A 228,679-nucleotide genomic window follows, 5' to 3' on the forward strand; every position below is an offset into this window, starting at 1 on the left:
CCGCGCTGCACGTCGACGGCGTACTTGCCCTCCGGGCCGACGCTGAGCGACACGGTGTCGCCGGTGATGAGTGTGACGGTCTGCGTCTTCGTGGCCGCGGTCTCGGCGCTGCTCCGCACGGGCGGGGTGTCCGGTGCGGCAACCCGCGGTCCGGACTCGGCCGTGGCGGGTGTGATCGCGCCTGTGAGCAGTCCTGCCGCTCCTGCCACTGCCCACAGGGCGTGAAGTCTTCGCATGGGTGGCGTCCTCCCCTGAACGCTGACGACGCTTCCGGCCTGGTGAGCGGAAGCCAGTGATCAGAGTGAGCGCTGCGCGGAAAGCGACTCAAGGGAATCCTGTGGCCGAGGAGTGCCAATGCCCTCTTCGGCCAAGGGAATTGATGGTTTTCGAACGCCCTGTCATCACACCTCCCTGGTCGCCCGGAGGGCGGTGCCAGGGCCTGTGTGAGGTCGTGACCGATCTCGGATTCTGACCCGTGCGGGGGCGGGGCCGGGCGGGACGCTGGGTGTGACACGTGAGCAACTCACCTACGAGCAGTGGGAGTTCACCGATTCGTACAGACTTTCCACGAACGGTTCGCCGCGACGGCCCTGTCGCCCGGGGTACTGGACCGCCAGCACCTCCACCTCGGCGCCCGACAGCATCGACAGGTCTGCGAAGAAGGTGGCCGAGCCGCCACCGTGGGGCAGACAGACCAGGCGGACCGGTGCGGTCGGCAGCGGCTGGAATCGCCGTATCCACAGGGTGCTCCGGAGCACGGTCATGAGATTCCGTAGAGGTTCATCGGGCGGCCTGCGTGTCGTAGCGGCGAAAGCCCCGGCCCGACTTGTGGTCGAGGTGGCCCTCCGCGATCAGGCGATCCAGGAGGGGCGGGACGGCGTGGTGGGGGTCGGCGAGGTCGGAGGCGGCTTCATCGGGGCGGCGAAGCTACGGGAGACGATCTTGGGTTCGTGGGTGATCCACTCCGCGTCGATGCGGGGGGATGATCCGCGCGATGTCTTCGTCCGTGACCGCGCGTTCGGGCAGATAGGAGGCAGGGCGCACCCGGACTGGAATGGGATGCGCCCGCCTGGATCGTGTCCGACCGTCCTCACTCGGACCGTGTCGGCAGGACCACTCGGGACAACGCGCCGATGTCGTGAGACCTGGTTCTTCCACGACACGGACGACGAACTCGACGCCTGGGCCGACAGCCTTGGCCAACAGGAATTCTGGCCGACCGTCCGCACCTCCCACCCCCAAGAACTCCGGGCCTACCAGGAGCAGGCGTGATCACAGCCGCGAAGCGATCTCCCTGGTGACACTGCGCAGCCACACCCCAAGAGGCCAGGGCTTCACCCCCTCGAACCGTGGTCGGGGATCTCTGGACTTCTCCACCGATTCCAGAGTGTGTGGTGCCATCCGTCGGCGTCCGGACCAGGCGGCTGTACTACAGGGACAGGGCCGGGCCCGGTCTCGATGAGGTGCAGCAGCGTCCAAGCGACGCCATAACAGTCATCCGGACCGAAGCAGCCGGCCAGGGCCTGCGCTTCGTCGGCCGTAACGGGCTTGGATATGGCTTCGAGTTGCTTCACGCGCCGATCGATTTCGTCCTCATCGGCGCCCCAGTCGGGTAGTGGGCCGCCGGTAACGAAGGCTTGGACTTCGGGTCGCATCTGCGAATGATCCGCCGCCATGACCGGGCCGAGCAAGGCCGGTCGTAGCGCCGGGACGAAGGGCCAGTGCTGTCGGAAGTCGGGTTCTGGTTCACTTTCCGGCGGATGATTGCGGAGAGTCAGATCTTCGGGGTCATGCGACAAGGCCGGGTAGTTAGCGTTTTCGCAGGTCACGCAAGCTAGTTGGGTGTTCGAGAGTAAAGCGCAACGGAGCTCGTTGGTACAGGCAGTCGACCAAGACAGCTTGTATCCGAGGAGCTCCGTTGCCCGTTCGTCTTGCCTTCTCGCCCGCGCTGACGACCGTCACCCGTACGGTGACTGTGGCCGCGGGCCCGTTCGCGCCGGGTCACTTGGGAGAGTTGACCGCCGTGGTCCGTTCGAGCTGGTCGACGCGGTGCTGACGGAGACGTGGACAGTGCAGCGGCGGCTGCGTGATCTGCCGTCCCGGGTCGGAATGTACTTCCTGCTCGCCATGCGTCTGTTTCCCGAGGTCGGCTACCGGCTGGTCTGGGACAAGCTGAGCGGCGGCCTGACGGGAATGCCGGTGGTCGCGCCGAGCGCGGAGTCCCTGCGAGACCTGCGCCGCCGACTCGGCAGTACGCCGGTACGGGCCCTGTTCGAGGTCCTCGCCGGTCTCTTGGCCCGCCCGACGACGCCGGGGGTGCGGTTCGGTGCGTACCGGACGGTGTCGTTCGACGGCTGCAGCTCGCTGCGGGTGCCCGATTCACCGCGCAACCGGGCCTGGCTGGGGCGGACGGCTCATCACGGCTATCCCACAGTGGAGTTGATGACGCTGGTCGAGACCGGGACGAGGTTCCTGATCGGTGCCGTGTTCGGGCCCACGGACGAGGGCGAGACCTCTTGTGCCAGCCGTTTGCTGCACCTTTTGACGCCGGACATGCTGGCGCTGTGGGACAAGGGCTTCGACGCCAACGCCTTCCTTGCGGCGGATTCTACTGGCGGTTCGTGCAGGCCAGCGCCACGGTCCTGTTCGGAGGAAGCTATGAGAGGCCGCCGTACGAAGTGATCTCCGCGTTCGGCGGTTCGCGACTCCCGGCAACGCGACGGATCACCGGAAGTCTGCCCCTGAACTGCTCAGGCCGGTGCGCCTGAGCAGTTCAGGTCGCACCGGCCGAGGCTGTCAGGGCACGTCGGCCAGGCGTCGCGCCCAGAAGGAGCGGTCGGTCCAGCGGGCCTCTTGGGCGTGGATGACACGGTGGCCGCGCAGATATGCGCTCCGTGCGGCCGCGACCTGGTCCGCGTAGGCGCCGAGGGACGAGTCCGCGCCGTCAGGAACGCCACTCAGGCGGGCGTCGACGGCCAGGCCCGCGCTCAGCCCGGTGTAGAGGGCGGTCAGCACGCCCTGGGAGGAGAGCGGGTCGAAGGCGACCGCCGCGTCACCGGCGGCGGCCCAGCCGTCTCCGTACACCCGGTCCAGGTGCGCCGTGTGCGCGGCGGCCCGGCGGGGCGCGGTGGGTGACGTGGGCGGGGGCCCGTCCCGGTGGACCCATCGGGACACGTGGCGGGTGGCCGACATCCGTCGGTGGAAGTGGCGTGCGGTGTGGGTGGCGGCCGGCAGGTCGGTGTCGGTGAAGTAGGCGACCAGGCGCCCGCCGGAGGGCTGCGGGGCGGTGTACCACCAGCCGTCCTCGTCGGACTCGACGAGGGAGCGGCGGTCGGTGTCCAGCGGGTCCGCTTCCAGGGGCACGTACAGGGCTGTGAGCCGGTCCCGGACCCGCCGCCGGGCCCCGCACCGGACCGCTATCGCGGCGGCGCGGCCGGTGGCGTCGATCACCCAGCGGCAGCGCACCGTACGCTCGCCACCGGACGCGGACCCGGACGCGGACCCGCCTCCGCCTGCGGACCCGCTCCCGCCCCCGGACCCAGGCCCGGACGCGGGCCCGCCCCCGCCCCTCGGCCCGCTACCGGCAGGGCCCGTGCCGCCGCGCAGGACCAAGGTCCAGCCGCTGTCCGGCGTCCGCACCGTTTCGCGTACGGCCGTGCCCTCGGCGACCTCCGCCCCCGCCGCGCGGGAGGCGTCGCGCAGTCGCTGGTCGAACAGCCGTCGGTCGAGGTGCCAGCCATGGCCGTGCGGGTCGTTGATGAAGTCGACGGTGTGCAGGTCGGCCGAACCCCACGCCGAAAGACTGCCGTAGCAGGGCAGGTGTCCGGAGTCGAGAACGCGGTCGGCTATGCCGAGGTCGCCGAGCAGGACCCGCCCGGCGGGTACGAGCGTCTCGCCGACCTTGGGCGGCCCGGTGCCGGCGTCCGCCAGCAGGACCGTACGGCCCGCCCGGGCGAGCATGAGCGCGGCGGCGCAGCCGGCCGGGCCGCCGCCTGCCACCACGACGTCGTAGGTGTCCGCGCCGAGAGCGAGGGCGGCGCTCACCGCGCGTCGCGGAAGGGGTCGAGTTTCTCGAGGTATCCGGCGGTGATCTCCTCCTCGCGGTAGCCGGTCGCCCTGGCCGCTTCGCCGACCGCCCGCGCCGCGGACTCGGCCTCGACGGCTTCGGGGGCGAGCCTTCCCTCGGGCGAGCGGCCCGCCGCCGCGGCCAACACGTGCGGCCCCGCCTCGGGCACCTGCACGTTGACGAGGTTCGCCGTGTCCGGTGCCTGAGCGAGCGGTTGTGCCGGGCGCGACTCCACCAGGATCCGGTCGGGGAACTTCCCGTCGCCCACGGTGTAGTCGCGCACCTCGACGACGCCGAGTTTGAACCAGTCCTTGATCATCTGGGTGCGCTGCTCGTTCATGGTGCCGGTGAGTCCGCGCAGCCAGGTCGCCCGCCGCTCGAACGCCTCCTCCCGGGCGCTGTCGTCGCTCCCGGCCGACGGCGTGTTGACCTTCTCGAAGTCCTCCAGCTTGAGCACATGGTTGGGTACCTGGGCAGGCCAGAAGGTCGGCAGGTACGGGCTGTATCGGGGCCCCAGGTTGGCCAGCACCTCGTAGCCGGAGCGGCAGCTCGCGGTGTCCGCCTGCCAGGGGGCGGCCATCCAGCGGGTGAGGTCCCCGGGGCCCTGCGCCTGCAGGGGGCCAGTGGCGGAGACCGCCTCGTCCGGAAGCAGGGTGGGCCCGTAGTCGGGTTCCGCGGTGGTGGGGGCGCGGTGCCGGATGCGGAAGGGTGCGCTGAACATGCTCGCGTGCCTGATCGGCCAGGTGACCTCGATCCCCGGGTGGAACGCGTCGGCGGCGCAGCCCTCCAGGGCCGCCCGGTCCAGCAGCCCCGGCTGCTCGGCGGCAGGGGCCTGGTCGACCGTGGGGCGCGGCTGCCGCAAGGGTCCGGCCACGAACGCCCCGTCCGCCCAACGCTGCAGCATCCAGTCCTGGGTCGGCGACAGCGCCAGGTGCTGAAGCACGGACTTGGGCTTGCTGGCCATGGCGTCGCCGTACAGCCACGGCCACGGCAGCGGGGACTTTCCGTCGCGGTTGTAGTCGCGCAAGGAGGCGTACGTCTGGCGGCGCAGTTCCCGGTTCCGGTTGGACGGATCGGCGAGCCTCTTGCGCATCGTCGGCGAGAGGAAGAAATTGGGGCCGTTCCAGCCGAACTGGGTGGCGAAACCATGGTTGACCCACTGCAGATCGCAGAACCTGCGGAATATCGGCTCGATGTGATCGGTGAACGAGACCTGCTGCGGGCGGGTCAGCGAACCGGCCTTGACGAAGACGTCGAAGAGCAGGTCGTAGAGGGTACGGACGGACTTCACGCCGGGGGCGTAGTGCGGAGGTCCCACCACGACCCAAGCCGGTACGGCGGTCAGGTCCCGGCCGTCGATACTGACCTTCGCCGTCACCGGGCCGTCGGACACGTCGTCGTACCAGGTGTTGTTGTTGGTGACCCCGGTGATCGGCTGGTTCTTGTAGGAGGCGGAGTTTCCCCGGCCGCCGAGCACCACCAGGCGGCCGTCGGAACGGGTGGAGATCTCGCCGAGATACACCGCCTTGTCCATGACCTTGCCGGTGTCGAACTTCTGCGTCTCGGTCTTCGAGCCGCGAACGGTGCGGCTGCCGGGATCGTTGACCAGCTTCTTCCTGCCGGCGCCCACGACGTCGGCGTTGCGTCGGCCGTACTGCTCTGCCGTGAGCGTCTTGCCCTCGGGGATGTCCAGCGCCAGATGGAATTGGTACCAGGCGGCCTTCTTGTTGGCCAGATGCACCGTCCACTGGATCTCGGTGACACCCTCGGTGCCCGGCTTCAGCTCCCGTACGACCTCCCCGGCGGCGTTGTAGCCGTACACACGGAATCGTGCGGCCTGCCTCCGTATCGCCCCGGAAGCGTCCTTGTAGGAGCCGGCGCCCGCTGGTTTCTGGTCCGGTGATTCCGGGCCGATGAAAGGTGCCTCTGCGCTGTTGCCGACCCGGGCGACACCGATGGCGGGGTGGATCTTCACCTGCACGATGTGACTGTCCATCAAAGAACCCTCCGTTGTGGATTCAACCGGTCGAAGGTATGTGGTCGCACATGAAGAGGGCGCAGGCCGAGCTCGCGTTCCGAGGGCCGGGTTCGGGTCAGGGTCCTGCCCGGCGCCAGTCCGTCACAGGGCCGGGGTCCGTGTGGTCCGCAGGCAATGCCGCGTAGTCAAGCGGTGTCCGCGCTGGTCGAGGGCATAGAGGCATGGCCTGCGAGGGTGTAGAGAGCGCGCCCCGTCTTGCGGATGATGCCCTCGCCTGACCATTGGGACCGTTGAACGCAGAAGCTGTTCAGATTGGTGATGCCCAGCATGCGTGCGAGTTCGCGGCCGTGCCAGGCCCGGCCGGGCTCGGCGGCGAGGATGGTGAGCACGCGGTGCTGGCGGCCCGCGGTCGGCGACGTCCGGGAAGGGGCGGGTGTCGGTGTGTGGGCGGCCGGGCTCCATGAACGGCGATGGCGGACCTGTGGCGGCGGTGGGGTGTCGTGGGCCGTGTAGAGCGTGATGGCGATGCCGGTGATGCTCTGGCTGGTCAGTGGCCTGTTGTCAACGGGGCGGGCGGGGTAGCGGGAGATCGGGCACTTGACCTTGCGGATGCTGGTGCGCAGACGGCGGGGCGGGAGCAGGTCGGACAGGACCGCTCGGCCGATGTCGCCGACCAGATCGGAGACCCCCGCGGCCGGGACGGCGCCGCGGCCGGCGGCCAGAAGGTCCCGGGCAGTCTCCAGGGCGGTGGTGAAACTTGCCCGGTCCGGATCGAGACCCGGCGCTGACTCGATGACGGCCACCATGGCGATCCGCAGGAGCTGGTAGGTGGTCAGCAGCGCCCACATTTCCTGTTCGACTCCGACCGGGTCACCCGAGCGCAGGACCCTGCCGGTGAGGAGCGTGTGACGCAGAGAGTAGAACGCGCACTCGATTTCCCAGCGTTCGTGATAGAGCCGTACCAACTGCTCCGCGGGGTCGACGCGATGGTCGAGCAATGTGGTGAGCAGCCGGTAGCGCCCCTGGACGTGGCGGCCGTCGGTGGTGGTGACGGTGATGTCGGCGTCGATGACGCGGAGTTTCAGGCCCGCGATCCGCGTGAGGAAGGAGCCGTCCGGCAGCGGGGTGAGGACCGGTGGGCGGCGGCTGGATTTTGTTCTGATCAGGAACTGTGCGCCGGTGCTGGAGAGGGCGGCCAGGAAGTCGTTGCCGTCGAAGGCCCGGTCGGCCAGGACCAGCATGTCGGCCGTGAGCCGGTCCAGCAGCCGGCAGGCGTAAGCGGTTTCGCCTCTGTCGTTGGGTCCGAAGACCGCGCCGAGCAGGCCGCGGGTGCCGGTCTCCACCAGGGCCATGAGCATCATGGCAGGGTAACCGGCCCACCCGGACCGGTACTTGATCCTTCCCAGCCAGCCCCGGTTGCGCTCGGCATCCGGTGTCTTGACCGACAGGCACCCGTCGAAGGCGACCGTGCGAAGGCCGCGGTAGCGCGTTCCGGGGGTGACCGGCTGGGCCAGCGGTCCGGCCAGCACCTCGAACAGCCGCTTCACGGGCGCGACGCCCACACGGCGTCGCACATCACGCAGGGCCTTCTCCGACGGCGAGGGCACATCCAGTCCGGCCAGCCCCGCGACCACCTTGTTCCAGACCTTGGCGTACCCCAGGGCGGGGAACATGCCGAGTGCCAGCAGGAAGTAGATACCGACCCGGGAGGGCAGGGCGCGCAGCCGCCGCTGAACGGTCCTGGTCTCCTCAAGCACGGCATCGACCAGCTCGAACGGGACATGCTGGGTCAACTCAGCGAGGTGCCCGGGAGCGAAGACACCACCGGCAACGGTGGTGGCGCGAGTGCGAGAGGTGATGGCGGACTGGCACGTCAACGGGACCTCTGGCAGCTGGAAGATCTTGGTCGATCCCCTGCTCTACCAGAGGTCCCGTTCTTGTACGCATGCCTCCGCCGCCTCTTGACCAGCGCGGACACCGCTTAACTACGCGGCATTGGGTCATGCGATGACGGTCTGGATGGGCACGAAGTCGAGGCGAGGTGAGTTCCAGGGCCCGGTTGTCGCGTCCGGCTCTCAAGTGGTTGAGCCAGCGTTCGTACAAAGCGGATCAAGCCCAGGAAATGCACCGACACCAGTGTGATCGGCTGTAGACGAGCACGAGGACGCCTGAGGGCAAAAGACAACTTTAGAGCCGCTGCCAGACCGATCATCGAGTCTGTCGATCGACCGGGAGTCTCGATCGGGTGATCGCGTGGGCCCTGCCCGGCACGGGCGCAGAGCCTGGCGGTATACGGGGAAAATCCAGAGGAGCAGACGGCCGCGCGCTGCTACGGTCGGGCGCCATGAGCTGGCTTCCCGATGACTTCGTCCACCCCGTCCTGGTACCGCTGCCGGGCGGTGGCCATCACCTGCGGCCGATCCGGGAGGCAGACACCCCGCTCGACTATCCGGCTGTGATGGGTTCGCGCGAGCGGCTGTGGACCATCTTCGGCCCGGCCTGGGGCTGGCCCGCGGCCACCATGACCTACGAGGCCGACCAGGCCGACCTGTTGCGGCACGAGAAGGAGATCGCCGCACACCAGTCCTTCAACTACGCGCTGTTCGACGCCGCGGAGACAGCTCTGCTCGGCTGCGTCTACATCGACCCACCGGAGAGGGCCGGCGCGGACGGCGAGATCTCCTGGTGGGTGGTGGACGAGCTGGTGGGCAGCAAGGTCGAGCAAGCCCTCGACGCGCTGGTGCCGCAGTGGATCGCCGCCGACTGGCCGTTCGTGCAGCCGCGCTTCCTCGGCCGCGAGATCTCCTGGTCGGACTGGCTTGCCCTGCCGGAGCACCCCGAGGCGTAAGCAGCTGATTGTCGTAATGCTCTGGGGACTTGGTGCTCGAACGGCCGTCTCGATTGGGTGGGCATCGGGTGCTCGGCGCATGCGAACAGGGCCCCCTGAACGCTCACCGATGTCGAGGCACCGAGCATCAGGAGGCTCTGGTGCCGCAGTCCTGCGCGCCGATGCCCGCGCAGTTCACCCGGGTGCTCAGGAGTGTGAGTGTCTCGCTCACCGGTTCGGAAGCGCTGCCGACGATCGCCAGCGAGAGCCTCGGTATCCGAGCGAAATGACGGACGCGGAGTGGGTGGTGGCGCGGCCACTGCTGCCGGTGCCGGGCTGGGTGCAGGGCCGGGGCGGGGCGGGCAGCCGGAGGCGTACTGGGCTGCGTGAAGCGGCCGGTCTGGGGGTCGTAGTAGCGCGCCCATGTTGTACAGGCCCGTGGGGTCGACGTAGGCGCCGCTGTGGCGGAACGGCTGCGGGGCTGCCTCGGTCTTGCCGGTCGAGCAGCTGCCGTATGGCACAGCGACACCGCACCGCGGCTCCTGCGCACCCCTGGTGAAGAGGCAACAGGCGGGCCTCCACTCACCCGGTCGCCAGGTCGGGTCGAGATGGTCTTGCATCCACGAGGGCCATCCCCGCGGTCGGCGGAGGTGAGTGGGGAGTGGGGAGGGTCGGCCGTACATCCATGCGGTGTGATCGCTCGTTGGTGAGTTCCGTTCTCTCTCCACCTGCTGTGACAGGACGCTGGAGGAAACGGCGCGGGAGCAGCGCCTTGGTGAGTGGGGGTTGGCATGACTCGGGGAGCGGAACGTCCTGGAAGCCCTGAACAGCAAGTGGTGCTGCTGGCGGCGGGGTTGGCCGATCTGGCGGTGAGCACCTTGGGGTCGGCGCTTGTGACCGTGCGCGGGCTGCTGCGTCGCTCGGACACAGCGGAGCTGGCGGCCGAGGCCCAGCAGGACCTCATCGCGCGCGGGCGTCTGGTGCTCGACCAGTACGCAGCTGCGCCACCTGCCCACCTGGAGGTACTCGCCCGGCATGCTGTGGCCCGACAGGCCGGCAACGGTGTCTGAGCGCTGGGAGGCGGCAGCGTTCAAGGCCCGTGTGGATGAGGTGCTGTGTCACTTCGTCGCCCAGGAGGCCGACCGGTTCGCCGCTGTCGATCCGGCTCTGGACCCGGTTGCGCGGCAGCTGGAGCAGGCGGTTGCGGACGGCAAGCGACTGCGAGCGGCGTTCTGCTACTGGGGCTGGCGCGCGGCCGGGCAGCCGGACAGCAGCGCGCTGGTGCGGGCGGCTGCTTCCATGGAGCTGGTGCACGCCGCCGCCGTGGTGCACGACGACCTCATCGACGACAGTGCGCTGCGCCACGACCGCCCCACCGCGCACGTAGCCCTGCGGAGCCCGCTGAGACGGCGCCCACGGGCGGCGAACGCGGCCCGCTCGCTGGCGATGCTGGTGGGGGATCTGCTGATGTCGCTGGCCGGTCAGCTGTTTGCCGGCAGCGGCCTGCCCGCCGCCTACCTCGGCCGGGCGCGCCCGCTGTGGGCGGCACTGGCCCGCGAGCTGATCGCCGGCGAGTGCCTGGAGATCCTGCATACCGGAGCCCCGCCGGACACCTCCGCGTCGCTGAAGGTGATCCGGTACAAGACCGCCAAGTACACCGTCGAACAGCCCCTGCTGATCGGCGGTGCACTGGCCGGCGCCGGTGAGCGGCTGCGGGAGGGGTATTCCGCCTATGGGCTGCCGCTGGGTGAGGCGTTTCAGCTCAGGGACGACCTGCTGGGCCTGTTCGGGGATCCGGGACGCACCGGCAAGTCCAACCTCGACGATGTGCGCGCCCACCGTCCCACCGCCCTGCTGGCGGAGACATGGCGTATCGCCAGTGAGGAGGAGCGGGAGCAGTTGCGTGCCCTGCTGGGCCGACGCGACCTGGACGGAAACGGTCTGGAAGCCGTGCGCGCGGTGATGCTGCGGCTGAAGGCGCCTGACCGCATCGAGGAAATGATCACCGCGCGGGTCGCGGAAGCCACCCGCTGCCTGCACGACCTGGACCTTCCCGGGCACGCCACCACGGCCCTGACCGCACTGGCCCGTTCGGCGGCGGTCCGCCACAACTGACGCCCTCGCACCGAGGCACGGCCCGCACGCACCGCCTCAGCCCGCGACGGCACCCCGCACGACCAAGGAGCCCTGTGATGACCTACACCGAGGCGTCGATGGACGCCCTGCGCCAGGCCGGTGACGAACTCGCCGACGCCACCGTCGCCACCCTGTTCGAGCGCGGCGAGGTCGGCACGTTCAACACCCTGATGCGGTATGTGTCCACCGCCGGTGCTCCCCTGCCCGACGGGCTGCCCGATGTGGCCCGGGAATACCTTGCGGCCACCAGCGCTCCGCCGGCCTGGGTGGACTGGGGGGAGATGGAAAAGGCCCGCCTGTTCTTCATCGACAACAACGTGCACATCTCCACCGCGCTGTCGTTCGCCTCCATGCCGGCCTGCTACGTCGTTCCGCACGTGGCCCGGCTGCTGTCGGCCACCCACGGGCTGAAGTACCCCTCCAAGCGGATGGCGGAGACCGGCCAGTTCACCGTCTACCTCATGCAGCCCGGCGCGTTCGAGGCCGGCAGCCGCTTCATCCCGGCCGCTCAGAAGGTCCGGCTGCTGCACGCCTCCATCCGCCATCACCTCAAGCGCGAGAACCACTGGGACATCACCACACTGGGTGTGCCGATCTGCCAGGAAGACATGATCGGCGGGCAGATGTTCTTCTCCCTGCTCGTCCTGGACTCCCTGCACCGTCTCGGCATCCACATGTCCTCCGAGGGCGCGCAGGCCTACTTCTACGCCTGGCGAGTCGTTGGGGCGATGCTCGGCGTCGACCAGGACGCCGTCCCCGAATCCCTTGAGGAGGCCCGCGAGTTCCTCGACCTGTACATGATCCGGCACATGGCGCCGTCGGAGGAAGGCGCGCACCTCACCCGGCAGTTGATCGACCTGTACGAGGAAGTCGTCCCCGGCACTTTCTTCGACCCGATCGTCTCTGCCCTGATCCGTCACCTGATCGGCGACACCTGTGCGGACTGGCTCCATGTCCCGCGCACCCGGTGGGACACCGTCGTCAAAGCAGTCCCCCACCTGCTCGGCATCCTGGAAACCATCGAGGACCGCTCACCGCTCGGCGCCTGGGCACTGGACCGCCTCGGCCACCTCACCACCGTCCTCGAACTGTCCTCCCTCACCCGCGGACGCGTCATGCACTACGCCATCCCCGAACAACTGAAGGACGACTACGGCGTCACCGGCTCCGTGCCCCCCACCCATCGCTGGACACCCCCCGCACCCAGCATCACCTGACTACGTCGCATCCGGCCCGACGGTCTCAGCTCGCACGTCGGCTTGCTCCCGACGACCGGCTCCAGGACGCTCAGTGGAATGGGGCTGGTCGGGGGGCGCTTCGGTGACCCCGGCCCGACCGGGCGGTCCGCCAGGGTCAGCACCCGGACCGTCACTTCCTCGACGACCCTGAGCATGGCGATGACCAGCGCGGGCGGCCAGGCGGTAATCCTCAGGCCGAGCTGACACCCTACGCCCGGGGGTGGGGGTCGTCTCATCCGTCATGCGCCTGGTGACGTCGTCGGTCAAGGCGACGCACGTCATGGCCTCAGCGTCGGCGGGCAGGGTCTCGCAGTCTCGGGCGAGACGCCCACGCGGCACAATCCAGCCCGTTGGGTCGGCCGCGCGGCGAGGCGCTCCCCGCGTGTGGGCGAGTACTGCTCCACGCGGCCTCACCAAACGGCGCCGAGCCGTCAGGCACCATGGGCGGACCGCGTGCTGCGGAACGCCCGCCGATAGCTGTCCGGCGGCACCTTCACGGTCCGCTTGAAGTGGCGGCGCAGCGTCGTCGCGGTGCCCATTCCGGTGGCCACGGCGATCGCTTCGATGGTTTCGTCCGTGGTCTCCAGCAGTTCCTGAGCGCGACGCACCCGCTGGGCCAGCAGCCATTGCAGCGGGGACTGCCCGATCACAGACCGGAACTGCCGTGCCAGGTTGCGCGGGCTGGTGTGAGCGCGGCGGGCCAGGTCGCTCACGGTGATCGGCTCGTCGAGGTGCTGCTCAGCCCAGGCGAGCAGCTGGGTGAGCTGGTGTTCGCCCGTGATCTGGACGGGTGTGGCGACGAACTGGGCCTGGCCGCCGGGCCGGTGGGGCGGCATGACCAGGCGCCGGGCCACCGCGTTGGCGAGCGCGGCGCCGTAGTCCCGGTGGACCAGGTGCAGACACAGATCCACGGCGGCGGCCTTACCCGCCGCCGTCAGGACTTGGCCGTTGTCGGTGTAGAGGACGTGCGGGTCGACATCGGCCAGCGGGTGACGAGCGCTCAACTCGTCGGTGTGGGCCCAGTGGGTGGTGGCCCGGCGGCCATCGAGCAGGCCCGCCGCACCGAGCACGAACGCCCCGGTACACAGGGACGCGATGCGGGCGCCCGCCGCATGGGCCGCACGCACGGTGGCGACCAGCTCCCGCGCCGGCGGTTCATCGACATCCGCGCACGCCGGCACGATCACCGTGTCGGCCTCCAGCGCCCGCTGAAGACCATGGTCGGGCTCGACCATGAACGGGCCCACACGCACCGGCCCCGTCCCGCACAACCAGACGTCGTACCAGGCGTCGGTGGCCTCTTGCGGAGGATTGCCGAAAATCTCGTAGGCCACCCCCAGCTCGAAATGCAGCACAGGTCCGACGGCAAGCAGGGCGACGGTGGGCACGTCCGAAAGTGTACGCATGTTGTCGTTACGGACCATCACCGTCCCGCCCCCTCGGCGGCAAGACTTACCCCACCAGGAACACCGAGCCGGGGGACAACATGAGCACGAGCAGAAACAACAGCGGCAGCGGGACGGGTGCCGTAGTGGTGTACGGGGCGAGCGGCCACACCGGGGCCTTCATCGTCGCCGAGCTGCAGAAGCGGGGCATCACCACCATCGTCTCCGGCCGCAACGCCGCCCGCCTTGCGGCACTGACCGACCGGTGGCCGCAGGTGGCCGTGCGGCCTGCCGCCGTGGACGATGGGGCCGCCCTGGACCGAGCGCTGGCCGGGGCGGCGGTCGTCATCAACTGTGCCGGTCCCTTCGCGACCACCGCCGGCCCCCTCGTCGAGGCGGCCCTGCGCGCGAACATCGCCTACGTCGACGTCGCCGCGGAGATCGAGGCGAACGCCGCCATGTTCACCCACTACGCCGACCACGCCGCACACACCGACGCCGTGGTGGTTCCGGCGATGGCCTTCTACGGCGGCCTCGGCGACCTCCTGGTCAGCGCCGTATTGGACGGGCGGACTGACGCCGACGAAGTCCACGTCGCCTACGGGCTCAGCAGTTGGCACCCCACCCCGGGCACCAGAACTGCCGGCCAGGTCTCCCACGAGCGGCGCGCCGGCCGGCGGGTCCGGTTCGCGCACGGGGCCCTTGAGTACCACAACGATCCGGTGGTGCGGCAGGACTGGGACTTCCCCGAGCCGCTGGGCCCGCGCGCCGTGATCGCCGAGTTCACCATGGCCGACGTCATCACCATCCCCAGCCACCTCAAAGTACCCACCGTCACCACCTACATGAGCGCCGAAGCCGCCCAGGACCTCGCCGCACCCGACACCCCCACACCCCAGCCGTCCGACGAACTCGGCCGCTCCGACCAAACCTTCGTCGTGGACGTCCTCGTCCGCACGGGCGGCACCGAACGCCGGGCCACCGCGCACGGACATGACATCTACGCCATCACCGCCCCCCTCGCCGTCGAAGCCGTCCAACGCATCCTGGACGGGAAGACCCGCACCACGGGGGTGGCCTCAGCGGGTGCCATGTTCCACCCCACCGACTTCCTCCACGCACTGGATGCCCACCTGACCGTGCACCTCCCCCATTCCTGAGGGCGGTCCGTGACACCGAGGGGTTCGCGGCACCCGGAGCCATCCCGGACGCCGCGAACCCCTCCGATTTGTGTTTCTGAGCTAGAAGGCCGCTGTCCGGTCTGCGCTGCGCGGGTCGATCACCTGATGCTCGGTGTAAATGCCCGAGCGTGCCTCACGTCGCCAGGGACGCCCATAGGTCACTGCGTCGGCGGCGGCCTCGGAACTGTCGTCGAGGTTGACGACGGCTACCGATGGCGAACCGTCCACGCGGCACCGCGCAAGCCAGTCGCCGTTGGGAGCGACGATTCCGGACGGTGCGCTGTGCTGCGATGGCATGGCCAAGCTGACCCAGTAGCTGTTGACCGAGGCGTGACCTTGGGCTTGGGCAGCGGTGTTCCCTGTGGTGCCGCTTGTCGAGAACAGGACGCAGCCGACATCCAGCTTCTCGTATTCCACGAACAACTCCGGGTAGTGGATCTCCATCCCGAGCAGGCAGCCGAAGCGCACGCCGTCGACCTCGAAGGTCACCGGTGAGATGCCCGGCGAGTACATGTACGAGACCTTCGTCTTCGACAACAGGCGTTCGTCATAACGCGTGACGACCTCGCCGCCGTCAGAGATGACGTAGAGGCTGTTGTGCGGACGGTGCGGGCCGGTCAAGCGGTGCACCGATGCGATCACCGTCCACAACCGCAACTCGCGGGCCAACGCAGCGATTCCGGCCAACTCCGATTGGAGCACCGGCCACTGGCACCGCTCCCAGTCCGCCGGGCCGACCACGTCCGGGCCGTCGACGGACATGACGAACTTGCTGGGAAAGCAAAGCGCGCCTTCCGGAAAGTGCACGATCCTCGCTCCCTGAGCGCTGGCCTCGCGCATCAGCGCACGGACCTCACGCCCGCTTGCACGCAGCGCTTCAGCGTCTCGGGGGTCATTGCGTACGGGGCTCTGCGCTACGGCGAGCCGCACACTCTTGGGATTCCTCGGCTCCGGCATGACCTCTCCTGATGGAGTCGGAAGGAAGTGCCGGAGGGCGGACGTATAGGACTCGCCGGTCTTGGCGGCGCGGGCACGCACCTGGCGCTTGAAGTTCCTACGGGCTGTCATCGCGGCCTTCCACGCCTTGAGCGACGGCTCCCCAGCAATCTCGCCCGAGGCGATCGGGCTGCATCAACGGCCTGAGACGCTGGTCCCTTTGCCTCCGGTAGGAGACCGTGCTGGGGACGGTCGCGGGAGGTTCGGCGTAGGCCACGCAGTCGGTCATCATGCCCTCGCCCGCCGAGTCCGTCAACATCCTCCAACCACCCCAACTCACCGTCGAACGGCGGCTTCCGGAGAGAGGCCCCCAGTTCAACACTTGAACCTCACGCGGCAGTTGTCGCTGACCAAGGCCCTGAACGTCGAGTTCGAGGACCTGAGTGTCGGCCCGGGCACCGGCCCGCGTGCAATTACTTGCAGAGCAGCAGGACTGTTCATGCGGTGGGGAGGCGGCGAGCGGACAGGGGCGTTGTCGGTGCCGTCTGCGATGATCCCGCACGGTCCAGGAACATCACTGTGGGAGGGTTCATGTCCTTCGCTTTCAAGACGTCGTGGCTCGCGGTGCCCGACGCCGGGCCGGAGGAGGTGGCTGATGCCCTCGACCTGCAGCACCGGCAGCACATCGACTGGGAGACCGGCACCGAACTCGCCTACCGGCAAGGTGTTTTCGTCGCAAGACCCGTCCCGGAGTGGACGCTCGCCCACGGCAGGATCCATCTGACGCAGGAGACAGACGCCACCCACCCGGACTTCCCCAGCTGGCTGCGGGCGCTGTCAGCGCGTGTCGGGGACCTCCAGTTTTTCGCCACCGACCGTATCGGCGAGTATCACGCCTGGGCCAAGGTCGAATCCGGTGAACTGACCCGCGCCTACTGTTACATCGGCATGAGCGGTGACGTACCCCTGCGCCAGGGAGAGCCCACCGCCGTCGAAAGGGCGCTCGGCGTCGGGCTCGTCGGGCGCGAAGAGGTCCGGCAGGACTGGACAGACGCCGAATGGGACGCCTGGCACGGCGCCATGCCCACGGAACATGACGTGATGCGCATCGCCGCCGACTGGAGCGTCTGCCCGCCATTGATCGAGGACGACTCCGTCACCGCGCCCGGGATCCACGGATTCCCACGAGGTGTCGAGCCCACACACGCACCCTGACGCGCCCTGAAGCCCTGAAGCCCCTGCAAGACGTGTCCAGCCTGCCGCCTCACACTGGAGCAACGGCCGTCGCTTTCGGCGCGGGCACCGTCCTCCAGCTCATCCGTGGACAGGGCGGCCCTCCACCGGAACGCATTCATCCGTCGGTGACCTCTCCTGCTCCGCCTACAACTTCTCAACTCAGCGACGCCACAGCGGGCTTCCTCTGTCGCACCTCTTGACGGCTTTGGTGTAGACCTTTAAGTTCACCAGCCAGCGGACCCTCCACGCATGCATCCCTTGAACACATACGTGAACGCCTGTGTTCACCTCTCACCGCCCTCACGCAGGCGGCGTCCACCCCCACCCAGGACGAAAGGTCCCTCGTGATGCAACACCTGGCCCTGCGCTGCGCTTTCGCCCTCTCGCTCGGCCTCACCGCCGTAGGCACACTCGCAGCCCCCTCCGCGTCGGCCGCCACCGGCACGATCACCGGCCTGGCCGGCAAGTGCCTCGACGTGACCGGCGCGAGTACGACCGACGGCACGGCCGTACAGGTCTACGACTGCAACGGCACCGCCGCCCAGCAGTGGACGGTCGGCTCCGACGGCACCATCCGGGCACTCGGCAAGTGCCTTGACATCACTGGCAGTTCGACGACCAACGGCGCCCAGCTCCAGCTCTGGACGTGCAGCGGCGGCGCCAACCAGAAGTGGACGGTCAGCGCCACGCGCGACATCGCCAACCCGGCCTCCGGCAAGTGCCTGGACGTCACCGGGAACTCCTCCACCAACGGAACCCGAACCCAGATCTGGACCTGCAACGGAGCCGCCAACCAGAAGTGGAACGCGCCCACCGCCGACGGCGGCACGACCCCGCCAAGCTCCGCACCGATGGCCGTGGCGCCGTACCTCTACAACGGCTGGGGCAATCCACCCAGCCCTACGAATGTCATGAACGCGACCGGCGTGAAGTGGTTCACGCTGGCGTTCGTCCTGAGCAACGGCTACTGCAACCCGCAGTGGGACGGCGGCCGGGCGCTGACAGGAGGAGTCGACCAGCAGACGATCAACACCGTGCGCGCGAACGGCGGCGATGTCATCCCTTCCTTCGGCGGCTACAGCGGCAACAAGCTGGAGAGTTCCTGCTCCAGTGCCGACGAGCTGGCGGCGGCGTACCAGAAGGTCATCAACGCCTACTCGCTGAAGGCGATAGACATCGACCTCGAAGCCGACGCGTACAGCAACGGCACCGTGCAGCAACGGACCGTGGACGCACTCAAGACCGTCAAGGCCAACAACCCGGGCATCAGGGTGTACGTCACCATCGGCACCGGGCAGAGCGGTCCCGACGCGAATCTGATCAACCGGGCCGCGTCGTCCGGACTGACCGTGGACGCCTGGACGATCATGCCGTTCGACTTCGGCGGCGCGGGCCAGAACATGGGCACCCTCACTCAGCGGGCGGCCGAGGGCCTGAAGACCGCGCTGAAGAACGCGTACGGCTACAGCGACGACGCGGCCTACCGCCACATGGGCATCTCGTCGATGAACGGCATCACCGACGACAACGAGACCGTCACGACCGCCGCCTTCCAGACCATCCTCAGCTACGCCCAGGCCCACCACCTGGCACGGTTGACGTTCTGGTCCGCGAACCGTGACCGCCCCTGCCCGGGTGCCTACCCGAACGACGACACCTGCTCGGGCGTGAGTCAGAGCAACTGGCAGTTCACCGGCATCTTCGCCCGGTACACCGGCTGACGTACGCAGCCCGCACCGAACCCCCACCCCCCACACCACGGAAGCGAGCGCTCCGGCGGAGAGGACCGCAAGCCGCCATCCCCTGCCAAGAGCGCCCACGGCGACGGCTTCCACCAGGTGAAGAGCAACCGGGCATCGGCGAGCCCCCGACTGCGGCAGCCGCCGCCTCCTCAGCAACTGCCCGTAGACCACACGGAAAGGATCGATCAGAAGATGAGCACCGTCCGATCCGGCTCCACCCGCGCGCTCCTGCACCTCCTGCGCCTCCTGCTCCTGCTCCTGCTGGCCGCGCTCTTGGGCAGCGCGGCCGTACCGCCCGTCGCGCAGGCGAGCACCGCCGCGACCCCGTTCAAGGTCCTGGCCCTTTACAGCGGCACTTACGACGCGGCGCACATCGACTTCGACAAGGAGGCGAACGTCTGGTTCCCGCAACAGGCGGCCGCCAACGGTTTCACCTACACGGCCAGCACCAACTGGGACTTGCTCGCCAATGGCGGCGTCAACGCCTACCAAGTCGTCCTGTTCCTGGATGATCTACCGCAGACGGCAGCCCAACGCTCCGGTTTCGAGGCGTACATGAGGGGTGGAGGAGGCTTCATAGGCTTTCACGTCTCGGCGTTCACGACCGACGCGGCCAGCTGGTCCTGGTACCACAACACGTTCCTCGGTTCGGGCAACTTCGTGTCGAACACGTGGGGGCCGACCGCGGTGACACTGAAGGTGGAGGATCACACGAGCCCGGCCACCGTGAACCTGCCGGCCACGTTCACCTCGTCGGTCAGCGAGTGGTACAGCTGGTCCAAGGATCTGCGGCAGAACCCGGACATCAAGATCCTGGCATCGATCGACCCGAGCAGTTTCCCGGTCGGCACGGACCCCAACCAGTCCTGGTACAGCGGCTATTACCCGATCCTGTGGACCAACACGAAGTACCGGATGGTGTACGCGAACTTCGGCCACAACGCGATGAACTACACGACCAACACACGGCTCTCGTCCACGTTCGCAAGCGCGGCCCAGAACCGGTTCCTGCTGGATGGGCTCAAGTGGCTGGGCGGGAGCGGCACCACGAACCCGCCGACCGAGGACCAGATCTCCGAGACTGCCTGGTACGCCGTGCAGAACGGCGGCAACGGCACGTGCGTGGATGCCCGTTCGGCAGCCACCGCGAACGGCACAGCAATCCAGCAGTACGCCTGCAACGGCACGACAGCGCAGCAGTACCGGTTCCGGAGCACCGACAGCGGGTTCATGCAGATCACCGCCCGCGGCAACCCCGCGCAGGTGATCGACGTGACCGATCACTCGACGGAGAACGATGCGCCGTTGCAGCTGTGGGCCTACTCCGGCGGCACGAATCAGCAGTGGCAGCCAGTGCGTACGGCCAGTGGGCGCTACACCTTCGTCGCCCGGCACAGCGGCAAGTGTCTGACGGCCGCCGCAGCGGCGACGAACAGCGTCCAGCTCACCCAGCGGACCTGCGACGGTTCGACCGCGCAGGCCTTCCAGCTCACTGCGCAGTCCTGAGCAGCTGCACGGCGACACAAGAACGCCCTGCGCCCAGCCGTGTTGCGGAGTCGAGGCGGCGGATGAGTTTCCTGCATCCGCCGCCGGGAGGGCCGTCGCTCCGACTCCCCCAGGCGTTCACGCCCCTCCCCGACAGCCGCCGTCCGGTTACCCCGGGATCCGGCTCTGCCCAGACGGTCAGGCTCAGCCCTGTAGCCGCTCAGCCTCTGGGTTTGGACGCCGTTCATTCCAAGCTGCGGCTCCGTATCCGAGAACTGACCCCGGTGTTGCTGCGGGCCGTCGCATCGGAGAGGGAACGGACGAGTTGACTCTGAGGTGAGTACGACAGATGTCTCCTGCTCATCACGCCGCATCGAGGCAATCTTCCCTCCCGTTGCCGAAGGCGATCGCGGAGTTGGCTCCGTCAGAGGACTCCATGACGTTCAGGTCCTCCCCGATCTCCCGCTGAAGGCCGCGCAGCCGCAGGTAGCGGGCCCCGAGGATGTCCCCTGCGCGCGGCCGACCTCCTGCATCGTCGCGTACGTGGGATGGGAGGCGGTGCGGGTGAAACGGCGCAGGATCATTTCGGTCGATGCGGTCCGCGTATCGGTAGATGCGGTCCGCCCACAGATCGCGGTCGCAGACTTGATCATCTGGTCCACTGCCGGGCGCTGAGCTCCCAGCGGATGGGGGCCGGTCAGTGCCGGGATGAGCTGCGGGTGGGCGTCCGGGCCGCCGGCCACCAGCCGGTACAGCCCATACAGCTTGGCCTTGTTGATCCGCTGGATCCTGGGCCGCAGGTCGAAGTTCCGCAGCAGGGTGATCCGAATCCATTTTCCGACTGGCCGTGCGAAAGGGGTAGTTGGCCTCCATGCCGAGGGCACTGTCATCACCGTTGTCGGCTTACGCACAACGACCTCACCGGCGGACACACACGCAGAGCCGCATGTTCGACCTGCTCATGGACGCCGTCCGGCGCCGAACCCCACGAGGGACCCGACCTCCGGCAACCCAGGCATCCCCGGCCGCCTTCCCCGCCCCAGGAACTCCTGAAGCGCCCCGAGAACGCCCCGGACCCTTTCCTGCGCCAGTCCACCACTCAGCAAAGTATTATATTCATAATGTAATTTATCCATGATCCTGGCGGACGCCTCATCGGACTCACAGCCCGGAACGCCCCCTGGATGTCCGCCACCAACAACCTGAGGAATCACGCATGCTCGACAGCCTGTGGACCCCGACCGTCGCCGGAAAGATCTCCCTGCCGCACCGCCTGGCGATGTCCCCCCTGACCCGCAGCAGGGCCACCCCGGACGGCGTGCCGACCGAGCTGAACGCCGAGTACTACGCCCAGCGCGCCTCGCACGCCCTCATCATCACCGAGGGCACCCAGCCCTCCGCCGACGGCCAGGGCTACCCGGTGACCCCCGGCATCTACACCGACGAGCACATCGCCGGCTGGCGCAAGGTCACCGACGCCGTACACAAGGCCGACGGACGTATCGTCATCCAGCTCATGCACGTCGGACGCATCTCCCACCCCGACAACACCCCCCACCACCGGCAGCCGGTGGCCCCCTCGGCGATCAAGCCGGCGGGCCAGATGTTCACCGGGTCCGGAATGCAGGAGATGCCGGAGCCGCGCGCACTGTCCACCGAGGAGGTCGCCGCGACGGTCGACGACTTCCGCCGCGCCGCCGCGGCCGCCATCGCGGCCGGCGCCGACGGCGTCGAGATCCACGGCGCCAACGGCTACCTGGTGCACCAGTTCCTGGCCACCAACACCAACCAGCGCACCGACCAGTACGGCGGCTCCCTCGACAACCGCATCCGCTTCGCGGTGGAGGTCGCCACCGCCGTGGCCGACGAGATCGGCGCCAACCGCACCGGCATCCGGCTCTCCCCCGGCAACCCCTTCCAGCTCGGCGACCTCGCTGAGGACGACCCCCACGAGATCTACCCGCACCTCGTGCGTGCCCTCACCCCCCTCGACCTCGCATACCTGCACCTCGCCCACGGCGGCGACGAGGAACTCCTGGGCACGCTGCGCGAGTTGTGGCCCCACACGCTGATCCTCAACCGCGCCGGCACCGACATCGCCACCCGCGCCAAGGACATCGAGAACGGCATCGCCGACGTCATCACCGTGGGCTCGATGGCACTCGCCAACCCCGACCTGGTCGAGCGCATACGGGCCGGCGCACCCCTGAACACCCCCGACCCCGCCACCTTCTACGGCGGCGGCGCGGCCGGCTACACCGACTACCCCACCTACGCCGCCTGACCAGAGCACCCGGCGCCCGAGGGAGTCGCCTTCCTCGGGCCCTTCGGCGTACGCACGACACAGTCAGGCAGCCGTGAACACCGCTCGCTACGTGGGCGCCCTAGCAGCGCTGATCACAGGGTCCCGCCCCGCGGCTCCGAATCTCGGACTCGCCGTACCGGATGTGGACTCGGCCCGCCTCCCACGACGAGGGCATCCACGTCGAGGGCCCCGTCATAGATCACACGTCGATCGTAATATTACATATGTCAGGCCACAGATTAGGATGGGCTACGAGGCAACGGCCCGGCAGAATTGAGGGAGGAACCCTGTGGCGCGGTACACCAAAGAGCACAAGCAGGTGACGCGGCAGCGGATCATCGAGCAGGCCGGCCACCGGTTCAAGAAGGACGGCATCGACGGCTCCGGCATCTCCACGCTGATGTCCGACGCCGGACTCACCAACGGAGCCTTCTACGCCCACTTCGAGTCCAAGGACGACCTCGTCGCCCACGTCGTCGCCGAACAGTTGCGCGCACAGGTGGAGCAGTACGACGCGCTGCGGCCCGGCCGCGAGGGACTTGAGGATCTCATCCGCGCGTATCTGTCGCCCGAGCACCGGGACAACCCCGGCGACGGCTGCCCGTCCGCAGCCCTGCTCGACGAGATCGGCCGCTGCGGTGACGCGACCAAGGACGCCTACACCGACGGCGCCAGGGCCATCCTGGACGAGCTCGCCGCCCGCCTGGCACCCGAGGATCCGCAGTCCGCCCGCGGTCAGGCCGTCGGGGTCTACACCATGGCGGTGGGAACGCTGCAGTTGTCCCGCGCGCTCTCCGACCGGAAGTTCTCCGACGAGGTCCTCGAGCAGGGAATCGAGAACGCCCTCGCATTGGCACGGTGCGGGTCAGTGCCGGCTGGGTGATCACCCGGCAAGGGCCAGGACGCCGGTGCCGTGAACCCGCGTTTCCGCCGTCAGCGTGAGCGGGTGGCCCCGGGGGCAATTGCAATCTCGCGAGCGATACCGACGCCCCGGTCCTCCGCTCGTACCGCCGACGGCGCTCCGCACATTCGTTACCCGTGGCGCCGGCGCAGGTCCCCGGTCAGGGCCTGGTGCGCGGACGGGACGTCGACCGCATCGGTCTCCGCATCGCATCCTGCACGACAGCCGCCTCGGCGCCGTACAGCCGACAAGTGGAGCAGGTCAGTTACATCGAACCGGTGACAGAGCCGTGACGCCCGACGGGCATCACGGCTCTGAGTCAGCGTCCTCGGCCCGTACGCAGACCGCACTGCGGCCCGGCCTGTCTCCTGCCGCCCCAGTTCCGCGGCCCTGGCCCGGTTCGTCCAGCATCCGCGGGCGACGCCGGACCCGCCCTGCGCGGCACCTTCCAGTCCCACTTCCACTGACTGCAGGCCCACATGGTGCGCAACGAGATCCGGCAGCGCTGGTTCGAGTTCTTCCGCGACTTCGACATCGTGCTCATGCCGGTCACCCCGACCGCTGCCCCCGCTCATCACAACAAACCGATCGACTGGTTCGGGCGGCCCTTCGAGGTCGACGGTGTACGACGCCCTTACTGGGACCAGGTCAAGTGGAGCGCCGTCGCCAACGTCTCCGGAGGGCCGGCAACGACCATTCCGGTGCGCAAGGGCAGGACCGGACTACCCATCGGTCTGCAGGCCATGGGCCCGAGCGGAGGCGATCTCACGACCATCGAATTCGCCGCGTTGCTCGGCCGGGAGGTGGACGGCTTCGTGCCGCCTCCGGCCTTCGTCCAGATCTGACCGCCCAGCCCCAGGGAGGCCGGGAGACGGCGCACACCACCGGCCCCGCAGCGTGTCACGGCTGCCGCCGGATTCCGCCTGACCCTTTCCTCAAGGCACACGGCGCATCTCGTGGACGGCGAGCGCATCACGTACGACGTCCTCGGTGCCGCAGTCAACCGGGTCGCGACCCAGCCGGGGGCGCGGCCAGGTCGTAGACCTCGTGGAGCGCGGTCAGCGTTCTTGTGGACGCCTGAACCGATCACATCTCGGCATTGGGCATGGCCGAAACGGAATCGGGAGTTGGGCTTCTCGGAGGGCGCCGAGGGTCCGTGCCTCGGATCGCCCCACACCCACCAAGGACCAGGGCCCTCGGAGACCCGGGGCGCGAAGCCGATCCGAGCACCGACGGGCCCTGTTGCCACTGCACCGAGCGCCCCGCTACATGTTGATCATGTGGCCGGCGAGGCCATGGACGGCTTCCTTGACCGCTTCGCCGAGGGTGGGGTGGGCGTGGACGTTGCGGGCGACCTCGTGGACGGTGAGGTCCCACTGCTGGGCCAGGGTCAGCTCGGGGAGCAGCTCGGTGACGTCGGGGCCGATGAGGTGTCCGCCGAGGAGTTCGCCGTACTTGGCGTCGCTGATCAGCTTCACGAAGCCGCTCGCGTCGCCCAGGCCGTGGGCCTTGGCGTTCGCGGTGAACGGGAACTTGGCGACCTGGACGTCGTACCCCTTCTCCCTCGCCTGCGCCTCGGTGTAGCCGAAGCTGGCGATCTGCGGCTGGCAGAAGGTGGACCTCGGGATCATCACATAGTCCAGCTCCATGGTCTCCGCGTCCGCGATCGTCTCGGCGGCGACCACGCCCATCGCCTCGGCAGCGTGCGCCAGCATCAGCTTCGCGGTGACGTCGCCGATGGCATAGATGTGCGGGACGGAGGTGCGGCAGCGTCCGTCTACGTCGATCGCGCCGCGCTCGGTGACCCGCACACCGGTGTTCTCCAGACCGTAGCCGGTGACGTTCGGCGCGAAGCCGATCGCCTGCATGACCTTGTCGGCCTCCAGAACCTGCTGGGCACCGTCCTTGCCGGTGACCGTGACACGCACCTGCGGGCCGGACTCGTCGATCGACTCGACCCGGGTCGAGGTGAGGACGTCGATACCCAACTTCCGGTACTGCTTGGCCAGTTCGGCGGAGACCTCGGCATCCTCCAGCGGGGCGATCCGGTCCAGGAACTCGACGACGGTGACCTTCACGCCGTAGTTGTGCAGCACGTAGGCGAACTCGACGCCGATGGCCCCGGCGCCCGCGATCACGATGGACTGCGGCAGGTCCTCGGCGAGGATCTGCTCCTCGTACGTCACCACGCGCGAGGTGCGGCGGGTTCCGGGCAGCAGCTTGGGGGTCGCTCCGGCGGCGATGACACAGTGGTCGAAGCCGACGGTGCGGGTGTTGCCGTCGTAGTCGGCCACCTGGAGTGTGTGCGGGTCGAGGAACGTGCCGCGACCGCTGATCTCCGTGATCTTGTTCTTCTTCATCAGGTAGTGGACGCCCTTGACCCGGCCGTCCGCGACCTTGCGGCTGCGCCGGAAGGCCTCTCCGTAGTCGAACGAGACCTCCCCGTCGACCTTGATGCCGAAGGTCTTCGCCTCGCGCGTGAAGATGTGCGCGAGTTCGGCGTTGCGCAGCAGGGCCTTGGTGGGGATACAGCCCACGTTCAGACAGACGCCGCCCCAGTACTTCTCCTCGATGACCGCGACACTCTTGCCCAGTTGGGCGGCCCGGATGGCGGCTACGTACCCGCCGGGACCGGCGCCGAGTACGACGACGTCGAAGCGCTCACCCTGCTCGTCCATGGACGGCTTCCTTTCCACTGGGGCGGCCGGTCCCGGCGAGGGGCCGGCTCACTCCCGATCGAACAACCTGTTTCAGCAACTCGACAACAGCGGCATGCTCCGCAGGGGAACCACTGCCGGACGAGAACGGCGACCCCATGGTCCACCACCTCGGCAGCGGGTTTCCCTGACGTCGGGTTCAGCGCTCCGGTGCCGCGTTTCATGCCCGCTCACTCATCGTCGACGGCGGGCCGACGCCGCGGCGACTTCGTGCACTCCGGCCTCGGCGGCACCGAACCTGAGGGTGTCGAGGCCGAAGGCGGCGACGGGGCCGTGCGCACCGGGCTTGAGGGCGGCATCCGGCTGTGCCGCATGGGCGGCGCCCCATGCCAGGAGGGAGCCCGTCATCTCGTACGGATCGGGTCCGGTGAGGGCCGTCGTCGCCAGCGGCCGGCCCTCGCCGTCGCGGGCGACTGCGATCACCAGGGAACGGCCATCGGTGCCCGGCTCGCGCTGCGATCCCGGGAGCCGTTCGGACCACCGCTCCAGAGCGGCCCGTACCTTCGCCGAGCACAACACGGGCGCCTGGAGCATGGCGGCGATCTGCACCGGGCGCGTCCACCGTCCGAACCACCCGAGGCCCACCTCGACACTCTCCAACTGGGGGAAAACCTCCGGCAGTCCGAGATGCTCCGTGCCCGGGACAGTCATGGCTGTTCGTTTCGTACCGCCGTGGTGGAAGGTGCGCACCCGCTCGCCCACGCGCTCATCGACCACACGGGCGGCGGCCCGGTGACGCGGGCTCCGACAGGCGAACCCGGATTCGGCCGCCGACGCGACCATCGACTGACCATGAGTCATTCACTGACCTCAGGTCATCGAATATGCAATGGTGCGCATGCGAGGGCCAAACCGACGACAGATGTATGCGGAGCAGACCCGTGCGGACCTGGTGACGGCCGCCCGGAAGCTGTTCGTGGACAACGGGTTCTCGGACACGTCCGTCGAGGCAACCACGTCCGAGGGCAATGCCGGGTACCCCGGTTTCTTCTCCCGCAGGACGGTGGCGACAACCCGGTCGTTCTCCTGTACCGCCCTCTCCTCCGTGACAGTCACCGCGGCGCAGGTGACCTCCTGTGCCGCGCGCAGGAAATGGCAGTGGTCGCCGTCGAGCAGACTGTGGTGGACGGGCAAGCCTCTGCGCTGGATCTCTCGGGAGGGGGCGCCGACGACATGCAGGACGGGCACGCTTTCGGCGTGACCCGGCAATACCGTTGATCGCGGACGGTTCGCCGACGCCGTAGGTGGTGACGAGGGCGGCGCACTGGTGGACTGTCGGTATTCGAGGGTTGCAGTATTCGCCGTAGAGAGCGAGCAGTTCCGTATCCGGCTCGGTCACGTCAGCGGTGACAAGGTGTAAAGCTCTCGCCGCAACGGGCGCTGTCTGCGCGAAAACGCCGGATCAGGAAGAAGACCGGCCTCTTGCGGTGAACCCGCGACGGACGCCCGCGCTCCGGTGCGGGCCTTCGCCCTCTGCCACCGCGCCGTACGGCCCCCTCCCGGCAGCGGCAATCCCGCGCGGCAGAAGGCTCACCGGTGCTACGAGGTTCACGGCGCCGGTACGGCACCGATCTGCTGCATCACCCCGAGGAGATCGGGCTGGCCCCGTTCGCCGACGATCCGGCCGTCGGCCAGGTAGTAGAAGTTCATGGCCTGCACCGAGATCTTGTTGCCGCTCGCCGGAATCCCGAAGAATTCACCGTCGTGGGTTCCCCGCATGGTGAACCGCGCGGCCACGGTGTCGCCTTCGGTGACCGTCTCCTCCAGCGTCCACTCCACATCCGAGAAGCCGCCGCGCATCATCCCGAGGACTTCCAGGTACCCATCGGGTCCCCGCAGCGGTTCCGGGTGGCTCGGCGCGTGGAACTCCGCGTCCGGAGAGATGACCTCGCGGGCGAGATCCTCGTTGCCCGTGTTGATGAACTCGACGAAACGGTTCATCACTGACTCGGTGGACTGTGACGGCATCTTGCTGTGCCTCTCCGGAGACGTTTGGGCGGGTCCCTGCGAGCGTAACATCGAATCGATGTTCACATCGATTCGATGTCCGCGTGCGAAGATGGACTCATGCTGGAACTCGCGATACTCGGCTTCCTCGCCGAGGGACCCCTGCCCGGACACGAGCTGCGCCGCCGCATCTCACAGCTGACCGGTTACACGCGGCCGGTCAGTGACGGCAGCCTGTATCCGGCGATCAAGCGCCTGACCAGCGCGGGCTTGATCGAGCGGCATGCCGACCCGGCCGCGGGGGCGGCCCGGTACGTGCTCAGCCTGACCGCGGCCGGACGGGCCGACATGCTTCAGCGCCTACGCAAGCCCGCCGACCACGAGATCACCGACTTCACCCGGTTCTACGTCGTCCTGGCCTTCCTCTCCCACCTGCCCGACCTGGCCGAACAGCACGCGGTGCTGCGCAGACGGCTGGGGTTCCTGGAGGAACCGGCGAGCTTCTTCTACGACGACGAGCGGCCCCTGCATGCCGAGGAGATCGCCGACCCCTACCGGCGGGGCATGCTGCTCACCGCCCGTGCCACCAGCCGCGCCGAACGGACCTGGCTGCGCGAGATCCTCGGCGAGGAACCGCCCGTATTCGACACCGCATGCACCGACAGCGGTCCGCATGCGCCCGCCGCTCCCGCGAGCTGACTGTCCACGGAGGTACCCCCATGCTTGCTTCCTGGTACGACGACCAGGGCCCCGCCGCCGATGTCCTGCACGTCGGTGAACTCCCTGATCCCGCCCCGGGACCCGGCGAGGTCCGCGTCCGCGTCACCGTCTCGGGCATCAACCCCGGCGACACCAAGAAACGGCGCGGCTGGCTCGGCTCGACCATGCCCTATCCACGGGTGATCCCGCACAGCGACGCCGCCGGAGTCATCGACGCCGTGGGCGCCCAAGTCGACGCCCGCCGCGTCGGACAGCGGGTCTGGGTATACGGCGCCCAGTCCTACCGCCCATTCGGCACCGCCGCCCAGTACACCGTCGTACCCGACCATCAGGCCGCGCCCCTGCCCGACCACGTCAGTGACGAGCTGGGCGCGAGCCTCGGCATCCCCGGCATCACCGCCCACCGCACCGTCTTCGCCGACGGCCCGGTCGACGGCCGACTGGTCCTGGTCCACGGGGTTCTCGGCGGCGTCGGCTCCCTGGCCGCCCAGCTCGCCCACTGGGCCGGCGCGACTGTGATCGCGACCGTCCGCCGCACCGCGGACCTCGACCGCGTCGACCCGGCCGTCGTCTCCCACGCCGTCGCCCTGGATACCGGCGACCCCGCCGCGGCCATCCGCTCGTACGCGCCACGGGGCGTCGACCGGATCATCGAGGTCGCGCTGTCCGACAACGGCGATCTCGACAACGCCGTCGCCGCCAACAACGCCGTCATCGCCGCCTACGCCACCCGCACGGACCGCACCGAGATCCCCTTCTGGCCCCTGCTGTTCAACAACGTCACTCTCCGCCTGCTCGGCAGCGACGACTTCCCCGCCGAGGCCAAGCGCCAGGCCGCCCGCGACCTCACCTCCGCCGCCGCCGTCGGCGCCCTCACCGTCGCCGTCGGTGACCGTCACCCGTTGGACGACATCGCCAAGGCCCACGACCGCGTCGACGCCGGCGGTGGCCACGGCCGCATCCTGCTCACCATCCCCCAATAGCGCAGACTCGGAACACCGCCCTGCTCAACTGCCTGGCCCTACGGGGCGGCCCGTCGCGCTGCCAAGTAGTCGGACCGGTTCCCGCCGGGGAGGGTGGCCCAGCGTTCGGCTGTCTTGGGGTGGATTCCGAGCAGGTCGGCGATGAGCATGGGCGGCAGATCTACCAGAGCGTCCATCATGGCGGTGTTCCGTGCGGCGCGGGCGGGCAGACCGTGGTGCCTCAAGGTGTCGGCGAGGCCAAGGGGGTTGCTCGGGCGTCCAGGGCTGTGACGGGGCAAGAGGTATCTGCACCCCGCGGTGTTGCTGTGCCGGGGGGTGTGCTGCAGCTGATCGTCGATGAGGCGGGCGAGTTTCGGCGGGAGCACGAAGGGATGGTGGTTGACCGTCAGGTAGGAATGCCCCTGGTCGTGGCGAATGTGGTCGTCGGTGAGCTCGATGATGTGGGTCAGGGGGACGGCGCAGAGACCACCAGGCCGCGTTCGACGAGGGACGCGACCTCGCCGACCAGCGCGCCCGCCCGCACTGGCACTAGGCTCCCAGCCTCGGCTGGACCGCCACCACCGTGGACATCATCTAGCAAGAGTGTGATTCGCAGTGGCGTAAGCCGCTACGCACCTGCCACCACGTGGGCCGACTACCCTCGCCGTCCCCAGCGCCACCCCGCCCGACCGTGGGACAGGACATCGCCGATAGCCTCCCCGGCATGACGATCGATGACCTGGTTCGCCTGGTGGCACCGCCCCCGGACCCCGTGGACGCGACCGGGAACTGGCAGCAGGTCGAAGCTGTCCTTGAGCTGCAGCTTCCGTCCGACTTCAAAGCGCTTGTCGAGCGTTATGGCCTGGGTCGATTCGTTGACTTCATCACGCCGTTGACACCCTTCGGCCCCCACGACCTCCTGATCAAATCTGCCCGGCAGCTCCTGGAGAATGAGCGGGCATTCCGTGACGCGAACCCGGACAAGTGCCCATACCTGTTCTATCCCGAGGTCGGCGGTCTGCTCGAATGGGCCGGAACCGACAACGGCGACCGGATCTGCTGGGTGACGGACGGCGAGCCCGACACATGGACCGTCGTCGCTTACAACCCGCGCGGGTGGTACTACGACGCACATGACACCAACGCGGTCGGGTTCCTTCACGACTGGTTGAGCGGACGGCTCACGACTACCGCCTTCGGAGCGAACCAGCACGTCACCAAGCCTTGGTTCGAGCCGCACCGGGACCTCAAGCACGTATACATCAGGCTCACCACCGGTCTGCTGTCCTACCCCGAGCGGCTTCGGATCCTGCGCGAGGCGCTCTCCCCCACGGCTGACCGCGGTGGATACGTTCGGGACGATCAACGACAGGACCACTTCGTCGCATCCGAGCGCGGCTGGAAGCTCACCTACGAGACGGCCTACGGCCACCAGATCCGCATCGCCTTCCCGCCCCAAGATGAAGATCAGGTCCGCTCGGTCCTACTGGACACCGTCCGACGGATGGGTTGCGACGTGCTCTCCACCACGTCCCACCGCGGACAGCCCGTCTGGACCTGACTGGAAGACCTCAAGCAGGCCCGGAGGGTGAAAGACAGGCACTGAGCTTGCTGTTCAGCCTTTGGCAGAGTCAGTGAGACCGGTAGGTTCTTCGCGGTGACTTTGATGGAGACGCAGGGCCTCGTGTCGATGACGGACGACGCTCAGTTGCGCTGGATGGCGCTGGGAGACACCACTGGGCAGCTGCCCGTGGTCATGCTTCATGGCGGTCCGGGTCTGCCGGACTACATGGGCGATGTCGCCGCCATGGTCGCGGACCTTGCACCCGTGTACCGCTACGACCAGCGTGGCACCGGACGGTCCATGTGGCGGGGGCGGCATTCCCTCGCCCGGCATGTCGACGATCTCGCCGAGCTGCTCGATGCATGGGACGTGTCCGAGGCCGTGCTGATTGGGCATTCCTACGGCACCGACCTGGCGAGCCGGTTCTGTCTGGCGCACCGTGACAGGGTCGCCGCGATGCTGCTGATGTGCGGGCCGTTCGTCGGTGACTGGCGCTCCGGGGACCGAGCGGAGCGCGGTCGCCGTATGTCCGCAGCACAGCAGGAGCGGCTCCGCGCTTTGGAGGGGTTGCCGAATCGCACGGAGGAACAGGAGGTCGAGCTGCTCACGCTGGCCTGGTTCACCGACCATGCCGATCCCGAACACGCGTGGGGCTGCGCAGGGCGCCCGGCGGCGTCGCCCCGTCAACTGGAGTATGAATGGTGAACTTGGCAGGGAAGGACGCGCAGATCCGCTCGAAACGCATCTGGCCGAGCTGCGCGCGTGCCTGCCCGCGCGGACGGAGCTCCTCGGTGGGGTCGACGATCCCCGCCCCCTGTCGGCTCTTGAATCACTCGCGCTCCGGCTCGATCTTCCTCTGACGCGGATCGAGGGTGCTGGGCACGAGCCTTGGCTGGAGCAGCCCGACGCCGTGCGTGCGCACCTTCGGCGATTCGTGCAAGGCACGATGGGAGCATAGGGTTTCGACTGTTTGCTGGTTGACGTCATCCCAGCGGCCGGCACCGCGGAGGGTCCGGAGTATCGAAATGGGCCTCGAACCAGGTTGCTCGCCTGGGCATTCACCGGACGTAGAGGCTGCCTTCGTCTGACCATGTGCTCCGACCAAGGTGCACCGATCGAGACGAAGGCCGGGTAGGTGGGTCTGCTGCCTGATGCCGGTCCCGCGGAAGCGCTCGCGTAAGCGTCACGCTGCGGGGAGCACTTGTTCGACTGCCTGACCGCACTCGGGGACGAACTGTTCGAGCTCGTCGATGCGTTGCTGTGCGCGGACGGTTCGGTGACCTCGGCGATGGACCTGATGCTGATGGCCGAGCTCCGGCGCGGGCACGGCGCGATGTACGAGGCGTTGAATCACGGGAACATGGACGCGCCCCGGCTGCGGCAGGTGCAGGCCGGGCTGCCGATGCCGTGGGCTGCAGACGGGCGCCTGGTCCTGGCGATCGACGTCAGCCGCTGGCTCCGCACCGACGCGCCGACCAGCGCGGACCGCCTGCTCTGCCACGTCTACGGCCGCAGCGGACGCTCCTCGGACCAGTTCATCCCCGGCTGGCCCTACTCGTTGGTCGCCGCCCTCGAATCGGGCCGGGCCTCCTGGTGCCAGCTCCTGGACGCAGTCCGTCTGGGTCCCGAGGACGATGTCGCCGAGGTCACCGCCCCCGATGTCGCCCGGCTCTCCATCGACGGCATCGCCGACACCTAGGCACCGCCGGACGCGCCTACGCGATCTTCGCGGACGACATGAGCCGCCAGGCGCAGGCCGGACTCGCCGGAGGCGCCGCCGCGCGCTCCCCCGAACTGCCCTGACGGCCGGTCACCCGGTACTCGGCACGCAACCCGCGCACGCCCGTGCGAAGTGGGCCGAAGCGTCGATCCGGTTCACCTGCACGGCCCTGCACACATGGCCCTTGCCGGTCGGCCTCACACCGAGAACTCGCGTATCACCGTGTTCCGGAACACCGCGCTGCCGCCGATCGTGAACAGTGCGAGCCGGGTGTCCAGCAGGTAGGGGAAAACCTGGCTGGTGTGCACGTAGTGGCCGTCGTCGACGAACATCTCCACCGAGGTGCGGTCCACCAGGATGCGCAGCTTCACCGTGCGGGCGGACGGGTCGAACGGGGTGTGGCTCTCCTGCCACTTCCCGGAGGTGTCGGCGTTCACCGTGTTGCGTCGGTTGAGGAAGGCGTAGTCGCCGTAGATCCCGGCGTCGATGTGCCTGCCGCCGTCCGGTGAGCGCCTCAACTGGAGTCCGGCGCCGGTGAGTTCGGACCAAGTGATCTCGGTCGTCACCTCGTAGGAGATGCCGGTGTAGTCGAGCACCTTCGTGCCGTTGACGCTCACGTCGCCCAGGTTCACGGTGCGGGAGACATGCGAGTCGAGGCCGGCGACGGGCTGAGAGGCGAGGTAGTAGGTGCCGTTGGACGCCTTCTTCAGGGTGACCTCGCGGACGATGGAGTCGGTGCCGTTGAAGCCGTCGCAGTCGATGGTGGGGGTGGTGTTGGCGTAGTCCCAGCTGTTCACCCAGCCGATCGCGTACCGGGCAGTCGCGTCCACCGCGCCGCTCGTGGCCCGTTTCTCGAAGGTGACTGCGGCGTACCAGTCCCAGCCGTGGTCGAGCCACTGCGGGTCACTCGTGTCAGCGGTGAACGCGCTGCCGTCGAAGGAACCCGTCCAGTAGGCGTACGTGTTGGGCAGCCCCGAGCCCTTTCCGTTGGCGCTCGCGCCGAGCACCCACTTGACGGTGCCGTCGGCGGCGGTGATGCGGAACAGGTCGGGGCACTCCAGGACGCCGATGCCGTCGTGGACGAAACCGCCCACGTATGTCCAGGACTTGAGGTTGTCGGAGTGGTAGAAGCCGATCTTGTCGTTCTCGGCGAGGGTCATCACCCAGCGGCCCAGGCTCTCGTCGCGGATCACCTTGGGGTCGCGGAAGTCGGCGACGCCCGGGTTGGCGAGGACGGGGTCGGTCCCGTAGTTGCTGAAGGTGAGTCCGCCGTCGGTCGAGTAGTACAGGAACTGCTCCTGCTGGTCGGTGCCGCCGCCGGGGGACATGGTGACGATGACGATGACCGCGCCCGCGCCGAATCCGGCCGTGTTGCCGGTGTCGACCACCGCCGAGCCAGACCAGAGGTCGCCGTTGGGAGTGGTGTCCTTGGGCACTGCAACGCCGCGGTCGGTGAAGGAGACCAGGTCCTTGGTGGTGGCCAGGCGCCACGCGGTGCCGACGACGCCGGTGAAGTAGTCGGCGTTGTAGAGGTAGTAGTAGTGGTACTCGCCGTCGATCCAGATGGGCCGCTGGGGGTCGTTCTTCCACTGGTCGGGGACCGTGAAGTGGTACGCGGCTCGGTAACTCGCCCCGCTCGCCGCGGACTTGGCTTTGGCTTTGCTCGCGGCAGTGCCCGTGGCCGTCGTCTTGGTCGTGGGGTGCGGGGCTGCCGTGGCCGTTCCGGTGGGCAGCAGCGCGGCGGCGGCGCCGACCGCCGATCCCGCGAACAGTGATCTCCTGGAAATCCCCGATGATTTGGGCATGACTCATCGTTCCTCTCGTGGCGGCCCCTGAGGGCCGGTGGCGGCTCGTCACACACGCGAGTGCGGCTCACAACGCGGAGGGCGTGCAAAGAAAGCGGCTCGTGTGAACGAGGACTGTAGACCTAACTCGTTAAAGGTCAAGCGTCCCCGACTCTTGACAGGCACATGGCCCGGTTCCCATCATCTGGGGCATCAACCCTGAACTAACACGAGTTAGGGACGCTCGATGACCGACTCGAACCTCCCCCGCCGCACGCTGCTGCGGTACGGCGCGTACGGGACGGGCGCAGCCGCCCTCGCCGGTACCGCCGCGAGCTGGGACCGGCTCACCGGAGCCGACATCCCCGGCCGCGACGACGGCTCCCTCGTCGTCGCGACCCTCGGCTCCGCCTTCGATCCGGCCACCGTCGACGCCCTCACCGAGGGCTTCCACCGCATTCACCCCGACATCCCGCTGCGGGTGAACGCGGTGCAGGCCGTCGACTGGTCCGACTTCTTCGCCAAGATCCTCACCCAGATCGCCGCGGGCACCGCTCCGGACCTGGTCTATGTGGCCACCGAAGGCGTGCAGTTGTTCGCCCAGAAGCTCGGAGTGCCCCTGGACGGCTGGGTACGCCGGGACGCGGCAGAGCTGCGTGAGTACTTCGCCGACGTCCACCCCTCGCTGGTCGAGTCGATGATGTACGAGGGGAGCCTCTACCAACTCCCCATGGAGTTCAACGCCGCCGACATGTACCTCAACAGGCAGGTGCTGAAGCGGACGGGCGCGGACTTCCCGCCCGGCGACTGGAGCCGCGACGACTTCACCGCGCTGCTGCGCGAGATGAAGCGGGCCGGCGGCACGCACTTCACGCCGTACTTCTGGACCAACCGGCTGTGGGGCGGCGTGGTGCCCTGGCTCTTCGCGAACGGCACGAACCTGCTCAAGGAGTCCAAGGCGCCCGGTGGTTCGTGGCTGTGGGACAGCTTCTACCCGGCCGCCGACCGGCGGGGCCGCGGCGGCGGGTTCCGCTGGACGACCCCGCAGGCCACCACCGCCCGCGTCGAGGAGTCGTACGACTATCTGGCCTCCCTCGTCCAGGAGAACCTGTGCTCACGTCCCGAGGGCGGCAACGGCACCAACCTGGTCGGCGTGTTCTCCACCGGCCGCGTCGGCGTCACCCCGGCGGGCGGATTCTGGGCGGGCGGCCTGCACTTGGCCGGTATGCGGGCGGCCGACTACGACGTGCAGTACTTCCCGCGCTGGCGTACCCAGCGCCACCAGTTCGGCGCGGCGGGCTATGCGCTGCTGCGCACCTCCAAGAAGCAGGAAGCCGCCTGGGAGTTCATCAAGTACACCGCCCGCAAGGACACGATGACCCGGCTGTTCCGGAGCAACCAGACGACCCCCGCCCGCCGTTCGATGCTGAACGCCGCCCGCTACGGCGAGAGCGGCCCGGCGCACTGGCAGGTCTTCTACGACACCCTCGACCGGTTTCCCGACACCGGCCCGATCCCCGCGCCTCCGCAGGTCGCCGAGGTGACCGACGTGCTCCTCAAGTACACCGGCACCGCGCTGGCCTCACCCCGTTCGGTAGGTCCCGCGCTGCGTCGGATGCAGGGCGATCTGGAGCAGGCCATGGAGCGTGAGGTATGACGAACACCCAGGTACAGGAAGTGAGTTCACGGCCGGTTGCGCCACCCGCCGTCACCGACCGGCCCTCCGTCCGTGACCGTGGTACCCGGTTGCTGGCCGCGCTTTTCCTGGCGCCCACGGTCGTCGGGATCGTCGTCTTCACGGTCGTGCCGATCATCGGGTCCCTCGTGCTGAGCCTGTTCCACTGGAACGTGATCGACCCGCCCCGCTTCGCCGGCGGCGCCAACTACCGCACCACCTTCACCGATTCGACCGTCCTGGTCTCCTTCCGCAACACGATCGTCTTCATGGTCCTCGCGGTCGCGCTGCAGCTCCTGATCGCGCTGACGCTGGCGCTCGTGGTGAACGGGCGGATGCCGGTGTGGCTGCGGTCGGTGTTCCGCTCGGCGTTCTTCTTCCCGCTGGTGCTGTCCGCCGCGTCCATCTCGGTGGTGATGAAGTACCTGTTCAACCAGGACTTCGGGGTGGTGAACTGGCTGATTGGCCTGGTCGGCATCGCGCCCGTGCCGTGGCTGACCTCGGAGCACGCGGCGATGGCCACGGTGGTCCTGGTCTACGTCTGGCAGCAGTTCGGCTTCTCGTTCCTGCTGTTCGTCGGCGGTCTGAACAACATCCCCAAGGAGATCCACGAGGCAGCCGCCCTCGACGGCGCGACCGGTCTGCGCAAGCACCTCGGCATCACCCTGCCGCTGCTGTCGCCGACCCTGCTCGTCGCGTCGGTGGTCGGCATCATCAACGCCCTCCAGGTCTTCGAGCAGCCGTACGTCCTCACCGACGGCGGCCCCGGCGACGCCACCCGCACCGTGGTGATGGTGATCTACGAACGGGCCTTCGAGCAGCTCGACTTCGGGGAGGCGTCCGCGGTGGGCGTGCTGCTCTTCGTCCTGATCATGGCGGTCACCGCCGTCCAGTTCCGGCTCAGCCGGCGTTTCGTCCACTACCAGTGAGCCGGTGATCCGTATGAGTGCCACAGGCGCAATGAGCGCTATGAGCAAGGCAACCCCGACCCCTCCCCCGGCCCTGAGCCGCGCACGCCACTCTCTCGCCCCCTGGGCCCGGATCGCCGGCCTGACAGTCTGCGCCCTGGTGACGCTCGGCCCGGTCATCTGGACCGTCGCCACCTCCCTGCGCACCCCGGCCGAGTCCTTCGACCTGCCCCCGCAGATCATCCCGGCGCACCCGACGACCGCCGCCTACCGCGGAGTCTTCGAGCAGATCGACGTATGGCTGCTCGCCCTGAACTCCACGCTCGTGACGGCGCTGATCGCGGTCGGCCAGATGATCACGGCAGGTCTGGCCGGATACGCCTTTGCCCGCATGGAGTTCCGCTTCAAGAAGCCGCTGTTCGGCCTGGTCCTGGCGACCATGATGGTGCCGTTGCAGGTCACCATCGTGCCGGTGTTCCTGGTGCTGAAGTCGATGAGCCTCACCGACACCCTCCTCGGCCTGATCGTCCCCGCCTTCCCGACCGCCTTCGGCACCTTCCTGATGCGCCAGTACTTCCTCGGCATGCCGAAGGACCTCGGCGAGGCGGCCATGCTGGACGGCGCGGGACCCTGGCGGATCTTCCGCTCGGTGTACGCGCCGCTGGCCACACCCGGCCTCGCGATCGTCGGCGTACTCGCCTTCAACTACCACTGGAACGAGTTCTTCCGCCCGCTGATCCTGGAGACGTCCAGCCAGAACTACACGCTTCCGCTGGGCTTGGTGTCCCTCCAGGGCAACCTCGGCACCGGCTCGATCTCGGTTGTCCTGGCCGGAGTCGTGCTGTCGATGCTCCCCGCCGTCGCCGTGTTCCTCGTCGGCCAGCGCCCGCTTCGCGAGGGCATCACCTCGGCAGGAGTCAACCGTTGAACCACACACCCCGTTTCAGGATCCGACCGCCCGCCGGCTGGATCAACGACCCCAACGGGCCCTTCCGTTGGCGCGACCGCCACCACCTCTTCTACCAGTACAACCCGGCCGCCCCGGTCCACGCCGACATCCACTGGGGCCACGCCTCCAGCCGCGACCTCGTCCACTGGGAGTACCACCCGATCGCCCTCACCCCGACACCCGGCGGCCCGGACGAGGCCGGATGCTGGTCGGGCTGCGTCGTCGACGACGCCGGGACACCGACCGCCGTGTACACGGGAATCGACCATGCCCACACCGGTCTCGGCACCATCTGCCTGGCGCGAGCGGCGGACCCGGACGACGAGCGACTGACCGAGTGGAAGCCGCTGCCGACGCCGGTGGTGTCAGGGCCTCCGCCGGGACTGGACGTGGTGATGTTCCGCGACCCGTTCGTCTTCCGCCACGCGGACCGCCGATGGGCCCTCGTCGGGGCCGGGCACGCCGACGGCACGCCGTCGGCCCTGCTCTACGACTGCGACGACCTGGCCGACTGGCGGTTCGCCGGTGTGCTGCTGGACGGCAGGGATCCGGTGGCCGCGGGCGCGTTCGGTGACAAGGCGGTGGGCTGGGAGTGCCCACACCTGTACCGGACGCCAGGCGGCGACCACGTACTTCTGGTGTCCCTGTGGGACGGGGATCCCTGCTCCACCGGATATCTGACGGGCCGTCTGCAGGCCGAAGACCAGGGCGCGTTGCGGTTGGAGACCCGCACCGGCGGCCGGCTCGACCAGGGACGGGACTTCTACGCTCCCGCCGTGCTCCAGGAGCCGGACCGCGCACTGCTGTGGGGCTGGTCGTGGGAGGCCCGCCCGCAGGAGGAGGTACACCGGGCCGGCTGGGCAGGCGTACTCACCGCGCCACGGGTCGTCGACGTCCACCCCGACGGTTCACTGCGCGTGAGTCCGGCCCCGGAACTCGAACTCCTGCGGGCGGCCCATCCGTTCGTCAGCGGGCCGGACAGGGTCGCGCTTCCAGCGTCGTACGACATGACGGTCGTCGCGCGTGAGCCGACCACGGTGAGTCTGCTCCGGGACGCTTCGGGGCGGGAGTTGACGGTCCGGGCGGACCCCGCGGAGGGAACGGTCGTCCTCGACCGTACCGCCTGGCCCCGGACCGGCCGGGAGGGTTCCGCGCCGATCACCGTGCACGTACCGAAGGGGCCGGAGCTCGCGCTCCGGCTGCTCGTCGACGGCTCGCTCCTCGAACTCTTCGTCGCGGAACGGGCGATGGTCACCGAACGCGTCTACCAGCGCCCCGACGACATCGCCGAGCTGGTCGTCCACGGCCCGGGTGCCCGGGTCACCGGGTGGGCGCCGGACCCACGGAGGCTCGGCTGACCACCGGGCAGGCCAGGCGCCGGACGGTCGCGGGCGGCGTCCGGCCGGTGTCGATGGCGTCCAGGAGGAGCCGGGCCGCCGCCTCGCCCATCGCCCGGTGCGGCAGCGCGATCGAGGTGAGCGGCGGGGTGAGGAACGCGGCCATGTGTTCCTGGTCGTCGTAGCCGACCACCGACAGATCGGCGGGCACCTCGATACCGAGCCGGGTCGCGGCATGCAGGACGCCGGCCGCGACCCGGTCGTTGTAGCACAGGACGCCGGTGGGGCGGCGGCCCGGATCGACCCCGTCGAGAAGGCGCAGCGCACCTGCGTACCCCGCGGAGATCTCCCCGCCGCCGCGCACGATCCACTCCTCGGGCACGGTGACGCCCTCGGCACGCAGCGCGTCCCTGAAACCGCGGGTACGTTCCACCGAGGCGATGTCGTCCAGACCGCCGATCACGGCGAGTCGGCGGTGGCCCGCACCGAGCAGCAGCCGGGCCGCGGTACGGCCGCCGGCCCGTTCCGCGGGGACCACGGCGGGCAGGGAGTCGTCCTCGGGCAGGCAGTTGGCCAGCACGGAGTGGGTGCGGTGCAGGCCTTCGGGGGCCCGCACCCGGCGCAGCGACATGGCCGCGTAGATGATGCCGTCCACTCGCCGGTCGAGCAGTTCCGCGATGGCCGCGTCCTCCTTGGCCAGGTCGCCGCCGGAGTCGACGGTGAGCACGAGGTGCTCGCTGTCCCAGGCGGTCTCCATCGCGCCACGCAGCAGGCGACCGGCGAAGGGTGAGGAGGCGATCTCGTCGGTGACCAGCCCGATCACGGCCGTACGGCGACGGCGCAGACCACGGGCGACGGGGTCGGGGCGGTAGCCCAGCTGGACGGCGGCCTGCCGGATGCGTTCCTGGGTCGCGGGCGAGAGGTTGCCCTCGGCACGGCCGTTGAACACGAAGGACACCGCGGTGTGCGACACACCCGCGAGCCGGGCGACGTCCCGTGACGTCGGACGCCCGGTCCCGGTGTTCCTGCTCTCCTCGGCACCACCCACGCCGCCTGCCGCCCCCGCCCAGCCCGTCCCAGTCGATCACCGTGCAGTCTATCCGCGGTGACCGTCACGCACTCGGGAGATCCCCAGGGCTCCGAGGGGAGTCAGGAACCGAGAGGCGGCCCCGCTCGGTTCGCCGTACTCCAGGTACTCCAGGGCCAGCCCCTCGCCGGTGATGCAGATCTCGTCGGCCTCGTCCACGGCACGGCGCCGCTCCCCTTGGAGGACGTGGATGCCGGTCCCGGGCATCGGCCGGCCGGAACTCCGCCGACCGGAACTCCGCCGAGCAGTTCACAGTCGGTCTGTAGGTCATGGGTGGTGACGAAGACGGTGCTCTCCACCGGGCCGTACCCGTTGCCCGTGCGTACGCCCGGGTGCCGGCGCAGGAAGGCGCGCACATGGGACGCGGACAGCCATTCAGGATCGGCACCGGGTGACCCCGCCCGATCGCGGCCTCGACAAGCCGCGCGGTCCACGCGTCGATCGCCGCGTCCGGTTGCTGGTAGGTCCTGGATGAGGGCGACCGCGGTGGGGCGCAGCCGTGCGATGTCGGCCGTCACTCATGGATGACGAGGCTGGCCGACGCGACGGGTCCGACGGGGTCTCGCCTGATTTCCAGGATGCTCCTGGCTTGGCAAATGCATTGCCTCAAAGGTGCCATCAGTGGCAACATCCTTTGACAGTGTGCATCACGTGACCCCGTGGACGATGCGGAATCCCAGCCACCAACTGCGGAGAACCCCGGCCGACGTCCGGGGGACGACGTGCAGAGGAGATGAGGCTTTGACCAGCGTGGCCATACCTGCTGCCCCCGGTCTCGGCGTCCGGCGCGGCGTCGTAGTCGTCCTGGCGGTCGCCGGGAGCATCACCGTCTCCAACATCTACTTCCCGCAGCCTCTGCTGGAAGCCATAGCGCGCGGGATGAGCGTGTCCGAGCCGACCGCCGGTCTCATCGCCACGGCGGGTCAGGTCGGCTACGCCCTGGGCATCTCCCTGCTGGTGCCCCTGGCTGACGGCCGCAACCTGCGACGACTCACCACGGCACTCCTGGCACTGACCGCCGGAGCGCTGCTGGCCGGAGCCCTGGCCCCCAACCTCGCGGTACTGACCATCGCCACCGCGATGGCCTCCACGACCACCGTGCTGCCCCAGATCATCCTGCCCGCCGCCGCTTCCATGGCCGGGCCGGCCGGGCGAGGACGAGTGGTGGCCTCCGTCGGAATCGGACTGACCCTCGGCTCGACGTTGTCCCGGACCGTGTCCGGGGCCGTGGCGAACCTCAGCGGCAGCTGGCGCGGCGCCTACGTCCTCGCCGCGGCGCTGACCGCAGTGCTGCTCTTCGTACTGCCACGGCACATGCCCACGGCGGACGACCGCGCGACGATCGGCTACCGCAAGCTCATCGCATCGATGCCCGGACTGCTGCGAATCCACCGCGAGCTACGGCTGTCGGCCTTCCTCGGCGCCGCGACCTACGCGGTCTTCGCGGCTTTCTGGGCCACCCTGCCCTTCCACCTCGCACATCCGCCGTTCGACAAGGGAGCCGGCTGGGCCGGTCTGTTCGGCCTGCTGAGCCTGCCCGCGGCGATCTTGTCCTACTCGGCCGGGAAACTCAGCGACTCCTTCGGAACGACGCGAGTCAACGCCCTGGCCGTGGCCTGCCTGGGCCTCGCCCTCACCGTGTTCGGGACCCTGGGGACGACATCCGTCGTCGCGCTCGTCCTCGGCACCAACCTCCTCGTCTACGGGACGAGCTGCGCTCAGATCGCCAACCAGGCGAGGATCTTCCAGCTCGACGAGGAGGTACGGGCCCGGCTCAACACGCTCTACATGCTCTTCGCCTTCAGCGGCGCAGCACTCGGCTCACTGACCGGCGTCCGGCTGTACCACGCCGGTGGCTGGACCTGGACCGTCCTGGGCTGTGCCGCCTTCGTCACGGCGGCCGGCGCCCGCCTCGCGGTCCACTCCATGTCCGCCAGGCGCTGAGACGAAGGACGGGAACGGCGGCGCCACCCGGCGGGGTCTGGCTGCACCCTCGTCCTTCAACTGCCTTGGGGCGGCCGAGGCTTCGCCTCGGGGGCCGGGTTTTGGCGTTGTGTCCGCGCACGACCGCGAGGGTCTGCGCCGGAACGAGCTGTGTGCCGCCCGGCTCGAAGCTCGGGTAGCGCAAGCTCCGCGGCTGCCGCGGCCAGTAGATTCCGGAACGCAACCACCTGCGGTCACGTGCCACGCCGGACGACGGCGCCGGAGAGCAATTCGGCACCTGCCCGCGGAGCACCGGATCGACCACAAGGGACCACACAGACTCGGCGGTCATCTCTCAGTGGTTTTCACTTGCCTAGTCTTGGCAATCTTTTTCATCGCATACTCCCGGCCCTCAAGAGGGTGTGGCAAGTCGATGGACAAGTTACTTGCCAAATTGCTGGCGAGTCGCTAAGTTTTCTGCCGTAAAATCCGTACGTTTGTGTGCTCGCCGAGAGCTGCGGGGAAGGTCGAGCCGCTAGCCGCTACCTGTCGCCGCATGCACTGATAGTGAGATGCACATGCCGGAACAGCCGACTTTCGGACGACGCCTCAAAGAGCTCCGGGTGGAGCGTGGCCTGTCGCAGGCCGCTCTTGGGGGCGAGGAAATTTCCACCGGATACCTGTCACGCCTGGAATCTGGCGCACGCCAGCCCACTGAGCGCGTGGTCACGTACCTTTCCCAGGTGCTGGGTGTCGACAAGTCCGCCTTCGACACGCCTCCCAGCGGCGGCTCGCTGGCTCAGGCCTTGTCCATCGCGACGTCCACGGATGGTGACGAGGGGATCGCGAACCTCATCACCGTGCTCGGACAGGTCCGCGAGGGGGCACCCTTCATGCGCTGGCAGGCGCTGTGGGTGATCTCCCGCTACTGGCGGCGCCACGGTAGGCGGGACGAGGAGCAGGCGTGCCTGGAGGAACTGTTGCGGGTCGCCGATGAACTCTCCCTGCCCGAACTGCAGTGCAGGGCCGGATTCCAGCTCGCGCGCACGCTGAGGTCGACGGGTGAGGTGACCCGGGCGCTCGACGCCGCCGTCGACGCGTATCAGCTTGCCAAGAACGCCAAGCTGTCCGTCACCGACACCGGTGGTGCGCTGCTCACCCTCGTCTCCGTTGAGGCGGAGGCCGGCCGGCTGCCCGATGCCCGGGCACATGTCGACGAACTGGTCCAACTGGTGGCAGGGAGGTCCGATCCGCTGGCCGCGGAAGCACTGTGGTCGGCCGCCACCGTAAGGCTGCGGCAGGGTGACTACGAGACCGCGCGCGGCTATCTCGAACAGGCCATGAAGGTGTTGGACAGCAGCGTCGACCTGACGTTGTGGGCACGACTGCGGCTGGCCGCGGCCTCGCTGCATCTGCAGAGCACCCCACCGGAGACCGACCTTGCGCACGAATGCCTGGAGGCGGCTGCCGGCGCCCTCGCCCTGGTGGGGACGCTCGTACTGCGCCAGGAGTTGCTGACCCTCCAGACACACCTGGCCTTCGAGCAGGGCCGTTACGCGGACGCGCGCACTCTGCACGACCGGCTCCACAGCGACGAACTGCGCCTGACATACCGGGACCAGATCCGGCTCCATATGCTCGACGCCCGCCTGATGCTCGTGGAAGGCCACCAGGACGAGGGCATTCATCGCCTCAAGGAACTCGGCGAACAGGCCCGTCAGCAGTCCAACATCGATCTGGCCGCCGAGATCTGGCGCATCCTCGCCGAGTCCCTTGAGGCCGCCGGCCGCGCCCACCGTGAACAGGAGACGCGCGGACGCGGGGCGACCGCACCCTGAGGCCCGCGACCGAGTCGTGACACGACGCTGATCGCGACGCAGGGGTCAGCCAACTCTGGTCGACCGGATGTGGTCGGCCGTGACCAGTGGCCCGGTGGTCCGGAAGTGGGGCTACTCGGTCGGCGGCTTCGCGAGATGTGCCTGCCCGGGCCGCACTCCGCCGGCCCACCACAAGAAAGCCCGCACGGTACCGGGACCGCCGTACCGGCCGGACGGCGTCACCGACTGCCGCGGTCAACTGCGGTTTCGGTACGGACGGATGAACCGCAACCAACGTACGTCCGTCGCCCCCGGCAGCCGTCTGGGCGGGTGCGTTGGCCCAGTGCGGCGGGGCGAGACGGCCGTCGCGCAGAAGCCGAGTGGTTCCAGGTGCGGGGCGGGACGAGTGAACGGCGGTAGGCGTCGCCATGACCTGACGGTCGTTCTCCGTGCGGATGCGCCCGGGAAGTTCGGCCGACAGGACGTGGTCCGTCTCACCGATCGGAGTGGCCGCAACTCCGACCGTGGGGGCGCGGGTGGTTGGGGTGACGTCAGGTGTGCGTTCTGTAACTCGCCTCTCGCGACGTTGCCGTTACTGTGCCATCCTTGGCAAGTTTTGACTCCCTGGCCTGACGGAGCATCGGCGTCCACGGCGCCCTGGCCTTCCGGCCTACGACAGGCGCTGCTCCCCGACGGCCTCTTCAGCCGAGGTGAAGGACGGTCAGGGCTGTGGTCCAGTCGGTGACGATGGCCTGCTGCGCGGCCGCGAGCGTGATCTGGCCCTTGCAGACCGCGGTGTGCAGCTTCGTCTCCACCGGGTCCTTCTTGTTGTTCACCCCGGCGCCCTTCTTGTGGCCGGGGTCGGCCGGCTCCACCCACAGGTTGCGCGGGTCGTTGGGGTCGCCGCCGAGCTGCAGGCTGATCAGGTGGTCGTACTCCGCGTCGCCCATGCGGCCGGTGAAGCCGTAAGAGGCGGCGTTCAGCTTCTTCTCCTTGCCTGTCACATAGGTGGAGGGACGCACGCCGGAGGTGTAGCCGCCCTTGCGGCAGATCGTCGACTTCAGGTTCGCCTGCGTGACCGCCGGAGAGATGGCGCCCGGCGTGCAGGTGAGGTCCTCGATGGGCTCGCCGTGCTCCAAGCGGTAGTGGCACGAGCCGGCGGCCGGCTGCTGCTGCACGGTGTAGTGCTTCTGCGGACCCGCCCCCACCGCGATCGCGCGCCCTGATCCGGCAGACGCGCCGGGCGCAGGGCTCCGGGTCGTGGACGGCGTCGGTGTGCCGAGTTGGACGGACGAACAGCCCGTTATCAGGAGGCTGGCGAGCAGGACGGGCGGTATGGCACGGCGGACAGGAGGCATGACGATCCTTCACAGGCTGGCGATGGCTGATCAGATGCTCTCCCACCACTATCTGGTCCTAGCCGCCGGGGGTGCAGCTCACGGATGCACTGCCGGATGGCGGTCCTCGGACCACACTGCGGACACCTCAACCGGGGCCCCGCCGCGGCGTGTTCGCATGTTCCGCATGTTCCGCAGCTCACAACGACTGCCGGGTCCGGGAGGGAACAACCCACGACGGTTGACCGTTCATCTACATGTGGCTGCGGAGGGGACAGTGTCCCCGGGCCTCACCCCTGGCCCATGGGGACGATCGTCCGGCTGAAGCCCCATGGAGCCCCCCGCCGAGAGGCGACCGCCCTCCGCACGCCACCGCGAACGGCCCCGGCTGGCCTCCCCCGTCCAGCCGGGGCTTTCGCGTCCACGGAGTTCTCGCCAGGTCCAGGGGCCGCTCCAGCCCACGCCTCTCGGCCTGCGTGCTGATCTCCACCGGCCCGCGGGCCCGTGGGCACTCCCACACGTGGGCCGCCGCACCTGAAGTGCGTCTGCCTGGCGCTGATGAACCGCGACCCGACCGGCCAGGGCCACAAGCGGCGCTGGACCGTGTGCTGGAAGGCGCCGCCCCGCGAACGCGCTCCGGATCGCCTTCGAGTACCGGCCGACCCCGGCTCCCGCTCCCCACACTTCCCCTGGTGAGCGAATTCGTTCGATACGCCGTTCAAGGCCGTGGCACCATGGCCCGCATGACGACGAACCGAAAGGTCCATGCCGCGTAGACGGCCAGGGCGGATCCGGGCCGACGCCCCCGGTAGCCACCGGACAACAGGGGCAGGGTCGGTCATCGACGGCCTGTCTTCGCGTGCGCTGTCCGAGATCACGCGCCTTGAGCACACCCGCAACTATCTGCACCCAGGCGACGTCAGCACGGCCGTGGGCCTGTGGAAGGACTACGTCCACCAACCCCAGCGTGACCTGTGGGCGGACTACGAGCGTGGCAACACGCACTGGTTCTGCTGCGGCGACCCCCTCGAAGCCCGACTCCTCCTCGACATCGTGATGCAAGCCGTATCGCCACGAAGTGCCCGCGAACTTCGAAGGATCGTCAGCCGGTCAGACGCCGTCTGGAACCTTCCGCCCCCGGCTTACAGCGGGGATGGACGATAGCAAACGAGCTTATGCCGCGCACCACTTGTACGCGTGATGACATGCGTGCTGACAGCCGTGCCTCCCGGCGGGACGCTCGTCGGAAAGCCGAGATGCACCACGGACCGCTTCAGAGCCCGGTTCGCTGTGCGCGGCCGTCCAGAAGCTCCGCGCCGAGTGGCGTGAGGGTGTGGCGAATGGTGTTGCGCACGCGCAGGCTCTGGATCAGGCCCGCGTCGCGCAGCACCGTCGCGTGCTCGCTCACCGACGCGGGCGAGATGCCCAGGCGCCGGGCCGTCTCGCCGCCGGTGGCGTTCTCCCCCTCCCTGATCGCCAGGGGGGTCGCCGCCCTGGTGCGGCCGAGGAGCCGGTCGAGCGCATCGGCCCTCCCCGCGACACTGTGGGGCCGCAGGACGCCGGCGCTCCGGCTCACCGGATACACCAGCACCGGCGCGAGGGAACCGTCCCGCAGCGTGATGGGATTCTCCCTGCAGAAATACGAGGGCACGAGGCGCAGCCCCCGCCCCTGGAGGTACAGGTCCCCGTCCCGGGGATAGGCGATCTCGAGAACCGGTGCCCGCCGGCACACGGCGGGGTGCAGACCGCTCAGCAGACGGTCCGTCCCGCCGGCCAGGAACGCCTCGGCGCGCGGGGCTCGTTCGGCAGCAGATCATGACCGCGCTGCGCCGGGATGTCCGTACCAGCCGCGACCGCATCCGTGCGGGAGCACGCCTGTTGGCCCACTTCCGGGAGGGCGAGCTCATGCCGGGCAGCAGGGAGGAAGCCCTGGGCAGCATGCTGGACGTGTTCGCCACAACGAGGGATCTGCCCCGGAACAAGTCCGGTGCCCTGCGGGACGAGGTGTCCCGGCTCGGCGGCGCGATGGCCATCAGCGGCATGCTGAGCCTCACTCGCGACGAGTCCACAGCCTTCGCGATGCTGCTGAGCGCGCTGACCGCGGAGAACTTCGGCACCGTCAAAACGTGGCCGGCTCTGCACACCCGGCCCGACGGCGGTGTGACGACGCAGGCAGTGGCCTTGGCCGTGGAGAAGCTCGAGCTGATCATCGACCAGGTCGAACTGGACAGCCAGGGTCTCGCCGCTGGTGAGCACGTCAGCGGTCCCTCTGCCGACGAGTACCGGGCCCGTGTGGAGCGCACCGCGTCGTTCGCAGGCCGAGTAGTGACGAGCGTCGGCGGCGCAGAGCGCCTCCTGGAGCAGATGGATCCCGCGATCCATCACGGGCAGGGCATGACCTGCGCATGGCGCGCCGCCACGGCCGCCTGCCGCAAGGCCAAGCTCGCACTTGGGCTGCCGGACGATGACACACCGGACGAGTCGGAGTGCCGTTCCTCGTGTGCCAACCTCGCCTACACCGACCGCGACATCGAAGATGTGCAGCGCCGACGCGAGCGGCATCGGGCCGACGCGGCCGACCCACTGGCCCCCAAGCCCCGGCGTGACCGCGCGGCGGCGCAGGCCGCTCAACTGTCGGGGATCATCGACCGCCACCAATTGCACGGCGCCCCTGACGCCGAGGAAGGGACCGCATGACCAGCCGTCGCGCCCGGGATCTGGAAGCCGAACGCGCCGCGCTTCGTGCCGGAGCCGACCGCCTTCTGGCCGGCACACCCCTGCGCTCAGCCTCCGGGAACTCACCGCCTCCGAGCTGCTGCACGAGTCCACACCGAGACGAGACGTCGCATACGGCGACCACAAGGACCTCGTCGAGGCGTTCCAGGCACGTGTCAGGGCACAGAACGCCACCCATCCGCCATGCAGGAACTCGTCGACAAGTGCACCGAGTTGAAGGAGAAGCCGGCAGTCGTCACAAACGATCTCACCAAGGCGCGGGCCGTCACCGCGACCCTCCGGCGGATCGTTGCGGAGCTCGACCTGGAACTCCAGCAGGCCCGGGAAGAAATCGAGCAGTCCGGGAATGTCACCCGTCTTCCTGCCCCGCGCCGGCGGACACCTCGTCGTTGACCATCCCCTAGCGGGATGGGCTCCGCCACCGGTCCGCGCTCAGCCCTCCAGGCTGGCGATGGCTTCGGCCAGCCACTTCTTCTCCTCGGTGCCGGTGGCGCGAGCGATGCGCAGCATGCCCTGTCGGAAGAGGCTGGGCGCCTCCTCGGCTCGCACGGGCTCTCCATCGCGGTAGAAGAAGCTCGCCGGGATGTCGAGGAAGGTCTGTCGACGACGCAGCACCGCAGCCTGCTCGGCACGGTCCGGGAGATGGTGCAGGAAGGCAAGCAGAGTAAAGAAGCGCTGCCCATCGGTGATTTCGACCTCCTTGGGGTGCCGCAATCGGGACAGCAGTTCGGTGCGGCCCGCCTCGGTGAGGGACAGGATCCGCCGGGGCGCGGCACCGCTTCCAGGTTCGGTGCGCTGCTCGACCAGACCCCCTTTCACGAGCCGGGAGATGGCCGGATAGAGCGCCCCGTCACTTACCGGGCGGATGTGGCCACTGAGGCCCTGGATACGGGCTTTCACCTCGTATCCGTGCAGGGACTCCTCAAAGAGGAAACCCAGAATCGACAGTTCCAGCATGCCCAAGCTCCTTCCTGCGCTTGTCGGCGCGCTTGCCCGTCCCGTCCCGCCATGCTATCTCTTTTCGCTGTACCTCGATTAGAGGTACAGCGAAAAGAGGGGTGCAGTCATGGGGGCAGCAGAACACCGGCACAGGCTGGTGTCGCTCGCGTATCCGGTCTACTTCGAGCTTCTCGCGGGGGTCACGGCCGGGATCATCAACATGGTCTGGGTGGCGCGGCTCGGTGGTGGCGCCGTCGCCGCGGTGGCTGTCGCCACGAATGTCGAGAACCTGCTGCTCGGCGTCATCCTCGTCGCCGGCTCGGGCACGACTGTGCTCGTCGCACGAGCCAGAGGTGCGGAGGATCCGGCAGCGATGCGCTCCGCCGTGCGCGGCGGATGGATCCTGTGGGCACTCGTCACGCCCCTGGTCGCGATCGGTGGATACCTGTGCCGCGAACCGCTCGCCCACCTCGTTCTCGGCGGCAGCGGCGGCGACTCGCTGCCCCTCGCCACTGGTTATTTCGCGATCGCATTGCCAGGAATCGCGGTGTTCTTCGCCACCAACGTCGTCGACGGCATCCTCAAAGGTGCGGGCGATACCCGCACCCCGATGAAGCTCGCGATCCTCGCGAACGGACTGATTCTCGGGCTGGATCCCTTGTTCATCCTGGGATTCGACCTCGGGGTGCGTGGGGCGGCGATCGCCACAGTGCTGGGCCGGACGGCCGCGCTCATTTGCGGTTTCGTGGCGCTGCACCGCAACGGCGTACTGCGACAGGCGGCCCGGACGGCCCCGGACCGGGCCGGTTCGCTCAGTTCAGATGCGCGCAGGACGGCTGCGACCGGGCTTCCCATGTCGGCCGACTTCGTCGTACGGATGGCGGGGGCACTTGCACTCGTCGCCATCGTCGCCCGGATCGGCGTCAGCGAGGTCGCCGCGTATGGGATCGCGACAAAGGCGATGTACGTCGCGACCATGGGCTTTTACGCGATACGCCAGTCTGCCGCCATCCACACCGCCCATCTGCTCGGTGCCGGACGCGACGAACGGCGGGCCATCGGACGACAGGTGTTGCTCCTCGCCGGATCGCTAGGGTTCACGGCTCTCCTGACACTGCTCGCCGCCGGGCCGTGGATCATGCGGGCCTTCGGCAGTGAGGGAGAGGTGGCCGAGGCGGGGGCACTCTATCTGCGATGCCTGGGGCCGTACTTGGTGCTTCTCGCTTGCTTCATCGCGCTGGGCGGGGTGTTCGAGGGCAGCGGCGGCAGCCCGGCCCTCGCACGGATCACCTCATGCGGCGTGGCACTCCAACTCGCGCTTGCATACAGCCTGTCGGGTTCGGGGCTGCCAGGCATCTGCCTGGCCATGGCGCTGTCCATGGCACTTCAGTGCGCAGCCATCGCCAGGATGTATCGGCGCACGGAATATCCGACAGCCACTGACTGCGACAACAGTCGGCTGAAGATCTCCGTCACAGAGCCCGACAGCCCTTCTGACAATCGACTTGCCCAATGAACGGCCAGGACGTGGAATGCGAGCGCAGGACGAACGTCATCGGGGTGTGGTCCTCCGTCGACGCGGCCTACCAGCGTCGGGCGATGAACGCGAAGACACAGGAGCTCGCCGCGATCAAGCGGGACATCCGCACCCAGGTGACCGACGCGGACGGCGTGCTGAGGAAACAGCACGCGACCGACCTTCGTACGGCTGTCCAACCTGGGCCGCGCGGCTGATCCGGCGTGTGTGCCTGGCCGGATCGGAGGCGCCCCAGAGGGAGACTTCTGCGGACCGGCGCAGTCCGCGCCAGCGCGGTGCCGTCTTCGAGCAGAGATCCGGCATCGGGGTGGGGACGATCGAGTACGAGGAGCTCGTCGCCCCCACCCCGGGCCGCCCTTTACTACCTACGGCGCTGACGCAAGGTCCCACCCTTCCCGCGAGTATGGGCTCGTCCTGCGCGACAGACGCCCCACATCTCGCTCGTCGCGTTCGAAGCGGTCGGTCAGCCGCAAACCCGCAGGGGCGGACGTCCAGCTTGTGCCGAGCCGGAACCCCTGCATGAGCGTCTCGGCACGAGCGGAGGCCGGGAGCCGGAACGAGGGCTCCCCCGGTAGCTGCACGCGACTGATGCCGTCTGTCTTCCGCTGGACCGTCGCGGCGCGCGGCGCGTCGCACGGTGTCATCGATGACCCGCTCGCCCTCGTCGATGAACGGTCCCAGGATCTTGGTCGCCCGGCCGCCATCGCCCGGCCGCCATCGCCCGCCCGTGCCGACGTGGTGATGATGTCCAGGCAGGCGGTGCACACCTGGCAGGAACGTCGGCCTCAGGTCTCCTGGCCGATCACCGCAACCTGCGCGCTCACCATGTCGGAGTCACCAGAGCGGCCTCGGATTCACCGGCCCTGAGCCTCGTGAGGAACTCGTCCGGGTCGAAGGGGACGCCGACGGGGTTCTTCCGGAAGGACTCCGCCTCCATGAAGGCGGTGAGTTCACCCGCCGTGTCGAAGTTGTCGATCTGCAGCTCGATGTTGTTGCCGTCCGGGTCGGCGTAGTACAGCGAGGTGGTGGCCCCGTGGTTGATCACGGTGACCGGTTGACCCCACCTTCCGCAAGCCGCTCGTAGTTCTCGACAAGATCGAGCAACGACCCGTAGGTGAAGGCGATGTGCATCAGGCCGTGCGACGGCAGGGTGGACAGGTCGGCGGGAAGCACGGCCGTACTCGCCCCCACGAATTCCCCGGCGAATTCCCCGAGGCTTGCGCCGCCGTGCTCCACCGTCAGGTTCGCCGTTGCGTCGGGGTCCGTCAGGGCGATCCTGTGGTGCTCGTCGTCGTACGTGAGGAACGCCACGGCAGGGTTCTCGTGGGCGACCCGCGCCTGCAGCACATCGAGGTACCAGTCCCGCATCTGCGGTAACTGCCGTGTCCACAGGACCACGTGCGCCAGCTTCATCGGTGAGGCCATGACCTTCTCCTTCTGTGTCGGTAGCCGCCACGCGCACGCCTGTGCGGTCGCGGCGGATCGAGCATGGTCGTACCGCGGGTGAGGAGCTCCAAGCCCCGGGACCTCGACGGCACGCGGCCGGGGTTACGCGGAGAGTTCGGCCCGGTGGGCCTGCAGCACGTCGTACAGGGAACGCGGCGCGCGGCCGGTCAGGTCCTGGACCGCGGTGCTCGGCTGATCGAGCCAGCCCTCGCGCGCGGCGACCCCGAAGGACGCGATCCACGGGGCGACCCCCTCGGGCAGCCCGTGCGCGACAAGCCCGGCGATCAGCGCGTCGTCGTCGACCTGGACGACCTCCACCGGTGCGCCGGTCAGGGCCGTGCCCAGTGCGGCGAGGTCGCCGGGGGAAACCGAGGCGGGCCCGGTGATGTCGTACGCCATTTCGGCGTGCCCCTCACCCGTCAGCACGGCGGCGGCCGCCGCGGCGCAGTCCTCGCGGGCGACATAGGCGACGGCGCCCTCCCCCGCGTTGGTCACGAGCCGGCCCGAGGCGACGGCCTGGGCAACGGCCTGGACCTGGTTCTCGGCGTAGAGGTTGTTGCGCAGGAACGTCCACGCCAGCGGGCTCGTACGCAGAGCCTCTTCGGTCTCCCGGTGCGCCTGGGCGGCGCCGGCCGGGTTGCCCTCCTCGGGCCGGTACAGCGAGGTGTAGATGACGTGCTTGACGCCTGCGGCGACCGCGGCGTCTATTGCCGCCCGGTGCTGCGCCACGCTCTGACCGACCGCGTCGGTGCTGATGAGCAGCAGGCGCTCGACGCCCGCGAGGGCTTCCGCCAGCCCGGCCGGATCGTTGAAGTCGGCCGGCCGGACGTCGGCGCCGCGGGCGGTGGCGTCGGCCAGCCCGTCCGGGCTGCGCGTGAGGAGGACGACGTCGGCGGGCGAGACCTGGTCGAGCACGAGGGCGGTGATCTGACGGCCGAGGTGGCCCGAGGCGCCGGAGACAGCGAGTTTCACGGGGTGCTCCTAATCATAGTCAGCATGAGTGCGAATATTCGTAGTCGTCGTGAGCACGAATAGAACTGTAGCAGGCACGGGTGCGAATCTGGGACAATGGCTGAATGAGCCGCCCCACCAACACCCAGTTCGCCGTCGGCGTGCATGTGCTCACGCTCCTCGCCGGCCAGTCCGACCGGCTCCTGAGCTCGGACGCCACGACCGCCAGCGTCAACGCCAGCCCCGTGTACGTCCGCCGGGTGCTCGGTCAACTGCGCGAGTCCGGACTCGTGACGTCCCGCTCCGGCCCGAACGGCGGTTGGTCGCTCACCCGCGCCCCTGCCGCGATCACGCTCGGCGACGTGTGGCGGGCCATCCAGGGAAACGATCCGGTGCTCGCCCTGCACACCCCGGCCCCCGACTGTCTCGTCGGCAGGTCGGTGCATTCCTCGCTCGCCGACCTAGAGCGCCGCACAGCTCACGCCGTCGAGAACGAGCTGGACCGCGTGACGCTGGAAGACCTGGTCCGCGACGCGATCGCCGCGACCACCGCGGCACAGTCCTAGATCGGCTCGTCAGCTGCTCCTGGCCCAAGAGCGCCCACTCAGGTCAACCATGGCCAAGCCTCGGCGCGGTGCCTGGTGAGTTAACGGGAATGCGTGACGACGGCCCGGCCAGCCCGTTGAGGGCACAGCAGGCGTCTTGAAGTCCGAGCTATCGACTGCTGATCCCAGGCCCAGGCGACCAGGAAGCCAAGGTGGGGACGGGGTGAGCCAAGCTCAGGGCCCTGGGCGGTGCAGAGGCCGGGCCGAGGCTCGCGAACGCGGGATGGGCCAGGCGCCCGCGCAACTCCAGGCGTTGAGGGACGCCCGCTTGTAGAGGAAACGACGCCCGACCTGACATCGCGCTACGAGGCGAAGGGGTCCGGCGGCCACGGGAGCCCTTCGCGAGACAACCAGGCTGGGCAGGCTTGCCGAAGTCATGGCGGGGTCAGCAGTTGTCCGTTCGTCCGCGGTGCCGCGAGCTGGAGTGCAACACCGCCCCAGCGGTGTCGCGCAGACGGCTGTGCCGTTCCTCGTCTCGACGTGACGGTGGTGGATGTTGCCGCTACCCCGCAGGAGTCGCCGCGGATCAACTCGCGTGCCTCGTCGGTCAGTCGGGTGTCTCGCCCGTATCGGCGGGCTGGGAGTCGTTGGTCGGCGCGGACCGCTCGATGTCGTCGTTGGTCGCAGCCCAGCTGGCCAGCAGGTTCAGGGCGTCCTGCGTGGGTGAGGCGGGCTCGGCGGTGTAGGTGAGGAGGAACTGGCTGGGGCCGTCGGGTAGCGGGAAGGTCTCGAAGGGCAGGTCGAGGTCGCCGACGACCGGGTGACGGAGGAGCTTCACGCCGGTGGTGTGCATGCGGACGTTGTGGGCTGCCCAGCGGCGACGGAATTCCTCGCTGCGGGTGGACAGTTCCCCGATCAGGTCCGTCAGCCGTCGGTCGTAGAGGTCGCGGCCGGCTTCGGCGCGGAGCATGGCGACGGTGTCGCCTGCGACTTCGTCCCAGTGGCGGAAGAACTCGGTCGCGTGCGGGCTGAGGAAGACGAACCGGGCGTTGTTCGGCGGCCGTACCGGGTCGGCGTAGACGGGGGAGAACAGGGCGCGCCCGAGGTGGTTGGCGGCCAGGATGTCCCCGCGTCCGCTGAGGATGAACGCGGGTGTGCCGGCCATGGAGTCGAGGACGCGCTGCACCGCGGGCCGTACACGCTGCTGGGCCGGGCGGCGTCGTGGCGGGCGGGTCGTGCCGGCGCCGCGCAGGAGGTCGAGCAGGTGGATCCGTTCGGCCTCGTCGAGCTGCAGTGCCTGCGCGATGCCTTCGATGACACTCTCGGAGACGCCGGTGGCGTTGCCGCGCTCCAGCCGGGTGTAGTACTCGCTGGAGATACCCGCGAGGAGGGCGACCTCCTCGCGGCGCAGCCCGGTGACCCGTCGGCGGTCTCCGCCGTACAGGGGCAGTCCTGCCTGCTCGGGGGTGACCTTGGCCCGTCGCGTGCCGAGGAATTCCCGGATCTCCGCGCGGAAATCATCACGGATGTCGCGGTTGCTGCCATGTGAGTCGTTTCTGCCTGCCATGCGCTTCACTCTACGAGCGCATGCGCCGGGTTGGGGGTCCCTGTCAGTGACCCCCTCATCAGGGACTCCCACACTCGCGCGCCAGCCACTTTTGTTGGTGGTGCACCGCCCCACGGCGGTGTGGACCACCCACGGCGATGTGGACCGCCCAGGGCGGTGTGGCCCGTCCACGGCGGTGTGGCCCGTCCAGACAGACGGTGCTCGTGCCGCCGGTCCCAGCCCTCTCCGCGGCTCTCTCCGCGCTGCAGGCATCACCCCCGCGCACAGTGGGTGCCGAATCACGGCGCCTGAAAGGAAACCCCCATGAGCAAGGTCATTCTCGTCACCGGTGCCGGACGTGGTCTGGGCACGGACATCGCCCGCGAGGCCCTCACCGCCGGCCACCAGGTCGTCGCGACCGGCCGCCGCCCCGAAGAGGTCGAGAAGGCCCTGGGTGGGCCGCAGGACAACCTGCTGGTCACCAGGCTCGACGTCACCAGCCTGGAGGACGCGGAGGCCGCCGCGCAGGCAGCCGTCGACCGCTTCGGGCGCATCGACGTCCTGATCAACAACGCCGGGAACCTGTTCACCGGCTACTTCGAGGAGATCTCGCCCGGGCAGATGCGCCGGCAGTTCGAGACCAACCTCTTCGGCCCGATGAACGTCACCCGCGCCGTCCTGCCCGTCCTGCGTCAGCAGCGCGCGGGCCACATCATCACCATCACCTCGACCGCCGGGCTCGTAGGCATGGAGTTCACCTCCGCGTATGCCGCCTCCAAGTTCGCGGAAGAGGGCTGGATGGAGTCCCTGCGTTACGACGTCGAGCCGTACAACATCCACACCACGATCGTGGAGCCCGGCTACTTCCGTACCGAACTCCTCGTGGACGGCTCCACCAACTGGCCCGAGCTGTCCATCGACGACTACGCGCCTCGCACCGCCCCGAGGATCGAGGGCATGAAGAGCATGAACGGCCGGCAGCCCGGCGACCCCGCCAAGCTCGCCCGCGCCCTGCTGACCATCGCCCAGCAGGAGAAGCCGCTGCTGCGATTCGTCGCCGGTGCGGACGCCATCGAGGCCGCCGAGGCCAAGGCGAAGGAACTCCTCGCCCAGGCCGAGGCATCCCGCGAACTGGGCGGCCGCCTTGCCTACGACGACGCCCACGCCTGACCACCACGCTCGGACCCCGGCCGGTACGCAGGTCCGCGCCGGGTGCGTTTCGACAGCACGGAGAGAGTCACCATGCCCCTCACAGGCGAGTACGAGCCGAGCAACGCGCAGTTTGTGCGTGACCAGGTGGAGCTGTACGAAAGCTCCGGCGGTACACAGGGAACGACGCTGAGTGTCCTGGTCGCGCGGGAAGAGGACGAGAGGCTCCGGGACCTGCCCGTCGTCATCCTGACCACGCTGGGCGCGAAGAGCGGCAAGATCCGCAAGACGCCTGTCATGCGGGTGGAGCACGACGGCTCCTACGCCGTCGTCGCCTCCATGGCAGGCGCCCCCAAGCACCCGGTCTGGTACCACAACGTGGTGGCCGACCCCCGGGTGGAGCTGCAGGACGGCCCGGTGCGCCAGGACATGCTGGCACGTGAGGTGACCGGGGACGAGAAGGCCCTGTGGTGGGCCCGAGCCGTTGAGGCGTTCCCGGATTACGCGGAGTACCAGAAGAACACGGACCGCGAGATCCCGGTCCTCGTTCTGGAACCGGCGGCCCACGAGCACTGACTCGCCGCAGCCGGTTCAACCTGCGGACTCCCCCACCGCCCGGCCCGGGCAACAGCCGACGTCAGACCTCACCGGACGGCAGCGGCTCGAATCCCCGATGGTCGCCAAGTGCCTGCCCGGGTTTGCCCGGACGAGGCCACATCACGGACGACCGCACCATCGGCGTCCTCGGAAGCCCTGCCTACGACGGCACCCCTGCCTGGGCACCATGCCCGGCCGAGGCCGTAGCCGCAGGGTGTACCCACGCCGCTGAGCCACCGCCGCGCAACGGCGCCCGCGCCAACGGCGCGCGGACCGTCCAAGCACGGCCCACGCGGGGACAGCCCACGCGGGGACGGCCCACCCAAGCGCGGCCCACGTAAGCACGGCGCACCAGTTGGCAGCGCCCCCACTGATCACGCCCACTGACCGGCCTGACGGCCGTCACGACAAGGAGTACCAAATGAAGCACGTATCACTGGGCGGGCTCGACGTCTCCCGCATCGGTCTGGGAGCCATGACCATGGCCGGCACGTACACCACGGGCGGGGGCCTCGACGACGCCGAGTCGATCCGCACCATCCACCGGGCGCTGGATCTCGGCGTCACCCACATCGACACCGCCGAGATCTACGGCCCGTTCCACAGCGAGGAAATCGTCGGCAAGGCCATCAAGGGCCGCCGCGACGAGGTCGTCGTGGCGACGAAGTTCGGACTCGTCTCCCACGCCGGCGACGGTCCCGGCGTCATCGACAGCAGCGCCCACAACGTGAGGACCGCGGTCGAAGGTTCGCTCCTGCGGCTCGGCACCGACCACATCGACCTCTACTACCAGCACCGCGTCGACCCGAACACCCCCATCGAGGAGACCGTCGGCGCGCTGGCCGAACTGGTCGCCGAGGGCAAGGTGCGCCACATCGGACTCTCCGAAGCCGGCCCCGACACCATCCGCCGCGCCCACGCCGTGCACCCGGTGTCCGCGCTGCAGACCGAATACTCGCTGTGGACGCGTGACGTCGAGGCCGAAATCCTTCCGCTGCTGCGGGAGTTGGGCATCGGGTTCGTGCCCTACTCACCGCTCGGCCACGGCCTGCTGACTGGGCAGATCCGCGCCGTCGACGACTTCACCGACGACGACTGGCGCAAGACCAACCCGCGCTTCACCGGCGAGAACTTCCAGCGCAACCTGCGCATCGTCGACGAAGTACAGGCCATCGGCGCCGAGATCGGCGCCACCCCGGCCCAGACCGCACTGGCGTGGCTGCTGACCCGCGGCGACGACATCGCCCCCATCCCCGGAACCCGGCGGGTCACGCGCGTCGAAGAGAACACCGCCGCTGACGGCGTCGAACTCAGCGCTGACCAGCTCGACCGCCTCAACAACCTCACACCGGCCGCGGGCGAACGTCACGACGAGACGAACATGGCCACCATCGACCGGTGACCTGACGCCCTGGCGACCCGTCGCACTCGACGCCCCACCCACATCCGTTCACCCGTTCACCGATCACTGAAAAGGTTCCGCAGAATGTCCAAGGTCCTCCTTGTCGTAGGTCACCCCGACCTGTCCCAGTCGATAGCCAACAAGGCCCTGGTGGACGCCGTCCGCGACCTGGCCCATGTCACCGTGCACGACCTCTACGCCACCTACCCCGACTTCCGGATCGACGCCGCCGCCGAGCAGGCACTGCTGGCCGAACACGACGTGATCGTCTTCCAGCACCCGGTGTTCTGGTACAACACCACCCCTCTGTTCAAGCAGTGGCAGGACAAGGTCCTCACCCTCGGCTGGGCCTTCACCATGGACGGCTCCGCCTCGCAGCTGGCCGGCAAGAAGGCCGTCGTCGCCGTCACCGCCGGCGTCCCGGCCGACCATTACACGCCCGAAGGCTCGAACCAGGCCACCATCGAGACGCTGCTCAGCAACTGGCACGCCACCCTGCGGCTCTGCCAGTTCGACATCCAGCCGATGGTCAAGCTGTACGGCACGGCTTTCGGCCTCTCCGACGAGGATCTGGCCACCGCCGCCAAGCAGTACAACGAACTGCTCGCCTCCTTCGCCGCCGCCTGACCGCACTCGCACGAGGAGAGCCGCCCTCGCCGTCCGCGACGCGGGGACGGGTCATACCAGTCTTCGGTCGCTCTTCGCCAGATCGGCGCCGAGCGACCGAAGATCTGGATCGGCGGCGACCGTGTCGTGAGACAGCGACCGCTCGTTGCCGTGCACCGTCGGCTCGGCGGATCCACCGCGTGGAACGCTCACCACCCGATGAAGCGCGCAGCGCGTTCACGGGTCAAGTGACGCCGGTGCCGTAGCCCACGCGCCTCTCTTTCCGTCGGAGAAGGCTCTGCCTCTTCGGCTACGGCCCTGCGCAAAGCGCGTGTTCATCGCGCCGCCGCCCGTGTCGCCTCCGCCTCCGCCGCCCGTGTCGCCCCCGCTGTCGCCGTGCGGGTTGCCACCGCCCGTCGCCGTCGCACGGGAATGCCCAGCGTCGGGTTGGCGACGCCCCAGGCGGCGCCCTTGCAGACCAGCTCCTTGTAGCGGGCGGCGAAGCGGCCGGTCAGGGCCCGTCCCACGGCACGGTCGTCGGCGGTGACGAACTGGATCAGCCCCTCCTTGCGGCCGAGGGAGATGCACTGGTTGAAGTAACGCAGCGGGGCGTTGGGCAACTTGCCGTCGGTCAGTCGGGCGGCGATGGAGTCGGCGGCCTGCCAGGCCATGGGGGTGCCCGAGGCGCAGGACATGCGCAATGGCTTGTCGCCGGCTCCGAGGGCGTGCCCCGCGTCGCCGATCGCGTACACGTCCGGGTGTGAAACCGAGCGCATCGTCGAGTCGACCACGATCCGGCCGGAGTCGGCGAGTTCGAGGCCGGTGCCTGCGGCGAGCGGATGGACGACGAAGCCGGTAGTCCAGACAGTCACGGCTGCCGGAAAGGTCCGGCCGTCCGCGGTCGTGACCCGGTCCGCCTCGACCGCGGTCACGGCGACGTTTTCGTGCACCGTGATGCCGAGTCCGCCGAAGACCTCGCGCAGGTGCGCACGGCCCTTCGGGGAGAGCCAGTCCCCCAGCTCGGCGCGCGTGGCGAGCGTGACGTGGAGGTCGGGGCGGGCCTCGGCCACCTCCGTTGCGAACTCCAGGCCGGTCAGTCCGCCACCGACGACGAGGACCGTCTCCCCTGCGCCCAGCCGGGCGAGGCGCTCCCGCAGCCGGAGCGCGCCGGGGCGGCTCGCGATCTGGTGGGCGTGCTCGGTGACGCCGGGCACGCCATGTGTGTTCCCTGTACTGCCGAGGGCGTAGACAAGGGTGTCGTACGGCAGTTCCGTCGTCCCCTCGCCACTCGCCACGGCGACCGTCCTGTTGTCCACGTCGATCGACGTGACCTTCCCGAGCTTCAGCTCGACGCCCGTGCGGGCGAACATCTCGCGCAGCGGGCGCGGCTTGAGTTCCTGGCCCACGGCCAGCTGATGCATGCGGACCCGCTCGACGAAGTCCGGCTCGGCGTTGACGAGGGTGATGGCGGCGTCCTCACGACGCAGTCGCTTGGCGAGCCTGCCTGCCGCGATCGCTCCGGCGTAGCCGGCGCCGAGGACGATGATCCGGTGCTGCATTCTCCCGCTCCTGTCTGCAAGGGACCGGGGCCTTCCGACCCGGTCACGCCCCTTGAACCGGGTAGCCCTCGGAATCCTGACAGGAGGCGGGAGTGACCTGCGTCACACCGCGACTCAGAGGGCCTGAGTCAAGACCGGAGGACCGAAATCGCCCGCCGCCCACCGTCGTGTCGCCCGCTGCAACTTGTCCGGGTTCACCTGACTGCGAATCGCGACAATGCCCTCCTGCGTCCGCTCCAGGCACATGATCCCGAAGACCTGCCCGTCGACGACCGCCACGACCGCGGGGTCGCCGTTGGCCGTGGTGGCGTAGAGGTCGGGTGAACCGCCGACCAGATCCCGCTTGGCCTGGGCGGGTTTGAACAGCCCGCGCAGGAACTTGGCCACCGTGCGGGCGCCCTCGAAGGCGCTGGCCCGGGCGGGTACCTTTCCGCCGCCGTCGCCGACCGCGATGGCGTCCGAGGTGAGCAGCTTGATCAGCGGTTCGGTCTCCCCACTGGTCGCCGCAGCGAGGAACTCCTCGACGATGCGAGTCGCGGCTGCCTCGTCGTTCTCACTCCGTGCGCCGCCCGACGCACCACCGACCACAGCACCACCGGAGCCGGAAGCCGACCGCGGCCTGCCCTGCGCCACATGCTTCTTCGCGCGATGGAATGTCTGCTGAGTCGCCGCCTCGCTGAGGCCCAGGATCTCGGCGATCTCCCGGTGGGAGTACGCGAACGCCTCGCGCAGTACGTACACCGCACGCTCGTTCGGCGAGAGTCGCTCCAGCAGGACCATCACGGCGTACGACACCGACTCGCGCTGCTCGGCCGTCTCCGCCGGGCCCAGCATCGGGTCCCCTGCGAGCAGCGGTTCGGGCAGCCACTGGCCGACGTAGGTCTCCCGGCGGGCGCGGGCAGACGTGAGCTGGTTGAGACAGAGGTTGGTGAGCACCTTGGTCAGCCATGCCTCGGGCACCTCAATGCGCCTGACATCGGCGGCCTGCCAGCGAAGATAGGTCTCCTGCACGATGTCCTCCGCCTCACTCGGCGAGCCGAGCATGCGGTAGGCGATGGCGCCGAGACGCGACCTGGCCGCCTCGAACCGGTCCACGTCACTCAAGGTCAGGGCCATGCCAGGATCCTAACCGGCGGGGTGCACAGCTCAGGGCACTTCTCGCCGCGAGAGCCGGCATCGGCGCGTGGGCCATCCATCCCCCCAGGACGGCAATCGTCCTGACTCCAGAGAGTCGGTGCCACGGAGCACGAAGCTGCCTACCGGCAAGCGCCGCTGACAGACCAGCGCCGTATCGCGGCATGGATCCTGGTTTGATCCCATCACGGGGGCGGTAGTACGCGAGTGCTCAACTGTGACGCATGAAGCGACGCAAGCCAGTTGAGAACGCCCCCTGAGGAGCACCTGTAGGCGGCAGACACGGCTCGAACCCGGGGAAGCCGGTGTCAGTCCCCACTGAGGGTCAGGGAACCAGCAGCCTGGTCACCTCGCGAAGTTGGTCGTGCGCCGCCACCAGGGCGACCGCGCGCTTCGGAGATGGCACGTCCGGGTAGCAGGCGGCCCGCAACAGGTATTCGGCGAGCATGACATGCCACTCCCAGGCCCGGTCCGTCTCGGCGGCGTCCGGACAGACCGAGTCCAGGTTGGTGGCCAGCCATGACAACGCCACCACCGCGGCCGCCGGATCGCCCGGGCCGAGGCCGGCCGGCATCGCAAGCGTGCGCCGGCCCAGGCACAGGGCCAGCTCACGCCAAGCCCGGAAGCGGGTGAAGAACATCGACTCAACTCCCGAGTCCACGGACCTCATCAGCAGGTCGACGCCGAACCGCGCCGCGTCGGCAGCCCAGTTCAGCCGTGCGAAAGCGCTGGTGTCGATGAGGACCGGTGTCGGATGGCGCCCCTGACAGATCAGCACGTTGCCACCGTGCAGGTCACCGTGGGCGAAGGTGGTCGATGTCGGCCGGGCCAACTCGCTCCGTGGCACGCCGAGCGGCTTGCCCTCCTCCAGGAACGACCTCAGCTCCCTCGTCAGCTCTTTCAGATCCGACAACCCGCCGCCATCGGGTCGAACCAGCGCAGGCGATAGCTGGTCCAGGGCCTCGATCACCTGTCGGCGCCGCAGGGGCCGGAACTGCAGCAGTTCGGTCAGAGGCGGGCCCACTTCACGGTTCTCGACGTGCGCCGCCCGCAGTCCCTCTCCGAACAGTTTGATCATCACGTCGGCGACGTCCGCCTCCCCGGGACCGGCCGCCAGCCAGTCTCGCAACGTCGTGGCGTGGTCGGGCAACGGGGCTCCGAGTGCGTACCACCCGTTGACCGGGCCGACCGGCCGCTCGGGGCGCTGCCTGATCAGCAGCAGCGCCGGGAACACCTTCGCGGCTCTGGCGTTCTGTTCCGCCTCGTGCACCAGTCCCTGCTGGTCCCGGGAGGCTTTGAGCACATGGCGCTGCACGGGGCTGCCCGGAGTCGTCGCGGCGACCGAGCAGACGACCGCTCCGGAGGCTCCCGGAGTGAGGTACGTGAGACGCATGGTCGCCGTCTCCGTGCCTTCCGCCTCGAGGATCCTGCTGTAGAGCTGGGACAGGGTGGGTTCACCGACCTCGTCGATGATCGACTGGACGGCGGGGTCCTCCGCGTCCGCGTCGACCCGGACGGTGCACACCGTGCCGTTGTTCAGGAGATGTTCGCGCGCGGCCTTCACGATCGCGGCCGGACTGTTGTCGAGCGACCCCTGGGTGAACTCGTAGCGCCGGAAGACGTGATGCGCCCCTGAGCGTCGCGCGCGGTCGAACAGGTCGGGCATCGACTCGTCGCCGGAACTCACGGCGATGATGTAGGTCCGGTCCGAACGTTCCCTGGCCTCGGCGATGAGTTCCAGTCCGCGTGGCTCAATGAGTTCGGGGAGGTCTTCTCGTGCGAAGAGCAGGTCGACGAGGACGACGTCGTACGGCGGGTCAGCGAGCCGGATGCATTCCTGGCCCTCGTCCGGCTCGGTCTTCGTCTCCCAGCGCACCTGCCAGCCGAACTTCTCGAAGTGGGTGTTGAGCCGTGCCGTCGAACGCCGTTGGTTTCGCTCTTCGTCGTCGACCATCAGCCCCTTGATGACCTGCATGCTCAGGCCCCCTCCCACAACCGCAGTGTCAGGAGCGTCTCGAACGTCCACTCCCCGTCGTCGGTTGCCTGCCCCGTGAGAGAGGCCCCGAACGGCCGCAGCTTGGCATCCAGTGTGCGCAGACCCTGGCCGGGTGCGGGACTCGGCCGGGTCCCGCTCGCGCGCAGCGAGACACGTGCCGTACCGGAGATCTCGTACGTCCAGGTGACCTCGAGCCGGCACTCGGCGCCGGGCACCCGATGTCGCCGGGCGTTGTCCAGCACGTGATCTATCGCGTCGTGCAGCAGCGGCGCGGGGCAGAACACCTCGGTTTCGGTCGCCGAGGCAGGCAGCACCACACGGATGTCGGACACCGGCGCGTTCTGAAGGGTGCGCAACGCGGGCTCCAGCAAGGTCGGCGCCGAGGACACCAGGTCGACGACAAGTGCCCGTTTCCCGGTCTCCGGCAGATGCGTGGCCAGGAACATCCTGTACCACCAATCGAGTCTGTCGAGCAGCTCGTTGCGCGTGAGCTGCCAGTCCAGGTCGTCCACACGCCGCGGCCCGCGCAGCAGACGGTCCAGCCGTTCGGTGACCTCGCTGAGCGCGGTGATGCCGCTGGGCAGCAGTCGCATCAGCCGTTCGTGCTCGCGCCTGCCGAACCGGTCGTCGACGTACTCACCCGCCAGGATGTGGCGAAGCACCGGCAGGCATACCAGGGCCCGCTCGGCGAGGTGCCGCTTGCACGTCTCCCAGTCGGAACGAGCGTCCTGGGTGGCGTGCTGCGAGGGCGCGGCGTCCTCCAGGTCCTCGACGTAGTCGCGCACTCGCAGCAGGCCGGAGTCCAGGCGATGCCGCATCACCGCGTGTCCCAGGTCCTCCCTCAGCTGTTCCCACGCCTTCTGCGGATCGTCGGGTTTGGGCCGTGCCTTGTGATCAGCGATGGTGATCAACTGCTGCACCACGTGCAGATGTTCGTCGGCGAGCCCCGGCGAGCCCGACGTGCGCTGCTCCTCCAGTATCTTGCGGCAGCGCAGCAGACTCTCACGCAACCGTGAGAGGTCGATCGGCGAGTCGTGGGGCGGACGCTTCAACAGCCGGTAGCACTCCAGGAACATCTGGTCCACGAGCAGCGGCTCGTCCAGCGCCAGCGCCAGCAAGCGCGGAAGCACCTCGGTCAGTTGTTGAGGTGTGGTGGCCGCGAGGACCATCAGTGCCTGAACCCGCAGCCAGGGTGAGACGTTGGCCGTTTTGCCGAGACCGGCCACGCACAGCCGCGCGAGCAGTTCTCGTCCCACCGTGAAGCGCAGCGGGGGCAGTTTGAGCCACTGCTGCTCAGCGGCGAGCAGGCGCAGCAGGTTGACTCGGCTGAACTCCTCGCCGGGGCCGGTGTCATCGAGGAGGGCGCGCAGCCGGTCCACGACACGTTGCCGGGAGCCGGTGTCCCGCAGGGCCTGACGCAGCAGTGCGCGCCAGCGGATGTAGTCGATCACGTCCTCGGAGATGATCGGCACGGCGAACAGGTCCGCGGCCGCACTGCTGAAGACCTCTTCTCTGCGGCGCGGACGCAGGAGTTCACGCAGCTGAGCAGCGTGTCGGCGGAGCCGGTCGGGAGCCGCCATGTCGTCCTGCACGCGGATCCGGGTGGCGCAGATCGCGCAGTCGTGCGGGGGTTCGCCGGGAACGCTGCTGGCGCTGACGAACCGCACGACTGTCGGCACGGGACGTCCGCCGCCGGTCGGCACCACCGCCTGGAGCATGCGCAGGGCAGCGGCCTCCTGGTGTTCGAGCCGGTCCAGGAGGACGACGGCGACAACCGCCGCGGCACCGCTCGCGGCTGCCAGCCGGATCATCTGCTGCAGGGTCGTACCGGTCGTCGCCCGCCCGTCCAGGACAACGACCGTCTGGCCTTCCGATTCGTGCCGCACGGCGGTCGGGAAGATCCATTGGTTTCGTGCCACCCCGCGCGGCACCGCGACCAACTGCCCCACTTCATGGTCGAGTTCGCGCAGCCGTCGGTGTACGGCTACCGGAAGCCGGCTGTCGTACGAGTTGTCCGGTGTTCCGGCGTACCACAGTTGCAGCGGCCGTCGGCCGGCCGGTCCGGGCACATCCTGTACCGCCGCCACGGCCTCGCGCAGCACTTCGAGGAGGATGTCCGTGATCCTCGCGCCCGTCTCCGGGTGCCGCAGCGCACGGTCGAGGTGCAGCATGGCGCTCGAGTGCGAGCGCGGTCCGGCGAGATGTCCCAGGGAGAGCGTCTCCGGGGCGCCGGTGCACAGGCGCAGGAAGTCGATCTCGGAGATGCGCGGAGGTTCCGGAGGCGAGGGAACCACTGGGTGGCGCAGGATCGGGTCGATGTCCACGACGTCAAGACCCGCGTCGCCCGAAGGCGGGGTACGGCCGTCCACGGCGTAGATGTCGATGGAGACATCGGTGAGGGAGACCACCGGAATGCTGCGGTTGAGCAGTTGGATGTCTCGGCGCTCCGGCCGGGCGTCCACGACGCAGGCGATGACGGCGGGTTCCGCTCCCGCCGCCACGATGGCGGCTGCGGCCCTGCGGGTGGTGTTCTCGGTGGAGAGGAGATCAGTGATGAGTACCACGCGCTCGCCGGCCTGGACCCGCTCGCTGGGGTTAAGGCCTTCCAGGTCGAGTTCGCCGGGCATGGCGTGATGTCGGCCGCCGAGCGCGAGGCTCTCACTGAGGCGGGCCGCCAGGGGCCGCGGCGCCGCCGAGACGTGGGCGACCATCGTGGGCGGCTCGCCTTTGCCTCGTCCGGCCAGCACCTTCTCGACCTTACGGGCCAGCACGTATGCGGCCGTGGCGGTGCCGATCGTCGCCGTCAGTAACATCGCCGAGTCGACCCAGCGCCGGGTGATACGCAGACCGGGTGTCCGGAACAGGCCCCTGGCCACGCCCTCGTCCTCACCCCCGTCCTCCACTACCTCGGCCAACTGGCGTTGGGCCTCTCGCTGGAGGGTCCGCAGGACGCCCTGCGGAGACAGGACGAGAGAGACCTGCCCGCCCGACACTTCGACGAGACCGGGGCATCGGTCCAGCGTCCGCCACAGTTCCGCCCCCGGTGCTCCGCCGGCGGCCGTCCAGCGCCGCATCGCCGCCTCCACCGCCAGCACACCGCCGTTCCGGCTGATTGCGCGCAGGACGGCACGCAGGGCGAACGAGCCGCCGTACCAGATCGGCGGGCCATAGCAGCCGTGCACCAGGATCGGACTCGACAGCACGGCCGCTCCGCTGTGATGTTCGGCGTGCAGTCCGGTCACGCTCAGGTCGAGGATCTTGGGATCCGCGTCCGGGAAGAGCACGGCGACGGCGGTGAGGTCGGCGAGCGTGCCCGCGACGCCCAGGGCGGACGTGAGCGCGCTCTGCAGGCCCGAGCGGCTGAGGTGGTCCGTGTCACGGAGCGACATCGACAGCACCACGCCGCCCACCGACGGGTCACCTGCCGCCTCCCGGGCGGCCGACAGGAGGTTCGCCCGCCCCGTCTCGCCGAGTCCGCCCACCGGATCGAACACGCAACGCACCCAACGCAGTTGACGCCCCGTCGCCGCTTCCGGGCGGTCGACCCAGGACAGCGGGTTGCGGTGCGACTTCGGGTCGGTAAGTACCTGCACCTCGTGCAGCGTGCCGGGGGCGCGGCTGAGCGCGCTCTCCGCGATGGCGACCTGGCCGTCCGACTCCGTGTAGACGAGCCCTGCCAGCGCGTCGGCGGTGCGGACGACGACGCTGCCCCCGTAGCTCTTGACCAGGTGTCTCACCCGCCACAGCCCATGGTGCGCTCCGCGGGCGCCATGGCTGTCCGGTGATCGGGAACTGTGTCCGAAGGCGTAGAACACCGTGTCCTCGGCTTCGGTGAGCCGCTGACCCGACACCGGCCGTACGCCGGAGGGAACACCGCGGCGCGCCTGTACCGGGTCCAGCCTGGTCACCAGGCCGCTGCCCGAGTCGCCCACCAGCAACCGCAGCACCTCGCTCCGGGTGGTCGTGGCCAGCTCGGCCAGGTCGCTGGAGGCGGGTGGCATGTCTGTGTACCGGCGCCCGTACGTCACCGAGTCCAGGAGCACCGCCGCCACGAGGGAGTGCGGAGGCCGGCCTACGATGCCGGCGGCCGCGTGCTCAGCCACATTCGACAGCAGTTCGACCAGCACGGTCTGGCTGAGCGCGTCCGCGTCCGGTTGCGACAGGCCGAGGTCGCGCAGCCTGGCCACGATCCCCTGAAACTCCTGGGAGACGCCTAACTCCTGCGCGTCCAAAGGCGGTAACCAGTGGAATGGAAGTATCCGGCGGCGCACATACGGAGATTCGTCCAGCGCGGCCGGTTTGGGCCCGAGAGTGTCCTCGGCGTGCGCCAGATGTTCGATGGTGGCTGCGTCGTCCAGTCCGACCGCGCCCTCCGGCCAGTGGGGCGACACCAGCGCGTCAAGGAAGCCGACTTGACGCATGAAGGCCCGTGCGTCACCGCGCCCGCGAGCCCGCCGGGTCAGCAGTCGCTGTGCGGCAGCTCGACTCTGCTCCTTGGACTCGACGTCCACCGGTTCGCGCGCGTCGGGCAATTCGGCCGTGGGCAGGGTGACGCGCACCGGCACGTTGCCCCGTACGGCCGCGTCCACCAGTAGCAGGGCTCGCGCCAGGGCCGACATGTCCGCGAATTCGACACGCGAGAAGTCCAGATGGAGCCCCTGCTCCTGGATCCGCGGGGTCCAGCGTCCGTCCGCCGCCAGCGGGGCGCGCCGGGGCAGCAACGCGTTCTCCCAGGTCGTCGGGGTCAGTCGGGGTGGGAAGCGAAGCCCTGCCATGGTCAGGAACCCTCCCTGTGCGGATGGGGCGTGCTGCGAAGGTTTCTGCCCGCATAAACCAAGGAAATATCCCTAGTCTTACGGATACTTCGACCGCCTGCCATCATCGGAGCACTGCAGCGCCACACGGGATCACGGGATGTAACCGAGCTCCGTCTGATCCGGAGGACGGCAGCTGCGTCCGCACCTCACAGATCCGTCCGGACCGAGCGGAGGCCACAACCATCAATGCCCGGCCGCAGGAACCGTATGGGTTCCCACGCGCACATCGACGGTGAGTCAATGACGGCGTGCCCCTCGACAGTCAAGTTCAAGTCCCTGCTCACGACAGCCAACTGACCCGTCTAGCACGACCTTGGTGTGATCCCCCGGCAGGAGGAACCGGTGGTGCGATCGAACCGGCACGGGAACGGCTCGGAGGACAGGATCCCGGACGCCGGGGAGAGGTTGACCCTGTTGAGATGGCACCTTGACCGGTACGACCGGCTCCGCGCCTCAACAGCGTCCAGGGCCTCTGTCGTACTCAGCGCGGGAGCCATCCTGTCCGCGGGGAACGCCGTTGTCCTGGCCCGCCTCATCGACGGCCCCGACTCGGGGCTCGGCATCACGACCACGCTGGCCTTCGGCCTGGGGCTACTGCTCAGCATCGGGCTCGTCGTGCTGTCGTTGATCCTGGCGACTGGCGTCTTGGTCACCCCGAAGCCCAGCCGGGACACCTTCACGGACGCCCGGGACCTCCCTGCGGCCCTGGTCTTCAACCCGACCGACACCGTACGCGAGTTGGAGACGTACGAAGATTTCAGATCAAGCGTCGAAAGTCAGTCGTACCAGGCGATTCTCGCTGCGGCGCAGATTGAGTTGTGGATCGGGATACGACAGCACCGTCACCGGTACCTACGGTTACGCGCCGCCACCCGAGTGCTGCGCTGGGCTGCCGTCGTGTTCGTCGTGTCCCTCACCGGATTCGTCATCACCATGCTGAGTGAATCGCTGTGGACTTGACCTCCCGAGGGCCCCCGATCCAGTTCTGCCGGCGCACGTGGGAACACAGGGACGCGACGATCACCGAGCCTCTCCTCGACGCCCCGGCCACATGCCGTTGTCGCCGGATCCTCATCCCACACGAACCTGTTCGCCACCACGGTCCATGTCCTCGCCGAGTCCATCCGGCATGCCGGGCACGCCGATGTCCTGCGCGAGGGCCTCGACGGCTGGACTGGAGTGCGTGCCGATGACGAGCAGCAGAACGACGAGGAAGATCGAGCAGAGCCCGCCAGGCCGGCCGCACCGATCACGGCATAGCGGCGCAATGCCGGTCGTGGGGGCTGATCTATCGCGACGCCTGGTCCTGATGAACTCCCGGAGCAGTCCACCCCGTTGACGCGCGGGCCGAGTTCACGTCAGTGGTGTACGCCGGGCACGGGTCTCGTTCGTGCAATGACCGTTCCGGGCAGATCAACGCCGCTCCGCTGCCGGCCGCCTCACCCGCGCTGTGCGGTACACCGGCCACCTGCTGTGCTGGAGCCCGGCCGCCGTCGACATCCTGCTCGACCCGCGCGTCGACTGGTGGCCCTGCACCTGGCCCATGCCCTGGATTCTGACCTGGACATCGGCCTTCGCCCGAGCGCTGCTGCGAGTCCGTGAGAAGACCGCCGCCGGGTCGCCACTCCCGCGGAATGACCGATTCCATACCGGCCCACCGGAATTGCCGTCCTCAAGACCGGAAGGACGACAGCCCCTCAAGGCTTCTTCGGGCACCGGGCAGCTGCCGCCCGGAGCTGGCCCGCCAAAGTCGGTTTGCCTCCCGTGGGGTCCGTCAGTGCTGCCAGTTGCTGGTCGAGGTCCGCCTGGGCGCTCAGGGACATGACCCATCCGAGTGGGGCCTGCGCTCCTGGGCCCCGGACATTTGCAAAGCGGAGATAGTTGCTGCAGCCGAAGGCCTCGTAGGCGCGCTGCCGTGCGGTCGCGTCCCTGCTGGCTGCCGAACCGCTCAGACTCTGGAGGGGGACGGTCAACTCGTTGGGGCGGCCCGGCGGCGCGGCGGTAGCCACGCTGTTGTAGCCGTTGTCGATCTGTACGAGCACCAGGTCGACCTTGCGGGTCGGCGCCGAGCTCAATCCGCATGCGGCGGGGGGCTTGTCGCCGTCCACCACCGCGTTGCTGCAGTCCACGATCTTCGTCAGCTGATGGTGGAGGTCGAAGGCGGTCAGGCTGCCGGTGCCTTCGACGTAGCCGCCGTCGACCACCGACAGCGAGGCGTTCTTGTTGCACCCGGTGGCGGTGAGCCGGCCCGAGGGGGTGATGTATGGGAAGCGCGAGGACAACAAGGCCGCGGTGGAGCGCCGGATCTCCTGCCGACCGCAGAGGAATCCGCCGCGGACGTCGATGAGGGTGGGGCCGCCTTCGTTCGTCTCTCCTGGTTGCAGGTCCTCGGGGCGTGTGTCCTCCGGGCGTCGGACGCAGGAGATCGGTCCGATCGGCCGGTCGAAGGCACCCAGTTGGACGGGAGAGGTGAGGACGCGGCAGCCGCTTTCGACGGCGGTGCCGTTGAGCAGGGCGAGTGGGGTCCAATCCGTGCCGGGTTGCTGCCAGGTGGCGTAGAAGTCTTCTGCCAGCTCCTTCTGCTTGCGTTCCCAGGATTCTTCGATCACGGCGGCTCGGTCCTTGCCGGGGAATCCCATGAATGAGCGTGGCACATCGACGAAGGTCATCCAGGCGAGGGGGCCGGAGAGGTGGTCGGTGCCGAAGATCCGTGTGTGGCTGTGGGGGTCGGCCTGCCGGGGGCGGGAGAGCCAGGAGACGGCGCCGAGGCTGCCGCCGGAGACGCCGCTGACAGCGAACACGGGTGCGCGGCCGTCGGTGCGGTCGCACTGGGAGCCGGCGGGCGGCTCGATCGGCGTCGGTGGAAACAGCTTGTCCAGGACGCCGCCGGTCCAGTAAGCGGCACGGATGCCGCCGCCGGACGCCGCGACGACCACCAGCGGCAAGGGGCCGTCGGCCGGGGCGGTGGCACAGTTCGCGGCCATCCATTTCTCGAACTGCGCCACCAGTTCCACCCGGTCCTTCAACGGTGACCGGCCGTCAGCTTCCTTCACTCGCACACCGTGGCTGCCTTGAGTGTCGAAGACGGCAGCGAGCACGAACCAGGCGGCGAGGAGAGCGAAAACCGGGGTGCGGGACAGACCCAGGGCACGGAACCCGGCCACCGGCGTCGTCAGCTCCGCCCAGCGCTGCAACTCGTTCAGCAGAACCAGTGCGAGGCTCAGGAAGACGGTCAGCACCGCCAGGGGGCCCACCCAGACCGGAAGCTCCCCGCCCCTGGCGCCGGTCAACAGAAACAGGGAGACCAGGGCGAACACCAAGCACAGCCCCGTGAGCACGAAATACAGCTTTGACCGGCTCTTGTCCGATGCAGGAGGCTTGGCCCAGTCCCATTTCCCCTCGAACCAGTCCAGGATGCGCGGCAGCACTACGCCGAACATGAGGCTGGCCGCGCCGAGGACGACCAGAGCGATTGCGGCCGGGCGGCGCGGCCCGACGACCGCCGTCGCCACTGAGGCCCGTACCGCGAACACCCCGAGAACAACGAACGGCAGAGCGGCCAGGATCCGTGCCTTGTGCCCCAGCTGGTCCCGCAGCTCGATGCCGGTGATTGTCGCTCGGCCGTTCGTAGCCGCACGAGCGTCGCTGAGGCCGGGCTCGCCGGCACCCTGGGTCCACAGCTTCGCACCGCCCAACAGTGACAGGAAGAGAACCAGTCCGCCCAGCACCGCAGGGGCCCACAACCGGTGCCAGCCCAGCCATCCCACGGCGCAGCAGACCAGGCTCAGGGCCAGGACGGTCACTTGGCGCACGGGCGGCCGTCCGTCGTCGTACGTCAATGCCGCGCGGTGCACACTGCGCCAGAGCAGGAGCGAGAACACCAACACGGCCAACGGGGTTCCTGTTGCCCTGCCCCAGTGGTCCAGCAGACCGAGCAGGGCGTCCTGGACCTGGTCGGTCCCCACGCCGGTCAGCAGCAACAGCAGTGCGGCCGCCACGGCCAGCTGAAGGCGGACCGGAGCCCAGCCCCTCCACCAAGTCCAGTCCTTATAGGCCCTGCTGTGGACGACCAACATGGCGAGCAGCAGCAAGGCGAGGAAGGCCGAGAGCCACTTCACGATCGCCGCGACGCCCGCGACGCTGCCCAGGAGGTCGATGCGATAGGGGCTCAAGCTCGTGAGCGACAGCCCGAACTGGCAAGCGTCCTCGACGAGCTCTGATCCTGCGAGGAGAGCCACCAGCACCCACAGCCAGGGAGGCGCGGTAGCTCGTTGCGCTACGACCCGTGTCGTGGCGTTCCCTCCGGCGTCGGATGCCCGGAGCCGATTCGCCAGGTACCGCATGGCTTTGACGAACAGGAACACGTACAGGGCGACGAGGCAAAGGTCCAGGACGACGTACGTCCGCATCAGAAGCCGGGCCGCGGCGCCGTCCTGGCCGGTGTTGATGTGTTTGTGCACCGAAGCTCCGGTGAAGGACTTCACGCACTTGGCCACGCGGTCGTTGGGCCCGGCATTGCTGGTCGTGCCACGGGCAGCGGCCGAGTCATCCTCGTCAGCGATGGTCCGGGTCCATACGCACCAGGCGGTCCTCCGGTCGTTGCGGGCTTCGCCGGACAATGCGTCGAACCGGAACTGGGAGGCCAGTGTCGCCGACGGATGACCGGGTGCCTCGATGCGACCGAGAGCGTTGTCCAACTGGACGACAGCGACGAAGAGTAGAAGCAGAAGGGCGACTGCACCGGGCAGACGACTGCGCTGCCAGGTGTCTCGAAGCCAAATAGCAGGAGCCATGGGCACCTCGCAGTCCCGCTCGCGCGAACCGGCTGAATGCAGTCAGCGTGATGGCCCGCATAGCGCCATTCGTCGCGAAACACTCAAAAAGCTCGAACTTGACCTATATGGCTCCGGACAGCTCCGGGCCATCAGCTTGGTCCCCTCCGGCGTGGCAAAGAAGCGACCAGAAGCTGCACGTGGGTGGCGAGGTGGTCGGCGAGGGTGGGGGCCTTCCTTCTGGAGCAGCCGGCGCGCGGACCGACGCACATCCAAGGACGGCACCCGCCCGTGCCGGGTTCGGCGCCGACGGACCGCTGATGACGGGGAGGTCCGACGAGCTGGCTCGGTGTGGCCGGGTGCCGTGTGGCGGCTCCAGGTACGCCAGGGCGGCTGACATCGGTGGCGGAGCGTGGTGGCCGGCCTGCGGCCACCATGCCCCGCTCATGCCGCCCTCCCCCGAGCCGCATGAGCCGGCTCATCACACCGAGGACGCGGCACGGTTCCTGGACCTCTTGCGGACGGTCGAAGAACGCGTCAGCCGCCCTGCAGACCGACCGCCAGCGTCAGTTCGAGGACCCGTTGCGGCGACTCGAGATCCGGAAACAGCTCCCGAAGCTGCGACATCCGGTACCGGACGGTCTGGGGATGGACGAACAACGCCGCCGCCACCTCGTTCCGCCTGCCATGGTGCAGCAGCCACGCCCGCAACGTCTCCTCCAGTCGCCGTGCGGTCGCGACGGGCAGGGCCCGCAACGGAGCGAGGGCTCGGGCCCGTAGGTCTGCGAACGCCTCCACGTCGGCGCTCAGAACCAGCTCGGGCAGGTGGTCCTCGGTGTCGCGAACATCAGAGGAGAGGGAGCGCGCGCGTACGGCTCGTTCGTACGAGGCGGACGCACGAATCCATGGCCGCGCCGGGCCGACCACGGCGGTGCGGTCGGTCAGCTGCCTCAGGAGATGTGATCGGTCGGCATCGGGGACGAGCAGCACGCCGAGGGCGTCCGGCAGATCGTCGAGGACGAGGGTGCTCGGGTCGAGCGTGCGGTAGGCAGGCCGGGCCTGGGCGGCGGGCAGCAGGACCGCGGTCAGTGTCACCGGGGGCTGCCACCCGGCCCGTTGAGCAGAGGCCAGCAGCACGTCCGGGCTCGCGCCGGTGAGGAGGTCGCGGACCAGTTGTTCCAGGTGACGCTCATGAGCCCGGCCCCTGGCCGCCAGTTCGTCGGCGTGGCCCGCGGCGCTCGCGGCGGAGAGCTCGTCGATGTAGGCGAAGGTCAGCTCGGCGAACTTGGCGACCTCGGCGGCGGGCAGACCTGCGGGTACGGCACCCGCGGCCAGGCATCGCCAGGCCACGCGGGCGCCGACGCGGTAGGCGCTGAGCAGGGCGTCCATCGACCGGCCGTCGCGCACCTCGCCGCGGCCCAGCTCGTATGCTGCGTCCCCGGCGTCGGCGCCCGTGGCGTTCCCGCTCGCGAGGTCCAGGTAGTGTCCCAGGGCGGTGCGCACGGCTCGGCGGATGGTGGCGCCCATGCGGCCCGACAGGGCGTTGGCGTAGGGAGGGACCTCGTCGATGATCGCCTGGACGATCTCGTCGGCGGTGGTTCTCAGCGCGGCCCGAAGAACGGTGACCGTCGTCTCATCGAGGGCCAGTTCGGTGGCCCTGCGGATTGCATGGCTCATGTTTTGTTCCTTGCGAACAATTCAGTAGACCAGATTTACGTCCTACGGACAGGACTTTACGCCCTGAGACACAGCAAGCTGGAGTCATGACGAGTGCAGCCCTGCGCAGTAGGGCGTGGAAACTGCTGGAGATGGTGACGACGCCGCTGCTGCCGTCGGACTACCTCGACCTGGTCAGCCCGATGCGTGCGGGCGCCGACCTGCGCGGGCGCATCGAGGCCGTGCACCCCGAGACGGGTGACGCCGCGACCATCGTGATCAGGCCGGGCCGGGGCTGGCGCGGCCACAGAGCCGGTCAGTACGTGCGGATCGGCGTCGACGTCGACGGGGTGCGCCTGTGGCGTGCCTACTCGGTCACCTCGCCGACGAACCGTCAGGACGGCCGCGTCACGATCACCGTGAAGGCGATCCCGGACGGCAAGGTCAGCAACCACCTGGTCCGCAGGGCGAAACCGGGCACGCTGATCCAGCTCGACCAGGCGACCGGTGACTTCGTGCTGCCGGAGGCCAAGCCCGCCAAGGTGCTCTTCCTGACGGCCGGCAGCGGCATCACGCCCGTGATGGGCATGCTGCGCGACATCGAGTTCGACGACGCCGTCATGGTCCACTCCGCGCCCCAGCCGCACGACGTGATCTTCCGCAACGATCTGCACGACCTGGTCGCGGACAAGAAGCTGCGTCTCACCGAGCTGCACACCGACACGGACGGTCTGCTCGACATCGCCCGTCTCGACGAACTCGTGCCCGACTGGGCCGAGCGCGAGACCTGGGCCTGCGGGCCCGCGGGCCTGCTCGACGCCGCCGAAGCACACTGGACCGCGCACGGCGTCCAGGAGCGCCTGCACACCGAACGCTTCCGCCCCAGCATCGTCATCGCCGGCGACGGTGGCGAGGTCACGTTCAGCACCACCGGCAAGACCGTCGACGCGGACGGCGGGACGCCGTTGCTGGACGTCGGCGAGGAGGCCGGGGTGCTCATGCCGTCCGGGTGCCGTATGGGCATCTGCTTCGGCTGCGTCACACCGCTCAAGGCGGGCGCCGTCCGCGACCTGCGCACCGGCGAGATCACCGAGGCCGAGCCGGGCGTCCTCATCCAGACCTGTGTGTCCGCCGCCGCGGGCCCCTGCGACATCGAACGGTAGGAGCACTTTGACCGCCATCGACCCCACCGCCCACCTGACCGCGGAGCAGATCGAGGAGCTCGGCCGCGAGCTGGACGCGATCCGCGACGAGGTGATCGCCGACCGCGGCGAGAAGGACGCCGCGTACATCCGCAAGGTCATCTCGGCGCAGCGCAAGCTCGAGCTGGTCAGCAGGGGCGTGCTGTTGTTCTCGATCTTCCCGCCCGCGTGGCTGATCGGCACCGCGGGTCTGTCCGTGGCGAAGATCATGGACAACATGGAGATCGGCCACAACATCCTGCACGGTCAGTGGGACTGGATGCGGGACCCGAAGATCCACTCCACCACCTGGGACTGGGACCACGTCTCGCCGGCCGAGCAGTGGAAGCACTCGCACAACGAGCTGCACCACACGTACACCAACGTGATCGGCAAGGACAACGACCTCGGCTACGGCATCATGCGCGTCGACGAGGACCAGAAATGGCACCCGTTCCACCTGGGTCAGCCGCTGTGGAACTTCCTCAACGCCTGCTTCTTCGAGTACGGCATCGCAGCGTACGACCTGGAACTCGGCAAGAACCTGAACAAGCGCCGCCGCAAGAACCCGGAGTTCCGCGAGCGGGCCAGGGCCGTGGGCCGCAAGATCCGCAAGCAGGTGCTCAAGGACTACGTCATCCACCCGCTGCTGTCGGGCCCGTCGTTCCTCACCACGCTCGGCGCCACATTCACCGCGAACATGGTCCGCAACATCTGGACCCACTCGGTGATCATGTGCGGGCACTTCCCCGAGGGCGTGCAGGTCTTCGAGCGCCGGTCGATCAGGGGCGAGACGCGCGGCCAGTGGTACCTGCGCCAGATGATGGGCTCGGCGAACATCAGCGGCAGCAAGGCCATGCACTTCATGACCGGCAACCTGTCGCACCAGATCGAGCACCACCTGTTCCCGGACCTGCCGAGCAACCGGTACGCCGAGGTCGCGGTGAAGGTGCGCGCGCTGTTCGAGAAGTACGAGCTGGAGTACGTCACCGGGCCGCTGCCCAAGCAGGTGTTCTCCGCGTGGCACAAGGTCTTCCGGCTGTCACTGCCGAACAAGAAGCCCAAGGTCACCATGCCGGAACGCGAGCAGGAGCTCGTCGCGGCCTGATTCCCGGTATCGGTCCAGATCCCTCGGCGGCACCGGCGCCTCCCCCGATTCGGGGAAGTGCCGTTGCCGACGGTGGGCGACCGCGACGGCAGCGCTGCCGGGGGCTGTGAGCTGAGGAGGTTCAGGATCCGGTGCTGTAGCGGCTGAGCATGAGCGCGACGGCTTCGTCCACGATCGCGGCGTCAGTGGGGTCCGGCGGGACGAAGTCGGTCCGTACGAGTTGAGGCCACAGGAACTGGCCGCAGATCATGCCGAGGAACTGCTCGGCCACTGCGGATGCCGACTGTGGCCGGCCGTCGGCCGAACGGAAGTCGAGTGTGCCGGCCTGCGCTTCGGCGTTCAGGTAGTCGCGGAGCCGGTCGAAGAAGGGTCCGCGGTCGATGGCGAAGCCGGTGCCGACGATGTCGGCGAGTTCCGGCATCTGGGGAAGTTCGGTGATGATGAGGCGGCACAGCGCCGCCGTGCCGGGCCGCGAGACCAGGCAGGCGTAGTCGCGGCCGATGTGGTCCAGTCCGTACCGGGGATCGCCGGGCGGGGGCGGTTCGGCGTACTCCACGTCCAGCTGCCACTGTTCGGAGGTGACGGCCGCGAACAGGGCCGCCTTGGAGGGATACCTCTTGAAGAGGGTGCCGGTGGAGACGCTGGCTTCCCTGGCGATCTGGGCCAGGGAAGTCTTGTCGTATCCCCGGGCGAGGAAGAGGTCGCGGGCGGCGCGGATGATGCGCGCGCGGTTCTCCGCTTTGATCTGCGCGTGATACCCGGCCTGGCACGTGTCGCCACCGGTCACCGCTCGGTCCGCCACCGACATACCCACGCCCCTCGCCCGTCTCCCGGCCGCGTCCTCGCTGTCAGAGGACGGTCTGGCCACCGTCCAGGATAAGGTCCTGGCCCACCGCGAAGGCGGAGACGTCGGAGGCCAGGTACACGACGGCTTCCGCGACCTCCTCGGGCAGACCCATGCGACCCAGCGGGATGTTGGAACTGAGCCCGTCCAGGACCGCTGCCTGCACCGCGGGGTCCTCGATCCCGAGCTTGGAGTACAGCGGGGTGTCCACCGGGCCGGGGCTGACCGCGTTGAACCGGACGCCGTGCGACTTGAGCAGGTCCGCGTTCCACGACCGCATCAGGGAGGAGATGGCCGCCTTCGTCGCGGCGTAGGCGTTCGAGCGCCCGTAGCCGCCGTGCGCGCTGGCGGACGAGTTGATGATGACCGAGGACGGGTTGGCCAGCACCGGCACCAGGGCCTGGGTGAGGAAGAAGACGCTCTTGACGTTGATGTCGAAGAGCCGGTCGAAGCTGTCCTCGGTGTGGTCCTCGAACGGCCGCCAGTCCGAGACGCCGGCGTTCAGGAACACCACGTCCAGCTTTCCGAAGTGCTCACCCACCTGCTTCGCCAGGCCGCGCTGCGCATCGAGATCGCGTGCGTCGGCCTGCACCACCGGCACCTTGTCCCCAAGGATCTGCCGAGCCCTGTCGATGCTGGCCGGGGTGACGCCCGTGACCAGCACCTCGGCCCCCTCCGCGATGAAACGCCGCGCGGTCTCCAGGCCGATCCCGCTCGTGCCGCCGGTGATGAGGGCGCGCTTGCCCGCAAGACGAGTCATGTTCATTGTTCCTTGCCAAGACATAAGGTAAGTCGATGGACTCACCTCGTGAAGGTAACCCCCGCGCCGCCCCGATGACAAGTCGATCCACTTACCATCGGGCCGGGTCGTTCGCCGGGAAGCTCGCGGCGCTCATCGGGCACGGGGGCGGTCGCGTCGCGGCAGTCGCTCGGCGACCAGGCCGTAGGAATCCTCGACCGCGTCGGTGATCAGCCGCTCGGTGATGCCGGGTCCCGGACCCAGTGAGATCCAGTGGCGTTTGTCGAGGTAGCGGCCCGTGGTGATCGAGGCGTGGCCCCGTACTTGCGCGCGGGCGTGTTCGGGTTCGCACTTGACCGTGATGATCTGTTCGTCCGGGTCGTCGGTGACGATGAGGAACACCTTGCCCGCGACCTTGTACACGTCGAGGCCCGGGGTGAAGGGGTATCCGTGGCTGACGTCGGGGAGGGCCAGGGCCGCCCGGCGGGCGGTGTCCTGGAGCCGGTCACCGGCCGCGCTCACCGGGCCGCCCGCGGGCCGGTGCCGTAGGTGCGCGGGTCGACAGGCTGCTCGGCCTTGGGCAGATGGGCGACGACGAGCCGGTAGGAGTCGGTGACGAGCTCCCTGACAAGCTCCCTGGCGACACCTTCTCCGCTCTCCAGGGTGATCCAGTGCTTCTTGTTCATGTGGTAGCCGGGGGTGATGTGGCTGTACTGCTCCCGCAGGGCGTGGGCCTCGCCCGGGTCCGCCTTCAGGATCACGACGGGCCGCCCCGGGACGTCGGTCATCAGCAGGAAAACCTTGCCGCGCACCTTGTAGACCTCCCAGTCAGGACCGAAGGGGTGCTCCAGCCGGGCTCCGGGGAGTTCCTCCGCGCAGTCGGCGGCGGACTTGTGCAGGGCTGATCCGTTCATCGCTGGTGAGCCTTCTCTGGTGGTGACGGAGGGTGGCATCGCATGAGGCCCGGAGCGCGCCGCGCGGGCGCTCCGGCACGTCCCATCCTTCCGTCGATGCCGACGAGAAGGGGGGTAGGCTGCGGACACGTGATAGTCGACAAGCGACACTCCGGGCCGAGCAGCCAGGCCGGCCCGGCCGCGGTTCCGCTGTACGGTTTCCAGCCCCCGGTCGGTACCCCCTACGGCCTTGAGGTCAGTACCATCGAGGACTTCTTCGCCCAGCACGACGACTGGCCGTGGAACCCGCCCCGCCCGGGCCGCGCCACCTTCCACTACCTCATCGCCATCACCGAGGGTGAACTGCGGCACGACGTCGACCACGTCACGCGGACCCTCTCCCCCGGCCAGTGGCTGTGGGTGCGTCCCGGGCACGCGCAATGCTGGCATCCGCCCGGCGCGGCCCGCGGTCCGTTCATCCTGTTCGAACCGGACGTACTGCGGCCCGACCTCGCCCCGCTCCTCGCCCCGCTCACCGCGCACGAGGCCCCTGCCGTGCTCAGCCCGCACCCCGACGACGCCGCCTGGCTCCAGCAGACGGCACTCCAGCTCCTGGACGAACACCGCGCACTGGGACGCCGCCCCCTCGACATCCACCACGCCCTGCGCCGCAGCCTGCTCGAATCACTGCTGCTGCGCCTGGCCAACTCCCCGGGCATCGCCCCCGTCGGCACGGCCACGGCCGGCAGCGGCCGCGCCGACAGGTACGGGCGCTTCCTGGACGCCTTGGAACTGCACTTTCGCGAGCTGCACCAGGCCGCGGACTACGCCGAGTTGCTCGGCTGCTCGGTCCGCACCCTCAGCCGTGCCGCCCTGGACGCCACCGGCAAGGGAGTACGCGAACTCATCGACGAGCGGCGCCTCCTGGAGGCCCGGCGCCTGCTGGGAGCTGCCCGGTGGGATGCCCGCGCTGTGGCCGTCCACCTCGGCTTCACCGATCCCGCGAACTTCGGCCGTTTCTTCCGCGACCGCACCGGTCTCACCCCGGCCGCCTTCGCGGCCGGCGCAGCGAGGACCGACGCGTGACGGTGACCCGGCGGAGGCCTCGAACAGGGGCCGACGCGTCCCCGTGCAGCCGCGGGCGCGTACTGGCCGCTCGAAGAGGGTTCCGGTACCGCCACCGCCGACCTGACCGGCGGAGCCAACAACGGCACCCTGCAAGCAGGGGCGTCCTGGACCACCGGCAAGGTGGGCACGGGCGCGCTCAGGCCATCACCACGCAGGACAGTGCCCTCAGGTCCTATTTCACGGCCCACCGGGGTGAATTCCGGCACCAGTCGTTCGCCGCGGCACACGACGAGGTCCGCCAGGCGTACGTGTTGGACCGTTACCGGGCGACGATCGACCGCCTCACAGGATCGGCCCATGTGCGCGTGCACCACGCGGTGTTCGACGCCGTTCCGGTCAACTGACAAAAGCCCCCGCACATCGCCTGGCAGGGAGGTCTTTCACGGCCCGCTGCGCCGCCCGGATCCCGAAGGACCCGGGCGGCGGTGTGCCGACAGGTCAGGGTGTCAGCTGCCAGCGCGCGATGTACCCGACGTCGATGGACGCCCGGTCCTGCACGCGCAGCTTCCAGGTGCCGTTGAGCGGTTGTGCGGAGGCGTCGACCGTGAAGGTCTGGTCGACGTTGTCGGCGGAGCCGCCGCTGCGGTTGAGCAGGGAGTAGACGGTGCCGTTGGGGCCGACGAGGTCGACGGTCAGGTCACCGCGGTAGGTGTGGACGATGTTGACGTAGACCTTGGTGGTCGCGGATGCGTTGCCGTCGCGGCCGGTGATGGTCACCGGGGACTCCACGGCGGCCCCGTTGTCGGGGATGTCCACGCGGGTGGCGTTGGCGTAGACGTAGGCGATCTGCCAGCTGAAGGTGTCCGAGGTGCTCGCCCCGGTGCTGTCGGTCACCTTGACGGTGACGTCGCCGGTCCCGAGGGCGGTCGGGGTGCCGCTGATCAGACCGGTCGGGCTGATGGTCAGGCCCTCGGGCAGGCCGGTGGCCTCGTAGGTCAGCGTGGCGTCGGCGTTGGTGGTGTAGGCGTCCAACTGGAGGGTGACCGCCTGGTTGAGGCCGCTGATCTGGTCGGCGACCGGGGCGAGGTTGACGCCGAGGGCGATGCGGTTGCCGACGTTGATCGCGGCCCAGGCGTCGGCGACGGCGAGGTAGGTCGGGCTGTAGGCACCGAACAGGTCGGCGGCGGCGGAAAGGGTGGCGGTGCGCGCGCCGGCGTAGTCGGTCGTCGAGGTCATGTACGTCGTCAGCGCGCGGTACCAGACCGCTGCGGCGTTCTCGATGCCGATGCCGATGCCGGTGACGGGCCGGCCGTCGTAGGTCGGGCTGTCGTAGGAGACGCCGTTGACGGTCTTGGCGCCGCTGCCTTCGGAGAGCAGGTAGAAGAAGTGGTTCGCGGGACCGGAGGAGTAGTGGACGTCGATGCCGCCCAGGGTGGAGCTCCAACTGTCGCGCGAGGCGCCGTCCTTGGAGGGCTTGTCCATGTAACGCAGCGGGGTGCCGTCGCCGTTGATGTCGATCTTCTCGCCGACGAAGTAGTCGCCGGGGTCGGCCGACAGGTTCTCGTGGAACTCGACGGCGGCGGCGAAGATGTCGGAGGTCGCCTCGTTCAGCCCGCCGGACTCACCCGAGTAGAGCAGGCCCGCGGTGGCGGCGGTGACTCCGTGGCTCATCTCGTGGGCGGCCACGTCGAGCGCTGTGAGCGGGTGGGTGTTGCCCGAGCCGTCGCCGTAGGTCATGCAGAAGCAGGAGTCCTGCCAGAAGGCGTTGACGTAGTTGTTGCCGTAGTGGGCGCGGCTGTAGGCGGCGACGCCGTCGTTGCGGATGCCGTTGCGGCCGTAGGCCTCCTTGTAGAAGTCCCAGGTGGCCGCGGCCCCGAAGGCCACGTCGACGCCGGCCGTCTGACGGTTGGACGGCAGGCCGGTGCCCCAGACATCGTTGTCGTCCGTGAAAAGGGTGCCGGTTCCCGAGGTGCCCTGGTTCAGGTCGTACGTCTTGTGCCCGGCGCGGTCGGCGTCGGTGAGCTGGTACGTCGAGCCGGACAGGGTGGTGCCGAGCGGGACCGTGCCGACGTACTGGCCGGTGCCTTCGCCGGTGTGCACCTTCTCGGCGCTCAGGAGTTCCTTGCCGGTGCCGGCATCGGTGACGACCTGGAGTTCGCTGGGGGTGCCGTCCCTCTGGACGCCCTTGACGAGGGTCTCCCATGCCAGGACGGGCTTACCTGTTGCCGCCCAGACGACCAGGCGGGAGGCGTTGCCGGCTTCGGCGCCCGCGACCCGGCCCCGCTTCGAGACTTCGAGGGCCTTGGCGGTGGCGCGGGAGGCCGTGATCCCCGGGTTGAGCGAGGGCACCGCGAGCCGTGTCGCGTTGGCCTTGGTGACGGTCGTACGGCCGCCGCTGTCGTGGACGACGAGGTCACCGCCCAGGACTGGCAGACCGGCGAAGGTGCGCTCGTAGCGGGTGTGCGTGGTGCCGTCGGCATCCGCGATGACGTCCTTGACGACGAGCTTCTCCTTGGCGCCGAGGCCGATGCGCCGCGCCGTACCGGCGGCCGCGGACTGGGCGCTCTTGACCAGGGCGGTGCGGCGGGCGGGGGTCAGGGAGGTCTGGGCCGCGCCCGCCCGGGGGGAGGCAGTGATCTTCGCGCGCCCCGGGTCCGCCGGGGCCGCGCCGGCCGGGGTGGGGGTGACCACGACGAGCAGGGAGCCGATAGCGGTGAGGGCAAGGGCACTTGCGCGTCTGCGTCGTACGAGCGCGCGATGGGTCAGGGACAACGGGTTCTCCTTCGGTACAAGGGCCGGCCCGTGGTGGGGGCCGTGGACGAGGCGGATCGGCGGGGTGCGCCGGTCCGGAGCGCTGCACGGCATGCGGGTGGAAGGAGGTGGGGGGTGACGGGAACGTGGCTTGTCTCGCGCGCTGGACCTGTGAAGGAATTGTGATGTCCCGGAGAACATTGGCACCGCGTGCGCGAGATTGTCATGCAAGCATCAAGGTAACGGCTTGAATTGACCATGCCAGCCGGGCAAATCGCCACACGTGAACGCCGGTTTTCGGCCGTGGAGCGAGCAACAGCCCCTCGCGTCAGTCTCGTCGCCGAGCCGGGGACCGAGGGAGCGGGCAGGTTCGGGCTTCGGCGACGCAGCCCTCTACGTCACCGGCCCTACGCGCAGGTGGAGCGCCTGCGTATCCGGCCACCCCGTGCCGCCCAGCACCCTTCGGCAAAGACAGGGCGCAGCCCCTGTTGACACACCTTCCGGCGGGAACCCGGGGGCCATGAGCAAGACCGCACTGATCGTCATCGACATGATCAACACGTACGACCACCAGGACGCCGAACTACTGCTCCCCTCGGCCCGCAAGGTGGTTCCGGTCCTCTCCGACCTGCTCAGGACAGCACGGTCGCAGGACGTCACGGTGATCTACGTCAACGACAACTTCGGCGAGTGGCGCTCCCATCACGGTGAGCTGCTTGAGCAGGCCCTCGCGGGGCAGCATGCCGACCTGGTGGAACCGGTGAGACCGGACCAATCATCACTTTTCGTGCTCAAGGCGCGCCACTCGGTGTTCTACGAGACCCCGCTGACCTACCTGCTGCGCCAGCACGACATCGAGCGCTTGGTGCTGTCCGGCCAAGTGACCGAGCAGTGTGTGCTCTATTCCGCCCTCGACGCCCACATCCGCCACTTCGAGGTCGTCGTCCCGCGCGACGCGGTCGCCCACATGCACTTCGATCTCGCGGACGCGGCGCTGCGCATGATGGAGAGCAACATGGGTGCACGGGTGTGTGACAGCAGCGAGCTGTGGGACTGAACCGCGTCCCGATGCCTTCCGCACCGAACGTCGGCTGCTCCTGACTGGTCAGCGACCCATCGGCCCTGCCGCGGCAGGATCCGACCAGGCGGCTGCCCGCCCGGCCCGGACGGCGCGTCAGACCACAGCCAGCCGGCGCGTCAGATTACGGCCAGCCGGTCCACCAGCAGCTCCACCCGCGACTCGGCATCCTCCGGCAGCAGCCGTCTTGACCGGGTCAGTGTCGCCACCCCGTGCAGGGATGCCCAGAACACCTCGGTGAACAGACCCGAGTGGACGCCGTCGCCGGAAACCTCGCCAAGGCACTCCAGCAGCGCGGCGAAAGCGTCCTTGAGAGGCGCCGGAGTGTCCTCCTGCGCGTACGCCAGACCGCCGTCGAGCTGGAAGATGGCGTCGTAGACCGCCGGGTTGCGTGCGGCGAAGGCGAGGTAGGCACGCGCCAGGGCTGCGACCCGCTCACGCGGACCGTCCACGGCGGCGGTCGCGGCCCGCACCGCCGCCGCCAGCTCAGTGGCCCCCTGAAGGGCGACGGCGCCGATGATCTCGCGCTTGCCGCGGAAATGGCTGTAGAGGACGGGCTGGCTGTACTCGATGCTCTCGGCGAGCCTGCGGGTGGTGACGGAGTCCCAGCCCTGCTGCTCGGCGAGTTCACGGGCCGTCGCCACGATGAGGCGCTCACGCTCCGCCCGTTCGCGTTCCTTGCGTTCCTGTACCGACATGATTCGATTCTAGCACCGCTAGACAAGAGAGCGACAGTAGGTCTAGCGTTGCCTCACCAGCTAGCGACGCTAGATATCGAGAGGGTTCATCATGCTCAACGCACTTGAGGTCGTCACCACCGTGATCGTCGGCGTGATGGTGGGGGTGGAGTTCTCCGTCGCCTTCGTCATGAACCCGATCCTCAACGCCCTGCCCGAGGACAGCAGTCAACTCGGCCACGCCCACGGGGGCCGGATGCTCGGTGCGGTGATGCCGGTCTGGTACATCGGCTCGCTCGTCCTCGTCGGCATCTGGGCCGTCGCGGGACGGCACGACGAGGGCGCAGGGCTCGCCGTCATCGCCGGCGCACTGCTGATCCTCAGCGTGGTCATGTCGATCCTGCTGCTCGTCCCGATCAACAACCGGAACAAGACGTGGACCCCCGAGAACCGGCCCGAGGACTGGAAGCAGCAGCTGAGCCGCTGGGAGCGCCTCCACTACGCCCGCGTCGCCCTCATCATCGGCGCCTTCGCCCTGCTGGTCACCGCCCTCACCTGAGCACAGGGGCTCATCCGCCCGGTCGCCGGCCGCCTCTGCTCGGCCGGGTCCGCGAAGTCCGGCACCGCCGCCGCCATCCGCATTCCGCATTCATGACCCGGGCACCGACAGCCTCGAACTCCGCCGGCATCCGCAGGACGTCGACGCCGACGCGAACCCGGCCGGGCGCGCCATGCCCGTGTGCGCCCTCTCTACGCCGGTACGCGCCACGGCACGTCGTCGGACGCCCTCGCTACGCCCGCCATGGCACCGGCTTCTGTGCCGCCCGACCAGGCCCCGTACCACTCACCGGGCTCCGCCAAGCTGCACCAGGCTCACGGAGACTCGCAAGGAGAAAACCATGTCACTGAAGAAGATCAACACCGTCTTGACCGCAGCCTTCATCCTTTTCATCCTCTGGTTCGGGACGGAGTTCATCCTGAGCCCGCAGACGACGGCGCCGGGCTTCGGACTGCCCAGCTGGCCGTCCGGCGACGGCGGTGGCTTCTTGATCATCAAGGGAATCCGTGACGTCGTCTTAGGCCTGGTCCTGGGCATCCTGCTGGTGACGGGCCACCGCCGGGCGCTGGGCTGGGTGCTGCTGGTGGAGGCCCTCGCCGCCTACGGCGACATGACCACAGTGCTGTCCCACCACGGCTCCGTGGCCACCGCGCTCGGCGTCCACGGCCTGACAGCGACGCTGATGGTGGTCAACGGCCTGCTGCTGATGCGCGAGACCCGCAAAGTCGCGGCCACTGCGGCCACTGCGGCACCTTCCGCCCCGCAGCCCGCCTGATCGCATCGGCCCGAGGTGGCCCGGATCCCCGCCGGGCCACCTTGCCGCGTGCAGGTATCCGTGTTTCAGCACCCGCCAGGAAAGCAGCTGCTCACCGCACCCGTCTGATCTCCTGTTCGAGGACCTCGCCCGACACGCTGTTGCGCCGCCTCGGCCTCAGCACCGTCGGTCGCGAGGCGCCACACTGTCGTAGTCCGCTCGCAGTCGACGCCGCGTACACCCGGGCGTCGCCACGATCACGATGACAAGGCACTTTGCTGGACCACCTCCCACAACGCGTCCGGCGCCAGCACTCCACCAGCGCCGTCACTGTCGTCAGCCAGGCGATCAAGCCAGGGGAGACGATCTTTCAGCAGTGTCAGCTACGTGACGATGAGCAGAACGATCCACATGACGGCGGCCAGAATCGGAAGCGCGTAGGCAATCAGCGGCATCGCGCTGGGACCCGGGATGCGGCTGGTCATGAAGGTTTCCGCGTAGTCCGGCAGGCGCTCGGCCGTGCGCCGTTGGATGGCGCGGTTGTAGCGGTGATATCGGTGACCGACGTATGCCCAGATGGCGGTGAGAGCCAGCCCGAAGCCGGACAGGACACGTGCTGCCGCGTGGGTGGTGCCCGATGCGGCAGTGGTGCTGTAGGCCACCGCCAGCAGAGATTGCGCGACGAGGAACAGGTTGCCGCGCTGAAAGACCATGGTGTCGGTATGGAGGTGGTGCTCCCACAGACGGGCGTCTGCGTCTCGCCGCTGCTCGTCGTCCTCTGGCGTCGCCATGCGGCAGGTCTGCCCTCGACTTCAGCGAAACAGTCGACACCGTCAAGGCTCACAGCAGCACCCCCCGGCGTGAACCTTGCCGAGGGAGCGCACTGTCACGGAGGCACGCGGTGGCGCCCTCGCGCACACTGTGCCGCCGCGCGAGATCGCGTCAGCCCTCCCCCGGGCCGGGTGATGGGGCGGCCGTGCCGCATCACGTATCAACGCAAGCGGCCGAGAGGTTCGAGGGGGGCGGCGGCAACGGCGTCGCCCAGCCGGCTCAGTGCGCGCAGGGCCGGCTGCGTCCCAGGACCTGCAGCAGTGCGAACCGCCGTCGCAGGCCCAAGAAACAGCGCGTCGGCAAGGCGGCCCCACTCATTGATGGGCGTCCCGTTCAAGCGCGGCGCGGCGGTCATCGCATCGGCCGTCACCCGCCGTTCACCGAGGAAAGACGGCTCCCACAACGACTCCTACGACGGCCTGGCCGCGGTGAGCCCGGTGGCGTACGGCCCGCATGAGGGCGTGGCAGGGGTGACAGGAGTCGAACCTGCGGCATCCGGTTTTGGAGACCGGCGCTCTGGCCATCTGAGCTACACCCCTTCGATGGGTGACAGCTTGACATGGCGGACGGGCCTGTCGCCAAGAGTTTTCCGTCTCGTCGCAGCGAGCTCAGGACGTCGACGATCTGCCAGAAGGCCTGCTGCCGATCACCGGCTCGGAGACGTCCGATCGTGGAAGTGTGCGCGCTTCCAGAAGCTGATCCGGTCCCTCCCGCGAACCATGCCCAATGATGTGGATACGGATAATATGAGCAGAACGGGTCGAATGCGGGATTGCGTGTTTCCTGAGTGCTGCGGCGACGCATGTCCACGTGCCTTGGGTCGTGGGGCCGGGGGTGGGGCCCGGGGGACGCGGGGTCGGGCAGAGCCCAGGGCGGCGAAGAACGCGACGAGAGCGAGATGAGTGAGCATGGAGCGGAGGGCCGTCGACAGCCCGGGAGGGCGCTCCACCCGAGACGTCGTAGGCGCGGCCCCGACTCCGCGCGCCATCGTCGACGAGAGCGGCACTGTGACCGGCTGGAGCGAGAGTGCCGAACAACTGCTCGGGTACCCGTCGGCGCAGATCCTGGGCCGTCCGGCGGCCTCGTTGCTCGCCGAGGCGCCCACGGCGAGCGGTCCCCCGTCCTTCCTGGAGGTGCCGAGGTGGCACGGCACGCTCGCGCTCCGGCACCGGGACGGCCACTCCTTCAAAGCGACGGTCCTCGCACATCGGCGGACGGCGAACGACGGGGCCCGCGATTGGCTCCTGGTTTCTGCCGCGTCAGGGCCCGAGCTCCGGCCCGAGGACGATCTGCTCATGCGGCAGTGCCTGCAGCAGTCCCCGTCCTGCGCGACCTCGGTGTACGACACGAACCTGCGCTATCGCCGGTCCAACCGGACCGCGCAGAGCGCACTGGGCCTGAGTGAGGACGAGCTGCGCGGTCTGCGGATGACGGACGTCCTCCCCACACCCTTGTCGGAGGATGTCGAGCGGCGGATGCGGGTGGCCCTGGAAACCGGTGAGCCGCAGTACGTGGAGAACCACGCGCGGGCCCCCGGTGAGACTCGCGAGCACGCCTGGTCGGTCCATCTGTACCGGGTGGAGGCCCCGGACGGCCGCGTCCTGGGCGTGGCCGCCACCGGGCACGACATCACGGAGCAGTACTGGGCCCGCAAGCGCCTCCAGCTGATCGCCGAGGCCAGCACCCGGATCGGCAGCACGCTGGACGTGGCCCGGACGGCGCAGGAACTGGCGGATGTGGCCGTCCCGGAACTCGCCGACTTCCTCAGCGTCGACCTGCTGGTGTCCCTGGACGACGTGTCCGAGCAGCCCTGGGGAGGGTTGACGGCGGGCGGCCCGCTCGCCCTGCGGCGCATCGCCCACCAGTCCGTGCATCCGGGAACCCCCGAGGCGGTCATCGCACTGGGCGAGGTGGACGACTATCCGGAGGGCTCCCCGCCGGCGGAGAGCATGCGGTCGGGACGTTCCGTGCTGTACCAGATGGCCGAGCCGTTGATCGCCGAGTGGGTCGCCAAGGATCCGATCCGGTCGTCCCGGGTCCGCGACTTCGGCTTCCACTCGGCGATGACAGTGCCCCTGACAGCACGCGGAGCCACCCTGGGTGTCGTCGTCTTCGCTCGTCACCGGCACCCCGAGCCGTTCAGGGAGGACGACCTGGTGCTGGCCGAGGAACTGGCGGCCAGGGCGGCGGTCTGTATCGACAACGCCCGTCGTTACACCCGCGAACGAGGCACGGCGGTCACCCTGCAGCGCAGCCTGCTGCCGCAGCGGCTGCCCGAGCAGGCCGCGGTGGAGTTCGCCTCCCGCTACCTCCCGGCCGGCGGCCGAGCCGGGGTGGGCGGGGACTGGTTCGACGTCATCCCGCTGTCCGGGGCCAGGGTGGCGCTGGTCGTGGGCGACGTCGTGGGCCACGGCATCCACGCCTCCGCGACCATGGGACGACTGCGTACGGCGGTACGGACCCTCGCCGACATCGACCTGCCTCCCGACGAACTTCTCACACACCTCGACGATCTGGTGGGCCGCCTGGCCACGGAGGCCGAGGGCACGGGGCCGGCCGCGGGAGAGGCTGAGACTGCGGGAGACGTCGGGGCGACCTGTCTGTACGCCGTCTACGATCCCGTCTCCCGCCGCTGCACTCTCGCCCGGGCCGGGCATCCGCTGCCGGCCGTGGTGAGCCCCGACGGCACGGTGGAACTGCTCGACCTGCCGACGGGGCCCCCACTGGGCCTGGGCGGACTGCCCTTCGAGGCGATGGAGACCGAACTGCCGGAGGGCAGTCTGCTCGTGCTCTACACGGACGGTCTGATCGAGTCCCGTGGTCAGGACATCGACGTCGGCGTCTCCCGTCTGTGCCGCGCCCTTGCCGGACCGGCGGTGTCTCTGGACGTGCTGTGCGACACGGTCCTCGGTGACTTGCTTCCCGAACGGCCCGCCGACGACGTGGCCCTGCTCGTCGCCCGTACCCGCGCGCTCAAGGCCGACCGGGTAGCCGCCTGGGACGTCGCCCCCGATCCGGCCGCTGTCGCCGGGGCCCGCAAGAACGCCCTCGGCCAGCTGGAGGCGTGGGGTCTGACGGATGCGGCCTTCGTGACCGAGCTGATCGTCAGTGAACTGGTCACCAACGCCATCCGGTACGGAGAGCCGCCCATCCAACTCCGTCTCATCCACGACCGGAACCTCATCTGCGAGGTCTCGGACACCAGCAACACGGCACCCCACATGCGCCGTGCCCGCACCTACGACGAAGGCGGCCGCGGTCTGCTCCTGGTCGCCCAGCTCACCCAACGCTGGGGTACCCGCCCGACCGACACCGGCAAGACGATCTGGGCGGAACAGAGCATCGAGCAGAACGCCGACTGATCAAGGACACGGTCACGGACCGGACCCGATGTCCTGCGCCAGAGATCCGTCGGCAGAAGCGGGCGGTGGCGGCGTAGGCGGTGCGGGGCCCAGCGCACAGCCGTGGTTGACAGATTGGGATGCCCGAATGGTGCGCGGACGTGAGGCATCAACGGTCCTGAGCCAGTGCGACGAGTTCCGCGAACAGTCCTCCGGCGTTTACAAGGTCCTCGTACTTCCCATGTTCGATGACTCGTCCTTTGTCCATGACGAGGATGCGGTCGGCGAGCCGTGTGTTCTCGAGTTGGTGGGTGACGACGATCGTCATGCGCTCGGCGGCGATCCGTTTGATCTCCAGGAAGATGGCGTGCTCACCGCGGGCATCCATCTGTGAGGTCGGCTCATCCAGGATCAGTAGTGGCGTTTGGCGGTAGAGCGCGCGGCCGCACACGAGTCGCTGCCACTGGCCTCCGGACAGTTCGGCGCCGCCGAACAGCTCTTTGGCCAGGAGTGTGTCGAGTTGCTGGGGCAGCTTTTCGATCGCTTCCCGCATCCCGACGGCGTCGACGACGTCCCACACCGGACCGTCGTCGTACGTCTTGGGCTGACCGAGGGTGATGTTCTCGCGGGCGCGCAGGGGCCAGCACGCGAACCCCTGAGGGACGAGCGCGGTGCGTTTCCACACGGAGTCGGGGGCGGCCCGGGCAAGGTCGATGCCGTCCCACAGGACGCGGCCCTTGTCTGCGAGGAGGATGCCGGTGATGAGCTTGGCCAGAGTGGACTTGCCCGAGCCGTTCTCGCCGACGACGGCGAGGATCTCACCGCGGCGCAGCGTGAGCGAGACTCCCGCGACGGCTGGTTCCTCCTTGCCTGGGTACCGGTAGACGACCTCGTCGAGGCGGATCTCGTCCACGCGTTCCGGGATGGTCAATTCCCCGCGTTTGGGGGCGCGTTCGGTGGCCATGTCGAGGAAGGACCTCATGTCGGCCAGGTAGAGCGAGGTGTGGAACATCGCGGCTCCGTGGATGACGAACTGGGAGAGCGAGGCCAGTGTGGTCTGGACGGCGACCAGGGCGGTGGCCGCGACGGGCAGGGCGACCCGGCCGGTGGTGGCCAGCCAGGCGAGGGTGGCCCAGGTACCCAGCTGGAAGATGCCGCCCAGGGCACTGGTGGCCAGGACGATGCGGAGCATCCGCGGGGCTGCGGTCACGGTGCGCTCGTCGATGCGGTCGGACAGGGCGCGGTACCAGTAGATGAGGTAGTCGGTCATGCCGTTGGCGCGGACCTCGTCGCCGTAGCGGGAGTAGGTGGCCCACCAGCGCATCATGGAGCGCACGTTGCGGTCGCCGACGTTGAGGTAGTGGGTCTCGTAGTCAACGCGTGCGGACAGCACTGCGCCGGCGCCGGCCGGAAGCACGGCCAGCAGGAGAAGCGGCAGCATCAGCGGGTGCAGCGCGGTGATGACCCCGCTCGCGGCGATCATGCGAATCAGGGCGGACATGAACCGCTGGGCATCCTGCACCATCATCCGGGTCCTGGTGACGCCGACTTCGGCCGCCTCCTGCCGGTCGGCGAATCCGTCCTCGCCATACGCGGCTGACTCCACGCGGCACACGGCGGCGACGAGGGCGACGTCCGCCTCGGTCATCAGCAGAGGTGTGATCCGTCCGTCGGCGTACGAGGACACGGCTCCGCTGATGCGGCCCACGCCCGCAGCTGTCGTCACCACGACCAGGGCGGGCAGTGCGGCGTGCAGACGTCCGGAAACCGGCCCGGTGGAGAGGAGGTGGGTCATTGCCTGGGCAGTGAAGGCGAGGACGACGGCAGCCGCGATGCCGGTGAGCAACTGGCAGACCAGGAGCAGCACGACGCCGGCCCTGTCGACGGCCCACGCCATCCGCGCGGTGTGCCCGAGCACGGAGGGAAGGCGTCGGCACATTGCTCCGAAACTGGCATCTGCCAGCGGGTTCTTCCCGTACTTGCCCTCGAAGGTGATGCCGGCCGGGGGTGGAGGGGGCGGCGTGTCCTCGTTTGCGGTCGAGGCGTCAGTCACAGGCACCTGTGTCCCTCCTTGGGGGCTGTGCCGCACCTGGATGGCTCGGCATGCCCGGCATAACGACATGCCGCGGGATTCGAACGCGCTCGCTTTCGGACGTGCAGGGGCCCTTGAACCGCAAGGGGTGAACCTGTGACCGCCGTGCCGGAACGGCCCAGGGCCGGTGCAGCTATGACCGAATCGCCGATGCCTGTGACACCTGTGACGCATGAGGTTTCGGGCGGTGATCGGCTCGCGATGGCACCCGAGGACTCGTCAAACCAAGATCACTCTTGCCCAATTGGGCAAGGCTGCTCTTGGAGGGCAACGCTCTCCCGGATCATGTGATCGCTGGTTCGCACCGCGCGAAGTGTTTCGGTTGGGCGGGCGGCCCCGGAGAGGCCACCCGCCTACCGGAGGCCCGGGCACCGTGCATATGGCCCCGTGATGGCCGCCTGGGCCGCTGCAGGCCGGGCATCTGCGTGCCGCGGGTACTGGCCGCCGCCGTAGACGCGCAGGGTGAAGGTCTCCGTGCGCGAGGTACCCGGCCAGGTCGCAGGCGTCCAGCGCATGCTCCATCCGTGCTCACCGTTTCACCGCTGATCTGCGGCTGCGGCTGCGGCTGCGGCTGCGGCTGCGGCTGCGGCTGCGGCTGCGGCTGCGGCACGATCCCACTTGGGTGCACCGACGGCAGAACCTCATGCCGTCCAGGCCGCGGCGGCAGCCAGGCCACGAGAAGGAGGTACCGAGAAGTGTCACCTGCTGACCACCGGGTGGCTGCTGTCCGCTCGGCGGTTGGTCGGAGTTCAGGGAATCCTTGGAGAGCGCGTCACCGCGAGCGATCGACTGCCGCCACGTCGCGCGAAACCCGAACCGCACCGGAAGGAATCTCACGCCATGCCCGAGATCGCGCCCAAGGCTCCGACTGCACCAGGAGTGCGGTCCTGGTGGGGAATCCCGTACGCCACAGCCGAGCGATACCGCCGTCCCGTGGTCGCGGACTTCGATCCGGACCGCCCCTGGGACCGCAAGGGCGTCGTCGCTGTCCAGCCCGACAGCGGCGACTGGCTCGAAGCGGACAACGGGATGGGCGAGGACTGCCTGAACCTGAACGTGTGGGCTCCCGAGCAGCCGGCCGGGAAGGCGCTTCCGGTGGCCGTGTACATCCATGGCGGCGGATTCGAGTACGGCGCGAACACGCAGATCACCTCGAACGCGTCTGGTCTTGCCGCGACGGGGCGCGTGGTGGGTGTGTCACTCAACTACCGGCTCGGCGCACTGGGTGCGCTCTCGCTCTCCCAGTACGGCGGGCGGCTCGCCGAGGCCAGCAACCTCGGCCTCCAGGACGTCATCGCCGCGCTCACCTGGATCAAGCAGAACATCACCCACTTCGGTGGCGACCCCGACCAGGTCACCGTCTTCGGCCACAGCGCCGGCGCCTACTCCACCCTCGGGCTGCTCGGGGCCTCCTCCGCGGACGGCCTGTACCGGCGGCTGGCCGGGTTCTCCGGCGCGCCCTCGCGTCTCGTCCCCGCCTGGTGGGCAGAGGAACTCGCGGAGCGGTTCGTCACCGAACTCGGTGTCGCCGGCAACCCCGACAAGCTGATCGATCTCGACGCGGCCTCCCTGGTGGCCGCCCTGCGCACGGTCTGTCCGACGGACCTCGGAGTCCGTGGCGGGATGGACAACAAGAGTCTCGGTGTCGTTCTGGACGCCGAGCAGCCCGGCGGAGTGCTGCACGCCCACCCCCTGGACGTCCTGGCCTCGGGCTCGCACAGGGACATCGACGTCCTGTTGAGCACGGCCAGTGACGAGATGGGCTGGTGGGTGGCCAACGACCTCGACCGGTTCGACCCGCACACCGTCGACCGCGTCACCGACGAATTCGCGGGGTGGCGCATTCCCCGCTCCCGCGCCAGGAAGATCGTCGATGTCTACGACCAGGGCGGCCGCACACCTGCCGAGGTCCGCGCCGCGTCCCTGACGGACTACATCTTCACGCTCCCCGCAGCCCGCGGCGCGCTGGCCCACGCCGCCGCGGGCGGCACCGCCCATCTCCTCGCGATCGGGCCCGCCGAGGGCGCGCCCGCCGTGCACGGCACCGAGATGTACGCCCTGGTCGGCCAGGAACAGCCGGGCCGCAGCCCCGAACAGGCCGCCCGGGACACGCGTATCCGCGACATCGTCCTCGACTTCGTCACCGGCGAGCAGACCCACCTGTGGCCCGCCGTCACGGACCGGCCCACCTCGGGAAGTGCCGGCGACCTCCCGTATGAGCCGAGTGCCCACTATCAGGCGGTCCTCGACCTGTTCGAGAACATCGCCCGCCCCTGACGGTCACCGGGCGACCCGGAACAGCGCACCAGGGGGCGAACCGAGTAAGGAACCAGACATGAGCCAACCGCCAGCAGCCGGCGACGCCGCACCGGCGACGATGCGTGCCGTCGTTGTCACCCGGCCCGGTGGCCTCGACGCACTGGAGATCAAGGATGTGCCGGTGCCCGTACGCAAGCCCGGCTGGGTGCGGATCAGGGTGAAGGCGTTCGGCGTCAACGAGTCCGAGGTCACCACCCGCAAGGGCGAGTCGGACGCGGAAGTCACCTACCCGCGTGTGCCCGGCATCGAAGGCGTCGGCGTCGTCGATGAAGCCGACGAGGACAGCGGCCTGCGGCCGGGACAGCAGGTGGCCACGATGATGGGCGGCATGGGCCGCTCGTACGACGGCGCGTACGCCCAGTACGTGACCGTCCCGGCGGGACAGGTCATCCCGTTCGAGACCGGCCTGCCGTGGGACGTCGTCGGTGCGCTTCCGGAGATGTTCCAGACCGCCTACGGATCGCTGAGCACCGGCCTGGACCTCAAGGCCGGGCAGACGCTGCTGATCCGCGGCGGCACCTCCACGGTCGGGCTCAGCGCGGCGGCGCTTGCCAAGGAGCTCGGGGCCACCGTCATCGCCACCACGCGCCACGCGGGCAGGACCGACGACCTGCGTGCCGTCGGGGTCGACCATCCGGTCACGGACGACGGCAGCATCGCCGCAAAGGTACGGGCCCTTGCGCCGGGCGGCGTGGACGCCGCCCTCGAACTGGTCGGCTGCTCCGTTCTGCCCGACACCCTGAAGTGCGTACGGAAACACGGCACCGTCTGCTTCACCGGCGCGCTGGCAGGGGCCTGGAGCATCCCCGACTTCACCCCGTTCATGATCCCGTTCGGGGTGCGGTTGACCAGCTACGGAGGCGGGGCGCGCGATCTGCCTGCGCCGGTCTTCCAGCGGCAGCTCCGGGCCATCGCCGACGGGCGGCTCAACGCCCCGGTCGCGAAGGTCTACCACGGCCTCGAACAGGTGCGAGCCGCCCAGGCCGACGTCGAAGCCCGGTCCACGCCCGGCAAGCACGTGGTCGTACTCGACGACGCCGACAGCTTCGGCCGCTTCGGCCGCTGAGAAACGCAACCACCGGCCGGCAGGCCGACGGCAAGACACGGAAAGGAGGCGTCGTGAGCGTGAACAAGGAAGAAATCAGCAAGACCATCATCGAATTGGAGAAGTCCTTCAACGAGCGGTGGAGCGCCGGTGACAACCGCGGCTACCTCGACGGGTTCGCCGAGGAGGTCAGCTATTTCGACCCGATCCTCGAGAACATCCTGGTCGGCCGGGAACAGGGTCATCGCATGGATCGACTCCATCTACTCCGACCCGAGCATCGTGCGCAGCGAGTACCTCAACCCGCAGGTCCACGTCAGCGACAGTGGTGACTTCGCTGTCCTGGCGTACAACCTGAAGACCTTCGTGCTCGACGAGAACGGCAAGGAGGAGGAGCTCCGCGCCTGGAACGCCACCCACGGATACCGCCTCACCGACGGCCAGTGGCGCATCGCGCACTCCAACTGGGCTTTCTCCCAGACCGTCACGGAGAAGATCGCTTCCTGACCGGATGAGCCCGGGCACCAGCTGCTCAGTGAAGGGACCAACCAGTGGGCAAGGCCGTCAAAGGGGCGAAGGGTCCCGCCGCTGTCCGGAGGCTTCGTCCACGTACACCTGCTGCCGCCGCCTGCCCCAGGCAGCGTGGGCGGCCGTGGACAGCGTGGAGCACGTGCCCGCCGCACTCCTCCTGCGGCAACGGCCGGGCATGGGGTGGTGTTCGGGCCGCCGGGCGAGGAGTCGTATGCGTTCAACAGTGAGGGAGCCTGCCGCGTCGGCACCGGACCGTGCAGGAGGTCGACGAGGGCGGACTGCTCGAACAGCAACTGACCGCAGGACCTCCCGTTACTCCGGCGTCGAGGACGCCACAGCCCAGGTGGTGTACGGCAGGATCGGCAACGGAGACACCGTCGTGGACGCGGCCGACGCGGCCGTGACCGGCTTCGACGCCGCGCGGCCCGCCGTAGACCGAGCGGACGACGCTCCCGGGCGTCTGCAGCCGACGCCCGGCACCCCAGCCCTGTGACCTCGCCCCACGACCCGGAAGACCGATGGAACCGACCGAACCGACCCTGCCGCTGTTCGACGACGAGCCGCCCCGCCCACTGGCCGACCGCCTACGCCCCAGCCGCCTTGCGGACGTCGTCGGACAGGACCACCTCCTGGCCCCCGACGCCCCGTTGGGCCGCTTGCTCGCACAGCGCCGCCTCAGCTCCGCAGTCCTGTGGGGGCCGCCCGGCGTCGGCAAGACGACCATTGCCCGGCTCCTCGCCGACGCCGCCGGGCTCGCCTTCGCACCGGTGTCGGCCACCTTCTCCGGCGTGGCCGAACTGCGCAAGGTATTCGCCGCCGCCCGCAGCCGACGCACCGTCGGGCAGGGCACGCTGCTGTTCGTCGACGAGATCCACCGCTTCAACCGGGCCCAGCAGGACAGCTTCCTGCCCTACGTCGAGGACGGCACGATCACCCTGATCGGCGCCACCACCGAGAACCCGAGCTTCGAACTCAACGGGGCCCTGCTCTCCCGCACGCAGGTCCTCATCCTCAAACGCCTCGACGAGAGAGCCCTGTCCACCCTGCTCGATCGCGCCGAAACCCTCATCGGCCACCCACTGCCCCTGGACGACGACGCCCGCAACGCCCTGATCGCCATGGCCGACGGTGACGGCCGCTACCTGCTCAACATGGCCGAACAGCTCCAGACCCTCCCGACTCCCGAGACCCCCCTGGACACCACCGCGCTCGCCCACCACATCCAGCAGCGCGCACCGCTGTACGACAAGGCGCAGGAAGGCCACTACAACCTGATCTCCGCACTCCACAAGTCGATGCGCGGCTCCGACCCGGACGCGGCCCTGTACTGGCTCGCCCGCATGCTCGACGGCGGTGAGGATCCGCTGTTCATCGCCCGCCGGTTGACCCGCTTCGCGAACGAGGACATCGGCATGGCCGACCCGCACGCCGTCCAGCAGACGCTCGCCGCCTGGGACGTGTACGAGCGACTCGGCTCCCCCGAGGGCGAGTTGGCGATCGCCCAAGCGGTCGTCTACCTCGCCACCGCCCCCAAATCCATCGCCGTCCACCGCGGCTTCAACGCCGCCCACCGTTCCGCGCGACGCACCGGCTCGCTCATGCCGCCCGCCCACATCCTCAACGCTCCGACCCGGCTGATGAAGGACATCGGCTACGGCAAGGACTACCAGTACGACCCAGACACCACCGACGGCTTCTCCGGCGCCGACTACCTTCCCGAGGACATGAGCCGCGAGACGTACTACGAACCCACCCGCAACGGCTACGAGGCCCAGATCGCCGAGCGTCTGCGCCAGTGGGCCGCTCTACGGGCCCGTAGGCAAAGGTGAGCGGCACGGGCGTCCGACGCCGTTACAGGAACGTCGAGTAGGACGGTCGCCGGTCCGGGGGCCTCAGCGCGCTCGGGGGAAAAGCTGTTCGACAGCCGTCACCACCGCGGCGCGGCGGGCGGCGGTGGTGGGGTCCACGGCGTGTGCGGCGGCGGCCTCGCTGTGTTCGGGCTGTGCCGCCCAGGTCGTGGCGAGCTGGTTGACCAGGGCGAGGACGTCGGCCGGGTCCCAGGCGGGATCGAGCTGTCCGGCCTGCTGCGCCTGGCGGAGCTGGTCGATTTTGCGGGCGATCAATGCCTGGGAGTGATCGTCGGCAGCCGTTGAGGTGCCCGGCAGTTCGAGGCGGCCCCAGGTGATCAGGCGGTGGTGGTCCGGACGGGCGACGAAGTAGTCGAACAGGCGGCCCGCATAGCCAGGGAGGTCGGAAGGGTCCAGCTGGGTGGCCTCGGCGATGACGGCGTGCTCCCGTGCGGCGACGTCGGCATAGAGCGCGTCTTTGCTGCGGAAGTAGGCGTAGACGCGTTCCTTGCTCGTCTTGGCGAGCTTGGCGAGGCGGTCCACGCGCGCGCCGGCGATGCCGTGGCGGGCGAACTCCTCCATGGCAGCGGTGAGGATGCGCTCGCGCGTGGTGTCGCTGGCGGGGGCGGGCGCTGCTGTCTGGCCGGAGTCGCGGGACTGGGACATGGTCCCAGGATAGAGCACCGAACTATTTGGTTTGGCATCTGGGCGATCGGCGCGTAGAGTCAAACGGAACAGTTCGGTTTGGCCTCTGAGGGTGAAGCCGGCGAAACACTGAGGAGTGAACTCATGCAGCACCGCAATCTGGGCTCTCAGGGTCTGCGCGTCTCGGCGCTCGGCCTGGGGATCATGGGCATGTCCATGGCCTACGGCGCCTCGAACGACGACGAGGGCATCGCGACCATCCGCCGCGCCCACGAACTCGGGATCGACTTCTTCGACACCGCCGAGCTGTACGGCGCCGGTACCGGCAGCAACGAGATTCTCCTGGGCGAGGCGGTCAAGGACTTCCGCGACGAGGTGGTCCTCGCCACCAAGTTCGGCTTCGACATGACCGCCCCGCTGCACAGCCCCGGTTACAACAGCCGCCCGGAAAACATCCGCAAGGTCGCCGAGAACAGCCTGCGTTACCTGCAGAGCGACCACATCGACCTCTTCTACCAGCACATCTCCGACCCCTACGTTCCGGTCGAGGAGGTCGCCGGCGTGGTCGGCGAACTGATCGCCGAGGGCAAGGTGAAGTACTTCGGCCTGAGCAACGTCGGCCCCCAGTACATCCGTCGCGCCCACGCCGTCACCCCGGTCTCCGTGCTCCAGTACGAGTACTCGCTCTTCGAGCGGGAGGTCGAGGAGAAGATCCTTCCCGTTCTGCGGGAACTCTGCATCGGCCTGGTGCCCTACTCCCCGCTCGGCCGCGGCTTCCTCGCCGGCCAGGTCAGGCCCGCGAGCGAGTACCCCGCGGACGACATGCGCAGCTGGGACGAGCGCTGGCAGGGCGAGAACTACACGTACAACGTGCACGCCATTGAACAGCTCAAGAGTCTGGCCGACACCAAGGGCATCACCACCGCGCAGCTCGCGCTGGCCTGGCTGCTCGCCCAGGGCGAGGACATCGCGCCCATTCCCGGCACCCGCAGCACCAAGCGCCTTGAGGAGAACGCCGGCGCCGTCGACGTCCAGCTCTCGGCCGCCGATCTGACCCGCATCACCGAGATCCTCCCCCAAGGCTCGGCAGGCAGCCGCTACCCCGCTGCGATGCTGTCCAGCTTCACCACGGACTGACCGCACCGGCCCACGCGCATACGACGCCGGGCCCGGAGGCGGCGGCCCTCCTCGCAGGACTGCGAAAAACATCACGGGGACCCCACGTTCCAGGAGCAAGCACGGCTTCGCCAACCGGCATCGGGAGAACCGAAAATGATCACTGTCACCGCCGCCACCGGGCACCTGGGCAGACTCGTCGTCGAGGACCTGCTGCAGCACGGCGTGCCCGCCGACCAGATCGTGGCCGCCGTACGCAACCCGGCCAAGGCCACCGATCTCGCCGACGGCGGCGTTCAGGTGCGCGAGGCCGACTACACCCGGCCCAAGACACTCGCCGCGGCGTTCGCCGGCTCCGACAGACTTCTGCTGATCTCCTCCAGCGAGGTCAGCGAGCGGCAGGCGCAGCACAAGAACGTCGTGCAGGCCGCGGTGGACGCCGGTGTCGAGCTGATCGCGTACACCAGCGCCATCAACGCCGCACCAGCGGCACGAAGCTCACCGAGGAGCACAGGATTACCGAGGCGCTGATACGGGAGTCCGGCCTGCCGTACGTCTTCCTGCGCAACGGCTGGTACATCGAGAACAACACCGAGAACCTCGCCACCGCGTTCCAGTTCGAGTCGAGCGTGCCGCCGCCGCGCATGCTCGTCTTCGGCGCCATCGACTTCGCCGCGGACGAACGGTCACATCCGGCGCACAGTGGGAGCCATCCTGCGCGAGGTCGAAGGTGCCCGTGCGGCCGGCATCCAGCAGGGCGCGGGCTTCGGCTGTTACTGCGACGCCCGTCCCGTCTTCGCCACCCGGACACGCTTTCCCGAGGCCGACGACATCGTGGTCGACTGGCCACACCGACACCCGGACCGACGACCGCACCGTGATCTGCGTCCTCACCCACGACGCCAAGTTCGACATACCCCTCCTGGAAACAGCCCTGCTCCTGCCGGCCGCCTACATCGGCGCGATGGGCTCCCGCCGCACCCACGACGACCGCGACCGCAGACTCCGCGAAACCTGCCTCACCGACGCCGAACTGACCCGCCTGCACTCACCCATCGGCCTCGACCTCGGCGCCGCACCCCCGAGGAGACCGCCGTGTCCATCGCCGCCGAGATCATCGCCACCCGCCACGGCGGAACAGGCCTGCCCCTGCGCGAGTCACACACACCGATCCACCATGACACCGAAGCGCGCCGGTCCGGGTCCGCGTCCCCGGTCGGGAGCTTCTGAACGCGGACTGAAGAGACCCAGTCATTGAGCTCAGCCACCACCTCTTCTCGGCCACGAGGTACTCCATCCCCCAGCCGTGCCGGCCCAGTACCGAGCCGCGGAAGGTCGGCCGATGAGTTTCCGGAGGCTGTGCGGTCTACCTGTCGACGAAAGGAGCGCACCATGCGCAAGATCATCGTTTGCACGTTCCTGACACTGGACGGCGTCATGCAGGCACCGGGTGGTCCGGACGAGGACACCCAGAGCGGGTTCGAGCACGGCGGCTGGCAGAAACCGGTGACCGACGACGAGGTCGGCGCCGCCATCGCCGGTTGGTACGAGACCTCCGACGCGATGCTGCTCGGCCGCAAGACGTACGAAATCTTCGCGGCGTACTGGCCGACCGCCGAACCCGACAACCCGTTCACCGATCGGATGAACGGCATGCCCAAGTACGTGGCGTCTCGAACCCTGACGTCCCTCGAGTGGCAGAACTCCACGCTGCTGCAGGGCGACATCGCCGATGCCGTACGCACGCTCAAAGCGTCCGACGGCGGCAACATCAACGTCGTCGGCAGCGGTGACCTCGCCCAGACCCTGATGCAGCACGACCTCGTCGACGAATACCGGCTGACCATCCATCCGGTCATCATCGGCACCGGCAAACGGCTGTTCGCCGACGGAGCGATCCCCACTGCGCTGGAGCCGGTCAGCGTCTCGACGACGAAGGGCGGCACCGTCGTCGGCGTCTATCGGCCGAACGGCAGGCCCGGCTACGACAGTTACTAGCAGGGACGCCGCTCCCCCGGCCTCTTCCTGGCACTGGCCAGTCATCGGACGCGGCCAGGTCCAGGACGTCGACCACAGAGGCCGGGCCCACCCGGTCAGGTGGAGACGGCGGCATCGGAACCCCTGCGGAAGCCGACGCGTCATGTCGGCGTGAGGCAGGTGCATGGCGCGCATGTGGCCTGCTCGCCATGCAGTGGACCATCGCGCCATCAGCCGTACGACCCATAGGCATGGCTAGCCCGGTGTACGGCTGCGCTGACACCTGGACCTGCGCCGGAAACCGGGCTCCGGGCACCGGTGCGGCGCGGGATAGCCCGACCCGGTATTCGACTCACCCACCATGGCCACCGAGAGCGGCACCACGGCCGGGGCTTCGGTGACGTGATCGAGCAACGTCCGTGGCGTGAGTCCGTCAGTGAGGGCCGGGCGTTGCGTCGTCGGCTCGCACAGCCCTCATTGGGGAGTGGTTCGCCTCAGCCTCGGCCATCCCCGCTGGGAGCGGGACAGCCCTGAGGATGCGCTGCGTATCGACGGAGCGAAGATCCGTCGCCTGCCGGCTTCTGCCACCGAAGTTTCAGTTGGCGCCACCAGTGCTGCCGTTGCGGATCATCCAGTTCCACCGGCGCATCCGGCAACGCCGAGAAGACGCCGGCCTTTGCGTGCCAGCCACCGAACACGGCACGGAACGTCGGATGGGGATGGTGCGGTACGGGGCCCCTCAAGGAAGGCATTTCGTTCTCCTCAGCTCGCTCCGTTAACGGTAACGTGACCGCTAACGTTACCGTTAACGAGATTCTTGCGCAGGAGTCGGGAGTCGGTCAACGCCCACCGCCGGATGGCTTTCGAAGCGCCGCCGGCACCCCAGAGCTGCCCTATCGGACAGGCGGTGGGGCGACTGGCCGGCGAACCTGGTTGACTTGGGTGCAGGGCGGCACAGGAACAGAAGTGAGTGGGCAACGTGGCCGGACAGCGGGCAACGGAAGACCAGCCGGTACGGGGCGCGAGGGCCGTCAAACGCGTCACGCTCAGGGACGTGGCTGAGGCGGCGGGCGTGTCCCACCAGACCGTCTCCCGGGCGATCAACGGCAAGGGGGAGATCGACCCGGCGACTCAGCGCCGGGTGCTCGATGTGGCACGGCAACTGCGGTACCGGCCCAGCAGGTTCGGCCGGGGGCTGAACCGCCCGGACGTCGTGTCGGTCGGCCTCATCGTGCCCGACGTGGTCAACCCCTTCTTCCCGGAATTCGTGGCCGGAGTGATCGCCGCGGCGAACGAACGCGACTGGCAGGTCCTCGTGGCCAGCACCGAGAACGACCGTTCCCGGGAACTGGCTCTGGTCCGCTCACTAGGCCAGCAGGTCGACGCTCTTGTCGGCTACCTCAGCCATCCCGATGCGGAACTCGAGCCGTACGTGGAAACCATGCCGCTCGTCGTGGTCGACCGGGGCCTGGAATCGTCGACCCACGCGCTGGTCCACATCGACACCGCGGCCGGAGTCCGGGCCGGGATGCAGCACCTCATCGACCGCGGTCACCGCCGGATCGGCCTGATCGACTGCGAGTGTCTGAGTGCCCCGCTGGTCCGGCGCCGCACTTTCCTCGAAGTAGCCGACGAACACGCGCTGCCCGTCGATGAGAGCTGGGTTGTCATGGGCGAGCAGTCACCGGCCGGGGGCGCCGCCGCGTTCGAGGCCCTGCACGCCGCGCGCCCGGACCTCACCGCGGTGATTGCCTTCAATGACCTGGTCGCGATCGGCGCGCTCCGGGCTGCCCGCCGGCTCGGCGTCCGGGTGCCGGACGACTGCGCACTCGTCGGCTACGACGGGCTGAGCATCGTCGATCTCGTCGACCCCCCGCTGACTACCCTCCACCTCGACAAGCGCCGTCTGGGCGAACTGGCCATCCACCAGGTCGACCAGCTCCTCGCAGGCGAACTGCCACCCCCTATCGTCCTGACGCCCACCCTGCATGTCCGCGACACAACGTGACCCACCTTGACTGCGGTCGCGCGGGTAGCTCGGCCCAAGCGCCGGTGTCGGTTCGTATCCCTGATGGAAGTAGGCCCGCTGCTCTGCCGACAAGCTCGGAGCAGGCTTCCGGGTTGCCCGGTTTCACGCTCGACTCAAAGCCCTCGTGCGCAACCGGCGCACATGTCTTCAGCACCAGGCAGACACCCTCGACGGCTCATGGCCGGCACCGGCACGGCCCTCGACGATCCAGCCTCACCCCTGACGAACCGAAGCCAGCGACGCCTGGGGCTTCGGGCAACGCCCCCTACCCCGAAGCGGGTTGGGTGCGCAGCCGGTCGATCTCGGCGAGCACCCGGTCCACATTCAGTGTCCGGGCTGACCAGGCTGGGCACCGCCTGTCCCGGTCTGCTCGTTTGACCTTTCCATGGGGAGGCCCATGCCAGGTCACTGCCCTCGACGGGTACTCGCCGCCGCATGGGATCTTTGAGTTCTGTGGTGCTGCTGCTGTTGTTCGTGCTGAGCGCGGCCGTCATCTGGTATGCGGGCATCAAGCTGTCCGACACCACCGACGTGCTGGCCCAACGTCTCCATCTGGGCAGCGCCCTGGGCGGGCTCATCCTCCTCGCGATCGCAACCAACCTGCCCGAGATCGCCATCACCGTCTCGGCCGCCCTGGCCGGCCACCTGGACGTCGCCGTCGGCAACATCCTCGGCGGCATCGCCCTGCAGACCGTCGTCCTGGTCATCCTGGATGCCTCCGGGGTACGTCCCCGCGCGCCGCTGACCCGCCTGGCCGCGAGCCTTCAACTCGTACTGGAGGGTGCGCTCGTGGTGGTCGTCCTGGCTGTCGTCGTCATGGGCACCCAGCTCTCCCCGGACCTGCACGCCGCGCGTCTGGCCCCGGCGTCCGTGGCGATCGCCGTGCTGTGGGGGGTGGGCCTGGTGCTGCTGAACCGGGCCGGCCGCGGTCTGCCGTGGCGGGAAGGCGGTGACGCCCCCGACGGCCAGCCCGAACCCCGCGGCCACTCCCGCGGGAAGAAGGAGAAGGCCGCGACTGCCAAGGGTGTCGGCACCCGCCGCGCCGCACTCGTGTTCGCCGCAGCGGCCCTAGCGACGCTGATCGCGGGCGTGGTCATCGAGCGCAGCGGCGAGGAGCTCTTCGCCCGCCAAGGACTGAGCGGTGTCCTGTTCGGCGCGACCGTCCTGGCCGCGGCGACCTCCCTGCCCGAGGTCAGCACCGGCCTGACCTCCACCCGGCTCGGCGACTACCAGCTCGCCATCAGCGACATCTTCGGCGGCAACGCCTTCCTGCCCGTGCTGTTCCTCCCGGCCGCCGTCATCTCCGGCAAGCCCGTCCTGCCGGCCGCGCACGACACCGACATCTACCTCACCGCGCTCGGCATCATCCTCACCGTCATCTACATGACCGGGCTGATCTTCCGGCCCCGTCGGCAGTACGCACGGATGGGCATCGACAGCATCACCGTCCTCGCCGTCTATCTCATCGGCATCGCCGGACTGGCCACCATCGCCACCTGAACCAGCCTGCCGTTCGCGACCGGCAACACCGATCGGTGGATCCGAGCCCCGCTCATGGGAGCGACTGCTGTCCCGTCAGCCTCCAGCCGCCGACCGCCGGACTCCGGTAGCAGGCGTCCGCCCGATCCCGGTGGCAGTCCTGCATCGCCCGCCGCTCGAAGGGATGCGCCTCTGGAACCAGCCGGGGTAGCGGGACAGGCCGCTGGGGTCGCGCGGGTCGATCCGTACGGCGGTCAGGCGTCGCCGTATGAGTCGACTCGTTCCCCTGGGGTCAACCGAGTTGTTCGAACGTCGCTGCTGGGGACGCGGAGAGGGGCCGGTCGCTCCCGGAGGAGGAGACCGGCCCCTACGCCGTGTCGACGGGACCAGGGATCCACGTCGAGTGGACGGGGTCAGGGTTCAGCTCAGACCGAGGTTCGACAGTGCGGTCGTCCAGTCCGTGATGATCGCGTCCTGGGCGTCGGCAAGAGTGACGGTGCCGGCGCAGACGGCCTTCTTGAGCTTGTTCTCGACCGTGTCCTTGTTACCGGCGGTCGTGGTGCCGTACTCCGGTTCGGGCCAGAGGTTGAGTTCGCTCTTGGGGGAACCGCCGAGTTCGAGGGGGACGAAGTGGTCCTCCTCGTAGTCCGAGGTACTGGTGTCCGTGTAGCCGTATTCGACGATCTGCTTCTTCTTCAACGCGGTGGTGTAGGAGCTGGACGGCCGGACGGTCGCGGTCCATCCGGAGACGCAGATGGTGGAGCCGATGGTGGACTGGGTGACGTCCGGGTTGAGGGCGCCGGGCTGGCAGCTGGGGTCGGGGAGGGGAAGGTAGCCCTGGCTGCAGCTCTGCGCGTGGGCGGTGCCGGCTGCGACGGTGAGGCCGGCGGTGGCGAGAGCCAGGGAGGACAGAACGGTGACCAGCGAGCGGGATATTCGGGGCATGGGGGCTCTCCCGGAGCGATGCCCGGCAGGAATTCCGGGCGGTCGCGAGCATGACAACACCCGAATCATCTATGCGAGTAGAGTCGTTTGCCGTTCTCGGAGAGTTCTTGGTTGAACATTTAAGTACGGCGGGGTCGGCGGAGAGCAGGTCATGGACCTCGCTTGGTTGTCGGCATCGCGCGCCGGACCCGCTGACGGTCCCCTCGTCACGTCAGCTCCATGACCGCGTGGACGCGCCGCGGTCGGCTCCGGCTCCGGCTCCGGCTCCGGCTCCGGCTACGCCCACTGAGCAGCACCGGTCGCACCGATCGCACCGCCATGTCTTCCTGACTCGCCACCACCCGACCCATCGTCCGGACGAGCAAGTCGGCTGTTGGCTCGGCTTCTTGAACCTCCGTGCGGCAACATGTGGTCACGCAGGAGCCACGACGGAAGGAAATGCGCCCATGTCGTCCGGGTACGGCTTTCACCCCTGGGCTCTCGGCGTGCGGTTCGTGTTGGAACTGCTGGCCCTGACATGCTTCGGCCTCTGGGCCTGGGTCACCGCACCCGCATCCCTGCGGTACGTCGCCGTGATTGCCGTGCCCCTGCTCGTGGCTGTGCTGTGGGGGGCGTTCGCCACTCCGGATGACGCTTCCCGGTCCGGGAAGACAGTGATCGCGACCCCCGGCCCGCTGCGGTTTCTGCTGGAGCTGACCGTGTTCTTCGGTGGTACGGCGGCCTTGTACGCGGCGGGGCCCCGCACTCCCGCCCTGCTGCTCACGGGAGCGCTGGTCGGGTACCACCTTCTGTCCTGGGACCGCGTTCTCTGGCTGCTCAGGCATTGAGACCACACCACCAGGAGGAACCAGTGTCATACCCGCACCTGTTCACCCCCGAGGAGAAGCTCGCCGACGCGAAGAAGCTGCTGAGCCTCCCGCGTATCGTCGTGATCTGCGGCTCCACCCGCTTCATGACCGAGATGAACGAGGCCGATCTGCTGGAGACCAAGGCCGGAAAGATCGTCGTCAAACCGGGCTGTGACATGAAGTCGCCGCACGCACTCTGGTCCGATCCCGTCGAGGCCGAGGCACTGAAGGTTCGACTCGACGATCTGCACCGGGCGAAGATCCGGCTCGCTGACGAGGTGCTTGTGGTCGGCGACTACATCGGGGACAGCACCCGAGCCGAAATCGCCTACGCCCGGTCGCTGGGCAAACCCGTGCGGTTCACGCACCCCGAAGTCGACCCTGACGCCTGACCGCCCGCTGCCACCTCGACAACCAGGGCCGGCAGCCCGCCGTTTGACCCTCTCGCGGCGGCTTCGGCAAGGGGTTCTGATCGAGGCAGCACCGGCGGCCTGAAGCAAGGTCCAAGCCCTACCGCTCGCCAACGAGGTCGCTGGCCAAACCGGACCGCTCGCCAACGAGGTGGCAGGCCGAGGTCGATTTACGCGACGCCCCCCACGCGATCCCCTCGGCCCGGCTCACCCCGGCGCACCCTCAGCCATCCGACCTCTCATCCAACTTCTTTACACGCAGCCCCCATTGACACCCCATCACACCTCCCCAATCATCAAGACATCCGATGATTGGGGAGCCGCCATGAGTACGTATCCAAGACGTCATGTCCTCGGCGTCACGGCGGGTGTTGCTGCCTCGGCCGCCCTTTCCTTCGCCACCTCGACCGACGCCCAAGCTGCTCAGGAAGCCGAACAGCAACGCGGAATCTGGGCCGCGGTGCCCGCTCCCGTCCCGGTCCCGCTCGACGGCCTCTACGACAACGACGGCATCGACACCGCGTCCGCGCGAGGCGGCAACTTCGACGGCTCCGGCTACACGTTCCCGGGCGAGGAGCTCCCGGCAGGCCAGGTCGAGGTGGACGGCGTTCCCTTCGTCCTGCCGTCCTCGGCCGCCGGCGCCAAGAACAACGTCGTCGCGCTCGGCCAGAGCATCGACCTGCCCAAGGGCCGTTACATGGCGGCCTACTTCCTCACCTCGGGGAGTTACGGCAACGCCTCGGGCAAGGCGACGGTGCACTACGCGGACGGTTCCACCACGACCGCCGGCCTCACCGGAGCCGACTGGTACGCGGCGGGCGGTTCACTGTCGACGCCGTACCGCTACGGCCCGGACGGCACGAAGGACCAACACAGCGTCGGCATCGGCACATCGGAGCTGTGGATCGATCCGCAGCGCGAGGCCATCGCCATCACCTTGCCGGTCACCAACGCACCCGAGCCGAACAAGACCTCGCTGCACGTCTTCGCGCTCTCCCTCCAGCCCGTCGCCCAAGGACGCGCACTGGTCCTGCGCGACGCCCACTCCACGAACTCGCTCCTGACGTCCTCCGGCGCCCAGAGCATCGAGGCCACCGTCGTCAACGCGGGCACCGCCGCCGTGTTGGCCGGCGACCACGTGTCGGTGCACGTGAACGTGCCGGGTGCCCGGACCGTGGAGCCCGCCGCCGTCCGCCGCCTCGACCCCGGTGAGCAGGCACGCGTCCGCATCGGTATCCGCAACCGCACGGGTACGGCACCGGGCACGTCCCGAGACGGCGTGGTGACGGTCACCGGCCGTGGCGCCACGGCCGCCACTCAGCGCAGCCGGCTGTCCCTCGGCGTCGCCGACTACCAGCCGACCGAGGCCTCCCTGTCCGGTCACCAGGCGCCGTACTGGTTCCACCGCGCCAAGTTCGGCATCTTCATCCACTGGGGTGTGTACTCGGTGCCCGCCTGGGCGCCGGTCGGTACGCAGTACGCCGAGTGGTACTGGGACCAGATGCAGGACCCGAACAACCCCACGTACGCCCACCACCGGGACACCTACGGCGAGGACTTCGCCTACGACGACTTCATCCCGCGCTTCACGGCGGAGAAGTTCGACCCGCGATCCTGGGTCGAACTGTTCCGGGACGCCGGTGCCCAGTACCACGTGCTGACCTCCAAGCACCACGAGGGATTCGCCCTCTGGAACACCAAGGTCTCCGACCGCAACGCCGTGAAGATGGGCCCGAAGCGGGACCTGGTCAAGGAGCTGTTCGAGGCGTCCCGGCGCTACGCGCCCGAGCTCCACCGCGGCCTCTACTTCTCGATGCCCGAGTGGTTCAACCCGGACCAGCCCTGGATGGGGCACGCCCCGCGCAACCCGTACACCCTCGATCCCGTGCCGTACACCGGATACAGCGCGGGCAAGGACTTCGTGAAGGACTATCAGGCCCCGCAGATGCTGGAGCTGATCCACGGCTACGACCCGGAGCTGATCTGGTGTGACATCGGCGGCGCCAACGACAGCGTGCACGTGCTCGCCGAGTACTTCAACCACGCCAAGAACCGGGCCCGTCCCATCGACGTCACCGTCAACAACCGTTCGGGGATCTCCTTCCACGACTTCACGACGCCCGAGTACACGACGTACGACAACACCGTCATCGCCAAATGGGAGTCGAGCCGCGGGCTGGACCCCTTCAGCTACGGCTACAACCAGGCCACCCCCGACGGTTCCTACATGACGACGGAACAGGTCGTGCACAGCCTGGTGGACATCGTCTCCAAGAACGGCAACTTCCTGCTCGACATCGGCCCACGCGCCGACGGCACCATCCCGGAGATCATGCAGACGCGGCTGCGGGAAACGGGTCGGTGGCTGCGGACGAACGGCGAGGCCGTCTACGACACGACGTACTGGTCGAAGATGGCGGAACTGGGTGAGGACATCCGCTTCACCGTGCGCCAGGACCAGGCCTTCTACATCCACTCGCTGGCACAACCGGGCTCACGGCTCACCATTGAGGCGCCGGTGCCGATCCGCAGCGGGGACCGGGTGACCATGCTGGGCCACGACCGGCCACTGACCTGGACCGTCAGCAAGGGAGCGTTGGTGATCGACGTCCCCGCGGCAGCCCGCAAGGCGGGACAGCACGTGTGGGTCTTCAAGGTGAAGTGGAGTTCCTGACCGACGACGCCGCAGCGACAGAACACCACTTGCCGCCACATGGTGTTCGACGCGGGCTCCGTGGGGATTCCCGTCCTGTGCAGTCCAACGCCCAGCGAACGGAGCCGACATGGAGTACCCGGACCTTTCCGCACTGCCCGCGGAACTGCAGGAGGACGTGACCGCTCGCGGTTCGCTCAACGTCTTCCGGATGATGATGCACTCCCCCGCGCGGGCACCCGGTGTGCTGGCGCTGGGGGATGCGATCCTGCGGCGGAACTCCCTGCCGGACCCCTTACGCGAACTCGCCATCGTCCGGGTCGGTCAGGCCTACCGGGCGGCGTACGAGATCCACCATCACGAGAACATCGCCCGTCTCGTCGGACTCGGCGAGGAGGCGATCGCCGCCGCCGCGACCGGCTCCCCCGAGGGCCTGTCCGCGGCCGAGGCAGCCGTTCTCACCGCGACCGACCGACTGCTCGCCCGGCATTCCCTCGACGATGCCGAGCGCAAGAAACTGCTGGCGTTTCTGACGGTGAACCAGCTCGCCGATCTCGTCATCACCGTCGGCTTCTACCAACTGATCTGCGACTTCCTCAACACCTTCGAGGTGACGACCGCGGGTGAGGCCCCGCCGCCCTATGGCGAGGTACCGTCCGCCGGGAGCGGCGAGGGCGAGTGAGGAGGGCATCCGCCGCGCGCGTCATGTTCGACCGCGATGGGCGGATGGGCGCACCATCGGCGGTTGGGAGGCGGTCCAGGCGTGCCCGGACAGCGGCCTGATCGAGGGTTCTCGATCACGCTCGCGCCCGTCCTGTTCGCCACCGGTCGGCACCGGCATCCGCCTGTTCGGCCACGTGGAACCCTGCCGCCTCCGGTCGAACTGCCCTGCATGGACGCATCGTCCCGGGTGCCTGTTCGCGACCTTTGACCTGCACGAGGTGGGCTGACGGAGGATCAGGCCCGCGGCATGCCGCCGTCTGCCGCCAGGCGGGTGAGCCACTCGCGCAGCAGGCGCTGCTCGGCGTCGCTCAGGACGTCGGCGTCGTCGGGGAGGGCGGCGCGCAGCGCGCGGGCTGCTGGGGCCGGCCCGGACTCCGCGGCGGGGACCGTCGGTTCGGCGCGGGTGACGGCGGCGACCATCAACTCGCGAAGGACGGTCAGCAGCGCCGGATTGCGGTGTTCTGCGGGGGTGGAGTGCCAGGTGATGACCCCGCCCTGGCCGGTGGCCTGGATGATCTGGACGGCCAGTTCCTCGTCGACCCGCAGCCATCCCGCGGCCGCCAGCCGACGCACCCGCCCGCGCAGGATCTCCAAGCCCGCCCGGTGCGCCGCGTCCGACTCCGAGCCGGTGGCCCTGTTCATCACGGCGAACAGTTCGGGGCGCGAGATCCCGAACTCCGCCACCATGTCCCAGCCGCGGCGCAGTTCCTCCACCGGGTCCTCCGGCGCGGGGTCGAGCTGCGCGCGCTTGCTCTCCAGGAACTGCGCATAGCCGTGTTCGGCGACCGCCTCCAGCAGTCCGTCCTTGTCGCCGAAGTGGCGGTAGATGGCCGGCGGCTGCATCCCGGCCGCGGCGGCGACCGCACGGGTGCTCAGCGCGTCGGGGCCGCCGCTCTCCAGCAGCTCGATAGCCGCCTCGATGATGCGTCGGCGGGCGCTGTCGGCGGTGTCACGGGTAGGCATGTATCGATGATATCGGGATATTGATTCCAACGTTAGTTCCAGTGTTACCGTATAGGTGATTCCACTGGAAACAACGTTGGGGGAACCCCGTGATCATCGTGACCGGAGCCACCGGAAGCCTGGGCCGCCGCACCGTCGAGCGACTCCTGGAGCGCCTCCCCGCCGACCGCGTGGGCGTCAGCGTCCGTGACCCCCGCAAAGCCCAGGGCCTCACCGACCGCGGCGTCCGCGTCCGACAGGGCAGCTTCGACGACCCCGCCTCACTCGTCCACGCCTTCGAGGGCGCCGAGCAGCTGCTGCTCGTCTCTCTCGACCGCACGGGCGAGGAGTGCGTCACCGGCCACCGCACCGCGATCGACGCCGCCGTGAAGGCCGGGGTCGGCCGCATCCTGTACACCAGCCAGATGGGCGCCGCCCACGACTCCCGCTTCCAGGCATGCCGTGACCACGCCCGGACCGAAGACCTACTGCGCGCCACCGGCCTGCCCTGGACCGCACTGCGCAACGGCTTCTACACCGCCAGCGCCCTGCACTTCCTGGAATCCGCCCGCCACACAGGCGACATCGCCCTCCCCGCCGACGGCCCCGTCGCATGGACCGGCCACGACGATCTCGCCGAGGCCACCGCAGCGATCCTTACCGACGAGGGCCGCTTCGAGGGGCCCACCCCTCCGCTCACCGGTCCGACGGCACTCGACTTCGACGCCGTCGCCGAGATAGCGGCCCAGGTCACCGGGCGTCCCTTCACCCGTACCGTCGTCCCCGACGATGCCTTCCGCGAGCAAGCCCTGGCCCACGGTGCCCCCGCCACGATCGCCGACCTTCTGATGAGCATCTTCGCGGCGGCGCGAGAGGGGGAGTTCACCGGCGTCGACCCGACCCTGGCCGAATTGATCGGTCGAGAGCCCACCACCTTCCGCACCCTTCTGGAACGCACCTGGGCCGAATAGACCCAGTGGTGCACGCACCCACCGCCATGCGCGCCGGCCTCGGCCCCTACCCAGCACACGCCCACCTGCTCGACCGGGTGCAGGCGTCCGCCCGTACGACATGGGGACGGTGCGCCGTGCTGCTATCAGCGGGCCGTGACAGAAGCGGAGACTGCCCCGTCCGTGGAGTGGGCCTTGAAGCACTCCCTTTCGCCGCCGGCCGCAGGGCTGAAGCAGGCTTGCACGGGCGTCCCGGGGCTGACCACGCTCATGAGGGTGTGGACGTAGGTGTCCACCTCGTTGCGGGTGGTGACCTGGGCACTGTGGAGAGAACCGTGGCGGCCTCCCACCCGCATCTCGACGCGGTCCTTCACGACCGCGCCCCACATCCGGGCCCAGCTCGTCCCGCATTCCTGGCTGTAGCGGATCTGGACGAAGGCACCGGTGGCGGTCTCGCGTTCGGCCAGGGTCAGCGGCTCGGCGCCGCATCGCATCGCGATCGGGTCCTTGTTCTGACAGGCCGTGTGCCGACAGAGCGGCCCCGTGGCCGCGGAGGGCGTGGGGGCCTGTGCCGCCTCATCGCGGTGCATAGGAGGAAGGTGCGTGAGTACGAGCGCCCCGAGAACGACGGCACAGGTCGACAGGAGGGCGGTGAGGATATGCGCGCGCCGGTGGGCCGTTGGGATCGTGCGCGTGTGGTCGGCGCCGCTCGGGAACGTCTCACTTGGGCCGGTGGCGGGCGGGGGTGCGTGGGCCGGAACGGCGTCGCTCGGAGCTGTCTCTCGGGCACCGATGTCGGCATCGGTGCCGGTGCCGGTGCCAGTGCCGGTGCCGGTGCCGGGTGGGGCAGTGGCGAAGCCTGGGGCTGCTGTGTCCGTCCCCGCGGCGACTCCCTGTCGTCGAACCGGAGTCGCCCGCGTCGGTCCGGTGTCCTGCGTCCGGTCCGCGCGGGCGATGTCCAGGAGCGCCAGCGCATGACCGGAGGGTTCGTCAGCGAGACGGCACAGCTCTTTGACCGCGCTGCGCGGTGGCAGGCTCTTGCCGTTGAGGTAACGCTCCCAGGACGACTTGCTGTAGGTGGTCGCGTTCGCCAGCTGCGCAAGGCTCAGTCCGGTGCGCTGTCGCAACTGCTGGAGTACGGCGGCCAGTCGCGCGCCCGGCGGCGAGGGTTCGCCGGGTGTCATTCGCGCAACGCCTTCCACGAGTGCGGTCCCAGCATGCCGTCGACGGTAAGGCCCGCGCGGCCCTGGAACGTCTTGACCGCCCGCAGCGTCAGCGGGCCGAACATGCCGTCGATCCCGCCGGGTGAGATGCCTGCCCGGCGCAGCAGACACTGCGCCTCGGCGACGTCGGCACCGGTAGCGCCGTAGACGATCTCGGTGTTGCGGCCCTCGTTGATGCCCGCCGACCAGCGGCCGTCGACCCGTGTGATGCGGCAGGTGTAGGAGGGCGTCGGGGAGGCCGCGGTGGCGCGGGGCGAAGCGGTGACGGCCGCCTGGCTCACTCCGTCGTCAAGGCGCAGCATGAGCAGCAGCACCGCCGAGAGCGCTACGGCCAGGGCGGCGACGCCTGCGGTGAGAGCGAGGTGTGGGAAGCGACCGGGGGCCGGTGCGGGGGCCCGGGGTGGCGTGCGCGCGGCCGGTAGCCCCGGATGCGGTGTCGTCCGACCGGCCTGTCGCTCCTGATCCCGCTCGCGCCGCTCGTCCGGCTGCTGTACGGCGGACCTTGCGCGTCGGCCGTCCCGGCAGTCGGCGGCGATCTCGTGCAGTGCGAGCAGGGGGACGGGGTCGGCGCCGGTGATCCTGGCCAGGGCCTCCACCGCCTCCCGCGGTGGCAGCGACGCCCCTCCCAGGTAACGCTCCCACGACTTGGCGCTGTAGCCGGTCTTGGTCGCGAGCTGTCGCATCGTCAGCTCGCTGTGATCTTTCAGTCGGCGTAAGCGGGTCACCAACTGCCGCGCGCTGAGGTCGAGTTCCGCGGGCAGCGTCTTGGAGCGCGGCATGTTTCCCCCAAAGTGGACGTCAGCATGGTCGTGTGCGTGAACGGCGGCCCCCTCCACTGCTGCGCATTCTGCATGAGCACGCCACATCTGTCACAGGTGTCCCACATCACCGTCCCACCCCACACTGTCGTCGCAGGTCAGCACGGTCGTCGTCCCGTAAGACCGCCACCTGGGCCGGACCGGTGGCCGCCGTGCCCGAGCGCCCTGCACCTTGGTCTCGCCACCTGGCCCGCTCGGCGTGACAGGTGCAGACCCCACAAACGAAAGAGGAACGCATGCGACCCAACGCTCTGGGCAGGACCATCGCCGGCCTCATCGCCGTCGTCGGCCTCGCCGCCGGCAGTGTGGCGACCGCGGGCACCAGCTTCGCGGCGACCACGAGCACCGCGCACACCGCGGTGGCCGCCCAGCCCGCCGCCGTGGCCGCGACGCAGAACTTCGGTCTGACCACGGCCGAGGCCAAGAACGTCCAGGACTTCCTCGCGGACAACTGGGGCTACACGGGGGCCATCGACGGTCAGCTGGGCACCAACAGCTGGAAGGCCTTCCAGCGCTGCCTGACGAAGTACTGGGGCTACACCGGTGAGATCGACGGGGACCCGGGCCCCAACACCATCAAGGCGCTGCAGCGTCTGCTCAAGGACAGCTACGGCTACACGGGCGACATCGACGGCATCGCCGGTTCGGGCACCCGGGCGGCGTTCAAGCGCTTCGCCGCCTGACCGGTACGACTTCCCCGACCGGTGCGACCCGTCTGTCCGGTACGACCTCCGCGCCCGGTACGACCTGCCCCTACGGTGCGACCTGCCTGTACGGCTGATCGTCGAACGACCGGGTTGATCGTCGAGTGACCGACCGCGGCCCGTCCTTGCCCGCCAAGGACGGGCCGCGAGTGCGTGTCCCGCTCCCCGCTCCCCGGTCCGCACCGGTACCGAACGCCTGTCGAACAGCGGCGAGTCGAGAGTCGCGGTTCCTCGGCACCTTTCCCCGCCACGCCCCACGCTCGTCTCGAGAAGGAGAACCTCGCCGCCATGGGAAGACTCGCATTCCTCGTCCGCGCCGAAGACAGGAACCCACCGCACAGAACCACACACCACACCGGACCGGGCTGGCGGATCCGCGTCGGGACGTTCGCCGCCACCGCGGCGATGGTCTCGGCCGGCATCGTGCTCGGCGCCGGCCCGGCGTCGGCGGCGCCGGCCCCCGTCAAGCTGACGTCCGCGTCCTGCCCCAACGAGATCGTGCAGGGCCAGGCAAGCGGCTGTGTCACGGAGTTGCAGAACCTGCTCAACGCGCACGGCGCCGGTCTGGCGGTGGACGGTCAGTTCGGGTCGACCACGCTCTACGCGGTCCGTGAGTACCAGGCCGCCACAGCGATCGCGGTGGACGGGCGGGTGGGCCCCGCCACCAAGAGCAAGCTGTACGCCACCGGCGGCTCGGCGCCCGCCCCCGTCAACCTCAACTCCTCCTCGTGCCCCGCGAACATCGTCCAGGGCGCCAAGGGCGGATGCGTCACCGAACTCCAGCGGCTGCTCATCCACCACGGCTACACGGTCGACGTGGACGGCGACTTCGGCGCCGGGACCGCCAGTGCCGTCCGCAGCTTCCAGTCCGCCCAGGGACTCACGGCCGACGGCCAGGTCGGCACGAACACCAAGCGAGCGCTGTACGACACCGACGAGTCACCGTCGACGGGCCTGGACCTGCGGTCGGCGTCGTGCCCGGAGAACATCGTGGAGGGACAGAGCGGCGGTTGCGTCGCCACGCTGCAGTCCCTGCTGAACGGCAAGGGACAGAGCCTCGACGTCGACGGCAGCTTCGGCCCGCAGACACTCACCGCCGTGAAGGCCTTCCAGTCCGCGAGCGGCCTCAGCGCCGACGGCCAGGTCGGCCCGAACACCAAGGCCGCCCTGTACTCGAACATCGGCGGAGGCGGCGGCAACGGCGCGCCCGCGCCGATCAACCTGAACTCCGCCTCCTGCCCGAACGAGGTCGTGCAGGGCCAGCGCAGCGGCTGTGTCACCGAGTTGCAGAGCCTGCTCAACCACCATGGCGCCGATCTCGCCGTCGACGGTGACTTCGGTGCGCTCACCGACAGTGCCGTCCGGGACTTCCAGGCCGAGAAGGGCCTCTCGGTCGACGGCCATGTGGGCCCGAACACGAAGGCCGCCCTGTACGGCGCGGTCACCCCGCCGTCGTCGCCCCCGCCCGGCGGCGGTTACGCCAAGATCCTCGACGTGGCGGCAGCCGAGGCCGGCACGGTCGAGGGCAGCGCCCGCGCGAACAGCTATGGCTCGGCCGTGGGTCTTTCGCTGTCCACCAACAACTACGCCTGGTGCGCGACCTTCGTGAGCTGGGTGGCCAAGCAGACCGGGGCCACCTCCTACCGCAACACCTATGTCTCGGGCTGGGTCAAGCAGGCGCGGGCCGGCACCTACCACCTCTCCGTGACGACGAGCCCGCAGCCGGGAGACATCGTGGCCTTCGACTGGGACGGCGGAAGCGACTTCACCGGCGGCCACGAGCACATAGGCATCGTGCGGACAGTGTCCGGGTCGTCCTTCACCACCGTCGAGGGCAACACGAGCAACCCCAACGGTGGCGGCGACGGCGTCTACGTCAAGTCCCGTGCCACGAACAGCGGTTACGACGTGGTCTTCATCCGGGTCCGCTGAACCGAACTGCCGGGGTCCTCGGCAGGCAGGACTCGCGAACCGCGGCCTGCCCTGGACTCCGGCACCGGCGACCGCTTCGGCGGGTGCACAGAGGAGTCGTACGACAGTCTGCGGCCCGGGTGCTCCGACCAGCGCCCAGGAAGGCAGTCTGCCACCCGGACCTCAACGGCACGCTCCCTGTTCCCCCTTCCCTCCTCCCCCGACGGCCCTGGAGTCCCGCACGCCGCGTCCATCACCACCGTCACTCGATCAGTGACCGCGCCACAGGGCCGCAGTACGTGTTCAGCGTTCCGTGCGGCGGGCCAGCAGGACCGAGTCCTCGGCCTCGACCGGCCCTGTGTCCCGTGCGAGCGTGCGGGTGCGCTGCTCCACGACGACGGGCTCGAAGTCGTCCGGCAGGCCGGGAAGGAGTTCCGCGGCCAGGAACATCGCCTTGCGGTGGCTCTCAGCGAGTTGCGTGAAGTGGTGGGACGGAGCGTGCCCGACCACCAGGAGCAACCCGCCGGGCGCAACCGCCGCGGCCAGGCGGCGGGTCACGTCGACCATGCCGCCGTCCGGGGCGTGCAGATAGTGGCTGGTGACCAGGTCGTACGACCGGTCGCCGGCATCGAAGGCCCTGGCGTCCACCTGCCACCAGTCGAGCAGGTCGGCCACGCCGGCCTGCTCGGCGTGGCGGGCGGCACGGGCCAGACCCTCGGCCGAGAAGTCGGCGCCGGTCACGCGCCAGCCCTGCCCGGCCAGCCACACTACGTCGCCTCCCTCGCCGCAACCGACGTCCAGAGCCGTGCCAGGGGTCAACTCAGCGGCGGTGGAGACAAGTTGCGGATTGGGCTCGCCGCTCCAGAACTGCTCCTGCCCCGCGTACCGCTCGTCCCATGCCGCCGGTTCGAACATCTCGGCGGCCGCCTGCTCGTCGTGCTCGCCGCTTCGACCGTGCTCGTGGTGTCCTGACACCGGATGCCTCCCACTGCTCGTAATGCTGTGCCGCGCCGCCCCGCTTGGGCGCGTTGTCGATGCTGCTCGGACCTGCGCCGAACCGCACGCAAAGTTGCCGAACCGGCAAACAGCAGGGTCCCTGGGGACTGGGCACGGACCTCCCCCGGCTGTCAGCCTTACTGGCTCCGAAGAAACCCGTCGATCATGTGCCTGCCGGCCTGTCGGCCTGCTGAGCGTAGGCCGGGGCCGGAGCAGACGTGGGGCTTCTCGTGGGGCTTCGAATCCGGCGCGACCCGCCCGCGGTGCCTGTCGGTCCGGTACGGGCGAGGCTTCCAAAGCCGCATCAGACAACGTTCGCCCTGTCCCCGTCCTCCGGTGCTGGTGCGGTTGCGGTTGCGGTTGCGGTTGCGGTCAGTCGGCTCGTGATTTCCTCGGCGGTCAGCACGAGTGCGAAGTTTCCGCTACATCATCTGCCGGAACGGACATGCCCAGGATGAGCGCCTACGCGAGGTCGTAAGCAGGGCGGATGTCGTCCGATGTGACAGAGGCTGCATCCCGACAGAACAACGCGGTCCACAGGAACGTCACACCGAAGAGTGCTGACTCGGGCGGCTCCTCCCGCATGCGGCGCAGTTCGACCTCCGCCAGGTCAGAGAAGATCCAGCGCAGCGATTCGGGCGTGTAAGCGAGGCCGCCCTGCAAGTCGCGCTCACGGTAGAGGTCCGCGTCGGCATGTTCCGATCCCATCCCTCCCTCGCCGGCAGCGAAGCTGGTGAGGGCGAGATGACCGCCGGGGGCCAGGACGCGGTCGAGGAGACTCAGGTAGCTGACCCGGCGGTGTGGCGGCAAGTGGTGGAAGCATCCCGAGTCGATGACCAGGTCGTACGGGCCACTCAACTCGGTTGCGGGGAGAGCGAAAGCGTCACCACAGAGGAATCGGACATTGACGCCAACTTCGCGAGCCCGGTCCTCGCCCCACGCGACGGCCACCGCGGAGAGGTCGACCGCGTCCACCTCGAAGCCGCGCGAGGCGAGGAACAGAGCATTGCGGCCCGCCCCGCAGCCCAGGTCCAGGGCCCGACCGGGAGCGACCAGACCCCGGTCGAGATAGGCGGCCAGGTTCTCGTCGGGCTTCGCCACGAAGAACGGAACCGGCTGTGATCGGTCGGCATAGAAGCGGTCCCAGAAGTCCTTGCCGTCGCCGGTCGCCGAGCGGCCGGCCTCGGCCTCGGCCTCGGATGCGAACAGCCCGTCCAAGAGTGCGAGAACGTCCTCGACTGTGCGTACGGTCCGGTCCACCCGGCCCCCTTTCGGCTGAGTGTGATCATAGAAGCGAGGAGAACAGAAGACCAGGTCAGGCGGTTTCGCGACGCCTGGAGTGGGCTGCTGCAGCCCCCGAAGGAGACCGGGAGGCAACCCACCCCAGGCCCCGACCCCACGTCCGCCCGAGCACCCTTGCGTGGCCAGGAAAGGTCCATCCCCGGCCACGCCCGGCACACTTTTTCGACGTGGTTTCGGGGGCGAGGATGACCGAGCGACGTCCGTGTCCGCCGGCGCCAGGGCCGTTGAGGAGTACGCGGCGGCAACCTTCTCGTCCTCTGCGGCAACCAGGAGCCGAAAGGCCGACTCGAACTACCGGATGGACGGGCATGAGGGCAACGAAGCACGCCGCGCCGCAACCGTGGCGCAGGCGCGGAATGATCACGAGCATTCCCTTGGCGCTGCTCGTCGCCGCCGTGCAGCCGGACGTCGCGCAGCCGACCGGCGTCCGGTTCGCCCGGCCTTGACCAGCCCGCCGGCCGGCCTGCACCGCCCCGCAACCATGCACGACCGCCGTTCGAATCCCAGGCTGGGCACTGTTAGGCTGCGACCCTCGTTGTTGAACGCGCAACTAACGCGCACATCATGGCAAGGAGAGGGCGACCGGGGGATGGTCCTCGATGACGCGTCCGTGGAGTTCCACGAATTCTTCGAACGCCACTATGCCGAGCTCGCCCGTCTGGCACACCTGCTGACCGGCGAGGCCGACGCGGCGGACGACCTCGCGGCGGATGCCCTGGTCGCCCTGTGGCAGCACTGGGACCGGTTGCGGCAGGCCGACCACCCGCTCGCCTACGCCCGTGGTGTGGTGGCCAACCTGGCGCGGGGACGGATCCGCAGCATGGTGCGGGAGCGACGCCGGATCACGCTGTTCTGGTCCCGCAGCCCCGAGAAGGTGGAGGGGCCGGACGCGGCGGCCGTGCTGGACGTCCGCGCGGCGCTCGCCCGGCTGCCGTTCCGCAAGCGGGCCTGCGTGGTGCTGCGGCACGCCCTCGACCTGTCGGAGAAGGACACGGCGGCGGCGCTGGGCATATCGGTGGGAACCGTGAAGAGCCAGACCTCGAAGGGAATGGCCGAGCTGGAAAAGCTACTGGGCGCACACGCGGCCGGGGACCTGGTGCCAGGGAGGAGGAGGAACCGGTGAACGAGGACATCGACCGTCGGCTGCGCGAGGCCGCCGAGGCCCACCGGCCCGACCGCGCGCGGATGCTGGCCCGGGTGGAACGCGGCATGGCCGGCCCCGCCGTCCGTCACCGCGCGCGACCGTTCGCGAGGTCCGGGACCAGGGTCGCCCTCGCCGGGCTCGCCGCCGGCGGCATCCTGACGACCGGCGGCCTCGCCGTCGCCGCCATCGTCGCGTCTCCCCCGCCGCCGCCCATCGTGACCACGCCTGCCGCCCCGTCCCCGACCGTGAGCTCCCCGCACCCGACATCGGCCCGCCCCACCCCTGTCGTGCCGCCCCCGGTCACCACCCCGGGCAGCTCGCGCCCGACTCCGTCGGCCACCATTCCCTCGCCGACCGTCGGCGAGAGCCAGAACGGGCCGCTGTGGTCGGCCGGCTCGCTGGATCCGAAGAGCACCGTCTACTGGACGCAGAGCGACCTCGTCCTCAAGACGGCCCAGCCACTCACCTCGCTCACGGTCGAGATCCGGATCGTGCAGACCGGCGGCGCGAAGAACACCGGCACCTGGCAGACCCTGCCGAACGGTGACTTCACCGTCACCGTCCAGGAGGCCGACGGCGCGCTGGTCTACCGCTGGGTCCTCAAGCCGGGCCTGACCCTTCCGGCCGGGAAACATGAGTTCGCCGCGCAGTTCAACAACGGCACCGGCGTCCGCAGTGCCGCGGGCGACGGCTACCGCGTCGACGCACAGGGTTCGGGCGGCTCCGCGTCGGTCCGGGGAGGGTTCGTCCCGACCCGGTGAACGCCGCTGTGCGGCAGGGCGACAGCGGCGGCCGTGAACATGCTTGCCTCGGTCGCGGCAACCTTTGTGTGAGTGGCGGCAACTGAGAGGCAGATTTAACGAACTACCGGTAACAGGACTCCCATCCGCCGAACACCTACGCCATGACGGGAAGCGCTGCGAGCCCGCGAACGAGACGGGTGGCTCGCCAGTCCAGTCGCTCAGCCGTTGTGGCAAGCCGGATGCCGGGGAACCGAGTCAGTACCGCTCGCAGGGCGATCTCCGCCTCGGCCTTGGCCAGGGGCGCACCGACACAGCGGTGGATGCCGTGACCGAAGCCGAGATGGGCAGCGGCGTTCCGGTCCAGGTCGAGCAGGTCCGGTGCCGGGAACCGCGTGGGGTCACGGTTGGCTGCGCCAAGAGAGACCAGTACCGGGGTCCCGGCCGGAATGTCGACACCGCCGAGCGTGACCGCCTCCGTCGCGAACCGGAAGGTGGCTGTGCTGACGGGGGAATCGAACCGGAGCAACTCGTCCAGCGCGGCCGGGATGTCGTCCGGATTCTCGCGAAGGCGATTCAACGCGCCAGGGTGCTGCAGCAGTGTCAGCACGGCGTTGCCGAGGAAGTTGGTGGTGGTCTCGTGCCCCGCCACGAGCAGCAGCACCGCCAGGGAGACCAGTTCCTCCTCGCTCAGACGCTCGGCTCCCTCACGAGCCGAGATGAGCCGGTCGAGGAGACTGTCACCGGGGTCCAGGCGCTTGGCGGCGACGAGGCCCGCCATATAGTCGGCCATGGAATGAGAGGCCGCGTCGATCACGTCGGGCCTGCCTGCCGCGAACAGTTCTCCGGACCAGCGTTGGACGTCGGGCCGATCTTTCTTCGGGACTCCGAGGAGCTGACAGATCACGATGACCGGCAGCGGCACGGCCAGGGCGGCCACGAAGTCGAACCGCTCTCCGACCGGCCATCGGTCCAGCAGTTCCTCGGTGACCCGCGCGATGAACGGACGCAGCTGCGCAACGGCCCCGGATGTGAACGCCTTGGTCACCAGCTTGCGCAACCGGGTGTGCCGGGGCGGGTCGCTGGCCAGCATGGTGTGCGCCACTGCGGGGTGCAGACGACGCCGTGACTCCTTGCCCGCGAAGAAGGCGGCCGTGTCCTTCGAGAGCCGAGGGTCGCACAGGGCTTCCCTGGCCTCCGCGTAGCCGGTGACCAGATAGCTGGGGCGACTGCCCGACTCCGTCGGCATGGACTGCACCGGGCATTTCGACCGCATGGCCGCGAAGGTGGGGTAAGGATCCTGGAGGAAATGGGGGTCCTGAATCGGGTCAGTCATGACGCCACACTCCAACGGACTCTGCCTCACCGTCACCCTCGACACGCGCAACACGGCGCGTATAGGCGTCAGTTCGCCGGAGGAACCACTGCCCTCCTCTGTGGAGGTGATCACGAAGACGGTCGCCACCGGACGACAGGGGCACCTCGCCAGCTGTGGGTGAGATCGCGGCTGTGATCGGCGAACGCCAGGATTTTGGAGCGGCGCTGAAGTGAGCGACAGCGACCGGGGGCAAGCCCCACGCCTACGCCCAAATCGGCACCTCGCCGTGACCACGTTCCGACGAACGCGGCGCGAGCGCGGTCGTCCTCAGCGAGGGCGGCCCGACACCGGCCAGCCGGCCGGCCCCAGGCTTCCAGCTCCCGCATCTGCTACGGAGCAGGGCCCGGACCCCGCGTCGTCGCGTCGCGGTCCGGGCCCTGCCCCATGCGGTGCCGCCGTGCGGCGGCGGTGCGTCAGCTCTGTGCGGTGTCGTCGTCCGTCTGCTCGGCGCTATCAGCTGCGCCTGTCTTCTCGCGCATCTTGCGCACCAGCTCCGCCTTCTGATCAGCGGCCCCCTGGCGGTCAAGGTTGCGGTGCGGACCGTTGTTCTGCCGTTCGGCGCGGGACAACTTCTTGCGCTGGCCGCCGCCCATGCCCACGGGGTTGTTGATGTTCTTGCTCACGGGTTCTCCCGGAATGATGTGAAGTGATCTACGGATTCATCGGTGGGGGACGGGCGCGGCGCCGTCAAAGGACGGCTGCAGGGGCCCGTCACGCTCTCACTCGTAAATCGGCGTCTGGAAGAACATGACCACGACGTTACCCGGTTCCGTCGTCGCCGCACACCAAGTTTTCGTCGTCCCGGCGTCGACCGGGCCTTCGACGAGCACCCGGGGTCAGCCGTTTTTCCAGAGCCGGCCGGAGGGGCTCAGGAGCACCATTCCTCGTCCCGTGCCTATCACGAGCCCCGGGACGCCCTCATGTCACAAACACCACCGCCTCACGGGTGCATGACAGCCCACCCGTGGACAGCGCTCTGATGTCGGCTCACGCCAAGGAAGGTGTCTGCGGTGGAGTCCTGCCGTGCCGCAGGGAACCGGTCGTTCCAAGAGAGTCGCGCCTGTGAACGCCGGTCGAACCACTGCGAGAACGACCGGATACAGTGCGCGAGACGGCAGTTCGTCAGGGAGGGCAAGCGTGACCGACACCAGCGACACCCGGCCCGCCGAGGGTGAAGCGCAGGCACCGCGGCAGAGCCGGCTGCACCGCCTGATGCGCTACATCCCGCTGATCGCCCCGGTTCTCCTGTGGGCCGTGCCCTGCTGGGTGCTCCTGTACACCGGCCAGCACTGGCCGCTGCCTGTCACGCTGGTCGGTACCGCCCTGTTCGCCCTCGGCCTCACCGGTATGCCGCTCGCGATGATGCGCGGCCACGGTCGGCGCCAGCAGGACCGGGCGGCGATCATCGGTGACACCCTGCTGGGGACCAGCTGGGTTCTGTTCACCTGGTCCGTGCTGATCGGCGTCCTCCTGCGGGTCGCCCTGACCGTGGCCGGCGTCGGCGAGAGCCAGGACCGGGCCCGCATCGTCACCTGGGCCGTCCTCGGCGTAGCCGCCGTACTGCTCGCCTGGGGATACGCCGAGGCCCGCCGCGTGCCCCGCGTGCGCCGACTCGACGTGGAACTCCCGCGACTGGGTGCCGGCTTGGACGGTCTCCGCGTCGTGCTCATCACCGACACCCACTACGGCCCCCTCGATCGCGCTCGCTGGTCGGCACGGGTGTGCGAGACGGTGAACACCCTCGACGCGGACCTGGTCTGCCACACCGGCGACATCGCGGACGGCACGGCCGAACGCCGTCGCGCCCAGGCCGCCCCACTCGCCACCGTGCGGGCAACCCGGGCCCGTGTATACGTCACCGGCAACCACGAGTACTACAGCGAGGCCCAGGGCTGGGTCGACCTGATGGACGAGCTCGGCTGGGAGCCCCTGCGCAACCGCCATATCTTGCTCGAACGCGGAGGCGACACCCTCGTGGTCGCCGGCGTGGACGACGTCACCGCCGAGTCCTCCGGCCTCGCAGGCCACCGCGCCCACCTCACCGGAGCATTGAACGGCGCCGACCCCGACCTGCCCGTCCTGCTCCTGGCGCACCAGCCCAAGTTCATCGACCGGGCGACAGCCGCCGGTATCGACCTCCAACTCTCCGGCCACACCCACGGCGGCCAGATCTGGCCCTTCCACCACCTGGTCCGCATCGACCAGCCCGTCCTCGCCGGCCTCAGCCACCACGGCCCCCGCACCCTCCTCTACACCAGCCGTGGCACCGGCTTCTGGGGCCCGCCGTTCCGCGTCTTCGCCCCCAGCGAGATCACCCTGCTCGTACTTCGCTCTCCGCACCGGTCCGCGTCGCTGTAGCGGTGGGCGGGTCGACACATCCACTTGGAGCTCGGAACGCGATCTTGTCGAAGTGCCCTGGTCCGGCGTGACCTATGCGACGATCCCGCCGTTCGGGAGGGTCTGAGTACTCGGCCGTGGATTTTCTTGTAGAGCTCCATCCGAGGAGACGTTCTCACCGCCCGGTGACGCGGTGTGGGCACGGACAAGGAAAGCGCCTCCGGTGCGAGTCGGCGGTGAACGCCGTACTTCTTCGACAGAGCCCAGATCGTCAGCTGGAGCTTCCAGTTGTCGTGCCGGATCCGGTCGAACAGCTCCTGCTTGGACAAGGACATCCGCAGCACCGCCCCTGCTGGCACCACAGGAACCGTCTCACCGCAAGAGCCGAGGCGGGGCCCCTTCCCCTGTCACCACCCCTTAATGCGCCCACGCGACCCGCCAGGGACAGCTCGAAGCCAACATATCGGGGCCGCTGACGGCTCTGGCAGCGATCACGAGGAGCCGTAACGATGGGTCACTGGAGCAGTCAAGAGAAAGATCGACGGCGGGCGAGGGCATCGGCATGATAGGCCACATGACGGATGGGAGATCTCTGGAATCTGAGCTCGCCGGGTTCATGGTCGAGTACGAACGGGCCAACAACAGCCATGACATTTCACGTGTCGTGCCGTTCATCGCCGAGGACGCCGTGTACTGATTCTCGGACGGCTCGTTTCGGGGCATCGAGGAGATCCGATCCGCGATCGAAACGACATTCGCGAGGATCCTCAACGAGGTGTATGAGGTCCGGGACCTGCAATGGCTCGTACTCACGGCTGATGTCTCCGTGTGCCGCTATCGGTTCGCCTGGTCCGGGGTCGTGGGAGGCGAACCGCGCTCCGGTCAGGGGCGAGGCACCAACGTGATCGTGCGGCGGGAGGGCGGGTGGAAGATGCTTCATGAGCATCTGAGCTCCTGACCGACCCGACAGGCGATCACTTCGTCCAGTTGGCTTCGTTCGCCGTGGTGCGGGCGAGGTGAGTCGTCTCGGTGGGGACGCTGAGCGGTTCCGGCGGTGACGGCGTCGATGTCGAAGGTCGGCCCTGGAGCCGACGCTCGTACCGGTCATGCACGCGGGCCGACACCCTGCCGCAGGACGGACATACGCCTTCACCGATTCGGCAGGCCAACCGCAACACCAGCCCACGCACTCCGTGCACCGCTGCGGTCACCAGCACCCCGAAGACCGCGAACAGCACGTCCTGCCAGGAGATCTCGTCATGGCCCCTGCCCTGGAGTCGACACCGGCGGCACGGTTCAGCCCGAGTCATCGACATGCTGCCCGCAGCCGGTCCCCGTGCACTTGCGGCTATCCGCTGTCGGAGCCGTGCATCCCGCCACCGAGGACACGAGAGACGTATGCGTGTGCAGCACGCAGACTCTATGATCACTGCGCCCCAGCGCCCGCCGCAGCCGTACACGCTTCCGAGACAGGCCGAAGACAATGACGAGCACCGTACGCAAAGCTCCCTGGATCCTTGCCCGTTCCGCGCAGGTGGCGATAGCAGTGGCTGCCGTGGCGGACGTGGCCCGCGCGGCGGCCGTCCGGGATCACTACCTGCACCACACGGATGCGTCCCTGCGCACGTCGGGCTTCGTCTCCATGATCTTCGTCTATCTGATGACTCTTGCGATCGTGCTGTTCCTCGTGTGGCTCGCCCGGTCCCGGCGCAACGCCCAGGAGCTGTCCCCCGGTGGCTCGGTCCCGAGTGGGGGCTGGACGATCGGCGCGTGGTTCATACCGGTGGTCAACCTCTTCGTCCCGCGTCAGCTCGTCCTCGACATCGGGCGCGCCAGCTCCGCGTCGTGGGAGCAGCAGCGAGGCACAACGCTGGTGAACCTGTGGTGGATCGCCTGGATCCTGGATGCGGTGGTGCTCGTGGTGGCTGGCCGGGTGGCCCCGGGGTCGATGGCGTTGTTGGTGGTGGCGGAGACCTTCATGATCACAGCGGCCGTGCTGCTGGGGCTCGTCATCGAGCGCATCACGGCGCTGCAGCGGACCGCGCTCGGTGCCACTGTGCCCGTCGCACCACTCGCCAAGGCTTGAGACGGAACCTCCGATGTGCTCCCGCAAGGTGGCGTGAGAGGCGACGCGCGTGACCGGCAATGACCTGGCCTCGGTTCATGGCATGAGCCGACCCGGACCTCATCGGAAGAGCAAGGAATACTCCTAACCTGCACCGACAAGCCGTGCAGCGCTTCAGGTGCAGGAGCGTATCGAGTGCTGTCCGGGTGTCGGCGTGGATGGCCACAGTCGCAACGCGGTCTCCCAGACCGAAACAATGCTGCGGGTGGAGATGGTCCGCAGTAGCGGCCGTGGCACCGGAGATCGCCCCCGTTCACGCCAGGCAACTCCCCCATACCGGCGAGGTGCCTGCACCGCAGGCATAGGGCGTCCGGTCTCCGTCGCCAAGAAACCCGGTGGCCTCGGCGCCCTTCCCTCGATGTGGCGAGATCGAGAACCTTTCGACGGAACCCCGGCAGACAACCGCCGGGCACAGCCTCCGGAGGCTGCTCGATCGGCCACTGCCCAGCAACCCGACTCCATCAAGCCCACGGCAGACCGAAAAGCATGGTCCCAGACGCACGCATCAGGGACCAGTCGGCGAGCAGGATCGTAAGCGTTCACGGGAAGAGCCGGCCACGTCGGGGGCGCACGGGTCGAGCCGCGGGAGTTTGCCCAGGTCGTGGAGTTGTTTCGGGCCTGGAGAGGGGCTTTGGGAACAATCGCGAGCGGCAAAGGATCAGGTCTGTCCCCGCAGTCCCCGCCTCCAAGGAGCTCCTCAATGCTGCCCTGGGTTTCCAGACGCCCGCTAGGACGGGTGCCGATACGGACGTTGCTCATCGCGGTCCTGGTCGCCGCTGTGATCACCACCGTCATGGATTTCACGGCGCCCTCGCGCATGGCCGCGGCACCCCGGGTGTCGGTCTCGCAGATCTGTGACGACTCGGTCAACGCGATCGTGGCCGCGTACGGCGAGCAGGCCCGCCCCGCGATGACCGGGCCGGTCGTCCAGTCCGCCTCCTACACGCTCACCGGCCAGCAGGTGGAGATCGTGGCCGCCAAGAAGAAGGAGGCCACCGCCGACTGCGCGAGCAAGCTGCACAAGGCGGCGCAGGCCGGCTGGTCCTACATCTCCGCCCGGGGGGTGGAGATCGCGGTGGACGCGGCGATCACGATCCTCGCCTCCACGCTGATCTGCTCACTCACCGGTCCGGTCGGCTGCAAGTGGGGCGTGCGCTTCGCCTCGTTCGCCGGCGGGTTCGCCGGCGCCCTGGCCTTCCAGTACCTCACCGACGGCTACCTCAACTGGAAGAGCGTCGGCGGTGCCTTCTTCGACGCGACGGTCTCCATGCTGGCCTTCTCCGGCCTCGACAAGCTGGACGAGGCCTACGTCGGCAGGGGCGTCCGGGCCACCTTCAAGAGCGCCGGACAGGCCATCAAGTCCGTCGGCGCCCGCATCGGCAACATCGGGCCGAACATGGTCGGCAGTGTCCAGAACACACTGAACTACGTCATGGGCCACAACTTCGGCGCCTTCCCGATCGCCTACACCGGCGGCGGTTCGATCGAGCCCGCCATCGCCGAGAAGCAGGGCCAGCCGATCGCCGACGGGGTGCAGTTCCGCATCCCCTCCCACGCCTCCGGCAGCGATGTGCACGACGACCTGTACTCCGGCAGCTACAACCGCCCGTTCTACAACTGGGACGTCGCCGAGACCCCGCACACCAACTCCGACGGCGCCATCGGCTACCTGATCGGCCAGGGCAGCAAGTGCCTGACCAACACCAGTTACAACGTCGCCCTCACCCCATGCAACTACAGCGACTCCCGCCAGTGGTGGTTCGCCGACGGTGACGAGCTGATGGCCTCCAACGGCAAGTGCCTGGCCGAGGACGCCACCCACCAGCAGCGGTGGGCGGTCTCCTGCGACGGGCTCACCTACGCGGCCAACTCGAACAAGGACGACCAGTTCCTGATCACGCCGCCCGGCGGCACCTACATCCCCGACACCGTCGCCAAGTGGAGGAGCCACATCTCCGTCTACGAACACGCGTGAGACGGCGGTTCCTCTGACCTGCTGACGGCCGGGCCGGTGATCCATGTCACCGGCCCGGCCGTTGCGGGTCCCCGGTCGGCTCAGTCATAGTGCGGGAACCATGCGGCTTTTTGCCGCTTTCTGATGTTTCCTGTTTGTTTCGGAGAGCTGGATTGGGTCGTCCTGAACGCCCGGTGGACCCTGCCGCCGGGCCGACGCAGCGGTTCGCCCACGAGTTGCGTGAGCTGCGGCAGAGCGCGGGCAGCCCCTCGTACCGCATGATGGCGCAGCGAACGGGCATGTCGGTGACCACGCTGGCACGGGCGGCGGCCGGGGAACGGCTGCCGTCGGCGGCGGCGGTACGGGCGTACGCACAGGCCTGTGACGCCGACCCCGCCGAGTGGGAACTGCGCTGGAAGACCGCCGCGGAGGAGGTCGCCGCCGAGGAGACGGCCGCCCGCGGCGACGCGGAGGCCGACGGCGCCGAGAAGTCGCCGTACCGGGGGCTGGCCCGCTTCGAACCGGGTGACCGGGCCCTGTTCTTCGGCCGCGCGCGCCTGGTGAGGGACCTGCTGGACCTTGTGCGCGAGCGCCGGTTCGGGGCGGTGTTCGGGCCCTCCGGCAGCGGCAAGTCCTCCCTGCTGCGGGCCGGACTCGTCCCGGCCGCCCAGGAGACCGCACGGCATACGGGCCGCCCGGTGGCGCTGCGCATCCTCACGCCCGGGGAGCGCCCTGCGGCCACGTACGGCCACCTGCTGGAGCCGGGGGACGGCGACCCGGACAGCTGGGTGATCGTCGACCAGTTCGAGGAGGTCTTCACCCTCTGCCGGGACCGAGCCGAACGCAGCCGTTTCATCGACCTGCTCCTCACCGCCAGGAACCCCGCCTCCCGGCTCCGCGTGGTGATCGCGATGCGTGCCGACTTCTACGGCCGGTGCGCCGAGATACCCGGACTCGCCGACGCGCTGCGGCACAGCGGCCTGTTGGTCGGGCCGATGAGCCCCTCCGAACTGCGGGAGGCGGTCACCGGGCCTGCCGCCGCAGCCGGTCTGGTCGTCGAACGGGAACTGACCTCGCGGATCGTGGAGGAGGTGGTGGACCAGCCCGGCGGGCTGCCCATGCTCTCCCACGCCCTGTTGGAGACCTGGCGGCGACGGCGGGGCCGCATCCTGACACTCGCCGGGTACGAGGAGGTCGGCGGCGTCCACGGCGCCATCGCGGCCAGCGCGGAACGGACGTACGGCGCGCTGACACCGGCCCAGGCGCGCACCGCCCGCCGGCTTCTCCTGCGGTTGGTCGCCCCCGGTGAGGGCACTCCCGACACCCGGCGTTCGGCCACCCGCGCCGACCTGGACGAGTGGTCCGACCCCGAACTGCCCACGGTCGTGGAACGGCTCGCCGCCGCACGACTGCTCTGCCTGGACGGCGCGACGGTGGACCTGGCGCACGAGGCGCTGATCAGCTGCTGGCCGCGGCTGAGCTGCTGGATCGACGAGGACCGTGAGCGGCTGCGACGCCACCGCGACCTCACGGAGGCCACCCGCACCTGGCACGAACTCGGCCGCGACCAGGGAGCCCTCTACCGGGGGGCCCGCCTTGACCGCGCAGTCGAACTCTTCCCCGGGCCGGGGCAGGCACAAGCGGGGGAACAGGGACAGCACGACGATCTCACCGCCGCCGAGCGGGCGTTTTTGACGACCGCCCTGGAGGTCCGCGACCAGGAGCGCCGGTCGGCGGCGCACGCGAGGAAGCGAACCCGCCGACTGTTCGCGGCGCTCTCCGCCCTGCTGGCCGTGGCGCTGGTGACCGGCGTGGTCGCCTGGCAGCAGCACGGCACCGAGGTTCGGGACAGCGAGGACACCGCAGCCCGCCGGGTCGCCGAGACTGCCTTGACGATGCACACCACCGATCCGCGTACCGCCATGCTGCTCAGCGTGGCCGCCTGGCGGATCGCGGCCCTCCCGGAGACCCGAGCCGCACTGCTCGGGGCCATGGCCATGCCCGAGGAGGATGTCTTCACCGATCCCGGGCCGGGCGCCGACGCACGCTTCCTCACCGACTCCGGCCGTGTCCTGTTCAGCGCCACCGGCCGCACGTGGCACACCTGGGACACGGTCACGCACCGGGCGATCGCCTCCGGGCGCCTGCCGTCGAGTCCGGTACTGGCGAGCAGCCCGGACGGCCGCGTGCTCGCGCTGGACCTGCCGGGCGATGGCGGTTGGCGGCTGTGGGACCTGGCGACGGGCCGCTGGACCGGAGGGGCGCATCCCATACCGGACGAGTACCTGCCCTCCTTCGGGACCGACCCGCACACGTACCTGGCCACTGCCATCGAGGATCCGCGGCTCGACCTGCGTTCGGTGACGGACGGCCATGTCCTGCGCCACGCGCAGGTCCCCAGCGACGCCGACATCGCCGAAACCCCCGACGGCCGACTGGTGGCGGTCTGCCCCGTCAGCGGCCCGCTCCAAGTCCGGGACACAAGCCGCCGGCGCGATCTTTCGGGCGGCTGGGCGAGCGCCGGCGAGAACCACTGCGGTGACGACAACGCACTCCTTGCGTTCGACTCGGCAGGCGACCGGCTCGCGGTGGTCTCCCATACGGGCGTACAGGTCTGGAACACGACCTCCGGACGGCTCATCGCTGCCATCGCGTCCCCGGACGTCTCTTCCGCCGCCTTCAGCCAGGACGGAAAATTCCTGGCCACCACGGACACCGGCCGGCTGGCGGTGTGGCGGCTGTCCGTACCGGACTCACCCGTCTTCCGCCACGACCTGAACGGCCGCCAGCCATCCGGAGCCTTCACCTGGGACCCCGGCAAGCCGGTCCTGCGCTATCTCGAAGCAGGCTCGGTCCACGCTCTCGACGTGGGCGCGGCCGTCACCTCCGCCTGGCACGAAACCCCGCTGAACAACACGCTGCTGAGTCCGGACGGCCGTGTCCTCGCCACCGCCGAACAGGCCGACGGGGGCTACGTCTTCAGGCTGCGGACGACCGGCGACGGGCGTCTGCTCCGCACACTGCCGACCGTCCCGCTCCCCACCCCCGCCGACGGCAGCGGTCCGATCAACACGAACTACGCCCTGACGTTGATGTCGTTCACCCCGGACGGCACCACCTTCGCCTACGGGATCTCCGCACCGGGGCGCGGGACGACCAGGCAGCTCGTACGGGTCTGGGACCTGGCCGGCGACCATGCGCGGACCACGCTGGACCTCGCCGCATCCGCCCCCGAGGCAGCGGTGGAGGCGATGGCCCTGGGCCCAGGAGCGCGCACCCTGGTGGCCGCCCGACCCCAGGCCACCGGTGAGAACGCGGAGGTGTGGAGCACCGAGCGACACCGCCGGACGTCAGTGCTGGGCGATCTGCACGACACCGCACTGGCTCTGCGCCCCGACGGCCACCTGCTCGTCGTCGGCGACAGTGTCACCGCCCTGCCCGCCGGGCCCAGCAGGAAGCAGGCGCTGAGCCGGGGCGATGAGGTGGAGGCGTTGGCCTTCAACGCGGACGGCTCCCAGGCGGCGGTCGGTGACGCCTCCGGCCACGTCACCCTCTGGGACGCCGGTCTCAGCCACCGGCTCGCCGTCCTGCCGAACGCCTTCCCCGCCCCCCTGGCGGGCGGCGATCCCGAGGCCGTCAGCGCCCTGGCGTTCAGCCCCGACGGCACCACCCTCGCGGTGGCCGGTGACTTCGGCTCGCTCCAACTCTGGGACACCGCCGGCCACGAGGCCCTCAGCCCCGTCACCACCCCCGGCGAGGGCATCACCTCCCTCGCCTTCGGCTCCGACGGCAGCGCCCTGTACGCCGCCGGCTCACACGTCCCCCTGCGCGCGTACCCCGTCACCCCGTCCTACGCGGTCGCCCGGATCTGCGCGCGCACGGCAGGCAGCCTCTCCCCCGCCGAATGGCACACTCTCATCCCCGAAACCGACTACCGCAGCGTGTGCCCGAACGGCAACGCGCCGGACGCAGGCCACTCCCCGGGCAGGACCGATTCCGCCCACGCCGGGGCATCGTCGCCGAGGTAGGTGTCCGGCTCCGTCGGCGCGTATGCGGTGATCCCGTGGGCGACCGCGTCACCGGTCCCCGGCCGCCGTACAGAACCGGACGTCTCACAACTCCGGCCCCTCAACATGATGTTGAGGGGCCGGATCTCGTAGCGCGGGCCGGATTTGAACCAGCGACCTCTGGGTTATGAGCCCAGCGAGCTACCGAGCTGCTCCACCGCGCGTCGGTGTGACCTCAGCTTACGCCACACGCGTGAGGCGGGCAGGGATTTATTGCCGGGTGCCGGACGCGTCGCCCCGCGCGGGACGGTGGGCCTAGCGGCGTGCGCAGGAAGGCCTTTCCATCAGCCGGCACGCAAGGGGCGTGCGGGGCACCGACTGCGGGCATGCCGACCGGCCGTCCGCGCCCGTCGAACCGCCGGCAGCTGGTGATCAGTTCGGCAAAATGCCGCCACGAGTTTGGCCGAAAGCCCTTCCATCGGCCTTCCGACTTGCCAGTCTCTGTCTGCACACGCCGGATGTCATGTCCGCGATCACCTCACCGCATCGTCATGGAGACCCCCATGCCTCGAACCGTCAGCAGGACCTTCCGGCTTGTCAGAGCCGCCGCCGTCACGGGTAGCGGCGCCGCTCTCGCCGTCACCCTGACGGGCAGCGCCTCCGCAGGCGTGTTGCAGAACCTGCCGGAGAACTCCACCACGTTCCAGAAGGACTTCGAGCCCGTGTACGACTACGACACGGACTCCTGCTACCCGGCCGCCGCCATCGACTCGAACGGAACCCTCAACGGCGGTCTGAAGCCGACCGGGCCCATCACCGGCCAGTGCCGCGGTGACCACCTCGACCACGCCAACACCTACTCGCGGGCCAAGTGCAACAACGGCTGGTGCGGGATCATCTACGCCAGCTACTTCGAGAAGGACGAGGCCTCTCCGGGCATCGGCCACCGCCACGACTGGGAGTGCATGGTGGTGTGGGTCGCGCAGGGGGCGGACACGCCGTCGTACCTGTCCGCCTCCCGGCACGGCGGCTTCAGCACCCACCCGATCGCCGACGTGCCGATGAGCGGCCGGCGGGTCATGGCCGTCTACCACAAGGACGGCGCCAGCACCCACGCCTTCCGCTTCGCCAAGTGGGGCGAGACGGCTGAGAACGACACCGGCGCCTGGCACCAGGAGAACCTGCTGACCTGGGACAACCTCGCACCCGGTCTGCGCACCATCCTGAACGGCTCCGACTGGGGCAGCGCCAATCTCCCGCTCCAGGACTCCAGGTTCAACGACACGCTCAACAAGGCCAAGCCGGGCGAGATCCCCTTCGACCCGTACGCATGACGCGGAGGCCGGCGCGGCACAGGGACCGCAGGCCATGAGAGTCGCCGCCCCACATACCGGGGCGGCCGACGCCGACGTCGACGAGAGCCCCGGCATGGGATGTGGTGCCGGCCCGGCCTCACGGGATCCGGACGAGCTCCCGTCGACAGGCGGATCGAATCCTGCGGTGACAGTGAGTCTTGGGACACGTTTTACGCTGTACACGCAACTGCGGCCCACTCCAGCTCTGTCTGAGAGGGAGACGGGCCCGTCAGGGCCGAAGAACGAGTAGACCGGGGCAGTCCGTGGGACGGCGCAAGGGCAGCATATGGATCGCATGCGTCACGGGTGTGATGCTGATGGGCGCGAGCGCCTGCAGCGGGGGCGGCAGCGACAAGGCGGGCGGGGACGACGCCAAGGCGTCCGGAAAGCCGAGTGCGAGCGCCTCTCCGTCACCGACGACGCCCGCGGGTCCACCGATGCTGCTGGAGACGATCACCCCGCAGACGGGAACCACGGTCGGTGTGGCCATGCCGATCTCGGTGATCTTCACGAACCCTGTGGCCGCCAAGGCGCGGGCCACAGTGGAAAAGCACATGAAGGTGAGCGCCTCACAGACGGTGGCCGGGGCCTGGCACTGGATGGGCGACAAGCGCGCCGACTGGCGCCCGAAGACGTACTGGCCCTCCGGTACGACGGTGAAGATCGACGCCGACATGACGGGCGTCAGCAACGGCAACGGACGCTACGGCGTGCACAGTTACACCCACACCTTCAAGATCGGTGACGACGTGCGCGCGGACGTCTCGGTGACCGGCCACACCATGAAGGTGACCCGGAACGGCGCGCCGGTGCGCACGCTGTCGATCAACGCGGGCAGCGCCGAGTATCCGACGTGGGACGGCACGATGGCCGTCATCGACAAGCAGGAGAAGGTCCACATGACTTCCTGCAGCGTCGGCATCAGCTGCGACAAGGGCAGCCCCAACTTCTACGACCTGACCCTGCCCTGGGACATCCACCTCACCCAGTCCGGCACCTACGTCCACTACTCGACCGGCGACCCGAACCCGGGCAGCGGCAGCGCCCGCGGCTCCCACGGCTGCGTCCACCTGTCCCTGTCGGACGCGAAGTGGTTCTACGGCCAGGTCAAGCAGGGCGACCCCATCACCATCACCGGCTCACCCCGCGGCAAGGCCCCGGCCGACAACGGCTACGCCGACTTCAACCTGGGATGGGACCAGTGGCTCGCGGGCAGCGCCTCCGGAGAGGGGACGACAGCCGCACTGTGACGCGCGCTGCCTGGTGACGCCCGCCCGTACCTGATGGATCGCACCCGTGCCTGCTGCACGGGTGCGATTCACGGTCGTGGACACGTGCCTGGCCGGGCGGCCTCATCACGGAGACGTCGGTCCTCACGGTGCTGATCGGCGTCAGCCTCGGAGGCGACCCCATTCATGGCGACTCGCCGGCCACCTTGTCGTGACGGCGCATCCGACACGCCCATGACACCCGCGCCGACCTCGGCCGCTTCACCCGCTCCGTCCTGGCGACCGTACCGTCCACGCTTCTTGCCTGCGCCCTGGCAGTGTGGGGGATGCTTGTCACCACGGCACCTGACCCCGTCCCGTCCGCAGCGCCGGAGGCGCCCCATGAGCGTCATCGTCTGGATCACCGAGGGCACCTGGCCCGCCTGCGTGGATGCCGCCCGCACCCGTACGGCACCGGGCGAGGACATCGTGCTGCTCTACGTGCACGACCACACGATCACCGAAGCCGCACACGGCGCCTACGCCGGTCTCCTCGGCCGCGGCCATCCCGAACGCGACCCCGGCACCCACCTGGAACACCTCGCGGCCGACTCCGCCCGGCGCCTCCTGCAGACCGCCGCCGACCGCCTGGACCGCGCGTGCACCCAGGCGGAACGCGGCGGCCGCGTCGAACGCGAGGTCGTCACCGCGGCCCAGGGCGCGGACCTGCTGATCTGCGCCCGCGACGGCGACCCCTCCCGCCCCGGCCCGCACAGCCTCGGCCGCGCGACCCGCTTCGTCGTCGACCACGCCCCGTGCCCCGTCCTGCTCGTCTGGCCGGCCCCGCCACGACACACCGAACTGCCGCCGCCCCCGCCCGGCCACCGCCCCTGAGGTTCGCCCGCGCCGGCCCCAGCGGCCGTGGGCCCATGGATGGGGGTGTGTTGTCCGGCGGTCGGGGCCACCATGGAAGTCGCAGCGCCTGCAGACGCAGACAGGCGCGCTCCGCGGTCTGCGGACGATCCCCTGTGACGTCCGCAGGCGGAAGGAGTGCCGGCCATGGATGAAGCCGATCGGTCGTCCGCGGACCACGGCCCGACGGCCGCCCGCCGACCGGGGGGTCAGCCGTCGCAGCCGAGCGGGTTGATGGACCTCCTCGGTGTCGCGGCGGTACTGCTGGACGCCGAGGGGCGGGTCGTTCTGTGGAGTCCGCAGGCCGAGGAGCTGTACGGATACAGCGCCCAGGAGGCGCTCGGACAGTACGCCGCACAGCTGCTGGTCCACGCGGACCAGTGGGAGTGGGTGATCAAGAAGTTCGCCGAGGTCATGGAGAGCGGCCAGAGCTGGGGCGGCACCTTCCCCATCCGCTGCAAGGACGGCGGCACGCGGCTGGTGGAGCTGCGCAACATGCGGCTCCTGGACGACCACGGCGACTTCTACGCCCTCGGGCTCGGCACCGACTCCCCCAGGCTGCGCCAGGTGGAGCGGGATCTCGCACTGTCCACCCGGCTGGTCTCCCAGTCCCCCATCGGCATCGCGATCCTCGACACCGACCTCACGTATGTGGCCGTCAACCCGGCGCTCGAGCGCATCCACGGCATTCCCGAGGAAGAGCACCTCGGCCGCCACTATCGCGCGGTCATGAGCGCCGCGGAGTTCGAGGAGGCCGAGGCCGCGATGCGGCAGGTCCTGCGCACCGGCGTGCCGCTGGTCGACCGGTCCCCCATCGTGGGCCGCACCCGCGCGGGCCCGGAGCAGCACGCGTGGGCCATCTCGGTGTACCGGCTGGAGGACACCAGGGGGCATGTCCTCGGGGTGGCCGAGCTGGTGGTGGACGTCACCGACCGCTACCGGTCGGCCCGGGAGGCCACGGAGACGCGGCGTCGCCTCGCGCTGATCGCCGATGGCGCCGCCCGCATCGGCACCACCCTGGAGGCCGACCAGACGGCCCGCGAACTGGCGGACGTCACCGTTCCCGATTTCGCCGACGTGGCCGCCGTCGACGTCCTCGACTCCGTTCTCGACGAGCACCGCCCCGCCACCCATGACGGCCCCGCGCTCTTCCGCGCCCTCGCCGTCAAGGCCGCCTACCCCAACGACGCCGCGAAGGCCGCCGACCCGCCCGGCCGGATCACCGCGTACGACCCCGACCGCCTGGCCACCCGATGTGTGCGCACCGGCCGGCCCATCCTGGTCCCCCACACCGACGGACACGACCTGTCGCACATCGCCCGCGACGAGCACGCGGCCATGCTGCTGGCCCGCGCCGGCGTGCACTCCTACCTGGCCGTCCCCCTCACCGCCCGCGGCACCACCCTCGGCTTCCTGGGGCTGACCCGCGCCCGGGACCCGCGCCCCTTCGACGAGGACGACCTCGCCATCGCCGCCGAGCTGGCCTCCCGCGCCGCGGTGTGCATCGACAACGCCCGCGCACACCAGCACATGCGCAACGCGGCCGAGACCCTCCAGCGCAGCCTCCTCCCGACCACCCCGCCCGATCTGCCCGGCCTGGAGGTCGCTTCCCGCTACCGGCCCGCGCAGGCCGCCTACGAGATCGGCGGTGACTGGTACGACGTCCTCCCGCTCAGCGACGACAGAACGGCACTGGTCGTGGGCGACGTCATGGGCAGCGGCATCGAGGCCGCCGCAGCCATGGGACGCCTGCGCACCGCCACGACCGCCTTCGCCGGCCTCGACCTCGGCCCCGCCCAAGTCCTCGAGCAACTCGACTCGATCACCTCCGGGCTGGACCAGTACATCGCCACGTGCGTCTACGCGGTCTACGATCCCCACCGCCGCGAGTGCCGCATCGCCAACGCAGGACACCTGCCTCCCGCTCTCGTCCGCGGGGGCGGGCACCCGCAACTCCTCGACCTGCCCACCGGCGCCCCACTGGGCGTCGGCGGTGTCCCGTTCGAAACGACCACCCTCGCCTTCGGCCCCGGCGACCGACTGGTCCTCTACACCGACGGACTGGTCGAGACCCGCCGGCACTCCATCGACGAACGCCTCGACCGCCTCCTCCACCTTCTCGACGCGCCCGCCTCCCCGCTGGAGGAAACCTGCGACCGGCTCCTCACCGAGCTCAGGAACCCCGACGACCACGACGATGTCGCCCTGCTCATCGCCTACGCACAGCCCTTCGCCCCTCACCGAGCAGACGACCACCGCGGCGTGCCGAGGACGGGCAGGTGACGCAGATGCAGAGCACGAACGGCCGGGCGCCCCGGACCCGGCCAGTCGCTTCGACGCCGACCGGTCAGCTGCCGGTCAGCAGCTGTCGGACGACGTAGCCGGCGGAGTCCACCCCGGAGCTGCCACCCTCCGCCAGGGCCGCGACGGCGACGCGGGGACCGTATGCGGTCAGCCAGCCGTTGCTGTGGTCGCCCTCCTCCGCGGTGCCCGTCTTGGCGCCGACGCCCGCCAGCCCGCCGAGACGCGGCGCTGCGGTGCCGCTGGTGGCCACGTTCCGCATCATCGATTGCAGGTAACCGGCCGTACGGCTGGAGATCTGCTGCGGCGCGGCGTCCTGCTGCTGCCCCGGCAGGATGACCGGTTGCCTGAAGCCGGTGTCGCGGGCGGTGGCCGCCACGGACGCCATGAACAGCGGCGTGGCCGTGACCTGGCCCTGGCCGATGAACTGGGCCGCCTGGTCACCGCCCCGGACATCCGCCGGAATGCTCGGGTCGGTGGTCGCGACCCCACCGCCGATCGACCAGCTGCCCAGGCCGAAGACGCTCACGGCCTCGTCGTGCAGTGCCGAGGCGTCCCCGTTGTTCACCAGGTAATAGGGGCGCCGTCACTACGGCTACCGCTCCTGCCGTACGCCGGGAGCCACATATGCCTGGAGAGTGCCGACCCGCTCCACCGGCCAGTCGCGTGCGAAGGCGGGCGGGCGGCGGTCGGGCAGGACGAGGACCGCGAAGGGCCTCTGGCCGGCGGCCCGGGCCAGTTCGGCCCGGGTGGCGCTGGTGTCGTGGCCCGCGCTCTGTGCGGAGCCGCATCCGGTGTAGTAGGCGATCGGGACGGCCTCGTAGCCGCTGAGCAGGCACGGAGGCCGCACGCCGAGTGTGTGGAGGGCGTCCGCGGTGCGGGACCAGTCCTCGCGGTTGGCGTAGGAGCTGTGGACGGTGCGCTCCAGGACCGCGTACTGCACGGCCAGATGGCCCGCGAGTGCGACCGCCGCAAGGCCGGCGACGAGCGTGCGGGCCCTCCCCGGGGCCGGTGCGGTGACCAGGTGGGCGAGGCCATGGGCGACGGGCAGGGCGAGCAGGGCATAGGCCGGTAGCAGGAAGCGGGGCGCAGCGTAGCCGATGAGGAACAGATAGGGGACGGCGGCTGTGACGGCGCAGGCCAGGGGGAGCAGGGCGGGCAGCGTGCGCCGGGCGCGGAGCGCGGCGACGGTTCCGACGGCGGCCAGCAGCGGCAGCGCGAACCACCACAGGGACACCACGGGGTGAGGGAGTGCACCGGTGCAGGGCCGGCACAGTGTGCGCCCGCCAAGACTGCGCAGCTGGTCGATGACGGCGAGGTGCCATCCCAGGCCGCCCTGGATGCGGGAGGCGTCGTGGAGGCGCTGCGCGAGGCCGCCGTAGCTCACGTATGCCTCGATCACCCACTCGCCCGCGCCCGCCAGCAGGCCGGCGACCACTACGAGGAGCAGGCGCGGGCGGCGCAGGGAAAGTGCCAGCAGGGGCAGCGCCACGTAGACCGCGTCCATCGGGCGCATCCACGCCATCAGCGCGACACCCGCGAACAGGCCCCACCAGGCTGCCCGGTCCTGTGCCTTCGTGCGGACGCGCAGGAAGCAGCCGACACAGGTCAGTGCGCCTATGGCGACCCAGTAGTTGGGCATGGCCTGCGGGCCGTAGAACACCGTCACCCACAACGAGGCGAACAGAGCGCCCGCCAGGGCCAGGACGCGTGGCATGACGTGGGCCCGCCAGACGCGCAGGGCGAAGTAGAGGGCCAGGCCGGAGAGGACGGCAAGGTAGGCCCCGAGGAGGACGGTGGAGTCGGACCAGGACGTGATCGGGGCGACGAGGAGGGAGATGCCCCGGGCGCGGGGCGCGCTGAAGTAGGCGGCGGGAACGTGGCCGCTGATCTGGCTGACGTATACCGTCTCGTCCCAGCCGAGCCCCAAGCCCGGTCGGACGAGGCAGAGTTGGGCGACCGTGAAGGCGGCTGCGACCGCCGCGAGCCAGGGCTCGCCCCAGGGGCGCCGTAACCTGGCGGTCTGTGGGGAGGGGGCGGTGCGACGAACGCCCGTCGTCGTGGCGTTCGAGCCGTCGGCCATGTGACACCTCTCGTCGAGACTCTTCCAGGGATCGATTCCCTGCAACCCCCAGGGCCGCATCGCACTACAGCTTGTAAGGTTATACGAGGGGGGAGAAGCCGACTTCCCACGTCTGCAAGGTGACCGTCATGCACAGCAGCGGCCCACAGGAAAAGCCCGGGCGGCGTAGTGCGGGCGAACTCGAGGCCGCGGTCCTGGCCGCCCTCTGGGCGGTGGACCATCCCCGAACTCCCGCCGAGATCCAGGCGGAACTGGACGGCGGACTCGCCTACAACACCGTGCACACGATCCTCAGGCGGCTCTACGGCAAGGGGCTGGTGCTGCGGGATGCCGACGGGCGGCGCGGCGCCTACCGGCCGGCGCGGGACAGGGCCGAGCTGACCGCCGAGGCCATGCACGACGCCCTGGACCGGGGACCGGACCCGATCGCCGCGCTCCAGCACTTCGTGACCGGGCTGACCACGGAGGAAGCGCGGACGCTGAGGGAACTCCTCGGTCAGAGCCCGCCATGACGGCGGTCCTGGCGGCTCGGTGATGCCTCAGAGCCGACATGGGACGCCGTCGTCCGCTCACCCGGTCCCCGGACGGGCGAGTCCGAGGTCGTAGGCGAAGATCACGGCCTGAATGCGGTCGCGGGCGCCGATCTTGGCCAGGACACGGCCCACGTGCGTCTTCACCGTCGACTCGGACACGACGAAGTGTGAGGCGATCTCGCCGTTGGTCCAGCCCTTGCCGATGGCGACGAGGATCTCGCGCTCACGGTCGGTGAGGGCGCCCAGTCGCTCGTCCTCGTCCGAGTCGCTCCTGCCTGCGGGCACGTGCTGGGCGTACTCGTCCAGGATGCGGCGGGTGAGGGCCGGGGCGATCACCGCGTCGCCGACGGCGACCGCGCGGATGCCGGCCAGGAGTTCCTCGGGGCGCGCGTCCTTGAGGAGGAAGCCGCTGGCTCCGGCCCGGAGCGCGGCGTGCACATACTCGTCGAGGTCGAACGTGGTCAGCACCAGGACGCGCGAGCGACCCCCGGCCGCGGTGATCCGGCGGGTGGCCTCGATGCCGTCCATCCCGGGCATCCGTACGTCCATCAGCACGACGTCGGGACGCAGCTCGGCGGTCTTGCGCACGGCCTCGATGCCGTGCGCGGCCTCGCCGACCACCTCCGTCTCCGGGATGGAGTCGAGCAGCACCCGGAAGCCGTAGCGCTGCAGCGGCTGGTCGTCCACGACGAGCACCGTGGTCACCGGGCACCTGCCCGGGGTGGCACGTCGAGGGTGGCCTCCACCGTCCAGCCGCCACCGGCCGCGGGCCCGGCGCTGACGATCCCTCCGTAGAGCGCCGCTCGTTCGCGCATGCCCACCAGCCCGTGTCCTTCCTCGTTCCAGGTTCCGGGGTGTCCGGCCGGGCCGTTGTCCCGGATCCGGATGATCAGCCGGGTCTCCTCGGTGATGACCGACAGTTTCACCCGTGTTCCGACGCCGGCGTGCTTCAGGGTGTTCGTGAGGGCTTCCTGGACGATGCGGTAGACCGTCAGCTGCACCCCGCGGTCGAGGGCGTCCGCGTCGCCGACGGTCCGGTAGACGACGTCCAGGCCGGCGCTGCGCACCCCGTCGCACAGCGCCCCGATGTCCACGACACCGGGCTGCGGGCTGAGTTCGGGCGGTCGGGGAGACCCGGTGGATGCCTCGCGCAGCACACCGAGCACGCGTCGCAGCTCACCGAGGGCCGTGCGGCCGGTGTCACCGATGAGCTGCAGGGCCTCCTTGCCGCGTTCGGGAGCCACGTCCGTGGCGTACAGGCCCGCGTCGGCGAGGGTGACGATGACGGCCAGGTTGTGACCGACGATGTCGTGCATCTCGCGAGCAACCCGGGCGCGCTCCGTGGCCGTCGCCAGTCTGCTGCGCTGGTCGCGTTCGACCTCCAGGCGGGCCGCCCGCTCCCGAAGCCCCGCGAGCTGGGCCCGCCGAGTCCTGATCATCAGGCCGAGCGCCAGTGCCGCGGTCGCCGTGCTCAGCAGGAAGAACAGCGCGTCCCACACGGGCACGGCCGGTGATACGCGAACCGCGACCAGGACCATCCCCGCTGCCATGGTCGCGCAGGCCCACGGCAGTTGCCGCAGCCGCCCGTGCAGAGCGAGGCTGTAGAGGGCGATGAACAGTGCGACGTCCGCGCGCAGCGCCGCGCCCAGTGACCACTGCAGGACGAACACGGCCGCCACGGCGCCGAAGGCGGCCATGGGCCTGCGCCGTCGCCACAGCAGCGGCAGCACCAGACCGGCCTGCAGGGCCAGCACGGCCGCCGGGGCAAGCCGGGTGAAGGCGATACGGAACCGGCGTGGACCGTCGCCGTCCCCGGGGCCCCCGTGCAGCAGGTCCGGCAGACAGAACAGCAGGAAGACCAGCAGCACCACCGCGGTGTCCAGCACCCACGGGCGGTCCCGGTCCGCCTGCCGCAGCCGCTGGCCGCCCCGGGCGAGCCGGGCGACCAGCGGTCCCATCGCGCCGATGTCTCCGGCGGGCGTGGTCGTCGTCATGGTGGTCACCCGCCCATGGTGCAGGCCATCAGACGTCGCTGCGCACCAGCCGGTACGCCGCCCCCGCCAGCGCGAGCGCCGTCCAGCCGAGGAAGACCAGCAGCCCGGCCATGGGTGACAGGGTGGTGCTGTCGTGCGTCAGGGCGAACATCGACTCGCCCGCGTTGCTGGGCAGGTAGGGGCTGATGTCGTCCTGCCACGAGCTGGGCAGCAGGGAGATCAGCCCCGGGATCAGCATCAGTGCGGCGACCAGCACCGAGATGCCACCGGCCACCGACCGCAGCAACGCACCCAGGGCGGCGCCGATCACACCCACGAGACCGAGGTAGAGCCCGGCACCCAGCAGGCTCCGCAGGACTCCCGCGTGGGTCAGTCCCATCGCGGCGGGGCTACCGGAGACGATGCCGCTGCCGAACCCGAAGGCCACGAACGCACCCAGAGTGCCGACCACCAGCGCGACCAGTCCGAACACGGCCGCCTTGGACCACAGCACGGGCAGCCGGCGCGGCACGGCCGCGAGCGTCGAGCGGATCATGCCGGTCGAGTACTCCCCCGCCGTGACCAGCACGCCGAGCACACCCAGGGCGAGCTGGGCGAAGTTGGTGCCGAAGAGGGACAGGCTGACGGCGGTCGAGTCGGCGAAGTCCCGGTCCACGTGAGTGGAGCCGATCTGGGACTTGTAGTGGCTCGCGGCGATCAGTCCGAAGGCGACGAGGAAGAGCAGACCGAGGCCCAGGGTGATCCAGGTCGAACGCAGCGACCACAGCTTGGCCCACTCGGAGGACAGCACGCGCCGTCCGGTCACCCGGTAGGCGGGGCGTGCGGGAGCGGCCGGGGGTGCCTCGGCCGTCGTGGTCAGGATGGTCATGCGGGCCTCCCTACGGTCTCGCGGGCGTTGCGGGTGTCGAGGGTCTCCACGGTCGAGGTGCCGTGGTACTCCACGGCATCCCTGGTCAGTTCCATGAACGCCTCCTCCAGCGACACCGTCCGTGCGGTCAGTTCGAACAGCGCGATCCCGTGCTCGGCCGCCTTCAGACCGATCTGACGGGCGCTGAGCCCTGTCACCTGAAGCTCCTCGGAACCGGCGCGGCCGGTGATGTCGACGCCGGGGCCGGCCAGCACCTCCCGCAGCCCCGCCGGGTCCTGCGTGGCCACCTTCACCGTGTCGCCGCCCGCCTCCCGGACCAGGTCCGCCACGGTGGTGTCGGCCAGCAGCCGACCGCGCCCCACGATGATCAGGTGGTCCGCGACCAGGGCCATCTCACTCATCAGGTGGGACGACACGAACACGGTCCTGCCCTGGTCGGCGAGCCCCTTGAGCAGGTTGCGAATCCACAGGACGCCTTCCGGGTCGAGGCCGTTGACCGGCTCGTCCAGCATCACCGTCTGCGGATCACCCAGGAGGGCCGCCGCGATGCCGAGCCGCTGGCCCATGCCGAGCGAGAAGGCTCCGGCCCGCTTCTTCGCCACCGTGGCGAGCCCGGCGAGGTCGATGACCTCGTCGACCCGGCGGGCCGGGATGCCGTGGGTCAGCGCGAGCGCCCTGAGGTGGTTGTGGGCCGAGCGGCCCGGGTGGATCGATTTCGCCTCCAGGAGGGCGCCGACCTCCTGGAGCGGCGCCTGGTGTTGGGCGTAGTGGCGGCCGTTGACCTTCACGGAGCCGCTCGTCGGAGCGTCGAGCCCGACGATCATCCGCATGGTCGTGGACTTCCCCGCGCCGTTGGGGCCCAGGAAACCGGTCACCGTGCCCGGTTTGACGGCGAAGTCCAGCCCGTCGACGGCCGTCTTCTCGCCATACCTCTTGGTCAGCTGCTGTGCGTCGATCATTCGCGTTCTTCCTGTCGGACACCGGCGTCCGTCCGTGGCCCCTGACGCCTCACCGTCAACGCTAGGAGACAGAGCCCCCGATCTGGTGGTACCGCGGACTGATCCACGGCTGTCGGGTCGTACCGCGGTACTACGTGCCGCCGCTTCCATGTCCGCTGTTCGGATGACGTTCAGGCCTGTCCGTCCGTCGGGCGGTCACGCAGGGAATCGCGCCGCCCAGCCACTCCCCATGCTGGCCCGACCAGGCTGCGCTGCCCCGCTCGACGGTCACCGAGGGACGTCGACACTGAGGAATACGCCACGAACCCGGCGGCCGATGTTGGCGCCTTCTCGGTAGCGGCGGCCGCCACGCGGGTGTAGCGTCGTGATCCAGCAGTCGTGGTTCCGAAGTCCCGTTCGCCCGTGATCGCCATCACGGGCGTTCTTGCGTTGCAACGCCTCTCCGGACCAGGGCGATCACCTCCCGGGCACGCAGGGTGCGGGCCCGGTTTCCCTCGAAGGAGACGGTTATGGCCAAGGGCACTGTCAAGTGGTTCAACAGCGAAAAGGGCTTCGGCTTCATCGAGCAGGAGGGCGGCGGTCCCGACGTGTTCGCCCACTACTCCAACATCGCCGCCCAGGGCTTCCGTGAGCTGCTGGAGGGCCAGAAGGTCGAGTTCGACGTCACTCAGGGCCAGAAGGGCCCCCAGGCGGAGAACATTCGCCCCGTCTGATCAAACCGCTGCGGCAAGGCCCGGCGTACCGTTTTTCGGTCGCCGGGCCTTGCCGTCTGCTGTATCCGGACAGCGACGCACTGAAGACGCCAGATTGCATCTCACCCGGAGAAATCGGGCCACCTTTGGCGGACACCGACACTCGACGCTCGTGGGCTCCGTTCCAGCTGCAGCAATGTCTTGATTAGGGATTTATGTTCGGGTACTCGACCGACATGAAGCTGCATCTCCCTGGACACAAAGAGCATCACGGCAGCGACGAGGCTCCGGAACGCGAGATCCCGCCGTCCGAGGACGTGGGCCCCGGGCCCGCCGTGGAACGGCGGGCACCTGATACACCGACCCAGTTGCCGAAAACGGCGTGGGGGGCGGTGCTGAAGGGTTCCCTGCGGGAGTTCAAGGACGACGAGCTGACCGACCGGGCCGCGGCGCTGACCTATTACGGCGTGCTGTCGCTCTTCCCGGCCCTGCTGGTGCTGGTATCGCTGCTCGGCCTGGCCGGAAAGTCCGCCACCGACTCGGTGCTGACCAATCTCAAGCAGTTCACTCCCGGCTCCGCCCGGGACATCATCACCGGGGCCGTCCAGCAACTACAGGACAACGCCGGTGTCGGGTCGATCATGGCGATCGTCGGCATCGTCCTGGCCGTGTGGTCGGCATCCGGATACGTGGCCGCGTTCATCCGCGCGGCCAACCGGGTCTACGACATGCCGGAGGGCCGCCCGGTGTGGAAGATCCTTCCGGTGCGGGTCGGGGTCACGGTGGTACTGATGGTGCTGGCCGTGGCCAGTGCCCTGATCGTGGTGTTCACCGGCACACTGGCCCACAGGGCGGGCACAGCGCTCGGGATCGGCGACAGCGCCCTGACGGCATGGTCGATCGCCAAGTGGCCCGTCCTGGTGGTCCTGGTCACAACCATGATCGCGCTCTTGTACTGGGCCACTCCCAACGCCCGGGTGAAGGGCTTCCGGTGGATCACACCGGGCAGCGTCCTCGCCCTGGCCATCTGGCTCATCGCGTCCGCAGCCTTCGCGTTCTACGTCGCCAACTTCGCCTCCTACAACAAGACGTACGGCACCATGGCAGGCGTCATCGTCTTCCTGCTCTGGTTGTGGATCAGCAACCTGGCGATACTCCTGGGTCTGGAGTTCGACGCCGAGACCGCGCGGCAACGGGCGATCGCCGGAGGCATGCCACCCGACAAGGAGCCCTACACCCAGCCGCGCGACACCAGGACGTGGGACGAACAGGACCTGCGCCGGCTCGACGAGCCGTAGTCCTCGCAGGGAGTGCGGTGGGCGGATCCGAAAATCGGACTGCTTACCTCCGGGGATTTGGGGAAACCCGCAGGTCATGAGCTTGCTGACGGACTTGTATGAGAGCGATCGGGCTCTGACACAGCGGGCGGCTTCCCGGATCCCGCCACGCGTCGCCAAGGCGCTGTCGGCGGCGGAGGAGGCCGCGGAGAGCACGAAGCTGTGGTGCGGTGCGGCTGCCGTGATGGCGTGGAGGGGTGGGTGGCGGGGCCGTAGGGCGGCGGCCGCCGGGGTGGTGGCCGTGGCGGTGGCCCAGCTGGTGTCGAACGGCCTGTGCAAGCAACTGGCCGACCGGCCGCGGCCGCCCGCGGAGTGGATCCCGCACGATGAGGTCGCCGACCGTCCCGACTCCTCCTCCTTCCCCTCCGGGCACACGGCGGCCGCGGTCGCCTTCACCACCGCGGTCGCGCCCACGTGGCCGACCGCGGGGGCGCTGTGCGCGGTACCGGCCACCATGGTGGCTGTCGAGCGCGTGCAGTCGGGAGCCCACTATCCGAGCGATGTCGCCGCCGGTGCCGTCATCGGCCTGGCCTGCGCCTGGCTCGCGCGTCACGCCCCGGCCCTGGTCCTGCGCCACTGGGCATAGTCCGGGAAACAAACGGCGGGGCGAGATGCGCGTGGGTCCCCACACCACCGCCATCCCGCTCCAGGCGCCCTTCGGCTGTCTGTTCCTTTTGCAGCGATACACCGGCCACCGACCTCGCGAAGCGAATGGCGCGGGCCGGTGAATACCGGGGCAGAACACACAAGCCAGATAGGCCACCACCGTGATGAACTCGTGAAATATTGACGGGAGTTGTGAAGAGAGACAAGAATGCGGCTCACTCACTGTGACTCAAGTGAGCGAAGTGACGCGAGTGGCTTTCCCACGGCCTGCATTTGATGCCACGCCCACAGCGGCTGCTCGCGTCCTGCCACCTCCCACACTCTCGAATCCGCTAGGGCATATCTTGACGCGCCTTTCACGTTCCAGAACGTCGGCCACCATCGCCGCAACCGCCTTCATCGCCGCAGCCACTCCCCTGTTCGGGGCCGCTGCCGCGAGCGCCACCCCCGCGGGTGGCTGTCAGACGGCCACCGTCCAGTACCGCCTCGTCGACGCCGCCGGAAAGCCGGTCGGTGCCGACTGGACCTCACAGGGCGGCTTCCACCAGTGGGCCGCCGCGCCCGGCACCGTAGAGGTGCGCCTGGCTCCGGGACAGACCGTCGGCGAAGGCTGCAAGTACCCGGTCTCACTGGCCGAATACACCACCGAAGGCCCCAACTGGTACACCTCGGGTCTGCAGACACTCGCCGACCACGCCACGGTCTATCTCGGTGCCTCGGACCTTCCCGGTGCCGACGACACCAAGCAGACCTGGCAGAAGCTCACGGTGAAGACGCCCGACTGCTACGGGCAGATCGACCTGTACGGCGACGACGTCATCTACGACGGCAAGTCCCAGGACGGCCACGGGCCCGCGCCCTACCAGCCCGACAACGTCGTCACGCCCTACCACCTGATCGCGGCGTGGAACGGCGGCGACAAGCCGTGCATCCCCGAGCAGCCGAGCTCCCCCACTCCTCCGCCCTCACCGTCCACCCCGGACAGCCCGCCCGCGAGCCAGCCGCCCGCCGAGCAGACCACTCCCCCGGCCACCCCCACGACTCCGCCCGCCGGCTCCACCACTCCGCCCACCACCCCCGACGTCCCGCCCATGGAGTCGGTGCCTCCCACCACCCCGGCGCCCTCGCCCAGCGACAGCACCCCGCCGCTGGCCGAGACCGGGTCCAGCGCACCGGTCGGCCCGATAGCCGGCGGTGCAGCCGCGGTGATCGCCCTCGGTGCCGCCGCCCTCTACGCCACCCGCCGCACGCGGCGCTCCTGACCGGGACCGCGGCCGACACCGCCACGCGGTGAGGCACACGGCAGTTTCGCCCCGGGCACGAAAGTGACCGGCCGGCCGGCACAACGGCCCGGGGCGAAGCTGCCGTCATGGCCTGATCAGTCATGGCACAAGCAGGCCGTTCCCCACCGACGCGCTCCGGAGCGCCTCAGACGACCATCCACTGCTGGTTGACGCCACCGGTGCAGGACGACTGATCCAGGGCGGCGCCGTTGGCAGTCGACGCCCCGGCGACCTCCAGGCACTTGCCGCTGTTGACGTTGGTGAACGTGACGTAGCCGCCGATTACCGCCGTCCTCGTCCACCTTTGGTGCGAGGCGCCGGTGCACGTCGCCTGGACGGCCACAGCTGCGTCGGCGGTGGAGGCACCGGAGATCTGCAGGCACTTTCCGCTGTTGACGTTGACGAGCTCGTAGGTGGAGCCGACGGCGGTGGGCACCCACCGCTGGTTGGCGCCGGAGTTGCAGTTGCCGGAGTTGACCGCCGCCCCGTCCGCCGTGCTCAGGGACCACACGTCGGCGCATTTGGCGCTGTTGCGGTTCAGCAGGTGGTTGTTCGCGGCGCCGAGTGGGCCGGCGATGACGGGCCAGCCGCCCGCGAAGGTCACCTGGCGGATGTCGAGGGTCTCCTGACCGGAGTTGTCGCCGTCGTAGTAGTGGTAGGCGAGGAACTTGGACGTGCCGTCGTCGTAGGCGTCGGCGCCGCCGGCGGCCACCTTGGGGTAGGCGCCCGTAAGGACGGTGGTCCCGCCGCCGGAGGCCATGTCCGTGCCGTTCTGGTCGAGGTAGGGGCCGGTGATGCTGGTGGAGCGGCCGACCACGGTGTAGTAGGTGCTGTTGGTCCCGCTGCAGCACAGGCCCTTTGACCCGAAGAGGTAGTAGTAGCCGCCGTTGAGGATGATCGTGGGGTTCTCGATGCCGACGGCGATGTGCCAGAGGTTGTTGTCGGTGGTGGACAGCTTGCCTGTGGTCTGGTCCAGGACGTGCATGTAGGTGCCGCTGCCGGTCCAGGAGCCCCAGGAGATGTAGAGCCGGCCGTCGGGGCCCCAGTCGACGTTGGGGTCGATCGGGTAGTTGACGTCCGTGACCATGCCCTGGTCGGTCCAGGGGCCCTCGATGTTCGTGGCGGTCGCCAGGCCCATCACCGCATAGTTCGAGCCCCAGAGCGAACCGGCGTAGTACAGGTGGTAGATGCCGTTGAAGTACTTGATGTCGGGGGCCCAGGTGTTCGGCGGGGTCGAGCCGAGCTTGGCGGTGATCCAGGACGGGGCCGAATCCCAGACGTTGCCCACCTTGGTCCAGCCGGATGCCGCGGTGCCGCCGCAGGTCTTGCGGATGGTGATGGATCCGCTGGGGTTGAGGGAGTCGTTCTCGAAGCCGGTGGAGAAGCCGTAGTAGCAGCTGCCGACCTTGATGACGCTCGGGTCGTGCATGCGGAGGTCACCGCTGAGCGCCTGTGCGGGAGTGGCGCTGACCAGGCCGAGAACGGTCAGGAGGGTGACCACGATCGTGGTGAGGACGGGACGCCCGCGCCGTCTGCGTATACCTGGGCGGTGCTCTTCGGTGTGCTGGTCTGTCACGCGAGACTCCTTTGTGTCGCTGTTGTTGGTGGCTCGGACATGCGGTCCGTGTTCGGGTCGGCCTGACAGGCCTTTGGGACGGCGGATCCGGAGCGTGCCCGGACGGCGATCACCCACCGGCCGGGCCGGCGGTCGGTCGCGCGGTGGTGGTGGTCCCCGTCGGCAGCTCGGTGACGCCTCCGTCCGGCCACTCGATCCGGCCTGTCGCCCCGGTGGGCACGGTCGTTTCCACGGCGAGCTCCGGTCCCCGCAGCTCCCACCGGATCGCCACGCGACCGTACGGCGACTCGTGGACGGCGCTCGCCCAGGTGAGGCCGCCGCCCGGTCGTGGGCGGAAGAGGATGTCGCGGTAACCGGGCGCACTCGCGTGGAGCCCGGCAACCGTGGTGTGCAGCCACTGCGCGACGGCGCCGAGGGCGTAGTGGTTGAACGACGTCATCTCGCCCGGGTTCACGGTGCCGTCGGGCAGCATGCTGTCCCAGCGCTCCCACACGGTGGTGGCGTCGTGCTTGAGTGCATACAGCCACGACGGGCACTCCTGCTGGAGGAGCAGGGCGTACGCCGTGTCGTCGTGGTCCGTGGCGCTCAGCGCGGGTGCCACCAGTGGAGTGCCGATGAAACCGGTCTGGATGGTGTGCCCGCCTGCCTCGACCAGTTCGGCCAGTCGACGTCCCGCCTCGTCCCGGGCCGCGGAGTCGGGCAACAGGTCGAATTGGAGGGCGACGGCGTACGCCGTCTGGGTGTCGCTCGTCATCACCCCGTCGGGCAGCACGTACGCGTCGACGAACGCCTGCCGGACCCGCCGCGCGAGTTCCTCGTAGTGGCGCCGCTCGTCCGCACGCCCCAGGACGTCGGCGGTCCATGCCACGTGGCGCAGGGACCACGCGTAGTACGCCGTGGCGATGAGGTGCCGGTCTGTGCGGCCGGCTCCGGGGTCCTCGGGAGGTGCGAACGGGTCGAGCCAGTCGCCGAGTTGGTAACCGCGGTTCCACAGGCCCGACTCGTCGGCGAGCTCGGTGACGAGGTCGACCCACCGCCGTGCGCTGTCGTACTGGGCGCCGAGCAGAGCGGTGTCGCCGGAGGCCCGGTAGAGGTCCCACGGCGTGAGTGCGACGACGTCGCCCCAGCCGGCGCCCGGTCTGGCCGGGGTCCACTGCTCGCCTCCCGGGATCGCGGGGACGTACCAGGGGACGGTCCCGTCGTCGTGCTGCTCCACCGCGACGTCACGCAGCCAGGACGCGAGCATGCCGTGGCAGTCGTACAGGAACGCGGCGGTGGGTGCGAAGACCTGGATGTCGCCGGTCCAGCCGAGCCGCTCATCGCGTTGCGGGCAGTCGGTGGGAATGTCGACGAAGTTGCCGCGCAGGCTCCACACGACGTTCTCGTGGAGCCGGTTCACCTGTTCGTCGGAGCACTCGAACCAGCCGGTTCTCGTCATGTCGGTGTGATGGACCCTGGCGACCACATCGCGGTACGGGTCGCCGCCGCGCCAGCCGGTGATCTCGGCGTACCGGAACCCGTGGATGGTGAAGCGCGGCTCCCAGGTCTCGGGGCCCGCGCCCCGTAGGACGTACCGGTCGGTGGAAACGGCACCGCGCAGGGGGCGGACGCACAGTTCGCCGTCCTGGAGCACCTCGGCGTGGCGGATGACGACGGTGTGCCCGGCCGGGCCGTCGACGGTGATGCGGATTCTGCCGACGAGGTTCTGCCCGAAGTCCACCAGGAGACGGTCGCCGTCGAGGGCAGTCACCGACACCGGGGCGGTCTCCTGGGTGCAGCGCACCGGCGGGCCGGTGGGGGCTACGAGGGTCGCCGGATCCCGGGCGACGATGTCCACCGGCGACCAGCCGCTGTCGTCGAATCCGGGAGTCGACCAGCCGGGCGGTTCGTCCCTCGCGTCGTAGGTCTCGCCGTCCAGGAGCCCCGAGGACAGGATCGGTCCCTGACCGGCACGCCAGGAGGCGTCGGTGCCGACTACGGTGACCGTCCCGTCCCGGTGGACGATCTCCAGCTGGGCGATGAGAGCCACCCGGTCGCCGTACAGGTCGGCGTGGCCGCCTCCGAAGCCGAGCCGCCCTCGGTACCAGCCGTCGGCCAGCCACGCGCCGATGGCGTTGGCACCGGCACGCAGGAGGTCCGTGACGTCGTGGGTCTGGTAGCGCAGCCGGTGGTGGTAGCTGGTCCAGCCCGGCGCGAGTGCGTGATCGCCCACCCGTCGGCCGTTGACCTCGATCTCGTACAGGCCGTGAGCGGTGACGTACAGCCGTGCGCGCTCCACATCCGTGCCGACGGCGAACTCCTTGCGCAGCAGCGGCGGTCGGCGCTCGCCGGGCTGCCCCTCCGATGCGTGCGGCTCCTGCGGCGAGATCCCACGGGCCGTCCAGTCCGTCGGTGCCAGCAGGCCTGTCTCGATCCGGAGCGGCGGGCTCCAGCGGCTGGTCGCCCGGTCGGCTCCGCGGACCCGCGTGCGGATCTCGCAGCGCTCGCGGGATGTCAGCGGTGGCAGTGGCCAGGGCACGAGTACGGAGTCCTGGGATGCCACCCAGTCCGTGCGGTACGTCCCTTCGGCGCGTGTGACCTCGATCTGGTACGCCTGCTGCGTCCAGCCGGGAGGTGCTGCGGTCTTCCAGGAGATCCGGGGCGATGACTCGCCGATGCCGAAGGGCTGCCGGTGGTGTTCCGCGGTGGGTGCGGCCACCGTCGGTATCCGCTCGCGGCTCATCCCTTCACCGCCCCGGCGGTCAGACCCTTGATGATGCGCTGGTTGATGAGCAGATAGAGCACCAGAGCGCCGACGACGTTGATGCTGATCGCGGCGAACAGCGGTCCGTAGGCGGTCTCGCCGTACTGACCGGTGAAGTTGAGCAGCCCGACCTGGATGGTGCGCAGGTCGTCGTCGGTGGTGAAGGTCAGTGAGACGAGCAGGTCGTTCCAGATGAAGAAGAACTGAACCAGCGCGACCGTGAAGACGGCGTTGCGGACGACGGGGAATCCGATGCGCCAGAAGGCGGTGAGCATGCCGGCCCCGTCGAGGGTGGCGGCCTCGAAGATCTCGCGCGGGACCGCCCGGAAGTAGGTGGCCATCATGAACACGGTGAGCGGGAGCCCGACCGCGGTGTAGGTGATGATCAGCGGCCACATCGTGCCGGAGAGTCCGCTCTGGAAGTACACGCGGAACAGGGGCAGCAGGATCATCTGGCTCGGCACCATGATGCCCAGCAGGAAGACGAGGAGGACCTGGTGGCGGCCGCGCCAGATCATGACCTCCAGGGCGAAACCTGCGGCGGTTCCGAGAATGATGATGAGGGCGAGCGAGGGCGCGGTGGCCAGGAGGCTGTTGCGGATGTAGAGGCCGACATGCCCGCTCGTCCAGGCGTCGGCGTAGTTGTGGAGGTCCCACTTCGCCGGAAGCGACCAGGCGGGGTCGTTGACGAACTCGGACTGGGTCTTGAAGGAGCTGAGCAGCAGCCACAGCAGCGGCGCCACCTCGACGACCATGAGCAGGGCGACGAGCAGGTTGCGTGCCACGCGCCGTGCGGACCCGGGCTTTCGGGCGGTCGTCGGCCGTGGGCTGGGCCGGCGCTCTCGCGGCGGGGCCGTCATGGTGTCGGTCATGGGAGTTCAGCCCTTGGTCAGGTCGCGGCGCGAGAAGCGGAAGATGATGAGCGTGACGCCGAGGCAGACGACGGTGAGCAGCGACGCGATGGTGCTGCCGTATCCGTAGTCGCCGTAGGAGAACGCCGTGCGGAACATGTAGAGGGTCAGGGGCGTCGTGTCGCTGCCCGGCCCGCCGTTCGTCAGGGCGAGCACCGAGTCGAACACCTTGAGGGTGCCGTTGATGCTGAACACGACCGACGACAGCAGCACGGGCGCGGACAGCGGCAGGACGATGTGCCGGACCAGCCGCCAGCCGGTGGCGCCGTCCAGCCGTGCCGATTCGAGTGTCTCGTCGGGGATGTCGAGGAGGCCGGCGAAGATGAGGACGCCGTAGAAGCCCATGGAGCGCCACACGTCCATGACGACCAGGACGATGAAGGAGCCGCCCGCGCCGGCGAACCAGTCGCCGTGGTGGATGCCCAGCCCCTCGATGGCGACGTTGGCCAGGCCGTTCTGCGGCGCGACGGCGAAGAGCTTCTGGAACATCAGGGCCACGGCGACCGTCGGAAGGATCACCGGGAAGAACACCAGCGTCCGGACGACCGCGGACGACCTGCGCAGGACGAAGACGTAGAGCAGTGCGAGCAGGTACCCGCAGAGGACCTGCCCGGCGCTGACGGCGATCGCGTACTTGAAGGTGAACCACAGCGCCGAGTGCGCCTGCGGGTCGTGCCAGAGCTTCTCGAAGTTGCCGAACCCTCCGAAGGTGAAGCCCTCGATGACGTTGCCCTTGAAGAAGGTGTAGCCGAGGGACCAGCCCATCGGTACCAGCATCACCAGGGTGTACACCAGCAATGCCGGGCCGAGCAGGACGGCGATGGCACGGCGGTCTCCCAGAACTGAACGCATGACGGCTCTCTCACGAAGGGGTCGGTGCGGATCACGGTGGGGCGGGAGGGGTCAGCCGTTGTCGAGGTCGGCCTGGACCTTCTGCATGAAGTCCTTGGCCGAGAGGGAACCGGTGACGAGCGGTGCCGCGTTCGTCTGGCTGGTCTCCGTGGCCTTCGTGTTGAAGAGCGCCTCGAACCACAGGGTGCTGGTCTTGGTGTTCGTGATGGTGTCCTGCACCGTCTGCGTGAGCGGGGGCAGTGAGCCGGTGTCGCCATTGGGCTTGAACCCGGAGACCGTGCCCTGGTCCTTCAGCGAGGCGGCGCCGTAGTTCTTGGTGATGCAGGAGAGCCAGTCGCCGACCTCGGCGTTGTAGGACTTCGCGGAGACGGCGACCGGGAGGCCGACGTTGGCCGGGATCTGGTCCGCGCTGCCCTTGCCGCCCGCGACGGTCGGGAACGGCATGAAGCCGACGTTGTCCGCGCCGATCTTGTTCTTGGCCGGGTCGTTGAAGTCGCCGAGCGCCCAACTGCCCATGTAGAACATCGCGGCCTTACCGGTGAGGAACTGCTGCGTCGCGGTGTCGTAGTCGATCGATCCGACGCCCTTGCCGAAGTAGCCGGCCTTGCCCAGATCCGCGACGGCCTGCGCGGCCTTCACATAGGCGGGGTCGGTCAGCTTGGCCTTGCCGTCCGCCACCGCCTGCAGGGCGTCCGGGCCGAGATCCCGGTAGAGGTAGCCGCTGACCAGGCGGGTGAGGGGCCAGCCGTCCTTGCCGTCCGCGGCGAACGGGGTGACATCGACGCCCTTCAACTTGGCTGCTGCCGCGACCAGTTGGTCGTAGGTCGTCGGGATTGCGATGTGGTGGTCGGCGAAGAGCTTCTTGTTGTACCAGATGCCCTCGATGTTGAACTGGTAGGGCATGACGTTGAACTTGCCGTACAGGTTCTCGACGGTCTTGACGGCTGCCGGCTGGAGATCGTCCCAGACGCCGAGTTCCTTGAGTGTCTTCTCCAGGTCGAGGACCTGGCCCGCCTTGTCCAGGGTCTTGGTGAGCTGCGGGGTGCCCCCCGCCGCGAACTGCACGGGCAGGGCGTTCTGGCCGGCGAGAAGCTGGACTTTCTGATCGACGTTGCCGATCGGCAACGTCTGGATCTTCAGCGGCAGAGCCTTGTTCTGCGAGGCGCACGAACCCTTGCCCAGCGCCGTGAGCTCCTGCTGCACGATGTGGTTGTCATCGTTGATGGTGAGGGTGAACGCCTTGACGTCCCCGCCCGAGCCGCTTCCGCCGCCGCAGGCACCCAGCATCAGGCTCGTCGTGGCAGCTGCCGCCGTGAGGGCGACACGTCGGGTTCTGAGGGTCTTGGGCACAGGTACTCCTCGACACACGAGTTGAAACGCTTCAATAGAGGGTTGCCGGGAACCTATGACCCGTCTCGGCGTGTGTCAAGAAGCTGTCCTGGATGTTTCCGTATCGCGTCCGAGCGTTGCGGAACGGACGCCCCGATGGGGACACTCCTGACTCAGGGCGAGAAACAGCTGGTCAGCAGGGCGTGTCGACACGGATGGCACCGGTGACCGGCGGATCCGGAAGGTTCGCAGCGGGTCGGCTGGTGCGGGAGGTCTCGGCGACCGGCGGACGCGGAAGGCTGGCGCGGGTCGGCTCGCGCGGGTCCGCTCGCACGGGAGGTCACGGAGGCCGGCCGATCCGGAAGGCTCGCGCGGGTCGGCTGACGCAGGAGGTCACGGCGACCGGCGGACGCGGAAGGCTCGCGCGGGTCGGCTGACGCAGGAGGCCATGGCGACCGGCGGACGCGGAAGGCTCGCGCGGGTCGGCTGACGCAGGAGGTCACGGAGGCCGGCCGATCCGGAGGACTCACAGCGGGTCGCCGGATGCAGAGGGCAACGACGGTCGGCCGACGCGAGTGATCAGTTCGGGCGGCGCACCAAGACCGTCAGAGCGGGGCGCTGGCGCGGACGACCAACTCCGGCTCCAGTACGACGGTGGCATGACGGTGCTGTTTGCCCGCGGACACCTCGTCCATCAGCAGGCGGATCGCCTCCTGGCCCATCGTCCGGCCCGGCATGTCCACCGCGGTCAGCGGCACCGCCGCGGTGCCGGCCCCGCGGTTGTTCTCGCAGCCCACGATCGCGATCTGATCGGGCACACCCACCCCTGCCACGATGTGCAGCTCGTGGATGATGGCGTTGGCCAGGTCATCGGTGACGACGATCAAACCGTCCGGCAGCTCGCCGGGTGCTCGCCGCGCGAGATCCTGCCCGACCCGATGCCCATGCGCAGCGGTCAGGCCGACACTGTCGATCTCCTCCAGGGTGACATCGGGTCCCGCCTCCTCGACCGCGGCGCGCACCCCTCTTCGCCTGTCGCGCACGGGCTGGTAGTCGTCGTGTGCGACCACATAGGCCAGTCGCGTGCGCCCTGTGTCGATGAGGTGGCGGGCCGCCAGATAGCCGACATGCTCGTTGTTGACGAGGACCGAGCAGCATGTGCCCGGTTTCGGCGCGTAGTTGAGAAGCACGACCTGGCGCCCGTGCGAACGGATGCGTGCTATCCCGGCCGAGGAGTCCTCCATGGGAGCCAGTAGCACGCCGGTCACCCGGGACTCGTCGAAGAGATCCAGGTAGTCGTCCTGAAGCGTCATGTCACACGCCGTGTTCGCCAGCAGCAGGTTCTGGCCGATCGCCCGGGCTGCGTCCTGAGCACCGTGCGCCATGTCGATGAAGAGGGAGTTCTCGATGTCGGCGAGAACCATGCCGACGCTGTTGGTCGAGCCCGACACCAACGACCGGGCCGCGTCGTTGCGCACGAAACCCAGTCGGCCGATGGCTTCGCGAACGCGCTGTGCGGTCGCGGGGCTCACCTTCGCCGGATGGTTCAGGACGTTGGAGACGGTGCCGACCGAAACGCCCGCGGCGTCGGCGACGTCCTGCATGCTCGGACCTGCGTGCCCCTGTACTCGCGGACGGGCGGTTGCCACAGCGCTCCTCGACCTCCGGTCTCATCCAGCCCAGGACACAGGGCACTCGCAGTGACCACATTGTCGCGGGCAGCCGCAGAATACATGACCTGTGTTGAAGCGCTACAATCACCGGCCCCCAAAAGCGTCCGGGTCGACAGAGCTGACCACAGATAAGAGCAGGTCACGCAGCACAGCCCCGTCGCATGGCCCGTAGCTCCCGTGCGAAGGCCAGACGATCGGGGCAGCCGGATCTCGTCTGCAAGTGCTCGGACTCCCAAGGTTTGACCTGGGCAGTCACAACGACCGGTCTTGACAGCCGACGCGGAGCGTGCGAACCCATACTGCCCACTCAATTGAAACGCATTAATCGCGTTCAATCGAGTGGCACGGAACCCGGAGGACCCAATGAACCGGTCGGTCAGAGCTGGTGCAGGCATGCGCGAGACCGCGGCCGCCTGCGTCACCGGCTCCGGCGTCCGCTGCTCTCCCTCACCACCAGTTCCGTCGCCACCTCCACCCGCGTCGTCTCCGGCTGCTCCCCGGACAGCAGCCGCAGCACCATCCGGGCCGCGAGGGCGGTCATGTCAGCGAGGGGGGTGCGGATCGTCGTCAGGCGTGGGGTGACCCAGTCCGCGAAGGGCAGGTCGTCGAAGCCGACCACGCTGACGTCGGCCGGAATGCGCAGACCCAGTTCGGCGGCGGCCCGGTAGGTGCCCAGCGCCTGGTGGTCGCTGCCGGCGAAGATCGCCGTGGGGCGGTCGGGCAACGCCAGGAGTTCCAGGGCGTGTTGGTGTGCGAGTCCGTGGGTGAAGTCGCCGTAGCGCACGAGCTCGGGGTCGAAGGGCAGCCCTGCCTCTGCCAGGGCCGAGCGGTAACCGTCGACCCGTGCCCGGGAGGTGAGCCGGCGTTCCGGACCGCTGATGATCGCGATGCGTTCGTGGCCGAGGTCGATGAGGTGCCGGGTCGCCGCCAGTCCGCCGGGCCAGTTGGTGGCGCCCACCCACGGGGTGCCCGGGGCGGGTTCGTCGATCGGCATGACCAGCGCGTAGGGGATGCCGAGCCGGCTCAGTTCCTCGTGCTGCCCGGGGGTCAGTTCGGGCACCACGAGGATCGCCCCGCGGGTGGACCGGGTGGCGAGCGAGTCCAGCCACTGACGGGCGCGCCGGGTCCGGCCGTGGGTGGAGGAGACCACCAAACCCATGCCCGCGTCGTGCAGGACGTCTTCCGCGCCCCGGATCAGTTCGACCGCCCACGGGCTGTCCAGCTCGTTGATGACGAAGTCGATCAGCCCTCCGGGTGGGGCCGCGGTGGCTGCCGGGTGGTGTTTCGCCAAGTAGCCGTGCTGCTCCAGGAGCCGCTGGACCTTGGCCCGCGTCTCCGCCGATACATCGGATCTGTCGTGGAGCACCTTGGAGACCGTGGACACCGATACGCCTGCACGATCGGCGATTTGAGCCAGCGTGCGTCTCCTTCCGTCGCTGGATCCCGTCCGAACCGTTGACGTCATCGGATGAATCTCCTACGTTGCCGGGCGATCGAGTTTTGCGAAAGGTATCGCAATTCTTGTTTCCGGAGGACGGCTCCTCGGCGAATTGGTGGTCTTCATGAAGAGATGGCGTGTGGCACCCCTGGCCGCAGCCGTGGCTCTGGTGCTGTCCGGCTGCGGAGGTACCGGCAGCGGTGGCGGCGCCGATTCGGGCGCCGGGAAGGGCGAGTTACTGGTCTGGGTGGACAACACCCGCATGCCCGCGGCCCAGCAGTACGAGAAGGCCCACCCCGACGTGAAGATGCGCATCGTCACCATCCCGCCCGACGCCGGCTACGTGCCCACCAAGGTCTCGCTCGCCAACCGCACCAAGAGGGGCTGGCCCGACGTCGTCTTCCTGGCCAATCCGGCCGAGGCGGCGACGCTCGCGAGCGAGAAGTTCGGATACGCGGCCCCGCTCGACGGCCTGGTCCCCGAGACCGTCCGCGACGGCTTCGCCCCGGGCTCCCTCGACACCTGCACCTTCGGCGGCAAGACGTACTGCCTGCGCAACGACATCGCCCCCACCGTCCTGTGGTACGACGCGAAACTGATGAAGCGCTACGGCTACCAGCTCCCCAGGACCTGGGCCGAGTACCAGCGGACCGGTCTGAAGGCGGCCGCCGAACATCCCGGCACGATCGTCGGAGCCGTCAACGGCAAGTACGGCGCCGGTATCTACTTCGGCAGCAGCGGCTGCCCCACCCGCGACACCCTCAGCCTGACCGAGGTCCACATCGACCTCGGCCGGCCGGAGTGCACCCGGGTCGCCGAACTGCTCCAGCCGCTCGCCCGCAAGAAGGCCGTCACCACCGTCGTGCCCATCGACCCGGGCTTCGCGAAGTTCGGCAAGGGCGACAAGATCCTGATGCTGCCGGCCCCGGCCTGGTTCGGCGACTTCATGTTCGCGCCCGCGTTCAAGGTGCCGGAGGGCCGGATCGCCGCCGCCCCCATGCCGACCTGGCCCGGCGAGAGCAAGCCGTACGCCGGACAGGTCGGCGGTGGCGCCTTCCTCGTCTCCTCGCACGCCGGCGGCCGTACGAAGCAGGCCGCGGACCTGGTGCGCTGGATGACCACCGACGTGAACCTCCAGGCGAAGCAGCCCACTTACCCCGCCTTCACGGCAGCCGCGCAGAAGTGGGGCGAGGCCAAGTCGAAGGACCCGTACTACGCCTCGGACCCGATGCCCGCCCTCACCGCGGCGGCGAACGCGCTGCGGCCCGGCTTCGGCGCGGTCCGTTTCGAGGCCGACTGGCAGAGCAGCTTCAACGACACGTTCACCAAGGCGGTCGACTCGGGCGGCAACCTCCGTAGTTCGCTTGGCAGTTGGCAGGACAAGCTGGAGGCGGCGGCCAAGACCAGCGGGTACACGCTCGGATGAAGACGCTCACGACATCCCGCCCGCCCGTGCTCAGCACGGCGGCGCCGTTGCCACCCCGTCGCCGACGCCGTCCCGCCCGTACCGCCGCCGTCTGGATCCTCGTCGGCCCCTACACGGTGTTCCTCGTGCTCTTCGGGCTCGCGCCCGCCGGATACGCCCTGTGGACCTCCTTCGTCGACAACGGCTCCTTCTCCGGCGGACGCGACTGGGCGGCCGTCCTCCACGACTACCGGCTCGGCGACGCGACCGCCCATGTGACGACGTATCTGCTGCTGTGGCTGCCGATCCTGCTGCTGACGGTGCTGTCCCTCGCCTTCACCCTGCACGCCCGCCCCGGCCGCACGACGAGCGTGCTCCAGCTCGTCTACTACCTGCCCGGCGCGGTCACGGGCTCGGCCGCGGCACTGCTGTGGCTGTTCATGGTCAGTCCGGACAGCAGCCCGTTCTCCCCGCTGCTCAGGCTGCTGGACATCGAGAGCGCCACGGACGCGCTGTCCGCCGGCAACCTCATCGCCGTCCTCACGGTGATGGGCGTCGCGGTGCACGCGGGCGGCTGGATCGTGGTCCTGTACGGGGCGCTCAACGCCCTCCCGAGGGACGTCCTGGAGGCCGCGCAGGTCGACGGTGCCTCCGCATGGCGGACCATGTGGCACGTCAAGCTGCCGATGGTGCGTACGTACGTCGCCTTCGTGCTGATCTCCAGTTTCGCCTCCGGCAGTCAGGTGTTCGTCGAGCCCACCGTGCTGTCCACCAGCGCCCCCGGCCAGATCAGCCCCACCTGGTCCGTCAACCAGCTCGCCTACGTCTACGCCACCCAGGACGGCGACTTCGGCAAGGCCGCCGCGCTGTCGCTGGCCATGCTGGCCGTCGGAGTGCTGGCCGCGTGGATCGTGATCACCCGTACGCGCATGTACGCCACCCACTCCCCCGATTCCCGGTGAATGAGGCGATGACCGCTCTGTCGCGTGGCGCCCGCGCCCTGTTCCTGCTCGGCGCGGCCGTCTTCTTCGGACTGCCCCTGCTGTGGCTGCTGTTGGCCCCCACCCGTACCGCCGACGACCTGACCACCGGTTCACCCCTCGGCTTCGGTTCGCTGGGCAACGTGGGCGACGCCTGGACGCACCTGACGTCGTACAACGACGGTGAGATCACCCTGTGGATCGGCAACTCGATTGTCTACGCGGCGGCCAGCGTGGCCCTCGCCCTGCTGCTGTGCGTGCCCGCGGGCTACGCGCTCGCCAAACACGACTTCGCCGGCCGCCGGACACTGCTCACCCTGTCGATCGTGACGATGATCCTGCCCCCGGCCGCGCTGGTGCTGCCGCTCTACCTGGAGATGTCCGCGATCAACCTCACCGGCACGGTCTGGTCGGTGATCCTGCCGCTGTCCTTCTACCCCTTCGGCGTCTACCTGGCCTTCCTGCACTTCCAGGCGAACCTGCCCGACAGCCTGCTCGACGCCGGACGCGTCGACGGGGCGAGCGAACTGCGGCTGTTCTGGTCGGTCGCCCTGCCGCTGGCCCGCCCCGCCGTCGCACTGATCGCCTTCTTCGGCTTCGTCCGCTGCTGGACCGACTTCTTCCTGCCCTTCGTGATGCTCTCGGACGACCGCACCTTCACCCTCCAGCTCGGCCTGATGTCCCTGCTGCAGTCCACCGGCGCCGTCAACAACTCCAGCGGTTTCGCCGACTTGGACATCCACCAGCCGGAGGCGGCCCTTGCAGGGCTCGTGGCCTGCGCGCCGCTGCTGATCGGATTCGTCCTCGCCCAGCGCTTCCTGCGCACCGGGCTGCTGGCCGGAGCGGAGAAGGGCTGATGGAAAGGGAAGCTCCGATGGACGACGCGCGTGCCGAACTCGCCCTCGATGTACGGACGTTGGTCGAGCCCCTCGCGTCCCGCTTCAGCGTGGGCCGGGCGCGTGTGCGGCTCGGCGTGAACACCGCGATCCACGACGACACGGCGGCCGAACTGGAGGCGTTCGCCCGGCCCTTGTGGGGGCTCGCGCCCCTCGCGGCAGGCGGACAGGCCGTCCCCCAGGCCGGGTTGTGGGTCGAAGGGCTCACCCACGGCAGCGATCCCGCGCACCCCGAGTACTGGGGCGAGCCGGTCGACCGTGACCAGCGCATCGTCGAGATGGCTGCCATCGGCTTCGCGCTGGCCCTCGCCCCCGAGCAGTGGTGGGATCCGCTGAGCGGCCCCGAACGCGACCGTCTCGCACGCTGGCTTCTCAGTGCGCTGCCGCGGGAGACCTCCGACAACAACTGGCTCTTCTTCCCGGTGCTGGTCGGCCTCGGCCTCGACCGGGTCGGCGTGCCCTATGACCGCTCCCTGATCACCTCTCGCCTCGACCGTCTGGAGACGTTCTGGCTCGGCGACGGCTGGTACGCGGACGGGCCCACCGAACGACGCGACTACTACGTCCCGTGGGCCATGCACTTCTACGGACTGCTCCACGACACGCTCACGGGAGGCGACCGCTTCAAGGAACGGGCGGCCCGGTTCGCCGGCGACTTCCGGCACTGGTTCGCCGACGACGGGGCCGCCGTCCCGTACGGCCGCAGCCTCACCTACCGCTGGGCGCAGGCCGCCTTCTGGGGCGCGCTGCCGTTCGCGGGCGTCGACGTACTGCCGTGGGGCGAGGTCAAGGGGTATCTGCTGCGGCATCTGCGCTGGTGGCAGGGGCGGCCGGTGACCGGGCCCGACAGGCTGCTGTCCATCGGGTACGGCTATCCGCAGCCCGCGCTGTCCGAGCAGTACAACGCACCCGGCTCCCCCTACTGGTCCCTCAAGGCGTACCTGCCGCTCGCACTGCCGGCGCAGCACGCCTTCTGGACCGCGAAGGAAGAACCGGCTCCTGCACTGCCCGCCGTCAGCGCCCAGCCGCACGCCGGGGCGATACTCATGCGCGCGTCCGGCGACGTCACCCTGCTCGCCGGACGCCAGCACCACCCATGGGTGCGCCACGGAGCCGAGAAATACGCCAAGTTCGCCTACTCGACCCGCTTCGGCTTCAGCCTGCCCGGCGGCACCCTCGGCCTCGAACAGGGCGCCCACGACTCCATGCTGGCGCTGAGCGACGACGGCGGGGCGCACTACCGGGTCCGCGAGGAACCGGCCGCGCACTACGTCACCGGCGACACGGTCCTCAGCACCTGGCACCCCTGGCCCGACGTGGAGATCACCACCTGGTTGACAGGCGCCCCGCCCTGGCACACGCGCACGCACCGCATCCGGAGCGCCCGCGCACTGCACACCGCCGAGGGCGGCTTCGCCGTCGACCGGGACGCGGGCACCGACCGTGCGACCGGACCCGCGTACGCGAAGGTGTCGGCCCCCGCGGGACTCACCGCCCTGCGCGATCTCCACGGCAGGCGCGAGGGCGAGGTCATCGACTGCCTGCCCGGTACGAACGTCCTGGCGCGACGCACCGCCCTGCCGGTGCTCGTCGGCCAACTCCCGCCCGGCGAGCACTGGTTGCGATGTGCCGTACTCGGTGCTCCCGGCGGGGACGGAGCCGAGACGGCCTGGCGAGAACCCCCGACCACCGCACATCCGACGACTGGAGACGGGACATGAGACTCAGACACCTGTCCGTACTGGGCGCCGTGACCGCGCTGCTGACCTTTCCGGTCCAGGCGCAGGCGGCACCCGCCGGCCACACGTACCACGTGACCCCCCAGGGCAGCGACCAAGCACACGGCACGCCAGCGAGCCCGCTGCGCACCATCGCCGCCTGCCTCGAACGCGTCCGCCCCGGCGACACCTGCCTGATCCACCACGGCACCTACCGCGAACAGCTCACCCCGCCCTCCGGCACCAATGGCGCGCCCATCACGATCGCCGCCTACGGTGACGGGCCGGTGACCGTCGACGGCACCGAGCGCGTCACCGGCTGGAAGGACGCCGGCGACGGACTGATCGCCGCCGACACCGACCTGCCGCCCGACCCGGACTTCAACGCGGTGTTCCTGGACAACAACCGTGCGGCGGAAGGCCGTTGGCCCAACTCCGGCGCCGATCCGCTGAACGCCACCTGGGCCGAGGCCGACACCACCTCCACCGACCAGCACATCGACGACAGCGACCTGCCCGACGCGGACTGGACAGGTGCGACGGTGCATCTGTGGGCGGGCTCCAATCCGTGGGCCCAGCAGACCGGCAAGGTCACAGCGACCACGCCCAGCGCGCTGGACTTCAAGGGCGGCAACTACCGCTGCCCTCCCCTGTGCATGGGCAACCAGACCTACCGCAACTACTACCTCGTCGGTTCGAAGGCCGCCCTCGACCAGCCCGGCGAGTGGTACTACGACAAGGCCGCGCACCGGCTGTACATGGTCCCCCCGAAGGGCGGCATCGCCGGACACACGGTGACGGCCAAGCACCGGTTGTGGGGCGTCGACCTCAGCGGCAGCTCGTACGTCACCGTGCGGGGCCTGGACCTGTGGGGAACCACCCTGCGAACGGGCAAGTCCAGTACGGGAGTTGTGGTCGACAGACTTCACGCCACGTACATCTCCGAGTTCTCCACGCTGCCCATGCCACCGGACAGCGATCTCGCGGTCGAGCCGTTCGAGGGCAACATCGTCGCCTCCCGCATCCTCGACTCGGGCATGCAGATCCTCGGCACCGGCAACACCCTCAAGAACAGCGAGATCGAGCAGTCGGCCGGTGACGGCGTCCTGGTCCGCGGCACCGGCAACACCATCACCGGCAACTACATCCACGACGTCGGCTGGATGGGCAGCTACACCCCCGGCATCGAGATCAACGGCAACGGCCACACCGTCACCCACAACACGGTCCGGCGCACCGGGCGGGCGGCCATCGACACGGCCTGGCAGCTCAACGGCACCGAGTTCCATGACAACCGCATCGCCTACAACGACATCTCCGAGGCGATGCGCACCTCACGCGACGGCTCCCCCTTCTACGTCTGCTGCAGCCTCAACGGCTCCGGCACCTCCATCGACCACAACACCGCCCACGACGCCGACGGCCAGAACGGCTACTACGTCGACAACTACTCGGGCCACTTCCGCCTGCACCACAACGTCGCCTGGAACACCGGCAGTCGGGGCGTCTACTTCAACGGCCACACCGGCCCCAGCATCGCCAACGAGGACCACAACTCCAGCTACGGCGTGGGCATCAACGTCGCCTCCACCGCTCTCGGCGGCGCCACCGACGCGTCCGGCTCCTACTTCAGCAACATCATCGGACCCAAGCCGGTCATCGCGACGCAGACCGGCAACCCGCTGCCGGTCGTCCGCTCCAACCTCATCAGCGCAACGCCCGGCTACACCGACGCCGTCAACGGTGAGCTGTGGCTCACCCCGGGTTCGCCCGCCATCGACGCGGGCGAAGCGGTCGACGGCATCACCACCGACGTCCTCGGCGCGGCTCCCGACCAGGGGGCGTACGAGTACGGCGCACCCCTCTGGTCGACGGGCTGCAGTCTGCCCGGCTGCCGGCAGCGGGTACGGCACGGCGGATGGACCGCCACCGCGAGTGACGGCACCAACGCCTCCGCCACCGTCGACGGCGACATCAACACCCGCTGGACGGGCAGCGCCCCGCAGTCGGCCGGCCAGTCGCTGACCGTGGACCTCGGCGAGAGCAAGACCTTCGCCCGGCTCACCCTCGACGCGGGCCGCGACACCAGCGGCCAGCCGTATGCCTTCGCGCTCTCAGTCAGCCGTGACGGCACGCACTGGGGCGAACCGCTCGCCCAGGTCCACGGCCGCTCCTTCACCCAGGATGCGGCCCTCCCCCGCCAGACGACCGCCCGCTACCTGCGCATCACGCTCACCGCGAGCGGGTCCGCCCCCTGGGTCGTCAACGACATCCGGCTGTACGGCGCCGGGCCCGACGCCGCCTCGACACTCCAGGCGGAGCAGGCCACGGAGGTTCGCGGAACGGAGCGCGGCACCGCAGCGATCTCCCTCGGAGCCGGTGACCGGTTGGGGTTCCGCACGACGAACGTCGCCGGCGAACACCTCACCGTGCGCGTCGCCCCGGCCTGCGAGCGCGGCTGCTCCCTTCAGCTGCGCCTGGACAGGCCGGACGGTCGGGTGGTCGCCGAGGTACCCGTGAACGGCACCGGCATCTGGCAGGAACGGTCCGTGGCCCTCAAGCAGCCGCTCACCGGATCACACGATCTCTATGTCGTGGCGAAAGGCAACGGCCGCGTGGCCGACCTGGACTGGCTGACCATCAGATCCGCGCGGTGATGAACGTAGCGGCGTCGTCCGCGACCCCGCCGTTCCCGCCCGCGCTTCCCTGACGCCTGACGTCGGCCTGCCGGCGATGGCCGATGCGGTCGACCTCCACTCCCCACCGGAAAGGATCCACGATGAACAGGAGAACACTCATACGGGCCGGGGCCGGCCTGCTGGCCGGCGGTGCCGCGCTCACCCTGCCACCGGCCACGCCCGCGGGAGCGACGCCGGCTGCGACGGCCGCGGATCCGACCGACGGCTGGACGCAGACCTCGTTCACGTACAGCTGGCAAAAGCCCTGGAACCTCGACCTCGGCGAACGGCACAGCTACAGCGGCGGCGTCCACCGCATGTGGGTGTACGCCGACGACGAGCCGTTCCAGGAGGGCAGTTCCACCGACCCACGCACCGAGATGCGCTGGAATGTCGACTACACCACGGGCCACCGCATGTGGGACGCCGACGTCTACCTCCCCTCCGGCACCGACGGCGCCTCCTTCGTCCAGATCCTGCGCGGAGTCCACCCCTCGGGCACCCCCGCCACCGACATCATGCTCAACGTCTACGACACGGGCGGTGGCACCGTGCGGCGCTACGACGGCACGGTGCTCAAGACGAGCGCGTACGACAAGTGGTTCAACGTGAAGATCGCCCACCAGGCGACCAGCGGGACCGGGACCGTCAAGGTGTACTTCGACAACGCCCTCGTCCTGACGGTCGACGACCGGGGCCCCGCCACCCGCTACTTCAAGAACGGCGTGTACGACCACGGTTCCGGCCGCGCGGAGGCGCGCTTCCGCAACATCCGCTACTGGACGAGGTGACGGGGCCGTGCACAGACGACGGGCTCTCACCGTGCTCGGCGGCACCGCCCTGGCCGGCACGGTCGGCGCGACCGGTACCGCGGGGCGCGCATAGGCCGCGGACGAGGTGTACTTCCAGAACCGTGGCAGCGTCGAGGCCTGGGACCACGCCTACACGCAGAAGGACGGCGTGATGGCGACCGTCGACTCCCCGGTGTACAAGGGCGCCCACTCGCCGGCGGCCACTCAGACGTACATCGGCGAGACCGGCGGCTACCACTCGGAGGTCATCAAGCGCGGCGCGCAGAGCGTCGGCGAGGACAGGTACTACGGCCAGGCGGTCCGCCTCGCCCCGGACTGGAGTCCTACTCCGCCCATCGCCGTTCAGTGACTCTGTCCGTCCCGTCATGCGAGGTAAGCGCCAGGACGCACACGTCACATCGGCCAGTGGCTGGAGACCGGCCCCTCCCGCGCCCAGGACACTCGGCGACCTTGATTCTCAGACGGACGGTCGCGAGCGTCGACTCGATGGGACTCGTGGTCTCTTCGACGCGCTCGTCGTTGATCCGCGTGGCCTCCGCCTCCCCGCCCATGGCCGCGACGATCCATGGCCGACGGTATCCGTTGCGGACCACCAAGCGCGTCGCGCTGGTCCGCCGACTGGCTTCCGCCCTTGCGTAGCCGTGAGCGGCGACGGCGTTCGGCGGGGCGGGGCTTGCGGTGCGTGAGCCGCCGGGCCATTGGGGTGTTGGCAGCCCCTGTGTTCGGCAATTCGCTTATCTCAGGCAGGCGTTCATGGCCGCGGCCGAGTCGTCGGGTAACCATGCTCCACTACCGGTGAGCCTATTCACGTTCGCCTCCCCGCAAGCGGGGACACCGCGACCAGGCTCTGCATACGTGCGCTTCCCGCCCACGCAACTGCCAGGATGCATCGCATGAATCTCGAGAACCTCGGCGGACTGATGGTGCGCCGCGCGGATGTCTCGGACTGGACCGGACTGGCGGAGATCGATCCCATTTCGGCAGCAGACGGCCACGCGCGACGCGGGAGCATCCGGCGCTGGTGCGAGCACGCACTGGTACTCCTGGCCGAGGACGCATCCGGTCCTTTGGGCTACTGCGTGCTGGAATACACCTTCTTCGAGCATGGCTTCCTCACGATGCTGATGGTCGCGCCGGACGCCCGCCGCCAAAGCGTGGGCGCACGTCTCCTCACGGCCACCGAAGCCGCGTGCACCACAACGAAGCTGTTCACCTCGACCAACGTCTCCAACCACCCCATGCAACGCCTGCTCCAGCGCGCCGGCTGGAGCCCGGTCGGCCTGCTCCACGGCTTGGACGAAGGCGATCCCGAACTGTTCTACCTCTGCCCACGTGCCCAACTGGGCGGCCTGGCCTGGGTCGAAGGCGAGTCGGCAAGCTGACGCCGGGCGATGCCCCGGGCCGTGCCGCGCCAAGACCTGCCGCGAGGCATCGACGTCGCCCAGGTTGCCTCCCGGATCCCCTCCGCCCCGGCCGCTGAGGGACGCCTACGCCACCGACCTCGTCGTCAGCGAAAAGGTCACCGACGCCCTCCGCTGCTGCAGCTGAGCCGGGACCGCGTGCTGATCTGAGAGGTCTCCGGCGCGAGCAGTACCGCTTCCGTACCTGCGCCTGTCTGTCGGTCCGAGCGCTGGGGGGGCGGTGGCGCGAGCGCCCTTGCATAGGTTGGCCGTTCCATCCGACACACCGCGACAAGGATCAGCTCATGAGCAGCAGCACCAGGATCCGTCTGATCGAGCCCATCGACGCGGACCCGATCGCCGCGCATCGAGTACGGGACTTCGAGGCTTTCCGGCCGTGGGAACCGGCCCAACCGGCCGACTTCTTCACGCCGGAGGGCCAAGCGGAGCGGATTGCCAGACTGTTGGCCGGATACCGGACCGGTGCGATCTGGCCGGGCGTGGTGCTCGCCGACGACCAGGTGATCGGGCAGATCACTATCGGGGGCATCCTTCCGCAGCCGCACCTGCGTCGCTGCTCGGTTGGCTACTGGATCGCCAGTGTCGCCCAGAATCAAGGGCATGCAGGACGCGCTGTCGGGCTTGCACTCGGGGTGATGACGGATGAACTCGGGTTGCACCGCGCCGAGGCGTCCACCAATCTGGAGAACCTGCCGTCGCAAAGGGTGCTGCGACGTAACGGGTTCAGCCCTTACGGTGTCGCGCACTCCTCGATCTTTCTCGACGGGGGCTGGCGGGACGCGCTGTTGTGGGAGCGGATCCTCAGCGACTGACCTGGCTGTTGCGGTTGAGACGAGGCCTGGAGCAGGGAGGGAAGCCGAACGTTCTTACTGAGATGGGACGTTGATGCCCGGCGCGGGGTTCTGTCGCACAGATATCAAGTCTGGCCGGAGCGTATCCGGTTGACATTCGATCTGCCGGCTTGGATGTTCACGCTCCAGAGTTCGTTGCATGATCGGGGTTCGTCCGGATCGTCGGGCTGGGTCGGAGTCGCGTCGGACGTCCTGGTTCGGGCAGAGGGGGACGCAGTACAGCCATGGCCCCGGTGATCATGTGAGTGTCGAAGTCCCATGAACACTTGGTGAGTCCGTGCCTGCTCCTGCATCTTCCACCGTGCCTGACGTGCTGGACCAGCTGCCCCAGGCTTCCGCGCCGGTCCCGCTGACGGACGCGGTTACTCTGTCCGGCTTCCTGGGCCTGGTGCCCGATCCGAGAGGTGTTCGCGGGCGCCATTACCAGCTGTCCGCCCTGGTCACCGCAGCCGCGGCGAGTGTGCTGGCCGGTGCCCGGCCGCTCACCGCGATCACCGAGTGGCCGTGGACTGCAATTCCCAGTGCGCGGGAACCGGAAGCTGCAGCTCGGTGTGCTATGCCTCGTGCAACTGGTCGGACTACGGCTGCGGTCCGCTGTGGCTCGGACCGTGCAGCGGGTTCTGCTCCTGAAGCCACTCCCGCGTGAAGCTCGCGCCTTCTCCCGCCCGACCCCGCGCGGCCGGCCCCGGCTGCGGTGCAACCAGGCCGACTACGCCTCGGCCCGTGGGGACACACGGGCGCCGCACGCTGCGGAATCGCGGGCTAGCGTTTGCCGGGGGTGTAGGTCAGATGGGTCACCCGGGACGAGGCGTGGGTCCGGGTCTGGTCGAGGGTGAGGCGGTCGGGGTCCACGCGGTCGAACAGGCGGATGCCGGTGCCGAACAGGACGGGCGCGAGCGTGATCGAGAACTCGTCGACCAGGCCGGCGTCCAGGTACTCCTGGATCGTCTCGGCGCCGCCGGCGATGCGGACGTCACGGTCGCCGGCGGCCCGGCGGGCCCGGTCGAGGGCGCTCTCGATGCCGTCGTTGACGAAGTGGAAGGAGGTGCCGCCCCGGCGCTCCCACGGGTCACGCTCGGTGTGGGTGAGGACGAAGACCGGGGTGTGGAACGGCGCCTCCTCCGGCCATGCGTGCTCGCCGAGGTCGAACATGCGCTTGCCCATGATGCTTGCGCCGGTGCGCTCGGACGTCGCCCGAGCGACGTCGTTGTCGATGCCTTCCTCACCGCCCTCGCCGAGCTTGAGGTTCTCCCGGAACCAGCGCAACGGGAACGCCCACGCCTGCAGTTCCGACCACTTCGTCACCCAGCGCCTGACGCGAGGGTCGTCCTGCTTCTCGGGCGAGAAGGCGTCCTCGGCCGGCACTGCCTCGGGTGCCATGAACCCGTCGAGCGACATCGTCACGCTGAAGAAGACCTTCCCGGCCATCAGTCCTCCGCTCCCTTCGGCGCGGTCTCGTTCTGGCCGGAGTCGTTCCGGGTGAGTTCGGCGACGTAGGCCGCCAGGTTGCCCAGGGTCTGTTCGCCGCCCTCGATCGCGTGGTACTTCTCCACCGCCTCATCGCGGAGTTCCTTGGTGGGGAACACCGTGCGCATCACGATGCGGGTCTCCTCGCCGGCCGGCTCGAAGGCCAGGACCGACTCGAAGGCGTTGGGGTCGTCGCGGGACTCGCCATGCAGCAGCGCGATCCGCTCCGACGGGACGATCTCCCGCCAGGTGATCCACTCCTGGTAGTCGGTCCCGTCCGGCCCGTGCATCACGAAGTCCCAGGCGCCGCCGACGCGGAACTCGAAGGGCCGCGTGGTGGTGGAGAACCCCTCCGGTCCCCACCACCGTGACAGGTGTCGCACCTGCGTGAACGCTTCGAACACCAGCTCCCGTGGTGCGCTGATGAGTCGGGACATCACGATCTCTCGGTCCGCGGTCCCGTGGGCGGGCTCGCTGCCGCCGTCACTGATCGTCGCCATCAGGTTGTTCCTCCCGCCTTGTCTGTTTCAGGTCCTGCACGTACTCGTCCAGCCGGTCGAAGCTCCCGCTCCAGAACCGCTCGAAACCGCCGAGCCACTCGTGCATCGGTCGCAGCCCGCGGGCGTCCAGGCCGTACAGCCGCTGCCTGCCTGCTCCGCGGACCCGGACCAGTCCGACCTCCCGGAGCACTTTCAGGTGCTTGGACGCCTGAGGCTGGCTCATTCCCAGATCGCGCGCCAGCTCGGTCACCGGCCGTTCGCCGCCCTGCAGTAGGACGAGGATGTCCCGCCGCTGCGGTTCGGCGATCGCGTTGAACGTGTCCGAGGTCGTCGCCGCTCGTGCCATGACGTCATCGTATGCCCATATCGGAATGTGTCAATGCGCCATCGTCCGGCCGCATCACATGGGGGTGTGGGCAGAGGGCGGGCCGGGACGGGCAGGCGGGTGGAAGGCCGCCGACTCAGGGCGGCGTGGCCGAGGCGCCGTCGGGGCTGATGGGCTTCTCGCTCCAGTGCGGGAAGCACCCATCGAGCGCGTCGGTTCAGTGCGTCTTCGGCGTCCTGACACTTGACGTCGTGACCGTGAGCGATCGCCACCGGGGCGCGTTCAGTCGACGCGATACTCGGCAGGCATATGCCAGCAGTACCACCGCCTTGATGCACGGCACATCACTGCGACATTCGGCGTACCTCCTATCGCGTCGTCGGCCGGTCACCCTCCACCGGAACAGCCAACACAGACGGGGACTGATGTACGACGTACGGATGACCGAATCCGAACGGGAGGGAACTCAGGAGGCGTCTGTGGCACTCCCGCCACACCCTCACCTCGGGCACCGAGCGACGTCGGCTCCCGCTCCGAGCTCCGGCCAGAAAGTTCAACGGAACACACATCCACTGCCCTGGCACCCGCATAACGTGCGGTAACCCGAACCGCCCCGCCCCCACCTTCCTGCGGTCCGTGACTTCCGGGCCCCCACCCCGCTAGGAGTCCTGGGATGTCCTACGACCGCTCGGAGTTATCCCTGCCGCACCGGAACAACGGACGGGTCCCCTCCCCCACCGCCCACCGCCTGCCGTCCCTCGCGCCGGCCGCAGTGCGCCCGGGCAGCGGGGCCCGTCAGCGCTCGTGGTCCGGTTATCACCGCGCTCTGCGCATCCTGCGCCGCGCCTGCCGGTGGCAGCGGCGCGTGGCCACCCTCGTCGCCCTCGGCTATTTCGCCGCCTTCCTCGCCCTCACCGTCGAGGCCCCCGCCTTCATGGCCCGCCCGGCCCTCGGCGGGCTCCCCACCGGCCTGCTGCTCGCCGTCGTACAGATCCCCGTCACATGGCTGGCCGTGCTGCTGTTCGAGTACACGGCACGGCGGTACGTCGATCCCCTGGCCCGCAGGGTCAGCCGGTACGCACACCCGGCCGACGGCGAGGGGCGGGCACGGACATGACCGGTCTCGGCGGCTCCGCGCAGTCCTGGTCCCTCGTCGCCTTCTGCAGTGTCGTCACCCTCACGCTGCTGCTGTGCGTGCTGACCGGCCCGGACCGTGACGACCTGGAGGAGTTCTACACCGGCTATCGATCGCTGTCCCCACTGCGCAACGGCCTCGCGGTCGCGGGCGACTACATCTCCGCCGCGACCGTGCTCACCATCGGCGGGGTCATCGCCCTCTGCGGGTACGACGGCGTCGTCCTGGCCCTGAGCACGCTGCTGTCCCTGCTCCTGCTGATGTTCCTGCTCGCCGAACCCCTGCACAACACCGGCCGGTTCACCATGGGTGACGCCCTGAGCCGACGCATGCCCGGGCGGGCGGTGCGCATCACCGCCTGTGCGGTGACCCTGCTGTCGCTGATTCCGATGATGATCGTGCAACTGGCGGCCGTGGGACAGCTGTTGGCATTCACCCTGGGCTTCTCCGACCATGTCATGCAGACCAGCTGCATCGTCGGCGCCGGCATTCTGATGATCAGTTACGCCGCCCTGGGCGGGATGAAGGGCACCGCGCTGATCCAGATCATCAAGACGGTGATGCTCCTCGGGTCCGGCCTCGTGGTCGCCGTACTCGTCCTCGCCACCTTCGGCTGGCACCCGGGGACGATGGTCGACACCGCCGCCCGGCGCAGCGGGGCAGGCCGGGCGTTCCTTCAGTACGGCCTGCAGTTCGCGGACGGACCGCACCCCGGACTGGACATGATCAGTACCCAGGTCGCCATCGTGCTGGGCGGCGCGTGCCTGCCGCACGTCACCATGCGGATGTACACCGCGGGCAACGCCCGCCAGGTTCGGCGCACGATGTCCTGGGCCGTGTCCTCGGTCGCCCTGTTCATGCTGCTGATCACCGTCATCGGCCTCGGTGCCACGGCACTGGTGGGCCGCGAGCGGATCAGCGCCGCCGACCCGCACGGCAGCACCGCCTACCTGCTGGGTGCGCGCGCCGTGTTCGGCTCCGATGTCTCCCGCGCCGAGGGCCTGGTGTTCAGCACCGTCACGACGGCGATCTTCCTGACCCTGCTGGCGTCCGTCGCCGGGATGACGCTCGCCTGCGCCAACTCCCTGGCCCACGACGTCGCCGCCTCCCGGCGCAGCGGCATGCCGGCCCTGCGGGAGATGACGCTGGCGCGGGCCGGCGCGCTGATCGTCGGTGTACCGGTGGTGCTGCTGGCAACCCTGGCACAGCACCGAAGTCTCCAGTCGCTGGCCACACTGTCGTTCTGCATGGGCGCCTCCGCGATCGCGCCCGCGCTGGTCTACTCGCTGTTCTGGCGGCGCTTCAGCAAGGCCGGGCTGCTCGCCACCCTGATCGGCGGCTCTGTCGCCGTCCTGGTCCTGATGTCCGGCACCCGGCTCGTCTCCGGGTCACCGGGATCGGCCTTCCCGGAGGCCGACCTGAACTGGTTCCCCTTCACCACGACCGCTCTGGTCTCCGTACCGGTGGGCTTCGCCTGCGGCTGGCTGGGCACCGTGCTGAGCGGACGCCGCAGCGCTCGGCGAGCCCGCGAACGGTACGCCTGCATCGAGCAGTTGATCCTCGCCGGACCTCCGCGGCGCCGCCCGAGCTGGAGCCCGGACGGGCCATGACGGCGGGCCCGGACTTCGGCCCTCGAAGGGCTACGGTCCCCCAAGGGCTCCGGCGTCTGCCCTCCATGCCCCGCCGGGCGCGGAGACCAGACGCCGGGTGACTCGGCTGTCAGCCACACGTCAGTGTCGGTGTCCCCCAGTCTCCGTGGTCGTTGCCGTTTCCGTCTCCGGCGTCACCGACCTTGAGGTCGACCACCTGGGCGCCGCTGACGTCGACGTCGATGGGCACCGCGGCCTGGCGGCCGCTGAGCTCCGCCGTGGTCACCAGGGTCCTGCCGTCGGCGATCACGGAGAACGTCACCGTTCCCGCCCCCTTCGTCTCGTCGTCGACGCCGACCTGGGCCGTCAACCGCGAACAGTTTCCGCCCAGGTAGAGCTGGACGTCGCTGAGCGCGTTGGTGCCGAGACCCTTGGCGTATCCCACGCCGGCGATGCTGAGCGCACGGCCGTCCCCGGCCGCCTGCTCACCGACGCTGGTGTCCCGCTCCACCGGACCCCACCCGTTGGTGGAGGAGAGGAACGGCAGATCGCTCACTGCGCTCTTCCCCGCCGGAGGAGCCGGGGGGATCCCTCCGATGATGCGCTCGTCGGCGCCGTCGGTCTGTCGTCCGCGCTGTACGTAGCGCACTGTGGTGGTGAGTGCCGAGGCGGAGGGCAGTTCCCCGGCCGGTGGCTGGACTTTCCAGGTGAAGGCCGCCGATCCGCCCGGCTGCAGGCGCTTGAGCGACTGAGGGCTCGTGGCGCTCACGGTCCAGCCGTCCGGTGCGGACCGCGAGGCCGTCAGCCGGGACGCGGTCGGCGCGTCCTTCGGTACCCGCACCGTCGTCCGGGCGGTGAAGGCCTCTCCCGGCTGAGCGGTGTCGGGCACGTCCAGGGCGACTTCCGCTCCCGGGCGCTTGGGCATCGCGTACTTCCGGGCGTCGTAGCGCGGGCTGTCGTTCTGGGCGACGCGCAGGGACGAGGCGTAGCTGCCGTAGTCGGTCAGCGAGACCTTTCCGAGGCCGCCTGTGCTGCCGTCCAGGTTCCAGACGGCGATGGCGATGCTGTTGCGGCCGTTCGGGTTCAGGATTCCGTTGGGGACGGGGAACGTGTGCTGCGGACCGAGGTAGTTGACGTAGTTGCCGACCTGCCAGCCGTTCACGAAGACCGTGGCACGGTACTTGCGGGACGGGTCGTCGGTGAACGTCAGGCCGAGTGAGGTGTCCTGGCCGCGCGGCAGGTCCAGAGTGGCATCGGTGCGGTACCAGGAGACCCCGGGGCGGGTGTCGGTCGTCGGCAGGGACACCCGCTTCCACTTGGCGTCCGGGTAGCCCGGCAGGGACCAGCCCGCCCGCTCGCCGTACAGGCCGCCCGTCGAGAGCGGGCCGCGCACGGTGTCCTGAAGGTCCTCGCCCCCGCGTACGCCCTGGAGGCGCCAGGTGACGGAGGTCAGCGGGGCTCCCACGAGGGAGGCGCTGGTCAGGCCGCGCGCGGTCTTGTTGCCGTTGGTCGAGTTGTAGTCCTCCTCGTGCCCCATGTTCACGGTGAGCACGGAGAGGACGTTGTCGCCCTTGGACTTGACCGCTCCGGCCGGGAAGGTGAAGTCGGCGCTGCCCGTGGTGGAGCTGCCCAGGAAGGTGCCGTTGAGCCAGGCGGAGAACGCCTGTGCACCGCCGCCGGAGTCCGAGACCAGGTGGATGCCGGTTTCCTTGCCGGTGGCGTGGAAGCGGCCCCGGTACCAGGTGTTGCCGGTGTGGAAGCCGTAGTCGTCGGCGTAGAGCACCGGTAGCGCGTTGATGCCGGAGACGCTGTTGGTGGTCGCCTTGTCGGCCACCTGCCAGCCGGTGTCGTCGAAGCCGGGCGCCGCCTCGGGGGACTCCTCGGCCTGCTTCCAGTTGGTCAGGGCCGGCAGGTGGATCGCGGCGGCCGTCGTGATCTTCCCGGTGAGGCTTCGGGTGTCGGTGGCCCGGGTGTCCACCTTCTGGCCGTTCCAGGTGACGCGGGCCGCGGAGGTGAACACCTCGATGTTCTTGTCGTCGGCGTTGTCACCGGTGAGCGCCACGGTACGGCCGCCGTTCAGGCTGGTCGCCGTACGCAGCAGGTGCGTGCCGCGCACCAGGACCGGGCCCGTCGCGGTGTCCTGGCGCCAGAAGGTCTTCGCCGTGGCCTTGTCGCCCACGAGCAGCAACAGCGGACGCTGTCCGCCGCCGCTGACGTTGATCCGGATCAGACCCTTGTGGGTGTAGTTGAGCCGCAGGTCGCCGGTGGCCGGGTCCCAATTGGTCGTGACGGTACCGCCGGTGGCGGTCACGGTGGGCTTGGAGGCGTACCGCAGGACGGTTTCGCCGTCGCTGTCCGCGTCGCCGTAGAGCACGGAGACGTCCCGGTCGCCGATGGTGGCGTCGGTCATGATCTCCGAGGTCGAGTACTGCAACTGCGCGTCCCCGAGCCGGTAGTTCGCCACGATCACGTGGGAGTCGCGTCCGTCGAGGGTGATCGCGGTGCCGGGCTGCTGGGGTACGACCGGGTAGGTCGGCTCGTCGGCGGCGGTACCGGTCGGCACGTCGATGGCGTCGATGGCCACGTAGTTGTCGGTCGATCCCGAGCTGTGGCTCCCGGTGACGACGATCTTCAGCGTGTGCGCCCCGGCAGGCAGGCCGGTCTTCTGGAAGACGACGGCCTGGTTCTCGGCGCCGGAGTCTTCGACCGTCGCCACCTTGGTGCCGTCGAGGTAGACGTCGGCGTTGCCGTGGTTGTTCGTCTTCGAGCCGATCCAGCGGATCGCGGTGCCGTCGAAGGGGACGGTGACCGAGTCGCCGGCCTTGTTGGAGAACGACTCGGTGTGCTTGTAGTCGCCGCCGGTGTAGCTCTGGTCGGCCACGTGCGACCACGAACCCGTGTACTGCAGCGTGGAGTCGGGGTCGTCCCATGTGTAGCTGGTGTCCCCGGCCGGCTGGGCGTTGAAGTCCAGCGAGATGTGCGTCCTGTCGACCGCCGTGGACGTGGAGTTCCCGTGCCGCAGCACGTGGAACTGCGTCTTGGTGTCCGGGTTCATCCGGGCGGTGTCGACGACCGCGGAGTCGTCGGGTGGCGTGGACCTGATCGCGTCGGTCTTGGTCAGCGGGGCCACCGACTGGGTGAAGTACCCGATCAGCTTGTCCTCGTCGTACTTCGGATCGAGCTGCCGGGTCTCACGGATCGCGGCTCCGTAGTCGTACGACGTGTAGTTCTGGGGCATGCTGAGCCAGCCCCAGTTGGTGCCGCCGTAGGTCATGTAGAAGCTCTGCGCCGTCGCGCCGACCGCGATGTTCTGCTTGTAGAACACGTTGGCGAACTGGTCGTTGATCAGCTCGGCGCACTTGTCGTAGCCGGGACCGCCCCACGGGTCGAAGGCGCCGCCCTGGAACTCCGGGGAGTACAGCGGCTTGCCTGCCGGGTGGTCGTAGCTGATGTCGGGGACACCGTTCCACTTCGAGGGGTTCGAGCAGTCGAAGCCCTGCGGGTAGGAGTCCGGGCCGTCCACATCCAGGGCGCCGGCACCGGAGTTGAAGGTGCCGTTGTTGTTGCCGGTCAGCGGCACGGTGATGCCGTCGGCGCGGGCCTTGTCCTCCAGGTGCTGCATGTAGGAGCGGGCGGCCGCGGAGCCGTTGTAGTACTCGTTCTCGACCTGGTAGGCGATGACCGACCCGGTGCCGTTGGTGAGTTGATGCCGGGCGATGATCCGGTCGATCTGCGTCAGCCACTCGTCGGCGTACTTGAGGAATCGCGGGTCGTCGCTGCGGTTGTTCTCCGCCTTGGTGGTCAGCCAGCCGGGCAGGCCGCCGCTGTCGACCTCCGCGTTGATGTACGGCGCCGGGCGCGCGATGACGTAGAGCCCGGCTTCCTCGGCCATGTCGAGGAGTTTGTCGACGTCGCGGACCCCGCTGAAGTCGTACACACCCGGCTTCGGCGAGTGGTATCCCCAGTCGAAGTACAACGAGGTGGAGTTGAAGCCGGCAGCCTTCATCTTCTGGAAGATGTCCCGCCACAGGTCCGGGCTCGGCAGCCGGAAGGAGTGGAACTCGCCGGACCACAGGTAGGTCCGCTTGCCGTCGACGAGGAACGAGTAGCCGTCGAGAGTCACCGTGTGTGCCTGCGCGGCAGCGGCAGGCGCGGCGCCCGGTGCCGGCCCTTGCGCCTCCCCCGCTGCGGCGGGCGCGATCATGCCCGTGGCGAGGGCGATGGTCGCGGCCGTCGCGAGAACGGCCCTCCACCACCCACGGCGACCGGGTCTCGCAGTCTCCGAATCGATCTGATTACCCCGCACAGCGGCCTCCCTACGGCCTGAGCAATCAGCATCAAACAGACTCAGGCAAAGTCGAACAGTAGGGGCGCACCTGGCTCAACACAATGGGGCGGAAGCACACGATCGAGGCGGCAGTGGCGGCTGAGGCCCCGGCGGGTGTCAACGCGGGCCGCCACGAAGGGATTTGGGCGGCCAGGACGAGGCTGCGGGACTCCGTCGCCCCCTCGACCGGAACGGCCGATGCCGAGGAAGTGGCCGCCACTGTAAGGGCGTTGATGAGCACCAGCGCCGAACTCACCTGCGCCTGGCCGCTATCCGACGGTGCGGGAGGCGGCCCTGTTCACCCAGCCGGGCTGCACACCCCTTGGGCAGGCCCGCCCGTACGGTCCAGGGACTCGCTCCTTTCCGCAAGGGTGCCGTGGACAGGTGCACAAGACATGGGATGTCAACGGATGCCAGGGCGCCCGACAAACGCGTCTCCGAAGCTCGAAATTTCGGGCGCCATTCGGAAACTGAGGGCCCTACGGATACTAGGGAAGCGCCAGGGCCTGTCAACACCCCCACCTCCCGAGCCGCTTCCCGTATCCCGGACGACGGGAAATCTCTCTCCACCTCGGCCACTCAAGTAGTCGGCCAGCGGCGATCCACCGCCCGTCGTCCGAATGTTTCGAAGTGTCAGGCGAATCATGCGAGAGGGGTTGACGACGCCAACCAGCCTCCTATCATCCAGAAGGCCCGACCTGTCAATCTCTGTTCGAGATCGCGAACCTGGATTCATCCGGTCACTTCACGCCGCATGACCGACCGCCCGAACGCGGAGCCACACCACGAACGCGGGGCCGTACCACGAACGCGGGGCCGCACAAGGAGGATTGCAGCCATGGATATGTCATGTACATATGTCATGTACTCATCAACACCTCCCCCCGTGGGCGTGCCCTGGCCGCCATGACCGGCTTGGTGACCGGCATGTTCCGCGTCGGCAACACCTACTACGCCTCGGCCTCGACGATGCACTACTCGCCGGGCGCGCCCCTTATCCGCTCATACGACCTAGTGAACGGGGAGATCGCCGGTCACTCGGTGCCCGTCCTCGACTTCGATGCCAAGTACGACCTGAATGGCGCCCGCGGCTACGTCAGAGGTATCCGGGCCTCATCGCCGGCCGGCTCGACTTCTCTGCGATGCGGGACGGCGACCGCGCCGGACTTGCGCTGGTGCGCGACTCCTCCGCATGAATCGGGCTCCGGCACGGCGGCGGCGTGACGCGGGTGGTGATGGTCAGCGGTCTGACGATGGACGGCAGCTGGAACACCACCGGCACCGAGCTCGCGAGCACGGCCCTCTCGATGGGCTACCGATTCGCCCCCTTCAACCATGCCACGCAGACATTCGGCGGCACGGTCCGCGTCCTGCGGTTCGAGCTGTCGACGCCCTGACCCCGTCCGATCGATCGATCGAACAGCGCAACCCCCCACCCCTCCGTACGAGGAGAACCATGAACCCGCTGAAGCGGCTCGGCCGTCGCCGAGCCTCCTTGTTACCCCTGCTGATCGCGGCCGCGCTGGTGACACCCGGCGCTGCGACCGCCGCGCCCGAGGCTGTCCGCGCCTCCACCCTGGGTGCCCAGGCCGCCCAGTCGGGACGGTATTTCGGGGCCGCCGTGGCCGCCGGAAGGCTCGGCGACGGCACGTACTCCACGATCCTGGACCGCGAGTTCAACTCCGTCACCCCCGAGAACGAGATGAAGTGGGACACGACCGAGCGGTCTCGCGGCTCGTTCAACTTCGGCCCCGCCGACCAGATCGTCAACCGTGCCACGGCACGCGGGCAGCGGGTACGCGGCCACACCCTGGTCTGGCACTCACAACTGCCCACCTGGGTCAGCTCTATCGGGGACGCCAACACCCTGCGCAGCGTGATGAACAACCACATCACCACCGTGATGAACCACTACAAGGGCAAGGTCTTCGCCTGGGACGTGGTCAACGAGGCCTTCGCCGACGGCGGCAGCGGCCAGCACCGGTCCTCGGTGTTCCAGAACCTGCTGGGCGACGGCTTCATCGAGCAGGCCTTCCGCACCGCGCGGTCGGCCGACGCGTCGGCCAAGCTCTGCTACAACGACTACAACATCGAGAACTGGAGCGACGCCAAAACCCAGGGCGTCTACCGCATGGTGCGCGACTTCAAGGCGCGCGGCGTGCCCATCGACTGCGTCGGCTTCCAGTCCCACTTCGGCACCGGGGGCCCGCCGTCGAGCTTCCAGACCACGCTGTCCAACTTCGCCGCCCTCGGCGTGGACGTCCAGATCACCGAGCTGGACATCGCACAGGCGCCGACGGCCGCGTACGCGAACACGGTGCGGGCCTGCATGAACGTGGCGCGCTGCACCGGCATCACGGTCTGGGGCATCCGCGACAGCGACTCGTGGCGCTCCGGGGAGAACCCGTTGCTGTTCGACCGCAACGGCAACAAGAAGGCCGCCTACGCATCGGCGCTGACCGCGCTGGGCGGCACACCCGCGGCACGGAGCGCGACCGCGTCACAGTCCGCCGCCGCCCTGCCCTCCAGCTTCTCCTGGAGTTCCAGCGGAGCCCTGATCGCGCCGAAGCCCGACTCGACGCACAACATCGCGGGCATCAAGGACCCGACGGTCGTCTACTACAACGGCAAGTACCACGTGTTCGCGAGCACCGCGAGCGCCGCCGGGTACAACCTGGTCTACCTCAGCTTCTCCGACTGGTCGCAGGCGGGTTCGGCCACGCACCACTACCTGGACCGCACCGCCATCGGCACCGGGTACCGGGCCGCGCCACAGGTCTTCTACAACACCCAGCAGCGCCTGTGGTACCTCGTCTACCAGACCGGCAACGCGTCGTACTCCACCAACGCCGACATCAGCAACCCGAACGGGTGGAGCGCACCACGCAACTTCTACTCCTCGATGCCGGACATCATCAAGCAGAACATCGGCAACGGCTACTGGGTCGACATGTGGGTGATCTGCGACAGCGCCAACTGCTATCTGTTCTCCTCCGACGACAACGGACACCTGTACCGCTCGCAGACGACCGTCGGCCAGTTCCCCAACGGGTTCACCAACACCGTCATCGCGGCGCAGGACAGCAAGTACAACCTGTTCGAGGCGAGCAACGTCTACAAGGTGCAGGGCGCCAACCAGTACCTCCTGATCGTCGAGGCGATCGGGTCGGACGGCAGGCGCTACTTCCGCTCCTGGACCTCGGGCAGCCTCGCCGGCTCCTGGACGCCCCTCGCCGCATCCGAGAGCAATCCGTTCGCCCGGGCGAACAAGGTGTCCTTCCCCTCCGGCGCCTGGACCAAGGACATCAGCCACGGTGAGATGATCCGCGCCGGGTACGACCAGACACTGACCATCCCCAACTGCCGCCTGCAGTACCTCTATCAGGGCCTGAACCCCAACGCGACCGGCGACTACAACAGCCTCCCGTGGCGGCTCGGACTGCTCACCCAGACCAACTCCACCTGCTGACCTGACCTGACCTGCATGGGGCCCCCGGTGCGCATCGGGGGCCCCATGCCCATGCCCACGGCCTCTCCGCTTCCTGGCGACAGGTGGCGACTCCTCCTCCGACCGGCCCCCGGCTACCAGCTGGTCGGCTACTCCGGCGACAACTTCACCGGCACCTCCTGGACCTTCACAGCCGACAACCCCGACCTCAGAGTCACCGGCAACAACACCAGATCGTCTCGCTGAGGGTCCAGTTCAACCCCGCGACCTCCTTCCGGATCACCAACGCCACCGACGGCCTCGTCCTGGACAGCGGCGGCAACCTGCTGTGGACCTTCACGGCCCGTAGCCGGCGGAGCCTTCTGGCCCTACGGGGCGGGTACGCCGTGTCCGTCGACGTGGGCGTCGTAGACCCGGCCCCGGGGGCGGAGACGTTCAGCCGCGCCGTCCTGTCGGTCCCGGCCGGTTTCGCCGCCGGTAGTCGCCCGGTGGAGTCCCGTAAGCGGTCTTGAAGGCCCGGCTGAAGTCCGCCGCACAGGTGAAGCCCCACCGTGCCCCCACCGCGTGGACCGGCAGCTCGGCGAGGCGCGGGTCGAGGAGGTCACGGCGGCAACGCTCCAGTCTGCGGTGCCGGATCCACTCGCTGACCGTCGTCCCCTGGGGCAGAAAGAGCCGGTGCAGCTGGCGTACGGAGATGTGGTGGGCGGCGGCGACGAGTGCGGGCGACAGCTGCACGGTGCCGAGCCTGCGCTCGATGAAGGCATTGATGCTGACCAGCAGCGCGCGCTGACGGCTCTCCGGCGGGACGGCGTGACCGGTCTCCGTGCGATGCGCCAGCACCGCTGTGACCAGGTCGAGGACCACCGTGCCCAGCCGTACGGTGTCCTGCGGGCGGTACGAATCCGACTCCGCGACCAGACGTACCAGGAACTGCGCAAGGAGCCCCCCGAGCCCCGTGTCTCCGGCCATCGGCGCCGCGAGCAGCCGGTCGACCTGTTCCCGCGGGAGGGGCAGCGCGGTTCGCGGTATGCCGACGGTGATCGTCTCGACCACGCCCTTGTCAGGCAGCATCCACGACTCGTACGGGTGCGAGGAGTCGTTCAGCACGAGGTCCCCCACCGCCGGTGCGACCTCACGTCCGCCCTGTGCCATGGTCCGCTGTCCCTGCAGTGTCACGGCCAGTTGGTACTGATCCGGATCGAGCCTGCGCACATGCACCGGCGTGCGCAGCACCCGCAGCGCCGGAAGCCTCAGCGTCGCCACATGCACCGGTCCGGCCTGCAACACCCTGGCCACGCCGTGGAAGTCGGCGGCCTCATCGCTGGTGACCACCGACGGCAGATAGGACTGGGTGATCATCTCGCGCCAGCGGTCGAATCTCTCGCCCGGCGGCCACTCGTCACTGCTGTACACCGTTTCGAACACGTGCAGCACCCCCGTGGGCCGACATTCTGGCCCTCTGTTCGACCTTGTGGCGAGGCGTAATCCGGCCTGGCGCGCATTGCCAACCAGCCGTCGCTGTCTGATAACGCCCACCCGTGCCGTCGCGCCATACCGTCAGCCCGACAAACGACCGTTCGACTGTTCGTGAGTGAGAGGGGACCTGCGTGTTGCGCAACGTTTCACACCGCCGTCCGCTGCGGCTGTTCGCGTCCGTCCTGACCACCGGCCTGATGATATTCGGCATGACCGTGGCCGTCACACCGTCGGCCTCAGCAGCAGCCTGTACCACCTGGAAGCCCGCCGCGAACGGCGAGGGGGGCGGATCGATCACCATATCCACCCACCTCAAGAACAGCGACTACTCCGGATGCGACAACCTCGATCCGATCGCGGCCAACGAGTGGGTCTGGGTCCGGTGCCTCAAGTGGAACAGCGCCACCTCGCACTGGTGGGTGTACCTCCGGACCGACAAGGACTCCCACTACGGCTGGACGTCGTTGGACAACTTCAACAGCGTCGCGTACGACGACGACGGCGACGGCACCATCGAGTACGCCTATTGCTAGTGCCGGATCAGGCGACGTTCGCCCTGTTGGCTGTTGTGCGCAGGCGTTCGTCCGGCTCGGCAATACCTACCGAGGCCCCATCCGGCAGACCCGGTGCCCGGTAGCCGCCGGCAGGTGAGCACTCCGTCATCCCCGGACTTGAGTCCAGTTGACGGCTCGTGCCCCTGCCGGCTCCGCAGTCCTTTTACGACTTCGACGAGATGACGATTTCCTCATCCTGGAAGCGGCCCGCGCGACGATTGCCGATTCTCACTGTGCGCCACCATCGCCGTGCCACAATAGTCAACCGGTCTACTCAACCGCGCTCTGATACGGCATCCCTTGCAAGCTGCCACATTTCATAGTTCCCACATTCCGCCGTGATTTCGGCCGTCTCCCGAGCCGCGGTGAGGAAATCGTCGACCAGCGGCGAGGTGCGCGATGCCGCCACCGCGAGGCACACCTGGTCGGGCGCCAGATCCGGGATGGGCACATAGCTGACGTCCGGATGTGAGTAGAACACGGTCGCCGAACGGGCCAGGAACGAGATGCCCCGGCCGACCGCGACATGCTCGAGCGTCTCGTCCACCCCGCGCACCCGGTACCCGGCGTTCGGATGCGGGCGCCTGGTGGGCTGCGTGTTCGGATCGGCATGCCAGACCAGCGGTTCGCCGGCCAGGTCGGCCTCGGTGACCTCGTCCTTGCCGGCCAACCGATGGCCGGCAGGCAGCACCACCACCCGCGGCTCGGTGTAGAGCGGGATGACGCGCAGGCCGGCCTCGTCGATGGGCAGCCGCACATAACCGACGTCGATGCGGCCGTCGAGCAGCATCGGGGCCTGGTCGTCCCATTCGATTCGCTGGACGTCAACGACCACGTCCGGGTGCCGGGCCTCGAACGCCCGCGCCGCCGGGATGACCGGGATTCCGGCCCGGAAACCGACCACCAGCCGTCGGCTGCCACGGGCGGCCTCGGACACCCGGCGGCGAACCGCGTGCGCGGAGGCGAGCAGCGGACCGGCGTCGGCCAGCAGTTGACGGCCCGCGTCGGTCAGCGCCACGCCGTGGCGATCCCGGGTGAACAGTGAGGCGCCGAGGTCCTGCTCCAGCGCGCGGATCTGCCGGCTGAGCACCGGCTGCGCGATATGCAGCTTCTCGGCGGCGCGGCCGAAGTGCAGCTGGTCGGCCACGGCGACGAAATAGCGCATTTTTCGTAAATCCAGATCCATTGCGCCTCCCGGTCCGGTGATACCTCCAGGGTATCAGCACGATCAAAAGAGGTCTTGGACACCCGCTGCGGCCAATGACAACCTGAATAGGTACCTGATGGGGCCACATCGAATTCGGCAAAAGAATTCGCCACCGGAACCCGGCAGCAAGGCGGCCTGGGCCCAATGGGCACATCAGGAAATGTGCGCGCCGTGCATCGCGTCATTCGACAGCGTCGACGACACCTCCGTTGGCGATGACTGGGTGGGCATGGCGTTCTATCCAGCTTCAGAAAGCAGACACATCAATGAGCAGCATCAGCGTTATCGGCGTGGGGAACATGGCCCGCGCTCTGGCCCACCGGGCACTCGCCGGCGGCAACGCCGTCGAGATCATCGGCCGCGATCCCGCCAAGGCCGAGGAATTGGCCGCCGCGCTCGGCGGAGCCACTGTCGGGACGGACGGCGCGGCCCCGACCGGGGACATCGTTGTCCTCGCCATGCCGTACGCCGCGGCGGCGGCGGTGGTCAGCGAGTACGGGGACGCACTGCGCGGCAAGGTCATCATCGACATCTCCAATCCCGTCTCTCCCGACCTCAAGGGCTTCGTCACCCCCGACGGAAGTTCCGGCGCACAGGAGATCGCCAAGGCAGCCCCCGCCGACGCGCACGTCGTCAAGGCGTTCAACACCCTGTTCTCCCATGTGCTGACGGCCGGCCCAGCCGAGGGCCGCACATTGGACGTGTTCATCGCCGGCGACGACGCGCAGGCGAAGGCACGCGTGTCGGCCTTCGTCGAGAGCCTGGGGCTGCGCCCGCTGGACACCGGGGGGATCTCCATGGCGCGGGCACTGGAGAACGTCGGCCTGCTGGAGTTGGGCCTCATCACCCACTCCGTCAAGCACACCGACTTCTCCCTCGGCATCACCCTTCCCGGCTGAGTGCATCCGCAGCACCACTTCTCGTGCCACACCAGGCCAGTTGGCCAACGGCACGAGAAGAACAGCACCTCCACCCACTCTCACAAGGACCAGCAAAATGCGCGTTTTCGTCACGGGCGGGACCGGCCATTCCGGTTCGTACATCGTCCCCGAGCTCATCGCCGCCGGACATGAGGTCACCGGCCTGGCCCGGTCGGACACGGCCGCGGCGGCTCTGTCCGCGCTCGGCGCGAAGGTGCGTCGCGGCGACCTCGGCGATCTCGACGGGCTCAAGGAGGCGGCAGCGGACTCCGACGGCGTCATTCACGTCGCGCACCGGCAGGACCTGCTTCCCTCCGGCGGGCTCGACGCCGTGACCGCCGCGGAGCTCCCGATCATGCTCGCGTACGGCGAAGCACTGGCGGGGACCGGAAAACCGCTGGTCGCAGCGGGGAGCATTGGCTCCCCCGGGCAGCACCTGGGCCGGTCCGTCACCGAGGAGGACCCGGCCCTTCCCGGCGGCGATGAGCACAAGGGCACCCTGCGGGTTCGCAACGTCGTGGAAACCGCCGTGGTCGGCCTCGCTGAGCAGGGAGTGCGGTCTTCGGTCGTGCGGATTGCCAACATCGCGCACAGCACGACCGACCGTACCGGCTTCCTTCCCACGCTGATCGCGCTGGCGAAGGAGAAGGGCGTCGTCGGCTACCCCGGAGAGGGCGCGAACCTGTGGAATGCCGTGCACGCCCGCGATGTCGCCTCCTTGTTCCGCTTGGCGCTGGAGACGGGGCCGGCCGGCAGTTACTGGCACGCGGTCGGGGACGGGGCCATCCCGTTCCGCGAGATCGCCGAGGCCATCGGCAGCCGCCTGGGCCTGCCCGCCGTGAGCATTCCCGTGGATGTACTGATGGTGCCGGGATACTTCGGGTTCCTCGCGAACATAGTCACGCAGAGCTATCCGGCGTCCAACCTCATCACCCGCCGGACCCTCGGCTGGGAACCCGCTCAGCCCGGCCTGCTCGCCGATCTGGACAACGGCCATTACTTCTCCGCGAGCTGACGGCACCGACCCGAATCGCAACGGCCCGGCACATGACGATGGTTCGGCTCCTCTGAAGGGATGCGGAGAACATGACGACTGTGGGATTCATCGGAGGCGGACACATCGGCAGTACGATCGCGCGGCTCGCCGTCGAGTCCGGGCACCAGGTCGTGCTCAGCAACTCGCGCGGCCCCGAAACGCTCGCGGACACCGCCGCGGAACTGGGGCCGCGGGCGTCCGCGGCAACCAGCGGGGAGGCCGCTGCGGCCGGGGACATCGTCGTGGTCACGGTGCCGGTCAAGGCCTTTCCCAGCTTGCCCGCCGCACCACTGGCCGGGAAGACGGTCATCGACACATGCAACTACGGCCCCGATGGGCATGACGGTGGACAGCAGCCCGGGTGCCAACGAGTACGGCCCCTCCCCCAAGGCAGTCGCCCGCCCCGTCGTCGGCAACCGGGTTCAACCGTGAGTCGTGCGGGGGCCGTTGTACTGCTGCTCGGTGACCGGCTCGGCCCAGGTGGTCTCGGCGGTGCCGTCGCCCATGCCCTCCCACATGGCGAGGTGCTCCATGAAGCGGTCGGGAGTGGCACCGTGCCAGTGTTCCTCGTCGGGCGGGCAGGTGACGGTCTGGCCGGGGTGGGCTTCGAAGATCGTGCCGTCGCGGGTGCCGACCAGGGCTGTGCCGGAGACGACGTGCAGGGTCTGGCCCAAGGCGTGGGAGTGCCAGTTGGTGTGGGCGCCGGGTGAGAAGCGGACCATGTTGACGCGCATCCGGGACGGCTCCTGGCCGGCCACGACGACGTCCCACCACACGTCGCCGGTGAACCAGTCCGCGGGTGCCTTGCTGCTGGGCTGCTGCTCGATGAATTCCATGGGTTCTGCTGTGCTCTTTCTCGTGTCGGGTGTCTCGGTCGGGTGTCTCGGTCGGGTGTCTCGGTCGGGTGCCCCTATCGGGCCACGTAGCCTCCGTCGACGGGGAGAGCTACGCCGATGACGAAGCTTGCGCCGGGACTGCACAGCCACAGGACCGCCTGGGCGACCTCCTCGGCGGTGCCGAGGCGGTTCATGGGCTGGTTGGCCTCGGCCTCGGCACGGTCGAGTTCTCCCTTGACGATCATGTCGCTGACCATGGGGGTGTCGATGGTGCCGGGGCAGACGGCGTTGACGCGGATGCCGCGTGGGGCGTACTCCAGGGCCGCGCTCGTGGTCAGGCCGATCACGCCGTGCTTGGAGGCGTGGTACGAGGCGCGGCCGGGGAGCCCTACGAGTCCGCCCAGGGAGGAGCAGTTGACGATGGCTCCGCTGCCCTGGGCCCGCATGTGCCGCAGCTCGTGCTTCATGCTCGCCCACACGCCCCGCAGATTGACGGCGTTGACCCGGTCGAACCGGTCTGCGGGTTCGTCGGCCGCGTCGCAGGCCGGAATCTGTATGCCCGCGTTGTTGTAGGCCATGTCGAGGCGGCCGAGGGTCGCAACCGTTCGGTCGACCGCGGCGGCGACCTGGTTCTCGTCGGTGATGTCGCACGTGAGGGCGAGGACGCGGTGGCCTGCCTCGGCGAGGTCTTTCGCGGCCGCGTTGAGGGCGGCTTCGTCGACGTCGGTGAGCGCTACGGCGGCACCCGAGGCGGCGAAGGCCCGTGCGGTCGCCAGGCCCATGCCGGAGCCGGCTCCGGTGACAAGGGCGACCTGGCCGGTGAAGTCGTAGCGGGGGTTCATCTCGGTGCATTCCTTTCGGAGGGTTTTCGGGGGCTGCCGTCAGCGAGGAGCGGGCACCCGGGCCGGCCCGTCCGCCGGTGAGCGGGCGGCAGTGGTGCGCTGTGCCACCATCCGAGGCTTCTGCGCAGGGCCGCAGACGACGAGGGCGGTCAGCGGGAGCAGGGTGAGGGTCGCGGTGACGGTGCCACCAGCAGCGGCCCGGTCAGGCCGAGTGAGGTGTTCAGGGCCGTATCCGCGAGCACGGACCCGGCTGTGATCCCGGTGTTGAACGCCGGGATGGTCAACGCGGAGGTGAGAGTGGGGGCGTGACACCGGCGAAGCGGACGGCGGGCGCGGTGACGATCGGGGTGAGCGTGAATCCGGTCAGCCCTATGAGCAAGACCAGGGCGAGTCGGAGTGCCAGCCGTTGGGGCAGTTCGCACAGGTGTTGTCCGAGGTGGCGAACGAGCCGACCACGAACTGACCCGGCCTGACGCCGGTGACCTCACTGCCGACCTCCTCCACCACACCGACATACTCGTGACCCATCGGATGAGGTTCCTCGACCGGCTCCGCCCCGCGAGAGGGCCACAGGTTTGACCCGCAGACGTACGAGGCGACCGTACGGATCACTGCATCGGTGGGCTGGAGAATCGTCGGGTAGGTGCGTTCCTCCCGAAGCGCACATTGCCGGGAGAGTGGATGACTGCTCCGCGCACGGTGATGCCCTCCTGCGGTGCGGTGCGGTGCGGGTCTGGTCGCCATCGACACTCACACGCGGCGGCAGGCGGCAAAAGCGGAGGGATTCATCCCGGGAGGGGAACATCCTGGGAGAGAATTCTCCCCCTTTCTCTGAGTGCCATCAGTGCCATGCTGGGCAGCATGAGCAGCAACGTGCCCCTCAATGAGCTGGGAGAATTCCTCAGAACGCGCCGCTCGGAGCTGAGCCCGCGCACAGTCGGACTGCCGGAGACAGGCGGGCCACGCCGGGTGGCCGGGCTGCGCCGTGAGGAGGTCGCCCAGCTCGCCTCGATCAGCACGGACTACTACACCCGACTCGAACAAGGCCGCATGGAGGCGTCCGCTCCCGTTCTGGACACCCTGGCCCGCGTACTCCACCTCGACGACGACGAGCGCGGCTATCTCTTCCAGCTCGCCGGCAAGACCACCACCCGCACCCGTCGCCGCGGCAGGCAGACGGTCCAGCCGCAACTGCAGCGCGTCCTGGACGACCTCACCGCCACCCCGGCCGTCGTGCAGGGCAGGCGCGGGGACATCCTGGCCTGGAACGCCCTGGCCGCGGCCCTGGTCACAGACTTCTCCCTCGTCCCGGAAAAGCACCGCAACTACCCGCGGATCATCTTCACGGACCCGGCCATGCGCACCCTGTACGCCGACTGGGAGGCGTCCGCGCGGATCGCCGTGGCGCAGCTGCGGATGGAGGCCGCGAAGTATCCGGAGGACCCCCGCCTGATCGAACTGGTCGGTGAACTCTCCACGCGTGACCAGCAGTTCGCCCAGTGGTGGGGTGCACACAGGGTCGCCGCCCGCACCGTGGGGACCAAGACCCTCAGCCACCCGGTCGTCGGCGAACTCGTCCTGGACTGGGACACCCTCACCGCCAACACCGACCCCGACCAGCACCTGACCGTCTGGACGGCCGCTCCCGACTCACCCACCCACGAACGACTGCGCATCCTCGCCTCCTGGGCCGCCGACCAACACCTGTCCGCCTCGCAGCCACCCTCCTGAGTCGTCGGCCGCCCTTCTCGGACGCCGGACACCGGTGCCACCCACAGGTCCACAACGAACGGACGCCGTGTCACCTGCGTGAACCGCAGCAGCGGCCGCTCAATACGGCGCATCGGTCACCGCGGCGGATTTCGTCGCGTCAGGGCTCTGCACCTGCCCGGAACTGTGGCTTCCACCATGGCGGATGTGATCCTTTACTGGTGTGATCACCGGATGCTCGGTTTCCTCATCCGTCTTCTGCCCTTCTGGGTCCGCGAACCCCTGCTCATCGCGATCGGGTCCGTCCTCGGCATACGCCTCACCTATCTCGGCGTCCACGATCACGATCGGGTCGCGGCCGGTTTCGCCGTGGTGTTCCTTGTGTTCACCGCCATACGCGTCCACGGGGTGGTCCGGGCCCTGCGCGCACGCCGGAACCCGACTCCGGTCGCCTCCGCGGACGCGACCGTGGCCCTTCCTGTCGCCCAGGCCCCGGCGCAGGCTCAGATCCAGGCCAAGGCTGATCCGCCTGCCGGCCCTGGCACGTTGCAGAAGGAGCCCAACGTGTGGGGCCAGGCCTTCGCTGCCCTGGCTGTGTTCGGAGCGCTCGGGGGTGCCCTGTGGGTGGCTCCACACGTGATGCCGGCCGACGACAACACCCCGCAGCCCGCCTCCTGTTCGAGCGGAGAGCAGGAGGCGGTGCCGAAGGCCTACAAGAAGACGCCTCGGCCCGTGACCGGTGAGGAGCTGTGCAAGGCGCTCAACCGGCCAGACCTGGCCCAGCTCCTCGGAACACCCGAGGAGATCGCGTCCACGGCTTCCGGCACCAGCAACACGGCTCCCCTGACCGATGAGAAGGTCGCCATGCCGGAGGCCGAGGTCAGGTTCGAGACGTACACCGTGAATGTCTCGGCCACTTACAACCATCTGTCGACCGACCAGTACGTGAAGCTGATGAAGTACGGGAACGAGACGGACGTCAAGACGCTCAAGGTGCTCGGTCGGCCCGCGGTCTACTCCACGGATCACACCATGAGAATCGAGATCGATCTCGGGAGTACCGGATCCAGCGGGCCGGTCGAACAAGGCCCTCTGGCCAGGACTTTGACCGTGGCCCTCGATCCCACCGACCGGGGCGGCTACTACGACATCACGGTATGGAGTACGTCCGGAGCCCTCCCGACGGACAGTGCGCTCCTCGGCATCGCGGAGAAGCTTCTTCCGACGATCCCCGAACGCTCTGCTTGATGAGACAGTGAGGGCGTTTCGGCCGGGCGAGCCGGGTGCACCACGACCGGCCGGGCTGACATGGCGCCTCCGGCTGCTGCCCGGGTGTCAGAGCTCCCTGACGGGAAGGCCGGGCAGGCCCGTGTCCAGCAGGATGCGGTCGATGGTCGCCTGCAGGGTGCTGTCGGCACCGATGACGGTCTCGATGCCGCCCGGCAGGAGATCGAGGGGCCGGTACCAGTCACGCAGCTCCGGCTCGCCGAACTCGTCCGCGATCGGCTTGGTGGCGTGCCGCACGAGGGTCTGCTCGAACGGCACGTCCAGGTAGTAGGCGTGGGTGGGGCCGCGGTGTTCGGCACACAACCGGGTGAGCATCTCGCCGTAACGGTCGGCATACATGAGCCCCTCGACGACGACGTGATAGCCGGCGTCCAGGGCGTAGCGGGCCGTCAGGTCGATGAGTCCGATGTTCGGCGCGCCGGGCCGGTCCCGCTCACGCAGCACGACACGGCGCAGGTTGTCCTGGCCGACCAGCGCCAGGCCACGGCCGAAGGACTCACGGAGACCGGCCGCGACGGACGACTTCCCCGAGGCGCTGTTGCCGCGCAGCACGACCAGCCGGGTTTCATCGGACCCCACCATCATGGCGATCACCCTACTGAGGCTCTGTCCCATGCTCTGAGGGTGCACGCTCACACGAAGCCGACTTCGCCAGCACACCCTTGCTCAACCTATCGATATTCGATAGATTCCCATCGTTACTCGATGGAAGGAAGAGCCATGGGAAGGCTGACCGTGGGTGCGCTGCGCGCCGTCGGTGTGGTGATGCTCGCCGGCACCGTGTTCGTGCAGGCGTCGATGGTGTGGGTGCTGGTCAGCGGGAACGACCCGGAGGACGGAACCCTCCCGCTGACCCCGCTGCGCGTGATCACGATCCTGGGCATGGTGACAGTCCAGGTCGTCCTGGTCTGCGTGGGCCGACTGGTGACGATGGTGCGACGCGGAACCGTGTTCTCCCTCGCCGCCTTCCGGTACGTGGACGCCGTGATCGGCGCGATCGTGGCGGCCGCCCTGGTGTGGTTCGCGGTCACGGCCATCAACGCGCCGGGACAGCGTGCCGACCCGGGCGTCACCCTCATCATGGGCGGGATCGGGGTGGGCATCCTGGGGATCGCGCTCATCGTGCTCGTACTGCGGATGCTGCTCGCCCAGGCTGTCGCGCGTGACGTCGAAGCGTCGCAGTTGCAGGCCGAGTTGAACGAGGTGATCTGATGCCCATCACCGTCGACATCGACGTCATGCTGGCCAGGCGGAAGATGTCCGTGGGCGAGCTCGCGGACCGGGTAGGGATCACGCCCGCCAACCTGGCTGTACTCAAGAACGGCCGCGCCAAAGCGGTCCGCTTCGCTACGCTCGCCGCGCTCTGCGAAGTACTCGAGTGCCAGCCGGGTGACCTGCTGCGCTGGGAGGACGAGGACACGGCGAGCGGACGACGTACCCAGAGCGGGCAGGACACTGATGTGACGCCGGTTTCATGATGGTCCGCCAGTTCGTCGAGTTCTCACCTAGGGAAGTGAAAGGTCGCCTCCGCAAGGCGACATGACAGCCCCATTGACCACCCTCCCCGCCGACGACATCTCATTGGGCGCCGCTGGTCGCCGGCGCCGCACTGGTCGCCCGGCACCCGCGACGGCCTCGCCCGTCATCGCCGCGCGGCCGCGGCAACTTCCTAGCCAGTCAACCCTGTTCACCTCGAACAAGACCATCAGCGGTCGGACCTGCACATTCTTCCGGGTCCCCTCGGTGGTCCGCAGCAACAACGGTTCGCTGGTTGCCTTCGCCGAAGCCCGGATGGGCAGTGGGTGCGAGGACACCAAAGAGATGGACATCGTGAGCCGGACGTCGTCCGACAGCGGCGCCACCTGGAGCGCGCCGCAGATCATCGCCCGCAGTCTGTCGAGCGGCCCCGCCGACCTGGGCGTGCCGGCCATCGACGCCCAGCACTCACCGTCGTCGACGCCACGTACAAGGACCCGGCCACAGGTCAGCTCAAGGGCCGGCTGGTGCTGCTCCACAGCGTGCGGCTGCTCACCGACGGGGCATCAACACGAACAGCGTGCCGAACCGCATCCAGACGTTCGCCATGTACAGCCATGACGACGGCCAGACCTGGGTCGACCGGCAGGACATCACCAGCAAGGTGAACCCTCGGCAGGACAGCCAGCCGGCCACCGAGCAGCAGGGCGTCCGCTACCTCGAACCCGGCCCGGGACACGGCCTCCAGTTGCTTCCGACCCCGGACGACGAGGACGGCCGGCTGCTGGCCACCGCCTACAGAACGGACAGGTGGGGGCCGACGGAGCGTGGGGCAGTGGGCTCGCCGGTCCGTTTCCCGCACCGGGAGGTCAGGGGATGAGGATGATCTTGCCGACGGCGGTGCGGCCGGAGGATTCCGCCAACTCGATGGCCTCGGCGGCCTCGGTGAGCGGGAAGCGGGCTGCGATCTTCGCGGTGAGTACGTCGTCGCGCAGCAGGCCGAAGACGTGGGTGAGGTCGGAGCGCAGCCGGGCCCGGAACGCCTCACGCTTGGCCGAGTCCGGCTTGCCGGCGCCCGCCCAGATGTCGTAGAAGCTCGCGTGCCTGCTGGTCGGCAGGTAGTTCCAGAACGCCAGCTTGGCCAGCAGCGGCAGGAAGTCGAGAAGGACGGGCCCGGTGCCGTCGAGAACCGCGGCAATGCTGTAGGAGACCAGCGTGCCGGTGCGGTTGAGGAGTCGGTACGAGAGGCTGACGCTTGCGCCGCCGAGGTGGTCGAACACGGCGTCCACGCCGTCGGGGGCCAGTTCCCGGATGCGGGCGGCCAGGTCGGGGTCCCGGTAGTCGACGGGCTCCACGCCCAGGATGCGCAGCGCCTCGTGGTGGCGCGGACCGGCCGTGCCGATCACGCGGGCGCCGGCGTGACGGGCGAGTTGCACCAGGACCGAGCCCACGCCACCGGCGGCGCCCGTCACGAGTACGGTCTGCCCGGCCCGCACCTTCGCGGTGCGGTGCAGCATTTGGTAGGCGGTCAGCCCGTTGACTATCAGTGTCTCCGCCTCCTGGGGGCCGATCCCGTCAGGCACTTCCACCAGGTCGGCGGCGGCCAGCAGGACGGCGGTGGCCCAGCCACCGGTCTTGGTCAGCGCGGCAACGCGTCGGCCGACGAGCGTGGGATCCACTCCGGTGCCGACGGCCTCGACGACGCCTACAAGGTCGTAGCCGGGCACGAATGGGAACGCCGGCTGGCCGTAGTAGCGGCCGCGGCGCATCGCGCTCTCGGCGAAGGACACGGCGGTCGACTCGACGCGCACTAGGGCCTGACCGACGGCGGGTGACGGCAGGGTGCGCCGGACCAGCTGCAGACCGGACGGTGCGACCTTGCCCGGGAGCACTACCTCGGTTGCGGTGACGGTGTCCTCGTGGATGGCGCCGGCCTCGGTCATGATCGGATCCCCTCAAACGTCTGCGATTATTCGTCGCTTTGTTAATGACCGTAACTATGCGCCTCCCTGTCACGTCGCGTCAACCGCCGGCCTGTCAGTGCATGCAGGGGCTGTACAGCCTTTCCCTGGGTTACTGGTCATAGCTCGATACGGATCCCGTCAGTATTCAGACGGTCCGTTACAGTGTGACGATGACTAACGAGACGCAGTCCGTGAGCAGGCGTGAACGGTTGCGAGCCCAGACGCTCCAGGAGATCGAGGACGAGTCGTTCGCGATCATCGACGCGGACGGCGTCCAGGCGTTGTCGATCGCGGCGCTCGCCCGCGGCATGGCGATGTCCGCTCCGGCGGTCTACCGCTACTTCCCGTCACGGGACGCGCTGGTGGCGCACCTGGTGACGCTGTCCTACCAGCAACTCGCGGCGGCGATGAGCGGCGCCGTGGAGGGGAGCCGGAAGGCGCCGCGTACGCGCGTGCGACTGGTGGTCACCGCCTACCGCGACTGGGCGCTGCAGCACCGGCGTCGTTACGGGATGCTGTTCGGCGAGCGGGCCGGCGACCTGCCCGGCGAGGTCACCGCGCAGACTCCGCTGGATCAGGCGATGGCGCTGCTCATCGACATGCTGGCGGCCGTCCAGGACACCGCTCCCGCCCGCGGTACCAGCGGCGACCGCACACTCGACGGACAACTGCGCCAGTGGGCGCGGGCGCAGGAACGGCCGGACATCGCACCGGACGTGGCCCGCGCCGCCATCCTGATCTGGACGCGGGTCCACGGCATCGTGAGCCTCGAACTCACCGGCGTGTTCGACAACCAGACGATCGAGGCGCAGCGGCTGATCGACCTGGAGATCGACAGCGCCATTCAGTCCCTCACGCCGGCCGGTCCCTGATGCCGTCGACGTGGCGATCATCGCATCGAGAACGGCCCATGGACACGTCGCAATGGTGACGGCGGCACAGCCGAAGACGATGCGGACGGCGCCCGGACAGCGCCTTACGTCGAGGACAGATCGGCGTACAGCAGGTGGTGGTCCGAGTACTCGGTGGGCTGCACATGGTGTCTGAGTGGGGTGATGCCCCGCAGGAAGACGTAGTCGAACCTGCTGTGCCAGTCAGTGGTCGGCTCGCACGTGCCGGCGGACGAGGGAGCACACCGGGGGTCCGCGTCCGCGGCCAAGGACCACATCCGGGTCAGTTCGGGAGCGTCCGGCACGGCGTTGAAATCACCGAGAACGACGGCGCGCTCGTGACGGGCGACCTCAGTGGCCAGGACGCGGACCTGGTCCGCCCGGACCGCTTCCTGACGTCGTTCTGCCAGGTGGGTGTTGAAGACCCGGACGCGCCGGTCGCCCACCGTGGTGGTGACGGCCATGTACCCGCGGTCCTCTGATCCCCCGTCGGGGTACTCCACTTTGACGGTGTCCGTCATCGGTGCCGCCGTCAGGAGCGCCTCTCCGAAGCCTCCGGGGTTCCATGGCAGGCCCCCGCAGCGGCCCCAGTTCTGCAGAACCGACCCGTACTCGACGTAATAGACCAGCCCGTAAAGGCTCTTCAGGTAGTCACGGATTCTGTCGACGTCTCGCACGCAGGCCTCTTGCAGACCGATGACCTGGGGCGCGTAGGCGGCGATCTCCGCCGCCTGGTCGGCGTTGCTCTTCCCGCAGGGGTTGCAGATGTTCCACGTCATCACCCGGTTCGGCACCACGTCCCGGGTCGCGACGCTGGGCGCCGAGCTGCCGGAGTGGGTACTGCCCGGTGCGCTCGGGCCGACGAGCACGATACAGATCATGACCACGGCGCCCGCGAGCAGCCACGTGCCCTTACCGAACACCATCGCCTCCTCCATGCGGACGCACCCGGCATCCGACTCTCATGAACGAGATTAGATGAAGCCCGGATCCACGCAGTGAACGTTCCTGCGGCCCGATCCGATCACCACCTCCGCACAAGGCTTCATTCCCGGTCCGGTTTCGGCAACTTGGCTGCGGTATCCGACCAGTTGGTGTGAGCCTGCGGCCTGCCCTCCTGAGCAGGGCCTACGTTGGCCTGAAGTATCTGTACGCCCATGCCGAGGCGAGGGACTCGATGCAGGCAGGGGCACGGCCCGCCGGGGAGCCGACGCAGGCATCCGGGAGTGTTGATCGGCAGGGGTAGTGGGCAGTGCTTGACGCGACAGAGCAACAGGGCAGCAAGCCACTGTGGCAGCCGGAGGAGCAGAGGCGACCGGCGCCGGACGTACGGCCGCGACGCCACGCGGCAGGCGAGGGAGGCGTTCGGCAGCTCACCCTCGTCGCGGCCGCCGCCTGCGCCCTGCTCGCGTGCGGAGGTCTGGCGGGCTGGGTCCTGGGGATCGAGACGCTGAAGAGCGTCATGCCGGGACAGACATCGATGAAGCCGAACTCCGCGATCGCGATGCTGGTCCTGTCCGGGTCCCTGCTGCTGGCCCTGCGCCGACCGGGCGAGCCGGGTGCGGTCCGTTTCAGCCGCACCTGCATCGCGGTGGCGGTCGGCATCGGCGTGGTGACCTTGGCCGAGTACGCCGTGCGTGCCGGTCCCGGCATCGACCAGTTCCTGTTCCAGGACGACACCGCCCTGGACGGCGCGTCACCGGGCAGGATGTCACCGAACACCGCTCTGGCCCTGGTGCTGGCAGGTCTGGCCCAGCTGGCGCTGGGCCGGCGACGTACCTGGGCCGTTCAACTGGGACAGGTGTGCGCGCTGATCGTGCTGGTGCTCGGGCTGCTGCGGGTCTACGGGTTCGCCTACCGGGTGCCGCAGCTGGGCCAGCTCGACGACTACACCCGGATGGCCCTGCACACCGCACTCGCCCTGGTGCTGCTGGGCGCAGCAACGTTCCTGGCCCGGCCGGACGTCGGGCTGGCGGCGCTGCTGATGATCCCGGGCCCCACCGGGCTGCTGGGCCGGTGGATGGCCGCCACGGCGGTGGCGGTGCCCCCGGTCCTGGGCTGGTTGCGCCTGATGGGGCAGGACGCCGGCTGGTACGAGACCCGGATGGGCTCGGCGCTGGTGGCCTGCGCCCACGTGGTGGTCCTCACCGTGGTCAGCTTCACCGCCCTGTCCGTGGGCCGTCACGCGGAGCTGGCGCACGACCGCATCCAGCACCGCATCCGCGAATACGCCTGGCTGCAACGGTTCATGGACCACACCCCGGCAGCCATCTTCATCAAGGACTGCGCCGGACGCTATCTGGCCGTCAACGCCGGATTCGAGCGGCTGGCCGGCACCGGGCGCACGGACATCCTCGGCCGCCGCATCGAGGACCTCCCCTCCCCGGTGGGGGCGGGACCCCTGCGCGCGGCCGAGGTCGAGGTGCAGCACACCGGCCGCAGCCTGCAGCGGCAGGACACCCTGAGCCTGACCGACGGCCCGCATCACTTCCTCACCAGCCTCTTCCCGCTGACCGACGCCTCCGGCGCGCCGTACGCGGTGTGCGGGATCGCCACCGACGCCACCGACCGCGTCCTGGCCCAGCAGGACAGCGAGCGGATCCGGCAGCGTTTCAGCGCGCTGCTGGAGTGCGCCCCGGACGCCACGCTCATCGCCGACGGAAAGGGCATCGTGGTGATGGCGAATGCCCAGGCCGAAGCCCTCTTCGGTCTGCCACGGACCCTGATGATCGGCTCCAGCGTGCACGACCTGGCCCCGGCCCGGGTGCGCCGCCGCCACAGGGCGCTGCTGCGCGCGTACCTGACCAGGCCGCAGGCCCGTGCGATGAGCGCTGATGTGGATCTGGCCGCCTGCGACAGCCAGGGGCATGAGTTCCCCATCGAGGTGAGTCTCGGCCCGTTGGAGACGGAGGACGGACTGCTGGTGTCCGTCGCCGTCCGCGACATCAGCGACCGCAAGCGGGCCGAAGCCGAACGCGCGGCCCGCTACGAGCAGCAGCACCACATCGCCTACACCCTCCAACGCAGTCTCATGGGCAGCCCGCCCATACTCGAGGAGTTGCCCAGTGCGCGCCGCTACCGGGCCTCCGTGCAGGGCGCCGGGGTGGGCGGCGACTGGTTCGACTTCATCCCCCTCGGCCCGAACCGGACCGGCATCGTCATCGGCGACGTGATGGGCCGGGGGCTGGACGCCGCCGCCGTGATGGGTCAACTGCGCGCCGCCGCCCATGCCCTGGCCCAGGCCGGACTGCCCCCGGACCGGCTGATCAGCGCGCTCGACGCCTTCGTGTGCGACCTGCCCGACCAGATGGTGACCTGCTGCTACCTGATCATCGACCACGACACGGCGGAGATGACCGCGTGTTCGGCAGGCCACCCGCCCGTCCTGCTCGCCGCACCGAACGAGCCTGCGCACCCGCTGGACCTGCCCGTCGGTGTGCCGTTGGGCATCGGTGGCTTCCCGCACCAGCAGACGAGTCGGCCCCTGCCCGCCGGTGCGACCCTCGCCCTCTACACCGACGGACTCATCGAACGCCGGCACACCGACATCGAAGACCGGATCAACTGTCTTGCCAACTCCCTGGACACCGCTCTGCACACCCATGGCGCGTCCCCCGCCGCTCTGGAACCGGCGGCCGACCACATCCTCGTGACACTCCTGCCGGACGACGACGGACATGACGACGACGTGACCCTGCTACTCATCCGCATAACTCCCCCACAGCACGCACACATGGACCTTGAGCCCGGTCCCCGCGCCGTCTCCACGGGCCGCCGCTTCCTCACCACCACCCTGTCCACCTGGCAGTTGCCCTCCGACCTGATCGACACAGCCCGCCTCCTCACCTCCGAACTTCTCACCAACGCGCTCGTCCACGCCCCCGGCCCCCTCACCCTCAGCCTGAACCGGACCGAAACCGAACTCACCGTCGAGGTGACCGACTGCAGTTCCGACCCACCCCGTCCCCGACAGGCCTCTGCAACGGACGAATCAGGGCGCGGCCTCGCCCTGATCAGCGCACTCGCCCATGAGTGGGGCACACACCCACACCCGCCCGGCAAAGCCGTCTGGTACACGCTGCCTCTCACACCCGACCGTTCCGCACACTGACGTGGTCCACCGCACGCTCCCGCCGGGCGGCATCCGTGCCGGCGGCAGGACTCAGAGCGTTCAAGCAGGACACCCCACGTCCGGATGTCCGTACTATCGCTACGACAGAGCATTGCGCAGGAGTACGGCCGCCGCCCGCCGACGGGTCCGGGACGGCACCCAACCCTGGCAGGCTGTCCACTTCGGCCACAGACCGAGGAAAGGTTGTCCCATGCCCGAGAACACCTCCACGACCGAACTGACCTCGCAGTACAGCGCCCAAGTCAGTGCCGACCTCGAAAGCAACACCAAGGAGCAGGAACGAGTCAGCGAGGAAGTCGCCCTGCTGCAGGAACAGTTGTCGGCCCTCCAGCGTGACCACCAGGTGTTGGTCAGCATTCAGCGGGCAATCGAAGCGGCGCCGGTCTCCCCCGAGTCCGCCGCCCCGTCCGACAGCGTCGTGGTGCCCGCAGCCCGCGCCCCCCGGAAGAAGGCAGCCACCAAGTCCGGGGCGGGCAAGCAGACGCGGACGAAGAAGGCCTCCCCCGAACCCGATCGCACATCGCCCGCCGAGCAGACCGCGCAGAAGCCGACGGGCAAGTCCGGGGCAGCCACGCCGACGCAGCCGACACTGGTCGAGTTGGTCCGCCGCCACCTCACCGAACAGCGCGAGCCGCGCTCGGCGGCCGAGATCACCACAGCTCTCGGCAAGGCCCATCCCGACCGCGGGATCAAGACGACCGTCGTGCGCACCACCCTCGAAGGACTGGTCGCCCGCACCCAGGCGCAACGCACCAAGCAGGGTTCCTCCGTCTACTACACCGCCCCCGACGCCCCACGGCAGGCGGCGGCATCGCAGGACGAGGAGAAGGCCGCCACGGTCGACGCATGACATGGGCCGGCGCGCCGACCATGTCGGTCGGTGCGGCCGCCGGTCCTCCTCCAGCCACCTCGCGAAGCCCCGGATCCGGGGCCTTGCGCGGCCATGGCAGACCACTGGTCATCCGCATCAACCGTGGCACATCCTCACCGGCCTTGAGGTTGCCCAAGACCCACCGACAGCTCCTCGTGACAGTGGGAGGCGGCGCTCGCGGCCGCTTCGGTGCCCCGAATTGTCTGCTCCAGCCGCCACGTCGCGTGCTTGCAGAGGGCACCCGAGCAGGGATGACGCGGCGCAGGCTCGGGGGCAGGGTGCCGCTCGCGGAGTGCGGACCGTTCAGCGCCGCCGTACGGGCGTCGGGCTCCGCTCCCGCCGTCCACACCGGGGCCGCGCGTATCCTCCCCCGACGAGGGCCGACCGTGAAGGGTCTGCACGCCTCACGCTCGTCGACCTCGATGCGGTCGGTCACCTGCCGTGCCCGGTGGCGACAGTGGACCCATCCCGTGACGGACACGCGACCGGCGGAGACCGGCGCTGAGCTGCACTCGACACCCGTGGTCGCTGACGGCACCGTCCGCCTCGGCGGCAAGGACGCCTCCTTGTGCGCGATGCGCATCTGCTCCCGGCGGACCGGTCGCAGGGCCGCCGTACCGGGTGCCTCCGTCGGGGCCTCCGAGGGGCCCTCCGCCGCGCCGGGCACCCTCACCGTGCCCGGAGCACGCCGTGGCGTACGTCAACGACCTATCGACGTCCCGTACACGAAGTGACAGGCTCTGGTCAAAGGCTTTCCAAGTGACGGACTTCCCCTCCTGTCCGTGGTCGGGTCCCAACGACGGCCGTACGTATGCCTGTTTGGGAGGACTTCGTGTCAGCACCGACCCGCAAGAGACGATGGCTCACGACCTGGGCCATCACCGCATCCGCCGCGCTCGTCGCGATACCCGCAAGCGCCGCGTCCGGCCAGAACGGGAGCCCCTTCGGCGTCCGCACGCTCGACGGACTCGCCGCCCAGCGCGCGCACTCGGTGGGCGCCATGCGCCCGAGCCTCAAGGACGAGGACGAGGACGGCGACGACGGCAACGAGGCCGACGAGATAGCCGAGGGCGCCGACCAGTACGCCGAGGCGCGCACCTCGCCCGGCATCGTCGCGCCGGGCGCCTACGGCGCGGCGTGGAACGACCTGACCGGCCTCAAGAGCACCGGTGGCACCTGGCGCAACGTCACCGACCTGCCGTACAACTCCGACGACTCGCGCTACCGCGACATCGACTCCAACTCCAGCGGCGGTTCCGGCAATGTCACCGGCCGGATTGCTGCGATCGCCGCCGACGACGACGGGTACGTGTACGCGGGCAGCGCGGGTGGCGGTGTGTGGCGTTCCAGGTCCGGCGGCGGGCACTGGCAGCCGATCAGCGACCGCCTGCCGGCACAGTCCACCGGCGCGCTCGCGCTCGACGGGGGCGGCCGGCTGTGGCTGGGCACCGGCGAGGCGACCACCAACGCGGACGCCTACCTCGGCAGCGGCGTCTACGTCCTGTCCCACCCGCACAACGGCACCTTCTCCACCCGCAGCCGGGTCGGCGGCGACGAACTGGAGTCCACCAGCATCCACGAACTGCGCTTCGGCGGCAGCAAGGTGTGGGCGGCGACCAGCGAGGGCGTGTGGAGCCACTCCACGAAGACGCTGAAGGGCGCCTGGAAGCTGGAGTTCGCGCCCAACCCCTCCTATCTGCCGGGCCGTTCGGACGCCGACGACCCCGACGCCCCGTACAAGAACATCGCCAACGACATCGCGATCGACCCGAAGGACCCGAGCAAGGTCGTTCTCGCGGTGGGCTGGCGCAGCGGCGACGACTACAACGGCTTCTACCGCAAGGTGAACGGTGCCTGGACGCGGATCACCAGCGGCCTGGGCGACCTGCCCGCCGACGCGGACAACGTCGGCAGCGTCACCTTCGCCCGCTCCGCCGACGGCTCCCGCTACTACGCCATCGACCAGTCGCCGGAGCAGCTGAACACCAACCCGGACAGCGGCCTGGAGGGCATCTACGTCTCCAAGTCCGGCTCTCCCACCGGTCCCTGGACGAAGATCGCCGACTACCAGGGCCTGGCCGCCGACGGCTCCGCGCTGACCACCAGCGGCTACATGCCGGGCGTACAGGCCTGGTACAACCAGTTCCTGACCGTCGACCCGGCGAACGCGGAGCACGTGTACGCGGGTCTGGAGGAGGTCTACGAGACCAAGGACGGCGGCAGCACCTGGTCCACGGTCGGCCCGTACTGGAACTTCTCCTTCCCCTGCTGGAACATCGACCCGGCCAAGCAGACCGGTGACTGCAACCCGACCACCCACTCCGACCAGCACGGCGTCGCCATCGGCCGCTACCACGGCAAGAGCTTCGTGTACGTCGGCAACGACGGCGGCGTCTACAAGCGTCCGGTCCACGGCTCCCAGGACGCCTCCGGGCACGCCACCGACTGGACCTCGCTGAACGACGGCACCATCGACACCCTGCAGTACTACTCGGTGGGCATCGGCAAGGACCTGGACCACGGGGGCGTCTCGGTCACCGGTGGCCTGCAGGACAACGGCCAGTCCGTCCTGCGCAGCAACGACAAGGTGATGGGCTCCAACTTCGGCGGCGACGGCGGCGACACCCTCACCGACCCGGCCAACGGGTGCAACATCGCCGAGGAGTACGTCTACCTCTCCATCCAGGTGACCCAGAACTGCGCGGTGAACGACGGCAGTTGGATCGACGACGCCGGCAAGGCCACGTCGTACAGCGTCGCCCCGGCGGACAACGCGACAGGCGAGGCCCGCTTCATCGCCCCGCTCGCGGCCGACGCGAAGAACTCCTCGACGTGGATCGCGGGCGGCCGGCACATCTGGGTGCAGACCCACGGCTACGCCATCCGCAGCGGTTCCGAGTGGAAGAGCGTGTACGACCTCGGCGCGGGCCACACCGCCACCGCCGTCGCGGCCTCGGGCGGCAAGGTGTACGCGGCCTGGTGCGGTCCCTGCAACAACCAGGGCTTCACCCGCGGGATCTCGGTCGGCAACGCGGACGGCACCGGCTGGCACGACATCGCCCTGCCCGTGGACGGCACCGTACCCAACCGCTACCTCAGCGGCTTCGCCATCGACCCGAAGAACGCCGACCACGTCTACCTCACGGTCAACGGCTTCTCCCGGCAGTGGACGGAGGGACCGGGTGCGGGCGTGGGTCACGTCTTCGAGTCCAAGGACGGCGGAACCACCTGGAAGGACATCTCGAAGAACTTCCCCGATGTGCCGGCGGACTCCGCGGTCGTCACGCCGAACGGCGGCCTCGCCGTGGGCACCGACCTCGGCGTCGTCTACCGGGCGGCGGGCCGTACGGCCTGGCAGCGGGTGGGCAGCCTCCCGGCGGTCGCCGTGCTCCAGCTGAAGCTGAGCCCCGACGGCAGCACGCTGTACGCGGCCACCCACGGCCGTGGTATCTACACGATCAAGGTGCGCGACTGCGGCTGACAGTCGCGTGACAGGGGTGGCCCCGGCTTCCGGGGTCACCCCTGTGTCGTACGGGGCCGCACGTCCACGTGCAGTGTGAAGGCGACCCGTGCCGCGCCCGCCACGTCCGGCGCCTTGGCCCGCACGGTGATCTCGGCCGTGCCGCCCCGGGTGCCCGCACATCGAAGCGTCGCGCGTGCCGTGCCGTCCCCGTCCACCTGCCAACCGGAGACCAGGACGAAGACCGGCGCGGAACTCAGTGCGGCCGTCCACCTCTTGTCGTCCGCCCGGGGCTTGAGGACGAGGGAGAGGACCGTCCCCGGCCTGGCGCACAGCCGCTGGACGACCGCGTCACCGGGACCGACGGTGACCTCTGCCCGCCCGGACACACAGCTCGCCGTCGAAGGAGGCGGAGCGGTGGCCGATGCGGACGGGTTTCGGGACGGACGTTCTCCGGTCGGGCTCACGGAAGGGACCGGGGTCGGAACCGCGGACGTACGGGTCGGCGCACCGCCCGACGTGGTCCTGTCCGAGGGCCCCGACCCTCCCGCCGACGTGCCGCACGCCACCAGGACGGCCACCCCGGCGACCGCCCACACTCCAGCCCACCACCGCATTCCGGCACCTCCCGGTCCACGCACGGACACCAGCATGCCTCTTCGACGCGGATCGGAGCATCCCGGTTCGGTTCACAGCGAACTGATGGGGGTCGGTCCCCCGGAGGCAGGGCGCCACCCACGACGACGCCGAGCGGCAGAGCGTCCACGTCGTCGGCGAGGTGAGCGTCAGACCCGCCGGGCCCGAGCAGGGGGGGGCGAGGTGACCGGCTGCTCAGAGGCTCGCCGCGTGGTCGGGGACGTAGGTCTGCAGATCGCGCGGCGGTCGCTCGTAGCCGGTCGACTTCGGCCGCTTCGGCAGTTCGAGGACCGGCGGCGGCACCTCCCGGTAGGGCACGGAGGACAGCAGGTGGGCGACCGTGTTGCGTGTGCGGCTTTCGATAAGGGCAGCGCCGGGAAGGTGACCGCGCGGGTCGCCGAACCGTGCCAGGGAGACACCACGGCCGGCAGAACGTGCCCGGCACTGGCGCTCCGCGATCCGGGCGATCTGGCCCTCTGGCTCCAGCAGGCCGGTCTGCTCCCGTCGGGCCCCCCGGACCCCGCCACCGCCGCCGTCCTGGCATCGGGACGACGGCTTCGCAAGACGATCGACCGGGCCGTGTCAGCGGCCGCCGACGGCCGACTGCCCACATCCCGTGACATCGACCTGCTCAACCGCGCGGCAGCGGAGGTCCCACGACCGGCTCTGCAAATGACCGTCAGGGACGGGCACTTGGAGCCTGCCGGGGCGTCGAGTGCCGCCGCCGACGCGGCAGCCGCACTGGCCCTGATCGCCCAGGACGCCGTCGACCTGCTCCTGTCCGCCGAGATCGGGCGGGTACGCGTCTGCGGCGCGGACGAATGCGCCCTGCGCTTCGTGGACCACTCCCCCGCCGGCAACCGCCGCTGGTGCTCCATGTCCCGCTGCGGCAACCGCGTGCCGGTCCGCCTCCACCAGGCCCGGGCCAGACGCAGCGAGTACACCTCTGGACACTGAACCCGTCACGTTCAGCTCACTGGGCGGGCCTCAGCCGGAACGCCGGTCCGGGGATGCTCTCGATGTCCTTCGCCTCCACGGTGTGGCCCCGCTCGCAGCGGATCCGGGCGTCGACGTGCGCGCCGCACCCACGGTGCCGGGACACCATGGCCGGGCCCTGCGGGTCGGCACGGTAGCGGTCACCCCACTGCAGGAGCCCCATCACAGCCGGGACCAGATCCATACCCTTGGGCGTGATCACGTACTTCGGCCGACTGCGCGAACCCGGCTCCTTGTACGTCTCGGTGGCCAGGATCCCTTCCTCCACGAGCATCTTGAGCCGCGCCGCGAGAAGGTTGCGAGGACAGCCGAGGACCCGTTCGAACTCGCTGAAACGGGACGAGCCGTAATAGACCTCGCGCAGGATCAGGATCGTCCACTTCTCACCCACGACCTCAAGGGTGCGCGCGATCGAGCAGTTCGACGTATCCCGGTCGAGACGGTGGTCCATACCGGTGTCGTGTGGGGCTTCGATCCTGGCATTCATGCATGGAGACTAACCTCACCTGAGTTTAGTCTCCTATATTCAGGCTGAGTCGCGGTCGGCACACCAACAACCACGGATGCATGCCCAGCCGGCGGAGGTCGTCAGCGTGATCCGCGAGGCACTCGCCAACGTGACCGCGTAGGAACGCAGTCACCCGACCAACCGGATCATCGTAGGGAAGCGATGGCAACACTTCCGGATCTTCGTCCCGAAGTGACGGCATCACTTCAGGTCATACCCATCATGCGGACTCACAACGCGATCGCACGGCCACGCTCGTCCGGCGCTGACACCGGAAGCTCAATGAGGGCATCCAGCCGGCCTGTTGACGACCACGCGGCAGCTGGAAACACGCGGTAGCGCGACGGGGCGACCACGTCCCGACGCCCTCCCCGACGTCCCGAACGCGCGGCACAAGCCCTCCACTCCGCCGCCGCCCCGTCAGTCGGTCGTCGTCGGAAGCGACGCTCAGAGCAGCGTCGCCCCCCGCTCCCGTTCGATCCTGAGACGGAAACGCGCGACCGGACAGACATCGCTTCGAGCGCCTACTTCTTGGGCCACCCTGGGACGGATCGACCAACTCGGTCTCCCGAAGTTCGCTTCTACCTGACGGCCGAGAAGACGCACTGGCAGTACACACACGGCGTCCCCGCCGACCGTCTCGAGCGTGTCGCCCCGGACGCCTGGACTCTCGACCAGGCCCTGATGGGCCGGCCCGGCAACAAAGAAGTGCAGCTACACCCGTTCTGGGACTACCAGGTCAACGTTCCGCGCTACCCGGAGTTCCAGGAGTACCTCCGCAAGCACCAGCCTCCGACGCTGATCACTTCGCCCTTGAATCCCACGGACGCGAGGGCGAGGCGAGGACCTTCGGTGAAAGCGCTGGTCATCGCCGCATGTGCGGGACCGTGAGCAGTACGGTCGTCGCGCCCCGCGCCCGCCACGTCGTGCCGGACTTCTTCTCTGCACGCCCGCAGGCTCGGCCGGGAATGAACGCCGACCTTGCTTGTTGAATGCGGTATGAAGAAGATCGGGTTCCTGTCTTTCGGACACTGGACGCCGTCGCCGCACTCGCAGACGCGTTCGGCAGCGGATTCCCTTCTCCAAGCGATCGACCTCGCGGTCGCCGCGGAGGAGCTGGGCGCCGACGGCGCGTACTTCCGCGTCCATCACTTCGCGCGGCAGTACGCCTCGCCGTTCCCGCTGCTCGCCGCCATCGGCGCACGCACCAGCCGGATCGAGATCGGCACCGGCGTGATCGACATGCGCTACGAGAACCCGCTGTACATGGCCGAGGACGCCGGAGCCGCGGACCTGATCTCCGGAGGCCGACTCCAGCTCGGCCTCAGCCGCGGATCCCCGGAGCAGGTCATCGACGGCTGGCGCCACTTCGGACACCAGCCGGCCGAAGGGGCCACCGACGCCGACATGGCACGCGCCCACACCGAGCGGCTCCTCGACGTGCTCACGGGCGAGGGATTTGCGCAGCCCAACCCCAATCCGATGTTCTCCAACCCACCGGGGCTGCTGCGCATCGAACCGCACTCCGAAGGCCTCAGGGACCGTATCTGGTGGGGTTCCAGCTCGAACGCCACCGCCGTGTGGGCAGCCACGCTCGGAATGAACCTGCAGAGTTCGACCCTCAAGGACGACGAGAGCGGCGAACCGCTGCACGTCCAGCAGCGCAAGCAGATCGAGGCCTACCGTGAGGCCTGGCGAGAGGCCGGGCACACCCGCGAACCGCGAGTGTCGGTCAGCCGCAGCATTTTCGCGCTGGTCGACGACCGCGACCGCGCCTACTTCGGCCGTGAGGGCAACTCCAAGGACCAGATCGGCTACATCGACGCCAACACCCGCGCGATCTTCGGCCGTTCCTATGCTGCCGAGCCCGACATGCTGGTCAAGCAGCTCGCCGACGACGAGGCAGTCGCCGCCGCCGACACACTCCTCCTCACCGTGCCGAACCAGCTCGGAGTCGCCTACAACGCCCACGTGATCGAGAGCATCCTGACGCACGTCGCTCCGGCCCTGGGCTGGCGCTGAACACGGCGGAGGGTCGTGCACGACAAGATGTGAGCCAGGCGCGCCCACACGCCTGATCCGTAGGCACCGCCGGCCCGCACCACGGGGAAAAGGACGGCGCCGGCGGCCTACCGGTCCCAAAACCGTGTGCGTGCCGCCCGGAGGGGCCTTTACCCTCCGGGCATGGATCTTCGCGAAGAGCTTCCGAGCGACAGGCAGGCCGTGCGGGATGTTCACCTGCAGGCGTTCGGTGACCATGGCCGCGTCGTAGCCGACCTGGTCGATACCCTGCGGGACACCATCACACGCCAGGACGGTCTCTCGCTGGTCGCCGAGCAGGACAGGCAGGTCGTCGGGCATGTCATGTTCACCCGCGGTCTTCTCGATGCGCCTCGCCGGCTGGTTGACGTGCAAGTCCTCAGTCCTCTGGCCGTGATGCCTGAGCTCCATAAGCGGGGTATCGGCTCGGCCTTGGTTCGACACGGACTGGAGGTCCTCGCCGAGCGGGCTGTTCCGCTCGTCTTCCTGGAGGGTGATCCGGGCTACTACTCACGTTTCGGCTTCGTGCCCGGTGGTGGCCTGGGCTTCCGAAAGCCGTCCCTGCGCATCCCGGACGGTGCCTTTCAGGTCATCAGGTTCCCGGAGCATGAGTCATGGATGACGGGGACGCTGGTCTACGCAGAGGCGTTCTGGCGGCATGACGCAGTCGGCTTGCGTGACCCCAACGCCTAGTGACACGAGCGCCGATCCCGTGCTCGTGACATGCGCGGTAGTTCGTTAAATCCGGTGGCGGTGTGGGTTGGCGGTAGGCCGGGCGGGTTGTAGGCCGATGGTAGGAGTCAACTGCCTTGCTGGGGGCTGAAGATGACCACTCGCCGTCCGTGTCCGCCTGCTCCGGGACCGTTGGAGGAGTACGCGGCCCGGTTCGACGACCTCTTCTTCAGCCTGGCCCGGCGGCGAGGGTTTCGCGAGTACCTGACCGGGCTGCTGGCGCCGAGCAGATCAACGACCGGCGCCTTGAGCTGCTGCGCGAGCAGTCGGCGACGGCTCCGCACGAGGGCGGGGTCATCGTGATCGACGACTCCGGGGACCGCACGGACGGCACTGCGACCGCGCACGTGGGCCGGCAGTGGCTGGGCCGGTTGGGCAAGGCCGACAACGGCATCGTCACGGTGACCACGGTGTGGACCGACGGCCGCGTGTACTACCCGCTGCACGCGCACCCCTCCACCTCCGCCCACCACCTCGCCCGCGGCCTGTCCGATCCGGCCTTCCGCACGAAACCGCAGCTGTCCGCCTCCCTCGCGGCCCGCGGGAAGGCTGCGGGCTTCGGCTGCCGAGCGGTGGTCGCCGACTGCGCCTACTCCGTCAGCGACGACTGCTACCTCGCACTGCGCGAGGCAGGCCTGGCCTACGTGGTCGCGCTCAAGCCGCACCGCGACACCTGGGCCCCGGCCGACCAGCCGCACACCCCCATTCGAAACGGCCCACGCCCTGGCCCGGCGGGATACCCAGCATCCCGGTGACTGGACACCCGTGGAGCGTCACTTCCGAGACAGGCACGCCGAGACCTGGTGGGCCGCTGATGCCCGCCTGGGCGGCTACGGCACCAACTCACCCTGCTGGCGCTGGTGGTGGCCAACACCGACCCAGCCGGGCTGCCGCCGAAGGCCACCTGGTACCTGGCCACCAACCTGCCCCACCCCGACGCACCCCACGCCGCCACCGGCCCGCACCCGCCGGCCGACCTCGCCGAGATCGTCCGCCCCTACAGCCTGCGGCCGTGGATCGAGCACAGCTACAAGCAGATCAAGGACGAACTCGGCCGGGCCGACTTCCAGGCCCGCTCCGCCCGCGCCATCCGCCGCCACCAAACCCTGGTCAACTGCGCCCTCTCCTTCTGCTGGGACCAGTGGTTACCCCCACCCGGACCGCTGGACGGCACCGCGCCGGACCCATGGCCCGACAAGGGACCAGAGAGGGGGACCAACCGAACCCCTCCCACCCCAACTGCCCTGCTGGCCCAGGGCATTACGTTCGGTCCGTGCATGGCTCACCCTCGCCACCACCCTGAACCGATGGCGGCGATCCCGGACGGACAAAGACCCACCCTCCGAACTCCAGGCCCTGATTGACGCGGTCACCAGCGGACACGGCCTTGATCTCTGCCTCCGGATTTGACGAACTACCGGTGACCGTGTGAGGCCTCGGCTGCGTCGGCCACTTCGGAGCCTTCGCGGCGTATCCGCTCAACGCCCCAGGCGCCAAGTGGCTCGAGCGCTTGATTGAGCGTGTGCCCGTGCGCGGTCAGGGAGTACTCCACGCGCGGCGGCACCTCGGCGTAGACCTTCCGGTGCACGAGACCGTCCTCCTCCATCTCCCGGAGGTGCTGCGTCAGCATCTTCTCGCTCACTCCCGGCAAGCCGCGACGGAGTTCAGCAAAGCGGCGTATGCCGTGGGCTTCGAGTTCCCAGAGGATCAGTCCCTTCCACTTCCCGCTCACCACGTCGAGCGCAGCGTCGATGCCACAGATGTAAGGCCCGCATCTCGGCGCCTTGGCCATCACTGAACCCCTTACTGAAAGGTAAGTACCGCAGAAAATAGTGGGTACTTCCGACAGTAGTGGCGCTCTCCGAGCATGGAGGGGTGAACGAACAACAGAACTCCGCCACCACCCCAAGCAGCGCTGTCACCGTGATCGGGCTCGGTCCGATGGGCCAGGCGATGACCCGCACGCTCCTCACAGCCGGCCACCCGGTCACCGTCTGGAACCGCACCGCCGGTCGGGCCACCGGCGTCGTCACGGACGGGGCGACGCTCGCAGCGACACCCGGTGAGGCGGTCGAGGCGAGTGACCTCGTAATCCTCAGCCTCACCGACTACCGGGCGATGTACGACATCCTCGACAGCGCCACCGCATCGCTCGCCGGCCGCACACTGGTGAACCTGAGCTCTGACACCCCCGACCACACACGCGAGGCGGCAACCTGGGCAGCGGGACACGGCGCCGCCTTCCTCACCGGAGGCGTCATGGTGCCCGCGCCGATGGTCGGCACAGAGGCGGCCTACGTCTACTACAGCGGCCGCGGCCAGGTGGTGGACAAGCACCGGGCGGCGTTGACACCGCTCGGAACACCGAAGTATCTGGGCAGTGACCCGGGCCTCGCCCAGATGATGTATCAGGCCCAACTCACGGTGTTCCTCGCCACCTTGTCGGCGTTGATGCACGCCACCGCCATGTTGGGTACCGCGGGATTGCAGGCATCGGAAGTGCTGCCGGAGCTGCTTTCCTCCGCCGACTCGATCGGAGGCATCCTGAGGGCTGCTGAGGAGAAGCCTGGCACCGCGCTTGATGCGGGAAAGCACCCCGGCGACCTCAGCACGGTCACCATGATGGGTGCGACGTCCGACCACATCGTCGAGACCAGCACGTCACTCGGGCTCGACCTCGCGCTCCCACTGGCCGTGCAGGCCCACTATCGGCGTGCAGTCGAGAACGGACACGGCAGCGACAACTGGACCCGCATCATCGACAGCATCCGAGGACCACACTGACCGACCGCGCGAACGATGCGCACGGGCCCCGCGGCCACCCCACCCGAACCTCAAGGCCTGCTTGGCCCCCCGCCCCCGTCTGACCGTGGCCTGATAACCGGCCCGGCCCGGTGTGCTGTCATGCGGGGGCCGGGGCCGGGGCGGCTCAAGCGGTTGCGGCACCCGCTTTCACGCCTGCACCACCGGCGCCGGATCCAGGCAAGGGCCGGGGCCGTGAGATGTTCATCCGCGCGGCGAGGTGTGCGACGGGACCGCCTGGGCCTGCACGGTCGATCAGCACTCGCCTGACGTCAACAGTGCGCCGCTCATGGCGAGTTCAGAGCATGGCAGCCGGGTCGACGATCGCTTGCTGTCGTCCTTGGTGGTGTGATCGGACACTGCAGGGACGCGGCCGGACACGCCGGCACCGACGGCATACCGGTTGTCGTGGACAGCGTGGCAGCCCGCATCATCCCCCTCCCCCGGGGACCCACTCACGGCAGGCAGGGAGGGGGCTCCCGTCTTGTTGACACACGCCCCCTCCTGCACTGCGGACCCGACTTGCTCAGGCCTGCGGCACCCGTCCGCCCGGTGACGCACGTTGCCAGCGGGGAGTGCGGTCCTTGTCGACCAGGGCCGCCCGGACACCCTCCAGGAAGTCCGGTGTGCGGATGGTCGTGCGCGTGAGGGCAAGTTCGGCGTCGAGGCACTCGCGCAATGTGCGCTGCCTGCCCCGGGCCAGCAGGGCGTGGGTGATCTCCAGGCTCTGTGGAGAGGCAGCCTCCAGGGCCCCCAACGCACCTGCCGCCCAGGGTGTGTCGAGGTGGCGCAGGCGCTTCTCGATCTCGCCGAGGGTCGGCGCGCCGAACGCCCGGTCCACGTCCCCGCGTGCGTCCGCCAGCCCGCTCTCCGCCACCGGGGAGCGGCCGGTGAGACGGTTCAGGGCGACGTCCACCGGCTCGCCGGAGCCGTCGGCCAGGGCGTCCACGACCGCGTCGAGGCCGTCCGCCGGGACGAAGTGCGTGGCCAGTCCCGTGTACAGGGCGTCGGCCGCGTCGATCCGGTGCCCGGTCAGTCCCAGGTACATGCCGATCGCGCCGGGCAGTCTCGGCAGGAAGTAGCTGGCCCCGATGTCCGGGAAGAACCCGATCCCGGTCTCGGGCATCGCCAGCACCGCGTGTTCGGTGACGACACGGAAGCCGCCGTGGACGGACAGACCCAGACCACCGCCCATGCACAGTCCGTCGATGAGCGACACCACCGGTACGGGATATTCGGCGATCCGGGCGTTGAGCCGGTACTCGGTGGCGAAGAACCGCTCACTGGCCTCGGCATCCCCGGCGAGGCTGTACTCACGGATCGTACGGATGTCCCCACCGGCGCAGAACGCCTTCGTGCTGGTACTGGCGAGCACCACCGCGGAGAGTGGCGTGTGTTCCCACTCGGCGAGCACGCTGTCGATGGCGGCGACCATGCCTGTGGTGAGGGCGTTGAGTGCCTTGGGCCGGTTCAGCCGGATGCGGCCGACGCCCCGGTGGACGTCGGCGAGGATCTCGACCCCGGGGACATCACTCATGGCTGACCGTCATCGTGTCGTCCCCGCTGACCTGGCTGTCGTGGGCCATCACGTTCCTCACTCGACGGGTGTCCGGCGTAGATCTGTGTGTGGTGAACCCGGATCTCGTCCACGGTGGTACGACGGGGCTGCATGCGGGCGATCCGCACGCGAGCGCCGCTCGGCCATGAGAGGCGCGAGGCGGAAACGCTCGCCCATGTCCCCGCCGTGGGCGCGAAGGGTCGGCACCCCAAGATCCTCGCACAGGGCGTGGAGCAGCTCGGCGGGCCTTCGACGGCGGGACACATATGACCTTCGCCGTCCGCGAGGCAGGGGCCGGACGGGAAAGACGGTCCGCCCTCGGGCCTGTGATCCGCAACAGCAGCGCACCTCGCCCGGTGAGGCACCGGTACAGCCGCAGCATCCATGAGGGTGATCCCGACCCTATCTGAGTGCACTTTCATATACTCAGCCAGTAACGTCATGCCCATCGCATCGACCCGGTTGCCGCCGAGGAACGCGGCACGGCACCCGTCCGAGAAGCGGCACCACCATGGGAGTAAGCCAAGAGGCACACGAGTTCGCGGAGTTCCTCGCGAGTGTGAGCGCGAAGTCGTCGACACCCGGCCTCGACCTGGCCGTCATCCGCGACATCGTCGACTCCAACCACAAGGCGTCGACCGAGCCGGAAGGCGTCACCTACGCCGAGGTCGACGCGAACGGCGTCCCCGCCCTCTGGGCCATCCCCGAGGGCGCCGACCCCGACGGCGCCCAGCTCGGCCGCCGCCTCACGGACTTCAAGGTCACCACCGAGACCCACGCGATGCCCGAGGGACAGCACTCGTTCGTCCTGGGGGCCGGACGCGTGCCCGAGGTGGACCAGGCCATCGGGCAGATGGGCCAATGGCTCCGCAAGCACCTCGGCGAGTGAGCGGACGCCGCACCTGACGGCAGGGCCTGTCGCCCAGGCCGCCGCACCACCGCACCACCGCGACTCCGGTGACCGGTCCGCCGGTGACCGGTCCGCCGGTCACCGGTCCGCCGGTCACCGGTCACCAGTCACCAGTCACCAGTCACCAGTCACCAGTCACCAGTCACCAGTCACCAGCATCCTGCTCGACCACGCCGACGGGTGTGCGGTACTGGTTGCCTGCACCGTTCGGCCCACCACCACACCACCGTCCCGATGCCACAAAGGAGTGCGCGATGGGAACGTACGAGGATGTCTTCCGCGCCAGTACCGAGGACCCGGAGCGCTTCTGGCTGGAGGCGGCGCAGGGCATCGACTGGGATGTCACTCCACACCATGCCCTGGACTCCTCGGGCGCGCCCTTCTACCGCTGGTTTCCCGACGGGCGGCTGAACGTCTGCTTCAACGCGCTCGACCGGCACGTCGAGGCCGGCCGGGGTGAACAGCCCGCGCTGGTCTACGACTCACCCGTGACCGGCACCCGGCGCTCCTACACCTACACGCGGTTGAGGGACGAGGTGGCGGTCTTCGCCGTAGCACTGGCGGGGCTCGGCGTGGAGCACGGCGACCGGGTGGTGATCTACATGCCCATGATCCCCGAAGCCGTAGTCGCGATGCTGGCCTGCGCACGGATCGGCGCGGTCCACTCGGTCGTCTTCGGCGGTTTCGCCCCGCGCGAGCTCGCCCTGCGCATCGACGACGCGGCCCCCAAGGTGATCGTCTCCGCCTCCTGCGGCATCGAGGGCAAGAAGGTCATCGCGTACAAGCCCCTGCTCGACCGGGCGATCGAACTCGCGGTCCACAAACCCCAGAAGAGTGTGATCCTGCAACGCCCGCAGGAACCGGCCGAGTTGGGGGCAGACGATCTCGACTGGGCCGATCTGGTCGGGTCAGCAATGCCGGCCGCCTGCGTTCCCGTCCCCGCCACCGATCCCCTTTACATCCTCTACACGTCCGGAACGACCGGAAAACCCAAGGGAGTCGTACGCGACTGCGGCGGTTACGCGGTCGCCCTGCACTGGTCGATGGGCGCCGTCTACGACGTGGGCCCGGCCGAGACGATGTTCACCGCCTCCGACGTCGGCTGGGTCGTCGGCCATTCGTACATCGTCTACGGGCCCCTACTGGCCGGCGCCACCACGGTGCTGTACGAGGGCAAACCGGTCGGCACGCCGGACGCGGGCCAGTTCTGGCGCGTCGCCGCCGAGCACCGGGCGAAGACCATGTTCACCGCGCCCACCGCCTTCCGCGCCATCCGCAAGGAGGACCCGAAAGGCACGCTCACGGCCGGCCACGACCTGACCGGCCTGCGGTACCTGTTCCTCGCCGGTGAGCGTCTCGACCCCGAGACCTACCACTGGGCGAGCGCGCTCCTGGGCATCCCGGTGATCGACCACTGGTGGCAGACCGAGACCGGCTGGCCCATCGTCGCCAACCCCGTCGGAATCGAGGCCGCCCCCCTCAAACCCGGCTCACCCACCCGCCCGCTGCCCGGCTGGGACGTCCGTGTCCTCGACCCCTCGGGCGAACCCGTGCCCGCGGGCGTCGACGGTGCGATCGTCGTGAAACTTCCCCTGCCACCCGGCGCCCTGCCCACTCTCTGGAACGACGACGACCGCTATGTCGCCTCCTACCTCTCCGCCTACGACGGCTACTACCTCACCGGGGACAGCGGCCACCTCGACGTCGACGGCTACGTCTTCGTGATGGGCCGCACCGACGACGTCATCAACGTCGCCGGACACCGGCTGTCCACCGGCAGCATGGAAGAGGCTCTGGCCGCCCATCCCGACGTCGCGGAATGCGCCGTGATCGGCGTCGCCGACACCCTGAAGGGACAGGTACCGCGCGGCTTCGTCGTTCTCAAGTCGGGCACCGGCCGCGAACCCAGCGAGGTCGAGGCCGAACTCGTCCAGCTCGTCCGCGACTTGATCGGCGCCGTCGCCTCCCTCAAGGACGTCGCAGTCGTGGCCGCCCTGCCCAAGACCCGCTCGGGAAAGATCCTGCGCAGGACGATGCGCGGCATCGCCGACGGCCACGACGAACCCATCCCCTCCACCGTCGACGACCCCAGTGTCATCGAGGACCTGCGCCCCGTTCTCCGCCGCGCCCGCCACATCACGTGAACGCCCGGCTCTCGGTCCGGCCGGCGGGGCGCGCGTCCGCCGAACCCCGCCGGGGTGGCTCGCCAACCAGGTCGGGAACGCTGGCGCGACGGCCTTCCGAGTCCTGGGCACCACAGCTGGTCCCGGCCTCCCCTGTGGAAGTCCCGTCCGCCCTGGCGTGAGGTTCTGTGCAAGATCCGACGGACGCGAACGACGATGGCTCGACGCATCATCGCGAGGTTGTCGACACCGGCCATGACGCTCAACCGGGGTTGCATTCCGGCCTGTTGCGGGCGCAGCCGGCATCTGGCGGTGCCGCTCAAGGAGGCGGGGCCGCCCCGGGCCTGGCATCACTTCGGGACCGATGACGTGCTCTGCCCCTCACCCGGCAGACGATCCCGGCGATATCCGGGGCGTGGCCTTTCGCCCGGAGGCGAGGGATTCCGACATCACCGCACGGAGGTCGCCCTGCGCAGGCCAGACGAGGAGAGGAGGGGGAAGAAGGTGAGGTGCTGGTCGGTCGATGAGGGCAACGTCCGGTACGCCGGTCGCCGTTGAAGGTCACCCTTGCGAGGGAGGCACCGGGAAGAGCATGCAGCTGCTGGTGGCGTGGGCGAGCAGACGGTCCGTCCCGTCGACCAACTGCGCCTGGGCGAGGGCGGTTTGGCGGCTCTTGCTGACAACCGTGCCGATGGCACGAACCGTGCCCGTGTCCACGGTGATCCGCCGCAGGAACTTCACCGTGAGGTCGAGCGAGGTGTACGCCATGCCCTGCGGGAGGGTGGACTGGACGGCACATCCCGCCGCCGAGTCGAGCAGGGTGGCGAAGATGCCGCCGTGCACACTGCCGATCGGGTTGTAGTGCTCCTCCCCCGGGGTCAGGGAGAAGACCGCCCTGCCGGGCTCCACCTCGTCCAGGGCGAAGTCGACCGCGTGGTTGATGGGCGGCCTCGGCAGTCGCCCCGCCTGCAGCTCGCGCAGAAAGTCGATGCCGGACATGCGTCCGGCGGCTTCCGCCAGGATCGCCGGATCGTCCCATTGGTACGTACGTGTTCGCCCCACGGCCGAGTGCCTTCCCATCTGACTTTTACAAGTGAAGTTAGTTGCGGGCCCACCTGACTGTCAATGACGAAGCCAGACCTCTACGATGACGGGATGGAGTGGCTTGAGGCGAGCACGGAGAACTGCCCCGTCCAGCGCACGCTCGACGTGGTCGGAGAGAAGTGGACCTTGCTGATCCTGCGCGACGCCATCAACGGCGTCCGCCGGTTCGACGACTTCCACCGCCATATCGGCCTGTCCGAGGCCGTCCTCAGCGACCGCCTGAGGAAGCTGCTCGCGGCCGGCATCCTGAAGGCGGTCCCCTACCGTGAGCCCGGCAGCCGCTCCCGCAACGAGTACCGCCTGACCCGCAAAGGCTGGGATCTCTGGCCTGTCCTCATGGCGCTGAGCCAGTGGGGCGAACTGCACGCCGTCGGCCCCGAGGGTCCCGTCCTGGACGTCCGCCACACCGACTGCGACGCCCCGGTCCGCGTCATCGTCGAGTGCTCCGCAGACCACACCGCCCTCAGTCCGGGACACGTCACTGCGCGGCTGGGATCTGGTGCCCGACTCCGGCCCTGATCCATCGGCCGGATTCAGCCTCGATCACTCTTGATCCCTATGGATCCCCCTGATCCCTTTGGATGCATACGGGATACGGATCGCCGGCACCGGGAAACCAGCGGCGTCGGATCATTCCGCCGCCAAGCCTGCGGCACGACCAGCCAACCGCGCACCCTCACGAGTCCGACCGACGCACTGGACTGGACGTCACGACTCGATACCCACCGAGATCATATTACGTGTGTCATGTAATCGATTGGGTTCGGGGCTGGACAACGGCCTCACCGAATCACCGGAGGACGCTCGTGGTGCGTTACACCAAGGAGCACAAGCAGGTGACCCGGCAACGGATCATCGAGAAGGCGGGCCGGCGATTCAAGCAGGGCGGCATAGACGGCTCAGGCAGCTCCACGTTGATGTCGGACGCCGGACTCACCAACGGAGCCTTCTACGCCCACTTCACTCCCAAGGATGACCTCGTCGCCCATGTCGTGGCCGACCAACTGCGTGCACAGGTCGCCACATACGACACCCTGCAGCCGGGCCGCGCAGGCATCGAGGATCTCATTCACGAATATCTGCCACCCAAGCACCGGGACCATCCCAGGACGGGGTGCCCTTCCGCCGCCCTGCTCGACGAGATCGGCCGCCGTGGAGACGGGACCAAGGACGCCTACACCGACGGCGCACGGAACGTCCTGGACGAGATCGCCGCCCGCCTGGACCCCGAGGACCCGCGGTCCGCTCACAGCAAGGCCATCGGGCTCTACACCATGCTGGTGGGAACACTGCAACTGTCTCACGCCCTCTCCGACCCGAAGTTCTCCGACGAGATCCTTGAACGGGGACTCGAGAACGCCCTGACCTTCATGCGCCGAGAGTGGTCAAGTGACTGCCATTCCTGAGAAATGGGTGCGCTCGCTCCTCGCGTCCTGATCTCCGGTGGGTGAATCCGGGCGCGCCCCATCCACACCCGGATCCGTGAACGAACGCCGGACACACTGCTGGACGCCAGCCTGACCTTCGCGCTGCATCGCGAGGGCAGACAGGCCCGCACTCCGCGAGCCGAAAGCCGGGGCGTCGGAATCCTGAGCGATTGAGCCCTCGGCATCGCGTCGATGATTAGAGTGCGACCCTACTTCTATACGTTCGGAAGTCCACCACCCAAGCCGGTTGACACCGTCGCCGCGATCGCGCATCGGCGACCCGGGCAGCCTCTACCTTCACGTTGCGGCGCAGGAGCCACATCTCGGCCACCACAGGCCGGTCAGACTGGACCCTTGACCGCTGACCAGAAGTGACAGGGTGGATGAAAGGCCGCAATACCGCACGGACACGACGTCCTTACCATCCGTCTCACGACCGCGACTTCGTCGGTGGCACGCGAGGAGCCGACACTCCACACCAGGTCATGGATGCACGCGGAAGTGATCGACCGGCGGTCTGGAGCAGCCGCGACGCTGCAGACGCCGCAGCGGCTGAAGATCTGATGCGGCAGGCCGGTGCCCGCGAATGGACCAGGGGGACACGATGACGTCGGAGTGAGCCCACTGGGTGCCTCTGTGGCACCGAGGGTCGAACTCGCAACGCCCCTGCGGCCGTTCCTTCGCTCGAAGTAGTGTCAGGGAACATGGTGTCTCTGTTCGCGATGTTCGGACCGCCGGCGATCACCATCTTCCTCTTCGCCGTCGGGGCAATCCCGTACGCGTTGTGGGTGACCAGGAGGAACCCCTCTCGGCCTGCCCGCTGGGCGGTGATGGGCGGTGCGGCTGCGATCGCCGCCTACGGGGCCGGAACCGTCTACGGGCTCGCGTTCTCGAATCCGCTCGACGTGTGCGGGAACAAGACCGGCGGCAGCGGCGAGTACATGGATGCCGGGCGGGACTACACCCTGACATCGGTGAGCGTGGACAGCTTCCCTCCTTCCATCACCTGCCACTGGTCCAGCGGCCACAGCACTGAGGAGGTGTGGTTCTGGGCTTCACCTCTGCTGTACACAGGGCTGGCCTGCGCCGTCGTCTGCTCTGCTCTGCTTCTCATCGGCCGAACGCGGAGGCCCTGAGCGCTCCTCATCCATGCTTCCGTCTCTCGGGTACGTCACGGTCATGGGGCGGCCCGGGGCGGACGACGACAACGTGGCCGACGCCGGACAACAGCCGACACACAAAACCGATCGGTTTCTAATTCGTCCGCTTCGCGTTATCCTCACGGTATGACCACCCAAGTGAAGCCAAGCCCCAGAGAACGCCTGCTGGAGGCGGCGGCCACACTCACCTACCGCGAGGGTGTCGGCATCGGCATCGAGGCGCTGTGCAAGGCGGCGGGAGTGTCGAAGCGCTCCATGTACCAGCTGTTCGAGAGCAAGGACGAACTGCTGGCGACAAGTCTCAAGGAGCGCTCCGCCGCCTTCACAGCCACGCTCCTGCCCCCGGCGGACGACGGCCGCTCGCCCCGTGAGCGCATCCTGCACGTCTTCGAGCAGGTGGAACTCCAGGCGGGAGCACCCGAGTTCCATGGCTGCCGATACCTCGCGGTGCAGATCGAACTCAAGAACCAGAGCCATCCCGCGAGCCGGGTGGCCCACGGAATCAAGGCCAACCTGACGGCTTTCTTCCGTTCCGAGGCCGAACAGGGCGGCGCGCGCGACCCCGACCTGCTGGCCCGCCAGCTCAGCCTGGTCTTCGACGGCGCCAACGCCCGCGCGGGCATCCAGGCCGACACCCTGTCCGGACTCATCACCCCCACCGTCGGCGTCCTGCTCGACGCCGCAGACGTGCACTGAAGCATCCCCAGCGGCGCGGTTGCCCGAGCGGTCACTGATGGAGCCCACCGCCTGCTGAGCGGGCTGTGGCCCATCCCGGCAAGGGCTGCTTGCGGCCGCGATAGGCGTGGGCGAGGGCAGTGCGGGCCTGCTCGGCGCCGTCCTCAGTGATCCGGTAGAAGCGGCGGCGCGGTCGGCCCGCCTCCACATGTACGCCAGGGTCATCCCAGACGCTGTCCACCCAGCCGACTTGCTCCAGGCGGGCAAGGATCGGATAGACCGTGCCCGACGGCAGTCCCGCCAACTCGCACAGCTCAAGGCCGTAGCGCTTCCTGGCGGGGTCTTCCAGCAAGGCCCGCAGCACCAGTTGGGTCTGCAGGGTCATACGCACACTACCCATACTCGTACTCTGCACAGGCCGTAGACAGCCTGCATAGAGGGTGTGGTGCGGGTGCGACCACCGCAGCCGAAGGGCGATCCGTCAGCCGTTCGGGGTCGCCGCGGCGTCGAGGAGGGGGCCGAGTTCCCGGGCCACGGTCGTCAGAGGACGGGTGTCCTGTTCGGCCCGGGCCATGAGGATCGCCCCCTCCAGGGCGCTGATCATGAGGGTGGCGAGGGCGCCGGCCCGTTCCGCGGGCACACCCATGTCGCTCAAGGCCGCGGCCACCGGCCCCGTCCATGTCGCGAACGCCGCTGCCGCAGCCTGCCGGGTGGCTTCGCCGGGCCGCGCCCGATCCACCGTGGCGGCGGCGACGGGGCAGCCGCCCGCGAAGCCGGTGGACTCGTACTCGTCGGTCCACTGGCGCACCATCTCGGCGAACAGCCCGCTCGGAGTGGGTTCGGGCAGGGCGGCCAGGAACCGGGTGACCCGGTTGCCCGCGTAGCGGCCGGCCCACTCCACCGCCTCGTTGACCAGCTGCTCCTTGCCGCCGGGGAAGTAGTGCTGGAGCGAGCCGCGCGGCGCACCGGCATGGGCGGCCACCTCGCGCATGCCGGTGGCGGCGACCCCGTCGCGCCGGATGAGCTGGGCCGCGCTGAAGACCATCCGCTCCCGCGCTCCCCGTTCGGGCGGCGTCATCGTCGACCTCCAGGTCGGGTTGTCCTGGTTGCACTCTATGACCGCCGTCATAGACGCGACTACTATGACCGCTGTCATAATCAACGGCAGCGGCTCAGCCGGACGCGAGCCGGACAGGCGGTGCCTTGTGTACGTGGGCTTCATCGGCCTCGGTGTCATGGGGCAGCCCATGGCCCTCAACCTCGCCTGCGCCGGGACACCCCTCGTCGTGTGGAACCGCACTCCTGGCCGGTGCGAGGCCCTGCGCGCCGCCGGAGCCGAGGTCGCGGCAGGCCCCGCCGAGGTCTTCGACCGGGCCCGGACGGTGTTCCTCATGCTGGCCGACGAGGCGGCCGTGGACGCGGTACTCGGGCGGGGTACCCCGGACTTCGCCGCCCGGGTCGCCGACGTCACGGTCGTCCACATGGGCACGACCTCTGCCGAGTACTCGGCCGGTCTGAGGGATGCCGTAGAGGCGGCGGGCGGGCGATACGTCGAGGCCCCCGTCTCCGGTTCCCGTATCCCCGCCGAGCAGGGGGAGCTGGTGGGCATGACGGCGGGTGACGCCGACGCCGTCGAGGCCGTACGACCGCTGCTCGCCCCCATGTGCCGGGAGACGTTCGACTGCGGCGCGGTCCCGGGCGCTCTGCTGATGAAGTTCTCGGTGAACCTGTTCCTGATCACCCTGGTCACCGGGTTGACCGAGGCGTTCCATTTCGCCGACCGGCACGGACTGGATCAGCACCTGCTCCGGGACGTCCTGGACGCGGGCCCGATGGCCAGCGCCGTCTCACGCGTGAAGGGGACCAAGCTGCTGGCCCGCGACTTCACCGTGCAGGCCGCCGCCACCAACGTGCTGGAGAACAACCGTCTGATCGCGGAGGCCGCCCGCAAGGCCGGCCTGGCCTCCCCGCTCCTCGACGCCTGCCGCTCCCTGTATGCCGAGGCCGTGGAACAGGGCTACGGCGACGAGGACATGGTGGCCGTGCTGCACGCCCTGGAATCCCGGACCGACGCCCCTCTCACATCCGTGCGGCCGTCGGCGGACGAGGCATGAGCTGAGGAATCCCGCGCCCACGGCGGCACGCGCCCAATGGTGGTCTGGAGCGATCCTCGTCGACCACACGACGACTGCCCCGGCCTCTTCACGTCTCCATTGCGCAGGCCTCCCGGCCCGGGCGGGTCCTACGTGGTCATCCGCATGGGGTCGCCCGGACCCCGACGATCTCGGGAGCCATGCGTCTCACCTAGCCGTGTGTCCGTGGCGGAGTCATCGCCCAGCGGATGGTGCGGGTCAGGGCCTGGCCGGTGGGGCGTACGGCGAGGTTGTCCACGAGTGACAGGCGCGGCAGCCACAGCGTGCGGCGGGCCCAGAAGGGGAGGAGGGCCACGGCGTTGACGGCGAGGCCGCCGTAGAACGGGCGTACCGCGAGGGGCAGGGGAGGCCGGAGGAGGAGGAAACGGGCGGCGGCTCGGGCTTCCGGGGTGGCGCGCAGTTCGGGGCGGTAGGCGGCCAGGAGTTGGGCGAGTTCGCGGCGGTCGTGGGGTGGTGCGATGACGCCCAGCGCCTCGGCGACGCGCGCGGTGTCGGCGACATAGGCGTCGTAGCCGGCAGGGTCCAGCGGGTGGGATCCGTACCGTTCGTGGGCGCGCAGGAAGCAGTCCGTCTCGGCGGCGTAGACCCAGGCGAGCAGGTGCGGGTCGGCCGCGTGGTACGGCGTTCCGTCGGTGGTCGTCCCCCGGATGCGCTCGTGGATGCCGCGGACCTGGTCGACGGCCCGCTGGGCGTCCTGCGCGGTGCCGTAGGTCGTCACGGCCAGGAAGGTGCTGGTGCGCTGGAGGCGGCCCAACGGGTCGCCGCGGTAACCGGAGTGCCCGGCGACCGCCGCCATGGCGAGCGGGTGCAGGGACTGCAGGAGCAGTGCGCCGAGGCCGCCGATGAACATCGAGGCGTCGCCGTGGACCGTGCGGATCGGGCGGTCGGGGGCGAACCAGCGCGGGCCGGGTGTGTCGTGGATGCGGGCGCGGTTCGCTGGTCCGTCGGGGCCCGCGACCCGGCGGAACAGGGCCTGGCCCAACTGTTCACGGACTGCCGTCAGCATGATCGGCCTCCCCTGTTGTGCTGCTTTCCAGTGTCCGCCTGCCCGTGTCGTGGGTCACCGGCCGGTGGGCGCGTGCTGTGGATCACGGTCCGAAGCGGGCCACACGTAGGGCAGGTCCTCGGGTGCGTCGGGGAACAGAGCGGCGTACATCTCTGGTTCCTTGCGGACCAGTGCCGAGCGGTGGCTCTCGTGGAAGGCCTCGTCGCCGAGCCAGGGTGGCAGTTCGCCTGCGGCGGCCAGTGCCGGTTGGTCGCGCACCGGGGCGTGGGGCCGGTGCGCGGCCAGGCCGGCGACGAGCGAGGCGGCACAGCTGTCCTGATGTCCCTGTTCGCGCCAGACCCGGCAGATCTCCAGGCCGTACCGTACGAGCGCCTCCTCGTACCCCGTCCACATCCGTACCGCCGGGTGTCGGCGCCAGCCGTATCCGGGGACGGTCAGGCCGCGCAGCACCTGCAGGGCCTCGACGCGCTGTTTGCCCAGCCGTCGCCGGTCCAGCAGCAGGGCCGTCTCCCGGAAGTCGGGGTCGGGCAGGAACGTCTGCATGGTTCACCTGCTCACTTCTCGTGCGGTGCGCGGGCCGCGCGGTCGGCGAGGCCTCCCGCGCCGAGGGGGCCGGTGTACCGGACGGGCTGCTCGGCCTCCAGACGGGGCAGTGCGCGGCGTGACACGCGCAGCACCACGGGCGGCAGGGCCGCGCGCACCGGTTGGGCCAGCCGCAGCCAGGCCGGCGCGTACACGGTCGTACGGCGGCGTTCCAGGCCCCTCACCAGGCGTGCGGCAACCGTTTCCACGGGGTGTACCCGGCTGGCCGGGCCGGGCATGTGGGCGCGCAGTTCGCGAAGGACCGCGTACCGGTCGGCGTCGCGGATCATGTCGGTGTCGGTCCAGTTGGGGTAGCCGATGCCCACGGCGACTCCCCGGTGCGCCACCTCGGCCCGCAGGGCCTGCGCGAAGGCCTCGACCCCCGCCTTGGACGCGCAGTAGGCGCTCATCAGGGGGACTGCGCCGAGCGAGGCCAGCGAGGCGATCTGGAGGAAGTAGCCCGCCGAGTCGATGAGGTCCGGCAGGAACGCCCGGGCCGTGTGGGCGCTGCCGGTGAGGTTGACGTCGATGACGCGACTCCAGGCGGCCGGGTCCGAGGCGAGGAACGGGCCCCCTTCCGCGATGCCCGCGTTCGCCACGACGGCCGAGGGCCGGCCGAGACCGGCTCGTACGGCGGCGGCCGCCTCCGCGAGCGCGACGGGGTCGGTGATGTCGACCTCGACGGCCAGAGCCGGACCCGGCAGGGACGCGGCCACCGCGTCCAGGGCGGCCTTCTCATGGCCCAGCAGCGCGACCCGGGCGCCGCGGCGGGCGATCTCCCGGGCCATGGCCGCACCGAGACCGCGGGCGGCCCCGGTGACGGCGACCGTCCGGCCGGCGAGCGGGCTGCTGGGCACGGGGGCACTTCCTCTCCGTCGGAACGCGCGTCCTGTAGGGCGCTTCCGTGCGGACGGGGTGTTCGGATGCGCCTCAGGTCCTGGACGTCGGCGGGCGCGGGGTGTGGGCGGGGTGGCCGGGGGTGCGGCGCTCTTCCTTCATCTCCGCCTCGTACAGGTGGTCGCGGCCCTGTGCCAGGGCCTCCACCGCGCTCGTCTCCAGGTGCTGGAAGGGCCGGTAGTAGGTGGCGTTGTAGGCCTCGACGATCTGGAACGTCCAGTGCCCCGGGATGACGTTCC

General features: G+C 69.2%; 192 protein-coding genes, 2 tRNA genes and 11 pseudogenes (2 of these 205 cut by a window edge). 120 read left to right on the forward strand and 85 right to left on the reverse strand.

The window, feature by feature from the left end; all coding sequences use genetic code 11:
- A protein-coding gene (locus ACZ48Z_RS12530) for a S8 family serine peptidase (RefSeq protein WP_468735798.1) crosses the window boundary here: on the reverse strand, positions 1 to 236 show its 5' end (the start). It extends 3,442 nt beyond the left edge of the window; the window shows 236 of its 3,678 coding nt (coding positions 1-236); its start codon is at positions 234 to 236; its stop codon lies off the left edge, out of view.
- Positions 237 to 527: 291 nt separating this feature from the next.
- Positions 528 to 764, reverse strand: a complete 237-nt coding sequence (locus ACZ48Z_RS12535) for a thioesterase II family protein (protein ID WP_468735799.1) — start codon at positions 762 to 764, stop codon at positions 528 to 530.
- Between ACZ48Z_RS12535 and ACZ48Z_RS12540 the strand changes: the two genes are divergently transcribed.
- Both ACZ48Z_RS12540 and ACZ48Z_RS12545 read left to right on the forward strand, forming a co-directional pair.
- Positions 763 to 1,272: a hypothetical protein gene (locus ACZ48Z_RS12540; protein ID WP_468735800.1), complete on the forward strand. Its 510-nt coding sequence runs from the start codon at positions 763 to 765 to the stop codon at positions 1,270 to 1,272. The genes ACZ48Z_RS12535 and ACZ48Z_RS12540 overlap by 2 nt on opposite strands.
- Before the next feature lie 777 nt (positions 1,273 to 2,049).
- On the forward strand, positions 2,050 to 2,682 hold the full coding sequence (locus tag ACZ48Z_RS12545) for a transposase domain-containing protein (protein ID WP_468735801.1): 633 nt from the start codon (positions 2,050 to 2,052) through the stop codon (positions 2,680 to 2,682).
- A gap of 114 nt (positions 2,683 to 2,796) precedes the next feature.
- Here ACZ48Z_RS12545 and ACZ48Z_RS12550 read toward each other — a convergent pair whose 3' ends face one another.
- The 4 genes and pseudogenes from ACZ48Z_RS12550 to ACZ48Z_RS12565 form a co-directional block, all read right to left on the reverse strand.
- Complete coding sequence (locus ACZ48Z_RS12550; protein WP_468735802.1) at positions 2,797 to 4,044, reverse strand: NAD(P)/FAD-dependent oxidoreductase; 1,248 nt, start codon at positions 4,042 to 4,044, stop codon at positions 2,797 to 2,799.
- On the reverse strand, positions 4,041 to 6,062 hold the full coding sequence (locus ACZ48Z_RS12555; protein ID WP_468735803.1) for a LodA/GoxA family CTQ-dependent oxidase: 2,022 nt from the start codon (positions 6,060 to 6,062) through the stop codon (positions 4,041 to 4,043). The genes ACZ48Z_RS12550 and ACZ48Z_RS12555 overlap by 4 nt, the downstream gene beginning before the upstream one ends.
- Positions 6,063 to 6,229: 167 nt before the next feature.
- Entirely contained in the window at positions 6,230 to 7,921 is a 1,692-nt protein-coding gene (locus ACZ48Z_RS12560; protein ID WP_468735804.1) for an IS4 family transposase, read from the reverse strand.
- A gap of 124 nt (positions 7,922 to 8,045) precedes the next feature.
- Positions 8,046 to 8,144 (reverse strand): annotated as a pseudogene (locus ACZ48Z_RS12565) (SMI1/KNR4 family protein); the annotation flags it as partial.
- Positions 8,145 to 8,388: 244 nt separating this feature from the next.
- Between ACZ48Z_RS12565 and ACZ48Z_RS12570 the strand changes: the two are divergent.
- The 4 genes from ACZ48Z_RS12570 to ACZ48Z_RS12585 all read left to right on the forward strand — a co-directional run bounded on the left by ACZ48Z_RS12570 (position 8,389) and on the right by ACZ48Z_RS12585 (position 12,224).
- A complete protein-coding gene (locus ACZ48Z_RS12570; protein ID WP_468735805.1) occupies positions 8,389 to 8,892 on the forward strand; it encodes a GNAT family N-acetyltransferase in 504 nt (167 codons plus the stop codon).
- Positions 8,893 to 9,662: 770 nt separating this feature from the next.
- A complete protein-coding gene (locus ACZ48Z_RS12575; protein ID WP_468735806.1) occupies positions 9,663 to 9,941 on the forward strand; it encodes a polyprenyl synthetase in 279 nt (92 codons plus the stop codon).
- Positions 9,907 to 10,986, forward strand: a complete 1,080-nt coding sequence (locus ACZ48Z_RS12580; RefSeq protein WP_468735807.1) for a polyprenyl synthetase family protein — start codon at positions 9,907 to 9,909, stop codon at positions 10,984 to 10,986. Before ACZ48Z_RS12575 ends, ACZ48Z_RS12580 begins: the two co-directional genes overlap by 35 nt.
- 77 nt (positions 10,987 to 11,063) lie before the next feature.
- Positions 11,064 to 12,224 carry an oxygenase MpaB family protein gene (locus tag ACZ48Z_RS12585; RefSeq protein ID WP_468735808.1) on the forward strand — a complete coding sequence of 387 codons (1,161 nt, stop codon included), beginning with the start codon at positions 11,064 to 11,066 and terminating at the stop codon, positions 12,222 to 12,224.
- Between the two features lie 452 nt (positions 12,225 to 12,676).
- Here ACZ48Z_RS12585 and ACZ48Z_RS12590 read toward each other — a convergent pair whose 3' ends face one another.
- A complete protein-coding gene (locus ACZ48Z_RS12590; RefSeq protein WP_468735809.1) occupies positions 12,677 to 13,633 on the reverse strand; it encodes a GlxA family transcriptional regulator in 957 nt (318 codons plus the stop codon).
- Between the two features lie 98 nt (positions 13,634 to 13,731).
- Here ACZ48Z_RS12590 and ACZ48Z_RS12595 point away from each other — a divergent pair, with 98 nt between their 5' ends.
- A complete protein-coding gene (locus ACZ48Z_RS12595; protein WP_468735810.1) occupies positions 13,732 to 14,790 on the forward strand; it encodes a saccharopine dehydrogenase family protein in 1,059 nt (352 codons plus the stop codon).
- A gap of 81 nt (positions 14,791 to 14,871) precedes the next feature.
- Here ACZ48Z_RS12595 and ACZ48Z_RS12600 read toward each other — a convergent pair whose 3' ends face one another.
- Positions 14,872 to 15,768, reverse strand: coding sequence for a carbon-nitrogen hydrolase family protein (locus ACZ48Z_RS12600; protein WP_468735811.1), 897 nt, complete (start codon positions 15,766 to 15,768; stop codon positions 14,872 to 14,874).
- Between the two features lie 570 nt (positions 15,769 to 16,338).
- Between ACZ48Z_RS12600 and ACZ48Z_RS12605 the strand changes: the two genes are divergently transcribed.
- From ACZ48Z_RS12605 to ACZ48Z_RS12630, 6 genes are all read left to right on the forward strand, one after another.
- Complete coding sequence (locus ACZ48Z_RS12605) at positions 16,339 to 16,962, forward strand: hypothetical protein (protein ID WP_468735812.1); 624 nt, start codon at positions 16,339 to 16,341, stop codon at positions 16,960 to 16,962.
- Between the two features lie 368 nt (positions 16,963 to 17,330).
- Positions 17,331 to 18,704, forward strand: a complete 1,374-nt coding sequence (locus ACZ48Z_RS12610; protein WP_468735813.1) for a lectin — start codon at positions 17,331 to 17,333, stop codon at positions 18,702 to 18,704.
- A gap of 213 nt (positions 18,705 to 18,917) precedes the next feature.
- A complete protein-coding gene (locus ACZ48Z_RS12615) occupies positions 18,918 to 20,231 on the forward strand; it encodes a ThuA domain-containing protein (protein ID WP_468735814.1) in 1,314 nt (437 codons plus the stop codon).
- Positions 20,232 to 21,426: 1,195 nt separating this feature from the next.
- Positions 21,427 to 22,494, forward strand: a complete 1,068-nt coding sequence (locus tag ACZ48Z_RS12620; protein WP_468735815.1) for an alkene reductase — start codon at positions 21,427 to 21,429, stop codon at positions 22,492 to 22,494.
- Positions 22,495 to 22,804: 310 nt separating this feature from the next.
- On the forward strand, positions 22,805 to 23,398 hold the full coding sequence (locus ACZ48Z_RS12625) for a TetR/AcrR family transcriptional regulator (RefSeq protein ID WP_468735816.1): 594 nt from the start codon (positions 22,805 to 22,807) through the stop codon (positions 23,396 to 23,398).
- Positions 23,399 to 23,895: 497 nt separating this feature from the next.
- Positions 23,896 to 24,261: an amidase family protein gene (locus ACZ48Z_RS12630; protein ID WP_468735817.1), complete on the forward strand. Its 366-nt coding sequence runs from the start codon at positions 23,896 to 23,898 to the stop codon at positions 24,259 to 24,261.
- Positions 24,262 to 24,681: 420 nt separating this feature from the next.
- Here ACZ48Z_RS12630 and lpdA read toward each other — a convergent pair whose 3' ends face one another.
- The 4 genes from lpdA to ACZ48Z_RS12650 form a co-directional block, all read right to left on the reverse strand.
- Complete coding sequence (gene lpdA / locus ACZ48Z_RS12635) at positions 24,682 to 26,094, reverse strand: dihydrolipoyl dehydrogenase (RefSeq protein WP_468735818.1); 1,413 nt, start codon at positions 26,092 to 26,094, stop codon at positions 24,682 to 24,684.
- A gap of 213 nt (positions 26,095 to 26,307) precedes the next feature.
- Positions 26,308 to 26,784, reverse strand: coding sequence for a hypothetical protein (locus tag ACZ48Z_RS12640; RefSeq protein ID WP_468735819.1), 477 nt, complete (start codon positions 26,782 to 26,784; stop codon positions 26,308 to 26,310).
- Positions 26,785 to 26,943: 159 nt separating this feature from the next.
- Entirely contained in the window at positions 26,944 to 27,321 is a 378-nt protein-coding gene (locus ACZ48Z_RS12645; RefSeq protein WP_468735820.1) for a hypothetical protein, read from the reverse strand.
- Between the two features lie 360 nt (positions 27,322 to 27,681).
- Positions 27,682 to 28,074 (reverse strand): ester cyclase, encoded by a 393-nt coding sequence (locus tag ACZ48Z_RS12650; RefSeq protein ID WP_468735821.1) that lies wholly within the window; start codon positions 28,072 to 28,074, stop codon positions 27,682 to 27,684.
- 126 nt (positions 28,075 to 28,200) lie between these two features.
- On the opposite strand from ACZ48Z_RS12650, the gene ACZ48Z_RS12655 reads away from it, so the two are divergent.
- On the forward strand, positions 28,201 to 28,779 hold the full coding sequence (locus ACZ48Z_RS12655) for a PadR family transcriptional regulator (RefSeq protein ID WP_468735822.1): 579 nt from the start codon (positions 28,201 to 28,203) through the stop codon (positions 28,777 to 28,779).
- A gap of 20 nt (positions 28,780 to 28,799) precedes the next feature.
- On the forward strand, positions 28,800 to 29,783 hold the full coding sequence (locus ACZ48Z_RS12660) for an NADPH:quinone reductase (protein WP_468735823.1): 984 nt from the start codon (positions 28,800 to 28,802) through the stop codon (positions 29,781 to 29,783).
- A 38-nt stretch (positions 29,784 to 29,821) separates the two neighbouring features.
- Here ACZ48Z_RS12660 and ACZ48Z_RS12665 read toward each other — a convergent pair whose 3' ends face one another.
- Positions 29,822 to 29,959 carry a hypothetical protein gene (locus ACZ48Z_RS12665; protein WP_468735824.1) on the reverse strand — a complete coding sequence of 46 codons (138 nt, stop codon included), beginning with the start codon at positions 29,957 to 29,959 and terminating at the stop codon, positions 29,822 to 29,824.
- Between the two features lie 527 nt (positions 29,960 to 30,486).
- Here ACZ48Z_RS12665 and ACZ48Z_RS12670 point away from each other — a divergent pair.
- The 3 genes and pseudogenes from ACZ48Z_RS12670 to ACZ48Z_RS12680 form a co-directional block, all read left to right on the forward strand.
- A complete protein-coding gene (locus tag ACZ48Z_RS12670) occupies positions 30,487 to 31,323 on the forward strand; it encodes an SMI1/KNR4 family protein (protein WP_468735825.1) in 837 nt (278 codons plus the stop codon).
- 105 nt (positions 31,324 to 31,428) lie between these two features.
- Positions 31,429 to 32,031, forward strand: coding sequence for an alpha/beta fold hydrolase (locus ACZ48Z_RS12675; RefSeq protein ID WP_468735997.1), 603 nt, complete (start codon positions 31,429 to 31,431; stop codon positions 32,029 to 32,031).
- Positions 32,032 to 32,527: 496 nt separating this feature from the next.
- Positions 32,528 to 33,007, forward strand: a pseudogene (locus ACZ48Z_RS12680) (transposase); the annotation flags it as partial.
- Between the two features lie 236 nt (positions 33,008 to 33,243).
- Here ACZ48Z_RS12680 and ACZ48Z_RS12685 read toward each other — a convergent pair.
- Positions 33,244 to 34,851, reverse strand: coding sequence for a glycoside hydrolase family 32 protein (locus ACZ48Z_RS12685; RefSeq protein WP_468735826.1), 1,608 nt, complete (start codon positions 34,849 to 34,851; stop codon positions 33,244 to 33,246).
- Between the two features lie 226 nt (positions 34,852 to 35,077).
- On the opposite strand from ACZ48Z_RS12685, the gene ACZ48Z_RS12690 reads away from it, so the two are divergent.
- Genes ACZ48Z_RS12690 through ACZ48Z_RS12705 form a run of 4 tightly spaced genes read left to right on the forward strand, consistent with a single transcriptional unit; the run spans position 35,078 to position 39,720 of the window.
- Complete coding sequence (locus ACZ48Z_RS12690; RefSeq protein WP_468735827.1) at positions 35,078 to 36,487, forward strand: extracellular solute-binding protein; 1,410 nt, start codon at positions 35,078 to 35,080, stop codon at positions 36,485 to 36,487.
- Positions 36,484 to 37,434 carry a carbohydrate ABC transporter permease gene (locus ACZ48Z_RS12695; protein WP_468735828.1) on the forward strand — a complete coding sequence of 317 codons (951 nt, stop codon included), beginning with the start codon at positions 36,484 to 36,486 and terminating at the stop codon, positions 37,432 to 37,434. Before ACZ48Z_RS12690 ends, ACZ48Z_RS12695 begins: the two co-directional genes overlap by 4 nt.
- A gap of 40 nt (positions 37,435 to 37,474) precedes the next feature.
- Positions 37,475 to 38,341, forward strand: coding sequence for a carbohydrate ABC transporter permease (locus ACZ48Z_RS12700; RefSeq protein WP_468735829.1), 867 nt, complete (start codon positions 37,475 to 37,477; stop codon positions 38,339 to 38,341).
- A complete protein-coding gene (locus ACZ48Z_RS12705; protein ID WP_468735830.1) occupies positions 38,338 to 39,720 on the forward strand; it encodes a glycoside hydrolase family 32 protein in 1,383 nt (460 codons plus the stop codon). Before ACZ48Z_RS12700 ends, ACZ48Z_RS12705 begins: the two co-directional genes overlap by 4 nt.
- On the opposite strand, the gene ACZ48Z_RS12710 is transcribed toward ACZ48Z_RS12705, so the two are convergent.
- Both ACZ48Z_RS12710 and ACZ48Z_RS12715 read right to left on the reverse strand, forming a co-directional pair.
- Complete coding sequence (locus tag ACZ48Z_RS12710; protein ID WP_468735831.1) at positions 39,683 to 40,747, reverse strand: LacI family DNA-binding transcriptional regulator; 1,065 nt, start codon at positions 40,745 to 40,747, stop codon at positions 39,683 to 39,685. The two genes, ACZ48Z_RS12705 and ACZ48Z_RS12710, sit on opposite strands and share 38 nt — an antisense overlap.
- 48 nt (positions 40,748 to 40,795) lie before the next feature.
- Positions 40,796 to 40,993 (reverse strand): hypothetical protein, encoded by a 198-nt coding sequence (locus ACZ48Z_RS12715; protein WP_468735832.1) that lies wholly within the window; start codon positions 40,991 to 40,993, stop codon positions 40,796 to 40,798.
- A gap of 543 nt (positions 40,994 to 41,536) precedes the next feature.
- Between ACZ48Z_RS12715 and ACZ48Z_RS12720 the strand changes: the two genes are divergently transcribed.
- A complete protein-coding gene (locus ACZ48Z_RS12720; protein WP_468735998.1) occupies positions 41,537 to 42,730 on the forward strand; it encodes an MFS transporter in 1,194 nt (397 codons plus the stop codon).
- Positions 42,731 to 43,287: 557 nt separating this feature from the next.
- Positions 43,288 to 44,547: a helix-turn-helix domain-containing protein gene (locus ACZ48Z_RS12725; RefSeq protein WP_468735833.1), complete on the forward strand. Its 1,260-nt coding sequence runs from the start codon at positions 43,288 to 43,290 to the stop codon at positions 44,545 to 44,547.
- A gap of 680 nt (positions 44,548 to 45,227) precedes the next feature.
- Here the strand turns inward: ACZ48Z_RS12725 and ACZ48Z_RS12730 are convergent.
- Together ACZ48Z_RS12730 and ACZ48Z_RS12735 are read right to left on the reverse strand one after the other, a co-directional pair.
- On the reverse strand, positions 45,228 to 45,884 hold the full coding sequence (locus ACZ48Z_RS12730; RefSeq protein WP_468735834.1) for a hypothetical protein: 657 nt from the start codon (positions 45,882 to 45,884) through the stop codon (positions 45,228 to 45,230).
- A gap of 1,252 nt (positions 45,885 to 47,136) precedes the next feature.
- A complete protein-coding gene (locus tag ACZ48Z_RS12735; RefSeq protein WP_468735835.1) occupies positions 47,137 to 47,439 on the reverse strand; it encodes an ArsR family transcriptional regulator in 303 nt (100 codons plus the stop codon).
- Between the two features lie 239 nt (positions 47,440 to 47,678).
- Between ACZ48Z_RS12735 and ACZ48Z_RS12740 the strand changes: the two genes are divergently transcribed.
- Positions 47,679 to 48,560: a hypothetical protein gene (locus tag ACZ48Z_RS12740; protein WP_468735836.1), complete on the forward strand. Its 882-nt coding sequence runs from the start codon at positions 47,679 to 47,681 to the stop codon at positions 48,558 to 48,560.
- Positions 48,561 to 48,782: 222 nt separating this feature from the next.
- Positions 48,783 to 48,992 (forward strand): hypothetical protein, encoded by a 210-nt coding sequence (locus tag ACZ48Z_RS12745; protein WP_468735837.1) that lies wholly within the window; start codon positions 48,783 to 48,785, stop codon positions 48,990 to 48,992.
- 39 nt (positions 48,993 to 49,031) lie between these two features.
- Here ACZ48Z_RS12745 and ACZ48Z_RS12750 read toward each other — a convergent pair whose 3' ends face one another.
- Positions 49,032 to 49,556: a PadR family transcriptional regulator gene (locus ACZ48Z_RS12750; protein ID WP_468735838.1), complete on the reverse strand. Its 525-nt coding sequence runs from the start codon at positions 49,554 to 49,556 to the stop codon at positions 49,032 to 49,034.
- Positions 49,557 to 49,665: 109 nt separating this feature from the next.
- Between ACZ48Z_RS12750 and ACZ48Z_RS12755 the strand changes: the two genes are divergently transcribed.
- Both ACZ48Z_RS12755 and ACZ48Z_RS12760 read left to right on the forward strand, forming a co-directional pair.
- On the forward strand, positions 49,666 to 51,054 hold the full coding sequence (locus tag ACZ48Z_RS12755) for an MATE family efflux transporter (RefSeq protein WP_468735839.1): 1,389 nt from the start codon (positions 49,666 to 49,668) through the stop codon (positions 51,052 to 51,054).
- The gene (locus ACZ48Z_RS12760; protein ID WP_468735840.1) at positions 51,051 to 51,272 is read left to right on the forward strand and encodes a hypothetical protein; all 222 of its coding nucleotides are present in this window, start codon (positions 51,051 to 51,053) and stop codon (positions 51,270 to 51,272) included. The genes ACZ48Z_RS12755 and ACZ48Z_RS12760 overlap by 4 nt, the downstream gene beginning before the upstream one ends.
- A gap of 623 nt (positions 51,273 to 51,895) precedes the next feature.
- Here the strand turns inward: ACZ48Z_RS12760 and ACZ48Z_RS12765 are convergent.
- From ACZ48Z_RS12765 to ACZ48Z_RS12775, 3 genes are all read right to left on the reverse strand, one after another.
- The gene (locus tag ACZ48Z_RS12765; protein ID WP_468735841.1) at positions 51,896 to 52,120 is read right to left on the reverse strand and encodes a hypothetical protein; all 225 of its coding nucleotides are present in this window, start codon (positions 52,118 to 52,120) and stop codon (positions 51,896 to 51,898) included.
- Positions 52,117 to 52,500: a VOC family protein gene (locus tag ACZ48Z_RS12770; RefSeq protein WP_468735842.1), complete on the reverse strand. Its 384-nt coding sequence runs from the start codon at positions 52,498 to 52,500 to the stop codon at positions 52,117 to 52,119. The genes ACZ48Z_RS12765 and ACZ48Z_RS12770 overlap by 4 nt, the downstream gene beginning before the upstream one ends.
- A gap of 123 nt (positions 52,501 to 52,623) precedes the next feature.
- Entirely contained in the window at positions 52,624 to 53,493 is an 870-nt protein-coding gene (locus tag ACZ48Z_RS12775) for an SDR family oxidoreductase (RefSeq protein WP_468735843.1), read from the reverse strand.
- Between the two features lie 104 nt (positions 53,494 to 53,597).
- Here ACZ48Z_RS12775 and ACZ48Z_RS12780 point away from each other — a divergent pair, with 104 nt between their 5' ends.
- Positions 53,598 to 54,038, forward strand: a complete 441-nt coding sequence (locus tag ACZ48Z_RS12780; protein ID WP_468735844.1) for an Rrf2 family transcriptional regulator — start codon at positions 53,598 to 53,600, stop codon at positions 54,036 to 54,038.
- Positions 54,039 to 54,624: 586 nt separating this feature from the next.
- Here ACZ48Z_RS12780 and ACZ48Z_RS12785 read toward each other — a convergent pair.
- On the reverse strand, positions 54,625 to 55,584 hold the full coding sequence (locus ACZ48Z_RS12785; RefSeq protein WP_468735845.1) for a helix-turn-helix domain-containing protein: 960 nt from the start codon (positions 55,582 to 55,584) through the stop codon (positions 54,625 to 54,627).
- Positions 55,585 to 55,887: 303 nt separating this feature from the next.
- On the opposite strand from ACZ48Z_RS12785, the gene ACZ48Z_RS12790 reads away from it, so the two are divergent.
- The 4 genes from ACZ48Z_RS12790 to ACZ48Z_RS12805 all read left to right on the forward strand — a co-directional run bounded on the left by ACZ48Z_RS12790 (position 55,888) and on the right by ACZ48Z_RS12805 (position 59,338).
- Positions 55,888 to 56,733, forward strand: coding sequence for an SDR family oxidoreductase (locus ACZ48Z_RS12790; RefSeq protein WP_468735846.1), 846 nt, complete (start codon positions 55,888 to 55,890; stop codon positions 56,731 to 56,733).
- A gap of 72 nt (positions 56,734 to 56,805) precedes the next feature.
- Positions 56,806 to 57,288, forward strand: a complete 483-nt coding sequence (locus tag ACZ48Z_RS12795; RefSeq protein WP_468735847.1) for a nitroreductase family deazaflavin-dependent oxidoreductase — start codon at positions 56,806 to 56,808, stop codon at positions 57,286 to 57,288.
- 442 nt (positions 57,289 to 57,730) lie between these two features.
- Positions 57,731 to 58,711, forward strand: a complete 981-nt coding sequence (locus tag ACZ48Z_RS12800) for an aldo/keto reductase (RefSeq protein WP_468735848.1) — start codon at positions 57,731 to 57,733, stop codon at positions 58,709 to 58,711.
- An 84-nt stretch (positions 58,712 to 58,795) separates the two neighbouring features.
- Positions 58,796 to 59,338, forward strand: a complete 543-nt coding sequence (locus ACZ48Z_RS12805; RefSeq protein WP_468735849.1) for an NAD(P)H-dependent oxidoreductase — start codon at positions 58,796 to 58,798, stop codon at positions 59,336 to 59,338.
- Between the two features lie 314 nt (positions 59,339 to 59,652).
- Here ACZ48Z_RS12805 and ACZ48Z_RS12810 read toward each other — a convergent pair whose 3' ends face one another.
- The 4 genes from ACZ48Z_RS12810 to ACZ48Z_RS12825 all read right to left on the reverse strand — a co-directional run bounded on the left by ACZ48Z_RS12810 (position 59,653) and on the right by ACZ48Z_RS12825 (position 68,781).
- Positions 59,653 to 60,876 carry an NAD(P)/FAD-dependent oxidoreductase gene (locus ACZ48Z_RS12810; RefSeq protein WP_468735850.1) on the reverse strand — a complete coding sequence of 408 codons (1,224 nt, stop codon included), beginning with the start codon at positions 60,874 to 60,876 and terminating at the stop codon, positions 59,653 to 59,655.
- 114 nt (positions 60,877 to 60,990) lie between these two features.
- A complete protein-coding gene (gene sigJ / locus ACZ48Z_RS12815; protein ID WP_468735851.1) occupies positions 60,991 to 61,992 on the reverse strand; it encodes an RNA polymerase sigma factor SigJ in 1,002 nt (333 codons plus the stop codon).
- Between the two features lie 343 nt (positions 61,993 to 62,335).
- The gene (locus ACZ48Z_RS12820; RefSeq protein ID WP_468735852.1) at positions 62,336 to 63,985 is read right to left on the reverse strand and encodes a hypothetical protein; all 1,650 of its coding nucleotides are present in this window, start codon (positions 63,983 to 63,985) and stop codon (positions 62,336 to 62,338) included.
- Positions 63,986 to 63,987: 2 nt separating this feature from the next.
- A complete protein-coding gene (locus ACZ48Z_RS12825) occupies positions 63,988 to 68,781 on the reverse strand; it encodes a hypothetical protein (protein ID WP_468735853.1) in 4,794 nt (1,597 codons plus the stop codon).
- Positions 68,782 to 69,165: 384 nt separating this feature from the next.
- Between ACZ48Z_RS12825 and ACZ48Z_RS12830 the strand changes: the two genes are divergently transcribed.
- On the forward strand, positions 69,166 to 69,783 hold the full coding sequence (locus tag ACZ48Z_RS12830; protein ID WP_468735854.1) for a hypothetical protein: 618 nt from the start codon (positions 69,166 to 69,168) through the stop codon (positions 69,781 to 69,783).
- Between the two features lie 23 nt (positions 69,784 to 69,806).
- Positions 69,807 to 70,083: pseudogene (locus ACZ48Z_RS12835) on the forward strand (mycothiol transferase); the annotation flags it as partial.
- A 437-nt stretch (positions 70,084 to 70,520) separates the two neighbouring features.
- On the opposite strand, the gene ACZ48Z_RS12840 reads toward ACZ48Z_RS12835, so the two are convergent.
- Both ACZ48Z_RS12840 and ACZ48Z_RS12845 read right to left on the reverse strand, forming a co-directional pair.
- Positions 70,521 to 73,283: a hypothetical protein gene (locus tag ACZ48Z_RS12840; RefSeq protein ID WP_468735855.1), complete on the reverse strand. Its 2,763-nt coding sequence runs from the start codon at positions 73,281 to 73,283 to the stop codon at positions 70,521 to 70,523.
- 849 nt (positions 73,284 to 74,132) lie between these two features.
- Positions 74,133 to 75,272: a PucR family transcriptional regulator gene (locus tag ACZ48Z_RS12845; RefSeq protein ID WP_468735856.1), complete on the reverse strand. Its 1,140-nt coding sequence runs from the start codon at positions 75,270 to 75,272 to the stop codon at positions 74,133 to 74,135.
- Positions 75,273 to 75,358: 86 nt separating this feature from the next.
- On the opposite strand from ACZ48Z_RS12845, the gene ACZ48Z_RS12850 reads away from it, so the two are divergent.
- Positions 75,359 to 76,414: a ferredoxin reductase gene (locus tag ACZ48Z_RS12850; RefSeq protein WP_468735857.1), complete on the forward strand. Its 1,056-nt coding sequence runs from the start codon at positions 75,359 to 75,361 to the stop codon at positions 76,412 to 76,414.
- A gap of 7 nt (positions 76,415 to 76,421) precedes the next feature.
- On the forward strand, positions 76,422 to 77,540 hold the full coding sequence (locus ACZ48Z_RS12855; RefSeq protein ID WP_468735858.1) for a fatty acid desaturase family protein: 1,119 nt from the start codon (positions 76,422 to 76,424) through the stop codon (positions 77,538 to 77,540).
- 121 nt (positions 77,541 to 77,661) lie between these two features.
- On the opposite strand, the gene ACZ48Z_RS12860 is transcribed toward ACZ48Z_RS12855, so the two are convergent.
- From ACZ48Z_RS12860 to ACZ48Z_RS12875, 4 genes are all read right to left on the reverse strand, one after another.
- The gene (locus ACZ48Z_RS12860) at positions 77,662 to 78,348 is read right to left on the reverse strand and encodes a TetR/AcrR family transcriptional regulator (RefSeq protein WP_468735859.1); all 687 of its coding nucleotides are present in this window, start codon (positions 78,346 to 78,348) and stop codon (positions 77,662 to 77,664) included.
- 40 nt (positions 78,349 to 78,388) lie between these two features.
- The gene (locus tag ACZ48Z_RS12865) at positions 78,389 to 79,144 is read right to left on the reverse strand and encodes an SDR family oxidoreductase (protein WP_468735860.1); all 756 of its coding nucleotides are present in this window, start codon (positions 79,142 to 79,144) and stop codon (positions 78,389 to 78,391) included.
- 132 nt (positions 79,145 to 79,276) lie between these two features.
- A complete protein-coding gene (locus ACZ48Z_RS12870) occupies positions 79,277 to 79,645 on the reverse strand; it encodes an MmcQ/YjbR family DNA-binding protein (RefSeq protein ID WP_468735861.1) in 369 nt (122 codons plus the stop codon).
- Entirely contained in the window at positions 79,642 to 80,037 is a 396-nt protein-coding gene (locus tag ACZ48Z_RS12875; protein ID WP_468735862.1) for an MmcQ/YjbR family DNA-binding protein, read from the reverse strand. The genes ACZ48Z_RS12870 and ACZ48Z_RS12875 overlap by 4 nt, the downstream gene beginning before the upstream one ends.
- 129 nt (positions 80,038 to 80,166) lie before the next feature.
- Between ACZ48Z_RS12875 and ACZ48Z_RS12880 the strand changes: the two genes are divergently transcribed.
- Positions 80,167 to 81,102 (forward strand): helix-turn-helix domain-containing protein, encoded by a 936-nt coding sequence (locus ACZ48Z_RS12880; protein ID WP_468735863.1) that lies wholly within the window; start codon positions 80,167 to 80,169, stop codon positions 81,100 to 81,102.
- Positions 81,103 to 81,582: 480 nt separating this feature from the next.
- On the opposite strand, the gene ACZ48Z_RS12885 is transcribed toward ACZ48Z_RS12880, so the two are convergent.
- Positions 81,583 to 83,856 (reverse strand): M4 family metallopeptidase, encoded by a 2,274-nt coding sequence (locus ACZ48Z_RS12885; RefSeq protein WP_468735864.1) that lies wholly within the window; start codon positions 83,854 to 83,856, stop codon positions 81,583 to 81,585.
- Between the two features lie 499 nt (positions 83,857 to 84,355).
- On the opposite strand from ACZ48Z_RS12885, the gene ACZ48Z_RS12890 reads away from it, so the two are divergent.
- Positions 84,356 to 84,892 carry a cysteine hydrolase family protein gene (locus ACZ48Z_RS12890; protein WP_468735865.1) on the forward strand — a complete coding sequence of 179 codons (537 nt, stop codon included), beginning with the start codon at positions 84,356 to 84,358 and terminating at the stop codon, positions 84,890 to 84,892.
- A 140-nt stretch (positions 84,893 to 85,032) separates the two neighbouring features.
- Here ACZ48Z_RS12890 and ACZ48Z_RS12895 read toward each other — a convergent pair whose 3' ends face one another.
- On the reverse strand, positions 85,033 to 85,611 hold the full coding sequence (locus ACZ48Z_RS12895; protein ID WP_468735866.1) for a TetR/AcrR family transcriptional regulator: 579 nt from the start codon (positions 85,609 to 85,611) through the stop codon (positions 85,033 to 85,035).
- A gap of 91 nt (positions 85,612 to 85,702) precedes the next feature.
- Between ACZ48Z_RS12895 and ACZ48Z_RS12900 the strand changes: the two genes are divergently transcribed.
- Both ACZ48Z_RS12900 and ACZ48Z_RS12905 read left to right on the forward strand, forming a co-directional pair.
- Positions 85,703 to 86,149 carry an anthrone oxygenase family protein gene (locus ACZ48Z_RS12900; protein ID WP_468735867.1) on the forward strand — a complete coding sequence of 149 codons (447 nt, stop codon included), beginning with the start codon at positions 85,703 to 85,705 and terminating at the stop codon, positions 86,147 to 86,149.
- Between the two features lie 340 nt (positions 86,150 to 86,489).
- Complete coding sequence (locus ACZ48Z_RS12905) at positions 86,490 to 86,924, forward strand: DUF4267 domain-containing protein (RefSeq protein ID WP_468735868.1); 435 nt, start codon at positions 86,490 to 86,492, stop codon at positions 86,922 to 86,924.
- 362 nt (positions 86,925 to 87,286) lie between these two features.
- Here ACZ48Z_RS12905 and ACZ48Z_RS12910 read toward each other — a convergent pair whose 3' ends face one another.
- Both ACZ48Z_RS12910 and ACZ48Z_RS12915 read right to left on the reverse strand, forming a co-directional pair.
- A complete protein-coding gene (locus ACZ48Z_RS12910; RefSeq protein ID WP_468735869.1) occupies positions 87,287 to 87,694 on the reverse strand; it encodes a hypothetical protein in 408 nt (135 codons plus the stop codon).
- A 502-nt stretch (positions 87,695 to 88,196) separates the two neighbouring features.
- Positions 88,197 to 88,273, reverse strand: a tRNA-Trp gene (locus tag ACZ48Z_RS12915).
- 369 nt (positions 88,274 to 88,642) lie between these two features.
- On the opposite strand from ACZ48Z_RS12915, the gene ACZ48Z_RS12920 reads away from it, so the two are divergent.
- Positions 88,643 to 91,096 (forward strand): SpoIIE family protein phosphatase, encoded by a 2,454-nt coding sequence (locus ACZ48Z_RS12920; RefSeq protein WP_468735870.1) that lies wholly within the window; start codon positions 88,643 to 88,645, stop codon positions 91,094 to 91,096.
- 148 nt (positions 91,097 to 91,244) lie between these two features.
- Here ACZ48Z_RS12920 and ACZ48Z_RS12925 read toward each other — a convergent pair whose 3' ends face one another.
- Complete coding sequence (locus ACZ48Z_RS12925) at positions 91,245 to 93,128, reverse strand: ATP-binding cassette domain-containing protein (RefSeq protein WP_468735999.1); 1,884 nt, start codon at positions 93,126 to 93,128, stop codon at positions 91,245 to 91,247.
- A gap of 879 nt (positions 93,129 to 94,007) precedes the next feature.
- Between ACZ48Z_RS12925 and ACZ48Z_RS12930 the strand changes: the two genes are divergently transcribed.
- The 6 genes from ACZ48Z_RS12930 to ACZ48Z_RS12955 all read left to right on the forward strand — a co-directional run bounded on the left by ACZ48Z_RS12930 (position 94,008) and on the right by ACZ48Z_RS12955 (position 98,891).
- Positions 94,008 to 95,444, forward strand: coding sequence for a carboxylesterase family protein (locus ACZ48Z_RS12930; RefSeq protein WP_468735871.1), 1,437 nt, complete (start codon positions 94,008 to 94,010; stop codon positions 95,442 to 95,444).
- A gap of 58 nt (positions 95,445 to 95,502) precedes the next feature.
- On the forward strand, positions 95,503 to 96,552 hold the full coding sequence (locus ACZ48Z_RS12935) for a zinc-binding dehydrogenase (RefSeq protein ID WP_468735872.1): 1,050 nt from the start codon (positions 95,503 to 95,505) through the stop codon (positions 96,550 to 96,552).
- 53 nt (positions 96,553 to 96,605) lie between these two features.
- Positions 96,606 to 96,863, forward strand: a complete 258-nt coding sequence (locus ACZ48Z_RS12940) for a hypothetical protein (RefSeq protein ID WP_468736008.1) — start codon at positions 96,606 to 96,608, stop codon at positions 96,861 to 96,863.
- Entirely contained in the window at positions 96,775 to 97,038 is a 264-nt protein-coding gene (locus tag ACZ48Z_RS12945; protein ID WP_468736000.1) for a nuclear transport factor 2 family protein, read from the forward strand. Before ACZ48Z_RS12940 ends, ACZ48Z_RS12945 begins: the two co-directional genes overlap by 89 nt.
- 367 nt (positions 97,039 to 97,405) lie before the next feature.
- The gene (locus tag ACZ48Z_RS12950) at positions 97,406 to 97,555 is read left to right on the forward strand and encodes a hypothetical protein (protein WP_468735873.1); all 150 of its coding nucleotides are present in this window, start codon (positions 97,406 to 97,408) and stop codon (positions 97,553 to 97,555) included.
- Positions 97,556 to 97,580: 25 nt separating this feature from the next.
- The gene (locus ACZ48Z_RS12955; protein WP_468735874.1) at positions 97,581 to 98,891 is read left to right on the forward strand and encodes a replication-associated recombination protein A; all 1,311 of its coding nucleotides are present in this window, start codon (positions 97,581 to 97,583) and stop codon (positions 98,889 to 98,891) included.
- Between the two features lie 63 nt (positions 98,892 to 98,954).
- Here ACZ48Z_RS12955 and ACZ48Z_RS12960 read toward each other — a convergent pair whose 3' ends face one another.
- Entirely contained in the window at positions 98,955 to 99,575 is a 621-nt protein-coding gene (locus tag ACZ48Z_RS12960; RefSeq protein WP_468735875.1) for a TetR/AcrR family transcriptional regulator, read from the reverse strand.
- 123 nt (positions 99,576 to 99,698) lie between these two features.
- Between ACZ48Z_RS12960 and ACZ48Z_RS12965 the strand changes: the two genes are divergently transcribed.
- From ACZ48Z_RS12965 to ACZ48Z_RS12990, 6 genes and pseudogenes are all read left to right on the forward strand, one after another.
- Positions 99,699 to 100,691 carry an aldo/keto reductase gene (locus tag ACZ48Z_RS12965; RefSeq protein ID WP_468735876.1) on the forward strand — a complete coding sequence of 331 codons (993 nt, stop codon included), beginning with the start codon at positions 99,699 to 99,701 and terminating at the stop codon, positions 100,689 to 100,691.
- Between the two features lie 135 nt (positions 100,692 to 100,826).
- On the forward strand, positions 100,827 to 101,201 hold the full coding sequence (locus ACZ48Z_RS12970) for an NAD(P)H-binding protein (protein WP_468735877.1): 375 nt from the start codon (positions 100,827 to 100,829) through the stop codon (positions 101,199 to 101,201).
- 243 nt (positions 101,202 to 101,444) lie between these two features.
- A pseudogene (locus ACZ48Z_RS12975) lies at positions 101,445 to 101,900 on the forward strand (XdhC family protein); the annotation flags it as partial.
- 162 nt (positions 101,901 to 102,062) lie between these two features.
- Positions 102,063 to 102,668 carry a dihydrofolate reductase family protein gene (locus tag ACZ48Z_RS12980; protein ID WP_468735878.1) on the forward strand — a complete coding sequence of 202 codons (606 nt, stop codon included), beginning with the start codon at positions 102,063 to 102,065 and terminating at the stop codon, positions 102,666 to 102,668.
- Between the two features lie 949 nt (positions 102,669 to 103,617).
- The gene (locus tag ACZ48Z_RS12985; RefSeq protein WP_468735879.1) at positions 103,618 to 104,655 is read left to right on the forward strand and encodes a LacI family DNA-binding transcriptional regulator; all 1,038 of its coding nucleotides are present in this window, start codon (positions 103,618 to 103,620) and stop codon (positions 104,653 to 104,655) included.
- Between the two features lie 456 nt (positions 104,656 to 105,111).
- Complete coding sequence (locus ACZ48Z_RS12990; RefSeq protein ID WP_468735880.1) at positions 105,112 to 106,176, forward strand: sodium:calcium antiporter; 1,065 nt, start codon at positions 105,112 to 105,114, stop codon at positions 106,174 to 106,176.
- A gap of 399 nt (positions 106,177 to 106,575) precedes the next feature.
- On the opposite strand, the gene ACZ48Z_RS12995 is transcribed toward ACZ48Z_RS12990, so the two are convergent.
- Positions 106,576 to 107,100, reverse strand: coding sequence for a hypothetical protein (locus tag ACZ48Z_RS12995; protein WP_468735881.1), 525 nt, complete (start codon positions 107,098 to 107,100; stop codon positions 106,576 to 106,578).
- 446 nt (positions 107,101 to 107,546) lie between these two features.
- On the opposite strand from ACZ48Z_RS12995, the gene ACZ48Z_RS13000 reads away from it, so the two are divergent.
- The 4 genes from ACZ48Z_RS13000 to ACZ48Z_RS13015 all read left to right on the forward strand — a co-directional run bounded on the left by ACZ48Z_RS13000 (position 107,547) and on the right by ACZ48Z_RS13015 (position 111,693).
- Positions 107,547 to 107,927, forward strand: a complete 381-nt coding sequence (locus tag ACZ48Z_RS13000; protein ID WP_468735882.1) for a YrdB family protein — start codon at positions 107,547 to 107,549, stop codon at positions 107,925 to 107,927.
- A 23-nt stretch (positions 107,928 to 107,950) separates the two neighbouring features.
- Positions 107,951 to 108,340: a hypothetical protein gene (locus ACZ48Z_RS13005; RefSeq protein WP_468735883.1), complete on the forward strand. Its 390-nt coding sequence runs from the start codon at positions 107,951 to 107,953 to the stop codon at positions 108,338 to 108,340.
- 343 nt (positions 108,341 to 108,683) lie between these two features.
- On the forward strand, positions 108,684 to 111,032 hold the full coding sequence (locus ACZ48Z_RS13010; protein ID WP_468735884.1) for an alpha-L-fucosidase: 2,349 nt from the start codon (positions 108,684 to 108,686) through the stop codon (positions 111,030 to 111,032).
- A gap of 109 nt (positions 111,033 to 111,141) precedes the next feature.
- Complete coding sequence (locus ACZ48Z_RS13015) at positions 111,142 to 111,693, forward strand: carboxymuconolactone decarboxylase family protein (RefSeq protein ID WP_468735885.1); 552 nt, start codon at positions 111,142 to 111,144, stop codon at positions 111,691 to 111,693.
- 275 nt (positions 111,694 to 111,968) lie between these two features.
- Here ACZ48Z_RS13015 and ACZ48Z_RS13020 read toward each other — a convergent pair whose 3' ends face one another.
- A complete protein-coding gene (locus ACZ48Z_RS13020) occupies positions 111,969 to 112,697 on the reverse strand; it encodes a TetR/AcrR family transcriptional regulator (RefSeq protein WP_468735886.1) in 729 nt (242 codons plus the stop codon).
- A gap of 89 nt (positions 112,698 to 112,786) precedes the next feature.
- Here ACZ48Z_RS13020 and ACZ48Z_RS13025 point away from each other — a divergent pair, with 89 nt between their 5' ends.
- Positions 112,787 to 113,647: an SDR family oxidoreductase gene (locus ACZ48Z_RS13025; protein WP_468735887.1), complete on the forward strand. Its 861-nt coding sequence runs from the start codon at positions 112,787 to 112,789 to the stop codon at positions 113,645 to 113,647.
- A 125-nt stretch (positions 113,648 to 113,772) separates the two neighbouring features.
- On the opposite strand, the gene ACZ48Z_RS13030 is transcribed toward ACZ48Z_RS13025, so the two are convergent.
- Entirely contained in the window at positions 113,773 to 114,810 is a 1,038-nt protein-coding gene (locus tag ACZ48Z_RS13030; protein ID WP_468735888.1) for a helix-turn-helix domain-containing protein, read from the reverse strand.
- The gene (locus ACZ48Z_RS13035; RefSeq protein WP_468735889.1) at positions 114,807 to 115,628 is read right to left on the reverse strand and encodes a peptidoglycan-binding protein; all 822 of its coding nucleotides are present in this window, start codon (positions 115,626 to 115,628) and stop codon (positions 114,807 to 114,809) included. The genes ACZ48Z_RS13030 and ACZ48Z_RS13035 overlap by 4 nt, the downstream gene beginning before the upstream one ends.
- A gap of 275 nt (positions 115,629 to 115,903) precedes the next feature.
- On the opposite strand from ACZ48Z_RS13035, the gene ACZ48Z_RS13040 reads away from it, so the two are divergent.
- Both ACZ48Z_RS13040 and ACZ48Z_RS13045 read left to right on the forward strand, forming a co-directional pair.
- On the forward strand, positions 115,904 to 116,350 hold the full coding sequence (locus tag ACZ48Z_RS13040) for a peptidoglycan-binding domain-containing protein (protein ID WP_468735890.1): 447 nt from the start codon (positions 115,904 to 115,906) through the stop codon (positions 116,348 to 116,350).
- A 309-nt stretch (positions 116,351 to 116,659) separates the two neighbouring features.
- Entirely contained in the window at positions 116,660 to 118,303 is a 1,644-nt protein-coding gene (locus ACZ48Z_RS13045) for a peptidoglycan-binding protein (RefSeq protein ID WP_468735891.1), read from the forward strand.
- Between the two features lie 282 nt (positions 118,304 to 118,585).
- Here the strand turns inward: ACZ48Z_RS13045 and ACZ48Z_RS13050 are convergent, their stop codons facing one another.
- Entirely contained in the window at positions 118,586 to 119,257 is a 672-nt protein-coding gene (locus ACZ48Z_RS13050) for a class I SAM-dependent methyltransferase (protein WP_468735892.1), read from the reverse strand.
- 483 nt (positions 119,258 to 119,740) lie between these two features.
- On the reverse strand, positions 119,741 to 120,538 hold the full coding sequence (locus tag ACZ48Z_RS13055) for a class I SAM-dependent methyltransferase (RefSeq protein ID WP_468735893.1): 798 nt from the start codon (positions 120,536 to 120,538) through the stop codon (positions 119,741 to 119,743).
- 631 nt (positions 120,539 to 121,169) lie between these two features.
- On the opposite strand from ACZ48Z_RS13055, the gene ACZ48Z_RS13060 reads away from it, so the two are divergent.
- Together ACZ48Z_RS13060 and ACZ48Z_RS13065 are read left to right on the forward strand one after the other, a co-directional pair.
- Positions 121,170 to 121,703, forward strand: coding sequence for a SigE family RNA polymerase sigma factor (locus ACZ48Z_RS13060; protein ID WP_468735894.1), 534 nt, complete (start codon positions 121,170 to 121,172; stop codon positions 121,701 to 121,703).
- On the forward strand, positions 121,700 to 122,485 hold the full coding sequence (locus ACZ48Z_RS13065) for a hypothetical protein (protein WP_468735895.1): 786 nt from the start codon (positions 121,700 to 121,702) through the stop codon (positions 122,483 to 122,485). Before ACZ48Z_RS13060 ends, ACZ48Z_RS13065 begins: the two co-directional genes overlap by 4 nt.
- Before the next feature lie 136 nt (positions 122,486 to 122,621).
- Here the strand turns inward: ACZ48Z_RS13065 and ACZ48Z_RS13070 are convergent, their stop codons facing one another.
- Complete coding sequence (locus tag ACZ48Z_RS13070; protein WP_468735896.1) at positions 122,622 to 123,800, reverse strand: cytochrome P450 family protein; 1,179 nt, start codon at positions 123,798 to 123,800, stop codon at positions 122,622 to 122,624.
- Positions 123,801 to 124,255: 455 nt separating this feature from the next.
- Entirely contained in the window at positions 124,256 to 124,465 is a 210-nt protein-coding gene (locus tag ACZ48Z_RS13075) for a DUF6243 family protein (protein WP_468735897.1), read from the reverse strand.
- A 514-nt stretch (positions 124,466 to 124,979) separates the two neighbouring features.
- Here ACZ48Z_RS13075 and ACZ48Z_RS13080 point away from each other — a divergent pair.
- The 6 genes and pseudogenes from ACZ48Z_RS13080 to ACZ48Z_RS13105 all read left to right on the forward strand — a co-directional run bounded on the left by ACZ48Z_RS13080 (position 124,980) and on the right by ACZ48Z_RS13105 (position 134,286).
- Positions 124,980 to 126,200 carry a metallophosphoesterase gene (locus ACZ48Z_RS13080; protein WP_468735898.1) on the forward strand — a complete coding sequence of 407 codons (1,221 nt, stop codon included), beginning with the start codon at positions 124,980 to 124,982 and terminating at the stop codon, positions 126,198 to 126,200.
- A gap of 553 nt (positions 126,201 to 126,753) precedes the next feature.
- Positions 126,754 to 126,876, forward strand: a complete 123-nt coding sequence (locus tag ACZ48Z_RS13085) for a hypothetical protein (protein ID WP_468735899.1) — start codon at positions 126,754 to 126,756, stop codon at positions 126,874 to 126,876.
- Positions 126,877 to 126,891: 15 nt separating this feature from the next.
- Positions 126,892 to 127,137 (forward strand): annotated as a pseudogene (locus tag ACZ48Z_RS13090) (YybH family protein); the annotation flags it as partial.
- Positions 127,138 to 127,662: 525 nt separating this feature from the next.
- The gene (locus tag ACZ48Z_RS13095; RefSeq protein WP_468735900.1) at positions 127,663 to 128,265 is read left to right on the forward strand and encodes a DUF4328 domain-containing protein; all 603 of its coding nucleotides are present in this window, start codon (positions 127,663 to 127,665) and stop codon (positions 128,263 to 128,265) included.
- A 775-nt stretch (positions 128,266 to 129,040) separates the two neighbouring features.
- A complete protein-coding gene (locus tag ACZ48Z_RS13100; protein ID WP_468735901.1) occupies positions 129,041 to 130,279 on the forward strand; it encodes a hypothetical protein in 1,239 nt (412 codons plus the stop codon).
- 173 nt (positions 130,280 to 130,452) lie between these two features.
- Positions 130,453 to 134,286 (forward strand): nSTAND1 domain-containing NTPase, encoded by a 3,834-nt coding sequence (locus ACZ48Z_RS13105; RefSeq protein WP_468735902.1) that lies wholly within the window; start codon positions 130,453 to 130,455, stop codon positions 134,284 to 134,286.
- A gap of 129 nt (positions 134,287 to 134,415) precedes the next feature.
- Here ACZ48Z_RS13105 and ACZ48Z_RS13110 read toward each other — a convergent pair.
- A tRNA-Met gene (locus tag ACZ48Z_RS13110) sits at positions 134,416 to 134,489 on the reverse strand.
- A 339-nt stretch (positions 134,490 to 134,828) separates the two neighbouring features.
- Here ACZ48Z_RS13110 and ACZ48Z_RS13115 point away from each other — a divergent pair.
- The 4 genes from ACZ48Z_RS13115 (at position 134,829) to ACZ48Z_RS13130 (ending at position 140,023) form a co-directional block, all read left to right on the forward strand.
- Entirely contained in the window at positions 134,829 to 135,599 is a 771-nt protein-coding gene (locus tag ACZ48Z_RS13115) for an NPP1 family protein (RefSeq protein WP_468735903.1), read from the forward strand.
- Positions 135,600 to 135,931: 332 nt separating this feature from the next.
- Positions 135,932 to 136,870 carry a L,D-transpeptidase gene (locus ACZ48Z_RS13120; RefSeq protein WP_468736001.1) on the forward strand — a complete coding sequence of 313 codons (939 nt, stop codon included), beginning with the start codon at positions 135,932 to 135,934 and terminating at the stop codon, positions 136,868 to 136,870.
- Between the two features lie 360 nt (positions 136,871 to 137,230).
- Positions 137,231 to 137,722 carry a universal stress protein gene (locus tag ACZ48Z_RS13125; RefSeq protein WP_468735904.1) on the forward strand — a complete coding sequence of 164 codons (492 nt, stop codon included), beginning with the start codon at positions 137,231 to 137,233 and terminating at the stop codon, positions 137,720 to 137,722.
- Between the two features lie 165 nt (positions 137,723 to 137,887).
- Positions 137,888 to 140,023, forward strand: coding sequence for a SpoIIE family protein phosphatase (locus tag ACZ48Z_RS13130; RefSeq protein ID WP_468735905.1), 2,136 nt, complete (start codon positions 137,888 to 137,890; stop codon positions 140,021 to 140,023).
- 64 nt (positions 140,024 to 140,087) lie between these two features.
- Here the strand turns inward: ACZ48Z_RS13130 and ACZ48Z_RS13135 are convergent, their stop codons facing one another.
- Together ACZ48Z_RS13135 and ACZ48Z_RS13140 are read right to left on the reverse strand one after the other, a co-directional pair.
- Complete coding sequence (locus ACZ48Z_RS13135) at positions 140,088 to 140,609, reverse strand: penicillin-binding transpeptidase domain-containing protein (RefSeq protein WP_468735906.1); 522 nt, start codon at positions 140,607 to 140,609, stop codon at positions 140,088 to 140,090.
- A gap of 27 nt (positions 140,610 to 140,636) precedes the next feature.
- Positions 140,637 to 142,124, reverse strand: a complete 1,488-nt coding sequence (locus tag ACZ48Z_RS13140) for a hypothetical protein (RefSeq protein ID WP_468735907.1) — start codon at positions 142,122 to 142,124, stop codon at positions 140,637 to 140,639.
- A 128-nt stretch (positions 142,125 to 142,252) separates the two neighbouring features.
- Here ACZ48Z_RS13140 and ACZ48Z_RS13145 point away from each other — a divergent pair, with 128 nt between their 5' ends.
- Positions 142,253 to 142,636 (forward strand): BlaI/MecI/CopY family transcriptional regulator, encoded by a 384-nt coding sequence (locus tag ACZ48Z_RS13145; protein WP_468735908.1) that lies wholly within the window; start codon positions 142,253 to 142,255, stop codon positions 142,634 to 142,636.
- 57 nt (positions 142,637 to 142,693) lie between these two features.
- Here ACZ48Z_RS13145 and ACZ48Z_RS13150 read toward each other — a convergent pair whose 3' ends face one another.
- The 4 genes from ACZ48Z_RS13150 to ACZ48Z_RS13165 are packed head-to-tail and all read right to left on the reverse strand — an operon-like array spanning position 142,694 to position 146,478.
- Positions 142,694 to 143,362 carry a response regulator gene (locus ACZ48Z_RS13150; RefSeq protein WP_468735909.1) on the reverse strand — a complete coding sequence of 223 codons (669 nt, stop codon included), beginning with the start codon at positions 143,360 to 143,362 and terminating at the stop codon, positions 142,694 to 142,696.
- Entirely contained in the window at positions 143,359 to 144,651 is a 1,293-nt protein-coding gene (locus ACZ48Z_RS13155) for a sensor histidine kinase (RefSeq protein WP_468736002.1), read from the reverse strand. The genes ACZ48Z_RS13150 and ACZ48Z_RS13155 overlap by 4 nt, the downstream gene beginning before the upstream one ends.
- 28 nt (positions 144,652 to 144,679) lie before the next feature.
- On the reverse strand, positions 144,680 to 145,519 hold the full coding sequence (locus ACZ48Z_RS13160; RefSeq protein ID WP_468735910.1) for an ABC transporter permease: 840 nt from the start codon (positions 145,517 to 145,519) through the stop codon (positions 144,680 to 144,682).
- On the reverse strand, positions 145,516 to 146,478 hold the full coding sequence (locus ACZ48Z_RS13165) for an ATP-binding cassette domain-containing protein (RefSeq protein ID WP_468735911.1): 963 nt from the start codon (positions 146,476 to 146,478) through the stop codon (positions 145,516 to 145,518). Before ACZ48Z_RS13165 ends, ACZ48Z_RS13160 begins: the two co-directional genes overlap by 4 nt.
- A 509-nt stretch (positions 146,479 to 146,987) precedes the next feature.
- On the opposite strand from ACZ48Z_RS13165, the gene ACZ48Z_RS13170 reads away from it, so the two are divergent.
- The 4 genes from ACZ48Z_RS13170 (at position 146,988) to ACZ48Z_RS13185 (ending at position 150,375) form a co-directional block, all read left to right on the forward strand.
- Positions 146,988 to 147,191, forward strand: coding sequence for a cold-shock protein (locus ACZ48Z_RS13170; protein WP_328744186.1), 204 nt, complete (start codon positions 146,988 to 146,990; stop codon positions 147,189 to 147,191).
- A 215-nt stretch (positions 147,192 to 147,406) separates the two neighbouring features.
- Positions 147,407 to 148,468: a YihY/virulence factor BrkB family protein gene (locus tag ACZ48Z_RS13175; protein ID WP_468735912.1), complete on the forward strand. Its 1,062-nt coding sequence runs from the start codon at positions 147,407 to 147,409 to the stop codon at positions 148,466 to 148,468.
- A 76-nt stretch (positions 148,469 to 148,544) separates the two neighbouring features.
- The gene (locus ACZ48Z_RS13180; protein WP_468735913.1) at positions 148,545 to 149,093 is read left to right on the forward strand and encodes a phosphatase PAP2 family protein; all 549 of its coding nucleotides are present in this window, start codon (positions 148,545 to 148,547) and stop codon (positions 149,091 to 149,093) included.
- Positions 149,094 to 149,457: 364 nt separating this feature from the next.
- A complete protein-coding gene (locus ACZ48Z_RS13185) occupies positions 149,458 to 150,375 on the forward strand; it encodes a hypothetical protein (protein WP_468735914.1) in 918 nt (305 codons plus the stop codon).
- Between the two features lie 166 nt (positions 150,376 to 150,541).
- Here ACZ48Z_RS13185 and ACZ48Z_RS13190 read toward each other — a convergent pair whose 3' ends face one another.
- From ACZ48Z_RS13190 to ACZ48Z_RS13220, 7 genes are all read right to left on the reverse strand, one after another.
- Positions 150,542 to 151,972, reverse strand: coding sequence for a family 43 glycosylhydrolase (locus ACZ48Z_RS13190; protein ID WP_468735915.1), 1,431 nt, complete (start codon positions 151,970 to 151,972; stop codon positions 150,542 to 150,544).
- Between the two features lie 109 nt (positions 151,973 to 152,081).
- Positions 152,082 to 154,694: a family 78 glycoside hydrolase catalytic domain gene (locus tag ACZ48Z_RS13195; protein ID WP_468735916.1), complete on the reverse strand. Its 2,613-nt coding sequence runs from the start codon at positions 154,692 to 154,694 to the stop codon at positions 152,082 to 152,084.
- Positions 154,691 to 155,500, reverse strand: a complete 810-nt coding sequence (locus ACZ48Z_RS13200; RefSeq protein ID WP_468735917.1) for a carbohydrate ABC transporter permease — start codon at positions 155,498 to 155,500, stop codon at positions 154,691 to 154,693. Before ACZ48Z_RS13200 ends, ACZ48Z_RS13195 begins: the two co-directional genes overlap by 4 nt.
- 93 nt (positions 155,501 to 155,593) lie before the next feature.
- Positions 155,594 to 156,478, reverse strand: a complete 885-nt coding sequence (locus tag ACZ48Z_RS13205) for a carbohydrate ABC transporter permease (RefSeq protein WP_468735918.1) — start codon at positions 156,476 to 156,478, stop codon at positions 155,594 to 155,596.
- Positions 156,479 to 156,529: 51 nt separating this feature from the next.
- Entirely contained in the window at positions 156,530 to 157,828 is a 1,299-nt protein-coding gene (locus tag ACZ48Z_RS13210) for an extracellular solute-binding protein (RefSeq protein WP_468735919.1), read from the reverse strand.
- 584 nt (positions 157,829 to 158,412) lie between these two features.
- Entirely contained in the window at positions 158,413 to 159,411 is a 999-nt protein-coding gene (locus ACZ48Z_RS13215; protein ID WP_468735920.1) for a LacI family DNA-binding transcriptional regulator, read from the reverse strand.
- A 487-nt stretch (positions 159,412 to 159,898) separates the two neighbouring features.
- A complete protein-coding gene (locus ACZ48Z_RS13220; RefSeq protein WP_468735921.1) occupies positions 159,899 to 160,945 on the reverse strand; it encodes a LacI family DNA-binding transcriptional regulator in 1,047 nt (348 codons plus the stop codon).
- Between the two features lie 97 nt (positions 160,946 to 161,042).
- Between ACZ48Z_RS13220 and ACZ48Z_RS13225 the strand changes: the two genes are divergently transcribed.
- The 10 genes from ACZ48Z_RS13225 to ACZ48Z_RS13270 all read left to right on the forward strand — a co-directional run bounded on the left by ACZ48Z_RS13225 (position 161,043) and on the right by ACZ48Z_RS13270 (position 171,640).
- Positions 161,043 to 162,344 (forward strand): ABC transporter substrate-binding protein, encoded by a 1,302-nt coding sequence (locus ACZ48Z_RS13225; RefSeq protein ID WP_468735922.1) that lies wholly within the window; start codon positions 161,043 to 161,045, stop codon positions 162,342 to 162,344.
- Positions 162,341 to 163,285, forward strand: a complete 945-nt coding sequence (locus ACZ48Z_RS13230) for a carbohydrate ABC transporter permease (protein ID WP_468735923.1) — start codon at positions 162,341 to 162,343, stop codon at positions 163,283 to 163,285. Before ACZ48Z_RS13225 ends, ACZ48Z_RS13230 begins: the two co-directional genes overlap by 4 nt.
- An 8-nt stretch (positions 163,286 to 163,293) precedes the next feature.
- Entirely contained in the window at positions 163,294 to 164,160 is an 867-nt protein-coding gene (locus tag ACZ48Z_RS13235; RefSeq protein WP_468735924.1) for a carbohydrate ABC transporter permease, read from the forward strand.
- Positions 164,161 to 164,177: 17 nt separating this feature from the next.
- The gene (locus tag ACZ48Z_RS13240; RefSeq protein ID WP_468735925.1) at positions 164,178 to 165,920 is read left to right on the forward strand and encodes a DUF2264 domain-containing protein; all 1,743 of its coding nucleotides are present in this window, start codon (positions 164,178 to 164,180) and stop codon (positions 165,918 to 165,920) included.
- Complete coding sequence (locus tag ACZ48Z_RS13245) at positions 165,917 to 168,574, forward strand: discoidin domain-containing protein (protein ID WP_468735926.1); 2,658 nt, start codon at positions 165,917 to 165,919, stop codon at positions 168,572 to 168,574. Before ACZ48Z_RS13240 ends, ACZ48Z_RS13245 begins: the two co-directional genes overlap by 4 nt.
- 122 nt (positions 168,575 to 168,696) lie before the next feature.
- The gene (locus ACZ48Z_RS13250; protein WP_468735927.1) at positions 168,697 to 169,386 is read left to right on the forward strand and encodes a polysaccharide lyase family 7 protein; all 690 of its coding nucleotides are present in this window, start codon (positions 168,697 to 168,699) and stop codon (positions 169,384 to 169,386) included.
- A gap of 106 nt (positions 169,387 to 169,492) precedes the next feature.
- Positions 169,493 to 169,756, forward strand: a complete 264-nt coding sequence (locus ACZ48Z_RS13255) for a heparin lyase I family protein (protein ID WP_468735928.1) — start codon at positions 169,493 to 169,495, stop codon at positions 169,754 to 169,756.
- Between the two features lie 101 nt (positions 169,757 to 169,857).
- Positions 169,858 to 170,046, forward strand: a complete 189-nt coding sequence (locus tag ACZ48Z_RS13260) for a hypothetical protein (RefSeq protein ID WP_468735929.1) — start codon at positions 169,858 to 169,860, stop codon at positions 170,044 to 170,046.
- Positions 170,047 to 170,300: 254 nt separating this feature from the next.
- Entirely contained in the window at positions 170,301 to 170,789 is a 489-nt protein-coding gene (locus ACZ48Z_RS13265) for a GNAT family N-acetyltransferase (protein ID WP_468735930.1), read from the forward strand.
- Positions 170,790 to 171,112: 323 nt separating this feature from the next.
- Entirely contained in the window at positions 171,113 to 171,640 is a 528-nt protein-coding gene (locus tag ACZ48Z_RS13270) for a GNAT family N-acetyltransferase (RefSeq protein WP_468735931.1), read from the forward strand.
- 801 nt (positions 171,641 to 172,441) lie between these two features.
- On the opposite strand, the gene ACZ48Z_RS13275 is transcribed toward ACZ48Z_RS13270, so the two are convergent.
- Genes ACZ48Z_RS13275 through ACZ48Z_RS13285 form a run of 3 tightly spaced genes read right to left on the reverse strand, consistent with a single transcriptional unit; the run spans position 172,442 to position 173,992 of the window.
- Positions 172,442 to 173,107 carry a dihydrofolate reductase family protein gene (locus ACZ48Z_RS13275; RefSeq protein WP_468735932.1) on the reverse strand — a complete coding sequence of 222 codons (666 nt, stop codon included), beginning with the start codon at positions 173,105 to 173,107 and terminating at the stop codon, positions 172,442 to 172,444.
- A complete protein-coding gene (locus ACZ48Z_RS13280; protein ID WP_468735933.1) occupies positions 173,107 to 173,646 on the reverse strand; it encodes an SRPBCC family protein in 540 nt (179 codons plus the stop codon). The genes ACZ48Z_RS13275 and ACZ48Z_RS13280 overlap by 1 nt, the downstream gene beginning before the upstream one ends.
- The gene (locus ACZ48Z_RS13285; RefSeq protein WP_468735934.1) at positions 173,630 to 173,992 is read right to left on the reverse strand and encodes an ArsR/SmtB family transcription factor; all 363 of its coding nucleotides are present in this window, start codon (positions 173,990 to 173,992) and stop codon (positions 173,630 to 173,632) included. Before ACZ48Z_RS13285 ends, ACZ48Z_RS13280 begins: the two co-directional genes overlap by 17 nt.
- A 652-nt stretch (positions 173,993 to 174,644) precedes the next feature.
- Here ACZ48Z_RS13285 and ACZ48Z_RS13290 point away from each other — a divergent pair.
- Together ACZ48Z_RS13290 and ACZ48Z_RS13295 are read left to right on the forward strand one after the other, a co-directional pair.
- Complete coding sequence (locus ACZ48Z_RS13290; RefSeq protein ID WP_468735935.1) at positions 174,645 to 175,088, forward strand: DUF485 domain-containing protein; 444 nt, start codon at positions 174,645 to 174,647, stop codon at positions 175,086 to 175,088.
- Complete coding sequence (locus tag ACZ48Z_RS13295) at positions 175,085 to 176,716, forward strand: sodium/solute symporter (RefSeq protein WP_468735936.1); 1,632 nt, start codon at positions 175,085 to 175,087, stop codon at positions 176,714 to 176,716. Before ACZ48Z_RS13290 ends, ACZ48Z_RS13295 begins: the two co-directional genes overlap by 4 nt.
- A 109-nt stretch (positions 176,717 to 176,825) precedes the next feature.
- Here the strand turns inward: ACZ48Z_RS13295 and ACZ48Z_RS13300 are convergent, their stop codons facing one another.
- A complete protein-coding gene (locus tag ACZ48Z_RS13300; RefSeq protein WP_468735937.1) occupies positions 176,826 to 181,001 on the reverse strand; it encodes a beta-galactosidase in 4,176 nt (1,391 codons plus the stop codon).
- A gap of 927 nt (positions 181,002 to 181,928) precedes the next feature.
- On the opposite strand from ACZ48Z_RS13300, the pseudogene ACZ48Z_RS13305 reads away from it, so the two are divergent.
- The 4 genes and pseudogenes from ACZ48Z_RS13305 to ACZ48Z_RS13320 all read left to right on the forward strand — a co-directional run.
- Positions 181,929 to 182,141 (forward strand): annotated as a pseudogene (locus ACZ48Z_RS13305) (xylosidase); the annotation flags it as partial.
- 101 nt (positions 182,142 to 182,242) lie between these two features.
- Positions 182,243 to 182,419 (forward strand): hypothetical protein, encoded by a 177-nt coding sequence (locus ACZ48Z_RS13310; protein WP_468735938.1) that lies wholly within the window; start codon positions 182,243 to 182,245, stop codon positions 182,417 to 182,419.
- A 59-nt stretch (positions 182,420 to 182,478) separates the two neighbouring features.
- On the forward strand, positions 182,479 to 184,491 hold the full coding sequence (locus tag ACZ48Z_RS13315; protein WP_468735939.1) for a glycoside hydrolase: 2,013 nt from the start codon (positions 182,479 to 182,481) through the stop codon (positions 184,489 to 184,491).
- A 96-nt stretch (positions 184,492 to 184,587) separates the two neighbouring features.
- A pseudogene (locus ACZ48Z_RS13320) lies at positions 184,588 to 184,796 on the forward strand (alpha-L-fucosidase); the annotation flags it as partial.
- A 109-nt stretch (positions 184,797 to 184,905) separates the two neighbouring features.
- Here ACZ48Z_RS13320 and ACZ48Z_RS13325 read toward each other — a convergent pair.
- Complete coding sequence (locus tag ACZ48Z_RS13325) at positions 184,906 to 185,895, reverse strand: AraC-like ligand-binding domain-containing protein (protein WP_468735940.1); 990 nt, start codon at positions 185,893 to 185,895, stop codon at positions 184,906 to 184,908.
- A 260-nt stretch (positions 185,896 to 186,155) separates the two neighbouring features.
- Here ACZ48Z_RS13325 and ACZ48Z_RS13330 point away from each other — a divergent pair, with 260 nt between their 5' ends.
- On the forward strand, positions 186,156 to 186,479 hold the full coding sequence (locus tag ACZ48Z_RS13330; RefSeq protein ID WP_468735941.1) for a hypothetical protein: 324 nt from the start codon (positions 186,156 to 186,158) through the stop codon (positions 186,477 to 186,479).
- A 295-nt stretch (positions 186,480 to 186,774) separates the two neighbouring features.
- Here the strand turns inward: ACZ48Z_RS13330 and ACZ48Z_RS13335 are convergent, their stop codons facing one another.
- Positions 186,775 to 187,686, reverse strand: coding sequence for a LysR family transcriptional regulator (locus tag ACZ48Z_RS13335; protein ID WP_468735942.1), 912 nt, complete (start codon positions 187,684 to 187,686; stop codon positions 186,775 to 186,777).
- Between the two features lie 287 nt (positions 187,687 to 187,973).
- Between ACZ48Z_RS13335 and ACZ48Z_RS13340 the strand changes: the two genes are divergently transcribed.
- The 3 genes and pseudogenes from ACZ48Z_RS13340 to ACZ48Z_RS13350 all read left to right on the forward strand — a co-directional run.
- On the forward strand, positions 187,974 to 188,606 hold the full coding sequence (locus ACZ48Z_RS13340; protein ID WP_468735943.1) for an NADPH-dependent F420 reductase: 633 nt from the start codon (positions 187,974 to 187,976) through the stop codon (positions 188,604 to 188,606).
- Positions 188,607 to 188,703: 97 nt separating this feature from the next.
- The gene (locus tag ACZ48Z_RS13345) at positions 188,704 to 189,642 is read left to right on the forward strand and encodes an SDR family oxidoreductase (RefSeq protein ID WP_468735944.1); all 939 of its coding nucleotides are present in this window, start codon (positions 188,704 to 188,706) and stop codon (positions 189,640 to 189,642) included.
- Between the two features lie 71 nt (positions 189,643 to 189,713).
- Positions 189,714 to 190,004, forward strand: a pseudogene (locus ACZ48Z_RS13350) (NADPH-dependent F420 reductase); the annotation flags it as partial.
- A gap of 81 nt (positions 190,005 to 190,085) precedes the next feature.
- Here ACZ48Z_RS13350 and ACZ48Z_RS13355 read toward each other — a convergent pair.
- The 3 genes and pseudogenes from ACZ48Z_RS13355 to ACZ48Z_RS13365 all read right to left on the reverse strand — a co-directional run.
- Positions 190,086 to 190,499 carry a (R)-mandelonitrile lyase gene (locus ACZ48Z_RS13355; protein ID WP_468735945.1) on the reverse strand — a complete coding sequence of 138 codons (414 nt, stop codon included), beginning with the start codon at positions 190,497 to 190,499 and terminating at the stop codon, positions 190,086 to 190,088.
- A 74-nt stretch (positions 190,500 to 190,573) separates the two neighbouring features.
- Entirely contained in the window at positions 190,574 to 191,341 is a 768-nt protein-coding gene (locus ACZ48Z_RS13360) for a glucose 1-dehydrogenase (RefSeq protein WP_468735946.1), read from the reverse strand.
- A 393-nt stretch (positions 191,342 to 191,734) separates the two neighbouring features.
- Positions 191,735 to 192,039 (reverse strand): annotated as a pseudogene (locus ACZ48Z_RS13365) (alcohol dehydrogenase catalytic domain-containing protein); the annotation flags it as partial.
- A gap of 163 nt (positions 192,040 to 192,202) precedes the next feature.
- Between ACZ48Z_RS13365 and ACZ48Z_RS13370 the strand changes: the two are divergent.
- Together ACZ48Z_RS13370 and ACZ48Z_RS13375 are read left to right on the forward strand one after the other, a co-directional pair.
- On the forward strand, positions 192,203 to 193,072 hold the full coding sequence (locus ACZ48Z_RS13370; protein ID WP_468735947.1) for a helix-turn-helix domain-containing protein: 870 nt from the start codon (positions 192,203 to 192,205) through the stop codon (positions 193,070 to 193,072).
- A gap of 213 nt (positions 193,073 to 193,285) precedes the next feature.
- A complete protein-coding gene (locus tag ACZ48Z_RS13375; RefSeq protein ID WP_468735948.1) occupies positions 193,286 to 194,299 on the forward strand; it encodes a DUF6215 domain-containing protein in 1,014 nt (337 codons plus the stop codon).
- An 87-nt stretch (positions 194,300 to 194,386) separates the two neighbouring features.
- Here ACZ48Z_RS13375 and ACZ48Z_RS13380 read toward each other — a convergent pair whose 3' ends face one another.
- Positions 194,387 to 194,920: a P-loop NTPase family protein gene (locus ACZ48Z_RS13380; protein WP_468736003.1), complete on the reverse strand. Its 534-nt coding sequence runs from the start codon at positions 194,918 to 194,920 to the stop codon at positions 194,387 to 194,389.
- 138 nt (positions 194,921 to 195,058) lie between these two features.
- Here ACZ48Z_RS13380 and ACZ48Z_RS13385 point away from each other — a divergent pair, with 138 nt between their 5' ends.
- The 3 genes from ACZ48Z_RS13385 to ACZ48Z_RS13395 all read left to right on the forward strand — a co-directional run bounded on the left by ACZ48Z_RS13385 (position 195,059) and on the right by ACZ48Z_RS13395 (position 196,694).
- Positions 195,059 to 195,550 (forward strand): DUF2975 domain-containing protein, encoded by a 492-nt coding sequence (locus ACZ48Z_RS13385; RefSeq protein ID WP_468735949.1) that lies wholly within the window; start codon positions 195,059 to 195,061, stop codon positions 195,548 to 195,550.
- Positions 195,550 to 195,816: a helix-turn-helix domain-containing protein gene (locus ACZ48Z_RS13390; protein ID WP_468735950.1), complete on the forward strand. Its 267-nt coding sequence runs from the start codon at positions 195,550 to 195,552 to the stop codon at positions 195,814 to 195,816. Before ACZ48Z_RS13385 ends, ACZ48Z_RS13390 begins: the two co-directional genes overlap by 1 nt.
- Before the next feature lie 578 nt (positions 195,817 to 196,394).
- On the forward strand, positions 196,395 to 196,694 hold the full coding sequence (locus ACZ48Z_RS13395) for a hypothetical protein (RefSeq protein WP_468735951.1): 300 nt from the start codon (positions 196,395 to 196,397) through the stop codon (positions 196,692 to 196,694).
- On the opposite strand, the gene ACZ48Z_RS13400 is transcribed toward ACZ48Z_RS13395, so the two are convergent.
- Complete coding sequence (locus tag ACZ48Z_RS13400) at positions 196,684 to 197,757, reverse strand: medium chain dehydrogenase/reductase family protein (protein ID WP_468735952.1); 1,074 nt, start codon at positions 197,755 to 197,757, stop codon at positions 196,684 to 196,686. The genes ACZ48Z_RS13395 and ACZ48Z_RS13400 overlap by 11 nt on opposite strands.
- A 191-nt stretch (positions 197,758 to 197,948) precedes the next feature.
- On the opposite strand from ACZ48Z_RS13400, the gene ACZ48Z_RS13405 reads away from it, so the two are divergent.
- Positions 197,949 to 198,650, forward strand: a complete 702-nt coding sequence (locus tag ACZ48Z_RS13405) for a TetR/AcrR family transcriptional regulator (RefSeq protein WP_468735953.1) — start codon at positions 197,949 to 197,951, stop codon at positions 198,648 to 198,650.
- Between the two features lie 104 nt (positions 198,651 to 198,754).
- On the opposite strand, the gene ACZ48Z_RS13410 is transcribed toward ACZ48Z_RS13405, so the two are convergent.
- The gene (locus ACZ48Z_RS13410; protein WP_468735954.1) at positions 198,755 to 199,594 is read right to left on the reverse strand and encodes an endonuclease/exonuclease/phosphatase family protein; all 840 of its coding nucleotides are present in this window, start codon (positions 199,592 to 199,594) and stop codon (positions 198,755 to 198,757) included.
- 326 nt (positions 199,595 to 199,920) lie between these two features.
- Here ACZ48Z_RS13410 and ACZ48Z_RS13415 point away from each other — a divergent pair, with 326 nt between their 5' ends.
- The 4 genes from ACZ48Z_RS13415 (at position 199,921) to ACZ48Z_RS13430 (ending at position 207,152) form a co-directional block, all read left to right on the forward strand.
- Complete coding sequence (locus ACZ48Z_RS13415) at positions 199,921 to 202,779, forward strand: SpoIIE family protein phosphatase (RefSeq protein WP_468735955.1); 2,859 nt, start codon at positions 199,921 to 199,923, stop codon at positions 202,777 to 202,779.
- 211 nt (positions 202,780 to 202,990) lie between these two features.
- Positions 202,991 to 203,650, forward strand: coding sequence for a hypothetical protein (locus tag ACZ48Z_RS13420; RefSeq protein ID WP_468735956.1), 660 nt, complete (start codon positions 202,991 to 202,993; stop codon positions 203,648 to 203,650).
- 491 nt (positions 203,651 to 204,141) lie between these two features.
- Complete coding sequence (locus tag ACZ48Z_RS13425) at positions 204,142 to 204,405, forward strand: hypothetical protein (RefSeq protein WP_468735957.1); 264 nt, start codon at positions 204,142 to 204,144, stop codon at positions 204,403 to 204,405.
- 98 nt (positions 204,406 to 204,503) lie between these two features.
- Positions 204,504 to 207,152: a WD40/YVTN/BNR-like repeat-containing protein gene (locus ACZ48Z_RS13430; protein WP_468735958.1), complete on the forward strand. Its 2,649-nt coding sequence runs from the start codon at positions 204,504 to 204,506 to the stop codon at positions 207,150 to 207,152.
- 35 nt (positions 207,153 to 207,187) lie between these two features.
- Here the strand turns inward: ACZ48Z_RS13430 and ACZ48Z_RS13435 are convergent, their stop codons facing one another.
- Positions 207,188 to 207,520: an acetyl-CoA synthetase gene (locus ACZ48Z_RS13435; RefSeq protein ID WP_468735959.1), complete on the reverse strand. Its 333-nt coding sequence runs from the start codon at positions 207,518 to 207,520 to the stop codon at positions 207,188 to 207,190.
- 442 nt (positions 207,521 to 207,962) lie between these two features.
- A pseudogene (locus ACZ48Z_RS13440) lies at positions 207,963 to 208,112 on the reverse strand (polyphosphate kinase 2); the annotation flags it as partial.
- Here ACZ48Z_RS13440 and ACZ48Z_RS13445 point away from each other — a divergent pair.
- On the forward strand, positions 208,098 to 208,724 hold the full coding sequence (locus ACZ48Z_RS13445) for a CGNR zinc finger domain-containing protein (protein WP_468735960.1): 627 nt from the start codon (positions 208,098 to 208,100) through the stop codon (positions 208,722 to 208,724). The pseudogene ACZ48Z_RS13440 and the gene ACZ48Z_RS13445 sit on opposite strands and share 15 nt — an antisense overlap.
- A gap of 16 nt (positions 208,725 to 208,740) precedes the next feature.
- On the opposite strand, the gene ACZ48Z_RS13450 is transcribed toward ACZ48Z_RS13445, so the two are convergent.
- On the reverse strand, positions 208,741 to 209,214 hold the full coding sequence (locus ACZ48Z_RS13450) for a winged helix-turn-helix transcriptional regulator (RefSeq protein ID WP_468736004.1): 474 nt from the start codon (positions 209,212 to 209,214) through the stop codon (positions 208,741 to 208,743).
- 1,056 nt (positions 209,215 to 210,270) lie between these two features.
- Between ACZ48Z_RS13450 and ACZ48Z_RS13455 the strand changes: the two genes are divergently transcribed.
- The 3 genes and pseudogenes from ACZ48Z_RS13455 to ACZ48Z_RS13465 all read left to right on the forward strand — a co-directional run bounded on the left by ACZ48Z_RS13455 (position 210,271) and on the right by ACZ48Z_RS13465 (position 213,407).
- The gene (locus ACZ48Z_RS13455) at positions 210,271 to 211,293 is read left to right on the forward strand and encodes an LLM class flavin-dependent oxidoreductase (protein ID WP_468735961.1); all 1,023 of its coding nucleotides are present in this window, start codon (positions 210,271 to 210,273) and stop codon (positions 211,291 to 211,293) included.
- Between the two features lie 162 nt (positions 211,294 to 211,455).
- Entirely contained in the window at positions 211,456 to 212,004 is a 549-nt protein-coding gene (locus tag ACZ48Z_RS13460) for a GNAT family N-acetyltransferase (RefSeq protein WP_468735962.1), read from the forward strand.
- Positions 212,005 to 212,136: 132 nt separating this feature from the next.
- Positions 212,137 to 213,407 (forward strand): annotated as a pseudogene (locus ACZ48Z_RS13465) (IS701 family transposase).
- A gap of 50 nt (positions 213,408 to 213,457) precedes the next feature.
- Here ACZ48Z_RS13465 and ACZ48Z_RS13470 read toward each other — a convergent pair.
- Positions 213,458 to 213,835 carry a winged helix-turn-helix transcriptional regulator gene (locus ACZ48Z_RS13470; protein WP_468735963.1) on the reverse strand — a complete coding sequence of 126 codons (378 nt, stop codon included), beginning with the start codon at positions 213,833 to 213,835 and terminating at the stop codon, positions 213,458 to 213,460.
- Between the two features lie 83 nt (positions 213,836 to 213,918).
- Here ACZ48Z_RS13470 and ACZ48Z_RS13475 point away from each other — a divergent pair, with 83 nt between their 5' ends.
- Entirely contained in the window at positions 213,919 to 214,827 is a 909-nt protein-coding gene (locus ACZ48Z_RS13475) for an NAD(P)-dependent oxidoreductase (RefSeq protein WP_468736005.1), read from the forward strand.
- Between the two features lie 544 nt (positions 214,828 to 215,371).
- Here the strand turns inward: ACZ48Z_RS13475 and ACZ48Z_RS13480 are convergent.
- Entirely contained in the window at positions 215,372 to 216,382 is a 1,011-nt protein-coding gene (locus ACZ48Z_RS13480; protein WP_468735964.1) for an enoyl-CoA hydratase/isomerase family protein, read from the reverse strand.
- Positions 216,383 to 216,914: 532 nt separating this feature from the next.
- Between ACZ48Z_RS13480 and ACZ48Z_RS13485 the strand changes: the two genes are divergently transcribed.
- Together ACZ48Z_RS13485 and ACZ48Z_RS13490 are read left to right on the forward strand one after the other, a co-directional pair.
- A complete protein-coding gene (locus ACZ48Z_RS13485; RefSeq protein WP_468735965.1) occupies positions 216,915 to 217,292 on the forward strand; it encodes a hypothetical protein in 378 nt (125 codons plus the stop codon).
- 275 nt (positions 217,293 to 217,567) lie between these two features.
- Positions 217,568 to 219,457 (forward strand): propionyl-CoA synthetase, encoded by a 1,890-nt coding sequence (locus tag ACZ48Z_RS13490; RefSeq protein ID WP_468735966.1) that lies wholly within the window; start codon positions 217,568 to 217,570, stop codon positions 219,455 to 219,457.
- Positions 219,458 to 219,997: 540 nt separating this feature from the next.
- On the opposite strand, the gene ACZ48Z_RS13495 is transcribed toward ACZ48Z_RS13490, so the two are convergent.
- Positions 219,998 to 220,498: a PaaI family thioesterase gene (locus ACZ48Z_RS13495; protein WP_468735967.1), complete on the reverse strand. Its 501-nt coding sequence runs from the start codon at positions 220,496 to 220,498 to the stop codon at positions 219,998 to 220,000.
- 93 nt (positions 220,499 to 220,591) lie between these two features.
- Between ACZ48Z_RS13495 and ACZ48Z_RS13500 the strand changes: the two genes are divergently transcribed.
- From ACZ48Z_RS13500 to ACZ48Z_RS13515, 4 genes are all read left to right on the forward strand, one after another.
- Positions 220,592 to 221,059 (forward strand): winged helix-turn-helix transcriptional regulator, encoded by a 468-nt coding sequence (locus tag ACZ48Z_RS13500; RefSeq protein ID WP_468735968.1) that lies wholly within the window; start codon positions 220,592 to 220,594, stop codon positions 221,057 to 221,059.
- Positions 221,060 to 221,346: 287 nt separating this feature from the next.
- Positions 221,347 to 221,946, forward strand: a complete 600-nt coding sequence (locus ACZ48Z_RS13505; protein WP_468735969.1) for a TetR/AcrR family transcriptional regulator — start codon at positions 221,347 to 221,349, stop codon at positions 221,944 to 221,946.
- A 725-nt stretch (positions 221,947 to 222,671) separates the two neighbouring features.
- Positions 222,672 to 223,103, forward strand: a complete 432-nt coding sequence (locus ACZ48Z_RS13510) for a hypothetical protein (protein ID WP_468735970.1) — start codon at positions 222,672 to 222,674, stop codon at positions 223,101 to 223,103.
- 150 nt (positions 223,104 to 223,253) lie between these two features.
- Positions 223,254 to 223,823, forward strand: coding sequence for a TetR/AcrR family transcriptional regulator (locus ACZ48Z_RS13515; RefSeq protein WP_468735971.1), 570 nt, complete (start codon positions 223,254 to 223,256; stop codon positions 223,821 to 223,823).
- A 31-nt stretch (positions 223,824 to 223,854) separates the two neighbouring features.
- Here the strand turns inward: ACZ48Z_RS13515 and ACZ48Z_RS13520 are convergent, their stop codons facing one another.
- Entirely contained in the window at positions 223,855 to 224,187 is a 333-nt protein-coding gene (locus tag ACZ48Z_RS13520) for a PadR family transcriptional regulator (protein WP_468735972.1), read from the reverse strand.
- 96 nt (positions 224,188 to 224,283) lie between these two features.
- Positions 224,284 to 224,880 carry a TetR/AcrR family transcriptional regulator gene (locus tag ACZ48Z_RS13525; RefSeq protein ID WP_468736006.1) on the reverse strand — a complete coding sequence of 199 codons (597 nt, stop codon included), beginning with the start codon at positions 224,878 to 224,880 and terminating at the stop codon, positions 224,284 to 224,286.
- Positions 224,881 to 225,007: 127 nt separating this feature from the next.
- Between ACZ48Z_RS13525 and ACZ48Z_RS13530 the strand changes: the two genes are divergently transcribed.
- Entirely contained in the window at positions 225,008 to 225,916 is a 909-nt protein-coding gene (locus ACZ48Z_RS13530) for an NAD(P)-dependent oxidoreductase (RefSeq protein ID WP_468736007.1), read from the forward strand.
- Between the two features lie 190 nt (positions 225,917 to 226,106).
- On the opposite strand, the gene ACZ48Z_RS13535 is transcribed toward ACZ48Z_RS13530, so the two are convergent.
- The 4 genes from ACZ48Z_RS13535 to ACZ48Z_RS13550 all read right to left on the reverse strand — a co-directional run.
- Positions 226,107 to 226,961: an oxygenase MpaB family protein gene (locus ACZ48Z_RS13535; RefSeq protein ID WP_468735973.1), complete on the reverse strand. Its 855-nt coding sequence runs from the start codon at positions 226,959 to 226,961 to the stop codon at positions 226,107 to 226,109.
- A 54-nt stretch (positions 226,962 to 227,015) separates the two neighbouring features.
- On the reverse strand, positions 227,016 to 227,504 hold the full coding sequence (locus ACZ48Z_RS13540; RefSeq protein WP_468735974.1) for an MSMEG_6728 family protein: 489 nt from the start codon (positions 227,502 to 227,504) through the stop codon (positions 227,016 to 227,018).
- A gap of 11 nt (positions 227,505 to 227,515) precedes the next feature.
- Complete coding sequence (locus ACZ48Z_RS13545) at positions 227,516 to 228,400, reverse strand: SDR family oxidoreductase (RefSeq protein WP_468735975.1); 885 nt, start codon at positions 228,398 to 228,400, stop codon at positions 227,516 to 227,518.
- A 73-nt stretch (positions 228,401 to 228,473) separates the two neighbouring features.
- Positions 228,474 to 228,679, reverse strand: the final stretch of a protein-coding gene (locus ACZ48Z_RS13550) for a hypothetical protein (protein ID WP_468735976.1). It continues 274 nt past the right edge of the window; the window shows 206 of its 480 coding nt (coding positions 275-480); its start codon lies beyond the right edge, outside the window; its stop codon occupies positions 228,474 to 228,476.

It is taken from the genome of Streptomyces sp. NPDC031225, from assembly GCF_055570355.1.

Excerpts from the sequence above, each read along its gene's own strand:
- ACZ48Z_RS12540 (WP_468735800.1), top strand. The coding sequence starts at position 763 with ATGAGATTCCGTAGAGGTTCATCGGGCGGCCTGCGTGTCGTAGCGGCG.
- ACZ48Z_RS12535 (WP_468735799.1), bottom strand. The coding sequence starts at position 764 with ATGACCGTGCTCCGGAGCACCCTGTGGATACGGCGATTCCAGCCGCTG.
- ACZ48Z_RS12555 (WP_468735803.1), bottom strand. The coding sequence starts at position 6,062 with ATGGACAGTCACATCGTGCAGGTGAAGATCCACCCCGCCATCGGTGTC.
- ACZ48Z_RS12570 (WP_468735805.1), top strand. The coding sequence starts at position 8,389 with ATGAGCTGGCTTCCCGATGACTTCGTCCACCCCGTCCTGGTACCGCTG.
- ACZ48Z_RS12575 (WP_468735806.1), top strand. The coding sequence starts at position 9,663 with ATGACTCGGGGAGCGGAACGTCCTGGAAGCCCTGAACAGCAAGTGGTG.
- ACZ48Z_RS12580 (WP_468735807.1), top strand. The coding sequence starts at position 9,907 with ATGCTGTGGCCCGACAGGCCGGCAACGGTGTCTGAGCGCTGGGAGGCG.
- ACZ48Z_RS12585 (WP_468735808.1), top strand. The coding sequence starts at position 11,064 with ATGACCTACACCGAGGCGTCGATGGACGCCCTGCGCCAGGCCGGTGAC.
- ACZ48Z_RS12595 (WP_468735810.1), top strand. The coding sequence starts at position 13,732 with ATGAGCACGAGCAGAAACAACAGCGGCAGCGGGACGGGTGCCGTAGTG.
- ACZ48Z_RS12600 (WP_468735811.1), bottom strand. The coding sequence starts at position 15,768 with ATGCCGGAGCCGAGGAATCCCAAGAGTGTGCGGCTCGCCGTAGCGCAG.
- ACZ48Z_RS12605 (WP_468735812.1), top strand. The coding sequence starts at position 16,339 with ATGTCCTTCGCTTTCAAGACGTCGTGGCTCGCGGTGCCCGACGCCGGG.
- ACZ48Z_RS12610 (WP_468735813.1), top strand. The coding sequence starts at position 17,331 with ATGCAACACCTGGCCCTGCGCTGCGCTTTCGCCCTCTCGCTCGGCCTC.
- ACZ48Z_RS12615 (WP_468735814.1), top strand. The coding sequence starts at position 18,918 with ATGAGCACCGTCCGATCCGGCTCCACCCGCGCGCTCCTGCACCTCCTG.
- ACZ48Z_RS12620 (WP_468735815.1), top strand. The coding sequence starts at position 21,427 with ATGCTCGACAGCCTGTGGACCCCGACCGTCGCCGGAAAGATCTCCCTG.
- ACZ48Z_RS12630 (WP_468735817.1), top strand. The coding sequence starts at position 23,896 with ATGGTGCGCAACGAGATCCGGCAGCGCTGGTTCGAGTTCTTCCGCGAC.
- lpdA (WP_468735818.1), bottom strand. The coding sequence starts at position 26,094 with ATGGACGAGCAGGGTGAGCGCTTCGACGTCGTCGTACTCGGCGCCGGT.
- ACZ48Z_RS12640 (WP_468735819.1), bottom strand. The coding sequence starts at position 26,784 with ATGACTGTCCCGGGCACGGAGCATCTCGGACTGCCGGAGGTTTTCCCC.
- ACZ48Z_RS12650 (WP_468735821.1), bottom strand. The coding sequence starts at position 28,074 with ATGAACCGTTTCGTCGAGTTCATCAACACGGGCAACGAGGATCTCGCC.
- ACZ48Z_RS12655 (WP_468735822.1), top strand. The coding sequence starts at position 28,201 with ATGCTGGAACTCGCGATACTCGGCTTCCTCGCCGAGGGACCCCTGCCC.
- ACZ48Z_RS12660 (WP_468735823.1), top strand. The coding sequence starts at position 28,800 with ATGCTTGCTTCCTGGTACGACGACCAGGGCCCCGCCGCCGATGTCCTG.
- ACZ48Z_RS12665 (WP_468735824.1), bottom strand. The coding sequence starts at position 29,959 with ATGGACGCTCTGGTAGATCTGCCGCCCATGCTCATCGCCGACCTGCTC.
- ACZ48Z_RS12670 (WP_468735825.1), top strand. The coding sequence starts at position 30,487 with ATGACGATCGATGACCTGGTTCGCCTGGTGGCACCGCCCCCGGACCCC.
- ACZ48Z_RS12675 (WP_468735997.1), top strand. The coding sequence starts at position 31,429 with ATGGAGACGCAGGGCCTCGTGTCGATGACGGACGACGCTCAGTTGCGC.
- ACZ48Z_RS12685 (WP_468735826.1), bottom strand. The coding sequence starts at position 34,851 with ATGCCCAAATCATCGGGGATTTCCAGGAGATCACTGTTCGCGGGATCG.
- ACZ48Z_RS12690 (WP_468735827.1), top strand. The coding sequence starts at position 35,078 with ATGACCGACTCGAACCTCCCCCGCCGCACGCTGCTGCGGTACGGCGCG.
- ACZ48Z_RS12695 (WP_468735828.1), top strand. The coding sequence starts at position 36,484 with ATGACGAACACCCAGGTACAGGAAGTGAGTTCACGGCCGGTTGCGCCA.
- ACZ48Z_RS12700 (WP_468735829.1), top strand. The coding sequence starts at position 37,475 with ATGAGCAAGGCAACCCCGACCCCTCCCCCGGCCCTGAGCCGCGCACGC.
- ACZ48Z_RS12715 (WP_468735832.1), bottom strand. The coding sequence starts at position 40,993 with ATGCCCGGGACCGGCATCCACGTCCTCCAAGGGGAGCGGCGCCGTGCC.
- ACZ48Z_RS12725 (WP_468735833.1), top strand. The coding sequence starts at position 43,288 with ATGCCGGAACAGCCGACTTTCGGACGACGCCTCAAAGAGCTCCGGGTG.
- ACZ48Z_RS12730 (WP_468735834.1), bottom strand. The coding sequence starts at position 45,884 with ATGCCTCCTGTCCGCCGTGCCATACCGCCCGTCCTGCTCGCCAGCCTC.
- ACZ48Z_RS12740 (WP_468735836.1), top strand. The coding sequence starts at position 47,679 with ATGACCGCGCTGCGCCGGGATGTCCGTACCAGCCGCGACCGCATCCGT.
- ACZ48Z_RS12745 (WP_468735837.1), top strand. The coding sequence starts at position 48,783 with ATGCAGGAACTCGTCGACAAGTGCACCGAGTTGAAGGAGAAGCCGGCA.
- ACZ48Z_RS12750 (WP_468735838.1), bottom strand. The coding sequence starts at position 49,556 with ATGCTGGAACTGTCGATTCTGGGTTTCCTCTTTGAGGAGTCCCTGCAC.
- ACZ48Z_RS12755 (WP_468735839.1), top strand. The coding sequence starts at position 49,666 with ATGGGGGCAGCAGAACACCGGCACAGGCTGGTGTCGCTCGCGTATCCG.
- ACZ48Z_RS12760 (WP_468735840.1), top strand. The coding sequence starts at position 51,051 with ATGAACGGCCAGGACGTGGAATGCGAGCGCAGGACGAACGTCATCGGG.
- ACZ48Z_RS12770 (WP_468735842.1), bottom strand. The coding sequence starts at position 52,500 with ATGGCCTCACCGATGAAGCTGGCGCACGTGGTCCTGTGGACACGGCAG.
- ACZ48Z_RS12780 (WP_468735844.1), top strand. The coding sequence starts at position 53,598 with ATGAGCCGCCCCACCAACACCCAGTTCGCCGTCGGCGTGCATGTGCTC.
- ACZ48Z_RS12785 (WP_468735845.1), bottom strand. The coding sequence starts at position 55,584 with ATGGCAGGCAGAAACGACTCACATGGCAGCAACCGCGACATCCGTGAT.
- ACZ48Z_RS12790 (WP_468735846.1), top strand. The coding sequence starts at position 55,888 with ATGAGCAAGGTCATTCTCGTCACCGGTGCCGGACGTGGTCTGGGCACG.
- ACZ48Z_RS12795 (WP_468735847.1), top strand. The coding sequence starts at position 56,806 with ATGCCCCTCACAGGCGAGTACGAGCCGAGCAACGCGCAGTTTGTGCGT.
- ACZ48Z_RS12800 (WP_468735848.1), top strand. The coding sequence starts at position 57,731 with ATGAAGCACGTATCACTGGGCGGGCTCGACGTCTCCCGCATCGGTCTG.
- ACZ48Z_RS12805 (WP_468735849.1), top strand. The coding sequence starts at position 58,796 with ATGTCCAAGGTCCTCCTTGTCGTAGGTCACCCCGACCTGTCCCAGTCG.
- ACZ48Z_RS12810 (WP_468735850.1), bottom strand. The coding sequence starts at position 60,876 with ATGCAGCACCGGATCATCGTCCTCGGCGCCGGCTACGCCGGAGCGATC.
- sigJ (WP_468735851.1), bottom strand. The coding sequence starts at position 61,992 with ATGGCCCTGACCTTGAGTGACGTGGACCGGTTCGAGGCGGCCAGGTCG.
- ACZ48Z_RS12820 (WP_468735852.1), bottom strand. The coding sequence starts at position 63,985 with ATGCAGGTCATCAAGGGGCTGATGGTCGACGACGAAGAGCGAAACCAA.
- ACZ48Z_RS12825 (WP_468735853.1), bottom strand. The coding sequence starts at position 68,781 with ATGGCAGGGCTTCGCTTCCCACCCCGACTGACCCCGACGACCTGGGAG.
- ACZ48Z_RS12845 (WP_468735856.1), bottom strand. The coding sequence starts at position 75,272 with ATGAGCCATGCAATCCGCAGGGCCACCGAACTGGCCCTCGATGAGACG.
- ACZ48Z_RS12850 (WP_468735857.1), top strand. The coding sequence starts at position 75,359 with ATGACGAGTGCAGCCCTGCGCAGTAGGGCGTGGAAACTGCTGGAGATG.
- ACZ48Z_RS12860 (WP_468735859.1), bottom strand. The coding sequence starts at position 78,348 with ATGTCGGTGGCGGACCGAGCGGTGACCGGTGGCGACACGTGCCAGGCC.
- ACZ48Z_RS12865 (WP_468735860.1), bottom strand. The coding sequence starts at position 79,144 with ATGACTCGTCTTGCGGGCAAGCGCGCCCTCATCACCGGCGGCACGAGC.
- ACZ48Z_RS12875 (WP_468735862.1), bottom strand. The coding sequence starts at position 80,037 with ATGAACGGATCAGCCCTGCACAAGTCCGCCGCCGACTGCGCGGAGGAA.
- ACZ48Z_RS12890 (WP_468735865.1), top strand. The coding sequence starts at position 84,356 with ATGAGCAAGACCGCACTGATCGTCATCGACATGATCAACACGTACGAC.
- ACZ48Z_RS12895 (WP_468735866.1), bottom strand. The coding sequence starts at position 85,611 with ATGTCGGTACAGGAACGCAAGGAACGCGAACGGGCGGAGCGTGAGCGC.
- ACZ48Z_RS12900 (WP_468735867.1), top strand. The coding sequence starts at position 85,703 with ATGCTCAACGCACTTGAGGTCGTCACCACCGTGATCGTCGGCGTGATG.
- ACZ48Z_RS12905 (WP_468735868.1), top strand. The coding sequence starts at position 86,490 with ATGTCACTGAAGAAGATCAACACCGTCTTGACCGCAGCCTTCATCCTT.
- ACZ48Z_RS12910 (WP_468735869.1), bottom strand. The coding sequence starts at position 87,694 with ATGGCGACGCCAGAGGACGACGAGCAGCGGCGAGACGCAGACGCCCGT.
- ACZ48Z_RS12920 (WP_468735870.1), top strand. The coding sequence starts at position 88,643 with ATGGAGCGGAGGGCCGTCGACAGCCCGGGAGGGCGCTCCACCCGAGAC.
- ACZ48Z_RS12930 (WP_468735871.1), top strand. The coding sequence starts at position 94,008 with ATGCCCGAGATCGCGCCCAAGGCTCCGACTGCACCAGGAGTGCGGTCC.
- ACZ48Z_RS12935 (WP_468735872.1), top strand. The coding sequence starts at position 95,503 with ATGAGCCAACCGCCAGCAGCCGGCGACGCCGCACCGGCGACGATGCGT.
- ACZ48Z_RS12955 (WP_468735874.1), top strand. The coding sequence starts at position 97,581 with ATGGAACCGACCGAACCGACCCTGCCGCTGTTCGACGACGAGCCGCCC.
- ACZ48Z_RS12960 (WP_468735875.1), bottom strand. The coding sequence starts at position 99,575 with ATGTCCCAGTCCCGCGACTCCGGCCAGACAGCAGCGCCCGCCCCCGCC.
- ACZ48Z_RS12965 (WP_468735876.1), top strand. The coding sequence starts at position 99,699 with ATGCAGCACCGCAATCTGGGCTCTCAGGGTCTGCGCGTCTCGGCGCTC.
- ACZ48Z_RS12970 (WP_468735877.1), top strand. The coding sequence starts at position 100,827 with ATGATCACTGTCACCGCCGCCACCGGGCACCTGGGCAGACTCGTCGTC.
- ACZ48Z_RS12980 (WP_468735878.1), top strand. The coding sequence starts at position 102,063 with ATGCGCAAGATCATCGTTTGCACGTTCCTGACACTGGACGGCGTCATG.
- ACZ48Z_RS12990 (WP_468735880.1), top strand. The coding sequence starts at position 105,112 with ATGGGATCTTTGAGTTCTGTGGTGCTGCTGCTGTTGTTCGTGCTGAGC.
- ACZ48Z_RS12995 (WP_468735881.1), bottom strand. The coding sequence starts at position 107,100 with ATGCCCCGAATATCCCGCTCGCTGGTCACCGTTCTGTCCTCCCTGGCT.
- ACZ48Z_RS13000 (WP_468735882.1), top strand. The coding sequence starts at position 107,547 with ATGTCGTCCGGGTACGGCTTTCACCCCTGGGCTCTCGGCGTGCGGTTC.
- ACZ48Z_RS13010 (WP_468735884.1), top strand. The coding sequence starts at position 108,684 with ATGAGTACGTATCCAAGACGTCATGTCCTCGGCGTCACGGCGGGTGTT.
- ACZ48Z_RS13015 (WP_468735885.1), top strand. The coding sequence starts at position 111,142 with ATGGAGTACCCGGACCTTTCCGCACTGCCCGCGGAACTGCAGGAGGAC.
- ACZ48Z_RS13020 (WP_468735886.1), bottom strand. The coding sequence starts at position 112,697 with ATGCCTACCCGTGACACCGCCGACAGCGCCCGCCGACGCATCATCGAG.
- ACZ48Z_RS13030 (WP_468735888.1), bottom strand. The coding sequence starts at position 114,810 with ATGACACCCGGCGAACCCTCGCCGCCGGGCGCGCGACTGGCCGCCGTA.
- ACZ48Z_RS13035 (WP_468735889.1), bottom strand. The coding sequence starts at position 115,628 with ATGCCGCGCTCCAAGACGCTGCCCGCGGAACTCGACCTCAGCGCGCGG.
- ACZ48Z_RS13040 (WP_468735890.1), top strand. The coding sequence starts at position 115,904 with ATGCGACCCAACGCTCTGGGCAGGACCATCGCCGGCCTCATCGCCGTC.
- ACZ48Z_RS13045 (WP_468735891.1), top strand. The coding sequence starts at position 116,660 with ATGGGAAGACTCGCATTCCTCGTCCGCGCCGAAGACAGGAACCCACCG.
- ACZ48Z_RS13060 (WP_468735894.1), top strand. The coding sequence starts at position 121,170 with ATGGTCCTCGATGACGCGTCCGTGGAGTTCCACGAATTCTTCGAACGC.
- ACZ48Z_RS13070 (WP_468735896.1), bottom strand. The coding sequence starts at position 123,800 with ATGACTGACCCGATTCAGGACCCCCATTTCCTCCAGGATCCTTACCCC.
- ACZ48Z_RS13085 (WP_468735899.1), top strand. The coding sequence starts at position 126,754 with ATGACGGATGGGAGATCTCTGGAATCTGAGCTCGCCGGGTTCATGGTC.
- ACZ48Z_RS13095 (WP_468735900.1), top strand. The coding sequence starts at position 127,663 with ATGACGAGCACCGTACGCAAAGCTCCCTGGATCCTTGCCCGTTCCGCG.
- ACZ48Z_RS13115 (WP_468735903.1), top strand. The coding sequence starts at position 134,829 with ATGCCTCGAACCGTCAGCAGGACCTTCCGGCTTGTCAGAGCCGCCGCC.
- ACZ48Z_RS13120 (WP_468736001.1), top strand. The coding sequence starts at position 135,932 with ATGCTGATGGGCGCGAGCGCCTGCAGCGGGGGCGGCAGCGACAAGGCG.
- ACZ48Z_RS13125 (WP_468735904.1), top strand. The coding sequence starts at position 137,231 with ATGAGCGTCATCGTCTGGATCACCGAGGGCACCTGGCCCGCCTGCGTG.
- ACZ48Z_RS13130 (WP_468735905.1), top strand. The coding sequence starts at position 137,888 with ATGGATGAAGCCGATCGGTCGTCCGCGGACCACGGCCCGACGGCCGCC.
- ACZ48Z_RS13140 (WP_468735907.1), bottom strand. The coding sequence starts at position 142,124 with ATGGCCGACGGCTCGAACGCCACGACGACGGGCGTTCGTCGCACCGCC.
- ACZ48Z_RS13145 (WP_468735908.1), top strand. The coding sequence starts at position 142,253 with ATGCACAGCAGCGGCCCACAGGAAAAGCCCGGGCGGCGTAGTGCGGGC.
- ACZ48Z_RS13155 (WP_468736002.1), bottom strand. The coding sequence starts at position 144,651 with ATGACGACGACCACGCCCGCCGGAGACATCGGCGCGATGGGACCGCTG.
- ACZ48Z_RS13160 (WP_468735910.1), bottom strand. The coding sequence starts at position 145,519 with ATGACCATCCTGACCACGACGGCCGAGGCACCCCCGGCCGCTCCCGCA.
- ACZ48Z_RS13165 (WP_468735911.1), bottom strand. The coding sequence starts at position 146,478 with ATGATCGACGCACAGCAGCTGACCAAGAGGTATGGCGAGAAGACGGCC.
- ACZ48Z_RS13170 (WP_328744186.1), top strand. The coding sequence starts at position 146,988 with ATGGCCAAGGGCACTGTCAAGTGGTTCAACAGCGAAAAGGGCTTCGGC.
- ACZ48Z_RS13175 (WP_468735912.1), top strand. The coding sequence starts at position 147,407 with ATGAAGCTGCATCTCCCTGGACACAAAGAGCATCACGGCAGCGACGAG.
- ACZ48Z_RS13180 (WP_468735913.1), top strand. The coding sequence starts at position 148,545 with ATGAGCTTGCTGACGGACTTGTATGAGAGCGATCGGGCTCTGACACAG.
- ACZ48Z_RS13195 (WP_468735916.1), bottom strand. The coding sequence starts at position 154,694 with ATGAGCCGCGAGCGGATACCGACGGTGGCCGCACCCACCGCGGAACAC.
- ACZ48Z_RS13205 (WP_468735918.1), bottom strand. The coding sequence starts at position 156,478 with ATGCGTTCAGTTCTGGGAGACCGCCGTGCCATCGCCGTCCTGCTCGGC.
- ACZ48Z_RS13215 (WP_468735920.1), bottom strand. The coding sequence starts at position 159,411 with ATGCAGGACGTCGCCGACGCCGCGGGCGTTTCGGTCGGCACCGTCTCC.
- ACZ48Z_RS13220 (WP_468735921.1), bottom strand. The coding sequence starts at position 160,945 with ATGACGTCAACGGTTCGGACGGGATCCAGCGACGGAAGGAGACGCACG.
- ACZ48Z_RS13225 (WP_468735922.1), top strand. The coding sequence starts at position 161,043 with ATGAAGAGATGGCGTGTGGCACCCCTGGCCGCAGCCGTGGCTCTGGTG.
- ACZ48Z_RS13230 (WP_468735923.1), top strand. The coding sequence starts at position 162,341 with ATGAAGACGCTCACGACATCCCGCCCGCCCGTGCTCAGCACGGCGGCG.
- ACZ48Z_RS13235 (WP_468735924.1), top strand. The coding sequence starts at position 163,294 with ATGACCGCTCTGTCGCGTGGCGCCCGCGCCCTGTTCCTGCTCGGCGCG.
- ACZ48Z_RS13240 (WP_468735925.1), top strand. The coding sequence starts at position 164,178 with ATGGACGACGCGCGTGCCGAACTCGCCCTCGATGTACGGACGTTGGTC.
- ACZ48Z_RS13245 (WP_468735926.1), top strand. The coding sequence starts at position 165,917 with ATGAGACTCAGACACCTGTCCGTACTGGGCGCCGTGACCGCGCTGCTG.
- ACZ48Z_RS13250 (WP_468735927.1), top strand. The coding sequence starts at position 168,697 with ATGAACAGGAGAACACTCATACGGGCCGGGGCCGGCCTGCTGGCCGGC.
- ACZ48Z_RS13265 (WP_468735930.1), top strand. The coding sequence starts at position 170,301 with ATGAATCTCGAGAACCTCGGCGGACTGATGGTGCGCCGCGCGGATGTC.
- ACZ48Z_RS13270 (WP_468735931.1), top strand. The coding sequence starts at position 171,113 with ATGAGCAGCAGCACCAGGATCCGTCTGATCGAGCCCATCGACGCGGAC.
- ACZ48Z_RS13275 (WP_468735932.1), bottom strand. The coding sequence starts at position 173,107 with ATGGCCGGGAAGGTCTTCTTCAGCGTGACGATGTCGCTCGACGGGTTC.
- ACZ48Z_RS13280 (WP_468735933.1), bottom strand. The coding sequence starts at position 173,646 with ATGGCGACGATCAGTGACGGCGGCAGCGAGCCCGCCCACGGGACCGCG.
- ACZ48Z_RS13285 (WP_468735934.1), bottom strand. The coding sequence starts at position 173,992 with ATGGCACGAGCGGCGACGACCTCGGACACGTTCAACGCGATCGCCGAA.
- ACZ48Z_RS13290 (WP_468735935.1), top strand. The coding sequence starts at position 174,645 with ATGTCCTACGACCGCTCGGAGTTATCCCTGCCGCACCGGAACAACGGA.
- ACZ48Z_RS13295 (WP_468735936.1), top strand. The coding sequence starts at position 175,085 with ATGACCGGTCTCGGCGGCTCCGCGCAGTCCTGGTCCCTCGTCGCCTTC.
- ACZ48Z_RS13315 (WP_468735939.1), top strand. The coding sequence starts at position 182,479 with ATGAACCCGCTGAAGCGGCTCGGCCGTCGCCGAGCCTCCTTGTTACCC.
- ACZ48Z_RS13330 (WP_468735941.1), top strand. The coding sequence starts at position 186,156 with ATGACCGTGGCCGTCACACCGTCGGCCTCAGCAGCAGCCTGTACCACC.
- ACZ48Z_RS13335 (WP_468735942.1), bottom strand. The coding sequence starts at position 187,686 with ATGGATCTGGATTTACGAAAAATGCGCTATTTCGTCGCCGTGGCCGAC.
- ACZ48Z_RS13340 (WP_468735943.1), top strand. The coding sequence starts at position 187,974 with ATGAGCAGCATCAGCGTTATCGGCGTGGGGAACATGGCCCGCGCTCTG.
- ACZ48Z_RS13345 (WP_468735944.1), top strand. The coding sequence starts at position 188,704 with ATGCGCGTTTTCGTCACGGGCGGGACCGGCCATTCCGGTTCGTACATC.
- ACZ48Z_RS13355 (WP_468735945.1), bottom strand. The coding sequence starts at position 190,499 with ATGGAATTCATCGAGCAGCAGCCCAGCAGCAAGGCACCCGCGGACTGG.
- ACZ48Z_RS13360 (WP_468735946.1), bottom strand. The coding sequence starts at position 191,341 with ATGAACCCCCGCTACGACTTCACCGGCCAGGTCGCCCTTGTCACCGGA.
- ACZ48Z_RS13370 (WP_468735947.1), top strand. The coding sequence starts at position 192,203 with ATGAGCAGCAACGTGCCCCTCAATGAGCTGGGAGAATTCCTCAGAACG.
- ACZ48Z_RS13375 (WP_468735948.1), top strand. The coding sequence starts at position 193,286 with ATGCTCGGTTTCCTCATCCGTCTTCTGCCCTTCTGGGTCCGCGAACCC.
- ACZ48Z_RS13380 (WP_468736003.1), bottom strand. The coding sequence starts at position 194,920 with ATGGTGGGGTCCGATGAAACCCGGCTGGTCGTGCTGCGCGGCAACAGC.
- ACZ48Z_RS13385 (WP_468735949.1), top strand. The coding sequence starts at position 195,059 with ATGGGAAGGCTGACCGTGGGTGCGCTGCGCGCCGTCGGTGTGGTGATG.
- ACZ48Z_RS13390 (WP_468735950.1), top strand. The coding sequence starts at position 195,550 with ATGCCCATCACCGTCGACATCGACGTCATGCTGGCCAGGCGGAAGATG.
- ACZ48Z_RS13400 (WP_468735952.1), bottom strand. The coding sequence starts at position 197,757 with ATGACCGAGGCCGGCGCCATCCACGAGGACACCGTCACCGCAACCGAG.
- ACZ48Z_RS13405 (WP_468735953.1), top strand. The coding sequence starts at position 197,949 with ATGACTAACGAGACGCAGTCCGTGAGCAGGCGTGAACGGTTGCGAGCC.
- ACZ48Z_RS13410 (WP_468735954.1), bottom strand. The coding sequence starts at position 199,594 with ATGGTGTTCGGTAAGGGCACGTGGCTGCTCGCGGGCGCCGTGGTCATG.
- ACZ48Z_RS13420 (WP_468735956.1), top strand. The coding sequence starts at position 202,991 with ATGCCCGAGAACACCTCCACGACCGAACTGACCTCGCAGTACAGCGCC.
- ACZ48Z_RS13450 (WP_468736004.1), bottom strand. The coding sequence starts at position 209,214 with ATGGACCACCGTCTCGACCGGGATACGTCGAACTGCTCGATCGCGCGC.
- ACZ48Z_RS13455 (WP_468735961.1), top strand. The coding sequence starts at position 210,271 with ATGAAGAAGATCGGGTTCCTGTCTTTCGGACACTGGACGCCGTCGCCG.
- ACZ48Z_RS13460 (WP_468735962.1), top strand. The coding sequence starts at position 211,456 with ATGGATCTTCGCGAAGAGCTTCCGAGCGACAGGCAGGCCGTGCGGGAT.
- ACZ48Z_RS13470 (WP_468735963.1), bottom strand. The coding sequence starts at position 213,835 with ATGGCCAAGGCGCCGAGATGCGGGCCTTACATCTGTGGCATCGACGCT.
- ACZ48Z_RS13480 (WP_468735964.1), bottom strand. The coding sequence starts at position 216,382 with ATGAGTGATGTCCCCGGGGTCGAGATCCTCGCCGACGTCCACCGGGGC.
- ACZ48Z_RS13485 (WP_468735965.1), top strand. The coding sequence starts at position 216,915 with ATGGGAGTAAGCCAAGAGGCACACGAGTTCGCGGAGTTCCTCGCGAGT.
- ACZ48Z_RS13490 (WP_468735966.1), top strand. The coding sequence starts at position 217,568 with ATGGGAACGTACGAGGATGTCTTCCGCGCCAGTACCGAGGACCCGGAG.
- ACZ48Z_RS13500 (WP_468735968.1), top strand. The coding sequence starts at position 220,592 with ATGGAGTGGCTTGAGGCGAGCACGGAGAACTGCCCCGTCCAGCGCACG.
- ACZ48Z_RS13510 (WP_468735970.1), top strand. The coding sequence starts at position 222,672 with ATGGTGTCTCTGTTCGCGATGTTCGGACCGCCGGCGATCACCATCTTC.
- ACZ48Z_RS13515 (WP_468735971.1), top strand. The coding sequence starts at position 223,254 with ATGACCACCCAAGTGAAGCCAAGCCCCAGAGAACGCCTGCTGGAGGCG.
- ACZ48Z_RS13520 (WP_468735972.1), bottom strand. The coding sequence starts at position 224,187 with ATGACCCTGCAGACCCAACTGGTGCTGCGGGCCTTGCTGGAAGACCCC.
- ACZ48Z_RS13525 (WP_468736006.1), bottom strand. The coding sequence starts at position 224,880 with ATGACGCCGCCCGAACGGGGAGCGCGGGAGCGGATGGTCTTCAGCGCG.
- ACZ48Z_RS13535 (WP_468735973.1), bottom strand. The coding sequence starts at position 226,961 with ATGCTGACGGCAGTCCGTGAACAGTTGGGCCAGGCCCTGTTCCGCCGG.
- ACZ48Z_RS13540 (WP_468735974.1), bottom strand. The coding sequence starts at position 227,504 with ATGCAGACGTTCCTGCCCGACCCCGACTTCCGGGAGACGGCCCTGCTG.